Annotated in this window: 151 protein-coding genes, 3 tRNA genes and 1 riboswitch; of the genes, 89 read left to right on the top strand and 65 right to left on the bottom strand. The window is 71.7% G+C overall.

The window, feature by feature from the left end; all coding sequences use genetic code 11:
* Positions 1-282 precede the first annotated feature (282 nt).
* From BLT97_RS31000 to BLT97_RS30990, 3 genes are all read right to left on the bottom strand, one after another.
* Positions 283-355: transfer RNA gene (locus tag BLT97_RS31000), tRNA-Arg, on the bottom strand.
* 85 nt (positions 356-440) lie between these two features.
* Complete coding sequence (locus tag BLT97_RS30995; RefSeq protein ID WP_245769638.1) at positions 441-1667, bottom strand: glycosyltransferase family 2 protein; 1227 nt, start codon at positions 1665-1667, stop codon at positions 441-443.
* Positions 1664-1984 carry a hypothetical protein gene (locus BLT97_RS30990; protein ID WP_245769637.1) on the bottom strand — a complete coding sequence of 107 codons (321 nt, stop codon included), beginning with the start codon at positions 1982-1984 and terminating at the stop codon, positions 1664-1666. The genes BLT97_RS30995 and BLT97_RS30990 overlap by 4 nt, the downstream gene beginning before the upstream one ends.
* A 193-nt stretch (positions 1985-2177) precedes the next feature.
* Here BLT97_RS30990 and BLT97_RS30985 point away from each other — a divergent pair, with 193 nt between their 5' ends.
* Positions 2178-2621 carry a DUF6325 family protein gene (locus tag BLT97_RS30985; RefSeq protein WP_107407051.1) on the top strand — a complete coding sequence of 148 codons (444 nt, stop codon included), beginning with the start codon at positions 2178-2180 and terminating at the stop codon, positions 2619-2621.
* Between the two features lie 37 nt (positions 2622-2658).
* Complete coding sequence (locus BLT97_RS30980) at positions 2659-3018, top strand: SHOCT domain-containing protein (protein WP_093616157.1); 360 nt, start codon at positions 2659-2661, stop codon at positions 3016-3018.
* Positions 3019-3162: 144 nt separating this feature from the next.
* Here BLT97_RS30980 and BLT97_RS30975 read toward each other — a convergent pair whose 3' ends face one another.
* The 5 genes from BLT97_RS30975 to BLT97_RS30955 form a co-directional block, all read right to left on the bottom strand.
* Positions 3163-4941 (bottom strand): aldehyde dehydrogenase family protein, encoded by a 1779-nt coding sequence (locus BLT97_RS30975; RefSeq protein ID WP_093616155.1) that lies wholly within the window; start codon positions 4939-4941, stop codon positions 3163-3165.
* A 57-nt stretch (positions 4942-4998) separates the two neighbouring features.
* Positions 4999-6336, bottom strand: a complete 1338-nt coding sequence (locus BLT97_RS30970; RefSeq protein WP_093616153.1) for an MFS transporter — start codon at positions 6334-6336, stop codon at positions 4999-5001.
* Positions 6333-7268, bottom strand: coding sequence for a TauD/TfdA dioxygenase family protein (locus BLT97_RS30965; protein WP_093616151.1), 936 nt, complete (start codon positions 7266-7268; stop codon positions 6333-6335). Before BLT97_RS30965 ends, BLT97_RS30970 begins: the two co-directional genes overlap by 4 nt.
* Before the next feature lie 226 nt (positions 7269-7494).
* Entirely contained in the window at positions 7495-8115 is a 621-nt protein-coding gene (locus BLT97_RS30960; RefSeq protein ID WP_093616149.1) for a TetR/AcrR family transcriptional regulator, read from the bottom strand.
* 176 nt (positions 8116-8291) lie between these two features.
* The gene (locus BLT97_RS30955) at positions 8292-9863 is read right to left on the bottom strand and encodes a class I adenylate-forming enzyme family protein (protein WP_093616147.1); all 1572 of its coding nucleotides are present in this window, start codon (positions 9861-9863) and stop codon (positions 8292-8294) included.
* 118 nt (positions 9864-9981) lie between these two features.
* Here BLT97_RS30955 and BLT97_RS30950 point away from each other — a divergent pair, with 118 nt between their 5' ends.
* On the top strand, positions 9982-10617 hold the full coding sequence (locus tag BLT97_RS30950; protein WP_093616145.1) for a TetR/AcrR family transcriptional regulator: 636 nt from the start codon (positions 9982-9984) through the stop codon (positions 10615-10617).
* A gap of 22 nt (positions 10618-10639) precedes the next feature.
* Positions 10640-12301, top strand: coding sequence for an acyl-CoA dehydrogenase family protein (locus BLT97_RS30945; RefSeq protein ID WP_093616143.1), 1662 nt, complete (start codon positions 10640-10642; stop codon positions 12299-12301).
* Positions 12302-12378: 77 nt separating this feature from the next.
* Here the strand turns inward: BLT97_RS30945 and BLT97_RS30940 are convergent, their stop codons facing one another.
* Both BLT97_RS30940 and BLT97_RS30935 read right to left on the bottom strand, forming a co-directional pair.
* Positions 12379-12858: a pyridoxamine 5'-phosphate oxidase family protein gene (locus tag BLT97_RS30940; RefSeq protein WP_093616141.1), complete on the bottom strand. Its 480-nt coding sequence runs from the start codon at positions 12856-12858 to the stop codon at positions 12379-12381.
* 80 nt (positions 12859-12938) lie between these two features.
* Positions 12939-14222 carry a M6 family metalloprotease domain-containing protein gene (locus BLT97_RS30935; protein ID WP_093616139.1) on the bottom strand — a complete coding sequence of 428 codons (1284 nt, stop codon included), beginning with the start codon at positions 14220-14222 and terminating at the stop codon, positions 12939-12941.
* Between the two features lie 422 nt (positions 14223-14644).
* Here BLT97_RS30935 and BLT97_RS30930 point away from each other — a divergent pair, with 422 nt between their 5' ends.
* Together BLT97_RS30930 and BLT97_RS30925 are read left to right on the top strand one after the other, a co-directional pair.
* Positions 14645-15310 (top strand): TetR/AcrR family transcriptional regulator, encoded by a 666-nt coding sequence (locus BLT97_RS30930; protein WP_093616137.1) that lies wholly within the window; start codon positions 14645-14647, stop codon positions 15308-15310.
* A gap of 156 nt (positions 15311-15466) precedes the next feature.
* The gene (locus tag BLT97_RS30925) at positions 15467-16993 is read left to right on the top strand and encodes an MFS transporter (RefSeq protein WP_093616135.1); all 1527 of its coding nucleotides are present in this window, start codon (positions 15467-15469) and stop codon (positions 16991-16993) included.
* 39 nt (positions 16994-17032) lie between these two features.
* On the opposite strand, the gene BLT97_RS30920 is transcribed toward BLT97_RS30925, so the two are convergent.
* Entirely contained in the window at positions 17033-17554 is a 522-nt protein-coding gene (locus BLT97_RS30920; RefSeq protein ID WP_093616133.1) for a MarR family winged helix-turn-helix transcriptional regulator, read from the bottom strand.
* Between the two features lie 114 nt (positions 17555-17668).
* Here BLT97_RS30920 and BLT97_RS30915 point away from each other — a divergent pair, with 114 nt between their 5' ends.
* The gene (locus BLT97_RS30915) at positions 17669-18454 is read left to right on the top strand and encodes a dioxygenase family protein (RefSeq protein WP_176953947.1); all 786 of its coding nucleotides are present in this window, start codon (positions 17669-17671) and stop codon (positions 18452-18454) included.
* Positions 18455-18493: 39 nt separating this feature from the next.
* On the opposite strand, the gene BLT97_RS30910 is transcribed toward BLT97_RS30915, so the two are convergent.
* Entirely contained in the window at positions 18494-19510 is a 1017-nt protein-coding gene (locus tag BLT97_RS30910) for a questin oxidase family protein (RefSeq protein WP_093616131.1), read from the bottom strand.
* Between the two features lie 643 nt (positions 19511-20153).
* Between BLT97_RS30910 and BLT97_RS30905 the strand changes: the two genes are divergently transcribed.
* Complete coding sequence (locus tag BLT97_RS30905) at positions 20154-21170, top strand: sigma-70 family RNA polymerase sigma factor (RefSeq protein ID WP_093616129.1); 1017 nt, start codon at positions 20154-20156, stop codon at positions 21168-21170.
* Between the two features lie 124 nt (positions 21171-21294).
* On the opposite strand, the gene BLT97_RS30900 is transcribed toward BLT97_RS30905, so the two are convergent.
* Positions 21295-22269, bottom strand: a complete 975-nt coding sequence (locus tag BLT97_RS30900) for a helix-turn-helix transcriptional regulator (RefSeq protein WP_093616127.1) — start codon at positions 22267-22269, stop codon at positions 21295-21297.
* Between the two features lie 63 nt (positions 22270-22332).
* On the opposite strand from BLT97_RS30900, the gene BLT97_RS30895 reads away from it, so the two are divergent.
* From BLT97_RS30895 to BLT97_RS30875, 5 genes are all read left to right on the top strand, one after another.
* On the top strand, positions 22333-23898 hold the full coding sequence (locus BLT97_RS30895; RefSeq protein ID WP_245769636.1) for an MFS transporter: 1566 nt from the start codon (positions 22333-22335) through the stop codon (positions 23896-23898).
* 295 nt (positions 23899-24193) lie between these two features.
* Entirely contained in the window at positions 24194-24955 is a 762-nt protein-coding gene (locus tag BLT97_RS30890) for a DeoR/GlpR family DNA-binding transcription regulator (protein WP_093616123.1), read from the top strand.
* Between the two features lie 70 nt (positions 24956-25025).
* Complete coding sequence (pfkB, locus tag BLT97_RS30885) at positions 25026-25973, top strand: 1-phosphofructokinase (protein WP_093616121.1); 948 nt, start codon at positions 25026-25028, stop codon at positions 25971-25973.
* Positions 25974-26175: 202 nt separating this feature from the next.
* The gene (locus BLT97_RS30880) at positions 26176-28236 is read left to right on the top strand and encodes a PTS fructose transporter subunit IIABC (RefSeq protein WP_093616119.1); all 2061 of its coding nucleotides are present in this window, start codon (positions 26176-26178) and stop codon (positions 28234-28236) included.
* 193 nt (positions 28237-28429) lie between these two features.
* Positions 28430-28702 (top strand): hypothetical protein, encoded by a 273-nt coding sequence (locus BLT97_RS30875; protein ID WP_093616117.1) that lies wholly within the window; start codon positions 28430-28432, stop codon positions 28700-28702.
* 49 nt (positions 28703-28751) lie between these two features.
* Here the strand turns inward: BLT97_RS30875 and BLT97_RS30870 are convergent, their stop codons facing one another.
* The 4 genes from BLT97_RS30870 to BLT97_RS30855 form a co-directional block, all read right to left on the bottom strand.
* Positions 28752-29504, bottom strand: a complete 753-nt coding sequence (locus BLT97_RS30870; protein ID WP_093616115.1) for a DUF6227 family protein — start codon at positions 29502-29504, stop codon at positions 28752-28754.
* Between the two features lie 229 nt (positions 29505-29733).
* A complete protein-coding gene (locus tag BLT97_RS30865) occupies positions 29734-30798 on the bottom strand; it encodes a P1 family peptidase (protein WP_093616189.1) in 1065 nt (354 codons plus the stop codon).
* Positions 30799-30915: 117 nt separating this feature from the next.
* Positions 30916-32115 carry a low temperature requirement protein A gene (locus BLT97_RS30860; protein ID WP_093616113.1) on the bottom strand — a complete coding sequence of 400 codons (1200 nt, stop codon included), beginning with the start codon at positions 32113-32115 and terminating at the stop codon, positions 30916-30918.
* A gap of 104 nt (positions 32116-32219) precedes the next feature.
* Positions 32220-33143, bottom strand: coding sequence for a sirohydrochlorin chelatase (locus BLT97_RS30855; RefSeq protein ID WP_093616111.1), 924 nt, complete (start codon positions 33141-33143; stop codon positions 32220-32222).
* 598 nt (positions 33144-33741) lie between these two features.
* On the opposite strand from BLT97_RS30855, the gene nirB reads away from it, so the two are divergent.
* From nirB to BLT97_RS30830, 5 genes are all read left to right on the top strand, one after another.
* Positions 33742-36513: a nitrite reductase large subunit NirB gene (nirB, locus tag BLT97_RS30850; protein WP_093616109.1), complete on the top strand. Its 2772-nt coding sequence runs from the start codon at positions 33742-33744 to the stop codon at positions 36511-36513.
* A 315-nt stretch (positions 36514-36828) separates the two neighbouring features.
* A complete protein-coding gene (locus BLT97_RS30845; protein WP_093616107.1) occupies positions 36829-38244 on the top strand; it encodes a NarK family nitrate/nitrite MFS transporter in 1416 nt (471 codons plus the stop codon).
* Between the two features lie 327 nt (positions 38245-38571).
* The gene (gene pflB / locus BLT97_RS30840) at positions 38572-40842 is read left to right on the top strand and encodes a formate C-acetyltransferase (protein WP_093616105.1); all 2271 of its coding nucleotides are present in this window, start codon (positions 38572-38574) and stop codon (positions 40840-40842) included.
* A gap of 147 nt (positions 40843-40989) precedes the next feature.
* Complete coding sequence (gene pflA, locus BLT97_RS30835) at positions 40990-41838, top strand: pyruvate formate-lyase-activating protein (RefSeq protein WP_093616103.1); 849 nt, start codon at positions 40990-40992, stop codon at positions 41836-41838.
* A 151-nt stretch (positions 41839-41989) separates the two neighbouring features.
* The gene (locus BLT97_RS30830) at positions 41990-42190 is read left to right on the top strand and encodes a hypothetical protein (protein ID WP_093616101.1); all 201 of its coding nucleotides are present in this window, start codon (positions 41990-41992) and stop codon (positions 42188-42190) included.
* Positions 42191-42263: 73 nt separating this feature from the next.
* Here BLT97_RS30830 and mscL read toward each other — a convergent pair whose 3' ends face one another.
* The 6 genes from mscL to BLT97_RS30800 all read right to left on the bottom strand — a co-directional run bounded on the left by mscL (position 42264) and on the right by BLT97_RS30800 (position 48306).
* The gene (gene mscL, locus BLT97_RS30825; RefSeq protein ID WP_245769635.1) at positions 42264-42737 is read right to left on the bottom strand and encodes a large conductance mechanosensitive channel protein MscL; all 474 of its coding nucleotides are present in this window, start codon (positions 42735-42737) and stop codon (positions 42264-42266) included.
* Between the two features lie 141 nt (positions 42738-42878).
* Positions 42879-43538, bottom strand: coding sequence for a hypothetical protein (locus BLT97_RS30820; RefSeq protein WP_245769634.1), 660 nt, complete (start codon positions 43536-43538; stop codon positions 42879-42881).
* Positions 43539-43832: 294 nt separating this feature from the next.
* Positions 43833-44666 carry an S-methyl-5'-thioadenosine phosphorylase gene (locus BLT97_RS30815; RefSeq protein ID WP_093616097.1) on the bottom strand — a complete coding sequence of 278 codons (834 nt, stop codon included), beginning with the start codon at positions 44664-44666 and terminating at the stop codon, positions 43833-43835.
* A gap of 100 nt (positions 44667-44766) precedes the next feature.
* Positions 44767-45084 carry an FmdB family zinc ribbon protein gene (locus BLT97_RS30810; RefSeq protein ID WP_093616095.1) on the bottom strand — a complete coding sequence of 106 codons (318 nt, stop codon included), beginning with the start codon at positions 45082-45084 and terminating at the stop codon, positions 44767-44769.
* 140 nt (positions 45085-45224) lie between these two features.
* Entirely contained in the window at positions 45225-46496 is a 1272-nt protein-coding gene (locus BLT97_RS30805; RefSeq protein ID WP_093616093.1) for an MFS transporter, read from the bottom strand.
* Positions 46497-46815: 319 nt separating this feature from the next.
* Positions 46816-48306 (bottom strand): potassium/proton antiporter, encoded by a 1491-nt coding sequence (locus tag BLT97_RS30800; protein WP_093616091.1) that lies wholly within the window; start codon positions 48304-48306, stop codon positions 46816-46818.
* A gap of 321 nt (positions 48307-48627) precedes the next feature.
* On the opposite strand from BLT97_RS30800, the gene BLT97_RS30795 reads away from it, so the two are divergent.
* Entirely contained in the window at positions 48628-51378 is a 2751-nt protein-coding gene (locus BLT97_RS30795) for a penicillin acylase family protein (protein WP_093616089.1), read from the top strand.
* A gap of 9 nt (positions 51379-51387) precedes the next feature.
* On the opposite strand, the gene BLT97_RS30790 is transcribed toward BLT97_RS30795, so the two are convergent.
* Complete coding sequence (locus BLT97_RS30790; RefSeq protein ID WP_093616087.1) at positions 51388-52005, bottom strand: 5-formyltetrahydrofolate cyclo-ligase; 618 nt, start codon at positions 52003-52005, stop codon at positions 51388-51390.
* Positions 52006-52101: 96 nt separating this feature from the next.
* On the opposite strand from BLT97_RS30790, the gene galU reads away from it, so the two are divergent.
* The 10 genes from galU to BLT97_RS30740 all read left to right on the top strand — a co-directional run bounded on the left by galU (position 52102) and on the right by BLT97_RS30740 (position 60890).
* On the top strand, positions 52102-53010 hold the full coding sequence (galU, locus tag BLT97_RS30785; protein WP_093616185.1) for a UTP--glucose-1-phosphate uridylyltransferase GalU: 909 nt from the start codon (positions 52102-52104) through the stop codon (positions 53008-53010).
* A complete protein-coding gene (gene glp / locus BLT97_RS30780; RefSeq protein ID WP_093616085.1) occupies positions 53007-54326 on the top strand; it encodes a molybdotransferase-like divisome protein Glp in 1320 nt (439 codons plus the stop codon). The genes galU and glp overlap by 4 nt, the downstream gene beginning before the upstream one ends.
* A 478-nt stretch (positions 54327-54804) precedes the next feature.
* Complete coding sequence (gene moaC / locus BLT97_RS30775; RefSeq protein WP_093616083.1) at positions 54805-55284, top strand: cyclic pyranopterin monophosphate synthase MoaC; 480 nt, start codon at positions 54805-54807, stop codon at positions 55282-55284.
* A complete protein-coding gene (locus BLT97_RS30770; RefSeq protein WP_093616081.1) occupies positions 55281-55802 on the top strand; it encodes a MogA/MoaB family molybdenum cofactor biosynthesis protein in 522 nt (173 codons plus the stop codon). Before moaC ends, BLT97_RS30770 begins: the two co-directional genes overlap by 4 nt.
* Before the next feature lie 17 nt (positions 55803-55819).
* The gene (locus tag BLT97_RS30765) at positions 55820-56473 is read left to right on the top strand and encodes a GNAT family N-acetyltransferase (protein ID WP_093616079.1); all 654 of its coding nucleotides are present in this window, start codon (positions 55820-55822) and stop codon (positions 56471-56473) included.
* Between the two features lie 181 nt (positions 56474-56654).
* Complete coding sequence (gene sepX / locus BLT97_RS30760) at positions 56655-57788, top strand: divisome protein SepX/GlpR (protein WP_093616077.1); 1134 nt, start codon at positions 56655-56657, stop codon at positions 57786-57788.
* Between the two features lie 85 nt (positions 57789-57873).
* A tRNA-Ala gene (locus BLT97_RS30755) sits at positions 57874-57947 on the top strand.
* Positions 57948-58225: 278 nt separating this feature from the next.
* Positions 58226-59137 carry an MHYT domain-containing protein gene (locus BLT97_RS30750; protein ID WP_093616075.1) on the top strand — a complete coding sequence of 304 codons (912 nt, stop codon included), beginning with the start codon at positions 58226-58228 and terminating at the stop codon, positions 59135-59137.
* A 41-nt stretch (positions 59138-59178) separates the two neighbouring features.
* Positions 59179-59646: a hypothetical protein gene (locus BLT97_RS30745; protein WP_143041419.1), complete on the top strand. Its 468-nt coding sequence runs from the start codon at positions 59179-59181 to the stop codon at positions 59644-59646.
* A gap of 2 nt (positions 59647-59648) precedes the next feature.
* Positions 59649-60890 (top strand): ATP-binding protein, encoded by a 1242-nt coding sequence (locus BLT97_RS30740; RefSeq protein ID WP_093616071.1) that lies wholly within the window; start codon positions 59649-59651, stop codon positions 60888-60890.
* Here the strand turns inward: BLT97_RS30740 and BLT97_RS30735 are convergent.
* Complete coding sequence (locus BLT97_RS30735; RefSeq protein WP_093616069.1) at positions 60869-61351, bottom strand: GNAT family N-acetyltransferase; 483 nt, start codon at positions 61349-61351, stop codon at positions 60869-60871. The genes BLT97_RS30740 and BLT97_RS30735 overlap by 22 nt on opposite strands.
* A gap of 68 nt (positions 61352-61419) precedes the next feature.
* Between BLT97_RS30735 and BLT97_RS30730 the strand changes: the two genes are divergently transcribed.
* Complete coding sequence (locus tag BLT97_RS30730; protein WP_093616067.1) at positions 61420-62211, top strand: exodeoxyribonuclease III; 792 nt, start codon at positions 61420-61422, stop codon at positions 62209-62211.
* A 75-nt stretch (positions 62212-62286) separates the two neighbouring features.
* Positions 62287-63162, top strand: a complete 876-nt coding sequence (locus tag BLT97_RS30725; RefSeq protein WP_093616065.1) for an aminoglycoside phosphotransferase family protein — start codon at positions 62287-62289, stop codon at positions 63160-63162.
* Positions 63163-63214: 52 nt separating this feature from the next.
* Here BLT97_RS30725 and BLT97_RS30720 read toward each other — a convergent pair whose 3' ends face one another.
* Positions 63215-63838: a MerR family transcriptional regulator gene (locus tag BLT97_RS30720; protein ID WP_093616063.1), complete on the bottom strand. Its 624-nt coding sequence runs from the start codon at positions 63836-63838 to the stop codon at positions 63215-63217.
* Between the two features lie 295 nt (positions 63839-64133).
* Between BLT97_RS30720 and BLT97_RS30715 the strand changes: the two genes are divergently transcribed.
* The 3 genes from BLT97_RS30715 to BLT97_RS30705 are packed head-to-tail and all read left to right on the top strand — an operon-like array spanning position 64134 to position 67509.
* Complete coding sequence (locus BLT97_RS30715; RefSeq protein ID WP_093616061.1) at positions 64134-65696, top strand: flavin-containing monooxygenase; 1563 nt, start codon at positions 64134-64136, stop codon at positions 65694-65696.
* Entirely contained in the window at positions 65693-66634 is a 942-nt protein-coding gene (locus BLT97_RS30710; RefSeq protein ID WP_093616059.1) for an alpha/beta fold hydrolase, read from the top strand. The genes BLT97_RS30715 and BLT97_RS30710 overlap by 4 nt, the downstream gene beginning before the upstream one ends.
* Positions 66631-67509 (top strand): SDR family oxidoreductase, encoded by an 879-nt coding sequence (locus BLT97_RS30705; protein WP_093616057.1) that lies wholly within the window; start codon positions 66631-66633, stop codon positions 67507-67509. The genes BLT97_RS30710 and BLT97_RS30705 overlap by 4 nt, the downstream gene beginning before the upstream one ends.
* A 130-nt stretch (positions 67510-67639) precedes the next feature.
* Here the strand turns inward: BLT97_RS30705 and BLT97_RS30700 are convergent, their stop codons facing one another.
* The 3 genes from BLT97_RS30700 to BLT97_RS30690 all read right to left on the bottom strand — a co-directional run bounded on the left by BLT97_RS30700 (position 67640) and on the right by BLT97_RS30690 (position 71774).
* Positions 67640-67864: a hypothetical protein gene (locus BLT97_RS30700; protein ID WP_093616055.1), complete on the bottom strand. Its 225-nt coding sequence runs from the start codon at positions 67862-67864 to the stop codon at positions 67640-67642.
* Positions 67865-68019: 155 nt separating this feature from the next.
* On the bottom strand, positions 68020-71292 hold the full coding sequence (locus tag BLT97_RS30695) for a S41 family peptidase (protein ID WP_245769633.1): 3273 nt from the start codon (positions 71290-71292) through the stop codon (positions 68020-68022).
* A gap of 122 nt (positions 71293-71414) precedes the next feature.
* Positions 71415-71774: an SsgA family sporulation/cell division regulator gene (locus tag BLT97_RS30690; protein WP_093616051.1), complete on the bottom strand. Its 360-nt coding sequence runs from the start codon at positions 71772-71774 to the stop codon at positions 71415-71417.
* 246 nt (positions 71775-72020) lie between these two features.
* On the opposite strand from BLT97_RS30690, the gene BLT97_RS30685 reads away from it, so the two are divergent.
* From BLT97_RS30685 to BLT97_RS30665, 5 genes are all read left to right on the top strand, one after another.
* Complete coding sequence (locus BLT97_RS30685) at positions 72021-73091, top strand: energy-coupling factor ABC transporter permease (protein ID WP_093616049.1); 1071 nt, start codon at positions 72021-72023, stop codon at positions 73089-73091.
* A gap of 49 nt (positions 73092-73140) precedes the next feature.
* The gene (gene cbiQ / locus BLT97_RS30680) at positions 73141-73902 is read left to right on the top strand and encodes a cobalt ECF transporter T component CbiQ (protein ID WP_093616047.1); all 762 of its coding nucleotides are present in this window, start codon (positions 73141-73143) and stop codon (positions 73900-73902) included.
* Positions 73890-74660, top strand: a complete 771-nt coding sequence (locus BLT97_RS30675; RefSeq protein ID WP_093616045.1) for an energy-coupling factor ABC transporter ATP-binding protein — start codon at positions 73890-73892, stop codon at positions 74658-74660. The genes cbiQ and BLT97_RS30675 overlap by 13 nt, the downstream gene beginning before the upstream one ends.
* A gap of 170 nt (positions 74661-74830) precedes the next feature.
* Entirely contained in the window at positions 74831-76015 is a 1185-nt protein-coding gene (locus BLT97_RS30670; protein WP_093616183.1) for a serine hydrolase domain-containing protein, read from the top strand.
* A 29-nt stretch (positions 76016-76044) separates the two neighbouring features.
* A complete protein-coding gene (locus BLT97_RS30665) occupies positions 76045-76824 on the top strand; it encodes an SDR family NAD(P)-dependent oxidoreductase (RefSeq protein WP_093616043.1) in 780 nt (259 codons plus the stop codon).
* Between the two features lie 59 nt (positions 76825-76883).
* Here the strand turns inward: BLT97_RS30665 and BLT97_RS30660 are convergent, their stop codons facing one another.
* The 5 genes from BLT97_RS30660 to BLT97_RS30640 form a co-directional block, all read right to left on the bottom strand.
* Entirely contained in the window at positions 76884-77735 is an 852-nt protein-coding gene (locus BLT97_RS30660) for a DMT family transporter (RefSeq protein ID WP_093616041.1), read from the bottom strand.
* A complete protein-coding gene (locus BLT97_RS30655) occupies positions 77732-78232 on the bottom strand; it encodes a YbaK/EbsC family protein (protein WP_093616039.1) in 501 nt (166 codons plus the stop codon). Before BLT97_RS30655 ends, BLT97_RS30660 begins: the two co-directional genes overlap by 4 nt.
* Before the next feature lie 67 nt (positions 78233-78299).
* Positions 78300-80018: a penicillin-binding transpeptidase domain-containing protein gene (locus tag BLT97_RS30650; RefSeq protein WP_093616037.1), complete on the bottom strand. Its 1719-nt coding sequence runs from the start codon at positions 80016-80018 to the stop codon at positions 78300-78302.
* Positions 80019-80140: 122 nt separating this feature from the next.
* Positions 80141-81754: a penicillin-binding transpeptidase domain-containing protein gene (locus BLT97_RS30645; protein WP_093616035.1), complete on the bottom strand. Its 1614-nt coding sequence runs from the start codon at positions 81752-81754 to the stop codon at positions 80141-80143.
* A 152-nt stretch (positions 81755-81906) separates the two neighbouring features.
* Complete coding sequence (locus BLT97_RS30640; protein WP_093616033.1) at positions 81907-83664, bottom strand: dolichyl-phosphate-mannose--protein mannosyltransferase; 1758 nt, start codon at positions 83662-83664, stop codon at positions 81907-81909.
* A gap of 113 nt (positions 83665-83777) precedes the next feature.
* Here BLT97_RS30640 and rsmI point away from each other — a divergent pair, with 113 nt between their 5' ends.
* The 7 genes from rsmI to BLT97_RS30605 all read left to right on the top strand — a co-directional run bounded on the left by rsmI (position 83778) and on the right by BLT97_RS30605 (position 91212).
* A complete protein-coding gene (rsmI, locus tag BLT97_RS30635; protein WP_093616031.1) occupies positions 83778-84662 on the top strand; it encodes a 16S rRNA (cytidine(1402)-2'-O)-methyltransferase in 885 nt (294 codons plus the stop codon).
* 183 nt (positions 84663-84845) lie between these two features.
* Entirely contained in the window at positions 84846-85310 is a 465-nt protein-coding gene (locus BLT97_RS30630) for a hypothetical protein (protein WP_425442785.1), read from the top strand.
* Between the two features lie 65 nt (positions 85311-85375).
* Positions 85376-86245: a TatD family hydrolase gene (locus tag BLT97_RS30625; RefSeq protein WP_093616029.1), complete on the top strand. Its 870-nt coding sequence runs from the start codon at positions 85376-85378 to the stop codon at positions 86243-86245.
* A gap of 165 nt (positions 86246-86410) precedes the next feature.
* Positions 86411-87883 carry a resuscitation-promoting factor gene (locus tag BLT97_RS30620; protein ID WP_093616027.1) on the top strand — a complete coding sequence of 491 codons (1473 nt, stop codon included), beginning with the start codon at positions 86411-86413 and terminating at the stop codon, positions 87881-87883.
* An 89-nt stretch (positions 87884-87972) separates the two neighbouring features.
* Positions 87973-88860, top strand: a complete 888-nt coding sequence (rsmA, locus tag BLT97_RS30615; RefSeq protein WP_093616025.1) for a 16S rRNA (adenine(1518)-N(6)/adenine(1519)-N(6))-dimethyltransferase RsmA — start codon at positions 87973-87975, stop codon at positions 88858-88860.
* Positions 88857-89762, top strand: a complete 906-nt coding sequence (locus tag BLT97_RS30610) for a 4-(cytidine 5'-diphospho)-2-C-methyl-D-erythritol kinase (RefSeq protein WP_093616023.1) — start codon at positions 88857-88859, stop codon at positions 89760-89762. The genes rsmA and BLT97_RS30610 overlap by 4 nt, the downstream gene beginning before the upstream one ends.
* A 109-nt stretch (positions 89763-89871) precedes the next feature.
* A complete protein-coding gene (locus BLT97_RS30605; protein WP_093616021.1) occupies positions 89872-91212 on the top strand; it encodes an acyltransferase family protein in 1341 nt (446 codons plus the stop codon).
* Between the two features lie 51 nt (positions 91213-91263).
* On the opposite strand, the gene BLT97_RS30600 is transcribed toward BLT97_RS30605, so the two are convergent.
* A complete protein-coding gene (locus BLT97_RS30600) occupies positions 91264-91965 on the bottom strand; it encodes a lipoprotein (RefSeq protein ID WP_093616019.1) in 702 nt (233 codons plus the stop codon).
* A gap of 133 nt (positions 91966-92098) precedes the next feature.
* Between BLT97_RS30600 and BLT97_RS30595 the strand changes: the two genes are divergently transcribed.
* The 4 genes from BLT97_RS30595 to BLT97_RS30580 all read left to right on the top strand — a co-directional run bounded on the left by BLT97_RS30595 (position 92099) and on the right by BLT97_RS30580 (position 98923).
* On the top strand, positions 92099-93910 hold the full coding sequence (locus BLT97_RS30595) for an ABC-F family ATP-binding cassette domain-containing protein (RefSeq protein WP_093616017.1): 1812 nt from the start codon (positions 92099-92101) through the stop codon (positions 93908-93910).
* A gap of 272 nt (positions 93911-94182) precedes the next feature.
* Entirely contained in the window at positions 94183-96006 is a 1824-nt protein-coding gene (locus BLT97_RS30590) for an outer membrane protein assembly factor BamB family protein (RefSeq protein WP_093616015.1), read from the top strand.
* A 79-nt stretch (positions 96007-96085) separates the two neighbouring features.
* The gene (locus BLT97_RS30585; RefSeq protein ID WP_093616013.1) at positions 96086-97975 is read left to right on the top strand and encodes an outer membrane protein assembly factor BamB family protein; all 1890 of its coding nucleotides are present in this window, start codon (positions 96086-96088) and stop codon (positions 97973-97975) included.
* 231 nt (positions 97976-98206) lie between these two features.
* On the top strand, positions 98207-98923 hold the full coding sequence (locus BLT97_RS30580; RefSeq protein WP_093616011.1) for a helix-turn-helix transcriptional regulator: 717 nt from the start codon (positions 98207-98209) through the stop codon (positions 98921-98923).
* Positions 98924-98933: 10 nt separating this feature from the next.
* On the opposite strand, the gene BLT97_RS30575 is transcribed toward BLT97_RS30580, so the two are convergent.
* A complete protein-coding gene (locus BLT97_RS30575; protein ID WP_093616009.1) occupies positions 98934-99215 on the bottom strand; it encodes a hypothetical protein in 282 nt (93 codons plus the stop codon).
* Between the two features lie 24 nt (positions 99216-99239).
* Complete coding sequence (locus tag BLT97_RS30570) at positions 99240-100910, bottom strand: sodium:solute symporter family protein (RefSeq protein WP_093616007.1); 1671 nt, start codon at positions 100908-100910, stop codon at positions 99240-99242.
* A gap of 250 nt (positions 100911-101160) precedes the next feature.
* Between BLT97_RS30570 and galT the strand changes: the two genes are divergently transcribed.
* From galT to galK, 3 genes are read left to right on the top strand one after another with little or no spacing between them, the layout of a single operon-like run.
* Positions 101161-102219 (top strand): galactose-1-phosphate uridylyltransferase, encoded by a 1059-nt coding sequence (gene galT, locus BLT97_RS30565; RefSeq protein ID WP_093616179.1) that lies wholly within the window; start codon positions 101161-101163, stop codon positions 102217-102219.
* Complete coding sequence (gene galE, locus BLT97_RS30560) at positions 102216-103196, top strand: UDP-glucose 4-epimerase GalE (RefSeq protein WP_093616005.1); 981 nt, start codon at positions 102216-102218, stop codon at positions 103194-103196. Before galT ends, galE begins: the two co-directional genes overlap by 4 nt.
* A 7-nt stretch (positions 103197-103203) precedes the next feature.
* On the top strand, positions 103204-104343 hold the full coding sequence (gene galK, locus BLT97_RS30555) for a galactokinase (protein WP_093616003.1): 1140 nt from the start codon (positions 103204-103206) through the stop codon (positions 104341-104343).
* Here galK and BLT97_RS30550 read toward each other — a convergent pair.
* From BLT97_RS30550 to BLT97_RS30540, 3 genes are read right to left on the bottom strand one after another with little or no spacing between them, the layout of a single operon-like run.
* Entirely contained in the window at positions 104340-104849 is a 510-nt protein-coding gene (locus BLT97_RS30550; protein WP_093616001.1) for a GNAT family N-acetyltransferase, read from the bottom strand. The genes galK and BLT97_RS30550 overlap by 4 nt on opposite strands.
* Positions 104850-104869: 20 nt before the next feature.
* Positions 104870-105568, bottom strand: coding sequence for a hypothetical protein (locus BLT97_RS30545; protein WP_093615999.1), 699 nt, complete (start codon positions 105566-105568; stop codon positions 104870-104872).
* 10 nt (positions 105569-105578) lie between these two features.
* Positions 105579-106085, bottom strand: coding sequence for a SigE family RNA polymerase sigma factor (locus tag BLT97_RS30540; RefSeq protein WP_093615997.1), 507 nt, complete (start codon positions 106083-106085; stop codon positions 105579-105581).
* 498 nt (positions 106086-106583) lie between these two features.
* Here BLT97_RS30540 and BLT97_RS30535 point away from each other — a divergent pair, with 498 nt between their 5' ends.
* Complete coding sequence (locus BLT97_RS30535; RefSeq protein WP_093615995.1) at positions 106584-107354, top strand: LuxR C-terminal-related transcriptional regulator; 771 nt, start codon at positions 106584-106586, stop codon at positions 107352-107354.
* Here BLT97_RS30535 and tamR read toward each other — a convergent pair.
* Positions 107313-107810: a MarR family transcriptional regulator TamR gene (tamR, locus tag BLT97_RS30530; RefSeq protein WP_093615993.1), complete on the bottom strand. Its 498-nt coding sequence runs from the start codon at positions 107808-107810 to the stop codon at positions 107313-107315. The genes BLT97_RS30535 and tamR overlap by 42 nt on opposite strands.
* A gap of 131 nt (positions 107811-107941) precedes the next feature.
* Between tamR and BLT97_RS30525 the strand changes: the two genes are divergently transcribed.
* The gene (locus BLT97_RS30525) at positions 107942-108775 is read left to right on the top strand and encodes a trans-aconitate 2-methyltransferase (protein ID WP_093615991.1); all 834 of its coding nucleotides are present in this window, start codon (positions 107942-107944) and stop codon (positions 108773-108775) included.
* Between the two features lie 9 nt (positions 108776-108784).
* On the top strand, positions 108785-109144 hold the full coding sequence (locus tag BLT97_RS30520; protein WP_093615989.1) for a VOC family protein: 360 nt from the start codon (positions 108785-108787) through the stop codon (positions 109142-109144).
* Positions 109145-109206: 62 nt separating this feature from the next.
* On the opposite strand, the gene BLT97_RS30515 is transcribed toward BLT97_RS30520, so the two are convergent.
* The 4 genes from BLT97_RS30515 to BLT97_RS30500 form a co-directional block, all read right to left on the bottom strand.
* Positions 109207-109605 carry a DUF2267 domain-containing protein gene (locus BLT97_RS30515; RefSeq protein WP_093615987.1) on the bottom strand — a complete coding sequence of 133 codons (399 nt, stop codon included), beginning with the start codon at positions 109603-109605 and terminating at the stop codon, positions 109207-109209.
* Positions 109606-109692: 87 nt separating this feature from the next.
* On the bottom strand, positions 109693-110115 hold the full coding sequence (locus BLT97_RS30510; RefSeq protein ID WP_093615985.1) for an Hsp20/alpha crystallin family protein: 423 nt from the start codon (positions 110113-110115) through the stop codon (positions 109693-109695).
* Between the two features lie 212 nt (positions 110116-110327).
* On the bottom strand, positions 110328-111017 hold the full coding sequence (locus tag BLT97_RS30505; RefSeq protein ID WP_093615983.1) for a TetR/AcrR family transcriptional regulator: 690 nt from the start codon (positions 111015-111017) through the stop codon (positions 110328-110330).
* The gene (locus tag BLT97_RS30500; RefSeq protein WP_176953946.1) at positions 111017-112000 is read right to left on the bottom strand and encodes an acyl-CoA desaturase; all 984 of its coding nucleotides are present in this window, start codon (positions 111998-112000) and stop codon (positions 111017-111019) included. The genes BLT97_RS30505 and BLT97_RS30500 overlap by 1 nt, the downstream gene beginning before the upstream one ends.
* Positions 112001-112231: 231 nt before the next feature.
* Between BLT97_RS30500 and ppc the strand changes: the two genes are divergently transcribed.
* Together ppc and BLT97_RS30490 are read left to right on the top strand one after the other, a co-directional pair.
* Positions 112232-114982 carry a phosphoenolpyruvate carboxylase gene (ppc, locus tag BLT97_RS30495; RefSeq protein ID WP_093615981.1) on the top strand — a complete coding sequence of 917 codons (2751 nt, stop codon included), beginning with the start codon at positions 112232-112234 and terminating at the stop codon, positions 114980-114982.
* A gap of 144 nt (positions 114983-115126) precedes the next feature.
* Positions 115127-115609: a hypothetical protein gene (locus BLT97_RS30490; protein WP_245769632.1), complete on the top strand. Its 483-nt coding sequence runs from the start codon at positions 115127-115129 to the stop codon at positions 115607-115609.
* Positions 115610-115650: 41 nt separating this feature from the next.
* Here BLT97_RS30490 and pth read toward each other — a convergent pair whose 3' ends face one another.
* From pth to BLT97_RS30460, 6 genes are all read right to left on the bottom strand, one after another.
* Positions 115651-116247, bottom strand: a complete 597-nt coding sequence (gene pth / locus BLT97_RS30485) for an aminoacyl-tRNA hydrolase (protein WP_093615979.1) — start codon at positions 116245-116247, stop codon at positions 115651-115653.
* 174 nt (positions 116248-116421) lie between these two features.
* Positions 116422-117018, bottom strand: a complete 597-nt coding sequence (locus BLT97_RS30480) for a 50S ribosomal protein L25/general stress protein Ctc (protein ID WP_093615977.1) — start codon at positions 117016-117018, stop codon at positions 116422-116424.
* A 245-nt stretch (positions 117019-117263) separates the two neighbouring features.
* Positions 117264-118241 carry a ribose-phosphate diphosphokinase gene (locus tag BLT97_RS30475; protein ID WP_093615975.1) on the bottom strand — a complete coding sequence of 326 codons (978 nt, stop codon included), beginning with the start codon at positions 118239-118241 and terminating at the stop codon, positions 117264-117266.
* Positions 118242-118373: 132 nt separating this feature from the next.
* Positions 118374-119822 carry a bifunctional UDP-N-acetylglucosamine diphosphorylase/glucosamine-1-phosphate N-acetyltransferase GlmU gene (gene glmU / locus BLT97_RS30470; RefSeq protein WP_093615973.1) on the bottom strand — a complete coding sequence of 483 codons (1449 nt, stop codon included), beginning with the start codon at positions 119820-119822 and terminating at the stop codon, positions 118374-118376.
* Between the two features lie 114 nt (positions 119823-119936).
* Positions 119937-120007: transfer RNA gene (locus BLT97_RS30465), tRNA-Gln, on the bottom strand.
* An 11-nt stretch (positions 120008-120018) separates the two neighbouring features.
* Positions 120019-120891, bottom strand: coding sequence for a hypothetical protein (locus BLT97_RS30460; protein ID WP_093615971.1), 873 nt, complete (start codon positions 120889-120891; stop codon positions 120019-120021).
* 189 nt (positions 120892-121080) lie between these two features.
* On the opposite strand from BLT97_RS30460, the gene BLT97_RS30455 reads away from it, so the two are divergent.
* Complete coding sequence (locus BLT97_RS30455; protein ID WP_093615969.1) at positions 121081-122406, top strand: sensor histidine kinase; 1326 nt, start codon at positions 121081-121083, stop codon at positions 122404-122406.
* 116 nt (positions 122407-122522) lie between these two features.
* Here BLT97_RS30455 and BLT97_RS30450 read toward each other — a convergent pair whose 3' ends face one another.
* Together BLT97_RS30450 and BLT97_RS30445 are read right to left on the bottom strand one after the other, a co-directional pair.
* The gene (locus tag BLT97_RS30450) at positions 122523-123017 is read right to left on the bottom strand and encodes an SUKH-3 domain-containing protein (RefSeq protein WP_093615967.1); all 495 of its coding nucleotides are present in this window, start codon (positions 123015-123017) and stop codon (positions 122523-122525) included.
* On the bottom strand, positions 123017-123550 hold the full coding sequence (locus tag BLT97_RS30445; RefSeq protein WP_093615965.1) for a YwqJ-related putative deaminase: 534 nt from the start codon (positions 123548-123550) through the stop codon (positions 123017-123019). Before BLT97_RS30445 ends, BLT97_RS30450 begins: the two co-directional genes overlap by 1 nt.
* 353 nt (positions 123551-123903) lie before the next feature.
* Between BLT97_RS30445 and BLT97_RS30440 the strand changes: the two genes are divergently transcribed.
* The 4 genes from BLT97_RS30440 (at position 123904) to BLT97_RS30425 (ending at position 129522) form a co-directional block, all read left to right on the top strand.
* Positions 123904-124920, top strand: a complete 1017-nt coding sequence (locus tag BLT97_RS30440; protein WP_093615963.1) for an HNH endonuclease — start codon at positions 123904-123906, stop codon at positions 124918-124920.
* Between the two features lie 7 nt (positions 124921-124927).
* Positions 124928-127732 (top strand): SUKH-4 family immunity protein, encoded by a 2805-nt coding sequence (locus tag BLT97_RS30435; RefSeq protein WP_093615961.1) that lies wholly within the window; start codon positions 124928-124930, stop codon positions 127730-127732.
* A gap of 249 nt (positions 127733-127981) precedes the next feature.
* Complete coding sequence (locus BLT97_RS30430) at positions 127982-128929, top strand: coiled-coil domain-containing protein (RefSeq protein ID WP_245769631.1); 948 nt, start codon at positions 127982-127984, stop codon at positions 128927-128929.
* Positions 128930-129093: 164 nt separating this feature from the next.
* The gene (locus BLT97_RS30425) at positions 129094-129522 is read left to right on the top strand and encodes a DUF4440 domain-containing protein (RefSeq protein ID WP_093615959.1); all 429 of its coding nucleotides are present in this window, start codon (positions 129094-129096) and stop codon (positions 129520-129522) included.
* Between the two features lie 105 nt (positions 129523-129627).
* On the opposite strand, the gene BLT97_RS30420 is transcribed toward BLT97_RS30425, so the two are convergent.
* From BLT97_RS30420 to BLT97_RS30410, 3 genes are read right to left on the bottom strand one after another with little or no spacing between them, the layout of a single operon-like run.
* Positions 129628-131214, bottom strand: a complete 1587-nt coding sequence (locus tag BLT97_RS30420; protein ID WP_093615957.1) for a sodium/solute symporter — start codon at positions 131212-131214, stop codon at positions 129628-129630.
* A 59-nt stretch (positions 131215-131273) separates the two neighbouring features.
* On the bottom strand, positions 131274-131783 hold the full coding sequence (locus BLT97_RS30415; protein ID WP_093615955.1) for a DUF485 domain-containing protein: 510 nt from the start codon (positions 131781-131783) through the stop codon (positions 131274-131276).
* 57 nt (positions 131784-131840) lie between these two features.
* Positions 131841-133691: an MDR family MFS transporter gene (locus BLT97_RS30410; protein ID WP_093615953.1), complete on the bottom strand. Its 1851-nt coding sequence runs from the start codon at positions 133689-133691 to the stop codon at positions 131841-131843.
* A gap of 400 nt (positions 133692-134091) precedes the next feature.
* Between BLT97_RS30410 and BLT97_RS30405 the strand changes: the two genes are divergently transcribed.
* A complete protein-coding gene (locus tag BLT97_RS30405; RefSeq protein WP_093615951.1) occupies positions 134092-134880 on the top strand; it encodes an ABC transporter ATP-binding protein in 789 nt (262 codons plus the stop codon).
* Positions 134877-137447 carry an ABC transporter permease gene (locus BLT97_RS30400; protein ID WP_093615949.1) on the top strand — a complete coding sequence of 857 codons (2571 nt, stop codon included), beginning with the start codon at positions 134877-134879 and terminating at the stop codon, positions 137445-137447. The genes BLT97_RS30405 and BLT97_RS30400 overlap by 4 nt, the downstream gene beginning before the upstream one ends.
* A gap of 148 nt (positions 137448-137595) precedes the next feature.
* On the opposite strand, the gene BLT97_RS30395 is transcribed toward BLT97_RS30400, so the two are convergent.
* Positions 137596-139260 (bottom strand): DUF2079 domain-containing protein, encoded by a 1665-nt coding sequence (locus BLT97_RS30395; protein ID WP_093615947.1) that lies wholly within the window; start codon positions 139258-139260, stop codon positions 137596-137598.
* 267 nt (positions 139261-139527) lie between these two features.
* Here BLT97_RS30395 and mfd point away from each other — a divergent pair, with 267 nt between their 5' ends.
* Both mfd and BLT97_RS30385 read left to right on the top strand, forming a co-directional pair.
* Positions 139528-143097 carry a transcription-repair coupling factor gene (gene mfd / locus BLT97_RS30390; protein ID WP_093615945.1) on the top strand — a complete coding sequence of 1190 codons (3570 nt, stop codon included), beginning with the start codon at positions 139528-139530 and terminating at the stop codon, positions 143095-143097.
* Between the two features lie 91 nt (positions 143098-143188).
* Positions 143189-144061: an SCO6745 family protein gene (locus BLT97_RS30385; RefSeq protein WP_093616173.1), complete on the top strand. Its 873-nt coding sequence runs from the start codon at positions 143189-143191 to the stop codon at positions 144059-144061.
* Between the two features lie 199 nt (positions 144062-144260).
* Here the strand turns inward: BLT97_RS30385 and BLT97_RS30380 are convergent, their stop codons facing one another.
* Positions 144261-144455 (bottom strand): antitoxin, encoded by a 195-nt coding sequence (locus tag BLT97_RS30380; RefSeq protein WP_093615943.1) that lies wholly within the window; start codon positions 144453-144455, stop codon positions 144261-144263.
* 245 nt (positions 144456-144700) lie between these two features.
* On the opposite strand from BLT97_RS30380, the gene BLT97_RS30375 reads away from it, so the two are divergent.
* Entirely contained in the window at positions 144701-145396 is a 696-nt protein-coding gene (locus BLT97_RS30375; protein ID WP_093615941.1) for an HNH endonuclease family protein, read from the top strand.
* A gap of 114 nt (positions 145397-145510) precedes the next feature.
* Positions 145511-146260 (top strand): N-acetyltransferase, encoded by a 750-nt coding sequence (locus BLT97_RS30370; protein ID WP_093615939.1) that lies wholly within the window; start codon positions 145511-145513, stop codon positions 146258-146260.
* A 94-nt stretch (positions 146261-146354) separates the two neighbouring features.
* Here the strand turns inward: BLT97_RS30370 and BLT97_RS30365 are convergent, their stop codons facing one another.
* Positions 146355-147149, bottom strand: coding sequence for a hypothetical protein (locus BLT97_RS30365; protein WP_093615937.1), 795 nt, complete (start codon positions 147147-147149; stop codon positions 146355-146357).
* 87 nt (positions 147150-147236) lie between these two features.
* Entirely contained in the window at positions 147237-148064 is an 828-nt protein-coding gene (locus BLT97_RS30360; RefSeq protein WP_245769630.1) for an Rv1352/Rv1906c domain-containing protein, read from the bottom strand.
* A 252-nt stretch (positions 148065-148316) separates the two neighbouring features.
* Here BLT97_RS30360 and BLT97_RS30355 point away from each other — a divergent pair, with 252 nt between their 5' ends.
* From BLT97_RS30355 to BLT97_RS30325, 7 genes are all read left to right on the top strand, one after another.
* Complete coding sequence (locus BLT97_RS30355) at positions 148317-150389, top strand: N-6 DNA methylase (RefSeq protein ID WP_093615935.1); 2073 nt, start codon at positions 148317-148319, stop codon at positions 150387-150389.
* A 209-nt stretch (positions 150390-150598) separates the two neighbouring features.
* The gene (locus BLT97_RS30350; protein ID WP_176953945.1) at positions 150599-151321 is read left to right on the top strand and encodes a hypothetical protein; all 723 of its coding nucleotides are present in this window, start codon (positions 150599-150601) and stop codon (positions 151319-151321) included.
* The gene (locus BLT97_RS30345) at positions 151318-152844 is read left to right on the top strand and encodes a serine/threonine-protein kinase (protein WP_093615933.1); all 1527 of its coding nucleotides are present in this window, start codon (positions 151318-151320) and stop codon (positions 152842-152844) included. The genes BLT97_RS30350 and BLT97_RS30345 overlap by 4 nt, the downstream gene beginning before the upstream one ends.
* Positions 152845-152992: 148 nt before the next feature.
* Positions 152993-153643, top strand: coding sequence for a SurA N-terminal domain-containing protein (locus BLT97_RS30340; RefSeq protein ID WP_093615931.1), 651 nt, complete (start codon positions 152993-152995; stop codon positions 153641-153643).
* A 104-nt stretch (positions 153644-153747) separates the two neighbouring features.
* Positions 153748-154434 (top strand): DUF4230 domain-containing protein, encoded by a 687-nt coding sequence (locus BLT97_RS30335; protein ID WP_093615929.1) that lies wholly within the window; start codon positions 153748-153750, stop codon positions 154432-154434.
* A gap of 45 nt (positions 154435-154479) precedes the next feature.
* Positions 154480-155511 (top strand): nucleoside triphosphate pyrophosphohydrolase, encoded by a 1032-nt coding sequence (locus BLT97_RS30330; RefSeq protein WP_093616169.1) that lies wholly within the window; start codon positions 154480-154482, stop codon positions 155509-155511.
* 4 nt (positions 155512-155515) lie between these two features.
* Complete coding sequence (locus BLT97_RS30325; RefSeq protein WP_093615927.1) at positions 155516-155917, top strand: hypothetical protein; 402 nt, start codon at positions 155516-155518, stop codon at positions 155915-155917.
* A gap of 83 nt (positions 155918-156000) precedes the next feature.
* On the opposite strand, the gene BLT97_RS30320 is transcribed toward BLT97_RS30325, so the two are convergent.
* Positions 156001-157251 (bottom strand): cytochrome P450 family protein, encoded by a 1251-nt coding sequence (locus BLT97_RS30320; protein ID WP_093615925.1) that lies wholly within the window; start codon positions 157249-157251, stop codon positions 156001-156003.
* Positions 157252-157580: 329 nt separating this feature from the next.
* Here BLT97_RS30320 and BLT97_RS30315 point away from each other — a divergent pair, with 329 nt between their 5' ends.
* The 11 genes from BLT97_RS30315 to BLT97_RS30265 all read left to right on the top strand — a co-directional run bounded on the left by BLT97_RS30315 (position 157581) and on the right by BLT97_RS30265 (position 170105).
* The gene (locus tag BLT97_RS30315; RefSeq protein WP_342742793.1) at positions 157581-158570 is read left to right on the top strand and encodes a transglycosylase family protein; all 990 of its coding nucleotides are present in this window, start codon (positions 157581-157583) and stop codon (positions 158568-158570) included.
* Positions 158571-158776: 206 nt separating this feature from the next.
* A riboswitch (cyclic di-AMP (ydaO/yuaA leader) is annotated at positions 158777-158966 on the top strand.
* A 3-nt stretch (positions 158967-158969) separates the two neighbouring features.
* Positions 158970-159671: a transglycosylase family protein gene (locus BLT97_RS30310; RefSeq protein ID WP_093615921.1), complete on the top strand. Its 702-nt coding sequence runs from the start codon at positions 158970-158972 to the stop codon at positions 159669-159671.
* Between the two features lie 350 nt (positions 159672-160021).
* Positions 160022-161308, top strand: a complete 1287-nt coding sequence (gene eno / locus BLT97_RS30305) for a phosphopyruvate hydratase (protein WP_093615919.1) — start codon at positions 160022-160024, stop codon at positions 161306-161308.
* Positions 161309-161458: 150 nt separating this feature from the next.
* Positions 161459-161950 (top strand): FtsB family cell division protein, encoded by a 492-nt coding sequence (locus tag BLT97_RS30300; protein WP_093615917.1) that lies wholly within the window; start codon positions 161459-161461, stop codon positions 161948-161950.
* 56 nt (positions 161951-162006) lie between these two features.
* Complete coding sequence (locus BLT97_RS30295) at positions 162007-162561, top strand: DUF501 domain-containing protein (RefSeq protein ID WP_093615915.1); 555 nt, start codon at positions 162007-162009, stop codon at positions 162559-162561.
* Positions 162558-163505, top strand: a complete 948-nt coding sequence (locus tag BLT97_RS30290; protein ID WP_093615913.1) for a Ppx/GppA phosphatase family protein — start codon at positions 162558-162560, stop codon at positions 163503-163505. The genes BLT97_RS30295 and BLT97_RS30290 overlap by 4 nt, the downstream gene beginning before the upstream one ends.
* A 207-nt stretch (positions 163506-163712) precedes the next feature.
* Positions 163713-165056, top strand: coding sequence for an ergothioneine biosynthesis glutamate--cysteine ligase EgtA (egtA, locus tag BLT97_RS30285; protein WP_093615911.1), 1344 nt, complete (start codon positions 163713-163715; stop codon positions 165054-165056).
* Positions 165053-166486: an ergothioneine biosynthesis protein EgtB gene (gene egtB, locus BLT97_RS30280; RefSeq protein ID WP_093615909.1), complete on the top strand. Its 1434-nt coding sequence runs from the start codon at positions 165053-165055 to the stop codon at positions 166484-166486. Before egtA ends, egtB begins: the two co-directional genes overlap by 4 nt.
* Entirely contained in the window at positions 166486-167343 is an 858-nt protein-coding gene (gene egtC, locus BLT97_RS30275; protein WP_093615907.1) for an ergothioneine biosynthesis protein EgtC, read from the top strand. Before egtB ends, egtC begins: the two co-directional genes overlap by 1 nt.
* The gene (gene egtD / locus BLT97_RS30270; RefSeq protein ID WP_093615905.1) at positions 167340-168314 is read left to right on the top strand and encodes an L-histidine N(alpha)-methyltransferase; all 975 of its coding nucleotides are present in this window, start codon (positions 167340-167342) and stop codon (positions 168312-168314) included. The genes egtC and egtD overlap by 4 nt, the downstream gene beginning before the upstream one ends.
* A 387-nt stretch (positions 168315-168701) precedes the next feature.
* Complete coding sequence (locus BLT97_RS30265; protein ID WP_093615903.1) at positions 168702-170105, top strand: NAD(P)/FAD-dependent oxidoreductase; 1404 nt, start codon at positions 168702-168704, stop codon at positions 170103-170105.
* A gap of 216 nt (positions 170106-170321) precedes the next feature.
* Here the strand turns inward: BLT97_RS30265 and BLT97_RS30260 are convergent, their stop codons facing one another.
* On the bottom strand, positions 170322-170576 hold the full coding sequence (locus BLT97_RS30260; RefSeq protein ID WP_143041418.1) for a hypothetical protein: 255 nt from the start codon (positions 170574-170576) through the stop codon (positions 170322-170324).
* 249 nt (positions 170577-170825) lie between these two features.
* On the opposite strand from BLT97_RS30260, the gene BLT97_RS30255 reads away from it, so the two are divergent.
* Together BLT97_RS30255 and BLT97_RS30250 are read left to right on the top strand one after the other, a co-directional pair.
* Positions 170826-171365 (top strand): AAA family ATPase, encoded by a 540-nt coding sequence (locus tag BLT97_RS30255; RefSeq protein WP_093616167.1) that lies wholly within the window; start codon positions 170826-170828, stop codon positions 171363-171365.
* Between the two features lie 323 nt (positions 171366-171688).
* The gene (locus tag BLT97_RS30250; protein ID WP_425442783.1) at positions 171689-173206 is read left to right on the top strand and encodes a pectate lyase family protein; all 1518 of its coding nucleotides are present in this window, start codon (positions 171689-171691) and stop codon (positions 173204-173206) included.
* A gap of 196 nt (positions 173207-173402) precedes the next feature.
* On the opposite strand, the gene BLT97_RS30245 is transcribed toward BLT97_RS30250, so the two are convergent.
* The 3 genes from BLT97_RS30245 to BLT97_RS30235 all read right to left on the bottom strand — a co-directional run.
* Entirely contained in the window at positions 173403-174065 is a 663-nt protein-coding gene (locus tag BLT97_RS30245; RefSeq protein WP_245769629.1) for a class I SAM-dependent methyltransferase, read from the bottom strand.
* A 98-nt stretch (positions 174066-174163) separates the two neighbouring features.
* On the bottom strand, positions 174164-174928 hold the full coding sequence (locus BLT97_RS30240) for a hypothetical protein (RefSeq protein ID WP_093615897.1): 765 nt from the start codon (positions 174926-174928) through the stop codon (positions 174164-174166).
* A 2-nt stretch (positions 174929-174930) separates the two neighbouring features.
* A partial coding sequence (locus BLT97_RS30235) for an AAA family ATPase (RefSeq protein WP_143041417.1) occupies positions 174931-175510 on the bottom strand: 580 nt, incomplete at its 5' end.

The following is a 175510-nucleotide window of genomic DNA, read 5'->3' as shown; positions in this document are numbered from 1 at the left end:
CGAGGAGACCGGCAGGGGCCGCCGCCCCGCGGGCCGAGCCTCCCCGCTCGGGGCCGCAGGCAGCCGACGGGCGCGCGTCTGGCGCGTGTGTGGGAGCCACGCCAGCCCCCGTCACGTGCACCATAAAACGGCCTGGTGCACGCTCATACCGTCCGATCAGGTGACGGTACTTTTCATGATCACTGGGGGATGTGGACTCTATGTGGACTCTGGGCAGCAGCGAGGCCCCCCGTTCGAATGAACGAGGGGCCTCACACGTGCTCTGACCTGCTATGCAGTCAGTGCCCCCGGCAGGATTCGAACCTGCGACACCCGCTTTAGGAGAGCGGTGCTCTATCCCCTGAGCTACGAAGGCGAGTCGGTCTGCCGTGTGGGCAGACCTCGACAGACTAGCCGATCGGGTCGGGGTCGTGCGTGGGGCGGGGCAAGGGGGAGGTGGGTCAGGACGGGGTGCGGGGGAGGTCCCACGTGACGCGTTTCTTGCGCGGGCCCCGGAGGAGGCCGCGGGTCTGGGAGGTGAGGGCGGCCAGGGCGTTCAGGGACCAGTACGCCAGGGGGTAGAGGGGGAGCAGGAAGCAGGCGTACGGGAGGCGGGGGTCCAGGCGGCGTTCCACCACGATCGCGAGGGCGATCTGGAGGACCGCGACCACCGCGATGCCGACGCCCCAGGCGAGCATCCAGCGGAACCTGGTGTCGCCGGGGTGGGTGATCCAGTGGAGCACGCCCCACGTCGTGGCGACGAGCATCGTCAGGACCCAGACGTAGGAGAGAAGAGCCTCCAGGGCGATGGGCCACAGCGCCCAGTGGCGGGGGCGGACCACCGTGCGGGCGTGCGTGCGCAGCACCTCGCCCTGGCCGCGGGCCCAGCGGGTGCGCTGGGCCCAGATGCTGCGCAGGGTGCCCGGGACCTGCATGCCGACCAGCGCGTGCGGGGCGAAGCCGGTGAGGTGGCCGGCCTCCAGGAGGCGCCAGGTCAGTTCGATGTCCTCGGTGGCCATCCGCGGGTCGTAGCCGCCGACTGCGAGCACCGCGTCGCGGCGGAAGAGGCCGAGCACGCCGGCGACCGTGCCGACCCGGCCCGCGAGGGCGTGGGTGCGGCGCATCAGGCCGATGAGGGAGGCCGCCTCCAGCATCTGAAGGGTCGGGATGACGCCGCCGCGGTTGGTGACACGGGGACTGCCGGCGACGGCCGCGTACCGCGGTGAGCGCAGGATGCGGGTGGTGAGGTGGCGTACGGCGTCGGGGTGCAGGTGGGTGTCCGCGTCCGTGACCAGGACGAGGTCGTGGCGGGCGCGGCGCATGCCGTCGTTGAGTCGGTCGGCCTTGCCCAGGTTCACGCCGTCGTCGAGGACGGTGACGCGGGGGTCGTCGCCCGCCGCGGCGCGGGCCACGGCGACGGTGCCGTCCGCCGAGCCGTCGTTGAGGATCAGGATCTCCAGGTCGCCGCCGTACGCGAGGGCGCGCAGCGCCGTGACGCAGCGCGCGATGACCTGTTCCTCGTTGTACGCGGGGACGAGGACCGTCACGCCCGGCCAGCCGCCGGGCGGAGTGGCAGGGTCGGGTCTGCCCTCCAGGACGCGGAAGAGGACGCCGCCGACCATCCAGGCCGCGCCGGTCACCACCGGGTAGAAGGCGAGGAAGGCCAGGAGGAGGGAGAGGGGAGTCACCGGGCCCCGCCTTCCGGGGGAGCCGGCGGCGCGCCGCGCTCGTCGCGCCGCCGCACGGCGATCGCGCCGAGCAGGGCGAGGCCGAACACCAGCCAGGAGAGCACCACGGCGGTCAGGAGGGTGAGCAGGATCGCGCTGTGGCCGAGCAGGACGACCGCGAGCACGCCCGCCGCCAGCCAGACCAGGGCACCGAGCAGGAACATGAGGACGAGGCGGTTGCGGGTGACGGGCCGGGTCGGTTCGAAGACCGCACCCACGGCTCGGTGCCGCCCGCCGGATCCACCGGACCGTTCGGGCCGTTCGGGGCTTTCCTCCATGGGCGTGCCCTCCGCGCGCCGAATCCCCGAGTCGCAAAGGCCGTAGATGCCACCTTATGGTCGGTTTAGTCGTTCATGCACCCCGTGCACCCCGTGCATCCCGCACACCTCGTGCATCCTGCACACCCCGTGCACCTCATGCGCCACGTGTTGCCTCACGCACCTGGTGCACCGCGAGAAAGGCGGCCCGCCCATGCCCGATGGTCTGCACGCCGACACCGTCGGACCGGTCGACGTCGCCGTGATCGCCTTCGACGGGAACCGGTTCAACGGCGACGTCGCGCCCGCGCTGCGCGAACTGCAGCAGAACGGCACCGTGCGGGTGCTCGACCTGGCCTTCGTGCGCAAGGGCGCCGACGGCTCCGTGGACATCGTCGAGATCGGCGACGCGGAAGTGGCCGAGGCCTTCGCGCAGTTGACCGAGGCGCAGTTCGACCTGTTCAGCGACGAGGACCTGCAGGCCATCGCGGACGGGCTGCCCGAGCAGTCCTCGGCGCTCGTCGTGGCCTGGGAGAACACCTGGGCCGCGCGCCTGGCGACGGCGATCAGGGGTTCGCAGGGCCGGCTGCGGCTGCTCGAACGGATCGACCGGGACACGGTGGCCGCGGCGGTCGCCGCACTCGACGCCACCGCGTGACGCGGGCCGCCGCCCCCAAGGAGAGGAAGAGATCGGTATGCCCCAGCGCTTCGGACGGCCAGGACTCCTCGGCACGATCGCCCGTACCGCGGTGATCTCCGGCACCGCGTCCGCCGTCTCCAACCGGGTCAACCGCGGCATGGCCGAACGCGACCTGCGCCGCCAGGCCGAGCAGCAGGCGTACGCGCAGGAGGCGGCCGCCCAGGCACAGGCCCAGCAGTGGGCCGCCCAGCCGCCTCAGCCCGCGCCCCCTGCGCCCGCGCCGGCACCCGCGGCCGCCCCCGCCGCCCCCGTCGACCGGGTCGCCCAGCTCACCGCCCTCGCCGACCTCAAGGCCCAAGGCCTGCTCACGGACGAGGAGTTCGCCGCCGAGAAGGCCAGGGTCCTCAACTCCTGAGGCCCCTGCGGCACATGGAGGCCGCCTCGGCTCGCGTCGTTGCGGGCCGGGGCGGCCCACACCTGTACGAGACGGCCCGCCCCCGTACGAGCCGGCCCACACCTGTACGAGCCGGCCGTCCCCGTACACCTCAAGAAGACCCCCTCACCCCCGCAACGCCGAAACGAACATCCCCGGCAGCCGCCACGCCTTGCGGTCCGCCGTGTACGCGGTCAGGCGGCGCATCGTCGTGCGGCCCGTCCTGTTGGTCACGTAGTACGGCGGCCGCGGCGACAGGGAGGGCGAGCCGGTGAACAGGCCGCGCGGCGCCGGTGCGAAGGGTGCGCGCAGCACTGTCTTCTCCACGTCTTCCAGCAGGAACGCGTTGTGTACGAAGCCGACACCGCTGCCGATGTCCTGGCGGGTGTGGCCGGGGAAGGCGCCCCACGGCGTGTAGCCGAGCAGGAAGCCGAAGGCGGACCAGCAGTTGACCCCGAGTGTCCCGTAACGCAAGTCCTCGACCGCCGCGTCCACGGCAGCCCGGTGGCTGCGCTCGGTGCGGGGGTGCACGAGCAGGGTGGCGCCGAGGGTGCCGGGCAGTCGTTCGTTCACGAACTCCACGGCGGCCGTGAGGAATCCGGCCGGATCGACAGGCTGGACAGGATCGGCCGGATCAGTCGCCCCGCCCGGCAGCCGCACCACACCGAGCGCGCTGGCGAAGACCTCGAGATCGAGCATCGGATCGTCCGAGTCGGCGGCCACGTCGGGGACGAGGACGCGGCAGGGGCCCGCGTCCCCGCACGCGTCGTACGTCTCCGCGCCGCGAGCCGTGCCGGTCGCCGCCGCGATCCGGTCCGCCGCCCCCGGGTAGTAGTCCGCGCGCGGCGGCAGCGACCGCAGCAGCCGGCGGATCTCGGCGAGGAGCCGGTCCGTGCCGTCCCAGTCGCGGGGCACGACGAGGATCTGGGTGGCGACGCAGTTGTGACCCGAGTTGTTGAGCTTGCTGGTGACGATGTGCTCGGCCTGGAAGCGGAAGTCGGCCGCGCTCCACGGCCCCGGCGTCACGATGCACGGGCTCACCCCGCCCAACTCACTGGTGAACGGCTTGCCGTTGAGCGGGGTGTCCGCCTGCCTGCGCTCCTCGGCGGCCGCGTCCGTGCCCCACACGATCGCGTCGTGGGTGCGCCCGCTGCCCGTGATGTGGAGGGTGTCCACGCCGTCATGGGCGGTCAGATACGCGCCCTGCGCCGCGCCTCCGTCCACGAACCGCACCCAGCCCCGCTCCACGTACTCGCTGAACACCGCCTCGAAATGCGGCCGCAGATACGCGTTGACCGGGTTCATCTTCGCGAGGACGACCTGGCCCTCGGCGTACAACTTGTGCAGGATGTCGAGCGGGGTGATCGCCGGGACGTTGCCCGCGCCGAGGACCAGCGCGACCGCCGGTTCACCGGGCCGCCCCCGGTACTCGCCCGCCGCACGGGCCATGACCTGCTCGGGTGTGGTCCCGGGCCGGGTCCACACCTCGGCGGTGAATCCGTTGAGCAGGAGCCGGTCGGTGCCGGTGGCCGGGAAGACGCCGACCACGGTGCGCCCGCCGCGGGTGCGTACCGCCTCGGCCGGTACGGGCGTCCGCCCGGACCGGATGCGGCGCAGGACGTGGAGATACGCGGTGACGGTCTGGGTGAGCGCCCAGGGCGCCGTGGTCCAGTCCTCCGCGGCCCAGGGCGAGTCGGCCCCGTACCCCTTCGCGGTGGCCGCGGCCTCGACCATGGCGGGCGCGCCCGCCGCGATCCGCGGGAGCATCCGCTCCAGAAGGGCGATGCGTTCGGCGAGCGGGGTGGCGGTCCAGGCGGCGGCGCGGCTCTGCAACGCGGCCACGGCGCGGTCGAGCGGTGCCGTGTCGAGGGCGGGTGCGGGTGTGGGAGCGGGTGTGGTGCTCAAGGGCAACTCCAGTGAGTGCGGCGGGAGACCGGTAACTCCCGTGCGTACAGGGAGAGATCAGGCCTTCAGGCGGGCGGTGTCCCGCGCGGGGTCGACGAGCAGGAAGGACGCGGCGGCGCCGGCGGCGAGCAGCAGCCCGGACAGCAGGACGGCGTGCTGGTAGCCGGCCGTCCCCTGTGCGTCCACGAGGGCGCCGACCACGGCGGGTGCGGCGAGACCGGAGGCCGTGACCACCGCGTTCATGACGCCCAGGGCGCCACCGCCGCGCGCGGCCGGGGCGAGTTCGGCGACGGTGGTGACGGCGACGGTGGCGTACGCGCCGCCGAACCCGCACCCGAGCGTGACGAGGACCGTCTTCGCGAGCGTGCCGTCCGTCAGCGGTACCGCGAGACAGGCCGCGGCGCCGGCCGCGAGCAGCCCGCCGCCCACGTGGCCGCGGGCCAGCCGGCTGCTCGCCCCGCGCCGCAGCAGCAGTCCGGTGAGTCCGGCCTGCCCGAGCAGCACCAGGGCGCCGAGCAGCCAGGGCGCGGTGATGATCAGGCCCGCGGTGTGCGCGGAGTAGCCGAGCGCGTTGCGCAGGTACGAGGGCATCCAGACCAGCATCAGCGCCACGATCCAGTAGCTCGTGAAGTACGCGAGGGTCGCGCCGATCCAGGTGCGGGTGGCGAAGATCCGGCGGTACGGGACGGCCGGCGGGCTGTTCGGCGGGCTGCCCGTCGGGGTGCTCGGCAGGCGTACCCCGCCGGCAGCCCCACGCCCGCCCACCCCGCCCCGCTCCTTCCCGCCGTACGGCCCGTCCGCCCCCCACATCCGCCACGCCGCCGCCCACACGACCCCGGCCGCCACGAGCACCCACAGGGCCGCACGCCAGCCGTGGTGCTGGATCACCCAGGACAGACCCGGCGCCGAGGCGATCACACCGAGGGTGACCCCCAGCGTGATGAGCGCGCCGGGCAGGTTGCGCCTGTGGTCGGGGAACCAGGCCAGGGTGGCCTGTTGGGCCACGGGGAACGCGGGCCCTTCCGCCGCGCCCAGGAAGACCCGCGAGGCGATCAGGACGGCGAGGCCGCCGCCGATCGCGGCCGGCACCTGGGCCACCGACCACAGCAGCGCCATCAGCAGGAGCAGCAGCCGCGGCGAGACGCGGTCGGCGGCGAGGCCCACCACGACTGCGGCCACCGAGAACAGCAGGAAGAACGCGCTGTTGGCCAGCCCGAACTCCGTTGCGTTCAGGCCGAGATCGGCCCGTATCTCATCGGCGGCGAGCCCGAGCACGGATTTGTCCGCGAAGTTGACCATCATGAAGACCACGAGCAGCGCGGTCACGGTCCACGCGCGCCTGGTCTCGGTGACGGTGTCCACCTCCGTGTGCGGCAAGGGCGGGGCGGCCGTCATGACAGCGGGACCCCGGCGATGGCGATGCGCTCCATCACCCGGCGCTGCGGGAAGTAGTCGTTGACGGCGTAGTGCTGGGTGGCGATGTTGTCCCAAACCGCGATCGAGTCCGGCTCCCAGTGGAAGCGGATCTGGAACTCGGGGATGCGCGCCTGGAGCACCAGGATGTCGAGCAGTTCGCGGTTCTCCGCCTCGGACAGGCCCTTGATGCGGCGCGTGAAGGGCTCGTTGACGTAGAGCGTCCTGCGGCCGCTGCGCGGGTGGCGCACCACGACCGGGTGCTCGACCTGCGGCCAGTTCGCGCGGAAGGCCGCCTTCTGCTCCTCGTTCATGAGGGCGCCCCAGCTGGCCTCCCAGTCGTGCACGGCGGTCAGGCCCTCGATGCGCTGCTTCAGGTCCTCGGGCAGGTTGTCGTACGCGGCCGCCATGTCGGCCCACATCGTGTCGCCGCCCGCGGCGGGCACCTCGACGGCGCGCAGTACCGCGCCCAGCGACGGGTTGGCCATGAACGAGTGGTCGCTGTGCCAGATGTTCTTGTTGCCCGCGGCCTTGGCGTCCTTGGCCAGCCGCGAGATGCCGGGGGTGCCGGTCTGCGCGAAAAACGGGTTGGGCTCCGGGGAGCCCCAGACCGCGGAGAGCGCGACCTGGTGCTCGGCGGTGAAACCGGTCTGCCCGCGGAAGAAGATCACCTTCCATTCGAGGAGCGCCTGCCGCAGCTCCTCGGCGAGCTCCGCGGTGATCGGCGCGGTGAGGTCGACGCCGTTGAGCACGGCGCCGAAGTGCGGGGTCAGCGGGCTGACGTCGAACAGGCGGTACGCCGGCTGCTCGGCGCCGGGGGCGAGCCGGTCGAGGGTGCGGCGCCCGTAGTGCATCAAGGGCTTGTCCAGTACGGGCTTGGGGTCGGCCACGGGGGCCGTCGCGACGTCCTGCATGGGTCCTCCCGGACAGCGAGCGGTGATGGCGCAGTCGATCGGCGAGCAGCGCATGGGGCACTGCACAGCTGATTACGTAACCGGCAGTATCGATATTGCGGCACGGCGGGGCAAGGGGGTGGGCGGCATGGATTTCGTGCGGGTTCCGCGACGGCTGCCGCGCGGGTGCGGGCATGCCGGAGCGCGCGTCGGCGAGCGCTACTCGCTTGACGCGCGGGGGAATTGACTAAGCGTCGGATACGGGCCCGGGCTGGATGGCGACGGCTCTGCCGATCAGCTCCACCACCGCGTCGACCAGCGCCTCGTCCGGCTTCTGCTGTTCGCCCACCAGGCGGAACAGGAGGGAGGAGGCCACCAGCGTCGTGACGGCCGCGAGGTCGGCGTCGGGGCGTACGTCGCCGCGGGCCACCCCGCGGTCGAGTACATGCCGGGTCTCGCTGGTCACGCGTGCGGTGTACGCGCGGTAGGCGGCAGGTTCGGCGTCCGCCTCCGCCGCCGCGCCGATCACCCCGGCGAGCAGCCGGCCCACGCCCGGCTGCCGGTACGCCGCCATGCGGGTCGTCAGGACAACCCGCAACTCGGCCCGGAAATCCCCGAGATCGGGCACGACGAGCGGGCCGATCCGGGACTCCGCGGCGGCGATGATCAGATCCTGTTTGGTGGGCCAGCGCCGGTACACGGCCGGCTTGCTCACGCCCGCACGGGCCGCCACGGCGTCCATGGTGAGCGCGCCCATCCCGGATTCCGCGACCAGGTCGACCACGGCGTCGAGCACCGCACGGTTCATGTGCTCCTGCCGCGGCCGCCCCGGCCCCCTGCGTACCCGCTGTCCCTGCTCATCGGCCATACGGCGACGATACGTGGCGGCGCGTGGTGGGGTGGGGCGGTGGGCCGGCGGCACCTGGGGTGACGGGCCACCGGCGCCTCGCAGTCGGCACCCGCCGCACCTCGCCGCCGGCGCCCGCCGCCCTTCACCGCCGACCCCCGCCGCACCTCACCGCGGCCGTCCACCGCCACGTCCCCTCAGGCGCTCAACGGCTGCTCACCCGCAGCCGGTTCGGCAGCCGCGCCGCGTCCCGTTCCTTCCGCGAGCTCGGCCCGCAGCACATGCTTCGTCACCTTCCCCGAGGGCGTACGCGGCAGGGTCTCGCGCAGGACCAGCTCGCGCGGGATCTTGTACTTGGCCAGCCGCGGACCGAGCCACGACCGCAGCTCGTCCAGCGCGAGCCCGGACCCGTCCCGCGGCACGACCACGGCCACCACCGTCTCGCCCCACTGCGGATGCGGCCGGCCCACCACCGCCACGTCGAGCACGTCCGGGTGGCCGCGCAGGGCGCCCTCCACCTCCTGTGAGGCGACGTTCTCGCCGCCGGTGATGATCACGTCCTTGATCCGGTCGACCACCGTCACGAACCCGTCCTCGTCCACCCGGCCGAGGTCCCCGCTGCGGTACCAGTCGCCCGCGAACACCTCGGCGGTGGCGGCCTCGTCGTCCAGGTAGCCGACCATGCGGGTGTCCGCGGACAGCCAGATCTCGCCGGTCTCGCCGGCCGCCGCGTCGCCGCCGTCGGGACGTACGACCCTGAGGTCCACGCCCGGCATGCCGCCGCGCCCGATCGACCCGGCCTTCACCACCTGCTCGGCGGGGGAGAGCGAGGAGCCGACCGGCCCCATCTCGCTCATCCCGTACACCTGGTGGAAGTTCTTTGAGCCGTACGCCTTCATCAGGCGGCGCGCGGTGTCGGCGTCGAGCGGCCCGGCACCGTAGATCCAGGCGCGCACGGACGTGAGGTCGAAGTCCGCGAAGTCGGCGACCGACTGCGTCGGGGCGATCAGGGCGATCGGGGCGGCGAAGAGCGCGGTGACCCGTTCGCGCCGGATCAGCTCCAGCATGCCGCGCGGCTCGTACTCGCGCTGGAGCACCACCGTGCCGCCGAGCAGCAGGGTGCTGAGCGTCCAGTTGTTGAGCGGCGAGGCGTGCCAGATCGGCATGCAGATCAGGAAGCGCTCGTCGCGGTGGAGCGGGACGGTCGCGGCGCTGTACGTGGCCGCCAGGGCGACCCCGCGGTGGGTGTGCACGCAGCCCTTCGGGGTGCCCGAGGTGCCGGAGGTGTAGAGGATCTGCGCGATGTCGCTGTCCGGGCCGCGCTCGCCGGACCACGGTGCGGCGGTCTCGATCAGGGACTCGAAGGAACCGGCGGGCGGCACATGCGCGTCGGGGTGGCTAACCAGCCAGGTCACGTCCGCGTCGGCCGCGGTGGCGCGCCCGCCGATCTCCGCGTCCACTACCGCGAGCCGTGCGCCGCAGTGCCGCAGCTGGCGCTCCACCTCGGCGGTCTGCAGCTTGTGGTTCACCGGCACCAGCGTCGCGCCCGCGTACCAGGCGCCGAAGGCCGCGAAGAGGAAGGCCGGGGTGTTGTACGTCATCACCGCGAGCCGGTCGCCGGGCCGCAGCCCGGCCTCCGCCAGGACCGTGGCCGCGCGCCGGGCCGCATCGGCGAACTCCCGGTGATTCCAGCGCTGTTCGCGGTAGACCACCGCCTCCTTGTCGCCGGCCGACCGGGCCGTGCTGTCCAGCAGGGCACTGAGGTGCATCACGTTCTCCTGACGAGCCGGGCCGCCGGGCCGGGGGTGCGGACAGTCGGAATCCGGCGCCGGGCCGGACTCGGGACCGACCCTGGCGGGAAGGTCTGAATGATGGTTCACTTCTTTCATGGCCTACCGCAAGACCCCCGCCGAAATCAGTCGCCTCGACGCCGCACGCGAGCGCCTGATCGCCTGCGCCACCGAAGTCGTCGCCGACGTCGGCTGGGCGCAGGCGTCCGTGGCCGCCGTCGCCGACGCGGCCGGGATCGCGGCCGGCTCGGTCTACCAGCACTTCTCCTCGAAGGCGGAGCTCGCCGTCGAGGTGTTCCGGCGCGCGGCCGGGCGCGAGGTGGAGGTGCTCGGCGAGGTGCTTGCGGGCGAGGGCGACCCGGTCGAGCGGCTCGGCCGCGGGGTCGAGGTGTTCGCCCGCCGCGCCCTGGAGAACCGCGGCCTGGCCTATGCGCTGCTCGCCGCCCCCGCCGAACCGGCCGTCGGCGCCGAGCGGCTGGAGTTCCGGCGCCGCTACCGCGCGCTGTTCGCCGAGGTCGTACGGGAAGGCGTGGCGGCCGGGCAACTGCCGCCGCAGAACGCCGAGATCACCGCGGCCGCCCTCACCGGCGCGGTCGGCGAGGTGCTCGTCGACCCGCTCGGACACCCCGGCGAGGCCGCACCCCAGGCCGCCGCATCCCAGGCTCCACCCCAGGCGCTCCTCGCCGACCTCGTCGCCGCCGCCCTGCGCTGCGCGGGCGCACCCACCGACTGACACCCAGGCCCAGGGAGGCCCCATGCCCGGCACCACACCCGCCGTCCGCTCGGTCCCGGCCGGCGTCACCCATGAAGTCACCAACCAGGCACCGCCGTTGACCGGTCACAACCCGGCCGAGGACGCCGTGCTCACCGAGGGCATACGCAGGGAGGGCGCGGCCTGGCACCTCGACGCGCTGCACCGCTTCGGGCAGCTCGTCGGCAGCAAGGAGGCCCGCGTCTGGGCCGAGCAGGCCAACCGCTTCGAGCCCGAGCTGCGCACCCACGACCGCTACGGCCACCGTGTCGACGAGGTGGATTTCCACCCCGCGTACCACTCCCTCATGACCGCGACGGTCGGTGCCGGCGCCGCGGGGTCCGCCTGGGCCGACGGGCGCGAGGGTGCGCATGTGGCCCGCGCGGGCACGTTCATGCTCGCCACGATGATGGAGCAGGGGCACATGTGCCCGGTCTCGATGACGTACGCCGTCATCCCGGCCCTGCGCCGCGCCCCCGAACTCGCCAAGGTCTACGAGCCGTTGCTCACCAGCCGCACGTACGACCCGGGTCTGCGCACCCCGACGGAGAAGCGCGGACTGCTCGCCGGGATGGGCATGACGGAGAAGCAGGGCGGTACCGATGTGCGCGCCAACACGACCACGGCGGCCGAACAGGCCGACGGGACCTGGCGGTTGAGGGGGCACAAGTGGTTCACGAGCGCCCCGATGAACGATCTGTTCCTGGTGCTCGCGCAGGCGCCCGGCGGGCTTTCCTGCTTCCTCGTGCCGCGCGTGCTGCCCGACGGCAGCCGCAACACCTTCCGCATCCAGCGCCTCAAGGACAAGCTGGGCAACCGCTCCAACGCCTCCAGCGAGCCCGAGTTCGACGACACCGTGGCCTGGCTCGTGGGCGACGAGGGCCGGGGCGTACGGACCATCATCGACATGGTCACCATGACCCGGCTCGACTGCGTGCTCGGCTCCGCGGGCCACATCCGCGAGGCCCTGGCGCAGGCCGCGCACCACACTCGGCACCGCTCCGTCTTCGGCGCCAAGCTGATCGACCAGCCGCTGATGCGCAATGTGCTGGCGGACCTGGCCCTGGAGTCGGAGGCCGCGACCACCCTCGGGCTGCGGCTCGCGGGCGCCGCGGACCGGGCGCAGCGCGGGGACGCGTCCGAGAAGGCGTTCCTGCGCCTGGCCACGGCGGTGGGCAAGTACTGGGTGTGCAAGCGGCAGCCCGCGTTCGTCGCCGAGGCCCTGGAATGCCTCGGGGGCAATGGTTATGACGAGGCGTCAGGGATGCCGCGCCTGTACCGGGAGGCGCCGCTCAACGGGATCTGGGAGGGCTCCGGGAACGTCAACGCCCTCGATCTGCTGCGGGCGTTGGCGCGCGAGCCCGAGTCCCTGGAGGCCTTCCGCGCCGAGGCGGAGGCGGCGGCCGGCGGCGACGCGCGCCTTGACGCGGCCTGGCGGGAGTTGCAGGGCGAGCTCGTCCTGAGTGAGGACGCTCAGATACGGGCGCGGCGGGTGGTCGAGCGTGCGGCGCTCGTGCTCCAGGGCTCGCTGCTCGTACGGCATGCGCCGGCCGCCGTGGCCGACGCGTTCTGCGGGGCACGGCTCGCGGGCGACGGCGGCTTCGCGTTCGGCACGCTGGCTGCGGGGGCGGACTTCGGCGCGATCCTGGAGCGGCTGCCCGCCTGAGCGGGCCGTGCCGGTGGTGGGCTGCCGGGTCGGCGCCCGGCCGACGCCGCCTCGGCGCCCGGCCGCCGCTCGCCCCCTCAGCGCCCAGCCACCCGCCACTCCTCCTTGTGCCCGAACCCCTGCGCGTTGTCGATGAGCCGCAGCCATCCGGGCACCACCTCCCACAGCGCCGCCGAGCCCACGGCGCCCGCGAGCCGGGCGTCCTCGGCCACGTACGGGAAAGCGCCCAGGTAGGCGGCGCGGGCGGCGGGCTCGGCCGCGTCCGGGACGCGCCGGGCCGTGCCCCTGCCCTGCACCCCGTTGATCGTCGTCCACGTCTGGTGGTCGGCCTGCACGGTGAACGCCACGTGTGCGGCAGGGGAGCTGCGGGCCAGGAAGGTCCCGTGGGCGGTGGAGGGGGAGGTGAGGAAGAGCAGGGTGCCCGCGTCCGACACGGCGTAGAAGACGGCGCAGGCCTGCGGACGGCCCGCGTCGTCCACGTACGCGAGGTTGAGCGTGCTGTGCGCGCGCAGGGCGTCGAGGAACGGGGCGGGCGCGGCGGATGCGGAGACGGTCACCTCGCCAGGGTGCCACCCGCGCCCGCGCGCACCGGTCCGGACCCCGCGCTCAGCCCCGCCGCACCTGCACCCTGAACCGCTCAGCCCCGCCGCACCTGCACCCTGAACCGCCCGTCCTCCTCCTGCGCAAGCACCGTGATGCGCACCCCGTGGTCGCGGTCCACGAAGGTCTCGCCCGGTCCGTACGGGGCGTCGGACAGCTCGGCGTGCACGTTGGGGCGGCGGGTGCAGCCGCCGGAGTCGCGGGCCGAGTCGGCCACCGTGACCGGGCCCTGGCCCGTGTCCACATCGGCGTCGACGCGGTAGACGAGCACGCCGGGCTTGCAGACCGCCTCGTCGTTGCCCGCGCGCGTACGGACCTCCAGGGCGTATCCCATCTGCTCGTTGAGCGGCACGAACGTCAGCTTCGTGCCGTCGCTCCTCGACGCCAGCGGGCTCAGCAGGTGCTCCGAGACGCCGGGGGTCGCGGCGCAGCGCACCTGGTTGTCGTCCAGCCAGCCGAGCTTCCACTTGTGCCAGCCCAGCAGGTCGTTGTTGGCCCCCCAGTCCTCGCTCATGATGTCCCAGTGCCCGACGGCGCCGCCCCCGTCGGCGGTGTAGAGGTCGGGCAGGCCGAAGACATGGCCGTTCTCGTGCGGCAGGACGCGGTAGCCGGTCTCCGCGTAGGAGCCGGAGCCGTCGTCCTGGCGGCTGTAGACGAAGGACGCGTTGGAGACCGGGACGCCGTCGGCCATCGGCGCCTCGTGGTTGCCGGCGAAGGTCACGGACAGGACGGTGTCGAGCGCGGAGGGGCCCGCGTTGGGGGTGACGAGGATGTTCACGAGGTCGTACGCCGCGAAGTCCACATCGGGGTCGGCGGCCCGCACGATGTCCTCGACCAACGTCCGGTAGCCGGGGTCGAACGGGGCGCCGCGCTCTATCCCGTACGCGGAGAACTTCCGCGGCATCGTCAGCCAGTCCTTGACCGGCGCGTCGGCCCGGTAGGCGAGCCGCCCGTAGGAGCTGGTCTCGAACCACTTCTGGGTCTGCGGGAAGAACTCGCCGTAGCGGTCCATCGCCGAGCCCTCACCGCGGGCGTCGGGGAAGTCGACCATCAGGTTGAGCGCGCGGACCTCGCCGGTCGAGCGGGAGTAGCCGGGTGCGGTGGGCATGCCCTCGGACATCTGGACGCCCATCGAGCCGGTGATCATGCACGGACCGAGGGCGGTGGAGCGGGCGGCGGACACCGGTCCTGCCGCGCTGCCCGTACGGGCGAGGAGCTGTCCTGTGCTGGCCGTCGCGGTGGCGGAGATGACCAGCGCCGCGGCTGCTGCCAGCAGGCTGCTGCGGCGCGGCCGGGATATCCAGCGGCGGGACAGCTGCATACGAGGGCCCTTCCGGTCCGGTGGCGCGGGCGGCCGCGAACGGCTGCCACGCCGGCGGTACGGCACCCGCGTACGGCGGCCGCACCTAGTCATCACCCCGAGGGCCGGCCGCATGGAGCGGTCCGCACCAGGACTCCGGCGGGAGCCGCGTCCTTGACGATCACCTTCTGCCGGGTGCGCGACACGCGCGCGCTGGGTGCGCCGATCGTGGGTTTCTCGCCGCGATGAGGTGTGAGGCAGGTCACAACCGGCCCGGGAAATAACCGGGGAGGGCGTCCCCGTTTAGACCTGTGTTCGCGCGAAACGGGGAGCCAGTCCCCGCATCGGGTGGAGTGAGGTGGAGAAGTGACCGCTGAGACGCGGGAGCCGACCACCGGAAATTAGAAGTGGACAAGTGTCCGGTACGAGAGGCAGGATGGTTCATGGCCACCGCAGCAGCACCCGCTGAACGGTCGCGCCGCGTCGTGCGCCCGCGCGCCGACGCCCTGCGCAACCGCGAGCGGATCGTCGCGGCGGCCCGGGAGATGTTCGTCGAGTTCGGACCCGAGGTCCCGTTCGACGAGATCGCCCGCAGGGCCGGCGTCGGCAACGCCACCCTGTACCGGCACTTCGCCGACCGCGCGGAGCTCATCCGCGAGGTCGTCTGCTCCGTGATGGACCGCACCTCGGAGCAGGCCGAGCTCGCCCTCGCCGAAGAGGGCGACGCGTTCGGAGCGCTGCGCCGGTTCGTCCACGCCGCGGCCGAGGAGCGGATCGGTGCCCTGTGCCCGATGCTCTCCGGCGACTTCGACAAGGAGCACCCGGACCTCGACGAGGCCCGGGACCGTCTCGAGGGACTTGTCGAACAGCTCATGGCCCGGGCGCGTACCGCAGGTCAGCTGCGCACCGATGTCGCTGTCGGTGACCTGATGGTCGCGCTGTCCCAGCTCACCCGACCTCTGCCGGGGTCGGGGTGTGTGAACTTCGACCAGTTCGTCCACCGCCACCTGCAACTGTTCCTTGACGGTCTGCAGGCCCCGGCCCGATCCGAACTCCCGGGAACGGCGGCCACTTTGGAGGATCTTCGCCAGAAGGCCTGCAAGGCCTGACCGAACGGCGGCAGGCCCGCGATCCGTCGCGATGAGTTCTGACGCCCCCGTGAGTCACCCCTACAAGCTTCCGTAGCAACGCCTGAACGACCTTTCCTTCATCGCGTGCTGTCGTGCGCACGCGAAATTTCACGAAATACCGAGGTGGGTACCCCCATGTCTGAAACAGCCCTCAAGCCCGACACCGGGCTCGACCCGAAGCGCTGGAAGGCCCTGGTCTTCATCGCGCTCGCCCAGCTGATGGTCGTGCTCGACGCGACGATCGTGAACATCGCGCTGCCGACCGCCCAGCAGGACCTGGGGATCTCGGACGGCAACCGCCAGTGGGTCATCACGGCCTACGCCCTGGCCTTCGGCGGACTGCTGCTCTTCGGCGGCCGCATCGCCGACCTGTGGGGCCGCAAGCGCACCTTCGTGACCGGCCTGATCGGATTCGCCGTCGCGTCCGCCCTCGGCGGCGCCGCCAACGGCGAGGCCATGATGCTGATCGCGCGCGCCGCCCAGGGTGTCTTCGGTGCGCTGCTCGCACCGGCCGCCCTGTCGCTGCTCGCCGTGATGTTCACCGACGCCAAGGAGCGCGCCAAGGCCTTCGGCATCTACGGTGCGATCGCCGGTGGCGGTGGCGCCGTGGGTCTGATCCTCGGCGGTGTGCTCACCGAGTACCTGAACTGGCGCTGGACCTTCTTCGTCAACATCCCGTTCGCGATCGTGGCCGCCCTGGGCGCGTACTTCGTGATCCGTGAGCCGGCCGGCGGCCGCAACCGCTCGCCGCTCGACATCCCGGGTGTGCTCCTGTCGACCCTCGGTCTGGTCGCGCTCGTCTACGGCTTCACGCGCGCCGAGTCCGACGGCTGGTCCGACTCCGTGACCATCGGCATGTTCGTCGCTTCCGTCGTGCTGCTCGCCGCGTTCGTGGCCGTCGAGGCCAAGGTCAAGCACCCGCTGCTGCCGCTGCGCGTCATCACCGACCGCAACCGCGGCGGTGTCTACCTCTCGCTCGGCCTCGCGGTCATCGCGATGTTCGGCCTGTTCCTCTTCCTCACGTACTACCTGCAGATCGTCAAGGGCTACAGCCCGGTCATGACGGGCTTCGCGTTCCTGCCGATGATCGTCGGCATGATCACGGGCTCGACCCAGATCGGTGCCCGTCTGATGACCCGCGTCGCTCCGCGCCTGCTGATGGGCCCGGGCTTCCTGGTCGCCGGTCTGGGCATGCTGCTCCTGACCCAGATGGAGATCGACTCCTCGTACCCGCTCCTGATCCTGCCGGCGCAGCTGCTGCTGGGTCTGGGCATGGGTACGGCGTTCATGCCGGCCATGTCGCTGGCCACCATCGGGGTCGAGCCGCGGGACGCCGGTGTGGCCTCCGCGATGGTCAACACCTCGCAGCAGGTCGGCGGCGCCATCGGCACCGCGCTCCTGAACACCATCGCCGCCTCGGCCACCACCGCCTACATCGCGGACCACGCGGCCGGCGCGAGCAACCAGCAGCTGCTCCAGTCGCAGGCCATGGTCGAGGGTTACACCTCGGCGATCTGGTGGGCCGTCGGCATCCTGGCGCTGTCCGCGGCGATCGCCTTCACCTTCATCACCACCAAGGCGCAGGGCTCCACGCCGGTCGCCTCCGGTGGCGGGGAGAAGGGCGCCGAGGAGGAGATCCAGGTCCCGGTCATGGCGCACTGACCCCCGTATCGCAGCACCAGCCGGATCCGCCCTGAGGGCTCAGCGCAACCAGGGCAGATCCGCACCCGCCTCGCACGGCTGAAGTCCCTCGGCGACGATCTTCATGATCTCGCCGAGGGACTTCTGCTGTTCGGGGGTGAGCCGGTCGAAGAGCGCCTGGCGTACGGCGGTGACATGGCCGGGCGCCGCCTGGGCGAGGACCTCGGCGCCCTCGTCCGTGAGGATCGCGTTCTGGCCGCGCTTGTCGGAGCGGCAGTCCTCGCGCCGCACCCAGCCGTTCTTCTCCAGGCGCGCCACGGCGTGCGAGAGCCGGGAGCGGGTGATCTTGGCCTGCTTGGCGAGCTCGGTCATCCGCATCCGGCGGCGCGGGGCCTCGGCGAGCTGGACGAGCAGCGCGTAGTAGAGGTGCGGCAGCTTGGCGTCGCGCTGCAACTGGCGGTCGAGATGGTCGTCGAGAAGCATGGTGGCGTGCAGATACGCGCGCCAGATCTGCTGTTCCTCGTCACTGAGCCAGCGGGGCTCCTCGCTCGGTCCGGGTGCGCCTTCGTGCTTCGTCGCCATGCGTCCACTGTACGGAGGGCTTGCTTGAAGGTTGAAGGAAACTCCGCGGAGGAGTACCTTCGAAGCATTGCTTGAAGTTTCAAGTACGAGTGCAGGGAAGAGCGAGGAGTCGCCATGAACGCCACCACGACCGAGCGGATGCCCGCGCTCTACCTCTCGCACGGCGCCCCGCCGCTGGCCGACGACCCCGTCTGGCCCGGTCAGCTCGCCGCCTGGTCCGCGGACCTGCCGCGGCCGAAGGCGGTCCTGATGGTCTCCGCGCACTGGGAGGAGGCGCCGCTCGCCCTCGGCGCGACCACCACGGTGCCGCTGGTCTACGACTTCTGGGGCTTCCCCGAGCACTACTACCGGGTGCGGTACGCGGCTCCGGGCGCTCCTGAACTGGCCGAGTCCGTACGCAAGTTGCTGCGCGCACCCGGCACGCCCGTGCAGGACATCCCGGACCGCGGCCTCGACCACGGCGCGTACGTGCCGCTCGTCGAGATGTTCCCGGAGGCCGACCTCCCGGTCCTTCAGATCTCCATGCCCACCCTGGACCCGCGCCGCCTGATGGACATCGGGCGCAAGCTCGCGCCGCTGCGCGACGAGGGCGTCCTGATCGTCGGCAGCGGCTTCTTCACGCACAACCTGGCGGCGCTGCGCCAGGGCGGGATCCCGTCCTGGTCCACGGAGTTCGACGCGTGGGGGCACGAGGCGCTGGAGTCCGGTGACGTGGACGGACTGCTCGACTTCCTGGAGAAGTCCCCGTCCGGCGCCCTGGCCCACCCGCGCACCGAGCACTTCGCCCCGCTGTTCGTGACGATGGGGGCGGCCGACGCGGCGGGCGAGCTGGGGTCGCAGCGGTCGGTGATCGACGGGTTCTGGATGGGGCTCGCGAAGCGGTCGGTGCAGTTCGGGTGAGGTCCGAGTCCGGTTCGGGCCGGTCCGGCCCGAACCCCCTTACAGCGCGGGCTCGTTGAGCTCGATCGAGCGGGCCGCCGCCGCCAGGGCGACCGGGTCGCCGATGTCGAGCGCGGTGTCCGTGAACTTGATGGCGTGGTCGTCGCCGTGCCGGGCCGCCTGCTCGGCCAGGTCCTCCGCGCCCGGGACGCCGCCGAGGTCGTACGGGGCCGGGTCGGCCGGCGAGTAGGCCGCCGTGACCGCGGCGCTCGCCGTCCAGGCCGCGCTCAGGGAGACCGGCCAGAGCTCGCGGGGGAGCGCCGGCAGGGCGCGCAGGACCGCGTTGGGCGCCGTGGCCGCGTGCACCAGCATCACCGGCTCGCCGTGACCGTGCGTGGCGTAACGGTGGACCGCGGCCGTGACCAGCTCGGACAGGGCCGCGCGGGCGGCCTCCGGGTCGGCCGTCCTCGTGGCGGGCCAGGCGGGGAACGTGGTCAGCTGCGCGAACCGGTCGAGGATGCCGCCCCGCTGCACGGGCACGCGCGGCACGGCGTCCAGGGCACCGGCCGCGTCCTGCGCCGGGCCGGACACGGTGATCTCGGGCAGCGGCTCGCTGCGCGCCGCCCAGTAGCCCAGGCCGTGGGCCAGCTCGGCCAGCCGCGGCGCCGTCTCGCCGCCGTCCAGGAGGGCCCGTACGGCGTGGCCCACGCGGATCACCGGATGCGTGGCACCGGCCGCGATCTCGGGCAGCAGCCGCGGCCACCACTCGGCCAGCACCTCGCGCCACGGGTGCTCGCCCACCTCGCGCGTGAAGAACGCGCACCAGTCGGCGATCCGGCGCGCGTCCCCCATGGCCTCGCGCCAATTCGCGCGGGTGACACGGCCGTTGGCGGCCGGCATGTCCTCCAGCTTGTCCTCGTAGTGGTCGAGCCAGCGGTGCACGGAGTGCGCGTGGCCGCGGTGCACGAGGGACTCGACGGCCATCGGGCCGTGGTTCGACAGGCGGCCCAGGCGCTCCGGCCCGCTCGCGTGCAGCCGCTCCAGCGCCTCGTCCAGGATTCCCGTCGTGTCGGCCATGGCTCCCCCTGTGCTCGTCCGTGCTTGTCGGTGCGCGTCGGTGCGCGTCGGTGCTCGTCGATGCGATGAGGCGACGCTACGGCGGCGGGCGAGGCGGCCGGAACGGGCCGGAGACCTAGGCGGAGGGCGGCGTGCGGCCTAGGTCCGGAGGAGGGGGCCTGCGGGAAGGGGGTGCTCGGGGAGGCGGGCGGGAACTGTTGGCGCGTTCGGGCCGTTGGGGGATTGAACCGTCTGCGGCTGTGTTGCGTATCCGGGATCGAGGGAACTCGAAGGGCTGCCGGGCAACCAGGACGCGGTCCGTGCCGTCTTCTCCAGCGGGGGAGCGGGCCGCCGCAGGGGGTGGAGCAGGCAAAACGTGTGACCGTCGTCTCACTTCCCCGGCGTCGAAGAGGCCGCCCGAGGGGTACGGGACGGCTGGGCGCACCGGGTCTGACCTGCACCTCTGTGGCACCGACAGACTGTCGGTCCGCGGTGTGGCGGCACAGGGTACTGCAAGATCACGAAAAATGTTGGGCAGCTTGGGAATTCTGTCCGGATTCCAGTCGTTGTTTCCTTCGGAAGCGGTAACCAGACGTTATCTGGACTGCCGTCCCTGGAGTCCCGAAGACCACCAGCCGGCCCCACTCATCGCAAGGGAGCACGCATGGCAACCCGTGCCGTCGCCCGTCGTAAGTCCGCCAAGGGCGAGACCGACGCGGCAAGCAGCGTCCGCGGCCCCGTATCCACGGGTGGCGAAATCGCCGACCGCGACCTGGTCGGCATGTACCTGGACGAGATAGCCCGCACGCCGCTGCTCGACGCCGCCAAGGAGGTCGAGCTGTCGCAGATCATCGAAGCGGGTGTGTACGCGCAGCAGATCCTCGACGGCGAGCTCGACGAGGACAGCGAGGTCGGCAAGGGCGCGAGCCGCGAAGAGCTCGAAGCCCTCATCGCCGACAGCGAGCGGGCCAAGGACATCTTCATCCGCTCCAACCTGCGCCTGGTCGTCGCGGTCGCCCGCCGCTACCCGCGCTCGGGCCTGCCGCTGCTCGACCTGATCCAGGAGGGCAATGCGGGCCTGGTGCGCGCCGTCGAGAAGTTCGACTACCGCAAGGGCTTCAAGTTCTCGACGTACGCGACCTGGTGGATCCGTCAGGCCATCACGCGCTCGATCGCCGACCAGTCGCGCACCATCCGCCTCCCCGTCCACCTGGTCGAGGAGCTGGGCCGGATCCGCCGTGTGCAGCGGGAGTTCAACCGGGAGAACGGGCGCGACCCCGAGCACGCGGAGATCGCCGCCGAGCTCGGCTCCACGCCGGAGCGCGTCGGCGACGTGCTCGACTGGGCGCGCGACCCGGTCTCGCTGAACATGTCGGTGGACGACGAGGGCGACACCCAGTTCGGCGACCTCCTCGAGGACACCTCGGCGATCTCGCCCGAGCAGTCCGTGCTCACGCTGCTTCGCAGCGAGGAGCTCGACGGCCTCATCGGCCGGCTCGACCAGCGCACGGCCTCCATCATCAAGATGCGGTACGGCATCGAGGACGGCCGCGAGCGCACGCTGACCGAGGTCGGCAAGGAGCACGGTCTGACCCGCGAGCGGATCCGCCAGATCGAGAAGCACGCCCTGCTGGAGCTCAAGCGGCTGGCCCGCGACACGGGCTTCGACGCGGCGGCGTGACCCACGGCGGTCACCCCGACCGCCCCCGAGACCGAGCCCCCGGCGCCCACCCCCCCCTGGCGCCGGGGGCTCGTTGTGTCCGCCGAGCGCCCCGACCCTCCCGGCCCCGTCCCTGCTCTCCGCCCTATCCGGCCGCCGCCCGCGTCAGCCTGCTGCCCAACCGGGCCACGTGCTCGGCCAGTTCGGAGGGGCCGTGCACCGTGAAGTCCGGCCCCAGGAGCGCGAGCCGCATCGCCACCCACTCCAGGGAGTCCTGCACGGTGGCGCGCAGCCGGCAGCTGTCCGCCCCGGTCGCCTCCGGGGCGCCGAAGGACGGGGGCAGCCGGCGGGCGACCTCCGCGGCAGGGGCCCGGAAGGTCACGTCGACCTCGAAGGTGGGCGCACCCCGCCACACCGTCGCCCGCATGAACTCCGCCGCGTCCCCCGTCGGCACCTCGCGCGGCGCGAACCGCGCCCCCGTCGCGAACGGATCGCTGACCCGGTCCACCCGGAAGGTCCGCCAGTCGTCCCGGTCGATGTCGTACGCGATCAGATACCAGCGCCGGCCTGCCGAGACGAGCCGGTACGGCTCCGTCAGGCGCCGGGTCCGGGCGCCGTCCCCCGCCTCGTACGAGAAACGCAGCCGCTCGTGCCCGGACGTGGCCGAGGCGAGGACCGTCAGGGTCTCCGGTGCGATCACCGCTCCGTCGCCGCCCCGGTCGTACACGAGTGAACTCGTCGCGGACTGAAGCGACTTGACGCGGTGGCGCAGGCGCGAGGGCAGGACCTGTTCGAGCTTGGCGAGGGCGCGTACGGAGGCCTCCTCGATGCCCTCGACCGCGTGGCCCGCGCCCGCGCGCAGGCCGACCGCGATGGCCACGGCCTCCTCGTCGTCCAGGACGAGGGGCGGCAGCGCCTTGCCGGCGACGAGGCGATAGCCTCCCTCGGCCCCCATCGTCGCCTGCACCGGGTAGCCGAGGTCGCGCAGCCGGTCCACGTCGCGGCGGATGGTCCGCCCGGAGACCTGGAGGCGCTCGGCGAGCTCACTGCCTGGCCACTCGCGTGGCGTCTGCAGGAGCGACAGAAGCTGCAGCAGTCGTGCGGGAGTGTCGGTCGTCATGGATTTGAGGATGCTCCTCAATTAGGTCGTGACCTGTCCTACATGACGTCTAACGTACTTCCCATGAAGAAGACAAGCAGCAGCGCGCAGGGCATAGCCCAAGGCCGGGAAGGCCAGGACGGGGCCGACCGGCGGCGGTGGATCGCCCTGGCGATCGTGATGACCGCGTCGTTCATGGACCTGGTGGACGTGACGATCGTGAACGTCGCGATCCCCACCATCACGCGGGACGAGGGCGCGAGCCCCAGCCACATCCAGTGGATCACCGCGGGATACGCGCTGGCCTTCGCGGCCGGCCTCATCACCGGCGGACGCCTCGGTGACATCTACGGCCGCAAGCGGCTCTTCCTCATCGGCATCGCGGGCTTCACCCTGGCCTCGGCGCTGTGCGGATTCGCGGTCAACCCCGACATGCTGGTCGCCTCGCGCATCCTCCAGGGCGCCACGGCCGCGCTGATGGTGCCGCAGGTGCTCTCGATCGTGCACGCCACCTTCCCGGCGCACGAGCGAGGCAAGGTCTTCGGCCTCTTCGGCGCAATCGTCGGACTCGGCGCGGTGACCGGCCCGCTGCTCGGCGCGCTGCTCACCGAGTGGAACCTGTTCGGTCTGGAGTGGCGCCCGATCTTCCTGATCAACCTGCCGGTGGGCATCGCGGCCCTGATCCTCGGCCGCAAGTTCATCAGCGAGTCCAAGGCCCCCAAGGCGCTCAAGCTGGACCTCGTCGGCGTGGTCATCGTCGTCGCCGCCCTGCTGATGCTGATCTACCCGCTGACCCGCGGCCACGAGCTGGACTGGCCGCTGTGGGGCCACCTCATGATGGCCGGCTCGCTCCCGGTCTTCGGGCTCCTCGTCGCGTACGAGCGCTACAAGGCGAAGAAGGACGGCTCGCCGCTGATCGAGCTGCCGCTGTTCAAGGTGAAGAGCTTCGCGGCCGGTATCGCGGTGCAGCTGACCTTCGGCCTGGTCATGGGCATCTTCTTCCTGGTGTGGACCCTCTACATGCAGACCGGCCTCGGCTGGAGCGTCCTGAAGGCGGGCCTGACCGGCATCCCGTTCTCCATCGCCGTCTCCTTCGCGGCCGGCATCTCGGTGCAGAAGCTGGTCCCGGTCTTCGGCCGCAAGGTCCTCCAGGCGGGCGCGCTCACGATGGTCGTCGGTGTGCTCCTCTACATCTGGGAGGCCGACCGCTACGGCATGACCATCACCGCCTGGCAGATGGCGCTCCCGCTGGTCGTGATGGGCGTGGGCATGGGCCTGATCGTGGCCCCGCTGACCGACGCCGTCCTGTCCGAGGTGCCGCGTGAGCACGCCGGTTCGGCCTCGGGCCTGATCAACACGACGATGCAGATGGGCAATGCGCTGGGCCTCGGTCTGGTCTCGGTGGTCTTCTTCGGCCAGCTCTCCGACCACGCGACCCCGCAGCAGCTGGCCCCGGAGATCGTGGCCGCGTTCCAGCACGCCCTGAAGTACGTGGCCGCGGTGCTCGGCGCGATCTTCCTGGTGATGTTCGCGCTGCCGAAGCGTCCGAAGCAGCACCTGGAGGGCGGGGCGGACGAGCCCCCGTCCGACGCCGCCCCGGCCGAGGGCAAGGCGGCGGACGACGACGAGGAGCCGGTGCTGGTGCACTGACCTCCGCGCTCCCGCCTCGACGCCCCCGTACCTGTTGGTGCGGGGGCGTCGGTGTGTATTCAGCCCCGCCGGCGTTTGAGGCGATCCGGCCGCAGGTCGGATGCGGGGTCCGGGGCGGAGCCCCGGTTTCGGGAAGGGGCGGGGCGGGGAGAAAGGCCCGCCGCAGGCGCCCACCCAGCAGGACCAAAGTCTGTTTGTGCCCGAACGGTGCCCGAACCTGTTTACTTACGGGGCGTGGCACCCGTACGCTGACAAAGAACCCACACACTCGGGCACGAAGCGGAGCTGAACCCACATGTACGCACCGGAGCGCCAGCAGGAGATCCTGCGGATCGCCCGCGAGAGCGGCCGCGTCGACGTGCTCTCGCTCGCCGAGGAGTTCCAGGTCACCGCCGAGACCGTACGGCGCGACCTCAAGGCACTCGACCGCGCCGGCCTCGTCCGCCGCGTCCACGGGGGAGCGATACCGGCCGGACGCCTCGACTTCGAGCCCGACCTCGCCGAGCGCGAGTCCACCGCCGCCGACGAGAAGGACCGCATCGCGCGGGCCGCCCTCGCCGAACTGCCCGCCGACGGCAGCGTGATCCTCGACGCCGGTTCCACCGTGGCCCGGCTCGCCGCCGGACTGCCGCTCGAGTCCTCGCTCACCGTCGTCACCCACTCGCTGCCCACCGCGGCCCGCCTCGCCGACCACCCCGGCATCCAGCTCCACCTCATCGGCGGCCGGGTCCGGCACCGTACGCGCGCGGCCGTGGACGCCTGGGCGCTGCGGGCCTACGGCGAGGTCCGTGCCGACGTCGTCTTCCTCGCCGCCAACGGCTTCTCCGCCGACCACGGCCTGACCACCCCCGACCTCGCCGAGGCCGCCGTGAAGCGCGCCGCCGTCGCCGCGGCCCGCCGCGTGGTGCTGCTGGCGGACTCGGCCAAGTGCGGCGAGGAGCACTTCGCGCGTTTCGGCTCGCTGAGCGACATCGACCTGCTGATCACCGACACCGGGCTCTCCGACGCGGACGCCCAGGCCATGGAGAAGGCCGGAGTCGAAGTCCGGCGCGTCTGACCCGACAGGGCGCCCCGTCCTTGAGCCGCCCCCACCCGAATCCCCCACGTACCACCTGGAAGCGGTCCGCATGATCCTCACCGTCACCCCCAACCCCTCCCTCGACCGCACCTACGAAGTGCCCGCCCTGGAGCGCGGCGAGGTCAACCGGGCCTCCGGCGACCGGATGGACCCGGGCGGCAAGGGCGTCAACGTCTCGCGTGCCGTGGCCGCCGCCGGCCGCCACACCGTCGCCGTGCTCCCGCTCGGCGGGGCCCCCGGCGCGCTGGTCGCCGAGCTGCTCGGCGAGCAGGGCATCGAGGTGGCGCCGGTGGAGGTCGCCGGCGCGACCCGGTCCAACATCGCGCTCGCCGAACCCGACGGCACCCTCACGAAGATCAACGCGGCCGGTCCCGAACTCTCCGCCGACGAGGCCGCGTCGCTGCTCACCGAGGTGCGCATCCAGTCCGCGGGCGCGGACTGGATCGCCTGCTGCGGCAGCCTGCCGCGCGGCCTTCAGCCGTCGTGGTACGCCGAGTTGGTGGCCACCGCCCACGCGGCCGGCGCACGGATCGCCCTGGACACCTCAGGCCCGTCGCTGCTCGCCGCGCTGCGCGAGCAGCCGGACGTCGTCAAGCCGAACGTCGAGGAGCTCGCCGAGGCCGTCGGCCGACCCCTGCACACGGTCGGCGACGCGGTGAAGGCCGCCGAGGAACTGCGCGCGCTGGGCGCGCGGGCCGTGCTCGCCTCGCTCGGCGCCGACGGGCAGCTGCTCGTGGACGACAGCGGCGCGTACTTCGCGAGCGCGCCCGTCGAGACGGTGCGCAGCAACGTCGGCGCGGGCGACGCCTCGCTCTCCGGCTTCCTGATCGCGGGCGGCACGGGCCCCGAAGCCCTCGCCTCCGCCGTCGCCCATGGAGCGGCGGCCGTCCAGCTGCCGGGCAGCGTGATGCCGACGCCCGGAGACCTGGACCCGGCGGCGGTGCGGGTGGTCGCGGAGGTGCCGCTGGACCGCGCACTGACGGAGCCTGCGGCATGAGGGGGGTGGGCTGTATCGCCCGGGTGAGGGGGCCGCGCGCCCAACTGAACGTACCCCGCCCACCCGGGGGCCGAGCCCTTGAAAGAAGCCTATCGACCCCCACTGACATCCCCCGCGAACGCCCCTTACCGCGCCGCCCCCACCGCGCCGTCCCCCTCAACTCCCCACAGCTGTCCCCCATATGCGAGCAAAGGAGCCCGCGATGAGCGAGATGATCACCGCGGAACTGGTCGACCTCGACCTGTCCGCCGAGACCAAGGAAGCCGCCGCGCGGTCGCTCGCCGAGCGGATGGTGGCGCTCGGGCGCGTCACCGACCTCGACGGGTTCCTCGCCGATGTCGCCGCACGCGAGGCGCAGATGCCCACCGGCCTCGACGGCGGCATCGGCATCCCGCACTGCCGCAGCGCCCATGTCACCGAGCCCACGTTGGCGTTCGGCCGGTCCCGGCAGGGCATCGACTTCGGCGCGCCCGACGGCCCCGCCGACCTGATCTTCCTGATCGCCGCGCCCGCGGGCGCCGACGAGGACCACCTCACGATCCTCTCCTCGCTCGCACGCCAGCTGATGGACACGGAGTTCACGGGCGCGCTGCGGGCGGTCCAGGACGCGGGTCAGGCCGCTGCGCTGATACGGGGAGAGGCGCCCGTATCGGATACGGCGGACTCTCCCGTATCGGATACGGCACACCTTCCCGCACCGGAAGCGGCCCCCGAGCCGCAGCAGCACAAGGCCCCCGCCGCCGCACCTGAAGCTCCCGCCGCCGAGGCGCCCTTCAGGATCGTCGCCGTCACCTCCTGCCCCACCGGCATCGCGCACACCTACATGGCCGCCGAGTCCCTGGAGAACGCCGGCCGTGCGGCGGGCGTCGAGCTCGTCGTCGAGACGCAGGGCTCCGCGGGCTTCACACGGCTCGACCCGACCGTGATCGCGGGCGCGGACGCGGTGATCTTCGCGCACGACGTCCCCGTACGCGACAAGGACCGCTTCGCCGGAAAGCCCACCGTCGACGTGGGGGTGAAGGCGGGCATCAACCGTCCCGCCGAACTCATCGCCGAGGTCCGCGAGAAGGCCGCCCGCGGCGAGGTCTCCTCCGGGGCGCCGACGCCCGTGGAAGCGGCCGGCGACGCGGGCGACGGCTACGGCACCAAGCTGCGCAAGTGGCTGATGTCCGGCGTGAGTTACATGGTGCCGTTCGTCGCGGCCGGCGGTCTGCTGATCGCCCTCGGCTTCGCGATCGGCGGCTACGAGATCAGCGATGCCAAGTCGGTCGTCGAGCACTTCGTGTGGACCGAGGCGGCCAGCTGGGCCGCGCTGTTCTTCCAGGTCGGCGGGCTCGCCTTCGGATTCCTCGTGCCGGTGCTCGCCGGTTACATCGCGTACGGCATGGCGGACCGGCCCGGTCTCGTGCCCGGATTCGTCGGCGGCGCGGTGGCCGTCACCATCAACGCCGGCTTCCTCGGCGGACTCGCGGCCGGTCTGATCGCGGGCGCCACGGTGATGGCGATCCAGAAGGCCAGGATCCCGGCTGTCCTGCGCGGCATCATGCCGGTGGTCGTGATCCCGCTGATCTCCTCGGCGGTGGTCGGCTTCCTGATGTTCCTGGTGGTCGGCGAGCCGATCGCCTCGCTCCAGGGCGCCCTGACCGACTGGCTCAAGTCCCTCGACGGCTCCAACGCGATCATCCTCGGCGTCATCCTCGGCCTGATGATGTGCTTCGACCTCGGCGGCCCGCTCAACAAGGTCGCGTACGCCTTCGCGATCGGCGGCCTCGGTGCGAACGCCACCGACGGCAACCTCAAGGTCATGGCCGCCGTCATGGGCGCCGGCATGGTCCCGCCGCTCGCGATGGCGCTGGCCACGACGGTGCGCGGCAAGCTCTTCACCAAGACCGAGCGCGAGAACGGCAAGGCCGCCTGGGTGCTCGGCGCCTCCTTCATCACCGAGGGCGCGATCCCGTTCGCGGCGGCCGACCCGCTGCGCGTCATCCCCGCCTCGATGGCGGGCGGCGCGGTGACCGGCGGTCTGTCGATGGCCTTCGGCGCGACGCTTCAGGCCCCGCACGGCGGCATCTTCGTGGTGCCGCTGATCGGCCAGCCGCTGCTCTACCTGGTGGCGGTCATCGCCGGTACGTGTGTGTCGGCCGGGCTCGTGGTCCTGCTCAAGGGGATGCGGAAGCAGGAGCCTGCGGCCGTACCCGCACAGGGAACGGCGCCGCAGGCGGAGACCGCACCGGCCGCCGTGAAGGAGACGGTCACCGCCTGAGGAGCCGGCGGAGCGCCCGAACCTCCCCACAGGGCCCCGGACTTCCCTACGAGGAAGGCCGGGGCCCTTTCGTATGTCCCGATGTATCCCGCCCTGCTCCCTGTGGGCACCGCTCTGCGAGATACGTCACTTCGGGACCAAAGTCCCTTTCCGGCCCTGTCCTAAGCCCCGTCCGTGAGGTTCACTGGCCCGCATGTTCGATCAGATCTCGGCCATCCAGCAGATCGGCCTTGCGGTGCTCCTCGTCGCGACCGTCGCATGGGTCGTCGGCCTGGTGCGCCTGCTCCGCCGCGACCGCTTCGAGATCGCGATCTGGCGCGAGGCACAGCGCGCCGGCGCGCTCCCGGCCCACCTCGACGGCATCCCGCGGCAGTCGGTGCCGCATCCGATCGAGCGCGTGGACCTCACGGAGGAGGAGCACGCGGCGTTCGCGGGTCTGGTGCGGCGGCTGTCGGACAAGCGCTAGCGAGCGGTGCGGGGGCGCGGTCGCTGAAGGGCGCCGTGCCCGGCCCTGCTCAGAGCGCCGCGCCCCGGCCCTCCATGACCGCGCGGGCCCGACCCTCCTCCTCGTACACCTCGCACACGTGGCGCCCGTCCGGTGAGTCGGTGTGCTCCACCTCCCACAGGCTGAGCTCCTGCCCGTCGGCGAGCAGGAACGCGTGCTCGTACAGCGTGAACCCCGCCTCCGTACGCCCCGGCCGCCCGAACGCCTGGGTGATCTGGTGCGCCACCGCCGTCCGCAGCAGGCGGGCCGTCCGCTCGTCGGGCCGGTCCGCGTTCTCCGCGCGGCGCAGCAGCCGGCGGGCGTGGTCGGCGGCGTCCTCCTGCGCGAAGTGCCCGTAGGCCCGGCGCGGTGTCGGCGCGATCATCAGGACCGTCTCCAGGAGCAGCGGCTCGTCCGCGTGTGTCAGGTCCACCGCCTCGGTGGCCTCGCGGCGCGGCTGGGGGTCGGCGGGGAAGGGCAGCCGGGCCGCGGCCGTGTGCACCTCTTCCGCCTCGGTGTACAGCTCGTGCTGCTCCTCGCGGCGCGCCGTCGCATTGTGCACCAGCTCCCACAGGACGAGGGCGCTGCCGTCGGCGAGCAGCCAGGTGTGGCGGTGGATCTCGCGGTGCAGCCCCGCGCTGTGCTGGGCGGAGTGCAGCGCGGCGTCGTGCGCGAGCGCCGTCTCGAGCAGGGGGAACAACTCGTCGGGCAGCTCGAAGGAGTTGAGGGCGCGTCCGAGGAGCCGGTCGGCCTGCTCCTGGGGGGTCTGGTTCGGAACGCTCAAGGTGTCTCCCGGCGTTGCTGTGCTGGGGTGCGGTCGTCACCGACCGGCGGTCCTGCGCGTGTTGCTGCTTGTGACCTCTTGGCCGCTCACCGTAGTGCCTCGCTCGGACATCATGTCCGTCGTTCGGGAAAACGTACGAGACTTCTCGGGGGTTCCCAGGTGGCGTACCCCGAAAGGGAGTTGGGCTCACGCCGGGAGGGCGCGCGGGGCGGCCTCGGTTACCGCTCGTCTACCGCTCGTCGCCCTCGTAGAGCTCCGTATACGAAGGGAACTCGCCGCCCGGGCCGCTGACCCCCTCCGCGGCCCGCACCGCCTTCACGATCGCGCGCGTCACCGTGTCCGCGGCGGCGGCGAGCAGCTCGTTCACGAGGAGCAGCGACTCCGACGCCCCCTCGGGCAGCGGGTTCTCGTGGGTCGCGAGGGCGAACACCGTGTCCCCGTCGTGCAGGAGGTGCACGGGACGTACGGCGCGCGCGAGACCGTCGTGCGCCGTCCCCGCGAGCTTCTGCGCCTGGGCGCGGGAGAGCTGCGCGTCGGTGGCGACGACGGCGAGGGTGGTGTTGAGGGGAGCGCCCGTCCCCGCGGCTGCCTGCAAGGAGGCGGTACGGGACTTCGCGGCGGCCAGGCGTTCCTGCGCCCGCCGGTGCACCTCGGGGGAGGGGCGGGCGCCCGGGTCCTGCGAGTCGGTGAAGTAGCTGCCGTAGAGCACCCCGGTGCGCGGATCCACCACGTCGCCGACCGCGTTGACCACGACGAGCGCGCCGAGCGTGTGCCCCGACGCGAGGCGCACGCTCGCCGTGCCGACGCCTCCCTTGAGCCCGCCGGCCACGGCGCCCGTCCCCGCGCCGACGGCCCCCTGGGCCACCTCGCCCGAACCCGCCGCGGCCGCTTCGGCCGCCTCGCGCCCGCAGGCCGCGTCGGGCCGGGCCCGCCAACTGCCGCCCCGGCCCAGGTCGTAGACGCAGGCGGCGGGCACCACCGGGACGACCTGCCCTGGCCCGCCCACCGGGAAGCCCCGGCCCTGCTCCTCGAGCCAGGCCATCACACCGGAAGCGGAGTCGAGGCCGTACGCGCTGCCGCCGGTCAGCACGATCGCGTCCACGCGCTGCACCAGGTTCCGCGGATCGAGCGCGTCCGTCTCGCGGGTGCCGGGGCCGCCGCCGCGCACGTCCACGGCGGCCACCGCGCCGCCCTCGGGGGCGAGCACGACGGTGGTCCCGGTCAGCCGGCCGTCCGCGGCGCGGGTCGCGTGGCCGACGCGTACGCCCCGTACGTCGGTGATCGCATCCGTCATCGCGTCGGCGGTCGCGTCGGCGGTCGTGCCGGTGACCGCACCCCGCCGTGCCTGCTCAGCGCCCTCGTCCATGGTCCATACGTACCACGCGTCTGCCGTACGGGAGTTGGCTCCGGATCACGCGGCCCGGGCCCGGTGCCGCGCCGTCCGGGCGGTCAGCGCCGTGCCCGTCGCGATGGTCGCGGCCAGCACGAGGCCGGCCGCGAGCACCGCCCAGTGCCCGGCGAACGTGCAGGCCAGGACGGCCAACGCGCTGCACGGAAGCACCAGTTGCTGGGCCAGGCCCACCTTGAAGTGGCGCGAATGCAGCCACCACACGGTGATCAGGTACAGCGCCGTCGGCACGGTCACCGCCGCGGAGGCCGCGAAGGACGAGATGTGCGCCTTGTGCAGGGCCGACTCGACCGCGACCTCGAGGCCCGCGCCGATCGCGGCGGCCGAGGCGAGGATCACGTAGTGGCCGTAACCCCACAGGAACGCCTGCCGGTTGGAGCGCAGATGGCCGTGGATCGGCACCACGAAGTAGATCCACCACGCGGCGAACACGATCAGGAGCCCGCCCGCGGCCACCGGCAGCAGCTCGTCCAGCGCGTGGTTCTCCTCCACGCCCGACTTCACCGCCACCGTCGCGGCGGCGATCGTCTCGCCGAGCACGATGATCGTGAACAGGCCGTACCGCTCGGCGATGTGGTGCGGATGCCACGAGGTGGCGAAATCGCGCTCGGCGATCACCGGCACGGACAGCTCCGCGACCACCATCACGAGGAACACCCACGGCCGGGCGCCTTCCGGCGCGAACAGCAGTCCCGTCCAGCCGAGCTGGCAGACGAGCACGCCCGCCGCGTACCGCAGCGCCGTGCGCCGCTCGGCTCCGGCCGTGTTCCGCGCGGCCCGCAGCCACTGCGTGGCGAGGCCGACCCGCATCACCAGATAGCCCAGCCAGACCACGAAGAAGTCGTGGTCCTGGAAGGCCTTCGAGACACCCGCGGCCAGGATCAGCACACCGGCGATCTGCACGAGGGTCACGACGCGATAGAGGGCGTCGTCGTTGTCGTACGCGGAGGCGAACCACGTGAAGTTCATCCACGCCCACCACACCGCGAAGAAGATCATCGCGTAGTTCAGGACGCCCTCGCCCGCGTGGCCCTCGGCTACCGCGTGCACCAGCTGCACCCCGGCCTGCGCCACCGCCACGACGAAACACAGGTCGAAGAACAGCTCGAGCGGAGTCGCCGCCCGATGGCCCTCGTCGCGGCTGCGCGCCGTCATCGGGAGCAGGGGGCCGGTGGGACGCGGGAGTTCCGGATGCGTCGTCATGCCGCCAGGGTGACAGCGCGGGCACCGGCACGGCAGCGGTACGAGCCGGTCGGCGGTGCGGGGCCGCTCGCATGGGGGACGGGTGTGCAGCCCCCGCCGCGGGGCTACGCCGCCGCGCGCACGCGGCGGGCCGGGCGCAGGGCCGCCGCGTACCGGCGCAGGACGAGCCGGGCGATACGGGGGTGGTCGGCCAGGGGCTCGGCCACGGTCCAGGCACCGGCCTCGGCCAGGGCGTGGGTGAAACGGCCGGGGGCAAGCAGGTGGGTGGCGACGGCGATCCGCCGGTAACCGGCGGCCCGCAGCAGCGCCACGGCCTCCGGGACCGTCGGCTCGGACGAGGAGCAGTACGCGGGCAGCACCGGCACGGGACCGCGCTCGGCGTCCAGGAGCACGCTCAGCTGACCGACGGCGGTGCGGGCCCCGTCGTTGCCGCCCGCGCGCGACGAACCCGCCGCGGCCACGACCACGGCGTCGGCGCGCTCGCCGGCCCGGCACTCGGCCTCGCGCAGCCGTCCGTACAGCGCGAGCGCCACGTCCGACTCCCCGCTGAGCCCTTCGGTGAGGGCGGTGTCGAGCGTGCGCGGCGCGGCCAGGATCTGCGGGATGTCCACGGTCCGGTGGAACCCGTCCCCGAGCAGCAGCGGCACGACGACGGCCCGCTTCCGCCCTGCCGCGTCCAGCTCGTCGAGCACCTCGGTGAGCGAGGGTGCCTGGTGGTCCATGTGCCCGACGAGGGGCCGTATCCCGCCGTGCGCCTCGACCGCGTCGCACAACCGCCGCACTGTCTCCCCGGCCTCGGCCACGGCACTGCCGTGCACGGCGAGGACGAGCGCGGGGGTCTGGTCGCCCGGGGCGGGGTCGCCCCCGGCGGGGTTGCCCCCGGCGGGGTTGCCCCCGGCGGGGTTGCCCCCGGCGGAGTGGCTGCCCGTGGGGACGTCGCGGTGCGGACCCGCGAACCGGGTGACGGCCTGGTGGTTCGTGCCCGCGGTGGCGCGGGAGACATCGCGGAGGGCAGGAGCAGCGGTCATACCCACGACGCTACGGATCCCGAGGCGCCCGGGGATCGGCCGGAAGACCCGGAATCCCGGGCCGCAGGTCTGGGCCCTTCAGCCGATGCCGCCCGATCGCGACCGGCCACCACGGCGGCCTCCGCGACCGCTCGCCTCCGGCAACCGATGCGCGCCCACGCGTAGCACCGTCCGGCCGACGAGCGCGCACGAGCACCACCGCACCGCCTCCACCGGCCCGCGCGCCCAAGAGCACCACCGCACGCCGGCACGCGGCCCACGCCCGCCAACGCCCGGCCCACGAGCGTCACCGGCCGCCCCCGGCCAGCCCACGACCACCCCGCCCACCCTCGCCGACCCGCGAGCCACCCCGCACACCTCCCCCGCCACACACCTCCCCGCCGCCCCGGCCCCTGCCCGAAGAGCCCGCCCTGCCCGAAGCCCCCCACCCCTGCCCGAAGCCCCCCACCCCTGCCGGAAGACCCCCACCCAAGGGCCCCACGACCTGTGCAAACAGGTCCTTCACGGGCGGAGGGCGGGCCCCTCGCGGCCTACCGTCGAAGGCGAGGCTCACAACGCCTGCCAGGCTTCCCCTACACACGCCGGAGTGTGAACCCCCATGACCCAGACCCTGGTACTCATCGGCCACGGCATGGTGGGCCAGCACTTCCTCGAGGTGCTCGCCGAGCGTGGCGCCCTCGTCGACCCGGCCACCGGGCAGGGCCCCGGCTGGAACGTCGTCGTCCTCGCCGAGGAGGACCGTCCCGCCTACGACCGCGTGCACCTCTCCTCCGCATTCACCGGCACCCACCCCGACGAACTCGCCCTCTCCGACGCCGCGTTCATGACCCGGCACGGCATCGATCTGCGCCTGGGCGACCCGGCCGAACACATCGACACCGCCACCCGCGAGGTCACCACCCTCTCCGGTTCGGTGGTCGCCTACGACGCCCTGGTCCTGGCCACCGGCTCGTACCCCTTCGTGCCGCCGATCGACGGCGCCGACGCCCCCGGCTGCTTCACCTACCGCACCCTGTACGACGTCGAGACCCTCACCGCGTACGCGAAGAGCGCCCGCACCGGCGTGGTCATCGGCGGCGGACTGCTCGGTCTGGAGGCGGCCGGCGCGCTGCGCACCCTCGGACTGCAGACCCACGTGGTCGAGTTCGCCCCGCGCCTGATGCCGTTGCAGGTCGACGACGGCGGCGCCGCCGCCCTGCGCGCGACCATCGAGGGCATGGGCGTGGCCGTGCACACCGGGGTGGGCGCGAGCGCCGTGGAGACCGACGGCGACGGCCGCACCCGCGCGCTGCGCCTGTCCAACGGCGAGACCCTCAACGCCGACCTGGTGGTCTTCTCCGCGGGTGTGCGCCCGCGCGACCGTCTCGCCCGTGAGGCCGGCATCGCCGTCGGCGACCGCGGCGGTGTGGTCGTGGACGAGCACTGCCGCACCACCGACCCGTATGTCTACGCGATCGGCGAGTGCGCCCAGACCGCCGACGGCCGCGTGTACGGCCTGGTCGCGCCCGGCTACCAGATGGCCGAGACCGCCGCCGACGCGCTCGCGGGCGAGGGCACCAAGGTCTTCACCGGCGCCGACACCTCCACCAAGCTCAAGCTGATGGGCGCCGACGTCGCCTCCTTCGGCGACCCCTTCGCCCAGGAGGGCAAGGACGGCGCGGTCTCGGTGGTCTTCTCCGACTCGCGCGACGGCGTCTACAAGAAGCTGCTGCTCGGCCCCGACGGTGCGCTGCTCGGCGGCATCCTCGTCGGTGACGCCGAGGCGTACAGCTCGCTGAAGCCGCACACCGGCAAGCAGCTGCCCGCCCCCGCAGAGGCCTACGTCGGCCCCGCGACCGACGCCGAACTCCCGGGCGCCGACGCCCTGCCGGACGACGCGGTGCTCTGCTCCTGCCACAACGTCACCAAGGCGCAGGTCACTTCGGCCATCGCCGCCGAAGGCATCACCGACCTCGGCGGCATCAAGAAGTGCACCAAGGCCGGGACCGGCTGCGGCGGTTGTGTGAACACCCTCCAGGCCGTCCTGGACGCCGAACTCGCCGCCGCCGGCATCGAGAAGGCCAAGGGCCTGTGCGAGCACTTCGAGCTGACCCGCCCGGAGATCTACGAGAAGGTGCGCACGGAGCACATCCGGTCCTTCACCGAACTCATGGAGAAGTACGGCAAGGGCGAGGGCTGCACGGTCTGCAAGCCGGTCGTCGGCAACGTGCTCGGCACGCTCGGCCCCGAACTCGGCCTCACCCACATCCTCGACGGCGAACAGGCCACCCTTCAGGACTCCAACGACCTGTTCCTCGCCAACCTCCAGAAGGACGGCACGTACTCCGTCGTCCCGCGCGTCCCCGGTGGCGAGATCACCCCCGAGGCGCTCATCGTGATCGGTGAGATCGCCCGCGACTACGGCCTCTACACGAAGATCACCGGTGGCCAGCGCATTGACTTGTTCGGCGCCCGCGCCGAGCAACTCCCGGACATCTGGCGGCGGATGGTCGACGCCGGCATGGAGTCCGGCCACGCCTACGGCAAGTCGCTTCGTACGGTGAAGTCCTGCATCGGTTCGAAGTTCTGCCGCTTCGGGCAGGGCGACTCCGTGCAGCTCGCCATCGACCTGGAGCTGCGCTATCGAGGGCTGCGCGCCCCGCACAAGATCAAGGGTGGGGTCTCGGGCTGTCTGCGCGAGTGCGCCGAGGCCCGCGGCAAGGACATCGGCGTCATCGCCACGGCCAACGGCTGGAACCTGTACGTCTGCGGCAACGGCGGCACCACCCCGCGCCACGCGGACCTGCTCGCCGCGGACCTGGACGCGGCGGAACTCTTCCGCCTGATCGACCGCTTCCTCATGTACTACGTCCGCACGGCCGAGCGCCTGGAGCGCACCTCCGCGTGGCTGGAGCGCATCGACGGCGGGCTCGGCCACCTCAAGTCCGTGCTCATCGAGGACTCCCTCGGCATCTGCGCCGAGCTCGAGGCCCAGATGGACCGGCATGTGGCCGCCTACCAGGACGAGTGGGCCGCCGTGCTCGCCGACCCGGAGAAGCTGAAGCGCTTCAAGCCGTTCACCACGGCCCCCGAGGACGGTGTCTCCTTCCGCGAGGAGCTCGCGGGCGAGCTGGAGCCGGGCCGCGGACGCGTGGCCGTCCTTCCCGACGGCACCGAGGCGGCCCTGTTCAAGGACGGCTCCGGCGCGGTGTACGCGGTGGGCAACCACGACCCGTACTCGGGCGCCGCCGTCATGGCGAACGGCATCATGGGCAGCCGCGACGGCGTACCGACCATCGCCTCGCCCATGCACAAGCAGGAGTTCGACCTGCGCACCGGCGTCAGCCTGGACGACCCCGAGGTCACCCTCGGCGTCCCCGAGCTGCCGTAGCCGGAAGCAGCCGCACCCCGGGCCGGTCCTCCCACGGGACCGGCCCGCTCGGCATCCGCGCACCTCCCGTCCGTCACGCGTCGCCCACCTGCCGCGCACAGCTCGCGTCGCCCACCCGCCGCGCACAGCTCGCGTCGCCCGCCGCCCCCGAGCGCACCCCGGGCCGGACGGTCCGCCGGCGGCGGTCCCAATGTCCGCCTCAACACAGGCCCTTGGCCTGCGGACAAGCCGACTTACGCCTCTCCTGCCGCAGAGAAAGCGGACGGAACCTGGATAGGTACGGAAGATCCACTCCTTCACCCCCAGGAACAGCGCATGCCTGCCGTCAAGGAAACAGTCGAGGTCGCACCGCGGTCGTACGACCCCGCGCAGTACCGTCCGGGCCGCCCCATCACCGACTGGGAGCCCGAGAACGAACTCTTCTGGAAGTCCACCGGCAAGCGCGTCGCCCAGCGCAACCTGTGGATCGCCGTCCCCGCCCTGCTCGTCGCCTTCGTGGTGTGGCAGGTCTGGTCCGTCACCGCGACGAACCTCGCGGACGTCGGCTTCTCGTTCACCACGTCGCAGCTCTTCTGGCTGACCGCGATCCCCGGCCTGACCGGCGGCACGGCCCGCATCTTCTACACCTTCCTCGGCCCGAAGATCGGCCAGCGCACCTTCACCGCGCTCTCCACGGTCGTCCTGATCGTGCCGCTGCTGTGGCTGGGCTTCGCGATCCAGGACACGTCGACCTCGTTCACCACGATGGCGATGATCGCCGCGCTGTGCGGCATCGGCGGCGCCAACTTCTCCTCCTCGCTCGCCAACATCGGCTTCTTCTTCCCCAAGCGCGAGAAGGGCAACGCGACCGGCATCAACGGCGGCCTCGGCAACCTCGGTGTCTCCGTGGTCCAGCTGCTCACCCCGATCGTCATCACCAGCTCGGTCATCGCCATCGGCTCCGGCCAGCACAACGCCAAGACCGGCAACACCGTCTACCTGCAGAACGCGGCCTTCCTGTGGGTGCCCGTCCTGATCGTGCTCGCCGCCATCGCCTGGTTCGGCCAGAACGACCTCAAGACCGCCTCCACCTCCTTCAGCCAGCAGAAGATCATCTTCAAGCGCAAGCACAACTGGCTGATGACCTGGCTCTACGTCGGCACCTTCGGCTCCTTCATCGGCTTCGCCGCGGCCCTGCCGATGCTGATCAAGACCACGTTCCCCGCGTACTCGGTGGCCACCTACGCCTGGATGGGCCCCGCGCTCGGCGCCCTGGCCCGCTGGGCCGGCGGCTGGATCGCCGACAAGCTGGGCGGCGCCCGCGTCACGATCCTGTCCTTCGTGGGCATGGCCGCGTCGATCATCGGGGTGATCAACTTCCTGCCCTCGGGCGGCGACGGCGGCAACTTCGCGGGCTTCTTCGCCTGCTTCCTCGCCGCGTTCTTCTTCTCGGGCATCGGCAACGGCTCGACCTTCCGCCAGATCCCGGTCATCTTCCGCAACCAGCACCTGAAGGGCCTGACCGAGGGCACGCCCGAGTACGCGAAGGCGCTGAAGCAGACGGAGATGGAGGCGGGCGCCGTCACCGGCTTCACCGCCGCGATCGCCGCGTACGGCTTCTTCTTCATCCCGGCGCTGTTCGCCAACTTCGCCGTCACCAGCGCGATGTGGGGCTTCGTGGCCTTCTACGCCAGCTGCGTCGTGGTCACGTGGTGGTTCTACGCCCGCAAGGGCGCCGAGTCCCCCTCCTGACCCACCCGGAACGGCACCTCGCCCGGCCTTCGGTCGAGCACGCCCTCGGATACCGCACGTCGGTGTCCGAGGGCTTTTCCGTAGCCCGCGGAGCAGTCTCGACAGCTCCCGGAGCAGCCTCGACGAAAAACTTGTGAAAGTTTTCACAAGCGGACAAGGGACTTTCGTCCTCCGAGAAACCGCAGGTCGGAGCCCTGTCGACATGCGAGGCACCTCCTTGCGGGGGACCATTGGTACCGAATCCGGGACCATCGCGGGCACAAATGATCGATCAACCGCAGTCCAATGGTGAGTAAGCAATGACGCGGCGATTCGGAAGGTGCGGCCATGACTGCAGCTCCTGCGGAGGCAACGGTGAACGGCGAGGCCTGGGACGGCTTCAAGGGCGGCCTGTGGCGCGACGCCATCGACGTCCGTGACTTCATCCAGCAGAACTACACGCCGTACGAGGGCGACGACTCGTTCCTCGCCGGCCCCACCGAGCGCACCACCGCCGTGTGGAAGGCGATCACGGACAAGTTCCCGGAGGAGCGCGAGAAGGGCGTCTACGACGTCGCGCACGACATCCCCTCGACGATCACCGCGCACGCCCCCGGCTACATCGACCGCGACAAGGACCTGATCGTCGGTCTGCAGACGGACGCCCCGCTCAAGCGCGCGATCATGCCGTACGGCGGCTGGCGCATGGTGGCCGGCGCCCTGGAGACCTACGGCTACCCGGTCTCCGAGGACCTGGAGAAGGTCTTCACCGAGTACCGCAAGACGCACAACGCCGGTGTCTTCGACGCGTACACCCCCGAGATCCGCGCCGCCCGCAAGGCCGGCATCGTCACTGGTCTCCCGGACGCCTACGGCCGCGGCCGCATCATCGGCGACTACCGCCGCGTCGCCCTCTACGGCGTCGACCGGCTCATCGCGTTCAAGAAGACCGAGAAGGACGAGCTCAACGCCATGCCGGCGGGCGACCGTTCGCTCGAGGAGACCATCCGGCTGCGCGAGGAGCTCTCGGAGCAGATCCGCGCGCTGGGCGAGCTCAAGCAGATGGCGCAGTCCTACGGCTACGACATCTCCGGCCCGGCGAAGACCGGCCGCGAGGCCATCCAGTGGCTGTACTTCGCCTACCTCGCCGCCGTGAAGGAGCAGAACGGCGCCGCGATGTCGCTGGGCCGCACCTCCACCTTCGTGGACGTCTACCTCCAGCGCGACCTCGCCCAGGGCCTCATCACCGAGGAGCAGGCGCAGGAGCTGGTCGACGACTTCATCATCAAGCTCCGCATCGTGCGCTTCCTGCGCACCCCCGAGTACGACGAGCTGTTCTCCGGCGACCCGACCTGGGTCACCGAGTCGATCGCCGGCATGGGCGAGGACGGCCGCCCGCTGGTCACCAAGACCTCCTTCCGCTACCTCCAGACCCTCTACAACCTCGGCCCGGCCCCCGAGCCGAACATGACGGTCTTCTGGTCGCCGCAACTGCCGCAGGGCTTCAAGGAGTTCTGCGCCAAGGTCTCGATCGACACCTCCTCGGTGCAGTACGAGTCCGACGAGCTGATGCGCCCGCGCTTCGGCGACGACACCGCCATCGCCTGCTGCGTCTCGGCGATGCCGGTCGGCAAGCAGATGCAGTTCTTCGGCGCCCGCGTGAACCTCGCCAAGACCCTGCTCTACGCGATCAACGGCGGCCGGGACGAGAAGTCCGGCGCCCAGGTCGGCCCCGCGACCGGCGCGATCACCTCCGAGGTCCTCGACTACGACGAGGTCATGGAGAAGTTCGACGAGCAGATGGAGTGGCTCGCGAACGTCTACGTGCACGCGCTGAACGTCATCCACTACATGCACGACAAGTACGCGTACGAGCGCATCGAGATGGCGCTGCACGACCGCGACGTGCGCCGCACCATGGCCTGCGGCATCGCCGGCCTGTCGGTCGCCGCGGACTCCCTGTCGGCGATCAAGAACGCCAAGGTCACCGTCCACCGCGACGAGACCGGTCTCGCCACCGACTACACCATCGAGGGCGACTACCCGGCGTACGGCAACAACAATGACGACGTCGACTCGATCGCCGTGTGGCTGGTCGAGGAGTTCATGAAGAAGGTGCGCAAGCACCCGACGTACCGGAACGCCGAGCACACCCAGTCCGTGCTGACCATCACCTCGAACGTGGTCTACGGCAAGAAGACCGGTAACACCCCCGACGGCCGCCGCGCCGGCGAGCCGTTCTCGCCGGGCGCCAACCCGATGAACGGCCGTGACACCCACGGCTACATCGCCTCGGCGATGTCGGTGGCGAAGCTCCCGTACGAGGACGCAGAGGACGGCATCTCGCTGACCAACACCGTCACCCCCGACGGCCTGGGCCGCACTCCCGAGGAGCGGATCAAGAACCTGGCGGGCGTGCTCGACGGCTACATGGCCAGCGACGGCTTCCACATGAACGTGAACGTCCTCAACCGGGCCGTTCTCGAGGACGCCATGGAGCACCCGGAGAACTACCCGCAGCTGACCATCCGGGTCTCGGGTTACGCGGTCAACTTCGTCCGTCTGACCCGCGAGCAGCAGCTCGACGTGCTCAACCGCACCTTCCACGGCTCGCTCTGAGCCCCCGGCCCGGCGCGCACCGCGCGCCGGGCCGCCGGCTCGCCGACCGCGCGGGCCCACCCCGACTCGCGGCCCCGGGTCCGGGCCCTCACCCCGGGCCCAGGGGCCGCGATCACCGAACCGCTTCTGCTCTCCGGGAGTTGTGCCATGACAGTGCTGCTCGGCAAGGACATACCCGTCGGTGCGCCGACCGCCGACGAACGCATCGGCCTGCACAGCCCGGCGAGCCTGCCCACCACACCGGCGGCCGCCGCCACGCAGCGCCCCACCGAGGGCTCGGTGCACTCCTGGGACCTGTCGACGGGCGTGGACGGCCCCGGCACACGCTTCGTGACCTTCCTGGCCGGCTGCCCGCTGGCCTGCCTGTACTGCCACAACCCCGACACGATGAAGATGCGCAACGGCAAGCGCACCTCCGCCGACGACGTGATCGCCGAGGCGTCGAAGTACACGACCTTCATCAAGGCCTCGGGCGGCGGCGCCACCATCTCCGGCGGTGAGCCCCTGCTCCAGCCGGTCTTCGCCGGCGAGCTCTTCCACCGCCTCAAGCACGAACTCGGTCTGCACACCGCGCTCGACACCTCGGGCTTCCTCGGCGCCCGCGCCACCGACGCGATGCTGCGCGACATCGATCTGGTGCTGCTCGACATCAAGTCCTGGGACCGCGACACCTACAAGAAGGTCACCGCGCGCGAGCTGCAGCCCACCCTCGACTTCGCCCACCGCCTCGCCGATCAGGGCAAGGAGGTGCACGTCCGCTTCGTGCTCGTGCCCGGCCTGACCGACGACCCCGCCAACGTCGAGGGCGTCGCCGCGTTCGCGGGCTCCCTCGGCAACGTCTCGCGCGTGGACGTGCTGCCCTTCCACAAGCTGGGCCAGTCCAAGTGGGAGGCCCTGGACATGCCGTTCACCCTGGCCGACACCCCCTCGCCCACGCCCGAGCAGGTGGCCGTCGTGAAGCGGATCTTCGAGTCGCACGGGCTGAAGGCCGTCTGAGGGCTGAGCGCCCCGGACGCGGTCGTTGCGGGCGCAAGCACCACGGCGGTACGCGGCCCGGGCACCGGCCTCCCGGACGCATGCGTTGCGGGCGCAAGGGTCCAGGAGGTACGCGTCCCGGCCGCGCGCGCCCCGGACGTACCCTGGACGCATGAGCACCACCCCGAGCCCCCGCGAGGACGAGCGGCCCGAGCAGCAGAAGCCCCGGCCCGCGCTCGTCTTCGACGACCCGCTCGACCAGCAGTCGCCGGACGACACGGACCACGGCTGGGGCGAGCGGCCCACGCCGAGCGGCGACAGCGCCGCCGATCTCGCGCGCTTCCTCGACGAGAAGCCGCCCCACCACATCTGAGCGGTCCGCAAGCCGCTCCGCCCCCGCGAGCCCGCACGGTGCGCCGGCGGACTCGTGGCGGCCTGCTCCTTCGCTAGCCCTGGCTGTGGCCCTGACCCCGCTGCGCGACCAGCGCGTCGCGGATCTCCTTGAGCACCTCCAGCTCGGTGATCTCCATCGTCTCCTGCACGCCTTCCTTGGCCTTGCGCCGCTGCTCCACCTTGGCCAGGTACTTGGCCATGGGCAGCACCATGAGGAAGTAGACGACCGCGGCGGTGATCAGGAAGCTCAGGACGGCGCTCAGCACCGTGCCCCACATGATCGGGATGCCGGAGACGACCTCGCCGTTCTTGAACTCGCACGGAGCCTTCAAGCACGAGCTGTACTTGTCGAGGTCCTTCGTGCCGAACGCCCCGACCAGCGGGTTGATCACGCCCTTCACCACGGAGTTCACGATGTTGGTGAAGGCGGCGCCGATGACGACCGCGACCGCCAGATCCACCACGTTCCCGCGCATCAGGAACGCCTTGAAGCCTTCCCACAGGCTGGGCTTCTTCTCCTCGGTCACGGCTGAGCCTTTCGTCGCATGTGCAAGGGAATCCGATACGGAAGTCGAAGCTGCCATTAGGCCCGGCAAGCCGAAGAAACGTCCAATCCATGCACACGAACAGGTGAGTTGACGAACTGCCGCACGCGCACCGGTCCGTTGTCATCGCAACGTCACCGCGAGCGGGGTGTCCGCGCCCGCGCCCACCAACGCGGTCGCGACCGGACGCGTCACTTCGAGCACCACCAAGGCGCCCCCACCAGGGCCCATTTCGGCCCCGCCGAAGCTCACTTCGCCGGTCCCTCCTGCGCCCTCACCTGTGTCCGCCCCGAAGCCCTCCCCGCCGCCCCCGGGCACCTGTGCCACCCGCGCACCCGAGGCCAGGACGCGCGCCCGGTTGCCGCCGCTGCCCCCGCCCGCGGCCACCACGTCAACGCGGTCGCCGGGCTCGAGCAGGCGCACCGCTGCGGCATCGGCGATCCGTACCGGAGCGGACACCAGCTCCGCAGGACGTGCGGCGGAGGCGGGCACCGCGGCCGGCTCCGGACCGGCGCCGCCACCGGCCCCGTCCCGCGTGCCGAGCGCCAGCGTGACCGCCGCCACCGCCAGCCCGGCCGCGAGGGAACGTCTGCGCCGCCGCAGCGCCCTGCGCAGCCGCGCACTCCCGCCGCGTACATGAAGGGGGGAGAAGTGCGGGACCTCGCACGACGGCGGTGGAACGGCGGGCGCGGGCGGCAGCGCGGCCGACAACGAACCCGGGAGGTCGGGCAGAGACAGGGACAGGGGCGCATGCGCGGGTGTGGAGGAACGCGTGCTGGACACGGGGGATCACCGCCAGTCGGAAGGGGACGTCGCCGAACGCCCCTCACGATCCCCGCCCCGCCGCGAGCCCGCTGATCCCTGTGGACTACCGGCCGGTTGTGGACAACTCCCTCACCGGAATGAGGAATTCAGGCTCCGCTCACGGCCGGCAGCGCGCCGTTGTCAGTGGGCGCCGATAGCCTGGAAAGGGCTTCGGCCCCCGGGCGGGAGGGGACTGTTTGCTCCGCCCCTCACCACCCCCCAAGGGCGCGACCGTCTGCCCCACCCCCAGAGACCGACCGCCCACCCCACCCCTCAAGGCAGCTCGATCCCCAAATCCCACCCGTCGTGTGCGTGCGTGCAGAGGCAGTCCCGCTCCGAGGTCTCCGGCAGTGCCGCCACCACGTCGAAGAGCACCTCGCGCAGCCGTCCGACGTTCTCCCCGAACACCTTCAGAACCTCCGTGTGCGAGACCCCTTCGCCCGTCTCCGCACCGGCGTCCAGGTCCGTCACCAGCGACAACGACGTGTAGCAGAGCCCGAGTTCACGGGCGAGCACGGCCTCGGGGTGTCCGGTCATGCCGACCACCGACCAGCCCATCGCGGCATGCCACTGCGACTCCGCACGCGTCGAGAAGCGCGGCCCCTCGATCACGACCATCGTGCCGCCGTCCACCGGCTCCCAGTCCCGCCCGCGCGCGGCCGCGAGTGCGGCCTGTCGGCCCACCGGGCAGTACGGGTCGGCGAAGGTCGTGTGGACGACGTTCGGCACCGTGCCGTCCGGCAGCGGGTGGCCGTCGAAGAAGGTCTGCGCGCGCGTCTTCGTACGGTCCACGACCTGGTCCGGCACGAGCAGCGTCCCGGGACCGTACTCGGGCCTGAGACCGCCGACCGCGCACGGGCCGAGCACCTGGCGCACGCCCATCGAGCGCAGCGCCCACAGGTTCGCGCGGTAGTTGATGCGGTGCGGCGGCAGGCTGTGGCCGCGGCCGTGCCGGGGCAGGAAGGCCACGGTCCGGCCGGCGAGCTCGCCGAGGAAGAGGGAGTCGCTGGGCGCTCCGTACGGGGTGTCCACCGTCACCTCGGTGACGTCCTCCAGGAAGGAGTAGAACCCGGACCCACCGATCACGCCGATCTCTGCGTTCGCCATGCGATCAGCGTAGCCATGCGAGGCACGCACCTGACGCCGCGGCATCATGCGAGAACCCCGCCGCCCGAGGGGCAGCGGGGTTCCGGAGCGTACGTACGCGTCAGGCGGCCGACGTCGACGAGGACGAGGAGGACGACGAAGACGACGAGCTCGTCGAGGACGAGGACGAAGAGGAGGACGAAGACGTCGACGAGGACGACTTCGAGGAGGAGGACGACGCCGGGGTGCTGCTCGACGAGGAGCCGCGGCTGTCGTTGCGGTAGAAGCCCGAGCCCTTGAACACGATGCCGACGGCCGAGAACACCTTCTTCAGGCGTCCGTTGCAGGCCGGGCACTCGGTCAGAGCGTCATCGGTGAACTTCTGCACCGCCTCGAGGCCTTCGCCGCACTCGGTGCACTGGTACTGATACGTCGGCACTTGCTTCCTCCTGGCACTCTCACTCGATGAGTGCTAACGACGATCCATAGTGACGTATTCCTCGGGATCAGTCCACCGCGACGAGCACGCGGTGACCGACACCACGTCGCAATCAATGGACCGCGACGAGCGCGCAGCGATCACTCCACCGTCGCAAGCGCCCGCTGCCCGACCCCACGCGCCACGGTTCGTCCCTTGGACGCGGGAGCGAGCCTGCCGCGCAGCGCGAACAGGGTCAGCAGCGCCAGTGCGGTGGCGACCGCGGGGACCAGGAAGCCGAAGCTCGCGCCATGGGCGTCGGCCAGGCGGCCGGCCACCGTCACGGCCGCGGCCTGCCCGAAGGCGACCGCACCCGTCAGCCAGGTGAACGCCTCGGTCCGCGCCGAGGCCGGCACCAGCTGCTCGACCAGCGTGAACGCGGTGATCAGGGCCGGTGCGATGGACATGCCGACCAGCAGGCCGACGATCGCGAACAGCGCGACCGAGTCCAGCGTCCACAGCGTGGCGGCCACCGCGGTCAGCGCGGTGTAGCCGAGCAGGAGCCGGCGGCGGGGGCCGATCTTCCAGGCGACGGCGCCGCAGGCGATGCCCGCGACCATGTTGCCCGCAGCGAAGATGCCGTACAGGAGGCCGTTGACGCCTGCCTGGCCGATCTCCTCGGCGAAGGCCGTCAGCGAGACCTGCATGCCGCCGAAGACGGCGCCGATGCCGAGCATCGCGACGATCAGGGCGCGCACGCCGGGGATCGCCAGCGCGGAGGTGCGCTCCGCGTGCTCTTCGCCCGCGAGGTGGCGGGCCGGCTGGGTGCCGCGCTGTGCGGCGAAGAGCAGGCCGCCGGCGAGGGTGAGGACCGCCTGGGCGGCGAGGCCCGCGCCCGGGTGCACGACCGTGCACAGCATCGTGGCGAGGACGGGGCCGACGACGAAGGTGAGCTCGTCCGTGACGGACTCGAAGGCCGCCGCGGTCGGCAGCAGGTGCCGGCGGTCGGGCCGGTCGAGCACGGCGGCCCAGCGGGCCCGCACCATCGGGCCGACCTGCGGCACCGAGGCGCCGGCGGGCACGGCCGCGAGGAACAGCGCCCACAGCGGCGCGTCCGCGAGGGCCAGCGAGGCGAGCAGGATCACCGAGACGGCGTTGATCAGAACGCCGGGGATCAGGACGGCCGACTGTCCGAAGCGGTCCGCGAGCTTGCCGCTCTGCGGCGCGAACAGGGCCATGGAGATGCCGGTCACGGCGGCGACGGCGCCCGCGCTGCCGAAGGACCCGGTCGTGTGCTGCACGAGCAGCACGATCGACATGGTGAGCATCGCGAAGGGCTGCCGCGCGGCGAAGCCGGGCAGGACGAACGAAAGGGCACCGGGGGTGCGCAGGAGCTGCCCGTAACCAGGGCGGTTCTTGACCGTGGACGCCACGGTCCTTGCCTTTCTGCTGCCTGGTAGCGGGCCCGTGTGGCTTCGCCGAGAGCTGTCCATCGTGCGCAGGGATCGTCGGTGATGCCGGTCCCTGCGGGGATCGTCGGCCGCCGTGCGAACGCGCCAGCTCTGCATCAGGCAGAGGTGATTCGTTTTGGGTTCACCTTTATTGTACGGGGTTCCGCCGCCTCGCGCCTCGTAAATGAGGATCGAGAGCAACTCCACACCTGCGATTAAGCCAATGTTCGCCTGCCGGGCGGGGAGGAACGGGCTGACCAGGGGTGAAACCGGCCAAGGCGGCCGAAACTCGCCGCTCGCCCTACGTGCCCGTCCCGAGCCACCCCGCCAGCTTGCCGCCCTGCCCGACATCCCTGAGCCGCTTCTCGGCCGCGTCCCGTACCGGATCCGTGGCCACCACGAGCAGCTCGTCGCCGCGCCGCAGGACGGTCGTCGGCGAGGGTACGAAGGACTTGTCGTCGCGGACCACCAGCGTGACCGCGGAGCCCGCCGGCAGCCGCAGCTCCGCGACCTCGACCCCGTGCATCTTGGACTCCTCCGGGATCGCCACCGACAGGAGGTGCCCGCGCAGCCGCTCCAGGGGCGCGGACTCGATGCCCAGGTCGGCGGCCTCGCCCGAGTCGCCGAGCTTCAGGGCCCTGGCGAGCCACGGCAGCGTAGGACCCTGGACGAGCGTGTAGACCACGACGAGCACGAAGACGATGTTGAAGATCCGCTCATTGCCCTCGATCCCGGCCACCATCGGGATGGTGGCCAGAATGATGGGCACCGCTCCGCGCAGTCCGGCCCAGCTCATCAGGGCCTGCTCGCGCCAGGGGATACGGAACGGAAACAGGCTGAGCACCACTTCCAGCGGGCGCGCCACCATCGTCAGGATCAGGCCGATGACCACGGCCGGCCAGAAGTCGTCGAGCAGGTTGTGCGGCGTGACGAGCAGGCCGAGCAGGACGAACATGCCGATCTGCGCGATCCAGCCGAGGCCGTCCGCGAACCCGCGGGTGGCCGGCCAGTGCGGCAGCTTGGCGTTGCCGAGCACCATCGCGGCCAGGTAGACGGCGAGGAAGCCCGAGCCGTGCGCGAGGGCGCCGGCCGCGTAGGCCGTCACCGCGATGGCCATCACGGCGATCGGGTACAGGCCGGAGGCGGGCAGCGCGACATGGCGCAGGCCCCATGCGCCGAGGAAGCCCACCGCGAGGCCGATGGCCGCGCCGATCGCGAGCTCCAGGGCGATCTCGCCGACCAGGACGTACCACGCGTGCACCGGATCCACCGAGGAGAAGGCGACCACCAGGATCACGACCGGGGCGTCGTTGAACCCCGACTCCGCTTCGAGCACACCCGTCACGCGCGAGGGCAGCGGCACCTTGCGCAGCACCGAGAACACCGCCGCGGCATCGGTCGAGGAGACGACCGCGCCGATGATCAGCGCCTGGCGCCATTCGAGCCCGACGAGATAGTGCGCACCCGCGGCCGTGACGCCCACGCTCACCGCGACACCCACGGTGGACAGGACGACCGCGGCCGGCAACGCGGGCCTGATTTCCTTCCACTTGGTGCCGAGTCCGCCTTCGGCCAGGATCACCACAAGTGCGGCATAACCGATGACCTGGGTCAACTCGGCATTGTTGAAGGTGACGTTGAAGATCCCGTCCTGGCCTATCGCGATGCCGATACCCAGGTACAGGAGCAGACTCGGCAGCCCGCTGCGCGAGGAGATGCGCACCGCGGCCACGGCGATGAGCAGGACGAGCGAGCTGATCAGGAGGAGCTCGTTGAGCTGATGGACAGTCAGTGGCCGTTCCTTTCGCGCGCGGTGGACTCCGGGAAGCGGGACGGGACCGGATCCGGGGAGGGGGTGCGCCGGGCGACGCGTCGCCGGTACTTCGTTACCTTACCTAATCGTTAACGCTTTCTTGACGGGCAAGATCTCTGTTCGGCTACGGTCCGCACGGCGGGAGCCGACTCCGCGTCCAGCCGCCCAGGCGGCTACGCCTAAGGTTGCTCCTGCACTCAAGGACCGCTCCGCCGCTCGAGTACCGCCCATGGCGCCGGCCGACCACGGCACCGGCCGCCCCACGGCACACGAAGGCCGGCAAGGACCACAAGGACAGCGATGCCCGCGAACACCACCGCCCCTTCGGCAGGCCGCAAGGCCGGCCGGAAGAAGGGGCGCCGCCTCCGTCTGTTTGTGCTCGTGCTCGTGGTGGCCCTCGTGGCGGGCATCGGATTCGGCGCCTGGTGGTCCATCAGCACGGTGCGTGCCTCCCTTCCGCAGACGAAGGGTTCGCTCACGCTCGACGGGCTCTCCGCGCCCGTGGACGTCCGCAGGGACGCCCAGGGCATCCCGCAGCTGTACGCGGACTCCGCCGAGGACCTGTTCCGCGCGCAGGGCTACGTCCAGGCGCAGGACCGGTTCTGGGAGATGGACGTACGCCGTCATATGACCTCGGGTCGGCTGTCGGAGATGTTCGGCGAGGGGCAGGTCGAGACCGACGCGTTCCTGCGCACCCTTGGCTGGCACGAGACCGCGCAGAAGGAATACGACACCAAGCTGGCGCCCGACACGAAGAAGTACCTCCAGGCGTACGCCGACGGGGTCAACCAGTACCTCGAGGGCAAGTCGGGCAAGGAGGTCTCGGTCGAGTACGCGGCCCTCGGCTTCACCACCGACTACTCGATCGAGAAGTGGACCCCCGTCGACTCGGTGGCCTGGCTCAAGGCGATGGCCTGGGACCTGCGCGGCAACATGCAGGACGAGATCGACCGTTCGCTGATGTACAGCCGGCTCGGCCCGAAGGAGATCGGCGAGCTCTACCCCGAGTACCCGTACGACACGCACAAGCCGATCGTGCAGGAAGGCGCGGTCGACACCGCCTCGCAGACGTACGACCCGCAGGGGAGCGCCACGCAGGGCCAGGGCCAGTCGGGCAGTGCGAACGGGCTCCAGGGCGGCGCGGCCGGCGGCGCCCTCAACACCCAGCTCTCCGGCCTGTCGAAGATCCTGGAGAACCTGCCCGACGCGGTCGGCCCCAACGGCAACGGCATCGGCTCCAACTCCTGGGTGGTCTCCGGCAAGCACACGACCACCGGCAAGCCGCTGCTCGCCAACGACCCGCACCTGGCGCCCCAGCTGCCCTCGCTCTGGTACCAGATGGGCCTGCACTGCCGGAACGTCTCGGAGAAGTGCCGGTACGACGTCTCGGGCTACACCTTCTCCGGCATGCCCGGCGTGATCATCGGCCACAACCAGGAGATCGCCTGGGGCATGACCAACCTCGGCGCCGACGTCACCGACCTCTACCTGGAGAAGATCCAGGGCGACGGATACCTGTACGACGGCAAGGTGCAGCCGTTCAAGACCCGCAAGGAGACCATCAAGGTCGCCGGCGGTGACCCCCGCACCATCACGGTGCGCGAGACGAACAACGGCCCGCTCCTGTCCGACCGCAGCGACGAGCTGGGCAAGGTCGGCGAGGAGGCCCCGGTCGACACCTCGGCACCGGACCGCTCGGACGGTTACGCGGTGGCGCTGCGCTGGACGGCGCTCGACCCGGGCAACTCGATGGACGCCGTCTTCAAGCTCAACAGGGCCACGGACTTCAAGGAGTTCCAGGCCGCCGCCGCGGACTTCGAAGTGCCTTCGCAGAACCTGATCTACGCCGACCGCGAGGGCAACATCGGCTACCAGGCGCCCGGCAAGATCCCCACGCGCGCCGAGAAGCACGACGGCACGCTGCCCGCTCCCGGCTGGGACTCCTCGTACGACTGGACCGGGTACATCCCGCAGAAGGCCCTGCCGTACGAGTACAACCCCGAGCGCGGCTACATCGTGACCGCCAACCAGGCCGTGGTCGGCAAGGACTACCCGTACGAGATGACCAAGGACTGGGGATACGGCGCCCGCAGCCAGCGGATCAACGACCTGATCGCGTCGAAGATCAAGGACGGCGGGAAGATCTCCACCGAGGACATGCGGACCATGCAGACGGACTCCAGCAGCGAGATCGCCAAGCTGCTGACGCCCATGCTGCTCAAGCTCGACATCTCCGACCCGGACGTGCGCGACGCCCAGAAGCTCCTGGAGGGCTGGGACTACACGCAGGACGCGGACTCGGCGGCCGCCGCGTACTTCAACGCCGTCTGGCGCAACATCCTCAAGCTCGGCTTCGGCAACAAGCTGCCCAAGGAGCTGCGCGTCAAGGGCTCCTGCATCAGCGTCCCGCCCGCCGACAAGACGGGCCCGGTCGACGACCCGGACGCGCGGGTGCGCGAGTGCGGCGAGCGTGACCCGGACGCGGCCCAGCCGGACGGCGGCGACCGCTGGTTCGAGGTCGTACGACGGCTCGTCAAGGACCAGGACAGCGAGTGGTGGCACACGCCCGGCACCCGCACCGACGCCGAGACCAAGACCCGCGACCAGCTGTTCGCGCGGGCCATGGAGGACGCGCGCTGGGAGCTGACCGCCAAGCTCGGCAAGGACATGGACACCTGGAGCTGGGGTCGGCTGCACACCCTGGAGCTGAAGAACCAGACCATCGGCACCGAGGGCCCGGGCTTCATGCAGTGGCTGCTCAACCGCGGCCCCTGGAACCTCGGCGGCGGCGAGGCCGCGGTCAATGCGACCGGCTGGAACGCGGCCGGCGGCTACTCCGTGATCTGGGTGCCGTCGATGCGGATGGTGGTCAACCTCCAGGACTTCGACAAGTCGAAGTGGATCAACCTGACCGGTGCGTCGGGGCACGCGTACAGCCCCCACTACACCGACCAGACCGACAAGTGGGTCAAGGGCGAGCTCTACGACTGGGCCTACGGCGACAAGGCCGTCGAGGAGGCCACAGAGAACCACCTGGTGCTCAAGCCGTAGGCCTGGCGCCTAGGAGGTCTGAAAGGTACGCACCCCGGACGGGGTGACCACCGCGTGCACGGGGTGGTCGTGCGGTTCCGCCGGAACCCGCGCGACCACCTCGTTGTCGTAGAGCAGCACGACGAGATCCGGGTGCGCGCCCGCCCGTTCGAGGCGCGCGAGCACGCGGTCGTACGAGCCTCCGCCGCGGCCGAGCCGCATGCCGCGCGCGTCCACCGCGAGCCCCGGCAGCAGGACGGCGTGCGCGCGGGTGACCGCCTCGGAGCCGAGGCGGTCGCCGTCGGGTTCGAGCAGGCCGCGGGAGGCCGGTGACAGCCGGCCGGGCCCTTCGTACGGAGCCCAGTCCAGATCGTTGTCCGGCAGCAGGACGGGCAGCAGCACCCGGGCGCCGCGGGCCCGGAGGGCGTCGAGCAGCGCATGGGTGCCGGGCTCGCGCCCCACCGACACATACGCGGCGACCACGGCGTCGGGGGTGCTCAGGACGTCGAGCCGCAGCGCCTGCCCGGCCAGCGCCTCCGCCGCCACCCGTACGTCATCCGGCGTCAACCCTCTCCTCGCCGCGAGGAGTTCCTTGCGCAACTCGGCCTTGGCAGCCTTGTCCGCCTCGCCGACGGTCTCGCCGGTCACAGCTTGTTCACACAAATCTGGCCCAATCCTGTGCAAGGGGAACGAACTAACCGGAGCCCAATCTTCCGCCCATTCCCAGAAGATAGGGTGCAGGGCATGACTGAGCAGCGACCCACGATCACCAAGGCTGTCATCCCGGCGGCCGGCCTCGGTACCCGCTTTCTTCCGGCGACCAAGGCGACCCCGAAGGAAATGCTCCCGGTGGTCGACAAGCCGGCCATCCAGTACGTGGTGGAAGAGGCCGTCGCGGCCGGTCTGTCCGACGTTCTGATGGTGACCGGCCGCAACAAGCGTCCGCTGGAGGACCACTTCGACCGCAACTACGAGCTGGAATCGGCCCTGGAGAAGAAGGGCGACGCCGGCCGGCTGGCGAAGGTCCAGGAGTCCAGCGACCTCGCGACCATGCACTACGTGCGCCAGGGCGACCCCAAGGGCCTGGGCCACGCGGTGCTGTGCGCGGCCCCGCACGTGGGCGACGAGCCCTTCGCGGTGCTCCTGGGCGATGACCTGATCGATGCCCGTGACCCGCTGCTCCAGCGCATGGTGGAGATCCAGGCGCGCGAGGGCGGCAGTGTCATCGCGCTGATGGAGGTCGACCCGTCGCAGATCCACCTCTACGGCTGTGCGGCGGTCAAGCCGACCGGTGACGAGGACGTCGTGCAGATCACCGGCCTGATCGAGAAGCCGGACGCGGCGGAGGCGCCGAGCAATCTGGCGATCATCGGCCGCTATGTACTGGCCCCGGAGATCTTCGCCATACTGCGGGAGACCGAGCCCGGCCGCGGCGGGGAGATCCAGCTCACCGACGCGCTGCAGAAGCTCGCGACCTCGGACGAGGGCGGTCCGGTGCACGGTGTGGTCTTCAAGGGCCGTCGCTACGACACCGGTGACCGCGGCGACTACCTTCGCGCCATCGTCCGGCTCGCGTGCGAACGTGAAGACCTGGGCCCGGACTTCCGGACCTGGCTTCGCAGTTACGTCACCGAGGAGATGCAGCAGTCTTGACCAGCACCACGGATCAGGCCGCCCCCGTGTGGTCGGTGACCGAGCACCTCGAGGACATCCTGGCGACCGTGCAGCCGCTGGAGCCGATCGAGCTCCAGCTGCTCGACGCCCAGGGCTGTGTCCTCGTCGACGACGTCACCGTCCCGCTCTCGCTGCCGCCCTTCGACAACAGCTCCATGGACGGCTATGCCGTCCGGGTCGCCGATGTCGAGGGCGCGAGCGAGGAGTTCCCCGCCGTCCTCGAAGTGATCGGGGACGTGGCGGCGGGCAGCGCGGGCGACCTGACCGTGGGCGCCGGCCAGGCCGCGCGCATCATGACCGGCGCACCGCTGCCGCCCGGCGCGGAAGCGGTGGTCCCGGTGGAGTGGACCGACGGCGGCCTCGGCGCGGGCCCCGTCGGCGGCATGACCCCGCACAGCGCCTCGCCCGAAGGCGCGAGCGGTGAAGTACGGGTGCACCGGCCCGCCGCCGCCCGGGCCCACGTCCGCGCCCAGGGCAGCGACGTCCAGGCCGGCGAGCGGGCGCTCGCCGCGGGCACCGTCCTCGGCCCCTCGCAGATCGCCCTGCTCGCCGCGATCGGCCGCGCCACCGTGCGCGTACGGCCCCGCCCGCGCGTGGTCGTCATGTCCACGGGCAGCGAACTGACCCAGCCCGGCGAGGGACTGGCCCACGGGCAGATCTACGACTCCAACTCCTTCGCCCTGACCGCCGCGGCCCGCGACGCGGGCGCCATCGCCTACCGCGTGGGCGCGGTCGCGGACGACGCGGAGACCCTGCGCTCCACCATCGAGGACCAGCTGATCCGTGCGGACCTCCTGGTCACCACGGGCGGGGTCAGCGTCGGCGCGTACGACGTGGTCAAGGAAGCCCTGGAGAGCGTGGGCGACGAGGACGAGGCGGGCGCCGGGATCGAGTTCCGCAAGCTCGCCATGCAGCCGGGCAAGCCGCAGGGCTTCGGCTCGATCGGCCCCGACCACACCCCGCTGCTCGCCCTGCCGGGCAACCCGGTGTCGTCGTACGTCTCCTTCGAGTTGTTCGTCCGGCCCGCCATCCGCACCCTCATGGGCCTCGCCGACGTCCACCGCCCGAGCGTCCGCGCCGAACTGCGCTGCGAGGAGCCGCTGTCGTCCCCGAAGGGCAAGCGGCAGTTCCTGCGCGGTGCGTACGACGCCGAGGCCGGGGCCGTACGGCCGGTGGGCGGGTCCGGCTCGCACCTGATCGCGGCGCTCGCGCAGGCCGACTGCCTGATCGTGGTCCCCGAGGACACGACCGAGGTCGCGCCCGGCACCGAGCTGGAAGTGATCCTGCTGGGCTGAGGGGACTCCCCTGAGGGGGAGCTCCGGGGCATCGGGGCGAAGCCCCGTGTTGGTCGAGCTGTCGTGGGCTCCGCTCCCTGGCCCCCGAGGGTGCCCTGGGGTATTGGGGTGGGGCCCCGTGTCGGTCGAGCTGTCGTGGGCTCCGCCCCCTGGCCCCCGAGGGTGCTCCGGGGTATCGGGGCGGAGCCCCGCATCGGGCGCCTTTCGAGGGCCCGGACCCGGCCCCCGTAAGCCCCCCGGCCCCCCGCCCTCGTAGGCCCCCGGCCCCCGCGGCCCCCCGGCCCCCGCAGGCCCCCGGCCCCCATAGGCCCCTGGCCCGCGTATGCCCCGCCCCGCCCCGAGCCGCCTCTGCCAGACCGCTCCCGAGAGACCGCCAGGCCCGGGTACCGGTACCGTGTCGCCCACACACGGCCCGCACCCCGCCCTCCGCACAGGGCCCGCGCGGCCGCCGAAGGCCCGACCGGGAGCGCAGCAGCACATGAGCACGCAGGAGCGACTGACCCATATCGACGAGGCGGGCGCCGCCCGCATGGTCGACGTGTCCGGGAAGGACGTGACCGAGCGCATCGCCCGCGCCTCGGGCCGCGTGCTGGTCTCGCCGCAGGTGATCGCGTTGCTGCGCGGCGAGGGCATGCCGAAGGGCGACGCCCTCGCCACCGCGCGGATCGCCGGGATCATGGGCGCCAAGAAGTGCTCCGACCTGATCCCGCTCTGCCACCCGCTGGACATCTCCGGCGTCAAACTCGACCTCGCGGTCGCGGACGACGCGGTGGAGATCACCGCGACGGTGAAGACCACGGGCCGCACGGGCGTCGAGATGGAGGCCCTGACCGCCGTCTCGGTCGCGGGCCTCACGGTGGTCGACATGATCAAGGCCGTGGACAAGGGCGCAGTCATCACGGACGTACGGGTCGAGGCCAAGTCCGGCGGCAAGTCCGGCGACTGGAGCCGGGCATGAGCACCTCGCCCCCGTACCGCGCACTCGTCGTCACCGCCTCCAACCGCGCCGCCGCCGGCGTCTACCCCGACAAGGGCGGCCCGATCCTCGTCGAAGGCCTGCGCGGCCTCGGCTTCGCGGTGGACGGTCCGCAGGTCGTGCCCGACGGCGACCCGGTCGAGGCCGCGCTGCGGGCGGGCGTCGAAGCCGCGTACGACGTGATCGTCACGACCGGCGGCACCGGCATCTCGCCCACGGACGCCACCCCCGACGCCACGCGCCGCGTCATCGACTACGAGGTGCCCGGAATCCCGGAGGCCGTACGGGCGTTCAGCAGGGACAAGGTGCCGGCCGCCGCCCTGTCGCGGGGCCTGGCCGGTGTCGCGGGCCGCACCCTGATCGTCAACCTGCCGGGTTCGACCGGGGGAGTGCGCGACGGTCTCGCCGTCCTGGAGTCCGTCCTCGTGCACGCGGTCGAGCAGCTGCACGGCGGGGACCACCCGAGACCCGCCGACGGATCCACGGGGAGCCCGAGCTGAACAGCCCTTCCTGGCCGGTGGAGCTGGTGGACGGCGATGTCGTCCTCCGGCCCATAAAGATGCGCGACCAGCGCGCCTGGCGCGAGGTCAACCGCCGCAACCGGGACTGGCTGCGCCCCTGGGAGGCGACCATCCCGCCGCCCGCCCCCGGCGCACCGCCCGCCCACCGCCCCACGTACCGGCAGATGGTCCGCCACCTGCGCGCGGAGGCGAACGCGGGGCGGATGCTGCCGTTCGTCATCGAGTACCAGGGCCGCCTCGTCGGCCAGCTCACGGTCGCCGGGATCACCTGGGGCTCGATGTGCTCGGGCCATGTCGGCTACTGGGTGGACCAGGCGGTCGCGGGCCGCGGCGTCATGCCCACCTCGGTGGCGCTCGCGGTCGACCACTGTTTTCGCACGGTCGGTCTGCACCGCATCGAAGTCTGTATTCGCCCCGAGAACCAGCCGAGCCGCAGAGTCGTCGAGAAACTCGGATTCCGCTCCGAGGGACTTCGTCCACGCTATCTCCACATTGATGGAGGCTGGCGCGACCATCTCGTCTTCGCCCTCACCGCCGAAGAGGTCCCCGAAGGACTGCTCGCACGCTGGCGCGCGAGCCGCAGGATCGCCGCACTCCAGGACCGTGACCAGGTCCAGGAGGGTCCGCGGGGGACCAACGGCACGCCCTGATCGGCCGCCCGTAAATAAAATAAGTGTTCGAAAATGAGCGCCGGGCGACCGTGAATATGCCGGTAATCGAAGCCAGCTGATCGCATCAGTCACAAAAAAAGTTCGAGATATCAGCCAGATCGTGCGACACACCGGGCCAATTGGCAGATGGCCTCACCGAAACCCCTCTACCGTGTGAGGCGTGAGCAGCAGCGGCCTCATCTACGCAGTCATCGTCGGGGCCTGGGCCGCCTACTTGGTGCCGATGTGGCTCCGTAGGCAGGACGAGCTCAACGAAGCCCGTCCGACGGAACGCTTCAGCACCGCCATCCGTCTGCTGTCCGGACGGGCGGGGATGGAGCGCCGCTACGCCAAGGGCCTCAAGGACCGGGGCGTGGGCGACGAGCCCGGGTCGGAACCGGCCGGCGCGGACCCCCTGACGGGATCCGTCGACGTCCGGTCCTTCGCCGCGCCCACCGCTCCTGAGCCCGACGAGGTCGCCGAGCCGGCCGAGGAGCCCGCGGCCCGTGAGCCGGTCGACGCCCCGGCGCAGGCGCAGGACAGGCCGCGCGCCGCCCGCCGCCCCGATCCGCAGGCCGCCGCGCGGGCCCGCCGTTCGAAGGTGCTCGCCCGCCGCCGGCGCACCACGATGCTGCTCTTCCTCGCCTTCACGCTCGGCGCGGTCGTCGCCGCGGTGGGCGGACTCGCGTTCCTGTGGGCGCCCGGCGTGCCGGCCGTCCTGCTGAGCGCGTACATCCTGCATCTGCGGGCCCAGGAACGCCGGCGCTTCGCCTACGTGATGGACCGCCGCCGTGCCGAGGCCGCCGCCCGCCGGGTGCGTGAGCGCAGCGCGGCGCAGCGCCGTGAGGCGGCCGCGCGCGAACAGGCCCCCGCGGGACCCGACCTCGCCGCCGACCGGCGCGCGCTCGTCGAGCAGACCGACCACGCGGAGTGGGTGGACCAGCAGCGTGAGCGGGAGCGCGGCGCCGCGCGCGGGGACAGCTGGGAGCCGGTGCCGGTCCCGCTGCCGACCTATGTGACCGCGCCGGTCGCCCCGCGTGCGCACGGCGAGATCGACCTGGGCGCCCCGGACATCTGGAGCTCGGCCCGCTCGTCGGCGGGCGCCGGGTCCGGGGCTTCGGCCGCCGCTTCGGCTGCCGCCGAGGAAGCGGACGGCGAGGCGGGGGCACCCGAGGCGCGTCCGGCCAAGTCCTCGGACGCGCAGGCCGCCGCCGCCCGTCGTGCCGCGTCCGGGCGGCGCTCGCGCGAGCGCGGCCGCACCCCGCTGTTCGACCAGTACGCGGACCCCGAGCGTCCGCGCGCGGCCAACGAATGAGTCCGGATCCGGGCCGTCCGGCTGACCAGGGCGGAACGGATTTCCAAGCACCCCGATCGGGGTGCTAAGGTTTCACTCGTTGCAAGGGCCTGTGGCGCAGTCCGGTAGCGCACCTCGTTCGCATCGAGGGGGCCAGGGGTTCAAATCCCCTCAGGTCCACCGCAATTGGAAGAACCCCCGTCGGAGAAATCCGGCGGGGGTTCTTCGTTGTGTGCAGGTGCTTTGGCATGTGCGGGGGTGCTTCGTCATGTGAGGGTTCGCGCCGAGGTGTGGCGCACGTCATCGCGGTCCCGCTCTGCCTTGACCGTCTTGTGACCGACCGGTAGGCGCGGGGCTGGCATACTCATCGCGGCCACTCGGCCTCCACGGATTCCTCACCGGCGCCACGCATTTGTGGATCAGCTGTTCGCGCCGTGGCACGGAAGGTTGCTGCGCTCATGGACGGGACCATCGACGGCTTCAGCTATGGGTGGGTCACACCCGTCGTCGGGTACGTGATGGCTTGCTTCGGCAGCGCGCTCGGGCTGCGCTGCACGACGCGCTCCCTCTTCGACGCGCGGACCTGGCGGCCCGGCTGGCTGCTGCTCGGGGCCGGGGCCATCGGCTGCGGGATCTGGACGATGCACTTCATCGCCATGATCGGCTTCACGGTGCGGGAGGCGCGGGTCGCGTACGACTGGCCGCTGACCTACGGCAGCCTGGCCGTCGCGATCGTGGTCGTCAGTGTCGGGGTGTTCATCGTCGGGTACCTGGGGGCGACCGTGCCCGCGCTGCTCACGGGCGGCGTCATCACCGGGCTCGGGGTGGCGGGCATGCACTACATGGGCATGGCCGCGATGACCGTGCGCGGCGGGTCGCTGGGCTACGACGCGGGCACCGTCGCCGTCTCCCTCGTGATCGCCATCGTCGCCGCCACCGCCGCGCTGTGGTGCGCGGTCCAGGTCAGAGGGTTGCTGTGGAGCCTCGGTGCCAGCCTCATCATGGGTGTCGCGGTCACGGGCATGCACTACACCGGCATGGCCGCCGTGCACGTCCATCTGCACGGCGCCGTCGGCTCCGGCACCACCGGCACCTCGCCCTTCGGCATGCTCGTCCCGATGCTCATCGGCCCGCTGGCCTTCCTGGTGGTCGCCGGCGCCGTCGTGATGTTCGACCCCATGATGATCATGGGGGAGAGCGGCCGGGGCGCCGCGCCCCAGCGTCTGGAGGTCGACGTCCCCTCGCTCGTGGACCGCGACCGCCTCGCCGGCTCGGGGCCGTTCGGCGACGGTGCGCGGCCGGTCGGCGGGCAGTTCGACGCCTTCGCTCCCGCGCAGCGGGCAGCCGAGCAGAAGCCGCTGCGACGGTGATCCGTTCCGGCGTGGTCGGATGACGTGGATACTTGATCCGTATGTCCACTCTTGTCCGATCCCGCTGGGTGCTCCGTGCCGCGGCCGCCGCCGCGGGCCTGGTGCTGCTCGGGGCCTGTGGCCGGCCGGAGGGGCTGCATGTGCAGGGGCCCGCGATCTCGCCTTCGCCGCAGAAGGGACCCGTGTACGTCGCCGACTCCATGGGGCAGCCGCTGCGCCGGCCGACCTCGGTCGGGCTCAGTGAGCTGGTGACCGTCAGCGGGCTCAAGTGGCACAGTTGGGGCGGGCCCGCCGCCGAGGCGAGCGGGAAGCTGAGCGGGCCCTGGTGCCTGCCGGGGTGCGCGGAGAAGCCGTACGACGTGACCGTCACGCTCAGCGGGCTGCAGCAGCAGGAGCGCGTCGCCTACTACCGGCGCGCCACCGTCGTACCCGACGACCCCGCCGCGCTGCCCGCCGAGGCTGTCAAGGTCCAGCTCCAGGCGATCCGGCTGAATGTCCCGGTGTACTGAGCATGGGACTTCGGACGAAGATCGGTGCCGCGATCGCCGGCACCGCCGCCCTGGTGGCCGTGGTCATCGGGATGCTGGTGCACCACCAGACCGTGGAGGCCCAGTTCGACGCGGCCGTGCAGCAGATCGGGGACCGGCTGCGGACGGCCGTGCAGGACCATGCGGCCGGCGTCGACGGCGGCAACTCGATGATCGACCCGCCCGATCTGCCGAAGCCGCTCGATGAGGCCGTGCGGCAGGGCAAGTGGGCGGTCTACCTCGACCGGGACGCCGACGGGCCGCCCATGCTGTGGGCCGCGAGCAAGCAGGGGGACGCGGTCGTGGCGCTGCGGCGGCCGTATGTGAAAGAGGTACGCGCGCTGCGGGACCTCGACCGGGTGCTGTGGATCTCCGGCGGGATCGGGGTCGGGCTCGGCGCCGTGGCCGGGTTCGCCGTCGCCTCGTGGCTCGGGCGGCGGCTGACCGCCTCCGCCGACACCGCCCAGCGCATCGCCGACGGCGACCTCACGGCGCGGCTCGAACCGCGCGGCAAGGACGAGGTCGCCAAGCTGACCGCCGCGGTGAACACCATGGCCGACGCGCTCGCCCGGCGGATCCAGGCCGAGCGCGAGGTGACCGCGAACATCGCGCACGAACTGCGCACCCCCGTGGCCGGGATGGTCACCTCCGCCGGACTGCTGCCGCCCGGGCGGCCCGCCGAGCTCGTCCAGGACAGCGCGCAGCGGCTGCGGGAACTCGTGGACGACGTCATCGAGGTGGCGCGGCTCGACGTGGCCGGCGAGACGGCGGAGACCGAGCCGCTGGACTTCGGGGAGCTGGTGCGCCGGGCCGTGCGGTCGGTCGCGGGACCCGCGGACGGGGTGGAGGTCGTGGTCCTCGCCGAGGCCGAGGTCGAGACCGATCCGCGGCGCTTCGAGCGGATCGTCGCCAACCTCGTCACCAACGCGCTGCGGCACGGCGCCGCGCCCGTGCGGGTCGAGGCCGAGGGCGGGGTGCTCCGGGTGTACGACAGCGGGCCCGGGTTCCCCGAACACATCCTGCGGTCCGGGCCGCAGCGCTTCAGCACCGGAGCCCAGGAGGCGGGCCTCGGGCTCGGGCTCACCATCGCGACCGGCCAGGCCCATGTGCTCGGCGCACGGCTGCGGTTCGCGAACCCGGACGGGGGCGGGGCGCTCGCCGTCCTGGATCTGCGGCCGGCCGTGGTCGAGGGCTCAGGTGAAGGTCAGAACAAGGGCTTGGCGTAGCAGCGGCTGTTGTCGTAGCAGCGGTAGTGGCCGAACTTCGCGCACGGCTCGTAGCCGCTGGACTCGTACAGGGCGATCGCCTCGGGCTGCTCCGTGCCCGTCTCCAGGACCATGCGGGTGCGTCCGCGGCCGCGCGCGTCCTCCTCGAGCAGGGCGAGGATCCGCCGCGCCAGGCCGAGGCCGCGCGCCTCGGGGACCACGTACATGCGCTTGAGCTCGGCGTCCCCGTCCGCGTACCCCTCGTCGTTGGCGTCCTGGGTGCGCCAGCCGCCGGTCGCGACCGGACGGTCCTGGTCGTCGTAGGCGATCAGGTAGAGGCCGAGCGGCGGTACGAACATGCCGGCGTCCAGCGGTGTGGCGTCGCCCTCGCCGTCTCCGTAGCGCTCGACGTACTCCAGCTGCACCTGGTCGTTGAGCTTGACGGCGTCCGGGTGGTCGTAGCGCACGGGGCGAATGTTCATGCGAGTCATCGTAGTTCTATGCATTCTGCCGGGACAGGGGGTACCCAGTCTGCCGGTATCGTGCCGGGGTGCTGACTGTGACTTCCGTGAACGTGAATGGCATCCGCGCCGCCGCCAAGAAGGGCTTCACCGAGTGGCTCGCGCAGACGGACGCCGATGTCGTCTGTCTCCAGGAGGTGCGCGCCGAGGCCGAGCAGATCCCCGACGAGGTGCGCGCACCCGAGGGCTGGCACGTGGTGCTCGCCCCCTCCGTGGCCAAGGGCCGCGCGGGCGTCGCCGTCTACTCGCGCCGCGCCCCCGAGCGTGTCCAGATCGGCTTCGGGTCCACGGAGTTCGACACGAGCGGGCGCTACGTGGAGATCGACCTGCCCGGCGTCACGGTCGCGAGCCTGTACCTGCCCTCGGGTGAGGCCGAGACCGAGAAGCAGGAGGAGAAGTACCGCTTCATGGGCGAGTTCCTGCCGTATCTGAAGGAGCTCAAGACGCGTGCCGCCGCCGACGGGCGCGAGGTCCTGGTCTGCGGCGACTGGAACATCTGCCACCAGGAGGCGGACCTCAAGAACTGGCGGACCAACCGCAAGAAGGCCGGCTTCCTGCCGGAGGAGCGCGAGTGGCTCGGCCGGGTCTACGAGGAGTACGTGGACGTGGTGCGCGCGCTGCACCCGGGGGTCGAGGGGCCGTACTCGTGGTGGTCGTACCGCGGGCGGGCCTTCGACAACGACGCGGGCTGGCGGATCGATCTCGCGGTCGCGACGCCCGGGCTCGCCGAGAAGGCGGTCAAGGGGTTCGTCGAGCGGGCCGCGACGCACGAGGAGCGGTGGTCGGACCATGCGCCCGTAACGGTGGTCTTCGACCGGTGACGGCGCCGGTCCTGGGCCTGTGAGGCGGGTGGGTGCCGGTATTGGACCGGTGAGGTGAGACGGGGGAGCTGATCCTTGGAGCCGGTGGAGCTGCGGCGGGCCGTCGCGGCGGCCAGGGCGGGCGCGGCCGGGTTCGGCCTGCGGGTGGACGACGCGGTCGTGCTGCACGACTCGGACCGGGTCGCCGTGCGCCTCGACCCGTGTGACCTGCTCGTCAGGGTCGCGCCCGGGCGTCAGGCCGAAGAGGCCGCGTTCGAGACGGAGGTGGCGCGCCGGCTCGCCGGGGCCGGGGCGCCGGTGGGCGAGCTGGACGCGCGGGCCGGCGCACAGGTCCAGGTGCGGGACGGCTTCGTCCTCTCGTACTGGAGGTACTACGCGCCCGCCGGGCCCGGGATCGCCGCGGCCGCCTACGCCGACGCGCTGCTGCGGCACCACGCGGCGCTGCGCCGGGTGGACCCGGCCGGTCTGGACGTGCCGCACTTCGGCGAGCGGGCCGCCAGGGCGCTCGCGGTCGTGGAGGACCTGGAGACCTCGCCCGAACTGCCTGCCTCGGAAAGGGAGTTCCTCGCCGGGACGCTGCGCGGGCTGACCGCCCGTCTCGCCGCGGCCCGCACCGGTGAGCAGCTGCTGCACGGTGAGCCGCATCCCGGCAATGTGCTCGACACGGCCGAGGGCCCGCTCTTCGTGGATCTCGCCACGTGCTGCCGCGGGCCGGTCGAGTTCGACCTCGCGCACGCGCCTGACGAGGTGGCCGCGCACTACCCGGGGGCCGACCCGGGCGTGCTCCAGGACTGCCGTGCCCTCAACTGGGCGCTGTTCTCGGCCTGGCGGTGGCGCCGCGAGGACCAGATGCCCGACCGGGAGCACTGGCGGGCGGAAGGGCTGCGGCGGGTACGTGCGGCGTCGGGCGGGCCGGGCGGCGAGGGGAGGGTCCCGGGCGTTCCGCAGTGACGGTGGCGGTGGCGGTGACCGTGACGGTGGCGCTGGCCGCGGTCCGGGCCCGTCAGGTGTTCTCCTCGGCCGCCAGCCGCCGGTCGAGCGCCAGCGACAGCTCCGCCTCCACCACCGCCTTGGCCAGCGGGCGGAGCTTGTCGATGCTCTCGTGCGGAGCGTGGGCGCGCACGGTGGCGAGGAACAACTCGGCCAGGGCGTCCGCGTGTTCGCGGACCCGGGCGCCCGCCTGCATTACCTCGGCCAGCGGAACGCCCGCGCGGACCAAGGCGGTTGACGCGTCCAGGAGGCGTCGGCTGATGTGCACGATCTCGTCGCCGTCGGGGGCGAGATAGCCGAGGTCGAGGGCCGCGGCCAGGTTCTCGGGGGTGACCTCGCCCGCGAAGGCGTCGGCCAGCTCCTCGGGGCTGAGGCGGACCGGGGTCTCCTCGGTGGGGTGCAGGCCGAGCGCCTCGCCCACGTCGCGCCCCGACTCCAGGGCCTCGTTCAACTCCCCGATGACGGACAGGGTGTGGCCGCGCTCCAGCATCGCGGCGATGGTGTGCAGCCGGGCCAGGTGGTGCTCGTCGTACCAGGCGATCCGGCCCTCGCGGCGCGGGGGCGGGATGAGGCCGCGCTCGCGGTAGAAGCGCAGGGTGCGCACGGTGATGCCGGCCGCCTCGGCGAGCTCGGTCATCCGGTACTCGCGGACCGCCGCCGGCCCGCTCTGCGCCTGCGGTCCGCTCTGCCCTGTCGGTCCGCTGTGAGCCTGCGGTCCGCTCTGCTCTTTCCGTCCGCTCTGCGCCTGCGGCCCGCCCCGTGCCTTCGGTCCCTCAGCCTTCTCCGCCACGTCCAGCACCCTATGTTGTACCGCCGGTAACTTGTCGCGCAGAACCCCTACCCATCAGTACGGCACTGCTCTACTCTCCCCACTATGCCAGTGGTTACTGGCGCAATCCTGCGTACACCGTGGACTTCGGGAGGCGGGCTGCATGGCCGGGCACCAGGGCGAGCGTGAGCACGAGCATGTACGGGTGGCGGTGATCGGATCCGGCTTCGGCGGGCTCGGGGCCGCGGTGCGGCTGCGCCGCGAGGGCATCACGGACTTCGTGATCCTGGAGCGGGCCGGCTCCGTGGGCGGCACCTGGCGGGACAACAGCTATCCGGGCTGCGCCTGCGACGTGCCCAGCCACCTGTACTCCTTCTCCTTCGCGCCCAACCCCGAGTGGCCGCGCACCTTCTCGGGCCAGGAGCACATCCGGGCGTATCTGGAGCACGTCACCGACACCTTCGGGCTGCGACCGCACCTGCGCCTCGACTCCGAGGTGAAGCGGATGCGCTGGGACGCCGAGCAGTTGCACTGGGAGGTGGAGACGGCGCGCGGGACCCTGACCGCCGAGGTGGTCGTCTCCGCGACCGGACCGCTCTCCGACCCCAAGCTGCCGGACATCCCGGGCCTGGACACCTTCGAGGGCAAGGTCTTCCACTCCGCGCAGTGGGACCACGACTACGACCTGCGCGGCAAGCGCGTCGCGATGATCGGCACCGGGGCCTCCGCGATACAGATCGTGCCCGAGATCCAGAAGCAGGCCGGGCGGCTCACCCTGTTCCAGCGCACCCCGCCGTGGGTGCTGCCGCGCGCCGACCGGCCCATCAGCGGGGCCGAGCGCTGGCTGCACCGCCAGCTGCCGTTCACCGCGAAGGCCCGGCGCGGAATCCTGTGGGGCATACGGGAGTTGCAGGTCCAGGCCTTCACCAAGCGCCCCGATGAGCTCGGCCTGATCGAGTCCCTCGCCAAGCGCAACATGTACCGGGCGGTCAAGGACCCGCTGCTGCGCGAAAAGCTGACGCCCACGTACCGCATCGGCTGCAAGCGGATCCTGCTCTCCAACACCTACTATCCGGCGCTCGCCCAGCCCAACGTCGACGTGGTCGCCAGCGGTCTCGCGGAGATACGGGGCAACACGGTCGTGGCCGCGGACGGCACCGAGGCCGAGGCCGACGTGATCGTGTTCGGCACCGGCTTCCACGTCACCGACATGCCGATCGCGGACCGCGTCGTCGGCGCCGACGGGCGCACGCTCGCCGAGAGCTGGAAGGACGGCATGAAGTCGCTGCGCGGCGCGACCGCGGCCGGCTTCCCCAACTGGATGACGATCATCGGGCCCAACACCGGGCTCGGGAACTCCTCGATGATCCTCATGATCGAGTCCCAGCTGAACTATCTCGCCGACTACATACGGCAGTTGAACACGCTCGGCGGCCGGGTCGCCCTCGCCGCCCGGCCGTCCGCCGTGAACGCCTGGAACCGGCGGGTGCAGGACCGCATGAAGCGCACCGTCTGGAACACCGGCGGCTGCACCAGCTGGTACCTGGACGCCAATGGCGTCAACACCACCATCTGGCCCGGCACGACCACCGAGTTCCGGTCCGCGACCCGGCGCGTGGACCTCGCGGAGTACGAGGTCGTCCGGCCGCCGAAGAACGTGGGCGGCCCCGGCGCCGCGGCGAAGTCCCGTACGCAGAAGTCCCGTACAGAAAAGGTGAACGCGTGAGCCGACTGATGCACGTGACCTCGGGGCCCTACGCCCCGCCGGTCGCCGCCCGTGAACTGTCCGCGATCTCCAGCGACGGCTCACGGCTGCATGTCGAGGTGCACGGCCCCGAGGGCGCCCCCGCCGTGGTGCTCGCGCACGGCTGGACCTGCTCCACGGCCTTCTGGGCCGCGCAGATACGGGAGTTGGCGCGCGACCACCGCGTCGTCGCCTACGACCAGCGCGGCCACGGACGCTCGCCCGCACCCGTGGGCCCGGCCGGGTACAGCGTCGGCGCGCTCGTCGACGACCTCGAAGCGGTGCTCGCCACCGCCCTCGAACCGGGCGAACGCGCGGTGCTCGTCGGGCACTCCATGGGCGGCATGACGCTGATGGCGGCGGCCGGGCGGCCCAAGGTCTCCGAGCACGCGGCCGCGGTGCTCCTGTGCAGCACCGGCACCGTGCGGCTCGCCGCGCTCTCCAAGGTGATCCCGCTCAAGGAGGGCAAGCTGCGCACGCGTCTGACGCGCGGCCTGCTGCACTCCAGGGCGCCGCTCGGACCCGTCACGCCGCTCGCCCGGCGGATCCTCAAGTACGCGACCATGGGCCCGGGTTCCTCCCGCGAGAAGGTCGACGCGTGCACGCGCATCGTGCACGCCTGCCCGCGCGTGGTGCGCCAGGGCTGGGGCCGGGTGCTCGCCGCCCTCGACATCGAGGCGAACCTGAAGCACCTCACCGTCCCCACCGCCGTGATCGCCGGCACCGAGGACCGCATGACCCCGCCGGACGCCGCCCGCGCCATCGTGGCCGCGCTTCCGCACTGCGAGGGCTTCACGGAGCTGCCCGGGATCGGCCATATGACCCCGGTCGAGGCCCCCGACCTGGTCACCGCGCAGATACGCCAACTTGTCGCCGCCCACGTCGCGGTGACCCGTACCGAAGTGAAGGAGCGGGCATGAGCAAGGTCGCCCTCGAAGGACAGGTCGCCGTCGTCACCGGGGCCGCGCGCGGCGTCGGTGAGCTGCTCGCGCGCAAGCTCTCCGCGCGCGGGGCGAAGATCGCCCTGGTCGGCCTGGAGCCGGAGCTGCTCAAGGAGGTCTCCGCCAAGCTGCACACGGAGTCCGACCACTGGCACGCGGACATCACCGACCACACGGCGATGGCGCAGGTGGCCCAGGAGGTCAAGGAGCGCTTCGGCAAGGTGGACATCGTGGTCGCCAACGCCGGAGTGGCGGCGGGCGGTCCGTTCGTCGACTCCGACCCCGACGCCTGGCGGCGCGTGATCGAGGTGAACCTCATCGGGTCGGCCGTGACCGGCCGCGCGTTTCTGCCCGTGCTCATGGAGAGCCGCGGCTACTTCCTCCAGATCGCCTCGCTCGCCGCGATCACGCCCGCGCCGATGATGTCGGCGTACTGCGCCTCGAAGTCCGGCGTCGAGGCCTTCGCGCACAGCCTGCGGGCCGAGGTCGGCTACAAGGGCGTACGGGTCGGGGTCGGCTATCTGTCGTGGACCGACACGGACATGGTGCGCGGCGCCGACGAGGACGACGTGATGCGGGAGCTGCGCTCGCGGCTGCCGTGGCCTTCCAACAAGACGTATCCGCTGGGCCCGGCCGTGGACCGGATCGTGGCCGGGATCGAGCGGCGCTCGGCGCATGTGTACGGGCAGTGGTGGCTGCGCGGGATGCAGTCGATGCGCGGCTATCTGCCGTCGATCATCGGCACCGTCGGGGCGCGGGAAATGCGGCGCTTCGACGGCCGGCTCGGCAGCGGCCCGAAGGGGCTCGTGGGCGCGGGCGGCGCGGCGGACGAGCAGGCGCGCAACAGGGTTTGAGGTGGATTCACAAGCAGGGACCGACGTCGCGTGACAGAGGCTGACGTCGCGCAACAGGGGAGGGCGCACCCGGTGCCTCCGGGTGCGCCCTCGGTGCGCAGTGTGCAGTGCGCGGTTCAGGTACGACGCGTCAGGAGTCGTAGTCCTTGGAGTCGTCGAAGGCGTTCTGGTACGCGCTCTTCGCGGAGTCCTGCGCCTGCGCGCCGCGCTCCGAGGCCTCGTCCTGGGCCCGGTCCGCCTGCTGCGAGGCGCGGTCCGACTGCTGCGAGGCCTTCTCGGACGCCTGGTCCTGCATGCCCTTCGCGCGGTCCGCGAGCTCCTGCGCCTTGTCCTTGAACTGGTCCTGAATGCCCATGCTGATTCACTCCTGAGGTGGGTGAGGGGATTGGGCCACGACCCAGCCTGGCACGGCCGGACAAACCTCGCATTTCGATCTCCGTCACGCTGCGTCAGGCCAGGCGCCCCAAGGGCTGGAGCCCCTCGCCCCAAGGGCTGTACAGCCGCGGCACATCAGATGCGCGGCGGCAACTTGGGGCGCCTGCGGTCCGGTACCGCGGAGTAGTCCGGCGGGACCGCCGCCGCATCACTGTGCAGCAGCTCGACCGCGACGCAGACCGCGTCGTCGAGCTGCGCGAAGCGGCCCTCCGCCCAGTCCAGAGGGGTGCGCAGAACGGCCACGTCCGGCTCCACACCGTGGTTCTCGACCGACCAGCCGTACTCGTCGAACCAGGCCGCGTTCATCGGCACCGTGATCACCGTGCCGTCCCCGAGCCGGTGCCGCCCGGTCATGCCGACCACGCCGCCCCAGGTGCGCTGGCCCACCACCGGGCCGAGCCCGAGCAGCTTGAACGCGGCCGTGATCATGTCGCCGTCGGAGGAGGTGGCCTCGTCGGCGAGCGCCACGATCGGGCCGCGGGGCGCCGCGGAGGCGTACGAGACGGGCTGGGCGTCGCGGGTCAGGTCCCAGCCGAGGATCTTGCGCGTGAGCTTCTCGATGACCAGCTCGCTTACGTGCCCGCCCGCGTTGCCGCGCACGTCCACGATGAGCGCGGGCCGCGCGACCTCCATGCGCAGGTCGCGCACGAACTGGGCCCAGCCCGAGCCGCCCATGTCGGGGATGTGCAGATAGCCGCACTTGCCGTGGCTCAACTCCCGTACCACTTCACGCCGTTTGGCCACCCAGTCCTGGTAGCGCAGCGGCCGCTCGTCGATCAGCGGGACGATCGCGACGCGGCGCGCGCGGCCCTCGCCCTCGGCCGGCGTGAAGGTCAGCTCCACGGTGGTGGCGCCCGTGCCCGCGAGCAGCGGGTAGGGGCCCGCGACCGGATCGACCGGGCGGCCGTTCACATGCGTGAGCACCGCGCCCTCGCGCAGACCGAGGCCGGCGAGCGGGGAGCGGGCCTTGGAGTCGGAGTTGTCGCCGGGCAGGATCCGCTTGATCACCCACTGGCCGTCGCGGCACACGAGGTCGGCGCCGAGCAGGCCCTGGGCGCGCTGGTAGTGCGGCGGGCCCTCGTTGCGGCGGGCGGGGGTGACGTACGCGTGCGAGGTGCCGAGCTCGCCGAGCACCTCGCGCAGCAGATCCGCGAACTCGTCGGGGGACGCGACCCGTTCGACCAGCGGCCGGTACTGGTCGAGCACGCCCCGCCAGTCGATCCCGCACATGTCCGGCTCCCAGAACAGGTGCTTGATGATGCGGCCCGCCTCGTCGTAGGCCTGGCGCCACTCGTGCGGCGGGTCGACCTCGTGCACGATGCGGCGCAGGTCGATCCAGACCGTGGAGTCGGAGTCGCCTGTCTCGGTGGAGGGCACCGCCCGCAGATCGCCCTCGTCCATCACGACGAGCCGGCTGAGGTCGCCGCTGAGCGCGAACCAGTCGAGGTCGTCGACGAGTTCGGTCTTCTTGGCCTTGGTGATGTTGAAGTATTCGAGGGTGGGGCGGCCCGAGGTGTCGGCCGGGTTGGCGAAGGTCTCGCCGAGCGCGCCCGAGATGGGCCAGCGCAGCCACACCAGGCCGCCGCCGCTGACGGCCGCGAGAGAGGAGTACTTGGAGGCCGCCACGGGGAACGGGGTCACGCGGTCCGCGAGCCCCTCGATCTCCACCGTCACCGTGCCGTCGCTGCTGTCGCCCTCGACCGGATCGAGCCCGCCCGCCGCCGGCCGCCCGTCGGGCGAGAGCGCGAAGGGCGAGGGGGTGGCCGAGGACAGGGGCAGCAGGTAGGGGCGGCAGCCGAGCGGGAAGGACAGGTCGCCGGTGTGCACGTCGTACACCGGGTCGAAGCCGCGCCAGGACAGGAAGGCGAGGAAGCGCCCGTCGCTGGTGAAGACCGGGTTCTCGTCCTCGAAGCGGCCGTTGGTGACGTCGATGACCGTACGGGCTCCGGGCCCCGCGATCCGCGCCATCTTGATCTGCCGCAGCGAGCGCCCGATCCCGGGGTGGGACCAGGTCAGCCAGGCGCCGTCCGGCGAGAAGGCGAGGTCGCGCACCGGCCCGTTGACCGACCGGATCAGCTCGGTGACCTCGCCGTTGGAGTCCTCCGTGACGTCGATGAGCAGCAGCCGTCCGTCGTTCGATGCGATGGCGATCCGCTCGCCGTCGGGGTCGGCGACCAGTTCCTGCACCCGCCCCAGCTCGCCGGAGGCGAACCGGCGCGGTGAGCGCTCGCCGCTCGCGCGCGGCAGATACGAGATCTCGATCGCGTCCTCGCCGTCGGCGTCGGTCACGTACGCGACCTGCCCGCCCGTGCCCAGCATCTCCGGCAGCCGCACCCGCACCCCGGGGGTGTCCACGATGGTGCGGGCCGGGCCGTCGCGGTGGGTCAGCCAGTACAGCGAGCCGCGCACGCAGACCGCGCTGGCCCGTCCCGTGGTGTCCACGGAGATCCCGTCGACGTGGTTCGCGGCCGGCACCTGGTAGGAGCGCCGCCCCACCCGCGGACCGCCGAGCCGCACGTCCAGGCGGCGCGGCTGCACGTCCGCGGACAGGTCGTCCACGAGCCATACGTCGCCGGCGCACTGGTAGACCACCCGCTCGCCGTCGCTGGAGGCGTGCCGTGCGTAGAACTCGTCGTGGTCGGTGTGGCGCCTGAGGTCGGTGCCGTCGGGCGCGCAGGAGTAGAGGTTGCCGATGCCCTCGTGGTCGGACAGGAAGGCGATCCGGCCGCGGACGAACATCGGCGAGGCGATATGCCCGCCGAGGTCCTCGAGCAGCCGCTTGCCGTGCAGCCAGAGCCGGCCCATCGCCCCGCCCCGGTACCGCTTCCAGGCCGCCGGCTCGTGCGGCGGCTTGCCGGTGAGCAGCAGCGTCTGCCGTTCGCCGTCGAGGTCGGCCACCGCGATGTCGCTGACCGGGCCCCAGGGCATCTTGCCGCCGGGGGAGCCGTCGGTCGGCACGGTGTAGGCCCAGGAGAAGTGAGAGAAGGGCTGGCCGTGGCTGGCCACCGCGAGGATGTCCCCGTCCGGGGACCAGCCGCACACACGGGTGTCGGTGTTGCCCCAGTACGTGAGCCGGCGCGCGGGTCCGCCCGCGACCGGGACGACGTGGATCTCGGGATCGAGGCTGCGCCAGGTCGTGTACGCGATCTGCGTGCCGTCCGGCGAGAAGCGCGGGTGGCTGACCCGGGTCCGGTCCACCGTCAGCCGCCAGGCCCGCTCGGGGACCGCACCCTCCGGCGTGATCGGACTCAGCCAGAGATCGTCCTCGGCGGCGAAGCAGACGAGGCTGCCGTGGAGGTGCGGGAAGCGGAGATACGAGTTCGGAGAAAACACAGCGGAGTCGCTCACCTACCCATGCTTTTCCGGTGCGAGGGGCCCGGCAACTCGGATCGGTGCACCGACGGCGCGGGTTCCGTGGCCGACCGCGCGGGTTCCGTGGCCGGCCGGTGCGGGTGCGCCGCGGGTCCGGCTCAGGAACCGGCCGGCGCGGGCGTGCTGCCGGTCCGGCTCAGGAACCGGGTCAGGAACGTGTTGTCGAGCTGGAGCACGGCGTCGCCCTGTCCGGTGTGGAACTCCACGACGGTCGTCACCCGCCCGCAGGGCCAGACCCGGGCGGCGCCGCTGGCGGCGGGGGCGGTCATGCCCTGTTCGAGAACCTCGCGGGGCAGCGACCAGCCGGCGCTGCCTTCGCCGAGCACGGCGATGTCCACCCGGCCGCCGGCGTCCCGCAGCGAGATGCGGACCGCGCGGTGCGTGTCGCCGCTGTCGGCGGCCGTGACGAGATGGGCGCGGGTGCAGACCTCCACACCGGGGGTGTGCTCCTGGTCCATCGACGCTCCTCACCCTCGTACCGTCACCGACCGCGCGCCTCCGTCGGGCCCGCACCGGAAGTTTCACATAGCAACTATGTAGATATGCCCCCTTATGAGGCTTTTAAGCGCGGCGTGAAGTGACCCTGCTCACGCCCCTGCGGATGCGCCCCATTTGTGACCTGTCCGCTCTTGCAAGCCCTTCGCAAGAAGCCCGTATCATCGAACGGTTCACCACCCGGCCTCCCCGCAGAGCGGAGCCCTGCCATGCATGTGCCCGACGGATTCATCGACGCACCCGTTTCCGCGGCCGCCGGAGTCGTCGCCGCCGGCGCCGTCGCCGTGTCCCTGCGCGGTGCGCGCCGGGAGCTCGACGAGCGGACCGCGCCGCTCGCCGGCCTGGTCGCGGCGTTCATCTTCGCCGTGCAGATGCTGAACTTCCCGGTCGCCGCCGGCACCAGCGGGCACCTCCTGGGCGGGGCGCTCGCGGCGATCCTCGTCGGGCCCTATACGGGCGTGCTGTGCATAGCCGTCGTCCTCCTGCTCCAAGGTGTGCTCTTCGCCGACGGCGGCCTGACCGCCCTCGGCGTGAACATCACGGTCATGGGCGTGGTCACCGCCCTCGTCGCCTACGCGCTCTTCCGCGGACTGCTCAAGGTGCTCCCGAGGAAGCGCCGCTCGGTGACCGTCGCCTCCTTCGTCGCCGCGCTCGTCTCGGTACCGGCCTCGGCGGCCGCGTTCGTGCTCGTCTACGCGCTCGGCGGGACCACCGAGGTGCCGCTCGGCACCGTGTTCACGGCCATGGTCGGCGTGCACACGCTGATCGGCATCGGCGAGGCCGCCATCACCGCGGCCACCGTCGGCGCCGTGATCGCGGTGCGGCCCGACCTGGTGCACGGCGCCCGCGGTCTGACCACCCCGCTCAAGCTGCGCGTCGGCGGTGAACTCGTGGACGCCGAGCCCGCCGTCATCGAGGGCCCGGTGCGCTCCCCGCGCAAGGTCTGGATCGCCGGTCTCGTCGCCTCCCTCGTCCTCGCGGGCTTCGTCTCCTTCTACGCCTCCGCCAGCCCCGACGGCCTGGAGAAGGTCGCCGCGGACAAGGGCTTCGACAAGGGCGCCGAGAACCGCGAGCATGCGAGCGCCGACTCCCCGCTCGCCGACTACGGCGTCAAGGACGTGGACAACGCGCGGCTGTCCGGCGGCCTCGCCGGCGTCATCGGCGTCGGCGCCACCGTCCTGGTCGGCACGGGCGTCTTCGTCGTCGTCCGCAGGCGGCGCGGCTCCGAGGCTTCCGGAACCGTGGCCTCCGAAGGTGCGCGTACCCCGGAATCCGTCTGACATGAGTGCGGTCTGAGCGCGGGCACGACGGAACGGGAAGCGGTCTGACATGGGAGCGGGACACGCCCACAAGCTGTACGTGCGCGGGAGTTCGCCCGTGCACGCGCTGCCGCCGCACTGCAAGCTCGCCGCCGTCCTCTGCTTCGTGGTGGTGGTCGTCTCCACCCCGCGCGAGGCGGTCTGGGCGTTCGGGCTGTACGCGGTGCTCATCGGCGCGGTCGCGGCGCTGGCCCGCATCCCGGCCGGATTCCTCCTGAAGCGGCTGCTGTTCGAGGTGCCCTTCGTGGCCTTCGCGGTCCTGCTGCCGTTCGTGGCACAGGGCGAGCGCACCGAGGTGCTCGGCCTGTCCCTCAGCGTCAACGGGCTGTGGGGCGCGTGGAACATCCTCGCCAAGGGCACCCTCGGCGTGGCCGCCTCCGTGCTGCTCGCCGCCACCACCGAACTGCGGCAACTCCTGCTCGGACTCCAGCGGTTGAAGCTGCCGCCGCTGCTCGTGCAGATCGCCTCCTTCATGATCCGGTACGGGGATGTCATCTCCGACGAGCTGCGCCGGATGCGGATCGCGCGTGAGTCCCGCGGCTTCGAGGCGCGCGGGGTACGCCACTGGGGCGTGCTCGCCAAGACCGCGGGCGCGCTCTTCATCCGCTCGTACGAGAGGGGCGAGCGGGTCCATCTGGCCATGGTCAGCCGCGGGTACGCGGGCTCGATGCCCGTGATCGACGAGGTGACCGCCTCGCGCGCCCAGTGGTCGTACGCCCTCGCGCTGCCCGCCGCCGCCCTGCTCGTCTGCCTGCTTGGATGGTTCCTGTGACGACCGCCCCTTCCCTCGAGGTCCGTGGCCTCGCGTACGCCTATCCCGACGGCCACCAGGCCCTGTTCGGCGTGGACTTCAGCATCGGGCGGGGCGAGCGGGTGGCGCTGCTCGGGCCGAACGGCGCGGGCAAGACCACCCTCGTACTGCACCTCAACGGGATCCTGACCGGGGGAGCGGGCACGGTGCACGTGGCCGGGACCCCGGTGGTGAAGGCGAACTTCGCCGAGGTGCGGCGCCGCGTCGGGATCGTCTTCCAGGACCCCGACGACCAGCTGTTCATGCCGACCGTCCGCGAGGACGTCGCCTTCGGTCCTGCCGCGGCGGGTCTGCGCGGGCCGGAGCTGGAAGCCTGCGTGCGCAAGGCGCTGTCCCTGGTGGGCATGGAGGAGTTCGCCGACCGGCCGCCGCACCACCTGTCCTTCGGGCAGCGGCGCCGGGTCGCCGTCGCGACGGTGCTCGCGATGGAGCCCGAGATCCTCGTCCTGGACGAGCCCTCCTCCAACCTCGACCCGGCCTCGCGCCGCGAACTCGCGGACATCCTGCGGTCGTTGGACGTGACGGTCCTGATGGTCACGCACGACCTGCCGTACGCCCTCGAACTCTGCCCGCGCTCCCTCGTCCTCAGCGACGGAGTGATCGCGGCGGACGGTCCGACGGGGGAGCTGCTCGCGGACGAGGAGCTGATGCGCGCGAACCGCCTGGAGCTGCCCTTCGGCTTCGACCCGCGCTCGGTGCGGACGGGCGCCCAGGGCTGAGGCCCCGGGGCCCCGGAATCGGCAACGGCGCGTGCACGTTGCACCATGGTGACCGTCCGGTCCAGGAAGGTCCGGACGGTACGGAATGGAGCGGCGACGTGGACGGGGTCCAGGGCAGGGACGGGGTCGAGGCCCAGGGCGTGGACGAGGCGCGGGGCGCGGCGGCTGCCGTGAACGGTGCGGCCGAGTCCGGGGCCGTCGAGGTCCGGGGCACGGTCGAGCCCGGCTGGGAGGGCGTGCGCGAGGCCTTCGTACGGAACTTCGCCGAGCGCGGTGAGCGCGGCGCCTCCGTGGCCGTGTACCGCGACGGGCGGCCCGTGGTCGACCTGTGGGGCGGCACGCGCGACGTGGACTCCACCGGGCCCTGGGAGCGCGACAGCCTGCACCTGATCCGCTCGGCCACCAAGGGCGTGGCCGCCGCGGTCCCGCTGCTCCTGCACCAGCGCGGCCAGCTCGACCTGGACGCCCCGGTGGGCACGTACTGGCCCGAGTACAAGGCGGCGGGCAAGGAGCACACGCGCGTACGCCACCTGCTCGCGCACCGCGCGGGCGTCCCCGTACTCGACACACCTGTCCCCTTCGAGGACCCGGAGGCCGGGCCCCGCGCCGTCGCCGCCCAGGCACCCGTCTGGGCGCCGGGCACGGACCACGGCTACCACCCGCACACGTACGGCTGGACGGTCGGCGAGCTGGTGCGGCGGGTCACCGGGCGGACGCTCGGCACCTGGCTGCGCGAGCAGATCACCGGGCCGCGCGGCATCGACCTGTGGATCGGCCTGCCCGAGGCCGAGCAGCACCGCGCGGGCCGCATCCTGCGCGTGGAGCCGCCGGCGGTGGGAGGCGGGCTGCGGCTGCGGCCCAAGAAGGCGGTGGCCGACGCGTACGCGGACCCTTCGTCCCTGACCCGCCGCGCCTTCGCGGCCCTCGCGCCCACGGACGAGAACGCCCCCGCGTACCGGGCCGCCGAACTCCCGGCGACGAACGGCATGGCGAACGCCCGCGCCCTGGCCCGCTTCTACGCCTCCCTGATCGGCCCGGTCGACGGCCACCGCCCGCTGTTCGTCCCGGCGACGGTGGCGCTCGCACGCACGGAGGAGTCGGCCGGCCCGGACCGCACGCTCGTGGTCAACACCCGCTTCGGACCGGGCTACATGCTGCACGGCCCCGCCTCCCCCCTCCTCGGCCCCACGTCCTTCGGCCACCCCGGCCGCGGCGGCCCGCTCGGCTTCGCGGACCCGGAGTCGGGCATCGCGTTCGGGTACACCACGAACGGTCTGCAGAAGGGCGTCACGGCGGATCCGCGGGCGCAGGCTCTGGTGCGGGCGGTGCGGACGGCCGTGCAGGGACAGGGCTGAGCCGGGGGCCGGCCGCTACGGTGGCGGGCATGAGGCGATTCGAGGGTTCCGCAGTCCTGATCACCGGTGCCGCGCGCGGGATAGGCAAGGAGACCGCACGGCGGCTGGTGACCGAAGGGGCCGGGGTCCTCGTCACCGACGCCGACGCGGACGAGGCCGCCAAGACCGCGGCCGAGCTGGGGAGTTCGGCGCATGCGGCCCGGTGCGACGTCACCGACCGCGCGGAGGTGGAGGCCGCGGTGGCCTCGGCCCTGGACCGTTTCGGACGGCTCGACGTGCTCGTCAACAACGCCTACTCCTGCCATCCCGACGCCCCCCTCTTCGAGGACGAGCCCGACGAGACCTGGGCCCGCGACCTCGACGTCACGCTCTCCGGCGCCTTCCGCTGCGCCCGCGCCGCCCTGCCGCACCTCGCCGCCTCCGGGCGGGGCTCGATCGTGAACATCGGATCGGTCAACGGATCCGTGGCCTTCTCCAACCACGCCTACAGCGCGGCGAAGGCGGGCCTGGAGAGCCTGACCCGCACCCTGGCCCAGCACGCGGCCCCGCGCGGCGTGCGCGTGAACCTCGTCGCCCCGGGCACCGTCGCCACGGGTGCGTGGGCGGGGCGCGAGGAGCAGCTCGCCGAGATCAGCACGATGTACCCGATGGGCAGGGTCGGGCGGCCCGAGGACATCGCGGCCGCCGTCGCCTACCTCGCCTCGGCCGACGCGGCCTGGGTGACCGGCACCGTGCTCCGCGTGGACGGCGGGCTGCTCGCCGTGCACGAGGGCTTCGTCAACGCGACCAACCCGGACCGGCCGCGCTGACCCCTCCGCTGTCGGCGCCGCTTCCCTGACGAGGGCCCCTTCCCTGACGAGGCCCGGTCTCAACCGGCCGTGAGCATCAGGCCGATGCCCACCGCGAGCACACCCGCCGCAAGCACGCGCGGCGCCCCGAACCGCTCCTTGAACAGGACGGCGCCGATCGCGGCGCCGACGATGATCGAGGACTCGCGCAGGGCTGCGACCGGGGCGAGGGGGGCCTGTGTCTGGGCCCAGAGGACCAGGCCGTAGGCCACGATCGACAGCGCGGCGCCGACCAGTCCGCGGACCGCGAACGGGCGGAGCAGCGGCACCAGTTGGGAGCGGTAGCGGTACCAGGCGTAGACGGGGATCGCGATGCCTTCGAGGATCATCAGCCAGGCGATGTACCCGAGCGGCGTTCCGGAGGCGCGCACACCCACACCGTCCACCACCGTGTACGAGGCGATGGACACGCCGGTGGCCAACGCCGCGAACAGCGCCGGCCACTTCGGGCGCTGACCCGACCCCCGGATGCCCCACAGCGCGAGCCCGAGCAGACCCGCGCAGGCCACCGCGACCCCGGCCAGTTGCAGCCCGCCGATGTGCTCGTCGAGGAAGAGCGCGGCCGCCGCCGTGACGAGCAGAGGAGCCGTGCCGCGGGCGATCGGGTACATCTGGCCGAAGTCGCCGAGCGAGAACGAGCGCATCAGGAGCGCCTGGTAGGCGACGTGCAGCAGTGCCGAGGCGACCAGCCAGGGCCAGGCGCCGGCAGCGGGCACCGGGGTGAACAGGGCGAGCAGACCGCCGAGCAGCGCGCCGCCGCCGGAGATCAGCGTGAACGCGAGGAGCTGGTCCTTGATGTGGTGGGCCAGCGCGTTCCACGACGCGTGCGTGACGGCCGCGAGGACGACCGCGGCCGCGACAAGTGGCGTCACAGGGCGGGCTGTTCGCGCACGTCCACCAACGCCCCGCCCGCATGCGCGATCAGCGCCTTCGGGTCCATGGGGAACACCGTGTGCGGCGTGCCGGCCGCCGCCCAGACCGCCGCGTGGTCGAGCAGGCCGCGGTCGGCCAGGACCCGGGTCTTCGTACGGTGACCGAAGGGCGGCACGCCGCCGATCGCGTACCCGGTGGTCTCGCGTACGACGTCCGCATTGGGCCGCGTGACCTTCTCGGCGCCCAACTCCCGCCGTACGAGCTCCATGTCCACCCGCGAGGACCCGTCCATCAGCACCAGGACCGGCACCCCGTCCGCCGCGAAGATCAGCGACTTCACGATCTCGCTCAGCTCGCAGCCGATGGCCTCGGCGGCCTGGGCGGCGGTACGCGTGGCCTCCGGGAAGGCGCGTACCTCGGTGAGTACGGAGGCGAGACCGAGCTCGGTCAGAGCCTCGGCGAAACGGGGGTGCGCGGCGGGCTGCGATGAACTCATGGCCGCACGCTAGCGGTCCGTGTACCGGCCACGCGACCCCGTTTCGTATCCCGAAAGACCCGGTAGGTCAGCCGATCTGCCGCAGCACCGACGCGACCAGCGGACCCGAGGACTTGCCGCCGCGGCCGCCCTCCTGCATCACCGCGGCCGCGGCCGTGTCGCCGCGCCAGGCGGTGAACCAGCCGTTCGGCTTCTTCTGGCCGTCGACCTCAGCCGACCCGGTCTTGCCGCCGATGTCCCCGCCGAGCGAGGCCATCGCCTCGGCCGCGGAGCCGTTCGTCGCGGTGTACGCGAGCAGTTCGCGCAGTTGGGCTGCGGCCTTCGGGGCCAACGTGCGCGAGGCGGTGGCCAGTTGACGGCCGTCCACCTCGGGCGAGACCAGGTAGGGCTGCTTGAAGACACCCGTCTTGGCGGTGGCGATGATCGAGGCCACGTTCAGCGGGTTCATCCGCACCCCGCCCTGGCCGATCAGCGAGGCGGCCTTCTGCGCGGCCGACTGCACCGGCACCGCGCCGTCGAAACTCGGCACACCGATCTGCCAGTTGCCGCGCCCGAGGCCGAAGACCTCCTGCGCCTGCTTGGTCAGATCGCCGTCGCCGAGCTTGCCGGCCTGCGAGATGAAGGCCGTGTTGCAGGAGGCCGCGAAGCTGGCGCGGAAGGTGCCGCCCTTGATCTCGAACTCCTCCACGTTCTGGAACTTCCAGCCGCCGGAGGTGAAGTACTTGGGGCACGGGTGCGGCTTGTCGATGCCCGCGAGGCCCTTCTCGAGCAGCATCGAGGCCGTCACGATCTTCATCGTGGAGCCGGGGGCGAGGGAGCCCTGAAGCGCCACGTTCATCCCCTGCGGGTTGGAGTTCGCCGCCGCGAGGATCTCGCCCGTGCTCGGCTTGAGCACCACGATCGCGGCCCGGTGCCGCGAGGCCACCTCGCGCTCGGCCACGGCCTGCGCGGTCGGGCTGATCGTGGTCTTCACCGTCCCGGGGGTGCCCTCGGAGAGCGTGAGCAGGGTCTTGTCGGGCAGCGCCTTGCCGTCGTCCTTGCTCTTGGCGGTGTCGCTCTTGTCCTTGCCCTTGTCCTTCGCGGGATCGGCGCGCACGATCTGCAGCTCGATGCCCGCGCTGCCGCCCGCCTTCTCGCCGAACTTCTCGCGCAGCCCGTCGAGCACGCTGCCGAGCGAGGGGTACTTCTCGGCGGTGATCTCCCCGCCGTTGCGGTCCACGGCCTTGATCGGCGGTGTGCCCGCCTCGCCGGCGCGCAGGACGTCGCCCGCCTTGAGGCCCGGGTGCACCACGTCGGGGCGCCAGTCCACCACCGGCTTGCCCGCGGCGTCACGCACCACGGTCAGCTCGCTGTCGTACGCGTACGGCTTGGACTTTCCCTCGTACGAGACCGTCGCGGCCACCTTGAACGGCACCTTGGCGCCCGCACCCTTGCCCGGCGTGAACTTCGCACCGGTCAGGTGGGCGTCCTTCGCGTACGAGGTGAGCGCGGCCTTCGCGGCGGCGGCGTCGTCGGTCAGCGCGGCCGCGCCCGCCGCGTCGCCCTTCGCCCACGCGGCGAGGAACCGCTCCGAGGTCTGCGCGACCTCCGCGGCGGACAGCGGCCTGGCCTGCAGCTCCTTGGGCGACAGCGGCTCGTCACCGGACCCGTCGGAACCGCCGCCGACCAGGGCGTAGGCCGTGACGCCCACCCCCGCGACCACGGCGCCGGCCGCGACCGCGATCAGCGCGACCTTGGTCTCCTTGCTCATGGCGTTCTGCTCGCCCGAGCGCCCTCGCTTGCCCACCGGTTCCTCCGCCTTGCCCTGCGGTGTCTGGCTGTCCGGGCACCCTATAGGGCTTCCGGGAATGGGGTTGTCCGGGTTGACGGGTGGGGCCCGGGTGTGCGGGCCCCACCCCCCCTGGGGGATCAGTTGGCGGCCAGCACCTGCGCCACGATCGGTCCTGCCGCCTCGCCGCCGCGTCCGCCTTCGATCACGACGGCGGCCACGGCGATGTCTCCGCGGAAACCGGCGAACCAGCTGTTCGGCTTCTCCTGCCCGGCGACCTCGGCCGAACCGGTCTTGGCGCCGACACCCGCGCCGAGGCCGCGCATGGCGTCCGCGGCCGAGCCGGAGTGTGCGGTGGTGCGCATCATCTGGGCCAGCTGGCTCGCCGTGGTCGTGCTGATGCCGTTCGCGGTGGCCCGGTCGAGCCCGTACGAGGAGTCGACGATCACCGGCTGGCGGAAGGTGCCGCCACCCTGCACGGTGGCCACGATCGAGGCCATGTTCAGCGGGCTCATCTGCACCACACCCTGCCCGATGGCGTTCGCCCCGCGGTCGGAGTTCGCGGCGGCGGGCACCGAGCCGTCGTACGAGGAGATCCCCGTCTGCCAGTTGGCGCCGATGCCGAACTTGGCAGCTTCGCGTGTCAGGGAGTCGTCCTTGAGGTTGTCGTGGGCGATGCCCTTGATGAAGCCGGTGTTGCACGAGCGGGCGAAGTTGTCGGCCAGGGTGGCGTTCAAGTTCGCCTGCAGGCCGGGCAGGTTGTGGAAGGTCTGGCTGCGGTACACGATGTCGTGCTCGCAAGGAATCCTGGTGCTCGGAACCGCCACGCCGTTGTCGATGAACGTCGCCGCCGTCACGATCTTCATGGTGGAGCCGGGCGCCAGCCTGCCCAGGAAAGCGACATTGTTGCCGGGTTCCTGATTGGCCACGGCGAGTACCTGTCCGGTGCTGGGCTGGATCGCCACGACGGAGGACTTGGCCTTGCTCCGCACGGCCTTCTCCGCGGCCGCCTGCACCCGTGCGCTCAGCGTCGTCTTGATCTTCCCCGGCTCGCCCTTCTGCAGGGTCACCAGCGTGGTGTTGTACGCGGTCTGGTCGGCGCGCTCGATCCACAGCTCGATGCCCGGCTTGCCGCCGGCCTTGTCCTCGAAGCGCTCGCGCAGCTGGTCGAGGACCGGGCCGAGGGACGGGTACTTCTCGCGGCTCAGCACCTTGCCGTCCCGGTCGACGGCCTCGATCTGCGGGTTGTCCGCCTCGCCGACCTCGAGGGTGTCGTCCCTCTTCAGCTCGGGGTGGATCACTGTCGGCTGCCAGTCGACCAGCGCCCGGCCGGTGCTCTCGCCGCGTACGACCTTCAACTGGCTCTTGTACGAAAGGGGCTCGGACTTGCCTCCGTACGCCACCGTGGCGGAAACCGTGAAGGGCACGTTCGCGCCGCTCGCCTCGCCCTGTTCGATCTTCACCTTGGTGATGTCCGCGCCCGTGAAGGAGTGCAGCACCCGGCCGGCCGCGACCGGGTCGTTGGTGAAATCGGCCGCCGCGTCCGCGTCCCCGTTCTCCCAGCGCTTGAAGAAGGACGCGGCCGCCTTCTCCACCTCGGCGCCGGTGGGCGGGCCGGTCGTCGGCCCGGAATCCGCACTCGCGGACGATCCCCCCGTCACCCCGTTGTACAAATTGAACGCCCCGTACCCGGCGACCCCCACCATCGCGGTGAATACCCCGCCGACCAAGGCCGTCTTGACTCCATTGCGCATGACTGCGCTCCCCTCCCCAGGAGTCCTGAACACGCCTCCCCGTTTTGTGCGTTGAACGTGTTCAGGAAGTTATGGGGAGCAGCTTAAGCGCTTTCCGTGACAGTCGGGGTCAGGCAAGGTCTCGAATCGCTATCCCTCGCAATGCCCGAGCGTCACACCCACGTGTCGAACCACATCCGCGACCGCCAGGAATCCACCGGAATGGGGTGCGAGGTGTAAAGAGGCCAGAAATAAATGAAGTTCCAGACGATCAGGAGGACGAGAACGCCTGCGCCCACCACACCGACGACCCGCCGCCGTTCCGCCGAGCCCGGGGGCCCGATGATCGCGCCGATCATCATCGCCAGGGCCAGGCACAGGTACGGCACGAAGACGACCGCGTAGAAGAGGAAGATCGTCCGTTCCTGGTAGTTGAGCCAGGGCAGGAAGCCCGCCAGGAACGCGCAGGCGATCGCGCCCGCCCGCCAGTCGCGGCGGAAGAACCAGCGCCACAGGACGTACAGGATCGCGAAGCACGCGGCCCACCACAGCAGGGGGGTGCCGAGCGCCAGGACCTCGCTGGCGCACTTCTCGCGGGTGCCCGCCGGGCAGCCGCCGGTGCCGGGCGCCGGGGACTCGTAGTAGTACGAGACCGGGCGGCCGAGGACCAGCCAGCTCCACGGGTTCGACTCGTAGTCGTGCGGCGAGGTCAGGCCGACGTGGAACTCCCACACCTGGTGCGAGTAGTGCCACAGGCTGCGCCACCAGTCCGGGAACAGGCCGCCGAGCCCGCTGGAGGGATGCTCCGCGCCCCACTCGCGCAGATAGCCGCGGTCGCCCTTGTCGGTGTGCATCAGCCAGCCGGTCCAGGTCGCCAGATAGGTGACGAACAGGACCGGGACCGTGGAGACGAACGCGGGCAGCACATCCCGCTTCAGGACCGAGACATACGGGCGTCGGGCCCCCGCGGTCCGGCGCGCGCCCACGTCCCACAGGACCGTCATCAGGCCGAACGCGGCGAGGAAGATCCCGCCGTTCCACTTCGTGGCGAAGGCGAGCCCGAGTGCGACGCCGGCCACGATCCGCCAGGGCCGCCAGCCGAGCCGGAGCGTTTCCGCGATCGCCGCGTCGGGCCGTACGACCCCTTCGCCGTCCCTCGGGAGAGCAGCCGCCAGCCGGGCCCGCGCCTTGTCGCGGTCGATCACGAGCGCGCCGAACGCCGTGAGCACGAAGAACATCAGCGGCAGATCGAGCAGCGCGGTGCGGCTCATCACGAAGTGCAGCCCGTCCACCGCGAGCAGCAGACCGGCAAGGCAGCCGAGGAAGGTCGAGCGGAACATCCGCCGCCCGATCCGGCACACCATCAAGACCGACAGCGTGCCGAGCAGCGCCACCATGAAGCGCCAGCCGAACGGATTCAGACCGAACATCCACTCGCCGGCCGCGATGACCCACTTGCCCATCGGCGGATGCACGACATAGGAGGGGTCGTGGCCGAGCGGGACCTTCGAGCCGAGATCGAGGACGGTGTCGTTGTAGTCCTTGGGCCAGTTGACCTCGTAACCCCGCTTGAGCAGGGCCCACGCGTCCTTCGCGTAGTACGTCTCGTCGAATATCACCGCATTCGGCTTGCCCAGCTGCCAGAAGCGCAGCACGCCCGCGAACAGCGCGACGAGCAGCGGCCCGCCCCAGCCGAGCGCCCGGGTCAGACCGGCGCGGGACTCGGGGCGCACCCCGAGCAGCGCCCACAGGCGCGGTCCCGGCTCGGCGTACGGGGGATCGAGGCGCCGTCCGACGTCATCGCCCGCCGGTGCGGTGTACCCGAATCTGCGCAGGCGCCGCAGCCAGTTCTGCGGCTGTTGCGCTTCGGGGGCATCGCCGGGCGGCCGGGCGGTGGAGTCCCTTGTGGGTGGGGACGGAGCACTGGTCACCGCGCCATCGTAGGGAACGGGCCTGTGCGCGTCCCAGGTGCGGCCCGCCGGGGAAAGCGGACCGGTCCGGTCCGGCGGCCGGATCGGCGCGCGCCTCCTGCGAGGATGGAGCCGTGACAGGAACGCAAGGAACCCTCGTCCTGGCCGGCACGCCCATCGGCGACACCGCCGACGCGCCGCCCCGGCTCGCCGCCGAGCTCGAGACGGCCGACGTCGTCGCCGCCGAGGACACCCGGCGGCTTCGCCGGCTCACCCAGGCGCTCGGGGTGCAGACCACCGGACGCGTCGTCTCGTACTTCGAGGGCAACGAGTCCGCCCGTACGCCGGAGCTGGTGCAGGCCCTCGTCGACGGCGCCCGAGTGCTCCTGGTGACGGACGCCGGGATGCCCTCCGTGTCCGACCCCGGCTACCGGCTCGTCGCGGCCGCCGTGGAGAAGGACATCAAGGTCACCGCGGTGCCGGGCCCGTCCGCCGTGCTCACCGCACTCGCCCTGTCCGGGCTGCCCGTGGACCGCTTCTGCTTCGAGGGCTTCCTGCCGCGCAAGGCCGGCGAGCGCATGTCGCGGCTGCGCGAAGTGGCCGGGGAGCGGCGCACCTTGGTCTACTTCGAGGCCCCGCACCGCCTCGACGACACCCTCGCTGCGATGGCCGAGGCCTTCGGTGCCGACCGCCGCGCCGCCGTGTGCCGCGAGCTCACCAAGACCTACGAGGAGGTCAAGCGCGGCGGCCTCGGCGAGCTGGCCGCCTGGGCCGCCGAAGGGGTGCGCGGGGAGATCACCGTGGTCGTCGAGGGCGCCCCCGAGACGGTGGCCGACCTTGACGCGGACGAGCTGGTGCGCCGGGTGCAGGTGCGCGAGGAGGCGGGGGAGCGCCGCAAGGAGGCCATCGCGGCGGTCGCGGCCGAGGCGGGGCTGCCCAAGCGCGAGGTATTCGATGCTGTGGTCGCGGCAAAGAATGCGGCGGGACGGTCGCCAAAAGACGGCAAAGGACTATCGTGAAAAGCAAAGGCTAAGCCGGGCATCGGGCTCTTTCCACATGAGGCACCCAAAACCGCTCCAATAGTCGACAGGTCTGATGCGTTCCGGCCGGACGAGGAGTCCACTGGATGAGGGAATCGAGATCGGTTCCTTCGCACGTGGATGACCCCGGACGTACTTGTCCGAGGGACAAGAGGAGCTGGCATGAGTGAGATCACCGGCCGCGCCGCAGACGTCGACGCCGCAGCACAATCCCCTGCGGACCCGACCAGCCTGCCGACCCATCCGATAGCCACCGTTCACGAGTCGTACGCCTTCGCCTGTATGCGCTGCGGGCACGGCTGGGAGCAGTCCTACGACATCGAGCACTTCGTCGACGGCAAGGGCAATGAATTCGTGCTCTACATGGCGGGCGGGCAGCGCGTCCCCTCGCCGCTGACCCGGCCCACCTGCCTCAACTGCGGCGGGCACGTCGTCCGCATCATGCAGGCCGGGCAGGTCTCCTCGATCCTCGACCTGCTGGCCCACAGCAAGGACCACAAGCACCGGCCGAAGAAGCACGGCGGGAAGCCGGAGGTGCCGGCCGCGGGACCCGTCCCGGAAGGAGCCGGGCACCACTGGCACCTGTCGGATCTGCTGCATCCGTTCAAGGGCAGGCAGCAGCCCTGAGCCCAGGGGCCGGGCGCGCCCGGGTGCGTCCTCGGAGCCGTCGCCCCGGTTCGTAGGATCGAGGCATGAGCCCCAAGGACGCACCCCCGCCGCTGCCCGAGCCCCTGCGCATCCCCGTCGCGGACTCGCACACGCACCTCGACATGCAGGACGGCACCGTCGAGGAAGGGCTCGCGAAGGCCGCGTCCGTGGGCGTGACCACGGTGGTGCAGGTCGGCTGCGACCTCAAGGGTTCGCAGTGGGCGGCCGATACGGCGGCGGCGTACGAGAGCGTGCATGCGACCGTCGCGCTGCATCCCAACGAGGCGCCGCGGATCGTGCACGGCGACCCCGACGGCTGGTCGCGCCAGGGCGCCCGCGAGCCGCTCGGCGACGCGGGTCTGGACGAGGCGCTCGCCGAGATCGACCGGCTCGCCGCGCTCCCGCAGGTCAAGGGCGTCGGCGAGACCGGGCTCGACTACTTCCGCACCGGGCCCGAGGGCAAGGCCGCACAGGAGAAGTCCTTCCGCGCGCACATCGAGATCGCCAAGCGGCACGGCAAGGCCCTGGTGATCCACGATCGCGAGGCGCACGCCGATGTGCTGCGCATCCTCAAGGAGGAGGGCGCCCCCGAGCGCACTGTCTTCCACTGCTACTCCGGTGATGCCGAGATGGCCCAAGTCTGCGCGCAGAACGGCTACTTCATGTCGTTCGCGGGCAACGTGACCTTCAAGAACGCGCAGCACCTGCGGGACGCGCTGCAGGCCGCCCCGCTCGAACTGGTCCTCGTCGAGACCGACGCGCCCTTCCTGACCCCCGCGCCCTACCGCGGACGGCCTAACGCCCCGTATCTCATTCCGGTCACATTGCGCGCCATGGCGCTCGTGGCGGGGGTGACCGAGGACGTGCTGGCAGCGGCGGTTTCCGCGAACACGGCCCGCGCCTTTGATTACTGAGCGATAACGCTCCCGCGGCCGCATCCCGGGGCAGCGCCGCGACACTGCGTAGTCGCGCTGCTTGGGAGAGTGACACAAGCTCCGCTAGGTTCGCTCCGCTTGATCCGGACCCCTTGCTTGATCCGGAGCCCTTGATCGGGACCCCTTGGAGCCTGGAGCGACGTCGTGAGCCATGGGACTTCGTACGACCCCTACGGGGTGGGCGAGCAGCAGTACAGGGAGCCGCAGCGGTACGAGGAGCCCCAGCCGTACGGGGAGCCGCAGCGGTACGAGGAGCCGTACGGGCGGCCGTACGCGGACGTCGCGGGCGCGCCCCAGGACACGTACCGGCCGGCCTATGAGACGCGGGCCGCGCGGCGGGAGCGGGCGCAGGGCGAGTTCCCCCGGCAGGCCCCCGTCCAGACGCCCGCGCCGGCGGTGTCCCCGCCCGACGGGCCGGGTACGGACAGCGCGTCCGAGCCCCGTACGGAGAGCGCAGCCGAGCCCCGTGCGGGCGGGCGGGCCGAGGCGCGGCGGGCCGCGCGGCGCAAGAAGACCTCCGAACGGCCCGAGAGCCTGCGCCGGCTCGTGCCGCAGGCGCTCGTCGTGGCCTTCCTCGCGGGCGGCACCTCCGCGTTCGTCGCCGAGGACAAGGCCGTGAAGCTCTCGGTCGACGGCAAGGAGCGCACCCTGCACACCTTCGCCGACGACGTGGCCGAACTCGTCGCCGACGAAGGTCTTGACGTGGGCGCGCACGATGTCGTCGCGCCCGCCCCCGGCACCGAACTGGCCAGCGGCGACGAGGTCGTGGTCCGCTACGGCCGGCCCGTCCACCTCACCCTCGACGGGCAGCGCCGCAAGGTCTGGACGACCGAGCACACCGTCGACGGGGCGCTGCGCCAGCTCGGCGTGCGCGCGGAGGGCGCGTACCTGTCGGCCTCGCGCTCGAAGCGGATCGCGCGCGAAGGGCTCCGGCTCGACGTCCGCACCGAGCGCACCGTCACGATCATGGCCGACGGCCGGGAGCGCACCATCCGCACGAACGCGGCCACCGTGCGCGAGGCCGTCGAGGAGGCCGGGATCTCGCTGCGCGGCCAGGACACCACCTCCGTGCCGCCCGGCAGCTTCCCGCGCGACGGCCAGACCGTGACGGTCATGCGGGTCACCGGCAGCAAGGAGGTGCGCGAGGAGCCCATCGCCTTCGACGTGCAGCGCACCCAGGACGCCTCGCTGTTCGCGGGTACGGAGGTCGTGGTGCAGCCGGGCCGGCAGGGCGCCCGCCGGGTCACGTACGCGCTGCGCACCGTGAACGGCGTGAAGCAGAAGCCGAAGCGCCTGAAGACCGAGGTGGTGCGCGAGCCCGAGACGCAGATCGTCAAGGTCGGCACCAAGCCGCTGCCCTCCTCGGTCAGCGGCGCCGACGGCCTCAACTGGTCGGGCCTCGCGGCCTGCGAGTCGGGCGGCCGCCCGCACGTCACGGACCCGTCCGGCACGTACGGGGGCCTCTACCAGTTCGATACGCGGACGTGGCAGGGGCTCGGCGGGAGCGGGCGCCCGCAGGACGCTCCGGCGGCGGAGCAGACGTATCGCGCGAAGAAGCTGTATGTGCAGCGGGGTGCCTCGCCCTGGCCGCACTGCGGGCGGCGGTTGTACGGGTGAGGCCCTGGGCGGGCGCCCCCCGCGCCCGCATCCGACCTCCGGCCGGATCTGCTCAAACGCCGCAGGGGCTGGTTGCGTAACCTGGTCCGGTGAGCACCACTGAGTCCGACGACCACGGCGCCCTGCTCGGGCCGGCCGACATCCGCGAGCTGGCCGCAGCCCTCGGCGTGCGGCCCACCAAGCAGCGCGGGCAGAACTTCGTCATCGACGCCAACACCGTCCGCCGCATCGTGCGCACCGCCGGGGTGCGCCCCGACGACGTGGTCGTCGAGATCGGCCCCGGGCTCGGTTCGCTGACGCTCGCCCTCCTGGAGGCGGCCGACCGGCTCGTGGCCGTCGAGATCGACGACACGCTCGCCGCCGCGCTGCCCGCCACCATCGAGGCCCGGATGCCGGAGCGCGCCGACCGGTTCGCGCTGGTCCACTCCGACGCGATGCTCGTACGGGAACTGCCGGGCCCGGCCCCGACCGCGCTGGTCGCGAACCTGCCGTACAACGTCGCCGTGCCGGTGCTGCTGCACATGCTGGCCACGTTCCCGAGCATCGAGCGCACCCTCGTCATGGTGCAGTCCGAGGTCGCCGACCGGCTGGCCGCGCAGCCCGGCAACAAGGTGTACGGCGTGCCCTCCGTGAAGGCCAACTGGTACGCGGAGGTCAAGCGCGCCGGAGCGATCGGCCGCAATGTCTTCTGGCCCGCGCCCAACGTCGACAGCGGTCTGGTCTCGCTGGTGCGGCGGACCGAGCCCGTCAAGACGACCGCCTCCCGCGCGGAGGTGTTCGCCGTCGTGGACGCCGCGTTCGCGCAGCGCCGCAAGACCCTGCGGGCCGCCCTCGCCGGGTGGGCCGGGTCCGCCGCGGCCGCCGAGCAGGCGCTCGTCGCGGCCGGGATCTCGCCGCAGGCGCGCGGCGAGGCGCTCACCGTCGAGGAGTTCGCGCGGATCGCCGAGCACAAGCAGGCCGGGGAGGCCGGCGCGTGAGTGTCACCGTACGCGTGCCCGCCAAGGTCAACGTGCAGCTCGCCGTCGGCGCCGCGCGCCCGGACGGCTTCCACGACCTGGCGAACGTCTTCCTGGCCGTCGGCCTGTACGACGAGGTCACCGTCACCCCCGCGGCCGAGCTGAAGATCACCTGCTCGGGCCCCGACGCCCATCAAGTCCCCCTGGACGCCTCGAACTTGGCGGCTCGGGCGGCGATCGCACTGGCCGCGCGGCACGGGCTCGCGCCCGACGTCCACATCCACATCGCCAAGGACATCCCGGTCGCCGGCGGCATGGCGGGCGGCTCGGCGGACGGCGCGGGCGCGCTGCTCGCCTGCGACACGCTCTGGGGCACCGGCGCCTCGCGCACCGAACTCCTGGAGATCTGCGCCGAGTTGGGCAGCGACGTGCCGTTCTCGCTGCTCGGCGGTGCCGCGCTCGGCACCGGGCGCGGCGAGCTGCTCGAACCGCTGCCGGTGGGCGGCTCCTTCCACTGGGTGTTCGCGCTCGCGGACGGCGGGCTCTCCACGCCCGCCGTGTACGGGGAGTTCGACCGGCTGACCGCCGGCACGGACGTGCCCGCGCCGGCCGCCAAGCCCGAGCTGCTGGCCGCGCTGCGGGCCGGTGACGCGACGGCCCTCGCGGCGAGCGTGGTCAACGACCTCCAGCCCGCGGCCCTTTCGCTCTTCCCCGCGCTCGCGCGCACCCTGGCCGTCGGCTCCGCGGCGGGCGCGCTCGCCTCGCTGGTCTCCGGCTCGGGCCCGACCACGGCGTTCCTGGCGAAGTCCGCGGAGTCCGCCGAGGAGGTCGCCTCGGCGCTGCTCGCCTCGGGCACGTGCCGCGCGGTGCGGGTGACCTCGGGCCCGGCGCCGGGGGCGACCGTGGTGGCGCCGGCGGTCTGATCCGCCGCGCCACGCTCTCGCCCGAGCCCGCGGGGGTACCCAGGTACTCAGGCCGAGTTGAGTACCTGAGCGCTGACCGGCACCCCCGCCCGGAAGCGACCGTAACCGCATGGCATCCACCGTGCGCGACCTCGCAGACAAGACACCGGCCACCCGCGACCGGTACATGGACCTGCTCCGGGTGGCCTCGCTCGGGACCGTCGTCCTCGGGCACTGGCTGATGGCCGCCGTGAGCACCGACGACGCGGGGCAGATCCAGCTCGGCAACCTGCTCGCCGAGCTGCCCGCGCTCCAGCTGCTCACCTGGGCGCTCCAGGTCATGCCGGTGTTCTTCTTCGTCGGCGGGTTCTCGCACGCGCTGTCCTACCGCTCGCTCCAGCGCAAGGCCGGGGACTCGACCCCGGTGTACGCCGCCTTCCTGCGGGCCAGGCTCCAGCGGCTGCTCCGGCCCACCATGGTGTTCATCCTGGTGTGGGGCGCTGCCGCGCTGGTCCTCCAACTCATCGGCGGCAGCCCGCACTTGGCCGACATCACGCTGCGGCTTGTGCCCCAGCCGCTGTGGTTCATCGGGATCTACCTCGCGATGGTGGCCTTCACGCCGCCGCTGCTCCGGCTGCACGAGCGGTACGGCTGGGGCGCGTTCGGCGGGCTCGTGGCCGCGGCCGCCGCGGTCGACCTGTTGCGGTTCGCCGCCGGGGTGCCGTACCTGGAGTTCCTGAACTTCGCCTTCGTCTGGCTCGCCGTCCACCAGCTCGGCTTCCTGCGCGCCGACGGCCGGCTGCACCGGCCCGCGCTGCTCGCGGCCGCGGGCGTCGCGGGCGCCTCGCTGCTCGTCGCCTTCGGCCCGTATCCGCTGAGCATGGTCGGGATGCCCGGCGAGAAGATCTCGAACATGGCCCCGCCCACCTTCGCCCTGCTCTGCCACGGCCTGTGGCTGGTCGGCGCGGTGGAGCTGGTGCGCAAGGCCGCGGCCCGGTGGCTGGAGCGGCCGAAGGTCTGGCGGACGGTCGTCGCCGCGAACGGGATCTCGATGACCGCGTTCCTGTGGCACCTGACGGCGATGCTCGGGGTGTACGGGGTGTTCCTCGGCCTCGACGTCGCGCTGCCCGCGCCGGCGAGTGCCGCCTGGTGGGCGCAGGTGCCGGTGCGGATCGCGCTGGCGGCGGTGCTGACGGCTTTGCTCGTGGCGGCGTTCCGGGGCTTCGAGCGTCCTGCGGCCGCACGGCCCGCCGTCGAGCCCCGGGGCGCCGGCGGCTCGGGCCCGCTGGCCGCCCTCGGCATCACGCTCTGCCTCTTCGGTGTCCTGGGCCTGTCGATGGTCGGCTACGGCGACCTCCTGGAGGGCCGCTCGGCGATGCTGATCGCCTTCCGGATCACGGCTCCCGCGGCGGTGGCGATGGCGCTCGTGGGCTGGTTCCTGGTGGAGCGGGCGGGCAGGGCGCGGGCCTGAGCCGCGCGCGGGTGAGGGCCGCTCCGTGCGGGGCGGCCCTCGCCCGCCGGGTCAGTCGTTGACGCGTACGGACTGCTTGGCGAGCTCGTACGCGGGGATCATCGACGCGTGCTCCTCCGCGTCCAGTCCGCCGAGGGACACGACGACCACACCGTCCGGGGTCGGCACCGCGAACGCCCGTACCGTCCTCGTCTCCTCCAGGAGCTTGCTGGTCGTCTCGTACTCGACCTGGTGCCCCTTCACCCCGCCCGAGGTGAACGCCCGGTACATGGCGTCGGCGGGCTCCTCGTCCGCGGCCACGTACGCGCGCAGGATGTCGAGCGGTTCCGAGTCCTTGCCGGCCGGGTCCTCGACGTACACGCGGAGGAACCCGATGCTCCCGGCCGGCTTCGCGTCGATCTCGCAGCGGGCGATCACCGGGCCCTGGACGGCGAGGTCGGCGAACTCGTCGTCGCGCGCGATGTCGATCGCCTCGGGCTGCCACTTCGCCGCCGTCCCGAACGTCACCGGCAGCTTGCACGGCGAGGACGCGTCGCCCACCGTGCCCGCCTGCTCGGCCGCCTCGCCCTTCGCCCCGCCCGCGCCTTCCGTGGGTGCGGCCGACGTCGGCTTCGCGGAGGCGGACGGAGACTTCGCGCCCTCCCCGGACGAGGACTCCGCGCCCTCCCCGGACGAGGACTCCGACGAGCACCCCGCGACCAGCCCGCCCACCAGCGCCGCCGCCAGGACTGCCCGTACCACCGAACTGCGCATATTGCTGCTCCCCACCCTCGAGTCCACGCTCCCGCCCCCTCCGGGAGATCGCGGCACGATACCCCGGCCCGTGGGCCGACTACCCTGGTAGGCCGGTCGAGACGTCGGCCGCGAACCCGCGTACAGGAGTGAAATGGCCGTCAACCTCGTCAATGTCGAGTCCGTGAGCAAGGTGTACGGCACCCGTGCCCTGCTCGACGGAGTCTCGCTCGGCGTCTCCGAGGGCGACCGGATCGGTGTCGTGGGGCGCAACGGCGACGGCAAGACCACCCTGATCCGCATGCTCGCCAAGCTGGAGGAGGCCGACTCAGGCCGCGTCACGCACAGCGGCGGCCTGCGGCTCGGCGTGCTGACGCAGCACGACTCCCTCGACCCGGAGGCGACCGTACGGCACGAGGTGATCGGCGACCTCGCCGACCACGAGTGGGCCGGCAGCGCCAAGATCCGCGACGTGCTCCAGGGGCTCTTCGGCGGGCTCGACCTGCCCGGCTTCCCGCAGGGCCTGGACACCGTCATCGGCCCGCTCTCCGGTGGTGAGCGCCGCCGTATCGCCCTGGCCAAGCTGCTCATCGAGGAGCAGGACCTGATCGTCCTCGACGAGCCCACCAACCACCTCGACGTCGAGGGCATCTCCTGGCTGGCCAAGCACCTCCAGGAGCGCCGCTCCGCGCTCGTCTGCGTGACCCACGACCGCTGGTTCCTCGACCAGGTCTGCACCCGCATGTGGGATGTGCAGAAGGGCGATGTCTACGAGTACGAGGGCGGCTACAGCGACTACGTGTTCGCGCGGGCCGAGCGGGAGCGGATCGCCGCGACCGAGGAGGCCAAGCGGCAGAACCTGATGCGCAAGGAGCTGGCCTGGCTGCGCCGCGGCGCCCCGGCCCGCACCTCCAAGCCGCGCTACCGCATCGAGGCGGCCAACGAGCTGATCGCCGATGTGCCGCCGCCGCGCGACACCAGCGAGCTGATGAAGTTCGCCAGCGCCCGGCTCGGCAAGACGGTCTTCGACCTCGAGGACGTCACGGTGACCGCCGGGGACAAGATGCTGCTCAAGCACATCACCTGGCAGCTCGGCCCCGGCGACCGCATCGGCCTGGTCGGCGTCAACGGCGCGGGCAAGACCTCGCTGCTCCGCGCCCTCGCCGAGGCGGCCCGCACCCAGGGCGAGCAGCAGCCCGCGGCCGGGCGGATCAATGTCGGCAAGACGGTCCGCCTCGCGTACCTCTCGCAGGAGGTCGGCGAACTCGACCCGAACACCCGGGTGCTTCAGGCCGTGCAGCAGGTGCGCGACCGCGTGGACCTCGGCAAGGGCCGCGAGATGACCGCGGGCCAGCTCTGCGAGCAGTTCGGGTTCGGCAAGGAGAAGCAGTGGACGCCGGTCGGCGACCTGTCCGGCGGTGAGCGGCGCAGGCTTCAGATCCTGCGGCTGCTCATGGACGAGCCCAACGTCCTCTTCCTCGACGAGCCGACGAACGACCTCGACATCGAGACCCTGACCCAGCTCGAGGACCTGCTCGACGGCTGGCCGGGCTCGATGATCGTGATCTCCCACGACCGGTTCTTCATCGAGCGCACCACCGACAAGGTGTACGCGCTGCTCGGCGACGCCACTCTGCGGATGCTGCCGCGCGGGCTCGACGAGTACCTGGAGCGCAGGCAGCGCGTGATCGACGCGGCGGCCGCCGCGGCCGCTCCCGCGGCCCCCGCCGCTCCCGCGCCCGCCGGGAAGTCCGCGGCCGACCAGCGTGCGGCCAAGAAGGAACTTCAGAAGATCGAGCGCCAGTTGGACAAGATCTCCGAGAAGGAGACGAAGCTGCACGCGCAGATCGCGGAGAACGCCACGGACTTCGGCAAGGTCGCCGAGCTCGACGCGCAGCTGAGGGAACTCGCGGGCGAGCGCGAGGAGTTGGAGATGCGCTGGCTGGAGCTCGCCGAGGACGCGTAGTCCGGACGCCTGCGGGGCCCGGCCGCCGCGGCTGCGGGGCGCCCGCTCGGGCAGTAACAGCCGTATCACGGGCCGGTCCTCCCTTGGGAACAGGGGAGCGACCGGCCCTTGGCATACCGGGGCCGAGTGATAGAAAGAACTCCCGCCGCAGTGAAGCAGAGTTGCGGGAACCATGCCCGATTCGCTCCTTTCCGGGGGGATTTGAGAAAGCCTACGGAATTGCGGGGGAGACCGGTCGGGCAGCGGTCCCGCGTGATGAGGTAGTCCGACCGATGAGCCAGCCGCCCCAGCCGCCAGGACCACCGTCGCAGCCCCCGGGGGGATTCGGGGGACCGCAGCAGCCGCAGCAGCCCGGCACTCCGCCGCCGCCTCCGGCCCAGCAGCCGGGCGCCCCGCAGCCGGGTTACGGCTATCCACAGGGCCCGCCCGCCGACAACCCGTACGGCCAGCCCGGCCAGGGCGCCCAGCCGGGCCCGTACGCGCAGCCCGCCGGCCCGTACCAGCAGCAGCCCGGCCCCTACGCCCAGCCCGCCGGCCCCTACCAGCAGCAGCCGCAGCCCGGCTACGGCTACCCGCAGCAGCCCCAGTACCCCGGCGCGCCCGCGCCCGGCGGTCCGGGCGGCCTCGGCGGTCCGTCCGGACAGGGCGGCGGCTTCGGGCGGTTCTTCAAGGGCAAGCCCGGCATGATCGTGGCGGCGGCCGTGGCCGGGCTGCTCGTCATCGGCGGCGGGGTGTTCTTCGCGACGCGCGGCGAGGACAAGCCCAAGGAGCCGGTCGCGGGACCCAGCAAGGACGGCAAGAGCGACCCGAAGCCCTCCGCCTCCGTGGACGAGGGGGACGGCAGCGGCACCGGCAAGCAGGACGCGTCGATCAACGACGGCATCAAGGACGGCGAGGTGCCGGCCTGGCTCGCGATGAACGACCAGGACGTGCCGGGCAACGGTGCCGAGCTGTTCGACATCTGGACCCAGGGTGACGTCGTCGTCCAGGCCGCCTACCGCAAGGTCAGCGCGTTCTCCGTCAAGGACGGCAAGGAGCAGTGGTCCGTCGACGTGCCGTTCGACGTGTGCGACACCCCGAAGCACACGAGCGACGACGGCAAGGTCGTCATCGCCCACAAGTCCGGCGACGGTGACCGCGCCAAGTGCTCGCAACTGATGATGATCGACCTCGCGACCGGCAAGAAGGGCTGGACGAAGGAGATCGGCGAGGGCGGCCCGTTCGACAGCGCCATCACGCTCGACCTGGTCATCTCCGGGGACACCCTGCTCGCCGGACGCTCCCTGTCCGGTGAGGCCTACCGCGTCAGCGACGGCAAGAAGCTGTGGGACGCGAAGAAGGAGGACACGGGCACCTGCTTCCCGTCCGCGTACGCCGGCGGCAAGCGCCTCCTCGGCATGGACCACTGCGGCGCGGGCAAGCCCACCGAGCACGAGCAGCTCAAGGAGTACGACCCCGCCACCGGCAAGGTGAAGTGGCGCTACGCGGTCAAGAAGGGCTGGGAGATCAACCGGGTCTACTCCGAGTCGCCGATCGTCGTCTCGCTGACGAACCGCGACGAGAAGACCTGGGCCATCGCCGCCTTCACCGACAGCGGCAAGCTGCGCTCGCAGATCGACGGCGGCAAGGACAGCTTCCGCCAGCAGTGCCTGGGGCTCGGCATCGGCCGTGAGAACTCCCAGAGCTGCTACGGGATGGTCGCCGGCGGCGACACCTTCTACATGGCCACCGAGGCGAAGAAGTCCGGCGACTACAACCGGGTCAACGAGGTCGTCGCGTTCAACCTGGACACCGGCAAGGCCAAGTGGCGCTCCAAGGTGGACGACCGCCAGGTGCTGCCGCTCGCCGTGGTCGGCTCCGACCTCGTCGCGTATGTCGACGCCACCTTCGACACCGGCGGCCAGATCGTGAAGTTCGGCCCCGGCGGCGGCAAGCCGACCGTGCTGCAGAAGCACTCCAGCGGCGCGGTGAACGTCGAGAGCTCCATGTTCAGCGGACCGCTGCACTACGCCGACGGCCGGTTCTACATGACGTCCTCGCGCCTGATGGGCAAGGACGACGAGGAAGAGGCCCGCATGCTGTCGTTCGGCAAGTGACGCTCCGGGCCCGGCAGTTCACCGCTGCCGGGCCCCGCCCAGTCCCCGACGCCCCGTATCGCTTGAGGTAGAGATCCCCATGTCACAGCCGCCCCAGCCGCCCAACGAAGGTTTCGGCGCACCCCAGGACCCGCCCCCCGGCGGCTTCGGTGCCCCGCAGGAGCCCGGATACGGCTACCCGCAGACCCCGCCGCCCGGCCAGCCGGCCGCCCCGCCGCCTCCGGCCGGCGGGCCCGCGACCCCGCCGCCCCCGGCCGGACCGCCGCAGACGCCGCCGCCCGGCCAGCCCGGTTACGGCTACCCGCAGGGGCCGCCGCAGACCCCGCCGCCCGGCCAGGTCTACCCGACGCCGGCCCCCGGCCAGCAGATCGGCTACGGCGCCCCGGCCCCCGGCCAGCAGCAGGGCTACGGCTACCCGACCGGCCCGCAGCAGCCGCCGTACGGTGGCCAGCCCCCGTACGGCACCCAGCAGCAGCCCTACGGCGGCTACCAGCAGCCGCCCACGGCGCCGATGGGCACGCCAGGAGGCGGCGGCAAGAAGCTCAACACGCAGATGATGATCATCATCGCGGCCGTCGTGGCCGTCGCCCTGATCATCGGAGCCGGCGTCTTCCTGGCCTCCGGCGACGACGAGGGCGGCAAGAAGGACGAGTCCAAGCAGGGCCAGACCGAGGGCGGCAAGGGCGGCGGCGAAGAGGGCAAGGGCGGGGGCACCGGCAAGGAGAAGAAGCCGGCCAGCACCCAGGGCCAGGCCCTGTTCAACGTGCCGGCGCCCGAGGTGAAGGGCGACGACTCCATCACCGTCAAGGGCTCCTGGCTCACCGACAAGACGTACGCCAAGGTCGGCGCGTACGAGATCGTCGGCTATGCGCCCGACAGCGGCGAGAAGGTCTGGACGATCCCGCTCGACGGTGAGATCTGCGCCGCCTCCGAGCACGTCAGCGAGGACGGCATCACGGCCGTGCTCTTCCACAACGCCAAGCCGTCCGCGAAGGACAAGTACCCGGGCTGCACCGAGGTCGCCGCGATCGACCTCGACAACGGAAAGAAGCTCTGGCAGGAAGGCGCCAAGAACGCCGACCAGGAGATGCAGTTCAGCCAGGTCACGGTCGGCGGCAACCTGGTCGCCGCGGGCGGCACCAGCGGCGGGGCGGCCTGGGACCTGAAGTCCGGCGGCATCAAGTGGGAGCCGCGTGCGGGCGACAAGTGCGTGGACCAGGGCTACGGCGGCGGCAAGGTGCTCGTCGCGATCAGCCGCTGCGGCAGCGACTTCGACAACGCGCCGCGCAAGGTGCAGCCCCTCGACGACTCGGGCAAGCCGCTCTCCTCGTACACGCTGCCCAAGGGCATCCAGTGGGCGCACATCCCGTCCACCGACCCGCTGGTCGTGGCCGTCGACTCGACCGGCGAGTCCAAGGGCCCGACGGACTACTTCGCGATCGACGCCAAGACGGGCAAGCTGCGCAGCAAGATCGCGGTGGACCCGGAGAAGATCGAGAGCGACTGCGACGCCACGAACGTGGAGCCCTGCAGCCACATGGCCGTCGGCAACGACCACCTCTACCTCGCGACCCAGGAGCACGAGGGCGGCGGCGAGTACGGCATGACGAACGAGATCATCTCGTACAACCTGGCGACCGGTAAGGAAGGCGGCCAGAAGGCCGACGCCGGCGACCGGTACTCGATGTTCCCGCTGCGCATGGACGGCGGCAACATCATCGCCTACAAGGTGCCGCCGTACGACAAGGGCGGCCAGATCGTCAGCATCGACGGAAAGACCTTCGAGCAGACGGTGTTCCTCGAGATGCCGGGCGATGAGGCGGTGCGGGACGCGGAGACGAGTTTCTCCACCTCGCACGCGGAGTACCGGTACGCGAACGGACGGCTGTTCATCTCGGACGTCTTCGCCGGCAAGCCGCTGTCGGCCGACGACAAGAACTACCTGATCGTCGCGTTCGGCGCGAAGTAGCGGGCGCAGCAGGAGCGTTGTGCGGAAACGGCCCTGTCCCTTCGGGGGCGGGGCCGTTCTGTATTTCGTATTCCGTATCCGGGTACCGTCCTGAATGGCAGGTATTTCGGTATTCCGAGGTGCTTCTGGCCGGTAGGGGGCGCGTAATGTCGAACAACCGTGTAGCTTCCGGGAGATGAGGGGCTGGGGGGCTCCGTTACATGGGTGCGTGGGGGAAATGGGGGAGGCCCGATGGGTGTGCGGCTCATGGTGGTCGACGATCACCGACTGCTGGCCGAGGCGCTCGCCTCGGCCCTGAAACTGCGCGGGCACCGCGTGCTCGCCGCCGCCGCACCGGCCGCGGGCGCGGCGGAGCTGGTGGTGCAGCGCGCGCCCGAGGTCTGTCTGCTCGGCACGTCGACGCCGGCCGAGCCCGGCATCTTCGACCCGGTCGTGAAGATCAAGCGGGAGCGTCCGCAGGTGGCCGTGGTGGTGCTCGGGCCGGTGCCCTCGCCGCGCGGGATCGCGGCCGCGTTCGCCGCCGGAGCCTCGGGCTACGTACGGCACGACGAGCGGATCGAGGGCGTCGAGCGGGCCATCATGAAGGCGCGCTCGGGCGAGGCCGCGGTGGCGCCGCAGCTGCTCCAGGGCGCCTTCTCGGAGCTGCTCAACCCGGCCGCGCAGCCCGACGACGAGGGCCAGCGGCTGCTCCAGATGCTCACGCCGCGCGAGGTCGAGGTCCTGGTGCGGGTCGCGGACGGCGAGGACACCCGGCTGATCGCGGCCGGCATGGGGATCGCCCCCAGCACGGCCCGTACGCATGTGCAGCGGGTCCTGATGAAGCTGGGCGTCGGCTCGCGTCTGGAGGCGGCCGCGCTCGCCGCGCGGACGGGGCTGCTGGACCGGGCGGGTCCGGTGGCCGGTACGGCGACGGGGCCGGAGTCCCAGGTGAACTCCGGCCCCTTGTAAGGCAGTTCGGCTACTCCTTGAGCTCGTCCGGCGTCGGCGGCGCCGTCGGGCGCAGCTTCAGCCAGACCAGGAAGAACAGGCCGAGGGCGAGCATGCCCAGGCCGGTCCACAGGTTGATGTTGACGCCTTCGGCCTTCTCCAGGTCGGCGTCGGACGGGCTGATGCCGGCGATCGTGACGATCACTCCGTACACCACGAACAGGCCGCCGATGATGCGCCGGATGTCGAAGAGCCGGGCGGCGGTGGCGGACTTGCTCTCCAGCTCGGAGACTTCACGCTGCAGGTCGGACATGGTTCTCAGGGCCTCCGATCGGTTCTAGAAGGAGTACGGCAGGTAGCAGGCGGCGGCGAGCACGATCGCGCCCCAGCCGAGCAGGGCCGGCTTGCGGTACCAGGCGTCGTCGCCCTCCTCGGGCAGCTCCTCCATGCCGGGGGACCGCGTGCCGTAGACCAGGCCCGCGAGTTCGGCCTCGGGCTTGGGCGCGGTGAACAGCGTCACCAGGACCATGACCAGCGCGCCGGCCACGAAACCGACGATCGCCGAGACGAAGTTGGCGCCCTGGTCGGAGGGGATGTCGATGACGCCCTGCTTGTAGATGACGAAGTAGTTCACCATCGCGGCCGTCGTACCGGCCACCAGGCCCCACACACCGGACTTCATCGAGGCGCGCTTCCAGAACATGCCGATGATGAAGACCACGAACATCGGCACGTTGAAGAACGAGAACAGGGTCTGGAGGTACCCCATGATGTTCGAGAACGACGAGGCCAGGAAGGCCGTGCCGATGGAGGCGACGACACCGATCGCGGTGATGAGGCGGCCGAACTTCAGGTAGTAGTCGTCCTCGCGGCCCTTGACCACGTACTTGGCCCAGATGTCCGCGGTGAACACGGTGTTGAAGGAGGAGACGTTGGCCGCCATGCCCGCCATGAAGGCGGCGAGCAGACCGGTCACGGCGATGCCGAGCACGCCGTTGGGCAGCAGCTCCTGCATGAGGAGCGGGATCGCGTCGTTGTACGTCAGGTCGGAGCCGGCCGTGCCGATCTTCGGCACGAGCACGGCCGCGACCAGGCCCGGGATCATCACGATGAAGACGATGAAGATCTTCGGGAACGCGGCGATCAGCGGGGTGCGCTTGGCGGCCGACAGGTTCTTCGCGGACAGGGCGCGCTGCACCTCGGCGAAGTTGGTGGTCCAGTAGCCGAAGGAGAGCACGAAGCCGAGACCGAGCACGATCGTCAGCCAGTTCGCGCCGAGCGGGTTGGCGTCGCCGATGCCCGTACCGCCCCATGCGGAGAGGAAGTTGTCGCCGTGCTGCTCGGTCAGCGAGTCGGTCAGGCCGTCCCAGCCGCCGACCCGCTTCAGGCCCAGCAGGGTCAGGGGTATGAGGGCCGCGAGGATCACGAAGAACTGAAGCACCTCGTTGTAGATCGCCGAGGACAGACCGCCGATCGTGATGTACGCGAGGACGAAGAAGCCCGCGACGACGATGGACACCCACTGCGGCCAGCCGAGCAGCGCCTCGACCACGATCGACAGGGCGTACAGGTTGACGCCCGCGATGAGGATGGACGCGAAGGCGAACAGGACCGAGCTGAGCAGGTGTGCGCTCTTGTCGAAGCGCTGGAGCAGGAACTCCGGCACGCTTCGGACCTTGGAGCCGTAGTAGAACGGCATCATCACGAGGCCGAGGAACACCATGGCCGGGATGGCGCCGATCCAGTACCAGTGCACGACGGCCACGCCGTACTGCGCACCGGTGGCCGCCATGCCGAGGATCTCGGTGGCGCCGAGGTTGGCCGCCACGAAGGCGAGGCCCGTGACCCAGGCGGGCAGGGAGCGTCCTGACAGGAAGAAGTCGAGGCTGGTCTTCACACTGCGCCGGGCGGCGAACCCGATGCCGAGCACGACGGCGAAGTAGATCGCCAGGATCGCGTAGTCAAGGCCGTTGGTGGGGAGCCGAAGCCCTTCGGCGAGGTATTGCATGGGGATCTCGCTTCGTTGCGCGAACGTATCGGACCGGAACCTACGCGTCCGCGTTCAGAAACTGAATAGGGTTTTGGTGTTCTTTGTTTGTTCGTGATCGAAGCCGCAGGACGTAAGGGGCGGGATCCCCCAAGATCCACCGCGGGGAGTCCGGTCCGGCCCGTTGACCGTACTGTTGGCTTGTGGTTTGTTGTGTTCGGTTCTGTTTGATGGATGTGGGTGTGGTGTGGGTGCGATGGGAGCAGCCCTGGTGAAGAAGACCTCGACGCGGCTCGCCGACGGTCGTGAGCTCATCCATTACGACCTGCGCGACGACGTCGTACGCGACGCCGTGGACCGGCGCCCCCTCGAGCCGGTCGCCACCGCCTCGGAGATCCGCGAGGACCGCCTGCTCGGCGACTTCGTCGCCATCGCCTCGCACCGCAACGCCCGCACCTACCACCCGCCGGCCGACCAGTGCCCGCTGTGCCCGTCCCAGGGCGAGCGGCTCAGCGAGATCCCCGACTCCTCCTACGACGTGGTCGTCTTCGAGAACCGCTTCCCCTCGCTCGCCGGCGGTTCCGGCCGCTGCGAGGTGGTCTGCTTCACCTCCGACCACGACGCGTCCTTCGCCGACCTCACCCCCGAGCAGGCCCGCCTCGTCCTCGACGCCTGGACCGACCGGACCGCCGAGCTGTCGCACCTGCCGTCCGTGGCGCAGGTCTTCTGCTTCGAGAACCGCGGCGCCGAGATCGGCGTGACCCTCGGCCACCCGCACGGACAGATCTACGGATACCCGGACGTCACCCCGCGGACGCAGCTGATGCTGCGCTCGCTCGGCGCGCACAAGGCCGGGACGGGCCGCAACCTCTTCGACGAGATCGTCGCCGACGAGACCGAGGACGGCCGGCGCATCGTCCTCGACGGCGAGCACTGGGTGGCGTTCGTCCCGTACGCCGCGCACTGGCCGTATGAGATCCATCTCTATCCGAAGCAGCGGGTGCCGGACCTGCTCGCCCTCGACGAGGCGGCCCGCGCCGAGTTCCCGGAGGTCTACCTGGAGCTTCTGCGCCGTTTCGACCGGATCTTCGGCCCGGACGAGCCGCCCACCCCGTACATCTCGGCCTGGCACCAGGCGCCGTTCGCCCCGCTCGACAGCTTCGGCGTGGAGCGCGCGGACTTCGCTCTGCATCTGGAGCTTTTCACGATCCGCCGCACGTCCGGCAAGCTGAAGTTCCTCGCGGGCTCCGAGTCCGGCATGAGCGCGTTCATCAACGACGTGCCGCCGGAGGCCGCAGCGGCACGACTTCGAGAGGTAGCGAGCAGATGAGCGGCAAGTACCTGGTCACCGGCGGCGCGGGCTATGTCGGCAGTGTGGTGGCCCAGCACCTTCTGGAGGCCGGGCACCGCGTGGTCGTGCTCGACAACCTCTCCACCGGCTTCCGCGAGGGGGTGCCCGCGGGCGCCGAGTTCATCGAGGGCGACATCCGCGACGCCGCGAAGTGGCTGGACTCCTCCTTCGGCGGCGTGCTGCACTTCGCCGCGTTCTCGCAGGTCGGCGAGTCGGTCGTGAAGCCCGAGAAGTACTGGGACAACAACGTCGGCGGCACCATGGCGCTGATCGCCGCGATGCGCACGGCCGGCGTGCGCAAGCTGGTCTTCTCCTCCACGGCGGCCACGTACGGCGAGCCGGAGTCGGTGCCGATCGTGGAGACCGCGCCGACCTCTCCGACCAACCCGTACGGTGCCTCGAAGCTCGCCGTGGACCACATGATCACCGGCGAGTGCGCGGCCCACGGGCTCGCGGCCGTCTCGCTGCGCTACTTCAACGTCGCGGGCGCGTACGGCAGCTGCGGCGAGCGGCACGACCCCGAGTCGCACCTCATCCCGCTGGTGCTCCAGGTCGCGCAGGGCAGGCGCGAGGCGATCTCGGTCTTCGGCGACGACTACCCGACGCCGGACGGCACCTGCGTCCGCGACTACATCCACGTCGCCGACCTCGCCGAGGCGCACCTGCTCGCCCTGGACGCCCCCGCGGCCGGCGAGCACCTGATCTGCAACCTGGGCAACGGCAACGGCTTCTCGGTCCGGGAGGTCATCGACACCGTCCGCCAGGTCACGGGCCACCCGATCCCCGAGGTCGTGGCCCCGCGCCGCGGCGGCGACCCCGCCGTCCTCGTCGCCTCCGCCGAGGCCGCCCGTGAGCGGCTCGGCTGGAATCCGTCCCGCGCGGACCTCGCGGGGATCGTCGCGGACGCGTGGGCCTTCGCGCAGGCGCAGGCGCAGTCGCACTCCAGGGAGGGGTGAAGCGCACATGGCAGATGTGGCTGAGGAGTTCGGCCGGCTCTACGGGTACGCGCCCGAGGGCGTCTGGGAGGCGCCGGGGCGCGTCAACCTGATCGGTGAGCACACCGACTACAACGACGGCTTCGTCATGCCCTTCGCGCTGCCGCACACCGCGGTGGCGGCGTTCGGCCGGCGTACGGACACGGCGGTACGGGCCCACTCGGCCGATCTGCCGGGCGAGCCGGTCGTGGTCGCCGAGCCCGCGCCGGGCACCTCCGCGGGCTGGGCCGACTACGTGGCGAGCGTGGTGTGGGCGCTGCGCGAGGCCGGGCACGAGGTCGGCGGCGTGGACGTGCACCTGGCCTCCACCGTGCCGACCGGCGCGGGCCTGTCCTCCTCCGCGGCACTTGAGGTCGTGGTCGCGCTCGCCCTGAACGACCTCTTCGGACTCGGCCTGGAACGCCAGGAGTTGGCCACGCTCTGCCAGCGCGCGGAGAACGTCTACGTGGGCGCGCCCACCGGGATCATGGACCAGACGGCCTCCGCCTGCTGCACCGCGGGCCACGCCCTGTTCCTCGACACCCGCGACCTCACCCGGCGCCAGGTCCCCTTCGACCTGGCCGCGGTGGGCCTGCGCCTGCTCGTCGTGGACACGCAGGTCAAGCACGCGCACAGCGAGGGCGAGTACGGCAAGCGCCGCGCGGGCTGCGAGGCGGGCGCGGCGGAGCTGGGCGTGACGGCCCTGCGCGACGTCCCCTTCACGGAACTCCCCGCGGCGCTCGACCGGTTGTCCTCCGCGGAGATCCGCGGCCTGGTCCGCCACATCGTCACGGAGAACCACCGCGTGGAGCGGGTCATCTCGCTGCTCGACGCGGGAGACGTCCGCGGGATCGGCCCGGTCCTCGTCGAGGGCCACGCCTCCCTGCGCGACGACTTCCGCGTCTCCTGCCCGGAGCTCGACCTGGTCGTCGACTCGGCCGTCGCGGCCGGGGCGCTGGGCGCCCGGATGACGGGCGGCGGCTTCGGCGGCTCGGCGATCGTGCTGGTGGAGGAGGCCGCGGCCGGCCAGGTGGAGAAGGCGGTTTTGGAGGCGTTCGCGTCCCGAGGCCTCAGAGAACCGCGGGTGTTCACGGCGGTGCCGGGGGCGGGCGCGCGCCGCCTGCGTTAGGCGGTGGGGCTCGCGGGGCCTGTGACCCCGCGAGCCCTCTGCTCGCCCTGCCCCAACCGCTTCGTCTGCCCCAACCGCTTCGTCAGGAAGAAGTCCCGGATCCCGGGCGGATGGTCCTCCAGGACGCACTGCACCGCGTACCCCTGCTTGATGTAGAACCCGGGCGCCTGGAAATCCCAGGTCCACACCTTCGACCAGGCGCACCCCCGCTCCACCGCGATCCGCTCGGCCTCCGCCACGATCCGGCCGCCGAGGCCCGCGCCCCGCTGCCCGGCGTCCACCCACAGCAGGTCGAGCTCCAGCCAGCCGTGGGAGGTGTGGGCGACCACGCCGCCCGCGAGGGCGCCCGTCCCGTCCAACGCCCAGATGTGCAGCGGCTCCTCGCCGAGGACACCCGTGGGACGCAGGGCCGCGAGGGCGGGGGAGGCCGCGGTGTTCGTCGCGCCCAGGCGCTCTCCGAGCTCCTCGCGCCGGTCCATGTCTACTTCTGTCACCAGATGCACCATGGGGGCACGGTACTTGCGGGCTACTGCTTCTTGTCCGGGCGCGACTCCCCGACGTACTCGATGATGTCGGTGACCGTCGGGGACTCGCCCTGGCAGACGGCTTCCGTGAGGTTGAGCGGCTCGGAGCCGTCGAAGCGGCAGCGCGGATAGATGCGGAACTCGACCTCGTCGCCCCGGAACCGGTGGAGCACGGTGACTCCGTCCTGCTTGGGGCCGGGCGGCATGCCCAGAATCGGCGCGGACGTCCGGCCGTCGGGCAGCGTGATCTCATTGCACGTGATCTTCCCCTTCGCCGGTCCGCCGCACGGCTCGAAGGGCGTCTCGCCGAGCCGCGCCTTGAAATTCAGGGGGTACGCCTTCTCGTTCGGTACGAGCCGCACCTCCCCGGCGTCCGCGGGCAGCAGGCGTTGCAGTGCCGCCGCGATCTGGCGCTCGGCCTCCGAGCCGGCGTCCGGCGCCGACGCCACGGGCACCTTCGCCGCCGAAGATCCCCCGCCCGCCAGCGCGTTCGCACCGAACAACCCCGTCACGGCGACCGCGAGCACACCCGCCACCGCCCCTGCCCGCGCCCGGTTGCGGCGCCTGCGGCCCTCGGCCCGGGCCGCGCCCGAGAGATCGGGCAGTACGGGCAGCTCCTCGGCCGTACGCTCCATCACCGCCCGGACCAGCGCGGACCCGCCGTCCGCCGCATCCGCCCCGTCCCTGTCGAACCGCTCCATCGCCTTCTCCTCACGCTCCGGTCGTGTACACATGGGCATCGCCGAGCCGTTCGCGCAGCCGCGCGAGCGACCGTGAGCACTGGCTCTTGACCGTGGACTCGCTGCACCGCAGCAGCTCCGCGACCCGCTCCACGCTGAGGTCCTCCCAGTAGCGCAGGACGACCATCGCCCGTGCGCGGGGCGGCAGTTCGGCCAGCGCGGCAAGGAGCGTCACGCGCAGATCGGCCTGGTCGGGTACGGGCTCGGGGCCCGCGTACGCATGGGCCAGGAGGTCCCGCAGCCGGCGCCGCCGTTCGGCGAGGAAGGTGCGGGTGAGCACCGTCCGCGCATACGCCTCCGGGTGGTCGGCGGCCCGTACCCGCCGCCAGTGCTGGAACACCTTGGCCAGCGCCGTCTGGGTCAGGTCGCGGGCCGCGTCGGCGTCCCCGCACAGCAGGTAGGCCGTCCGGTACAGCCGCCGCTGGACGGCTTGTGCGAACGCCGCGAACCCGTCGTCATCGTCGTCCTCGGCCGTCATACGGTTCCCCTCCGGTGCCGCGGTGCCTGTCACCTGTCACCCGTACTCAAGTGCTGCCGGACCGAAAAGGTTGAAGCCGTGGCGCGGGTTTTCCCGTAAGCGGGAGAAGGCGATCCCGCCGTGAGCAGGAGAAGACGACCCGAGCGCAAGCCGGAGAAGGCGACCCGGCCGCAGTTTGTCGACTTCTGTCACAAACAGAACAGGCGGATCACGGTAACCAGCCCAGGCGAATCAGTTCTGCAATTACCCTTCCGCGGCCCGCGCCCGCCCGTACTCTGATGCTCAGCACCGGTGGGGGCCGGTGCCGATCAGGGGGCGAGACAGTCGGGTACGGCGCTCGGAGCGGGGTAGCAGTCACCACACGGCGGCGGCCGTGGGACCACGGTGGCGGTGCGTTCCGGACGCCGTACCTGCGCCGAATGCCCCTGAGGGGGTCCGGGGATCCGCGGTGACAGCCGCCTCGCCATCTCCCCGGAAGATGGAACCTGGGGGTTTCACGTGGTTCGAATCCGGGTCCTGGTCGTCGACGACCACCGCATCTTCGCCGAATCGCTCGCCGCGGCCCTCGCCGCCGAGCCCGATGTCGAGGTCGCCGCCGCCGGCAGCGGCCCTGCCGCCCTGCGCAGTCTGGAGCGAGCGGCGAGCGAGGGACGCCGGTTCGACGTACTGCTCGTGGACGCCGACCTGGGATCCGTCGTGCCCGGCGCGCGGCTTCCCGTGCACGACGGCGCGGAGCCCGGCCCCGACGGTTTCGTCGACGGGATCTCCCTTGTCACCGGCGTCCGTTCGAGCCAGCCCGCCGTGCGCACCGTCGTACTCGCCGAGAAGGACGACCCGCGGCGCGCGGCGCTCGCCCTCCAGGCCGGCGCGTCCGGCTGGGTCGCGAAGGACTGCTCGCTGTCGCGGCTGCTGACGGTGATACGGGGCGTCCTGCGGGACGAGACGCATCTGCCGCCCGCGCTGCTCACCGGCGTACTGCGGGAGCTGACCGCGGCGCGCAAGCACCGCACCGAGAGCGAGCGCCTCGTCGAGTCGCTGACGCCGCGCGAGCGCGAGGTGCTGCGGTGCATGGTCGCGGGCCTGGGGCGCAAAGCCGTCGCCGAGCGCCTCTTCCTGTCCCCGCACACCGTTCGGACCCATATGCAGAACGTGCTGGGGAAGCTGGGGGTGCACTCCACCCTCGCGGCCGTCGCGCTCGCGCGCCGGGCGGGTGTCGGACCGGTGGACCTAGCCGGGGATGTTGTCGAACGGGGCGGTCAACTGGCGTAGCAGCGCCGCCAGTTCACCCCGCTGTGCGCGCGAGAGCTCCGCGAGGATCGCGCGCTCCTGGTCGAGCAGACCGGCGAGCGCCTGGTCCGCGCGGTCGCGCCCCTCGGGGGTCAGCCGGACGAGCACACCGCGCCGGTCGCTGGGGTCGGGAAGGCGCTCGACCAGGCCTTTCTTGGCCAGCCGGTCGATGCGGTTGGTCATCGTGCCCGAGGTGACGAGGGTCTGCTGGAGGAGCTGGCCCGGCGAAAGCTGGTACGGGGCGCCGGCGCGGCGCAGTGAGGTGAGCACGTCGAACTCCCACGGTTCGAGGTGGTGCTCGGAGAACGCGAGGCGGCGTGCGCGGTCGAGATGCCGCGCGAGCCTGCTCACCCGGCTCAGCACCTCGAGCGGTTCCACGTCGAGGTCAGGGCGCTCTCGGCGCCATGCCGCGACCAGCCTGTCGACCTCGTCCTCCATGGCGATCAGTGTAAGGGGTCCCTCGATGTGAAGTCTCTTGACGTCAAGAGATATTTCGGCTTGCCTTTGGGCAAGGTCGCGAAACAGACGACATCAGGATCGTCCTCGCGTAGCAGCCAGGGAGCTCGACCATGCACTCCGCACCCACATGGGATCCCCAGCAGTACCTGCGTCATTCCGGCCACCGGACCCGCCCCTTCCATGATCTGCTCGCGCGGATCCCGGAACTCCCCGACCCCGCCGCCACCGGCGGGATACCGATACGCATCGCCGACCTCGGCTGCGGCCCGGGCAATGTGACGGCCCTGCTCGCCGAGCGCTGGCCGAGCGCCCGTATCACCGGCTTCGACAACTCCCCGGAGATGCTGGCCAAGGCGCAGAAGTACGCCGGCACCACCAGCGGCGGCGGCACCCTGGACTTCCAGCCGGGCGACGCCGCGCACTGGACGCCCGACGGGGTCTACGACCTGATCGTCTCCAACGCGGCACTGCAGTGGGTGCCCAACCACCCCGAGTCCTTCCCCGTCTGGATCGAGCACCTGCGCCCGGGCGGCACCCTCGCCTTCCAGGTCCCCGGCAACTTCACCTCGCCCAGCCACGCCCTGCTCGGCGAACTCTGCGACGCACCGCAGTGGCGCGAGCGCCTCGGCGACCACGGCCGCCGCTTCATCCACGTCCTGGACCCGGCGGAGTACCTGAACCGTCTCACCGACCTCGGCTGCGCGGTGGATGTCTGGGAGACCACGTACTCCCAACTCCTCGCCGGCGACGACCCGGTGCTCGACTGGGTCAAGGGCACCGCCCTGCGCCCGGTCCTCACCGCGCTCGCCGACGACCCCGAGGCGACCCGTGAATTCCTCGCGGAATACCGGGACTTGCTGCGCAAGGCCTACCCGCAGGGCCCGCACGGCACGGTGTTCCCGTTCCGCCGCATCTTCGCGGTGGCCCGCAAGCCCCTGGACTGAGGGGGCCGGATGCTGATCGCCGTCGACCACGTCCAGCTCGCCGCCCCGCCCGGCAGCGAGGAGGCGCTGCGCCGGTTCTACGCGGGGGTGCTCGGCATGCGCGAGATCCCCAAGCCGCCGGTGCTCGCCGCGCGGGGCGGCTGCTGGTTCGAGGCCGGCGGCGTACAGCTGCATCTCGGGATCGAGGAGGGCTTCGTGCCGGCCCGCAAGGCCCATCCCGGGCTGCGGGTGCGCGACATCGAGGCGTACGGGGCCCGCCTCGCCGGCCACGGGGTGCGCGTCACCTGGGACGACACGCTGCCGGGCCACCGGCGCTTCTACGCGGACGACCCGGTGGGCAACCGACTGGAGTTCCTCGAACCGCTCTGACCGGTGACGGGGCCGGCGGACCGGAGGGGGAGGTCCGCCGGCCCCGCTGCCCGGGGTGCCCCTCAGGCCGCCTGCATCAGCTCCGCGCGGCCGAACAACAGGGCGTATCCGGGCGGGAGTTGGGCGAGGATGCGGGTGGCGAGCGCGTCGCCCGCCGCCTCGCCGACCACGCTCAGGACCGAGCTGACGTCCCAGCGCGCGGTGGCCGGGGTCGCGCCCTCGATGCGCGCGGCGACATCCGCCACGAACTCGGCGGCGTTCAGCTGCCGCGTCGCGGGCACGGCCGCGGCGAACACCCGCGCGGCCGGCTCGGGCAACTGCCGTGCCAGGTCGACGCGTTCGTCGCCCACCAGCTGCCCGCCGAGGGCGGAGAGCACGATCCGGGTGACGCGTTCGGCTTCCGCGGCCGTCGTGTACTGGCCTGCCTCGCGTACCGCGTCGATCAGTCGGCTCCAGTGCATGGCGAGGTCGTCCTCCGATCCGTAGAGCTGGTCGTCAAAGAGGTGGACCGGGCCCGGTGCGGGGCCGCCCGGGCCCGGTGGGGGGATTCAGGTGCCGATCTGCTTGCGGTCCCGGCCGCCCGCGATCTGGATCTTCCGCGGCTTGGCCTGCTCGGCGACGGGGATGCGCAGCGTCAGGACACCGGAGTCGTACGAGGCGTCGATGCGCTCGGTGTCGAGGGTGTCGCCCAGGAACAGCTGGCGCGAGAAGGTGCCGGTGGAGCGCTCGGAGGCGATCAGCTCCGCGCCCTCGGGGGCGGGGGAGCGGCGCTCGGCGTGCACGCTCAGCACGTTGCGCTCGACGTTCAGATCGATGGTCTCGGGGTCGATGCCCGGCAGATCGAAGTGGATCACGAAGTCGTCACCCGCGCGGTACGCGTCCATCGGCATCGCGACGGGGCGGGTGGTGGTGCCGAAGACCTGCTGGGCGAGCCGGTCGAACTCCCGGAACGGGTCGGTACGCATGAGCATCACAGTCACTCCTTCCGTGGGTTATGGGTGCGATGCCCGTACGCGTATGTATATAGCTCGCGAGAAGAAAGTTGACAAGCTGCGACTCAACCCGGGGTCGGGATGTCAGGTCCCGGAAACGCGAAAGACCGGCCGGGCTCCTGCCCGACCGGCCTCTCACCAGCCGGCACGGCCTGCCCGACCGGCCTTTCACCAGCCGACACGGCGGCCGCTCAGCTCTTGCGATGCCCTATCAACCGCGGCTTCTGCTCCAGCCCGTCCAGGCCGTGCCACGCCAGATTCACCAGATGCGCCGCGACCTCCGCCTTCTTCGGCTTGCGCGCGTCCAGCCACCACTGGCCGGTCAGCGCCACCATGCCGACCAGCGCCTGCGCGTAGAGCGGCGCCAGCTTCGGGTCGAAGCCGCGGGCCTTGAACTCCATGCCGAGGATGTCCTCGACCTGCGTGGCGATGTCCGAGATCAGCGAGGCGAAGGTGCCCGTGGACTGCGCCACGGGGGAGTCGCGCACGAGGATGCGGAAGCCGTCGGTGTACGTCTCGATGTAGTCGAGCAGCGCGAACGCGGCCTGTTCGAGCAGCTCGCGCGGGTGTCCCGCGGTCAGCGCGCCCGTGACCATGTCGAGCAGCTGGCGCATCTCGCGGTCCACGACCACCGCGTACAGGCCCTCCTTGCCGCCGAAGTGCTCGTACACCACCGGCTTGGAGACGCCCGCCTTCGCGGCGATCTCCTCCACCGAGGTGCCCTCGAACCCCTTCGCGGCGAAGAGCGTGCGGCCGATGTCGAGCAGTTGCTGACGGCGTTCCGCCCCGGTCATGCGCGTTCTGCGGGCGCGCCGGGGCTTCCCTTCGCTCGAAGGAACAGATGAACCTGAGGAAGCCGCGTCGTTGCCCACGGCTCCCATCATGCCGCGTCGGCGGCCTCCGGCTTACGCCGGGACGCGATGCGCTGCGCGGAAGGCCAGCGCACGTCGTACGCCCAGCCCAACTGTTCGAACCAGCGGATCAGCCGCGCCGAGGAGTCCACCTGTCCGCGCATCACGCCGTGACGTGCGGAGGTCGGGTCGGCGTGGTGCAGGTTGTGCCAGGACTCGCCGCAGGACAGGACGGCCAGCCACCACACGTTGCCCGAGCGGTCGCGGGACTTGAAGGGGCGCTTGCCGACCGCGTGGCAGATGGAGTTGATGGACCAGGTCACGTGGTGCAGCAGCGCGACACGGACCAGGGAGCCCCAGAAGAACGCAGTGAACGCGCCCCACCACGACATCGTCACCAGACCGCCCACGATCGGCGGGATCGCGAGCGACAGCATCGTCCAGAAGATGAAGTCCCGCGAGATGCGGCGGATCGCCGGGTCCTTGATCAGGTCCGGGGCGTACTTGTCCTGCGGGGTCTGCTCCTCGTCGAACATCCAGCCGATGTGCGCCCACCACAGGCCCTTCATCAGGGCCGGCACCGTCTCGCCGAACCGCCACGGGGAGTGGGGATCTCCCTCGGCGTCGGAGAACTTGTGGTGCTTGCGGTGGTCGGCCACCCAGCGCACCAGCGGACCCTCCACCGCCATGGAGCCGGCGATGGCGAGCGCGATCCGCAGCGGGCGCTTGGCCTTGAAGGAGCCGTGCGTGAAGTAGCGGTGGAAGCCGATCGTGATGCCGTGGCAGCCCAGGTAGTACATGAAGACGAGCAGGCCGAGGTCCAGCCAGCTCACCCCCCAGCCCCAGGCCAGCGGCACGGCGGCGATCAGGGCGAGAAACGGGACCGTGATGAAGAGCAGCAGTGTGATCTGTTCGAGCGAGCGCTTCTGCTCACCACCGAGGGTGGCCGAGGGGAGCGGCTCACCGTTCTTCGTATCCGGGGCTTCGTCGAGCAGGTCGGAGCTCGTTGTCATGGGCGTTTCCCTGGGGAGTCGGGGACTTTTGGCAGGTGATCGGCCGTGTGTCCCGGACCTACGGGTCCGTAACCTACGGCGACGTAAGTATGGCAGCGGTATCCGGACCGACAAGAGCGCGGCGGTGAAGGCCCGGTCTCGAATAGGCATCCACCAGGGACGCATATCCTTGGGTGCGTCGGACAGCGTGGTCCGCAATGAGTCTTCCCCTCACTGCAAGGAGCCGCACCTGTGAGCAGTGCCGACCACCAGACCGCCGGCGCGCGTCCTGCCGACCAGACCGGCGCCGAACTGCGCGCCGACATCCGCCGCCTCGGAGACCTCCTCGGCGAGACCCTGGTACGCCAGGAGGGCACCGAGCTGCTCGACCTCGTCGAGCGCGTGCGGGCGCTGACCCGCAGCGACGGCGAAGCCGCAGCGCAGCTGCTCGGCGAGACCGAACTCGAGACCGCGGCCAAGCTGGTGCGCGCCTTCTCCACGTACTTCCACCTCGCGAACGTCACCGAGCAGGTGCACCGCGGCCGCGAACTGCGTGCCCGGCGCGACGCCGAGGGCTCCACGCTCGCCCGCACCGCCGACCTGCTCAAGGACGCCGACGCCGAGCACCTGCGCCAGACCGTCGAGCACCTCAATGTGCGGCCCGTGTTCACGGCCCACCCCACCGAGGCGGCCCGCCGCTCCGTCCTGACCAAGCTGCGCCGTATCGCCGAACTCCTCGAGACCTCCGTGTCCGCGGCCGACCGCCGCCGCCTCGATCTGCGGCTCGCCGAGAACATCGACCTGGTCTGGCAGACCGACGAACTCCGCGTGGTGCGCCCCGAGCCCGCGGACGAGGCGCGCAACGCGATCTACTACCTGGACGAGCTGCACGCCGGCGCCGTCGGCGACGTCCTGGAGGACCTCACCGCCGAGCTGGAGCGCATCGGCGTCGACCTGCCTGCGGGTACCCGTCCGCTCACGTTCGGAACCTGGATCGGCGGCGACCGCGACGGCAACCCGAATGTCACCCCGCAGGTCACCTGGGACGTGCTGATCCTCCAGCACGAGCACGGCATCACCGACGCCCTCGAACTCGTCGACCACCTGCGCAGCCTGCTCTCCAACTCCATCCGCTACACCGGCGCCACCGAGGAGCTGCTCACCTCGCTCCAGGCCGACCTGGAGCGGCTGCCGGAGATCAGCCCGCGCTACAAGCGGCTCAACGCCGAGGAGCCGTACCGCCTCAAGGCCACCTGCGTACGGCAGAAGCTGGTCAACACCCGCGAGCGCCTGGCCAAGGGCACCCCGCACGAGCCGGGCCGCGACTACCTCGGCACCGCCGAGCTGGTGCACGACCTCACCCTGATCCAGACCTCGCTGCGCGAGCACCGCGGCGGCCTGTTCGCCGACGGCCGCATGGACCGCACGATCCGCACGCTCGCCGCCTTCGGCCTCCAGCTCGCGACCATGGACGTACGCGAGCACGCGGACGCCCACCACCACGCGCTCGGCCAGCTCTTCGACCGGCTCGGCGAGGAGTCCTGGCGGTACGCGGACATGCCGCGCGAGTACCGCCAGAAGCTGCTCGCCAAGGAGCTCCGCTCCCGGCGCCCGCTCGCCCCGACCCCGGCCCCGCTGGACGCGGCCGGCGAGAAGACCCTGGGCGTCTTCCACACGGTCAAGAAGGCCCTGGAGGTCTTCGGCCCCGAGGTCGTCGAGTCGTACATCATCTCGATGTGCCAGGGCGCCGACGACGTCTTCGCCGCCGCCGTGCTCGCCCGCGAGGCCGGTCTCATCGACCTGCACGCCGGCTGGGCGAAGATCGGCATCGTGCCGCTCCTGGAGACCACCGACGAGCTGCGCGCCGCCGACGTCATCCTCGACGAGATGCTCGCCGACCCCTCGTACCGCCGCCTCGTCTCGCTCCGCGGCGACGTGCAGGAGGTCATGCTCGGCTACTCGGACTCCTCCAAGTTCGGCGGCATCACCACCTCGCAGTGGGAGATCCACCGCGCCCAGCGCCGCCTGCGCGACGTCGCCCACCGCTACGGCGTCCGGCTCCGTCTCTTCCACGGCCGCGGCGGCACCGTCGGCCGCGGCGGCGGCCCCTCGCACGACGCGATCCTCGCCCAGCCCTGGGGCACCCTGGAGGGCGAGATCAAGGTGACCGAGCAGGGCGAGGTCATCTCCGACAAGTACCTCGTGCCGTCGCTGGCCCGCGAGAACCTCGAACTGACCGTCGCCGCCACGCTGCAGGCCTCCGCCCTGCACACCGCGCCCCGCCAGTCCGACGAGGCCCTCGCCCGCTGGGACGCCGCGATGGACACCGTCTCCGAGGCCGCGCACGCCGCGTACCGCAAGCTGGTCGAGGACCCGGACCTGCCCACGTACTTCCTCGCCTCCACCCCCGTCGACCAGCTCGCCGACCTGCACCTGGGCTCGCGGCCCGCCCGCCGCCCCGGCTCGGGCGTCTCCCTCGACGGCCTGCGGGCCATCCCGTGGGTGTTCGGCTGGACCCAGTCCCGGCAGATCGTGCCCGGCTGGTTCGGCGTCGGCTCCGGCCTCAAGGCGCTGCGCGAGGCCGGCCTCGACACCGTCCTCGACGAGATGTACGAGCGCTGGCACTTCTTCCGCAACTTCATCTCCAACGTCGAGATGACGCTCGCGAAGACCGACCTGCGCATCGCACGCCACTACGTCGACACCCTCGTGCCCGACGAGCTCAAGCACATCTTCGACGACATCGAGGCCGAGCACGCGCTCACCGTGGCCGAGGTCCTGCGCATCACCGGCGAGGACGAACTCCTCGACGCGCAGCCCGTGTTGAAGCAGACGTTCGCCATCCGCGACGCCTACCTCGACCCGATCTCCTACCTCCAGGTCACCCTGCTCAAGCGGCAGCGGGACGCGAAGGCTGCGGGCGAGGAACCGGACGCGCTGCTCTCGCGCGCCCTGCTCCTGACGGTCAACGGTGTGGCGGCGGGCCTGCGCAACACCGGCTGATTTCCTCCGCTAGTTCTGCTGCTTACGCTACGAATGCCCCGCACCGCTTCTTCCGGCGCGGGGCATTCGTGCAGCTGAGGCCGTATGTCCGGGTTGGGCGGCCGGAGTTGACCAGGCGTGGTGCCATGGCCAAGGATCGCCGCCATGCCTGCCGCAGCCTCCGCCCGTGCCCAGGCCTTCATGGGCGCCGCCCGCACCACCGCCATGGCCGCCCTCGCCGTGCTGCTCGTCGTCGTGGGCGTCTGGACCTCCTGGGCCGACGCCCAGCACGTGCTGTTCACCAAGGGCCGCGAACGCGGCACGCTCACCGTCACCCGCTGCGAGGACAACCGCTGCGAAGGCCGCTTCGAACCCCTCTCGCCCGGTGCGCGGGCCCGCGCGAAGGTCACCATCGAGGAGTCCATCGGTACGGAGAAGGGCGCGAAGCTCCCCGTGGTGGTGAAGCCGGGCTCCAGCCAGGTCGTCCGCGGCGCGGGCGCCGGCTTCTTCCACGCCTGGCTGCCGCTCGGCGGCGCGCTGCTCATGGCCGCCGTGGTCGTCGGCGGCGGACTCCGCCTCACGCGCGTGGCCTGGGGCGTCGCCTGCGCGGGCACGCTGCTGCTGTTCGCCGCGTTCGTCCTCGGCTGACGCCGCTGCGAGGCCGACTACCGACGTCTCCAGGAGGCCGGCTACGAGTTGTACGTGGACTGAGCCCGCTCCAGGCCCTCCGTGACCAGCGCCTCCACCGAGTCGGCCGCCCGGTCAACGAAGTAGTCCAGCTCCTTGCGCTCGGCGGGGGAGAAGTCCTTCAGGACGAAGTCGGCCACCTGCATCCGGCCCGGCGGACGCCCGATCCCGAACCGCACGCGGTGGTAGTCCGGACCCATCGCCTTCGTCATCGACTTCAGACCGTTGTGCCCGTTGTCGCCGCCGCCCAGCTTCAGGCGCAGCGTCCCGTAGTCGATGTCCAGCTCGTCGTGGATCGCCACGATGTTCGCCGTCGGCAGCTTGTAGAAGTCGCGCAGGGCGGTGACCGGGCCGCCGGAGAGATTCATGTACGACATCGGCTTGGCGAGGACCACACGTCGCGAGCCCGGGCCCATCGGCCCGATCCGCCCCTCAAGCACCTGCGCCTGCGCCTTGCCGTGCCGCTTGAACGTCCCGCCGATCCGGTCCGCGAGCAGATCGACCACCATGAAGCCCACGTTGTGACGGTTGGCCGCGTAGCCGGGACCAGGATTGCCCAGGCCCACGATGAGCCAGGGGGCGGTGGCGTCGGTCGTCATCGGGTCACGGTCTCCTCGTACAAGAAAGCGGTCGGCATACGGACACGAATCCGGTCGGCGTACGGACACGAATGCGGTCGGCATACGGAACACGAAAGCGGTCGGCATACGAAAACGGGGTGGCGGACCCGGAAGGCCCACCACCCCGTCAGTCAAGCAGAGTCAGCGCAAGGCTCAGGCCTCGGCGGCCTCGTCGCCCTCGCCCTCGGCACCCTCGGCGGCCGGCTCCTCGGCCTGCGCGGCCAGGACCTGGAGCACGACGGCGTCCTCGTCGATCGCCAGGGTCACGCCGGAGGGGAGCTTGATGTCCTTGGCGAGGATGGAGGCACCGGCCTCAAGACCCTCGACCGACACCGAGACGGACTCGGGGATGTGGGTGGCCTCGGCCTCGACCGGAAGCGCGTTGAGCACGTGCTCCAGCAGGTTGCCGCCGGCGGCCAGCTCGCCCTCGGTGTGGACCGGGATCTCGACGTTGACCTTCTCGCCGCGCTTCACCAGGAGCAGGTCGACGTGCTCCAGGAAGCCCTTCAGCGGGTCACGGGAGACCGACTTCGGGATGGCCAGCTCGGTCTTGCCCTCGATGTCCAGGGCGAGCAGCACGTTGGGGGTACGGACGGCGAGCAGCAGCTCGTGGCCCGGCAGGGTCAGGTGGACCGGGTCCGAGCCGTGACCGTAAAGGACACCGGGAACCTTGTTGTCACGGCGGATACGGCGGGCGGCACCCTTGCCGAACTCCTTGCGGATCTCGGCGGAAAGCTTGACCTCGGACATGCGCACTCCTCGTAGCGAAAGTCTTTGGGAAGACGGACAAACAAAAAAGTTGTGGCGGTCACCCGGCCACAACGACTTGGCCTGCAACAGGCCTGCTACGAAGAGCGCGTCGATAACGGACCGCCGCATCCGATCAAACGGAAACGGCCTCCCTCGCCGAGCAACTTCGACAGTCTACCCGGCGGGGAGGCCGCGCCCCAAAACGATCAAGCCCTAAGGGGCTGTGACCATGCTTACGGCTGTGCTTACTGCTGCTCTTCGAAGAGGCTGGTCACCGAGCCGTCCTCGAAGATCTCCTTGACCGCGTCCGCGATGGTCGGGGCGATCGACAGGACGGTGATCTTGTCGAGCTCCAGCTCGCTCGGCGTCGGCAGCGTGTTCGTGAACACGAACTCGCTCACCTTCGAGTTCTTCAGACGGTCCGCCGCCGGGCCCGAGAGCACACCGTGCGTGGCCGTCACGATGACGTCCTCGGCACCGTGCGCGAACAGAGCGTCCGCGGCGGCGCAGATCGTGCCACCCGTGTCGATCATGTCGTCGACCAGGACACAGACACGGCCCTTCACGTCACCGACGACCTCGTGCACGGTCACCTGGTTCGCGACGTCCTTGTCCCGGCGCTTGTGCACGATCGCCAGCGGGGCGCCGAGCCGGTCGCACCAGCGGTCGGCCACGCGCACACGGCCGGCGTCGGGGGAGACCACGGTCAGCTTCGAACGGTCCACCTTGTGACCCACGTAGTCCGCGAGCAGCGGCAGCGCGAACAGGTGGTCCACCGGGCCGTCGAAGAAGCCCACGATCTGGTCGGTGTGCAGGTCGACCGTGACGATGCGGTCCGCGCCCGCCGTCTTCATCAGATCGGCGACCAGCTTGGCCGAAATCGGCTCACGGCCCTTGTGCTTCTTGTCCTGACGGGCGTAACCGTAGAACGGCACGATCACCGTGATGGAGCGGGCCGACGCACGCTTCAGTGCGTCGATCATGATCAGCTGCTCCATGATCCACTTGTTGATCGGAGCCGTGTGGCTCTGGATCAGGAAGCAGTCCGCACCACGCGCCGACTCCTCGTAACGGACATAGATCTCACCGTTCGCGAAGTCGAAGGCCTTGGTCGGGACCAGTCCGGCCCCCAGGTGGTGCGCGACCTCCTCCGCCAGCTCGGGGTGGGCGCGGCCGGAAAAGAGCATCAGCTTCTTCTCGCCGGTCGTCTTGAACCCGCTCACAGCACAGTCTCCTCAGAGGTGATCGATCGCCGCCCGGAACCCGCGTACACCACGTACGCCGTCATGCTCGAGCAAGCCGACAAAATGTGTGCGCCTATCACGGTACGCCGCCTTCGGCCCACCTGTTTTCCGTCAGCTCTCGCCTTCGGACTTCCCGGACGCCGCCTCCGCAGCCTTCGCGGCGGCGCTGCCCGGACGCTTACGGGCCACCCAGCCCTCGATATTCCGCTGCTGGCCACGGGCGACGGCCAGCGAACCGGCCGGCACATCCTTCGTGATCACTGAGCCCGCGGCGGTGTACGCACCGTCCCCGACCGTGACGGGAGCCACAAACATGTTGTCCGAACCCGTCTTGCAGTGCGAACCGATCGTGGTGTGGTGCTTCGCCTCACCGTCGTAGTTCACGAAGACGCTCGCGGCACCGATGTTCGTGTATTCGCCGATCGTCGCATCGCCCACGTACGACAGGTGCGGCACCTTCGTGCCCTCGCCGATCGTCGCGTTCTTCGTCTCGACGTACGTGCCCAGCTTGGCCTTCACACCCAGCTTCGTACCCGGCCGCAGATACGCGTACGGGCCCACGCTCGCACCCGCACCGATCTCCGAGCTGTACGCCACCGCGTTGTCCACCCGGGCGTCCGCGCCCACCTTCGTGTCCGTCAGCCGGCAGTTGGGGCCGACCTCGGCGCCCGCCGCGAGATGCGTCGCACCGTGCAGCTGCGTACCGGGGTGGATCAGCGCGTCCGGCTCGAACGTCACCGTCGCGTCGATGAACGTCGACGCCGGATCGACGATCGTGACGCCCGCGAGCATCGCCTCGGTCAGCAGCCGGTCGTTCAGGATCCGGCGCGCCTCCGACAGCTGCACACGGTTGTTGATCCCGGCGATCTCCCGGTGGTCGGCGGCCACACTCGCCCCCACCCGGTGCCCGGCCTCCCGCAGGATCCCGAGCACATCCGTCAGGTACTCCTCGCCCTGGCTGTTGTCCGTCCGCACCTTGCCCAGCGCATCCGCGAGCAGCCGGCCGTCGAACGCGAACACACCCGAGTTGATCTCCCGGATCGCCCGCTGCGACTCCGTCGCGTCCTTGTGCTCGACGATCGCCGTCACCGCACCGGACACCCCGTCCCGCACGATCCGCCCGTACCCGGTGGCGTCCGGCATCTCGGCCGTCAGCACCGTCACCGCATTTCCGTCGGCGACGTGCGTCCCGGCCAGCTCCTTCAGCGTCGCCCCGGTCAGCAGCGGGGTGTCACCGCAGACCACGATCACCGTGCCGTCCACCGCACCGCCCAGCGGCTCCAGACCCATCCGCACCGCGTGCCCGGTGCCGTTCTGCTCCTCCTGCACCGCGGTGCGCGCGGCCGGATCGATCTCGGCGAGGTGCGCGGCGACCTGCTCACGCCCGTGCCCGACGACCACGACCAGCTCCTGCGGACCGAGCTCACGGGCTGCGGTGACCACATGCCCGACGAGGGTCCGGCCACAGATCTCGTGCAGCACCTTGGGGGTGCGCGACTTCATGCGGGTGCCCTCACCCGCTGCGAGGACGACGACGGCTGCCGGGCTTGTGGCGCTCACGGAAATGCCCTTCGGCTTCGGATGTTGTGCGGGGGGACATCCGCAGGATACCGGGGCGTACTCGGGCGGAAACGCCGACGGCCCCGACCTGATGGTCGGGGCCGTCGGGTGCCGCTCCCGGGGAAGGAATCGAACCCTCATTCAATGGACCAAAACCATTTGTCCTGCCATTAGACGACCCGGGATGGTTTGCACGCTATGTCCGGTTTCGCTGATCGGTATCGCGTGCCGACAACACTATGCCGTACCAAGAGCCTTCGATGCGACGGTACAAGTCCGCCCCCTTCAGGACTTTGATCACCAGGCATCCGCGATAGGAGTCGCCGGTGTTCTTGCGGACCGTCCTGGGGTTGTGTCGCTTGAGGATTGTCTTGGTGAATGCGGAGCGGTCGGCGTCCACCAGGTCGGCCCAGTACTGCTCGGCGCCTGCGACGTCGGCGTTCTCGTGGATCATCACAGTGAAGCGGAGGCGCTCTCGGTCGACACCGAGGAGTTCGAGCCAGGCCATGTAGACCGCGATCATGTTCGGGTCGCTGTTGACGAAGGCCACGACTTCGCGCCGGTCGTACGGCTTGTCCTTGGTGCCCTCGGCCCAGTACAAGCCGACGCCCACCAGGAAGAGTTCGCGAGCGGAGAGCTGACCGACCGCCTTCCTGGCGTCCTCCTTCACCTTCCGACGCTGCTGGTCCCGCACTGCCGACTCGTGCTCCCAGCGCTTGCGCCCCGCAAGCCGCGCCTGCTCGGAAGGCCGGCGTCGTTCGGGTTTCGGTAAATCTCGAACCCAGAGCGAAATGGAGCCCTTCGACACCCCCAGCTCCACCTGGATCTGGTCGTACGTCATGCCCTGGAGCCGCAACTCCCGAGCCTTCGCCCGCAGGTCGTCCTTCGCGTTCGGGCGCTTGGTCCATTCCGGCGCGGGCTCGCCTTCCAGGAGGCGGTTGAGCAGGTCGTTGTTGTCGACGTGGAGGCGGTCGCGGATCTGGCGGCGGCTGAGTCCGGCCCTTCGGAGTGCCAGGGCCTGTTCTCGTAGACCTTCGAAGTCCGCGTACTTGCGCGTGATCTCTGCCATACGGAGAGCGTCGTCCGGAATGCGGACGGGATGGGTCGAAAGTCTGAGCGGTTCAGTAGTTCGAAGGAATCCGGGCGAATGGGCTGCGTTCTGGGAAACGCGTACCTAGTGCGGTGGAGACGCGCGGTCCCTGTGGCGCACCCGAAACTCACCGGAAAGTGAGCGCCTCGCGCCCGTAGGCTGGACAGCATGACCACGACGGGGGAAGTACGCCACGAGGCGGCCGGGGGGCCGTGGTGGTGGGAGAGACGGCGCGGGGCCGTGCTCGACATCGGGCTTGCGGTGGTGTCGGCGGTCGAGTGTGCGGCGGAGGGGGTCGCCTACGCGCAGCGGGGCGGGTTGCCGGTGTGGCTCGGGGTGCTGATCGGTCTGGTGGTCGGCTCGACGCTGGTGTTGCGGCGGCGGTGGCCGATCGCGGTGGTCCTGGTGTCGATCGCGGTGTCGCCGGCGAGCATGGGCTTCCTGCTGACGGTGATCGGTCTGTATTCGCTGGCGGCCTCCGAGGTGCCGCGCCGGATCACGGGCTGTCTGGCGGGGATGTCGCTGCTCGGCACGCTGATCGTGGTCTGGGTGCGGATGGTGCAGGACCAGGACCGGCTGGAGTTCGGCGGCTGGTTCGTGCCGTTCATGGCGGTCACGATGTCGCTGGGTCTGACGGGCCCGTCGGTGCTGCTCGGTCTGTACGTGGGGGCGCGGCGGCGGCTGATGGAGTCGCTGCGGGAGCGTGCGGACAGTCTCGAGCGTGAGCTTCAGCTGCTGGCCGAGCGGGCCGAGGAGCGGGCCGAGTGGGCGCGGGGCGAGGAGCGGACCCGTATCGCGCGGGAGATGCACGACGTGGTCGCGCACCGGGTGAGTCTGATGGTGGTGCATGCGGCGGCGTTGCAGGCGGTGGCGCGAAAGGATCCGGAGAAGGCGGTGAAGAACGCCGCTCTGGTCGGGGACATGGGGCGGCAGGCGCTGACGGAGCTGCGGGAGATGCTCGGGGTGCTGCGGTCGCACGAGCCGGCGAAGCAGCCGTCGGGCGAGCTGCCGGCCGAGTCCTCGGGTGAGCCGCTGGCGGCGGTGGGTGCGGCCGCTGCGGCGGCGGCTTCGCGGGCCGAGGTGGAGCAGGGGCCGTGTCTGGCCGAGGTGGACGCGCTGGTGGAGCAGTCGCGGGCGGCCGGGATGGCGGTGGATCTGTCGGTGGACGGGGAGTCCGTGCCGTACGGGCCTGAGGTCGAGCAGACGGCGTACCGCGTGATCCAGGAGGGCCTGACGAACGTCCACAAGCACGCGCCGGGTGCGAAGACCCGGGTGCGGCTCGCGCACCGTCCGGGCGAGGTGGCGATGCAGGTGGAGAACGGTCCTTCGCCGGAGGGCGCGGACGACGAGGCGCGGCTGCCGAGCGGGGGGAACGGTCTGGTGGGGATGCGGGAGCGGGTGACGGCCCTCGGGGGAGTGTTCGTGGCGGGTCCGACGGACAGTGGGGGGTTCCGGGTGTCGGCGGTGATTCCGGGTGGGACGTCGGCTGCCTGACCTGCCTGAGCGGGGCTCGGGGCGGCGGTGGGTCGGTCCTGATGTCAGTGGCCGTCGATAGGGTCGAGGGGCTGGTGCGGCCCCCGGGCGGGAGGGGACTGTCCGGGTGCTGTGGCTCAGGGGGATGTGAGCCGTGCCGGTATCGCCCCCGACACCAGCGTCGTCAGGGCCGTGTCCACGTCGTGGCCGAGGTACCAGTCGCCGGAGTGGTCGAGGCTGTAGACGCGGCCCTGGGCGTCGATGGCGAGCAGGCCCTGGCCCGCGGTGTCCGAGCCGAGCGGGCTGACCTCGGTGTCGAGTGCGCGGCCGAGGTCGCCGAGGGTGCGGGCCATGTGCAGGCCGTGCAGCGGGTCGAAGTGGACGGTGGCGGGCGCGACTTGGCGTCCGGGCCCTGTGGGGTCGAGGTGGAGTCCGCCGAATTCGGCCCAGGCCTCCACGGCCGCCGGGAAGACGGAGTGCCGGTGTCCGGCGGGTGACACGTGCGAGCGCAGTGCGTCGGCCCAGTACTCGGCGCGCTTGATGTCCCAGCGTCCCGGCTGCCAGCCGGCTTCGCGCAGGGCGGCGTCCACCGTGATGGGGAAGCGGGTGGTGGAGGTGCGGTCGGTGGGCATCAGCGGGCGTTCCCCGGGTGGGTGTCGGGCAGTTCGGGTTCGACGACGCGGACGCCGAAGTGGGCGATGAGGGCGGCGCAGGAGCGGCAGGGCGGGGCGAAGCTGCCGTGCAGCGGGTCGCCGTCCTCGCGGATGCGGCGGGTGGTGAGCTTCGCGTGCTTGAGCGCCTTGCGGGCCTCGCCCGCGGTGAGCGGCTTGCGCTGGGCGCGTTTGGAGCGCGTGGCCTCGTAGGAGGTCAAGTGCCGGGAGATGAGGGTGACTTCGGGGCAGCGTCCGGTGAAGCGCTCGCGCTGGCCGCTGGTGAGGGTGTCGAGGAAGTCCTGGACGAGGGGGTGCAGGGCGGGCGGCTGGTCGCCGCGTCCCGCGGTCCCGGTGAGGGTCTCGCCGCGTACGGACAGGGCGGCGGCGACGGTGGGCAGGATGCCGTCGCGGCGCTGGTGCAGGGCGGGCGGCGCGGGCTCCTCGTCGGTGGACCAGCTCAGGCGCGGGTCGCCCGGTGCGGGTCTCGATGATGGTGTTTGCGTGGTGTGCATTGGTGATGCATCCCTCCCCGTGCGCGCGGCTCGTGACCGCTCCCCCGTGCTGTGCGCACTCCCCCGAGTGCAGGTGAACAGCCTGCCAAATGGGGCGGCTGATGGGGAAGGCGGGATCAAATGTCCCTTCCGTGACAGGGGCGCTGCCGTTCCCGCGACCGGGGCAAATGCCTTTTCCGTGACGGCGGGGGAGGACCCCGGCCACGCTGACTGTCACGGCTGGGTGACAGCTGGTCATGCAGTCGGAGGCCCGGTGACCGGTGTTGCGTCAGCGCATAGGCTGGGGCGCGACAAGCCATACGCAGAGGCCCTTCGCAGGGGCCGTACGAACAGTGCCGCAGGGGGCAACCGCCATGACGACAGGTCGGCTCGGGGAGGGCGCGCCGCCCAGTGCATCGGGCCGGGCGCAGGCCGCGCCGCCGAACGCGGCCTATGCCGGTCAGACCGTGCACTTCCCGGACCCGGTGCGGGCGAGCCGGCATCCGAGGGGGGTGCGGATCGACGACCGCGGCTACCCGGACTTCTCCGCGTATGCGCGTGCGGCCACGGAGATCGCGGAGCCGCCGGAGGGCTTCGGCGTCGACGAGCTGCGGCTGACGGACTACGTGTCGGCGAACGCGGCGATGGCCGCGCAGGGCCATGACCTGTGGGACACGATCCCGGCGGTGGCGACCCCGCACGGCTGGACCTGGCACCACGTGCCGGGCACGCGCCGCCTGGAGCTGGTCCCGGCCGAGGTGAAGGCGCTGCTCCGCCACCACGGCGGTCTTGCCACGGCGGACGTGGACCAGGACAAGCGCGGCACGCGTCCGTTGCAGGAGACCCGGCCCACGCACTTCGGTCTGCCGAAGGCGTCGGTGGCGGTGACCGAGCAGCAACTGCTGGGTGTGGAGGAGGACTTGGGGTACCGCCTGCCGGGTGCGTACCGCTCCTTCCTGAAGGCGGCCGGCGGCTGTGCGCCCGTGGGCGCGGCCCTGGACGCCGAGTTGGGGCTCCTGATCGACCAGCCGTTCTTCACGGTCCGCGACGAGGCCGCGGTCAACGACCTTGTGTACATCAACAAGTGTCTGCGCGACCACCTCACCAAGGACTACCTCGGGGTGGCGTTCGTGCAGGGCGGCATCCTCGCGGTGAAGGTGAAGGGCGAGCGGACCGGTTCGGTGTGGTTCTGCGCCTACGACGACGCGCGGGACAACGGCGACACGGCCGGCTGGTCGGTGGCCGAGCGGGTGCAGCGGCTGCTGCTGCCGTGCGGTGAGGATTTCGACGCGTTTCTGGCCCGGCTGGCGGGTAATCCGCCCGAGTTGGAGACCGTGGCCAACCTGATGGTGGACGGCGGCTTCGCGCGCGCCGTCCCGGTGGGGGAGTGACCTTCCGATGGTGACCTTCGCGCAGGCGCAGGAGCGCGCGGAAGAGTGGATCAACGGCGATGTGCCCGCGTACCAGCACCGTGAGGTGCGGGTGCGGGAGTTCGACCTCGGTTTCGTGGTGTGGGCGGAGGACCGGGAGAACGGTCCGAGCTCGGACGGCGGACGGCAGCGGCTCGTCATCGCGCGCGACAGCGGCGAGGCGACGCTGTGGCCCGCGCTGCCGGTGGGCGAGGTGATCCGGCGGTACGAGGAGGAGTACGGCGTCGTGGACGCGCCTCCCGCCGCGGCCGAGCCGGCCAAGCCGGAGCGCGTGGACCTCAACCAGACGTCGTTCCTGCTGACTCCGCCGGAGTGGCTGCAGGAGGCGGCGGACCGGATGGGGATCCCGGACCGGCGGGACGCGGGGGCTCCGGCCACGCCCGCAGCTGCGCCGTCGGCTTCCGCGCCGTCCGCTTCCGCCTCGTCTGCTTCCTCTTCCTCCGACGACTCGTCGGGGTCCGGCTCCTCCTTCGATACGGGATCGGGGTCCGGCGCCCACGTACAGCCGCCGTCGCCCATCCCGGCCCCGGCTCCCGCGCCGGCTCCTGCGGCCCCCGCCGCCGACAGCCGTGCGCAGAGCGGCAGTCCGGGCGCCGCGGACGGCGGCACCGCCTGGCCGAGCGCCGGTGGTGCGGCGCCGGGCGCGCCCGAGAGCGCGACCCCGTGGGCCGGTACGGACACCAACGGCGCCGACCAGCCGGCGACGATGTTCGCGCCGCCGCTGTCCGGCTCGGACGACGACACCGACTCCACGCCGCCCGCGGTCACGCCGGAGGCCAAGACCGCGCTGATGTCGGGCGGCAGCCAGCTGCCGCCGACCGCGGTCGCGCCCGCCATAGACGAGCCCTCGTACGGCTACCCGCAGCAGCCCGCGGCGCCGGGCGCCACACCGGGGGCCCCGGCTCCGGCTGCACCCGGGACTCCGGCTCCGGCCGCCCCCGCGCCCCCGTCGTACGTCCACCCGAACCGTCCGGCGCCCCAGCCGCCCGCCGCCGCGCAGCCGCAGCCTCCGGCGCCGGGTGCGCCCCAGCCGCCGGCTTCCGGTGCGGGGGCGTCCGGTGCGCCTCAGCCGTCCGCTCCCGGAGCCCCGCAGCCGCCGTCCGCCGCGGGGGCTCCGCAGCCGCCCGCCGCCCCCGGCGCCGGTGCCGACGACATCGCCAACGCCGCGACCAGCAAGGCCGCCCCGCCGCGCGCCGCGCGCGGCAGCGGCGCCTCCACGCCCGCGCCGCCCGGCGCTCCGGGCACGCCGGGCGCACGCCCCGGCACCACCCCGCCGCCGCCCGGTGCCCCCGGCACCCCGGGAGCGGGCAACGCCTACGTGCCTACGCAGATGGTGTCCTCGCTCGGTCCCGACGGGCCGCAGCCGCCCGGACCGCCCGCGCCGCCGCCCGCCGGCGGCAGCCTGGGCGGCGGTGTGCACCATGCCGCGACGATGCTGGCCGGTCCCGACCCGAGCGGTCCCGCCGCGCCCCTGCCGCCGGGTCCGCCCGGTGCCCCGGGAGCCGGCGCCCCGCAGCCGCCCGGCCCGCCCGGTGCCCCGGGCACCCCGCCCGGCGGCGTGCACCACGCGGCCACGATGCTGGCCGGTCCCGACCCGAGCGGTCCCGCGGCGCCCCAGCCGCCCGGCCCGCCCGGCGCTCCGGGCGCGCCCGGCACCCCGCCGCCCGGTGGTGCGCACCACGCCGCGACGATGCTCGCGCCCGGCGGCCCGAGCGCGCCCGCGCCCCCGGGACCGCCCGGCCCGCCGCCCGGCACCCAGCAGCCGGCGTACGGCTATCCGCAGCCGCCCGCCGGCCAGCCGGTGGTCGGCCCCGGCTACCAGGTGGTGCTCAGCTACCGCGCGCCCGACGGCAGTCAGCAGCAGCTGATCCGCCGCTCGGCGCCCGGCACCCCGCACCCGGAGTGGCAGATCTTCCACGAGCTGCGCGGTATGAACGTGCCGCCGGACCAGGTCCTGGAGATCCACACCGAGCTGGAGTCCTGCGACCTGCCCGGCGCGTACTGCGCGCGCATGATCAAGGAGCAGTGGCCGCAGGCGCGGATCACCACGGTCGCCCCGTACGGCAAGGACCACGCCTCGCGTCAGCAGGGCATGCAGCAACTGCTCGCGCACCAGGGCGAGTTGCACCAGGTGGCCGACGGTCCTGCGCGTCCGGCGCCGGTGCGTGTGCCGTTGCAGCCGGTGCAGCCCGCGCCGCCGATCGGCCCGGACGTCATCGCGCAGGAGCTGGCCGCGGCCTTCGGACCGCAGGGCGTCTTCCGTTTCGACCAGCGCGCGGTCTCGCGCCAGGGCGTGCCCGACATCGTGGCGCAGACCTTGGTGTGGGCCGGACTGCCGGTGGACTTCAACCCGTTCTTCTGGGCCCAGGCCCAGCCCGGCCGCCCGGTGCCGACGCTGGCCGAACTGGCGCAGGAGCGCGGGGTGCAGCCGGCTTCGGACGCGGGCTCGTACCTGGTCATGGGCAGCGACTTCGGGCGCGCGATCTGTGTGCAGTACGGCACGGCGCACATCGTCGCCGTCCCGGTCGAGGCGGGTCCGGGCGGAGCGCCCGTGCCGCCGCAGTTCGTGAACTCCTCGCTGCCCGAGTTCGCCCGCTGCCTCGCGATGCTCGGCCGCATGTGGCGGCTGCGCTACGGGCTCAACCAGGAGCAGGCGGGCCGCTGGACCGTGGACTTCCAGGCCCAGCTCGCGGCCCTCGACCCGGCGGCCCTGTCGTCGCCGGAGACATGGTGGTCCGTGCTGCTCGAGCAGATGTGGGACGGCCTGCTGTAGGCACAGGCGTCTGTCGAAGGGCCGCTTCCGTCGTACGTGGACGGGGGCGGCCCTTTCGTGTGCCTTCGGGACTGCCTTCGGAGGGTGGCCCGGCTTGCCTGCTGTTGATCGGATTTCGCTTTTCTGTGCCTGATTGCCCATCCTTGATCGAGGCGATGCGCGGAGTGTCGCGGTATGAGCGATTCGTCGTGATCCACAAAGATGTGCGCCGGATCGGTTGTCAGCGGCAGGGCGAGAGGGGCATCAGAGATGAGCGGTACGGCTTCGTCGACTCATGAGTTCAGCACCGTGCGCGGCCGCGGCTACCGTCCCGAGCAGGTGGACGGCGCCGTCACGCGCCTGTCGCGCGACCGCGACGACGCCTGGGAGCGGGCCGCGCGCCTGACCGTCCTGGCCAAGGAGATGGAGGCCGAGGCGGAACGGCTGCGCGAGGTCGTGGCCCGGCTCGAACCGCAGACGTACGAGGAGCTCGGCGAGCGCGCCCAGCTGCTCCTCGCGACCGTCGAGGAGGAGGCCGCGGCCGTGCGCGAGAGCGCGCGGGCCGAGGCGCAGCGCCTGGCCGACGAGGCCGCCGCGTACGAGCGCACGCTGCGGGACGAGGCCCGCGCCCGCGCGGACGAGGTGCGCGGCGCCGCCGAGGAGCGCGCCCGCCAGGTGTTGCTGGCCGCGCAGAGCGAGGCCGACGACGAGCGGATCGCCGCCCGCCGCGCCGTGAAGGAGCAGCGCGGCGAGGCGCTGGCCGCACTGCGCGACATGCGCGTCCGCACCGAGGCGATGCTCTCCGACCAGGCCAAGGAGCAGGCCGACCGGTGGGACGCGGTCGAGGAGGCGCACGTACGCCAGGCCGACGCGCTCGACGCGCGGCACGCCGAGCTCATCGCGCGGGCCGAGGCCGATGTGTCGGCGGCGAAGCGGGAGTTCGCGGAGGCCGAGGAGGCCGCGCGGCACGGCGAGGAGGACGCGCGGGCCACCGCCGCCGAGCTCGTGGCCGAGGCGCAGATGCGGGCCGAGCGGATCGAGCGCGAGACCGAGCGGTTGCAGCGCGAGCACGCGGACCGGGCCGAGGAGCTGCGCGCCCACATGGAGCACGTCCGCAGCAGCCTCGCCTCGCTGGGCGTCGCGGGGCGCGAGCCCGGCATGGGAGAGGGCTCCGGCGGGGGAACGGTTCCGGGGCCGGCGTCGGGGGCGGATTCCTGAGTACCCCCACCCCTCGGGTGCTGTGGTCCAGATCACGCCGGAAAGTAATTAATCAAGTTTGACTAGCTGCGTACGGCGGTATACCTTCTCTTGCGTGGCCCGCTCGTCAAACTTGACTAGTAAGGTCGCTCCGAAGCCCCCTGCCCGTAGCCGAAGGAGAGTGCATGACCTACCTGCCCGACACCGGATACACCCCCACCACCGAGGACCGCGAAAGCCTGGACGCCTGGTTCGCCCGGTACGACGAGGCCAGCGGCAAGCGGGAGATCGAGCGCATGGCGGACATGGCGGTGTTCCCGCTGAACCTCGTCAGCGACGACTCTGCGGGCAACGGCCGGTCGGCGCAGTGGGACCGGGAGCAGTTCGTCGCCACCATGACCCATGTGATGGGCGACGGGAGCCAGGACATCACCTTCGAGTCCACGCGGACCCCGGTGTTCCTCTCCCCGTCGATGGCCGTGGTGTTCACCGACTCGACGATGACCATGGACGGCCAGTCGCAGCAGCTGCGGTACGCCGACATCCTGCTGAAGCGGGACGGCGCGTGGGCGTTCCAGACGATGATCCAGGGCGACTGGGGCGACAACCTGTAGCCGCCGTGCGGTGGCAGGGGCGGGGGATCTCCCCGCCCCTGCGGCAGGCCGGGGCGGGGATCTCCTCGCCCCGGCCCGTCCGCCTGCCCGCCTGCCTGCCGCAGGTCATCCGCCGTTCCGTACCGGCCCCGCGAGGATCTCCGCCTCCACCGCCTCGTAACTGCGGCGCTGCTCGCGCTGTGCGGCACGGGAGCTGACGACGGTGCCCAGCCAGCCGAGGGCGAAGCCGAGCGGGATCGAGGCGATGCCCGGGGTGGTGAACGGGAACCAGTTGAAGTCATGTGCCGGGAAAGCCGAGTTGGGGCTGCCCGACACCAGATTCGTGCCCGTCATCAGGGCGAGCGCGCCCGCCGAGCCGCCGAGCAGGGTGCACAGCAGCCCCGTACGTGTGAAGCGCCGCCAGAACAGGCTGTAGACCAGGGCCGGCGCGAGCGCCGAGGCGCCCAGGCAGAACGACAGCGTCACCAGCGGCTGGAGGTTGCGGTGCTGCACCGTCGCGGCGAGGGCGATCGTGACCACGCCGACCGCGAGCGCCGCGAGCCGCGCCGTGGTCATCTCCGCGTGCGGACCGAGCCGGCGGCGGGGCGCGAACACGTCGTGGGCCAGGGAGTTGGCGCAGGCCAGGATCATGCCGCCGACCGAGGCGAGCAGCGTCAGGAAGACCGCCGTGGCCACCGAGGTGAACACGAGCGTCCCGACGCCGGAGGCCTCCGCGCCGAACAGGGCCCTGGCCGTCAGGAGGATCGAGGTGTTGCCCTGCGGATCGGCCGCCGTGACGGCCTGCCGGCCCACGAGCGCCGCCGCCCCGAACCCGATGACCAGCGCGAACAACGCGAAGACCGTGGCCGCCGAGACCGCCCACGCCATCGAGCGGCGCACCTCGGGCGCATTGCGCGCCGTGTAGACGCGCATCGTGACATGCGGCAGACAGGCGGCTCCCAGGACGACCGTGAGCTGCGAGACCACCATGTCGATCCGTGGGGCGGCGCTCCCGGCGAACAGCGGGCCCGTCCCGAGAAACGCCTCGCCCAGCCCGCTGCCCCGCGCGGCCTGTGCGGCGAGCGCGCCGAAGTCGCCGTCGAAGCGGCGCAGGACGAGGACGGAGACGACGGCCGCCGAGGCGAGCAGGATCACCGTCTTCACGATCTGGATCAGGGCCGTCCCGCGCATGCCGCCGATCGCCGCGTACGAGATCATCAGCGCTCCGAGCAGCACCATCGACCCCGTCTTCGCGCCCTCGCTGTCGAAACCGAGGACGAACGCCAACAGGTCGCCCGCGCCCGCGAGTTGGACCAGCATCAGCGGCATCAGCGCGGTGAGCGTGGCGACGGCGGTGGCGATACGGGCCGGGCGCGCCGAGGGGCCGGACAGCCGGCGCGTGAGCGCGTCGCCCATCGTGAACCGGCCCGCGTTGCGCAGCGGTTCGGCCAGCAGGAACATCAGCAGGACCAGCGAGAGCGCGGTGGCCAGGAGCAGCACGACACCGTCGTATCCCGTCAGGGCGATGACACCGATGCCGCCGAGGACGCTCGCGGCGGAGATGTAGTCCCCGGCGATGGCGAGGCCGTTGCGCACCGGCGAGAGGCTGCCCGACGCGGTGTAGAACTCGTCGAGATCGTCGCGGTCGGGGCCCGTCATCACGCACAGGAGCAGGGTCACGGTGGCGACCGCGGTGAACGCGATCAAGGTCATGCCCTCGGCGGAGGAGCCGAGCGCATGATGGACGGGGGCATGCGGGGCCGCACCAGGGTTCACAGGCGGCCCTCCAACTCGGCCGCGCGGCGCAGGCGTTCGGCCAGCGGGTCCACCCGGCGGGCTGCGTGGCGCGCGTAGAGCGCGATCGCGAGATACGTGACCGGGAGCTGGGCGAGCAGGAGCAGCAGGCCCAGGTTCAGACCGCCGGAGATTTGGCGGCCGGTGAGCGAGGGCGCGTACGCGGACAGCATCAGGAACAGCGTGAAGGACCCGAGCGCGGTCAGCGCGGCCACCCGCCGCAGCCGCTTGTACGCGCGCCGCACCTTGCGCAGATCCCCGTGCTGACCCAGCCGCGGGGCCGGGCGGCGGCGCGGCGGCGGGGGAGCGGGCGGGGGCTGCCAGGGGTAGGTGAGGTGGGGGTTGTGCGGGTCGTACGGGGCTTGTGGGGTCGGAGATTCGTACGGGTCGTGCGGGTCGTGCGCGTCGTGCGGGGCTTGTGGGTCCTGGGATTCGTGCGCGTCGTGCGGGTCTCCGGGCGGGCGTGCCCAGGGCGGCGGCTCGTGCATGGGCTGCTCCTTGCGCGGCTCGGGCCCGGGGAGGGCCCGCAGGGAGAACCCGGAACGTTACCGGCTGGTATCCGCCTGAGGTGGGGTTTCCGGTGAACTGGCCGTACTGGGCTCCCGTACGCCCGTCTCCTCGCGCACTCCCGTCTCCTGACGCACTCCTGCCTCATCCGGGACTGCGAGAGGGACAGCCGGGACGGTGGTCTGGAAGGCGGTCTGCGCGGCCGCCTGCGCCGGGGGCTGCGGCGGTACGGAGTCCTCCGGCGCCGGGTCCTGCGGCAGCACGGGGAAGCGGCGCGGGGCGAGGAACAGCAGGAGCAGCAGGGTGATCACGGCTGCCGCGGCCGCGCCGATGTGGACCCACTCGACGGCTGCGTCGATCGAGCGGCGGACCGATTCGTCGCCGGGGGCGCGGGCGACCGTGTCCAGGTCGGTGTCCGCGCCCAGGCGGGCGGCGATCACCCCGTTCGCGATCGCCCCGAAGACCGCCGCACCCACCGTCTGGCCGATCTGGCGGCAGAAGAGGACGGAGGCGGTGGTGGTGCCGCGCTCCGCCCAGCCGACCGTGGACTGCACGCCCACGATCAGGGGCAGTTGGACCTGGCCGAGCGCGGCGCCGAGCAGCAGCATCAGAAGCGCCGGCTGCCAGGGCGAGCCCGGATAGGGCAGGAGCGGGAACGCGCCGAGGACGAGGGCCGCGCCCGTCACGCCGATCAGCGCGGTGTTGCGGAATCCGATCCGCGTGTAGAGGTGCTGGCTGAGGGCCGCCGACACCGGCCAGCTCAGGATCATCGCCGACAGGACGAACCCGCCCTCGGTGGGCGTCAGTTGCAGCACCGACTGCGCGTACGTGGGGATGAAGACCGTCGGCGCGACCATCACCAGGCCGAGCGCGCCCAGGCCGAGGTTGACCGCGGCGATCGTGCGGCGCTTCCACACCCAGCCGGGGATGATCGGCTCGGCGGCGCGGCGTTCGACGAGCACGGTCGTGGCGAGCAGCACGGCGGCCGTGGCGAACAGCGCGAGCGAGGGCGCGGACAGCCAGGGCCAGGCGACCCCGCCCTGCACGAGCGCGGTGAGCAGCACGCCGCCGGAGGCGAACACGGCGAGTGCTCCCGCCCAGTCGATACGGCGCCGAGGGCCCTTCTCCCGTACGGGCTCGTGCAGATGACGGGCGACCAGCCAGAGCGCGACCAGGCCCACCGGCAGGTTCACCAGGAAGATCCAGCGCCAGTGCGCGTACGCGACGAGGAGGCCGCCGATCGCCGGGCCCGCGATGGAGGAGAGCGCCCAGACCGTGGACAACTTGGCCTGGATCTTGGGGCGTTGCTTGAGCGGGTAGAGGTCGGCGGCCAGGGTCTGGACGGTGCCCTGGATGGCGCCGCCGCCCAGGCCCTGGAGGATGCGGAAGGCGATCAGGGCGGCCATGTTCCAGGCTGTCGCGCACAGCAGCGAGCCGATGAGGAACAGCACCATGCCGGCGAGCAGGACCGGCTTGCGGCCGAAGGTGTCGGAGAGCTTGCCGTAGACGGGCAGCGTGACGGTGACCGCGAGCAGATAGCCGGAGAACAGCCAGGAGAAGTACGAGAAGCCGCCGAGGTCGGCGACGATCTGCGGCACGGCCGTCGCGATGATCGTGGACTCCAGGGCGGCCAGCGCCATGGAGAGCATGAGGGCGGCGACGACGGCTCCGCGCCGGCGGCCGGCGGCGGGGCGGTCGGCTCCGCGGCCTCGGGTCGGGTCGTCTCCGCGGCCGTTCGCGCGATCGTCTCCGGCGCTGTCCGTCCGATCGTCTCCGGGGCCGTCCGTCCGGCCGTCTCCGGGGCCGTCCGTCCGGCCGTCTCCGGGGCCGTCCGTCCGGCCCGCTATGTCGTCCCGGCTGCCGCCCACGAAGATCCTTTCCCCCTGCATCTATTTCCGCCGGGGACACCTTCTCACTTGCTCCTCACGCAGGGGGAGGGTGTCGAGTGGGCGAGACGGCGCGCGGCGAAGGATGCAGCGCCCCCGAGAACCGCTCCACCGACGGGTGGAGAGCCCCTAGGGGTGGGTCCTCACTCCGGGTCGGGGAGGGCTCGTCCTCGTGAAGGACGAGGCGTCGCGGCGGCGCTCCTAGCCTGGTCACAGGCCGGTGCTGAGGTACACCGCAAGCCCGGGGGTGGGGTTTTCCTCAGCAGAAGACTGCGCTGTACCTCAGCGCGCTCGGGGCCCTCGGCGCACGAGACTTGAGCGCATCGCCGGCGATGGCAGGACGACCGCCGGGCCCCCCTTCTTTCCCCTGCGTACCCACTGCTTTCTACCGAGGAGACTTCACGTGACAACGGCTGTGACCACCCCGGGCCCCGGGGTGACCGGAGGGCGTACCGCTGTGGCCGCCCGCGCGCGGCAGGTCGTGAAGGCGTACGGCAGCGGGGAGACCCGGGTCGTGGCGCTTGACCATGTCGATGTGGACATCGCCCGCGGGCAGTTCACCGCGATCATGGGGCCTTCGGGTTCCGGCAAGTCCACGCTGATGCACTGCCTGGCCGGGCTCGACACGGTGACGAGCGGACAGATCCACATCGACGACACCGAGATCACCGGCCTCAAGGACAAGAAGCTCACGCAGCTGCGCCGGGACCGGATCGGCTTCATCTTCCAGGCGTTCAACCTGCTGCCGACGCTCAATGCGATAGAGAACATCACGCTGCCGATGGACATCGCGGGCCGCAAGCCGGACCGCCAGTGGCTCCAGCGCGTGGTGGAGACCGTCGGCCTCGCCGAGCGCCTCAAGCACCGGCCGAACCAGCTCTCGGGCGGCCAGCAGCAGCGCGTGGCGGTGGCCCGCGCCCTGGCCGCGCGGCCCGAGATCATCTTCGGTGACGAGCCGACCGGCAACCTCGACTCGCGCGCCGGCGCCGAGGTCCTCGGCTTCCTGCGCCGCTCGGTGGACGAGCTCGGCCAGACCATCGTGATGGTCACGCACGACCCGGTCGCGGCCTCGTACGCGGACCGCGTGCTGTACCTCGCGGACGGCCGGATCGTCGACGAGATGTACCACCCGACGGCCGACCAGGTCCTCGACCGCATGAAGGACTTCGACGCGCGGGGGCGTACGTCGTGACTGTGCTCAAGACCTCGATGCGCAACTTCTTCGCGCACAAGGGCCGGATGGCGCTCTCCGCGATCGCCGTCCTGCTCTCCGTCGCCTTCGTGTGCGGCACCCTCGTGTTCACCGACACGATGAACACGACCTTCGACAAGCTCTTCGCGGCCACCTCGCCCGACGTCACGGTCAGTCCCAAGTCGGCCGAGGGCCCCGAGGAGGACCCGCAGGGCGGGAAGCCCGAGTCCCTGCCGGCCTCCGTGGTCGAGCAGGTGAAGCGGGCCGATGGCGTCAAGTCCGCCGAGGGCGCGGTCAGTTCGATGAACGTGACGGTGGTGGACTCCGAGAACGAGAACATGGGCTCCACCAGCGGAGCCCCCACCATCGCGGGCAACTGGACGCAGAACGACGCCCGGACGATGGAGATCACCGAGGGCCACTCGCCGCGCGGCCCCACCGAGGTGATGGTCGACGCCGACACCGCCGACAAGCACGGCCTGAAGCTCGGCGACGAACTGCGCACCATCAGTGTCAACGGTGACTTCACCGCGAAGATCACCGGCATCGCCTCGTTCAAGGTGACCAACCCCGGTGCCGCCGTCGTCTACTTCGACACCCCCACCGCACAGAAGCAACTGCTGGGCGAGACAGGTAAGTTCAGCCAGATCGCCGTGGCCGCCGACGCGGGTGTCAGCCACGCGCAGCTGAAGCAGAACGTGGCCTCCGAGCTCGGCGCCGGCACGTACAAGCTCCAGACCCAGCAGGAGACCGCCGACCAGAACCGCAAGGACGTCGGCGAGTTCATGGACATCATCAAGTACGCGATGCTCGGCTTCGCCGGAATCGCATTCCTGGTCGGCATCTTCCTGATCATCAACACGTTCTCGATGCTGGTCGCCCAGCGCACCCGCGAGATCGGCCTGATGCGGGCCATCGGCTCCTCGCGCAAGCAGGTCAACCGTTCCGTGCTCGTCGAGGCCACGCTGCTCGGCGTGATCGGCTCGATCCTCGGCGTCGGCGCGGGCGTCGGCCTCGCGATCGGCCTCATGGAGCTCATGTCGAACATGGGCATGAACCTCTCCACGGACGACCTCACCGTGAAGTGGACGACCCCCGCGATCGGGCTGCTGCTCGGCATCGTCGTGACCGTCCTCGCCGCGTACCTGCCGGCCCGCCGCGCGGGCAAGGTCTCGCCGATGGCCGCGCTGCGCGACGCCGGAACTCCCGCGGACGGCAAGGCGGGTCTGCTCCGCGCGCTGATCGGCCTGGTGCTCACCGGCGCGGGCGTCTTCGCCCTGTACACCGCGGCCACCGCCGACAAGGCCGGCGACGGCTCGATGTGGCTCGGCGGCGGTGTGGTGCTCACCCTCATCGGCTTCGTGATCGTCGGTCCGGTGCTCGCGGGCGCCGTGGTCCGGGTGATCAGCGCGCTCGTGCTGCGCCTGTTCGGACCGGTCGGACGGATGGCGGAGCGCAATGCGCTGCGCAACCCGCGCCGCACCGGAGCCACCGGAGCGGCCCTGATGATCGGCCTCGCCCTGGTCGCGTGCCTCTCGGTGGTGGGCTCCTCGATGGTGGCCTCCGCCACCGACGAGCTCGACAAGTCGGTGGGCGCGGACTTCATCATCCAGGGCCAGCAGCGCATCGTGCCCCAGGCCGAGAAGGCCATCCAGAACAGCCCCGACCTGGAACACGTCACCCGCTACAAGGTGGCCGACGCGACGCTGACCGCCCCCAACGGCAAGTCGGAGAAGAGCCAGGTCACCGCCGCCGACCCCACGTACGCCACCGATCTGCGGCGCGAGACCACCGCGGGCGAGCTCGAGGACGCCTACGCGGCGGACTCCATGTCCATCGGCACGGAGTACGCGAAGGACAACGGGATCAAGGTCGGTGACACCCTGACCGTCGCCTTCAAGGGCGGCGAGACGGCGAAGATCAAGGTCGGCGCGATCACGAACGATGACGTGACGATCGACCAGGGCGCGCGCTACATGTCCATCGCGACGCTGGAGAAGTACCTGCCGGCCGACCGGATCCCGCCGAACATGATCATGTTCGCCAAGGCGGCGGACGGCAAGGCGGAGGCCGCGTACGCGGCGCTCAAGGACACGCTGAAGCAGTACCCGCAGTACGAGGTCCGCGACCAGACGGACTTCAAGGAGGAACTGCGCAGCCAGATCGGCCAGTTGCTCAACATGGTCTACGGGCTGCTCGCCCTCGCGATCATCGTCGCGGTCCTCGGTGTGGTGAACACCCTGGCGCTGTCGGTGGTGGAGCGCACCCGCGAGATCGGTCTCATGCGGGCGATCGGGATGTCGCGGCGCCAGCTGCGGCGGATGATCCGCCTGGAGTCCGTGGTGATCGCCCTGTTCGGCGCCCTGCTCGGGCTCGGGCTGGGCATGGGCTGGGGCGCGACGGCGCAGCGGCTGCTCGCCCTGGAAGGCCTCGAGGTCCTGGAGATCCCGTGGCCGACGATCATCGGAGTGTTCATCGCCTCGGCCTTCGTGGGCCTGCTCGCGGCGCTGATACCGGCGTTCCGCGCCGGCCGGATGAACGTGCTCAACGCCATCGCCACCGACTAGCCCTGCGGGCTCTCGCAGGGCGGCTACGGTAAGGGTCCGGCCCCGGTGCACATCCTCCATGTGCACCGGGGCCGGTCTGTTCCGGGCGGGCCGGGGACTTCGAGGCTGGACGGGGGCTTCGGGCCGGAGGCTTCGGGAGGGGGCGGGCTCAGGTCACGCGGCGCAGGACCACGAAGCCGCCCGCCGAGCCCCACTCCTCGAAGCGGGCGTCCGGGTGCAGCCGGACCGCGCTGGCCGCCGGGTCCCGGTAGCGGCCGGAGCGGTTGTCGAGGGCGACGTAATCGGGCGTCACTCCCCGGGAGTTGCCGATCCACAGCACCCTGCACCGCCCGGCGAGCCGGCTGATGGGGCCGATGTTGGCCTCGACGGTGGCTCCGTCGGGGATGCGGTCGAGCAGCGCGTCCGCCTGGCGGGCGGAGGCGGGCACGCGGTACACGGCCGGGTCGGTGAGGGTGCCGAGCGGCAGCGAGACGGTGAGGGCGAGCGCCACCGCCGCGGCGGCGAGCGGCGTCTGCGCGGCCAGGTTCCGCAGCCGGGGGCGGCGGGTGCACGAGCGTACCCGGGCGAGGCCGTCGGCGGCGGCGAGGACCACCACCGGCATGAGCACAGCGCTGTAGTGCCAGTCGGTGCCCCAGTAGGAGTCGTCGGAGGACAGGAAGCGCCAGCCCAGGGTGGGCAGCGCGATCAGGACGAGGGGAGAGCGCAGGGCGAACAGGCCGGTCGGCAGCAGCAGCCAGGCCAGGGTGCGCAGCTTGACGTCGGCACCGGCGAACGGGTTCGGGACACCGCCCTCCATGCGGTTCCAGTACTCGTAGCTGCCGGCGGTGTTGAAGGCCGGGATGATCCAGACGAAGGTCACCAGGGCGGCGACGATCCCGAAGGCGGCGACGGCACAGGCGTACGGGACGGCGCGCCGGGCACGCGCGGCTGTGGCTGTGGCTGTGGCTGTGGCTGGGGTGGGGGTGGGCTCCGCGGGCTTGGCGGATTCGGCGGGCACCGGGGGATCGGCAGGCCCGGCGGGCCCGGCAGGGTCGGCGGTTCCTGACGGGGACGGTCCGGGGGCGGTCTTGCGTCCCGCCCGGTGGGCGCGCCAGGCCACGACCGAAGCCAGGGCCGTCAGGGTCAGGCCCATGTCCTCCTTCACCAGGACCAGCGGCAGGGCCCAGCACAGGGCGGCCCGCCAGCGTTCGGCGAGCAGGGCCTCCAGGGAGAAGGCGAGGAGAGGAACGGCGAAGGCGATCTCGTGGAAGTCGAAGTCGACGGCGCGTTGCAGACCGAAGGACAGCCCGTAGGCGACTCCGAGGCAGAGCCCTGCGCCGCGGCCGAGCAGCCGGCCGGACGCCCGCGTCACCGGCACGACCGACAGGGCGAGCAGCGCGGCCTGCGCGAGCAGCAGGGTCACCGGCCCCGGGAACAGCCGGTAGAGAGGAGCGAGCAGCGCCGTGACCGGGCTGAAGTGGTCACCGAGGATGTGCGAGCCGGGCCCCTTGAGGTCGGCGATCGGCGCCTGAAGATGGGCGTAGCCGCGGATGGCCTGCTCGAAGATCCCGAGATCCCAGGACCGCGTGCCGAACTTCTCCCAGCGCAGCACGGACACCGTGGCGTACGCGGCGAAGAACACGGCCGCGAGCCCCCACGGCGCCGGGTCGCGGCCTCGCAGCGTCCGCCGCACGAGCCCGTCCGGCCCGCCCAGCCCGGCCGGCCCGCCGAGCCCGGCCGGCCCGGAGGACCGGTCCGTCCGGCCGTGTGCGCCGGAGGACGACGACCGTGCCTCGTGCTCGTCCTCGGCGGACGGGTCGACGGCGGCGCGCATACGGGGGCCTTTCAGGAGCGGGGTGCGGGCCCGTGGAGAGCGGGCTGTGTTCCCGCCAATTCGAACACGGCCCGCCGGGACGCTCGCGACAGGCGCGGCACGGGTCCGCCGCACCCGCCCCGACCCACCCGCAACTCAAGAGCGCGTCCACTTCCGCAGGCGTACCCTGGAGCCATCCCCGGCCCGCCGCAGAATCCGCGAAGCCGGGCGTTCGCGTTGCCCAGGAAGCGACGAACCGACACCGACCACCCGGACGGGAAAGACTTCATGAGCCTGCACGGTCTGCTCGACGCCGTAGCCGAAGACACCGCCCTCGTGGAAGCCGTGCAGGCCGCGCGGGACGCCCACCGGATGCACGTCGACCTGGTCGGCCCGCCCGCCGCCCGCCCCTTCGCGATCGCCGCGCTGGCCCGCGAGACCGGCCGCACCGTGCTCGCCGTGACCGCCACCGGACGCGAGGCCGAGGACCTGGCCGCGGCCCTGCGCTCCCTGCTGCCCGAGGCCGGGATCGCCGAGTACCCGTCCTGGGAGACCCTCCCGCACGAGCGCCTCAGCCCCCGCAGCGACACCGTCGGCCGCCGTCTCGCGGTGCTCAGAAGGCTCGCCCACCCCACCCCCGACGGCGACCCCGAGACCGGCCCGGTCAGCGTGATCGTCGCGCCCATCCGCTCCGTGCTCCAGCCGCAGGTCAAGGGCCTGGGCGACCTGGAGCCCGTCAGCCTCAAGCAGGGCCAGACCGCCGACCTGAACGAGATCGTCGAAGCGCTCGCGGCCGCCGCGTACGCGCGGGTCGAACTGGTCGAGAAGCGCGGCGAGTTCGCCGTGCGCGGCGGCATCCTCGACGTCTTCCCGCCGACCGAGGAGCACCCGCTACGGATCGAGTTCTGGGGCGACGACGTCGAGGAGATCCGTTACTTCAAGGTCGCCGACCAGCGCTCGCTCGAGATCGCCGAGCACGGCCTGTGGGCCCCGCCCTGCCGCGAGCTGCTGCTCACCGAGGACGTACGGGAGAAGGCCGCCGCCCTCGCCGAGCAGCACCCCGAGCTCGGCGAGCTGCTCGGCAAGATCGCCGAGGGCATCGCGGTCGAGGGCATGGAGTCCCTCGCCCCCGTCCTCGTGGACGACATGGAGCTGCTGCTCGACGTCCTGCCCAAGGGCTCGATGGCCGTGGTCTGCGACCCCGAGCGCGTCCGCACCCGGGCCGGCGACCTCGTGGCCACGAGCCAGGAGTTCCTCCAGGCCAGCTGGGCCGCCACCGCGGGCGGCGGCGAGGCCCCGATCGACGTGGGCGCCGCCTCCCTGTGGGGGATCGCGGACGTCCGCGACCGGGCCCGCGAGCTGGACATGATGTGGTGGTCGGTCTCGCCGTTCGCCGCCGATGAAACGTTCACAGATGGCGCTGACGCGCCGGGGGGCTCGGACACCCTCAAGCTGGGCATGCACGCCCCGGAGACCTACCGCGGCGACACCGCCCGCGCCCTCGCCGACGTCAAGCAGTGGAACGCCGACGGCTGGCGCACGGTCTTCGTCACCGAGGCCCACGGCCCCGCCACCCGCACCGTCGAGGTCCTGTCGAACGAGGGCATCGCGGCCCGCCTCGACAAGGACCTCGCCGCGAAGGGCGACCTCGCGCCCTCCGTCGTGCATGTGTCCTGCGGTTCGATCGACTACGGCTTCATCGACCCGAAGCTGAAGCTCGCGGTCCTCACCGAGACCGACCTGACCGGACAGAAGGCGGCCGGCAAGGACGGCGCCCGGATGCCGGCCCGCCGCCGCAAGGCCATCGACCCGCTCACTCTGGAGCCGGGCGACTACATCGTCCACGAGCAGCACGGCGTCGGCCGCTACATCGAGATGGTGCAGCGCACGGTCCAGGGCGCGACCCGCGAGTACCTGGTCGTGGAGTACGCCCCGGCCAAGCGCGGCCAACCCGGCGACCGGCTCTACATCCCCACCGACCAGCTGGAGCAGATCACCAAGTACGTGGGCGGCGAGGCCCCGACGCTGCACCGGCTCGGCGGCGCGGACTGGACGAAGACCAAGGCGCGCGCGAAGAAGGCGGTCAAGGAGATCGCCGCCGACCTCATCAAGCTCTACAGCGCCCGCATGGCCGCGCCCGGCCACACCTTCGGCCCGGACACCCCCTGGCAGCGCGAGCTGGAGGACGCGTTCCCGTACGCGGAGACGCCCGACCAGCTGACCACGATCGCCGAGGTCAAGGAGGACATGGAGAAGTCGGTCCCGATGGACCGCCTGATCTGCGGCGATGTGGGCTACGGCAAGACGGAGATCGCGGTACGGGCCGCCTTCAAGGCCGTGCAGGACGGCAAGCAGGTCGCCGTCCTCGTACCCACGACCCTGCTCGTGCAGCAGCACTTCGGCACGTTCTCCGAGCGCTACTCCCAATTCCCGGTCAAGGTGAGGGCGTTGAGCCGCTTCCAGACCGACACCGAGGCCAAGGCCACCCTCGAAGGCCTGCGCGACGGCTCGGTGGACGTGGTAATCGGCACGCACCGGCTCTTCTCCTCCGAGACCAAGTTCAAGGATCTCGGCCTGGTCATCGTCGACGAGGAGCAGCGGTTCGGCGTCGAGCACAAGGAGCAGCTGAAGAAGCTCCGCGCCAACGTCGACGTGCTCACGATGTCCGCGACGCCCATTCCCCGTACGCTCGAAATGGCCGTCACCGGCATCCGCGAGATGTCCACCATCACCACCCCGCCCGAGGAGCGCCACCCGGTCCTGACCTTCGTCGGGCCGTACGAGGAGAAGCAGATCGGCGCGGCCATCCGCCGTGAACTCCTGCGCGAGGGCCAGGTCTTCTACATCCACAACCGGGTCGAGTCCATCGACCGGGCGGCGGCCCGCCTGCGCGACATCGTGCCCGAGGCCCGGATCGCCACCGCGCACGGCCAGATGTCCGAGTCGGCCCTGGAGCAAGTGGTCGTGGACTTCTGGGAGAAGAAGTTCGACGTGCTCGTGTCGACCACGATCGTCGAGTCCGGTATCGACATCTCCAACGCCAACACCCTGATCGTCGAGCGCGGCGACAACTTCGGTCTGTCGCAGCTGCACCAGCTGCGCGGCCGCGTCGGTCGAGGCCGCGAGCGCGGGTACGCGTACTTCCTGTACCCGCCGGAGAAGCCGCTCACCGAGACCGCCCACGAGCGCCTCGCCACCATCGCCCAGCACACGGAGATGGGCGCGGGCATGTACGTGGCCATGAAGGACCTCGAAATCCGCGGTGCGGGCAACCTGCTCGGCGGCGAGCAGTCCGGCCACATCGCGGGCGTCGGCTTCGACCTCTACGTACGGATGGTGGGCGAGGCGGTCGCGGACTACCGGCGCCAGCTGGAGAGCGGCGAGATCGAGGAGGAGCCGCCGCTCGAGGTCAAGATCGAGCTGCCGGTGGACGCGCACGTCCCGCACGACTATGCGCCCGGCGAGCGGCTCCGGCTCCAGGCCTACCGCGCCATCGCCTCCGCCAACTCGGAGGAGGACATCAAGGCGGTACGGGAGGAACTCACCGACCGCTACGGCAAGCTGCCCGAGCCGGTGGAGAACCTGCTTCTGGTCGCCGGGCTGCGGATGCTGGCCCGCGCCTGCGGCGTCGGCGAGATCGTGCTCCAGGGCAACAACATCCGGTTCGCGCCGGTGGAGCTGCGCGAGTCCCAGGAGCTGCGCCTCAAGCGCCTGTACCCGGGCACCGTCATGAAGCCGGCCGCGCACCAGATCCTCGTGCCGCGCCCGAAGACCGCGAAGGTCGGCGGAAAGCCGTTGCTGGGACGGGAGTTGCTGGCGTGGACAGGGGAATTCCTGACGACGATCCTGGGGTCGTGACGCGGCCGTCGGGTAGGAGGGCGGGCCGCCGCAGCCCGGGGAGGCGGCACCGGTGGGCGGCGCCGTCTCCGCCCGCACCCGAGGGGGAACCGTGTCCGAAGAGATCGCGCTCAGCCGCGTACGGCAGCTCTGGCACCTCACCGAGCCGCTGCACGCCGTCCTCTACTACGCGCCCGAGGCCTTCGATGAGGCGGCCGGGCTCGGCTACAAGACCGAGGAGCGGTGGCCGAGTTACTTCCCCTGGCGCGCGGCCCCGCTCGGGGCGGCCGGCGCGGAGCTGGTGACGGCGACGTTCTACAGCTTCAGCCCGCGCATGGTCGCGGAACACGTGTCCGGGGCGTGGCGCACCGCTTCCCCCGAAGCCGTGCTCGCGGCCCGCACCCGGGCCGTCGACCGCGCCTACCGTTCCCTGTTCGGCGACCGCACCGACAGCCCCGAACTCGCCCGGGCCGCCGAACTCGCCCGCAGCGCCGCCGAGTCCGCACCGCTCGCGGGCCGGCCGCTCGCCGCCGTCAATGCCGCACTGCCCTGGCCCGACGAGCCGCACCTCGTGCTGTGGCAGGCAGTCACGATCCTGCGCGAGCACCGCGGTGACGGGCATCTCGCCGCGCTCACCGTGGCCGGACTCGACGGCGTGGAGGCGCTGGTGTCGTTCGCGGCCGTCGGAGCGGCGTCCGTCGAGCGCTTCGAGAGCCGGGGCTGGAGCGCGGTGGAGTGGGCGGCCGCGCGCGGACGGCTCGCGGCGCGCGGCCTGGTGGACACCGAAGGCGTGGCGACGGAGGCGGGCCGGGCGCTGCGCGCCGAGGTCGAGCGCCGCACCGACGAGGCCGCCGCGGCCCCGTGGCGGGCGCTGGGCGCCGCGCGCGTGGACGAACTCGCCGAGCTGCTCGGCGAGTTCTGGGTGGCGGTGATCGGGTCGGGGCTGCTGCCGGGGGAGACCACGCTCGGCATCGGCAAGGTGTGAGCCGGTATCCGCTCGGCATCGGCAAGGTGTGAGCCGGTATCCGCTCGGCATCGGCAAGGTGTGAGCCGAGGTCCGGCGCCCCCGACCGTTCAGGGACGGAGACGTGCAGAACCGTCCGCGGCGGTGCCTGCCGCGGACGGTTCCGTGTTTCCCGCAGTGGTTCTCCGGGGCCGGCTGACCGGCCCCGCGGGCCTCAGCGTCAGCCCTGCTTGCCGTCGAGCTTGTCGATCTGCTCGGTCGCGGCCTGCTGAGCCTGGTCCACCTTGTCGGCGTACTTGCCGCCGGTCTTCTCGTCGATCTCGTCGCCGACGTTCTTCACGACCTCGTTGGCCTTGTCCTCGGCCTGGCCGCCGAACTTTTCCTTCATTTCGTTGATCTTGTCGCCGAGACCCATCCGTGGGCTCCCTTCGGAGGCTGGGGGCGAAGGGGAAGGAAGGAGGCATATATGCCGCATTTCGCCCCATTGCTTTCGACCATACGCCCGGCTTGTGAGGAATGCCCACCGGTGTCCCGCGCCGCCGCCCGGGCCGCCCACGGCCCGGCGCAGGACGGGCCCCGGCCATGCCTGGTCATGCCGGGTCCGGGTATCCGGATAGGGTCTGGGCCGGTTGCAGGACATAAGGGGTCGGAGGGGTCGCAGTGGGGCGGGGTCGTACGACGGTGGGGTTCGTCCTGCTCGGGGTTGTGGCGGTGGGCTGCGCCCCGCCGGAGGAGGAGCCGGCCGACGCCAAGCCCGGGTCCGCGCTCGCCGCGGTCGAGGAGCTGACGGTGAAGGGCCGCGCGCCCAAGACGGGCTACGACCGCGACCGCTTCGGCAGCCCCTGGGCCGACGTCGACTCCAACGACTGCGGCACCCGCGACGACATCCTCGCCCGCGACCTGGAGCAGGTGCGCACCGAAGGCGGCTGCAAGGTCGTCTCGGGGCTGCTCGCGCCGGATCCGTACACCGGCAAGGACATCCCCTTCGCGCGCGGGCGCAGCAAGATCGACGTGGACCACGTGGTCGCGCTCTCGGACGCCTGGCAGAAGGGTGCGCAGCAGTGGAAGCCCGGCAAGCGCATCGCCTTCGCCAACGATCCGCTCAACCTGCGCGCGGTCGGCGCGAGCGCGAACCGGTCCAAGGGTGACGGGGACACCGCGACCTGGCTGCCGCCCTCGAAGCCCTTCCGCTGTGTGTACGTGGCGGGACAGGTCGCGGTGAAGCGCAAGTACGGGCTGTGGGTGACCGCGGCCGAGCGGGACGCGATGCGCCGGGTGCTCGGCGGCTGCCCCGAGCAGCCGCTCCCCGTGGGGGACGCACCCACCACGGCACCGGACCGCTTCCACGCGGACTGAGTGGCCCGGACTGAGTGGCCCGGACTGAACTGCCCGGACCGGGCGGCTCCTGCGTGAACCCGGGCCGCGGGAAACTCCCTTGGCGCGCTCCGCCGCCCCCGTTACCGTGCCCGCATGAGCGACATCACGGTCACCACCCTCGCCGAGCGCCCCCACCTCAAGGGCGCCATGGACGAGATGCCGGAAACCTGGCACGAATTCGTGCGGCACGACCTCGTCGGCTGGTCGCACTACCCGCGGATCGCCGACGAGCTGCCGGAGTTCACCCTGGTCGCGACCGACGGCGACGGCGCCGTGGTGGCGAAGGCGATGAGCGTGCCGTTCGCCTTGGACGTCCCGGGCCGCGGGGAGCTGCCGGACGGCGGCTGGGCCAAGGTCCTTCAATGGGCCTTCTCCGACCTGAAGTACGGGCGCAAGCCCGACACCGTGAGCGCCATCGAGATCAGCGTGGCCGACGGGCAGCAGGGCAGGGGACTGTCGTACACGATGCTCGGCGCGATGCGGGACAATGCGCGCGCCCGCGGCTTCTCCGAAGTGGTCGCCCCCGTACGCCCCAACGCCAAGCATCTGGAGCCGCGGACGCCGATCGAGGAGTACGCGTTCCGGGTGCGCGAGGAGGACGGGCTGCCCGCCGACCCGTGGCTGCGGGTGCACGTGCGGGCCGGCGGCGCGATCGAGAAGGTCGCGCCGGTCTCGATGTGTGTCAACGGCACGCTCGCGCAGTGGCGTTCGTGGACCGGTGAGCCCTTCGACCGGGACGGCGAGGTCGAGATCCCCGGCGCGCTGGTGCCCGTGCACTGCGTACCGGCCCGCGACTACGCGGTGTACGTGGAGCCCAACGTCTGGGTGCGGCACGCACTTTGAGCGGACGACGGCGGGGCGCCCTCTGTGTAGAGGGCGCCCCGCCGTCGTATGTGCGGATGCGGCATGTACGGATGCTGCCGAGCCGGCGGTATGGCTACAGCTTGTCCAGGTCCAGCACGTCCCCCTCGGGCGCCTTGGCGTCCACGGGCTTGTCGTAGTCGCTGAAGCCCAGGTCCACCGGCTCCTTCCCGCCGTCGGAGGCGATCCTCAGGAGGTAGGGCTCGCCCTGCGTCGCCACGTGGATCGTGTAGCGCTCGCCGCCGTCGTTCTCGGTGAGCGTGATGGCCTCCTGGCCGTCCACCGTCGTCAACCCGCCCTTGCGGGCCGCCGATTCGCCGCCCTTGAACTCGGCGAGCAGCTGGTCGAGATCGCAGAAGGCGTCCAAGTCCTCGGCGCCCTCGCCGGTCGCGGAGGTCTTGACCCAGCGGTCGCCCAGCATGCCCACGGCCGCGTCCACCTCCGCCTGGGGTTCGCCCTTGCTCTGGGCCCGCAGGAAGGCCTCGTCGTACTTCATGTGCACGGTCCTGCCGTCGTTGATGATCTCGGCCTTGCCCTGCCCCTTCACGGACAGGGAGCCCGCGCACACGCCCTTGGTGTCCATCGCCATGTCGAGGGTGAGCACCCCCAGGTCCGGGTCGGGCACGGTGCCCTTGACCCGCAGGGACGTGGCGGAGGTGGTGGCCTCCACGGCCTTGTCGGCGATCTCGGGGCCCGTCGCGTCGGCGAACGGCTCCTTCTTCTTGTCGTCGGCCTTCTTGTCGCCGGCCTGGGCGGCGGACTTGTCGGAGCTCTTGCCGTCGCTTGAGGAGGCGTTCTGGTTCCCGCAGGCCGTGAGCGCGAGAGCGGCGCTCAGGGCGAGGGCGGCGGTGGTGAGGACGGTGCGGCGCATGGTGGTTCTCCCCCCGGAGAAGGGTGTGAGGGTGGGTGTGGAAAGTGGGGGCGGGTGCGGACGGGAAGCTGATCAGCCGGCGAGCGGTCAGCCCGTCTTCTTCCAGTCCTGGCAGCCGCTCGTCTTGAAGTAGGCGTCCTTGGCGGTGATCGTCACGATCCCGGTGCCCTTGACGTTGTCGTTCGCGGCGATGGAGTCGATGCCGTGCTCGGCGTCCTTGGCACGCTCCCAGTAGCACATGTCGTCCGTGTTGCCCGTGGACTTGTACGTGCCGGGCGCGATGTCGACGCCGACCTTGAACATGCCGCCGTCGCCCTTGATATCCCCGCCCTTCGGCGAGCCCTTGGCGCTCTCGTCGAAGGCCGTCCAGCCGTTGCAGCCGGAGGACTTGAACAGCTTGTCGCCGGCCTTGACCGTCACATACGAGGTGCCGGTCACGTTGTCGTTCGCCAGGATCGACTCCAGCTCGCCCTTGGAGTCCTTGAGGCGCTCCCAGTAGCACATGCCGTCGTCGTTGCCGGTCGTCCTGTACGTGCCGGGCTTGACGTCGGAGCCGACCTCGAAGTCACCGTCGCCCTCGATGGCGACCTCGGGCTCCTCGGCCTTCTTCGCGTCGTCGGCGGCCTTGTCCTTGCCGCCCTTGCCGTCCGACCCGGCGCCGGCCGAGGCGGAGGCCGAGTCCTTCGAGCTGTCCGAACCGTCCGAGCCGCCGGCCCCGAGCGCGCCGCCTATCGCGACTACGACCACGACGGCACCGATGGCCGTGAGCACCTTGTGCCGGGCGAACCAGCCGCGTCTGGGCGGCTCGGGCTGCGGCTGCGGCCGGCCGTAGGGCTCTTGGCCGTAGGGCGGCTGACCGCCGTACTGCTGCTGACCGTAGGGGGACTGGCCGTACTGCTGAGGCTGCTGAGACATCAGGGAGCACCTTTCGTGCACGGAGCGGAGGACAGAACGGGAGAAATGCGCGGGCAGAGCTGAACGAAGTCGCGTTGTGAGCCCGTGAACTCGGTGGGCCGTGAACCGCTGGGTCAATAAGAGCAGACGCTGTGAACCGAGTCAACACGGTTCACAGGATCTAGTCCGTTCACGGGTGTGAGCTGTAGGCTTCAGCGCACACAGCCCGCAGGTCCAGCCAGGTCATGCCTGTTCACGAGGGGAGCCAGCCGAGTGCCGGAGAACGCGACAGAGGTGACCTCGGCCGGAATCGCCCGGCTCGCCGGGGTGGGCCGGGCCGCCGTGAGCAACTGGCGCCGGCGCCATGCCGACTTCCCCAAGCCCGTGGGCGGCACCGAGACCAGCCCGTCCTTCGCGCTCGCCGAGGTCGAGGCGTGGCTGCGCCGCCAGGGCAAGCTCGCCGAGGTCCCGCTGCGCGAGCGCGTCTGGCAGCAGCTGGCCGGCCACCCCGCGGGTCCGGGCACCGCGCTCCAGCACATCGGCTGCACCCTGCTGCTCGTGCACGAGCGCCCCACCGACTGGCTGGAGCTGTCCGCGGTCTCCGACCGGCGCCTGGCCGAACTGCTCCCCGAGGCCTGCGACAAGGTGCTCACCGACCGCTTCGGCGCAGGCCCTCACCGGGCCGCACAGGTCCCGGCCACCGAAGCCCTGCACGCCTCGGTCCCGCTCCTGCGCGCCGCCGCCGAACTGGCCGCCGAACTCGGCACCCGGCAGACCTTCGAGTTCCTGCTCGGCCGCCATCTGGACGCGGGCTCGCGTCAGTACACGCCCACCCCGGCCGGACCCGCCGCCCTCATGGCCCGCCTCGCCGGACCCGTCCGCAGCGTCCTCGACCCGGCCTGCGGCACCGGCGCCCTGCTCCGCGCCGTCACCCCGCGCCCCGGCCTGGAGCTGCACGGCCAGGACAGCGCCCCCGAACCGGCCGCGCTCACCGCCCTGCGCCTGGCCCTCGCCGGCACCGCACGCATCCGCACCCGCGCCGGCGACACCCTGCGCGCGGACGCCTTCCCGCAGCTCAAGGCGGACGCGGTGCTGTGCCACCCGCCGTTCAACGAGCGCAACTGGGGCCACGACGAACTCGCCTACGACCCGCGCTGGGAGTACGGCTTCCCGGCCCGCACCGAGTCCGAGCTCGCCTGGGTGCAGCACGCCCTCGCCCACCTCGCCGACGGCGGCATCGCGGTGGTCCTGATGCCGCCCGCCGCCGCCTCCCGCCGCTCCGGCCGCCGCATCCGCGCCGACCTCCTGCGCCGCGGCGCCCTGCGCGCGGTGATCGCGCTGCCCGCGGGCGCCGCGCCCCCGCACAACATCCCGCTGCACCTGTGGATCCTGCGCCGCCCCGGCCTCGCCGTGCGGCCGCCGGGCGAGCTGCTGCTCATGGAGACCGCCTCCCTCGTACCGGAAGGGCAGCCCGAACTCCCTTGGTCCGCCGTGCAGTCGGCGGTCTTGGACGCCTGGGAGACGTACGAGAAGACGTACGAGCGGACGCCCGAACGTGAAGCCGAGGACGACGGGAGCCAGGACCGGCCGGGGCTCTCGCGCGCCGTCCCCGTGATCGAACTCCTCGACGACGACGTCGATCTCGCACCCGCCCGCCACCTGCCCCCGCCCGCGGCGGCCGGCGGCATCGAGCAGCTCACCGCCGTACGCGCGCAGCTCACCGACACCCTGAAGCTCACCGCGCGCCTGACACCGGCCGCCGCCGAACCGGCCGCCGCCGCGCGCTGGCCGCTCACCACCGTCGGCGAACTCGCCCGCGCCGGCGCCCTCACGCTCCGGATCGGCAACGCCTCCGTGGCACTGGGCGGCACCGTCCCCGTCCTCACCGACCACGACGTGTTCACGGCCGCCGCGCCCTCCGGCACCCTGCCCGAGGACCACGACGAGCCCGAGCCGGTGGCCGAAGGGGACGTCGTGGTTCCCGTGCTCGGCGGCGGCAGCGTGACCCGCGTGATCGACGCCGCCACCGCGGGCGCCGCGCTCGGCCGCAACCTCTGCCTGCTCAGACCCGACCCGGCGGCCCTCGACCCGTGGTTCCTGGCCGGCTTCCTGCGCGGCACCGCCAACAACCGCCAGGCCAGCAGCTATGCCTCGACCGCCACCCGCCTCGACGTGCGCCGCCTTCAGCTGCCGCGTCTGCCGCTCGAGCAGCAGCGCGCCTACGGGGAGCGCTTCCGCGCGCTCGCGGCCTTCGAGGACACCCTGCGCCGGGCCTCACGGCTCGGCGAACAGCTGGTCCAGGGCACGTACGACGGCCTCACGGACGGCACGATCGCGCCGGGCTGAGCGGACTCCGGCCTTCCGTCGGCTTTCCGTGGGCCTCCCCAAACGGAGCCCGGCAGTCCGTGACCGGATCGATTTCCCCGTTCACGTACAACCCCGGGCCGGTTGTCTTCGTCGCCTTATACGCTCGACTCTGCACGCTTTCTCTCGGCATCCCGTTCGGGTTCCTCGGCATCCCGTCCGGTTCAGGATTCGGTCTCAGGAGCAGCCCCATGCACGGCCACGGCTACGCACCACCGCCAAGCCGCCGCCCCTCCAACGCGGCGCTGGTGACCCTGCGCGTGGTCTTCGCCGTGCTCACCGTCGGCTCGTGCGGGCTGCTCGCCTTCGCGCCGATGCTGCGGCTCGCGATCGTCACCAAGAAGACCGTGGACTGGGTCCTGTTCGTGGTGACGATCGTGGTCAGCGTCGGCTCGCTCGCCCTGATCGGCGCCGAGCCCAGCGACGACCTGGACACCACCCAGGAGTGGATCGGCCTGTTCGGCGTGATCCTCACCTGGATCGGCGTCATCACGTACTTCCTGTACGCGGACATCAAGCACTTCCACGGCTGGACCGGCCCCGCCACCGCCGCCTACCCGGCCCCGCAGAAGCAGGCCTACGGCTACCCGCCCACCGCACCCACCGCCTACGGACAGGCCCTGCCGCACCAGGGCGTCACCGCCCCGCTGCACCCGCAGCAGCCCCTGGGCGCACCGCAGCAGCCGATGGCCGGACCGCCCCTGCCGCAACAGCCCGTCCCCGCGCCGCAGCAGCCGCTGCCCACCCCGCCGCCGCTCGACCGGCCGGCGAACCCGCAGCGCCCCGCGCCCGCCCGGATCGACCAAGTGCGTGCCGAGCTCGACGAGTTGAGCAGCTTCCTGCGCGGCACCGACGAGACTTCCAACGGGCATGACTTCCCGCCGGCCGGCCGCCGCCCGGAGGACAACAGGTGAGTGCGCCCGGACGCGTCATCGCCGGCCGCTACGAACTGTCCACGCTCATCGGCCAAGGCGGCATGGGCCAGGTCTGGACGGCCTACGACCAGCGCCTCGACCGCCGCGTCGCCGTGAAGCTGCTCCGCCCCGACAAGGTCGCGGGCCAGGAGGCCGACGAGCTGCGCCGCCGCTTCGTGCGCGAGTGCCGCGTCACCGCCCAGGTCGACCACCCCGGCCTGGTCACCGTGCACGACGCGGGCAGCGCCGACGACGACCTGTACCTCGTGATGCAGTACGTGGACGGCTCCGACCTCGCCGACCACCTCGCCGAACACGACCCGTACCCCTGGCCGTGGGCCGTGGCCGTCGCCACCCAGCTGTGCGGGGTGCTCTCCGCGGTGCACGCGGTGCCGATCGTGCACCGCGACCTCAAGCCGCGCAATGTGATGGTGAAGCCCGACGGCACCCTCACCGTCCTCGACCTCGGCGTCGCCTCCGTCATCGACTCCGACACCACCCGCCTCACCCACACCGGCTCGCCCATCGGCAGCCCCGCCTACATGGCACCCGAGCAGGCGATGGGCGGCGCCGTCGGCCCGTACACCGACATCTACGCCCTCGGCGTGCTGCTCCACGAACTCCTCAGCGGCAATGTGCCCTTCGCCGGCACCACCGCGCTCGGCGTCCTGCACCGCCACCTCTACGAACCGCCGCTGCCCGTGCGCCAGTTGCGCCCCGAGGTCCCCGACGCCCTCGAAGCCCTGGTCCTGCGGATGCTCGCCAAGGACCCGCAGCACAGGCCCGCCTCCACCCAGGAGGTGTACGAGGCGCTGGTCCCGTTCCTGCCCGCGCACGGCACCCCGCTCGGCCCCCTCGACCCGACCCGCCCGTTTCTGCGCCCCGCCGCCCCCTGGCCCGACCGCGCCCGCACCCCCGCCGCTCAGGCCGTGCCCGCCGCCGCACCCGTGGACCAGCGCAAGCCCGATGTCGCCCAGGCCGTCGACGACGTCAAGCGCCTCCTCGGCGAAGGCCGCATCACCCAGGCCGTGGACATCCTCGGCGCGATCCTGCCCGCGGCCGCCGCCCAGCACGGCGAGCACTCGCCGGTCGTGCGCACCCTGCGCAAGCAGTACGCGGCCACGCTCATGGACGACGGCCAGTACCGCCGCGCCCTGCCCGAGCTGCGCCGGCTCGCCGACGAGCGGGCCGCCGAGGCGGGCATGGCCGACCCGGCCGCGCTCCAGTTCCGCTACGACGCCGCCCAGTGCCTGGAGCAGCTCGGCGAACCCGCCGCCGCACTCGCCGAATACCGCGCGCTGCTCCCGTACTACGAGAACCAGTACGCCACCACCGACCGCGAGCTCGCCCTCGAAGTCCGCCGCCGCATCGGCCACTTGCTGCTCGCGCTCGGCGACCGCGCCGCCGCCCACGACATGCTGCGCGCGCTCCTGTACGACGCGGAGCGGCTGCACGGGCCGAACCACGCCTTCCCCGGCGAGATCCGGCGGACGCTTCACTGGCTGGGGCAGGTCCGCGGCTGAACCCCGGCTCAGCCGACCGGGCGCATCCCGAACTGCCCGTGAATCGTTGGTCGAACCAGTGGCCGAACCCACGCCCACTGCCTAACATCGATCACCGCAAGGCTTGTGCACTGACGCACAATCTCGCCGTAGCCGCCGGGAGGCCCACTTGCACCGCCGCCGTCGCACCGCGCTCACCGTCTCCGCCGCGCTCCTCGTGGCGGCGCCCCTCCTGGCCGCCTGCTCCGGCGAGGCCCATCCCGGGGCCGCCGCCGTCGTCGGTGAGGAGCGCATCTCCGTGGCGCAGCTCCAGGCCCGGGTGGGCGAGGTGCGCACCGCACAGCAGAAGGCCACGGCGCAGTCCGGCACCTATGAGCAGGCGGTGGAGAAGACCGGCGGCCTCACCCGCGACACCCTCCAGGCGATGGTCCTCGACCGCGTCCTGCACCGGGCCGCCGAGGACGCCGGCGTCACCGTCACCCGCAAGGAGATCCAGGACCTGCGCGGCGAGCTCGTCGGGCAGGCCGGCAGCCAGGAGGCCCTGGAGGCGGGCTGGCTCCAGCAGTACAACATCCCGCCGTCGCGCATCGACGAGTCGCTGCGCACGGAGATCGAGGCCCAGAAGCTGTACGAGTCCCTGGGCGCCGACCCGCAGACCGAGGCCGGGCAGCAGGCGTTCTGGAAGGCGCTCTCGGACGCCTCGCGCGCGCTGGACGTGGACCTCAACCCCCGTTACGGCACCTGGGACATGACCAAGAGCCGCCGCGCGGACGCGGCCACCCCGTGGCTGAGGCAGGTCTCGGGCGCCAAGGAGGCGTAGCTCTCCGAGGTCGGGCACACCCCGGGACGTTTGCCCGACCTCACGCGCGGTGTGTACCGGGTCACCCGCGGTGTGCGCACGCCCGCCGCGGGAACTCGGACGGCATGACAACCACCGAGACCAAGCCTGGGCGTTCGGCCGGCCCGGTGCGTACGGCACGCAGGCTCCCCTGGTGGATCAAGCTGCCCGCCGCCGTGGCCGTGCTCGCCGTGCTCGTGCTGCTCGCCGGCCAACTGCGGCTGCTTCCCGGCCTCGACGACGTCTTCGGCTCCGAGACCAAGGACCGCTCCGGACCCGCCGTCCTCAAGTCCCTGCGGGACATGAGCCGTTACGAGGGTGCCGCCGGCTCCTACCAGGTCGTGGTCGACCTGGAGAAGGACGCCAAGTTCCTGCCCGACGCGATCCGCGGCACCCGCACCCTGTTCGTCGGCTCCGGCACGGCCAGCGCGTACGTGGACCTCGGCGACCTGAAGCAGGACAACGTGCAGGTGAACGAGGACCGCACCACCGCCACCCTCGTCCTGCCGAAGGCCGAGCTCGCGAAGCCGACCCTCGACCCCGACCGCTCCTACACCGTCTCCAAGCAGCGCGGCCTCCTCGACCGGCTCGGCGACCTCTTCTCCGACAACCCGGCCGGCGAACAGGCCGTGAACAAACTCGCGGTGAAGCACATCGGCGAAGCCGCGAAGGACAGCGGCCTGACGGCACGCGCCGAACGCAACACCACCGCGATGCTGGAGGGCCTGCTCACCTCGCTCGGCTTCGAGCAGGTCACCGTCCGCTACCGCTGACCTGGCCACCGCGGCCGAGGGCGGCTCCGGGGTAACTTGGCCGACGTGAACGCTCCCGACGCCTCCACCGGCCCCGCCGCCCCCGGCCGCATCGTCCTGCTCACCACCACCCACCGGGTGGCCCCCGGCCTGCTCTCCTGGCCGGCCTGGCAGGTCCTGCACGAGGCCGACCAGGTCCTGTGCACCGACCCGGCCCACCCCCAACTCCCGTATCTGCGCGAGGCGGGCGTCACCGTGGAGGCGGCGGCGCCCACCGCCCAGGAGCTGGTGGACGCCTGCGCGGGCGGCCGCACCGTCGTGGTGGTGGCGAGCGGCGAGGGCGACCCGGCGCTCACGGACGGCCTCGCCCGCCTCGCGGGCTCGGGCCGCGTGCAGATGCCCGACCTCGAACTCCTCCCCGCCTCCTACGACCTGCCCGGCGCCCGCCTCCTCGACCTCGTCCAGGTCATGGACCGCATCCGCCGCGAGTGCCCCTGGTCCTCCCAGCAGACCCACAAGGGCCTGGCCAAGTACGGGATCGAGGAGGCGTACGAACTCGTCGAGGCCATCGAGGACGGCGACCGCACCGAGCTGCGCGAGGAGCTCGGCGACGTCCTGCTCCAGGTCGTCTTCCACGCCCGTATCGCCGCCGAGGACCCCGACGACACCGGCGAGCCCTTCGACATCGACGACGTGGCGGGCACGATCGTCGCCAAACTCATCCACCGCCACCCGCACGTCTTCGGCGAGGACACCGCGCAGACCCCCGAGGAGGTCAAGGCGCACTGGCTGCGCACCAAGGCCGAGGAGAAGCGGCGCGACTCGGTCACCGAAGGCGTCCCGCTCGGCCAGCCGGGCCTCGCCCTCGCGGCCAAGCTCGCCTCGCGCGTCCGCACGGCCGGCCTCGACGTGCCGCTCCCGCAGGGCCGGGGCCTCGGCTACGACCTGCTCGCCCTCGCCGTCCGCGCGGAGGCGGAGGGCATCGACCCGGAGGCGGCGCTGCGGGCGGCGGGACGGGCGTACCGGGATGCGATCCTCGCGGTGGAGACCGGGGAGACCGGGGAGAAAAGGCAGCAGGGGCAGCGGGAGAGGGACTGAGGCCGTGAGTTACGGCGTGTTCCTGCTCCGGTACGTGGACGGCGACGTCGCTCCGCTGGACGCCGAACGCTTCCGGCAGGTCACCGGGCCGTACGCCCTGGGGCGCGAGCAGGGGGACGAGTTCTCCCAGCTGCGCGTGGCGGACGGCGGCGAGGCGGACCTGTACCACGCTACCCAGGACGGGGAGTTGAGGTGCGTGGCGGCGAGCCGCTTCGCCCGCGGTGCGATGACCGGCGTGCTGGCCCGGCTGGCGGCGGACCTCGGTGCCGCGATCGTGCCCCAGGACGGGGGCGTGCTGATCTTCCATGAGGACGAGCGGCGCCATCTTCCCGCGGAGCTCCGCGGGGGTGCGGTCGTCATCGCGCCCACGGGGGAAGCACTCCAAGCGGCATTCGACGAGCGCTGAGCGTCGGCCGCTTCCGCCGGGTCCGGGCGCCGCTTCCGCCGGGCCGGGTGCCCGCTTCCGCCGGGGCCGGGCGACCGCGCTGCTCACTGCTCCTTCGTGAACGTGACCGGCAGCGTGCGCAGTCCGCGCATGATCAGGCCGCCGCGCCACCGCAGCTCGGACGGGTCCACGCTCAGCCTGAGGTCCGGCAGCCTGCGCAGCAGCGTGGCCAGGGCGATCTGTCCCTCCATCCGGGCCAGGGGAGCGCCCAGGCAGTAGTGGATGCCGTGGCCGTATCCCAGGTGCTGGTTGTCACGGCGGGTCAGATCCAGGGTGTCCGGCTCGGCGAACCGCTCGGGATCGCGGTCGGCGGCGGCCAGGACGACGAGCACGGGGTCGCCCTGGGCGATCTCCTGGCCGCCGATCTGGAGCGGACGCGTGGCGTAGCGCCAGGTCGCCATCTCCACCGGGCCGTCGTAGCGCAGGAGTTCCTCCACGGCCGTGTCGAGCAGAGCGGTGTCCCCGGCGCCCAGCGCCTGTTGGAGCCGTGCACGCTGCTCGGGGTGCTGGAGCAGCGCGTGCATGCCGTTGCCCACGAGGTTGATGGTCGTCTCGAACCCCGCGAACAACAGCACGAAGCACATCGCGGCGGCCTCGTCCTCCGTGAGGTGTTCGCCGTGGTCGCTGGCGCGGATCAGCCCGGAGATCAGATCCTCGCCCAGGTCCTCGCGCTTCCTGTGGATGAGGTCGGCCAGGTAGTTCTTGATCAGCTTGACCGCGCGCGCGACCCCGCCCCGCGGCCCTTTCCCGTGGCGGATCATCATGCCCGCCCAGTCCCGGAGGTCGTCCTGGTCCTCCGCCGGCACGCCGAGCAGATCGCAGATCGCGTAGATGGGCAGCGGGAAGGCGAACTCGTGGATGAGATCCGCCTGCCCGGTGGCGGCGAACTCGTCGATCAGCCGGTCGGTGAGCTCCTGCACGCGCGGCTCGAATGCCGCGATACGACGTGGGGTGAAGGCCTTCGACACGAGGCGCCGCAGCCTGGTGTGGTCCGGCGGGTCGATGTTGAGCAGATGCGTCATGAGGTTGGCGCTGCGTTCGCCGGGAATTCCCGTCTTGTTCCGTCCGGCCGCGTTCTCGTCGTGGTGGTCCGGGTTCTTGCTGAGCCGCTGATCGGCCAGCGCCTGCCGCGCATCGGCGTACCGGGTGACGAGCCACGCCTCCACCCCGTTGGGCAGCACGGTCTTGTGCACCGGTGCGTGCTCGCGCAGCCAGGCGTACGCGGGATAGGGGTTGCTGGCGAACTCCCAGGTGAAGAGCTCGGGGGCGGGGGGCATGTCGTGCGGGGCTGGCATGCCTCGACGGTATCCGGCGCCGGCGGGTGGGGCCGTGCGCGCGACGGTGCCGCTGCGGGAATGCGGCATCAGGCCTTCGTAACTGACGAGCCGTCAAGACTGTGACTTTGACGTGATCTCCGCTGCATCGACTTGTGACTGACGTTCGATTGCGGCTACGTTCACCGCTTAGCTCAGCTACCCCTGTGGACACAGGGCCTTCACATCCGGGTCCCGAGTCCGCGGTGGTCCCTCAGCAGTGCAGTCACGCGAAAGGCGTTCACATGCTCTCCGGGAACGGTCGTCACCGTCGGCCCCGCCAGGCCCCGGGCCTGGTCGTCGCAGCTGGAGTGACCGGCTCCGCACTCGCCCTGCCGCTGTTCGCCGCGACGGGCGCGAGCGCGGCCGACGGCACCAACTGGGACCGTCTCGCCGACTGCGAGAGCGGCGGCGTGTGGAGCGCGAACTTCGGCAACGGCTATTACGGCGGGCTCCAGTTCGACCAGACGACCTGGGAGGAGTTCGGCGGGCTCGACTATGCGCCGACCGCCGACCTGGCCAGCCGCTCCGAGCAGATAGCCGTGGCCGAGAAGGTCTACGCGGCGCAGGGCGCCCAGGCCTGGGCCACCTGCGCGCCGATCGCCGGTCTCCAGCAGAAGGCGACGGCCACGCCCGACGACGATCGCGACACGTCGGGCCGCTCGGGCGGGGACGCGAAGACCTCCGAAGAGTCCGGCAAGACGGGCAAGTCGGGCAAGACGGACGAGAGTGACAAGTCGAGCGATGCGCCCGACTCGTCCAACTCATCGGACTCATCCGACCCGTCCGGTTCCTCCGGGCCGTCCGCCTCGGCCACCCCCGGTCTCGACCTGCCCCTCTTCCCGTCGTACGGCGGCGAGAGTGACTGGAACCTCGGCGGCTCCGCCGACTCCCCCTCCGAAGGCCTGGACCTTCCGGACGAACTGCCCACTCCGGGCATCACGGGTGAGGGCAGCGGCGACGAGGCCGGCAACTCCGGTGAGACATCTCCCACTTCGCCCGACGAGTCCACCGGACGCCACCGCGGCGACCGCGCCGCCGACGACAGCGCCGAAGCCGACCGCGGCTCCTCGGGGCGGCACGCCTCGCGTGACGACGCCTCGCGCGACGCCGGGGCTTCGGGTGAGGCGGGCGCGGACGACGCGTACACCGTCCGTCCCGGCGACAGCCTCTGGGGCATCGCGGACGAGCAGCAGGTCGAGGGCGGCTGGTCCGCGCTTTACGGCGGCAACCGCCTGGTCATCGGCGACGACCCGAACCTGATCCTGCCTGGTCAGGACCTGGACCTGGGGCAGAACTGACGCGCTAACAGGCGTGCGGATCCAGGCCAGTTAGGCCGCGAATGTCCGTAATAAAGGAGCTTCGGGGGAAGTGAGAGATGGGTCTCATAGCCCCCGATTCTCTTTGTCTTTCGGGCGTTTGCCTGTTTACGGTCGTGACCGCTCGCCACTGGCGGGCCCCGTCGACCGCACGCCGAATCCTGCCGGCGGCCGTACGGGAACAGTCGTCGCATCATGCGCCGCAGGCAGGAGCGGGGGACCCAAGGTTTGTGCCGCGGGCGGAGGTTGAGAGACCACCGGCCCGGCTTGGGGTGAAGTGTCCGATATCTACGTACGGCGGTACGCGGATCGCGGACACCGGGTACTCACTGCACCCGAACCCGACAGCTCACCTCGCAGGCGTCGGTGAGGGGAAACTCCATGCTGTTTTCTGGCAAGGGCACCGGTAAGCACCGTCGTCTGACCAAGGGCGAGAAGGCCGTCCGCGCCGTCACGCTCGCCGGTGTCGCCGGCGCCGCGGTCGCCGCTCCGCTGATGGGCGCGGGCACCGCCTCCGCCGCCACCGCCTCCGAGTGGGACCAGGTCGCCCAGTGCGAGTCGGGCGGCAACTGGTCGATCAACACCGGCAACGGCTACTACGGCGGCCTTCAGTTCTCGGCCTCCACCTGGTCCGGCTACGGCGGCACGGCGTACGCGCCCACCGCCGACCAGGCCACCAAGGAGCAGCAGATAGCCATCGCCGAGAAGGTCCTCGCGGGCCAGGGCAAGGGCGCCTGGCCGTCCTGCGGCGTCGGCCTCTCCAACGCCTCGTACGACGGTGGCGGCGCGCAGGAGGCCCCGCAGCAGCAGGCCCCGAAGCAGGAGGCCCCGAAGCAGGAGTCCGCGCCGCAGCGCGAGTCCGCTCCGAAGGCCGACCGCTCCGAGCGCACCGTCGAGACCCCGACCGGCAAGAAGGTCGAGAAGGGCGACGGCGAGTACAAGGTGAAGTCCGGCGACACCCTGTCGAAGATTGCCGAGGCGCACGACGTCAAGGGCGGCTGGGAGAAGCTCTTCAAGCTGAACGACGACATCGTCGACGACGCCGACTTCATCTACCCGGGCCAGCAGCTCCACCTGAGCTGACCCGTCGGGCCCCCTCGGGGGCCGACAGGTCCCGGGCGGTTCCCCCCACACCCCCCACAGAGCTCCCGCCCCGGCGCGCGTCCCCCGTGCGTGCCGGGGCGGGCCCTTTGTGCAGGGGGCGCCCCGCCCGTACGGGAGTCCCTTTTGTCCGCCCCACCCCGTACCGGCCGGTAATAAGGGCGACGGAATCCAGGCCCTTCTGCCCCGTAATACGGGCCTTCGGGCCTCTTTTCGTCCCAGGGGACGGGCGGTCGGCTGGCCGATGCCTCAGAGGCGGTTAGGCTCTTGTCGCAAGGCCAAAGAGACCCTGCACTGCTTGCGTCACATCTAGCGTCACATCCCAGAAGGAGATGCTCGTGCCGTCCATCGACGTCGTCGTAGCCCGGGAAATCCTGGACTCCCGAGGTAACCCCACGGTCGAGGTCGAGGTCGGCCTCGACGACGGCAGCACGGGTCGTGCTGCAGTTCCGTCCGGTGCCTCCACCGGTGCGTTCGAGGCTGTTGAGCTCCGCGACGGAGACGCCAACCGCTACCAGGGCAAGGGCGTCGAGAAGGCCGTCCTGGCCGTCATCGAGCAGCTCGGCCCGGAGCTCGTCGGCTACGACGCCACCGAGCAGCGCCTGATCGACCAGGCCATGATCGACCTGGACGCCACCGACAACAAGGGCTCCCTCGGCGCCAACGCCATCCTCGGCGTCTCGCTCGCCGTGGCGCACGCCGCCTCCGAGGCCAGCGACCTGCCGCTCTTCCGCTACCTGGGCGGCCCGAACGCGCACCTGCTGCCCGTCCCGATGATGAACATCCTCAACGGTGGGTCGCACGCCGACTCCAACGTGGACATCCAGGAGTTCATGATCGCCCCGATCGGTGCGGAGTCCTTCTCCGAGGCCCTGCGCTGGGGCACCGAGGTCTACCACACGCTGAAGTCCGTGCTGAAGAGCAAGGGCCTGGCCACCGGCCTCGGCGACGAGGGCGGCTTCGCCCCGAACCTGGACTCCAACCGCGAGGCCCTCGACCTGATCGTCGAGGCCATCAAGCAGGCCGGTTACGTCCCGGGCCAGCAGATCGCGCTCGCGCTGGACGTCGCCGCCTCCGAGTTCTACAAGGACGGCAAGTACCTCTTCGAGGGCAAGGAGCTGTCCGCCGCCGAGATGACCGAGTACTACGAGGAGCTCGTCTCCGCGTACCCGCTCGTGTCCATCGAGGACCCGCTGTTCGAGGACGACTGGGCGGGCTGGAAGGTCCTCACCGACAAGCTGGGCGAGAAGGTCCAGATCGTCGGCGACGACTTCTTCGTCACCAACCCGGAGCGCCTGGCCCGCGGCATCGAGGAGGGCTCCGCGAACGCCCTCCTGGTCAAGGTGAACCAGATCGGTTCGCTCACCGAGACCCTCGAGGCCGTCTCGCTCGCGCAGTCCAACGGCTACAAGTGCATGATGTCCCACCGCTCCGGCGAGACCGAGGACGTCACCATCGCCGACCTGGCCGTCGCCACCAACTGCGGCCAGATCAAGACCGGTGCCCCGGCCCGCTCCGAGCGCGTCGCCAAGTACAACCAGCTGCTCCGCATCGAGGAGATCCTCGACGACGCCGCGGTGTACGCCGGCCGCAGCGCCTTCCCGCGCTTCAAGGGCTGATCAGCAGGGCTGAGCAGTCGGCCCGGCACCGCGCCGGGCAGCCGGCCTTGACGGGCTGATCGCCAAGGCTGTGCAGCCAGTCGTACGACGTCCCCGCACTCGGTCCCGTACCGTGTGCGGGGACGTCGGCGTGTACGGGGAGGCGAGAGCATGGGAGCGACGAAGGACCGGGACCGGTTCTCGACGACCACCCGCATCCGGCTGCTGGGCGAGCAGACCGCCGCCCGTGTCTACCGCTCGCAGACCCGCCGCCAGGCCCGCCGCTCCCGGCTCACCGGCCGCGCGGCGCTGCTCGCGCTCGTCGTCTGCTCGCTGATCGTGGCGCTCGCCTATCCCATGAGGCAGTACGTGGCCCAGCGCGCGGACATCGCGGAGCAGCAGCGGATCCTCGACGAGGAGCGGGCCGAGACCGAGCGCCTGCGCGACGAGAAGGCCCGGTGGCAGGACCCCGCGTACGTCGAGCGCCAGGCCCGCGAGCGCCTGCACATGGTGCGCCCCGGCGAGACCGGTTACACGGTCGTGGACCCCTCCGCCGCGCGCGAACGCCGTAAGGAATCAAGGCCCACGGCCGACCGCGCCTGGTACGTGAACCTCTTCGACGGCGTGGACACGATGGACCGGGCCGGCCAGGCCGACGACTGAGCACGACCGAGAACCGCTTCTCCACCCCCTTCATGGAAAGACCAGGCAGACCAGGCATGGAAACCCCGCCGCCCTCCACCCCGCGCACCGAGCCCACCGAGGCAGACGTCGAGGCCTTCAAGCAGCAGCTCGGCCGGCCGCCGCGCGGGCTGCGCGCCATCGCGCACCGCTGCCCCTGCGGCCAGCCCGACGTGGTCGAGACCGCGCCGCGGCTGCCCGACGGCACGCCCTTCCCGACGCTGTACTACCTGACGTGCCCCAAGGCCTCCTCGGCCATCGGCACGCTGGAGGCGAACGGCGTGATGAAGGAGATGACCGAGCGCCTCAAGACGGACCCGGAGCTCGCCGCCGCCTACCGCGCCGCGCACGAGGACTACATCAGGCGCCGCGACGAGATCGAGGTGCTCCAGGGCTTCCCGTCGGCGGGCGGCATGCCGGACCGCGTGAAGTGCCTGCACGTCCTCGTCGGCCACTCGCTGGCGGCCGGCCCCGGCGTGAACCCGCTCGGCGACGAGGCGCTCGCGATGCTGCCGGAGTGGTGGCGCAAGGGCGCGTGCGTGACGCCTGCGGTGGACGCGGGGGACACGGTGGACGCGGAGGACGGGAAGTGACCCGCGTCGCCGCCGTCGACTGCGGTACGAACTCGATCCGCCTGCTGGTGGCGGACGTGGACCCGGAAACCGGTGAACTCACCGACCTGGACCGGCGGATGACCATCGTCCGGCTCGGCCAGGGCGTGGACCGCACGGGCAGGCTCGCGCCCGAGGCCCTGGAGCGCACCTTCGCCGCCTGCCGTGAATACGCCGCGGTCATCAAGGAGTTGGGCGCGGAGAAGGTCCGCTTCGTCGCGACCTCGGCCTCGCGCGACGCCTCCAACCGCGACGACTTCGTCCGCGGCGTCCTGGACATCCTCGGCGTCGAGCCGGAGGTGATCACCGGCGACGAGGAGGCGCAGCTCTCCTTCGCGGGCGCGGCGAGCGCGCAGTCCGGGCGCGGGGACGCGCAGGCGCTGCGCACCCTGGTCTTCGACGTCGGCGGCGGCTCCACCGAGTTCGTGCTCGGTACGCAGACCGCCGAGCAGGCCACCGTGGACGCCGCCCGTTCCGTGGACATCGGCTGCGTCCGGCTCACCGAGCGGCACGGGCTCACCGGGGGTCCGCTGACCGACGAGCAGATCGCCGCCGTCCGCGCCGACATCGACAAGGCGCTCGACCAGGCGGCCGGGGCCGTGCCGCTCACCGAGGCGGACGTGTACATCGGCCTGGCGGGCACGGTCACGACCCTCGCGGGGATCGCGCTCGACCTGCCGGAGTACGATTCGGCGGCCATCCACCGCTCCGTGCTCCCGTACCAGCAGGTCAAGACCGTCACCCACCGTCTGATCGGCGCGACGCACGACGAGCGGGCCGCGATCCCGGTCATGCACCCGGGCCGCGTGGACGTGATCTGCGCGGGCGCCCTGATCGTGCTCGCGATCATGGAGCGCACCGGCGCCGAGGAGCTGCTCGTGTCGGAGCACGACATCCTGGACGGCATCGCTCTCTCCGCGGCCTGACCGGCCGAAGGGTCTGTTTCTGTCGAAGGGGCCTGACGGTCGAAGGGACTTGACGGTTCAAGGGGCCTGTACCTGTCGGTGGACAGGTACAGGCCCCTTCGCCATCGGCTGTTCAACCGACGCCCTCTTGTGCGAAGCGCCCGGATTGTCTTGGGTGGTGCGGGTGCCCGGAAGGGACCGGGCCGAACGGACCAGGAGGCTTCCGGCATGAGCGAGCCGGACTGTACGACGCCCGGTGGGATCACCGAGGCGGAGGTGGAGGCCCTGGTGAGGGGCATCTGCTTCAAGACGGGCCCACCGCGCACGGTGGGCGTGGAGCTGGAGTGGATCGTCCACGATCCGCACCGCCCCCGGACCCCGACACCCCCCGACTTACTCGACGCGGCCTGCGCCGCACTGCGCGCCCTGCCCCTGCGCTCGGCGCTCACCCTGGAACCCGGCGGACAGCTGGAGCTCAGCTCGCCACCCGCCCCCACCCTCTCCGACTGCGTCTCGGCCATGCGGGCCGATCTCGCCGCGGTCCGCGCCGCGCTCCGCGCCCACGGACTCGCCCTCGCCGGCCACGGCACCGATCCGTGGCGGCCCCCGAGACGCCTCCTCGACCAACGCCGTTACGAAGCCCTCGAAGCCGCACTCGACCGCGGCGGACCGGCCGGGCGCTCCATGATGTGCTCCTCCGCGTCCGTGCAGGTCTGCCTCGACGCCGGATACGAGGAGCCGGGGCCCCTCGGCCACCGCAGACGCTGGGTGCTCGCGCACCTGCTCGGGGCCGTCCTCGTCGCCGCCTTCGCCAACTCGCCCGTCCTGTCCGGCCGTTCGACCGGCCGGCGCTCCTCGCGGCAGTGGCTGTGGGAGCGGATCGACGCGGGCCGCTCGGGTGCGCCGCCGCTCGACGCGGAGCCGCGTACGGCCTGGGCGCGGCATGTGCTCGACGCGCCCGTGATGTGCGTACGCGCCGAGGAGGGGCCCTGGCTGGTGCCGGACGGGCTCGGTTTCCGCGAGTGGGTCCGCGGCGGACTGCCGCGCCCGCCCACCCGCGCCGACCTCGACTACCACCTGACCACGCTCTTCCCGCCGGTCCGGCCGCGCGGCCATCTCGAACTCCGCATGATCGACGCACAACCCGGCGAGGACGGCTGGATCGTCCCACTGGCCGTGACGACCGCCCTGTTCGACGACCCGGCGGCCGCCGAGACCGCGTACCGGGCCGTGAAAGGGCTCGCCGAGCGCGCGGGTGAGCGGCCCGCGCCGCACAACCCGCTGTGGCGGGACGCGTCCCGACTCGGGCTCACCGACCCGGAGTTGCGCGAGGCGGCGACCGTCTGCTTCGCCGCCGCCCAGGACGCCCTGGAGCGGATCGGCGCCGATGACGCCGTACGGCGGGCGGTCGCGGATTTCACGGACCGCTATGTCGCACGGGGCCGCTGTCCGGCCGACGACGCGCTCGAAGCCTTCGAGGCGCTGCCGGGGGAGCACCGCGCACTGCCGCACCCGCAGTCGCAGGCACTGCCGCAGCCTTCGCCTTCGTATGAGAGGAACGTCCGCTCATGACCGCCGAGGAGAACCCGCAGGCCCACCCGGAGGCGCTGCGCGCCCGCGCGCTCGGCGCCCTGGAGCGCGCACGGCACCGTACAACCCTGCTGACCAGCTGTGTCGAAGGACCCGAACTGACCGCTCAGCACTCGCCGTTGATGTCCCCGCTCGTCTGGGACCTGGCGCACATCGGCAACCAGGAGGAGCAGTGGCTGCTCCGGGCGGTCGCGGGCCGGGAGGCGATGCGGCCGGAGATCGACTCGCTGTACGACGCCTTCGAGCATCCGCGGGCCGAGCGGCCGCGGCTGCCGCTGCTCGCGCCCGACGAGGCGCGGCGCTATGCGGCCGAGGTGCGCGGCCGCGCCCTCGACGTCCTGGAGCAGGCCCCGTTCGAGGCGGACGGGGGCGCGCCGCGGCTGACCCGCTCGGGCTTCGCCTTCGGCATGATCGCGCAGCACGAGCAGCAGCACGACGAGACGATGCTCATCACCCACCAGCTCCGCAAGGGCGCACCCGCCCTCACGGCGCCCGACCCCGAGCCGTCGGCGGCTCCTTTCGACGGGCCGGCCGAAGTCCTCGTCTCCGCAGGCCCGTTCATCATGGGCACCACCGCGGAGCCCTGGGCCCTGGACAACGAGCGCCCGGCGCACGTACGCGAGGTCCCGGCGTTCCACATCGACACGACCCCCGTGACGAACGCCGCGTACCAGGAGTTCATCGCCGACGGCGGCTACGACGACCCGCGCTGGTGGCAGCCGGCCGGCTGGACCATGGTCCGCGAACACGGCCTGCGCGCACCGCTGTTCTGGCGGCGCGAGGCGGGGCAGTGGCTGCGCCGGCGGTTCGGCGTCACCGAGGTGGTGCCGCCCGACGAGCCCGTGCTGCACGTCAGTTGGTACGAGGCCGACGCCTACGCCCGCTGGCGTGGGCGGCGGCTGCCGACCGAGGAGGAGTGGGAGAAGGCGGCACGGCACGACCCGGCGACGGGCCGCTCCCTGCGCTACCCGTGGGGCGACGCCGACCCCACGCCCGAGCGGGCGAACCTGGGGCAGCGGCATCTGCGCCCGGCCGCGGCGGGCAGCTACCCGCTCGGCCAATCTCCCCTCGGTGTAAGGCAGTTGATCGGCGACGTATGGGAGTGGACGGCGAGCGACTTCCTGCCCTACCCGGGGTTCGTGGCGTATCCGTACCGCGAGTACTCGGAGGTGTTCTTCGGCCCCGACCACAAGGTGCTGCGCGGCGGCTCGTTCGCCGTGGACGCGGTGGCGTGCCGGGGCACCTTCCGCAACTGGGACTATCCGGTGCGGCGGCAGATCTTCTCCGGATTCCGTACGGCGCGGGATGCCGACTCGCGGGATGCGGACTCGCGGCGTGCCGACTCTCGGGGCCCGGGCGCGCGGCATGCGGGTGCGCGTGACGCGGGTCCGGGAAGCGCGGGTGGTGCCTGATGTGCCGGCATCTGGCCTATCTGGGACCGCCGGTGCCGTTCGGCGAGGTCCTGGACGCGCCGCCGCACAGCCTGTTCCGCCAGTCCTGGGCGCCGCGCAGGCAGCGGCACGGCACCGTCAACGCCGACGGCTTCGGGGTCGGCTGGTACGCGGACGGGGACCCGGTGCCCGCCCGCTACCGCCGCGCCGTACCGGTCTGGGGCGACGAGGCGTACGCCGACCTGGCCCGGGTGGTGCGCTCGGGCGCGCTGCTCGCGGCCGTACGGGACGCGACGCTCGCCGGGGCCGACGGACAGGCCGCGGCGGCCCCGTTCGCCGCCGGGCGGTGGCTGTTCAGCCACAACGGCGCGGTGCCGGGCTGGCCGGGCTCGCTGGCGCCGCTGGTACGGACCCTGCCCGCGGAGGCGCTGCTGTCCCTGGAGGCCCGCTGCGACTCCGCGTTCCTGTGGGCGCTCGTGCTGCACGGGCTGCGTACGGGCGAGGACGCGGCACACGCGGTCGCCGAGACCGTCCGCGCCGCGGCCGACGCGTCGCCGGGCGCGCGGCTCAACTTCCTGCTCACGGACGGCCGGACGATCACCGCTACCGCCTGGGGCGACACGCTCTGGTACCTCGCGGACCCGGCGGCGCGCCGGACCGTCGTCGCCTCCGAGCCGTACGACGACGATCCGCGCTGGACCGAGGTCCCCGACCGCACGCTGCTCACCGCGGACCGCGACGCCGTCCGGCTCACGCCGCTCGCACCCGGCCGCACGGATCCGCCGCCCGCCGACGAGCGCACCGGCACCACCCTCACCGGCGGCCGCGCGGCCGCCCTCACCAGCCCGCCGCCCCCGCTCAAGGAGCCCACCACGTGACCTCGTTCGCCCTGACCCGCACGCTGCCCGAGGACGCCGGCCAGGAGGCGCTGCGCACCGACGTCCTGCACGGTCTGACCCGGATGCCCAAGACGCTGCCGCCCAAGTGGTTCTACGACGCGCACGGCAGCGAACTCTTCGAAGAGATCACCGAGTTGCCGGAGTACTACCCCACCCGCGCCGAGCGGGAGATCCTCCTCGGCCGCGCGGCCGAGATCGCGGCGGCGACGGGGGCGCGGACCCTGATCGAGCTGGGCTCCGGCTCCTCCGACAAGACCCGCCACCTCCTGGACGCGCTCACCGGCCTCGACCTCTATGTCCCCGTGGACGTGAGCGAGAGCGCCCTGCGCGGCGCCGCCCAGGCGCTGCACCGCACCCACCCCGGCCTCGCCGTGCACGCCCTGATCGCCGATTTCACCGCCCCGCTCGCGCTGCCGCCGGTGCCGGGGCCGCGGCTCGTGGCGTTCCTCGGCGGCACGATCGGCAATCTGCTGCCGGGGGAGCGGGCGGAGTTCCTCGCCGCGGTCCGGGCGATGCTCGCGCCGGGCGACTTCTTCCTGCTCGGCACGGACCTGGTCAAGGACGCGTCGGTGCTCGTGCCGGCGTACGACGACGCGGCGGGCGTCACGGCCCGGTTCAACAAGAACGTCCTCGCCGTGCTCAACCGCGAACTCGGCGCGGACTTCGACCCGGACACCTTCGCGCACGTCGCCGTCTGGGACGAGGAGAACGAGTGGATCGAGATGCGGCTGCGCTCGGCCGTGGCGCAGACCGTGAAGGTGCCGGCCCTCGACCTCGCCGTGGACTTCGCGGCGGGTGAGGAGCTGCGCACCGAAGTGTCCGCGAAGTTCCGGCAGGCCGGCGTACGGGCCGAGACACGGGCCGCCGGCCTGGAGCCGACCCACTGGTGGACGGATTCGGAAGGCCGTTTCGCACTGTCACTGAGCACGGTGCCCGAGCAGGCCCGATAAGGCCTTTGAATCCATGGCGGCGGGCCGGAAGCGGGTCTTCCGGCCCGCCGTCCACAGGAACTTCGTGAAGTTCTTCACAAGGAAATGGCGCCCCTTGGGTGAAGGAGAGGCCTCCGGAGTCCGAATCGGGGACATGATCATGGTGCACGGCTTGATTCCGGTGCGTTCCCCGTACGTGACAGCGTGATGAACAAGGGCTGTGGTCCAGTGCCCCGAGAGCCCGGAAACCCAGCTCAATAGGGGTGAACAACGTTCTCCCGTACACCATGGTTCCCCTGCGCGACCATGAGCTGCGTCACGCGAGCCGCGCAGTGTAGCAGAGGGCATAGTCAACCTTGTGAAGGGGCGCACGAGCGACCCCCGCCACCCGGGTGGATACTCGATGGCATGAGCACCACGGAGCGTCCCAGGATCCTCGTAGTAGGTGGCGGGTACGTAGGCCTGTACGCAGCCCGGCGCATTCTCAAGAAGATGCGCTACGGCGAGGCGACCGTCACGGTCGTCGACCCGCGGTCGTACATGACGTACCAGCCCTTCCTCCCCGAAGCCGCCGCCGGCAGCATCTCGCCTCGGCACGTCGTCGTCCCGCTGCGACGCGTGCTGCCCAAGGCCGAGGTCCTCACCGGCCGTGTCACCACCATCGACCAGGACCGCAAGGTCGCCTCGATCGCCCCGCTGGTCGGCGAGGCGTACGAGCTGCCCTTCGACTACCTGGTGATCGCGCTCGGCGCCATCTCCCGTACCTTCCCGATCCCCGGCCTCGCCGAGCAGGGCATCGGCATGAAGGGCATCGAGGAGGCCATCGGCCTGCGCAACCACGTCCTCGAGCAGCTCGACAAGGCCGACTCCACCAAGGACGAGGAGGTCCGCCGCAAGGCGCTGACCTTCGTGTTCGTCGGTGGCGGCTTCGCCGGCGCCGAGACGATCGGCGAGGTCGAGGACATGGCCCGCGACGCCGCCAAGTACTACAACAACGTCAAGCGCGAGGACATGCGGTTCGTCCTCGTCGACGCGGCGGACAAGATCCTTCCCGAGGTCGGCCCGAAGCTCGGCCAGTACGGCAAGGAGCACCTGGAAGGCCGCGGCATCGAGGTCTACCTCTCGACGTCGATGGACTCCTGCGTGGACGGCCACGTGGTCCTCAAGAACGGCCTCGAGGTCGACTCCAACACCATCGTGTGGACCGCGGGCGTCAAGCCCAACCCGGCGCTCCAGCGCTTCGGTCTGCCGCTCGGCCCGCGCGGCCACGTCGACACCCAGACGACCCTCCAGGTCCAGGGCAGCGACTACATCTGGGCCGCGGGCGACAACGCCCAGGTGCCGGACCTCGCCGTCGGCGAGGGCGCCTGGTGCCCGCCGAACGCCCAGCACGCGCTGCGCCAGGCCAAGGTCCTCGGCGACAACGTGATCTCCGGTATGCGGGGCTTCCCGCAGAAGGAGTACAAGCACGCCAACAAGGGTGCTGTGGCGGGCCTCGGCCTCCACAAGGGCGTCGCGATGATCGTCATGGGCAAGATGAAGATCAAGCTCAAGGGCCGTCTCGCCTGGTACATGCACCGCGCGTACCACGGCATGGCGATGCCGACGTGGAACCGCAAGATCCGCGTCTTCGCCGACTGGACCCTGGCGATGTTCCTCAAGCGCGAGGTCGTCTCCCTCGGTGCCCTCGAGGCGCCGCGCGAGGAGTTCTTCGAGGCGGCCCGTCCCGCCCCGGTGGCCCCGCCGGCCGCGGAGAAGGCCCCTGCGGCCGCCTCGCAGTCGCAGTCGCAGGAGAAGGCCAAGGCCTCCTGACGCCTTAAACAGCTCCAGCTCACGCCCGAAGGGGCCGCCCGCCATCCGTGGTGCGGGCGGCCCCTTCGGCGTTCTGCGTCGGCGCAGGCTTGTCGGTGTGGTCCGGCGGTGCCGGTTTCGACCTTGGCCGTCGGCACCGGGGGTCGGCGTGGTCCGCCGGTGCCGGTGCCGGTGTTCTCCAGCGGCCGTTTCGCGGCTGGCGGGTGGCTGCCTGGCCTATCGGGTGGGCACCCGGCTGAAGTGCTTGCGGATGCCCTCGCGGTCGTCCCCGTCGAGGGCCAGGCGCCACTCGAGCCGCCCGCAGTCCGCGCAGACCAGCGCGGACACCGGCACGGTCGTGCCGCGGAGCGCGCCGAACTTCAGCCGTACGTTGGGGTTGGCCTGCCCGTAGTACGCCTCGCCCGCGTACACCTCGGTGCTCCCGCAGCCGGGGCACACCCCCTGCGCCATCCCGTTCCCTTGTGTCGTCATGCGGCTCACCCTAGGAGCCGCCCTCGGGAGGGGCCCGACCGGGGCAACCCCCGTAATGCGGCTGGCGACGCGCCCCGTCCCGTGAAACCGTGCGTCCCGGCGCACCTCGGAACCCTCTGCACTCTCCGCGCCCCGCGTCCGTACCCCCGCTCCCGCACACGAGAGGTCTCGGTGGACCCCGTCACGACCCCAGACCCGAGCGCTGCTCCGGACACTGCCGCTACGGACCCCACCCCGTACACCGACGACCTGGACTCCGCGGTCGTCCTGATCACCGGCGTGATGGCCTCGGGCAAGTCCACCGTGGCCGAGCTCCTGGCCGGGCGGCTGCCCCGCGCGGCCCATGTGCGCGGCGACGTCTTCCGGCGGATGGTCGTGTCCGGCCGCGAGGAACTGCTGCCCGAGGCGACCGCCGAGGCCCGCGCCCAACTGGAGCTGCGGCAGCGGCTGTCCGCGATGGTGGCCGACGAGTACGCGCGCGCGGGCTGGACCGCCGTCGTGCAGGACATCGTCCTGGGCGAGGACCTGAGCCGGTACGTCGCCCGGGTCCGCACCGAGCGCCTCTACGTCGTCGTCCTGGCCCCCTCCGCGGCAGCCGTACGCCACAGGGAAGCCGAGCGCCCGAAGACCGGCTACGGCGCCGGCTGGACAGTGGACGCCCTCGACCGCGCGCTGCGCGAGGACACCCCGCGCATCGGCCTGTGGCTGGACACCTCGGCGCAGACCCCGGCCGACACGGTCACCGCGATCCGCGCCGACCTGCTGAAGGCCCGGGTCCGCCCCACCTGACCCACCCCGCATCCCCACGTCGCCACATCCCGACGTCACCTGCGATCCAGCCCCGACTGGGGTTCATATACATGTACGTCATTCACGCACGGGTTCTTGACGTGCCCCTGACGACCCCTTAGCTTCCCGGATGGCAAGCGCTTTCCCCTGCTGCGCGGATCCCGCAGACAGGACCGCAACACCCGTAATCCAACGGCGACTTGGGGAGCGACATGAGACCAGCACGCGCACAGACGCACACACAGACGCAAACGCAGACGCGGGCACAGACACGGACGCGGGGCCGGGCGCGATCGCGCGGCAGGAGGGCCGTCTGGGGAGCGGTGACGGCCGCGGCCGTCGGCGCCGCGACGCTGGTCGTGATGCCGCAGGCCTCCGCCGCCACCGGCGGCGTCACCGGCTACGCGACCCAGAACGGCGGCACGACGGGCGGCGCGGGCGGCGCGACCGTACGCGCCACGACCGGCACCCAGATCCACCAGGCGCTGTGCGACCGCGCCAGCAGCAGCACGCCGATCACCATCCAGGTCGAGGGCACGATCAACCACGCCAACACCGCCAAGGTGTCGGGCACGAGCTGCAACACCGCCGACGGCGTGATCGAGCTCAAGCAGATCAGCAACGTCACGCTCGTCGGGGTGGGCAGCGGAGCCGTCTTCGACCAACTGGGCATTCACATCCGTGAGTCCAGCAACATCATCATCCAGAACGTGACGGTGAAGAACGTCAAGAAGTCCGGCTCGCCCACGTCGAACGGCGGCGACGCGATCGGGATGGAGACCGACGTACGGAACGTGTGGGTCGACCACGTCACGCTCGAGGCCTCGGGCGGTGAATCCGAGGGCTACGACGGGCTGTTCGACATGAAGGACAACACCCAGTACGTGACCCTGTCGTACAGCATCCTGCGCAACTCGGGCCGCGGCGGCCTCATCGGCTCCAGCGAGACCGAGGTCTCCAACAGCTACATCACGCACCACCACAACCGGTACGAGAACCTGGACTCGCGCGTCCCCCTGCTCCGCGGCGGCACTGCCCACCTCTACAACAACCACTACGTGAGCGTGAACGACTCGGGCATCAACTCCCGGGCCGGCGGCAAGGCGAAGGTGGACAACAACTACTTCGAGGACTCCAAGGACGTCCTCGGCACCTTCTACACGACCACGACCGGGTACTGGCAGGTCAGCGGGAACGTCTTCGACAACGTGACATGGTCGCCCGCGAGTTCCGACTACAAGCCGGCCGGCCCGAACCCGACCTCCAACACGACCATCAGCGTCCCGTACGCCTACAGCCTCGACGCCGCGAACTGCGTCCCGGACGTCGTCAGCCGCACCGCGGGCGCCGGCAAGGGCCTGCAGGTCTCGGACGGCAACTGCACCCCGACGACCCCGTCCCCGACCCCGGACCCGACCACCCCTGCACCGACCACGCCCGCACCGACCACCCCGGCCCCGACCACCCCGCCGGCCGGCACCAACCTCAGCATCGGCGCCGGTTCGGACGGTTCGAGCAAGGCCGACGGGACCAGCTACGGCAACGTGCGCGACGGCAACATGAGCACCTACTGGTCGCCGTCCGGCACCACGGGATCGATCTCGATCAAGTGGGGCGCCCCGACGACGGTCTCGAAGCTCCACATCCGCGAGGAGGCGTCCGCAGCCGGCCGCATCGGCTCCTGGCGGGTCCTGAACGCCGACACCGGAGCCGTCCTGGCCTCGGGCACCGGCGCGGGCGTCATCCCGATCCCCGCGACCACCTTGAGCAAGATCACCTTCGAGATCACCGGCTCGACGGGAACACCCCGGATCGCCGAATTCGAGACGTACGCCGGTTAGCAGTCACGGCACGAGTGGCAAGCGAAGGGCCGCGTCCGGAAGGGGACGCGGCCCTTCCCGCGCGCTCCACCCTGAGCTCCGCAGACGGTCCGCCGGCCGTCCCCGCAGACAGAAAAGGTGCCCGGAACCGGACTCGAACCGGTACGCCCCCGAGGGGCAGCGAGGTTCAAGCCAGCTGGAAGTCCACGTCATCAAGTCAGGCGGGTACGCGCTGGGTGATGCGCCACAGACGCCGGGGCAGTTCGCCTTCCTCGAAGGGATGGACTTCGGTGAGTGTCCAGTTCTCGGCGAGGGAGTCGACCAGTTCGCGCGGGAAGAAGTGCACCGCGAAGCCGCCGTGTTCGTAGATGTCGTCGCCGTGGGAGACGCCTGCGCCGTAGTGCGCGTCGCCGGTGTGGCGGACGGTGTAGACGAACGTGCCGCCCGGCCGCAGCACGCGGCGGACCTCGTCGACCAGGGCGTGGATTTCCTGAGTCGACAGCGCCATGCACAGCAGCATGTGGGCGAAGACGGCGTCCACCGAAGCGTCGGGCAGGGGCAGCGGTGTGCGCACGTCGTGTACTGCGGTGATGACCTGCCCGCTGACCTCCAAGGTCGCGGCTGCGTCGCGCAGTTGGTCCAGGCCGGTGGGGCTGAAGTCGGTGGCCAGCACGCTGAATCCCTGGCGCGCGAAGTGCAGGGCATCGCGGCCGTGTCCGGCACCGAGTTCGAGTACCTCACGCGCTCCGGCTGCGCGGAAGGCGTCGGCTGCGTGAAGGGCGGGGGCGGAGGGCTGCTCGCCGTACATGCCGGGGTGGGCGGTGTAGGTGTTCTGCCAGTGCTGCCGCTGGGTCTCTGCCAGTTCCTGCTCGTCCGCCACGGTCCTCGGCCTTCCGTTCGCGTGTCCCGAGTCGCAGCTTAGATGTCTCGTCGTTCCGTTCGGCCATCGGTCATGGCGCTGCGTAGACGGTGTCGGTATCAGGAGATATCCCGTCGCATCGACCAGATCGTGCCCAGGACGGCGAACGCGAGTCCGTAGGCGGCGAGTGCGAGGCCGCCGGCCCAGGGGGTGAGGAAGTCCTGGGTAGTGAGGGTGATCTGGGTGAGGGCGGAGGAGGCGGGGCCGGGCAGGTACCGGGAAATGCCCTCCAGGGCGGGGACGCCGGTGACGATGGGTTCGGCGACGAAGCGGTAGACCAGCAGGGCGACCACGGTGGCGACTTGGTCGCGCAGGAGTGCGCCGAGGCCGACTCCGATGAGGGCGAACACGGTGACGGCGGCCACGGTTCCCAGGGCGGTGGCGGGGATGCCGTTGCCGGTCAGCGGCAGATGGATGCCCTTGGCTGTGAGCCAGGGCAGGGCGATCGCGGTGACGATACTCAGGCAGGCGACGGCGTAGGCGGCGCCGGCCAGGCCGTAGGTGAAGAGTTTGGCGGTGACGACCCGGCCGCGGTGCGGGGTGGCCAGGAAGGTCGCGGTGGCGGTCTTGTGCCGGAATTCCCCGCTGATGCCGATGGCGCCGAGGACGGCGGCCAGGGTGCTCGCGCCGCCGACGGCCACCGCGAACAGGGTCTGCTGCCCGGCGGCCGTGTCCAGGGATGGAGTCCAGGTCTCGTCGCCGTCGGCGAAGGCGATGAGGAGGCTCGCGTACAGCGCGGTCAGGGCCACGGCGGTGAGCAGCAGCCACAGCCAGAGGCGGGTGGTGAGCAGTTTGTGGAATTCGCCGGCGATCAGTCGACGCATGGTCATTCCCTCCCGGCGCCGTGGTCCGCGCCTTTGGTGAGGGCGAAGAAGAGGCGCTCCAAATCTCCTTGGTGGGCGGCGAGTTCGTGCAGCTCGATGCGTTCGCGGTGGGCGAGGCGGCCGATATCGGCGCTCGCGAGGCCGGCCACTGTGAGGGTCTCGGGGCCCAGCTGGCGGACGCTGGTTGCGTTGGTGGTCGCTTGCTCCAGGGCGAGGCGGAGTTCGGTGGCTTGCGGGCTGCGTACGGAGACCTGGGCCGGGGCGGAGGGCAGGTCCGTGAGCGGTCCTTCGTGCACCGGGCGACCGCGGTGGATGATGACGACGCGGTCCACCAACTGCTGCATCTCGGACAGGATGTGGCTGGACACCAGCACAGTGCGCCCCTCGGCGGCCAGACGGCGCAGGAACTGGCGCAGCCAGGCGATCCCTTCCGGATCGAGGCCGTTGGCCGGCTCGTCCAGGATCAACACCTGCGGGTCGCCGAGCAGCGCTGCGGCGAGCGCGAGGCGCTGGCGCATGCCGAGCGAGTAGCCGTCCACGCGGCGCCGCCCGGCGTCGGTGAGACCGACGATCTCGAGGACG

Origin of the sequence: Streptomyces indicus (assembly GCF_900100315.1) — a bacterium.
In the GTDB taxonomy this organism is placed as follows: Bacteria; Actinomycetota; Actinomycetes; order Streptomycetales; family Streptomycetaceae; genus Streptomyces; species Streptomyces indicus.
Note: the sequence above shows the minus strand (reverse complement) of the source record. Positions and strands in the feature narration are given on the sequence as shown.

What these genes read in the sequence shown, in the direction of transcription:
- BLT97_RS30990 (WP_245769637.1), bottom strand. Translation starts at nt 1,984, where the DNA reads ATGGAGGAAAGCCCCGAACGGCCCGAACGGTCCGGTGGATCCGGCGGG.
- BLT97_RS30985 (WP_107407051.1), top strand. Translation starts at nt 2,178, where the DNA reads ATGCCCGATGGTCTGCACGCCGACACCGTCGGACCGGTCGACGTCGCC.
- BLT97_RS30980 (WP_093616157.1), top strand. Translation starts at nt 2,659, where the DNA reads ATGCCCCAGCGCTTCGGACGGCCAGGACTCCTCGGCACGATCGCCCGT.
- BLT97_RS30970 (WP_093616153.1), bottom strand. Translation starts at nt 6,336, where the DNA reads ATGACGGCCGCCCCGCCCTTGCCGCACACGGAGGTGGACACCGTCACC.
- BLT97_RS30965 (WP_093616151.1), bottom strand. Translation starts at nt 7,268, where the DNA reads ATGCAGGACGTCGCGACGGCCCCCGTGGCCGACCCCAAGCCCGTACTG.
- BLT97_RS30960 (WP_093616149.1), bottom strand. Translation starts at nt 8,115, where the DNA reads ATGGCCGATGAGCAGGGACAGCGGGTACGCAGGGGGCCGGGGCGGCCG.
- BLT97_RS30955 (WP_093616147.1), bottom strand. Translation starts at nt 9,863, where the DNA reads ATGCACCTCAGTGCCCTGCTGGACAGCACGGCCCGGTCGGCCGGCGAC.
- BLT97_RS30950 (WP_093616145.1), top strand. Translation starts at nt 9,982, where the DNA reads ATGGCCTACCGCAAGACCCCCGCCGAAATCAGTCGCCTCGACGCCGCA.
- BLT97_RS30945 (WP_093616143.1), top strand. Translation starts at nt 10,640, where the DNA reads ATGCCCGGCACCACACCCGCCGTCCGCTCGGTCCCGGCCGGCGTCACC.
- BLT97_RS30935 (WP_093616139.1), bottom strand. Translation starts at nt 14,222, where the DNA reads ATGCAGCTGTCCCGCCGCTGGATATCCCGGCCGCGCCGCAGCAGCCTG.
- BLT97_RS30930 (WP_093616137.1), top strand. Translation starts at nt 14,645, where the DNA reads ATGGCCACCGCAGCAGCACCCGCTGAACGGTCGCGCCGCGTCGTGCGC.
- BLT97_RS30925 (WP_093616135.1), top strand. Translation starts at nt 15,467, where the DNA reads ATGTCTGAAACAGCCCTCAAGCCCGACACCGGGCTCGACCCGAAGCGC.
- BLT97_RS30920 (WP_093616133.1), bottom strand. Translation starts at nt 17,554, where the DNA reads ATGGCGACGAAGCACGAAGGCGCACCCGGACCGAGCGAGGAGCCCCGC.
- BLT97_RS30915 (WP_176953947.1), top strand. Translation starts at nt 17,669, where the DNA reads ATGAACGCCACCACGACCGAGCGGATGCCCGCGCTCTACCTCTCGCAC.
- BLT97_RS30910 (WP_093616131.1), bottom strand. Translation starts at nt 19,510, where the DNA reads ATGGCCGACACGACGGGAATCCTGGACGAGGCGCTGGAGCGGCTGCAC.
- BLT97_RS30905 (WP_093616129.1), top strand. Translation starts at nt 20,154, where the DNA reads ATGGCAACCCGTGCCGTCGCCCGTCGTAAGTCCGCCAAGGGCGAGACC.
- BLT97_RS30900 (WP_093616127.1), bottom strand. Translation starts at nt 22,269, where the DNA reads ATGACGACCGACACTCCCGCACGACTGCTGCAGCTTCTGTCGCTCCTG.
- BLT97_RS30895 (WP_245769636.1), top strand. Translation starts at nt 22,333, where the DNA reads ATGAAGAAGACAAGCAGCAGCGCGCAGGGCATAGCCCAAGGCCGGGAA.
- BLT97_RS30890 (WP_093616123.1), top strand. Translation starts at nt 24,194, where the DNA reads ATGTACGCACCGGAGCGCCAGCAGGAGATCCTGCGGATCGCCCGCGAG.
- pfkB (WP_093616121.1), top strand. Translation starts at nt 25,026, where the DNA reads ATGATCCTCACCGTCACCCCCAACCCCTCCCTCGACCGCACCTACGAA.
- BLT97_RS30880 (WP_093616119.1), top strand. Translation starts at nt 26,176, where the DNA reads ATGAGCGAGATGATCACCGCGGAACTGGTCGACCTCGACCTGTCCGCC.
- BLT97_RS30875 (WP_093616117.1), top strand. Translation starts at nt 28,430, where the DNA reads ATGTTCGATCAGATCTCGGCCATCCAGCAGATCGGCCTTGCGGTGCTC.
- BLT97_RS30865 (WP_093616189.1), bottom strand. Translation starts at nt 30,798, where the DNA reads ATGACGGATGCGATCACCGACGTACGGGGCGTACGCGTCGGCCACGCG.
- BLT97_RS30860 (WP_093616113.1), bottom strand. Translation starts at nt 32,115, where the DNA reads ATGACGACGCATCCGGAACTCCCGCGTCCCACCGGCCCCCTGCTCCCG.
- BLT97_RS30855 (WP_093616111.1), bottom strand. Translation starts at nt 33,143, where the DNA reads ATGACCGCTGCTCCTGCCCTCCGCGATGTCTCCCGCGCCACCGCGGGC.
- nirB (WP_093616109.1), top strand. Translation starts at nt 33,742, where the DNA reads ATGACCCAGACCCTGGTACTCATCGGCCACGGCATGGTGGGCCAGCAC.
- BLT97_RS30845 (WP_093616107.1), top strand. Translation starts at nt 36,829, where the DNA reads ATGCCTGCCGTCAAGGAAACAGTCGAGGTCGCACCGCGGTCGTACGAC.
- pflB (WP_093616105.1), top strand. Translation starts at nt 38,572, where the DNA reads ATGACTGCAGCTCCTGCGGAGGCAACGGTGAACGGCGAGGCCTGGGAC.
- pflA (WP_093616103.1), top strand. Translation starts at nt 40,990, where the DNA reads ATGACAGTGCTGCTCGGCAAGGACATACCCGTCGGTGCGCCGACCGCC.
- BLT97_RS30830 (WP_093616101.1), top strand. Translation starts at nt 41,990, where the DNA reads ATGAGCACCACCCCGAGCCCCCGCGAGGACGAGCGGCCCGAGCAGCAG.
- BLT97_RS30815 (WP_093616097.1), bottom strand. Translation starts at nt 44,666, where the DNA reads ATGGCGAACGCAGAGATCGGCGTGATCGGTGGGTCCGGGTTCTACTCC.
- BLT97_RS30795 (WP_093616089.1), top strand. Translation starts at nt 48,628, where the DNA reads ATGCCCGCGAACACCACCGCCCCTTCGGCAGGCCGCAAGGCCGGCCGG.
- galU (WP_093616185.1), top strand. Translation starts at nt 52,102, where the DNA reads ATGACTGAGCAGCGACCCACGATCACCAAGGCTGTCATCCCGGCGGCC.
- moaC (WP_093616083.1), top strand. Translation starts at nt 54,805, where the DNA reads ATGAGCACGCAGGAGCGACTGACCCATATCGACGAGGCGGGCGCCGCC.
- BLT97_RS30770 (WP_093616081.1), top strand. Translation starts at nt 55,281, where the DNA reads ATGAGCACCTCGCCCCCGTACCGCGCACTCGTCGTCACCGCCTCCAAC.
- BLT97_RS30750 (WP_093616075.1), top strand. Translation starts at nt 58,226, where the DNA reads ATGGACGGGACCATCGACGGCTTCAGCTATGGGTGGGTCACACCCGTC.
- BLT97_RS30745 (WP_143041419.1), top strand. Translation starts at nt 59,179, where the DNA reads ATGTCCACTCTTGTCCGATCCCGCTGGGTGCTCCGTGCCGCGGCCGCC.
- BLT97_RS30740 (WP_093616071.1), top strand. Translation starts at nt 59,649, where the DNA reads ATGGGACTTCGGACGAAGATCGGTGCCGCGATCGCCGGCACCGCCGCC.
- BLT97_RS30735 (WP_093616069.1), bottom strand. Translation starts at nt 61,351, where the DNA reads ATGAACATTCGCCCCGTGCGCTACGACCACCCGGACGCCGTCAAGCTC.
- BLT97_RS30720 (WP_093616063.1), bottom strand. Translation starts at nt 63,838, where the DNA reads ATGACCGAGCTCGCCGAGGCGGCCGGCATCACCGTGCGCACCCTGCGC.
- BLT97_RS30715 (WP_093616061.1), top strand. Translation starts at nt 64,134, where the DNA reads ATGGCCGGGCACCAGGGCGAGCGTGAGCACGAGCATGTACGGGTGGCG.
- BLT97_RS30705 (WP_093616057.1), top strand. Translation starts at nt 66,631, where the DNA reads ATGAGCAAGGTCGCCCTCGAAGGACAGGTCGCCGTCGTCACCGGGGCC.
- BLT97_RS30700 (WP_093616055.1), bottom strand. Translation starts at nt 67,864, where the DNA reads ATGGGCATTCAGGACCAGTTCAAGGACAAGGCGCAGGAGCTCGCGGAC.
- BLT97_RS30690 (WP_093616051.1), bottom strand. Translation starts at nt 71,774, where the DNA reads ATGGACCAGGAGCACACCCCCGGTGTGGAGGTCTGCACCCGCGCCCAT.
- BLT97_RS30685 (WP_093616049.1), top strand. Translation starts at nt 72,021, where the DNA reads ATGCATGTGCCCGACGGATTCATCGACGCACCCGTTTCCGCGGCCGCC.
- cbiQ (WP_093616047.1), top strand. Translation starts at nt 73,141, where the DNA reads ATGGGAGCGGGACACGCCCACAAGCTGTACGTGCGCGGGAGTTCGCCC.
- BLT97_RS30675 (WP_093616045.1), top strand. Translation starts at nt 73,890, where the DNA reads ATGGTTCCTGTGACGACCGCCCCTTCCCTCGAGGTCCGTGGCCTCGCG.
- BLT97_RS30665 (WP_093616043.1), top strand. Translation starts at nt 76,045, where the DNA reads ATGAGGCGATTCGAGGGTTCCGCAGTCCTGATCACCGGTGCCGCGCGC.
- BLT97_RS30655 (WP_093616039.1), bottom strand. Translation starts at nt 78,232, where the DNA reads ATGAGTTCATCGCAGCCCGCCGCGCACCCCCGTTTCGCCGAGGCTCTG.
- BLT97_RS30645 (WP_093616035.1), bottom strand. Translation starts at nt 81,754, where the DNA reads ATGCGCAATGGAGTCAAGACGGCCTTGGTCGGCGGGGTATTCACCGCG.
- BLT97_RS30630 (WP_425442785.1), top strand. Translation starts at nt 84,846, where the DNA reads ATGAGTGAGATCACCGGCCGCGCCGCAGACGTCGACGCCGCAGCACAA.
- BLT97_RS30625 (WP_093616029.1), top strand. Translation starts at nt 85,376, where the DNA reads ATGAGCCCCAAGGACGCACCCCCGCCGCTGCCCGAGCCCCTGCGCATC.
- BLT97_RS30605 (WP_093616021.1), top strand. Translation starts at nt 89,872, where the DNA reads ATGGCATCCACCGTGCGCGACCTCGCAGACAAGACACCGGCCACCCGC.
- BLT97_RS30600 (WP_093616019.1), bottom strand. Translation starts at nt 91,965, where the DNA reads ATGCGCAGTTCGGTGGTACGGGCAGTCCTGGCGGCGGCGCTGGTGGGC.
- BLT97_RS30595 (WP_093616017.1), top strand. Translation starts at nt 92,099, where the DNA reads ATGGCCGTCAACCTCGTCAATGTCGAGTCCGTGAGCAAGGTGTACGGC.
- BLT97_RS30590 (WP_093616015.1), top strand. Translation starts at nt 94,183, where the DNA reads ATGAGCCAGCCGCCCCAGCCGCCAGGACCACCGTCGCAGCCCCCGGGG.
- BLT97_RS30585 (WP_093616013.1), top strand. Translation starts at nt 96,086, where the DNA reads ATGTCACAGCCGCCCCAGCCGCCCAACGAAGGTTTCGGCGCACCCCAG.
- BLT97_RS30580 (WP_093616011.1), top strand. Translation starts at nt 98,207, where the DNA reads ATGGGTGTGCGGCTCATGGTGGTCGACGATCACCGACTGCTGGCCGAG.
- BLT97_RS30575 (WP_093616009.1), bottom strand. Translation starts at nt 99,215, where the DNA reads ATGTCCGACCTGCAGCGTGAAGTCTCCGAGCTGGAGAGCAAGTCCGCC.
- BLT97_RS30570 (WP_093616007.1), bottom strand. Translation starts at nt 100,910, where the DNA reads ATGCAATACCTCGCCGAAGGGCTTCGGCTCCCCACCAACGGCCTTGAC.
- galE (WP_093616005.1), top strand. Translation starts at nt 102,216, where the DNA reads ATGAGCGGCAAGTACCTGGTCACCGGCGGCGCGGGCTATGTCGGCAGT.
- galK (WP_093616003.1), top strand. Translation starts at nt 103,204, where the DNA reads ATGGCAGATGTGGCTGAGGAGTTCGGCCGGCTCTACGGGTACGCGCCC.
- BLT97_RS30550 (WP_093616001.1), bottom strand. Translation starts at nt 104,849, where the DNA reads ATGGTGCATCTGGTGACAGAAGTAGACATGGACCGGCGCGAGGAGCTC.
- BLT97_RS30545 (WP_093615999.1), bottom strand. Translation starts at nt 105,568, where the DNA reads ATGGAGCGGTTCGACAGGGACGGGGCGGATGCGGCGGACGGCGGGTCC.
- BLT97_RS30540 (WP_093615997.1), bottom strand. Translation starts at nt 106,085, where the DNA reads ATGACGGCCGAGGACGACGATGACGACGGGTTCGCGGCGTTCGCACAA.
- tamR (WP_093615993.1), bottom strand. Translation starts at nt 107,810, where the DNA reads ATGGAGGACGAGGTCGACAGGCTGGTCGCGGCATGGCGCCGAGAGCGC.
- BLT97_RS30525 (WP_093615991.1), top strand. Translation starts at nt 107,942, where the DNA reads ATGCACTCCGCACCCACATGGGATCCCCAGCAGTACCTGCGTCATTCC.
- BLT97_RS30520 (WP_093615989.1), top strand. Translation starts at nt 108,785, where the DNA reads ATGCTGATCGCCGTCGACCACGTCCAGCTCGCCGCCCCGCCCGGCAGC.
- BLT97_RS30515 (WP_093615987.1), bottom strand. Translation starts at nt 109,605, where the DNA reads ATGCACTGGAGCCGACTGATCGACGCGGTACGCGAGGCAGGCCAGTAC.
- BLT97_RS30510 (WP_093615985.1), bottom strand. Translation starts at nt 110,115, where the DNA reads ATGCTCATGCGTACCGACCCGTTCCGGGAGTTCGACCGGCTCGCCCAG.
- BLT97_RS30505 (WP_093615983.1), bottom strand. Translation starts at nt 111,017, where the DNA reads ATGGGAGCCGTGGGCAACGACGCGGCTTCCTCAGGTTCATCTGTTCCT.
- BLT97_RS30500 (WP_176953946.1), bottom strand. Translation starts at nt 112,000, where the DNA reads ATGACAACGAGCTCCGACCTGCTCGACGAAGCCCCGGATACGAAGAAC.
- BLT97_RS30490 (WP_245769632.1), top strand. Translation starts at nt 115,127, where the DNA reads ATGCCTGCCGCAGCCTCCGCCCGTGCCCAGGCCTTCATGGGCGCCGCC.
- pth (WP_093615979.1), bottom strand. Translation starts at nt 116,247, where the DNA reads ATGACGACCGACGCCACCGCCCCCTGGCTCATCGTGGGCCTGGGCAAT.
- BLT97_RS30480 (WP_093615977.1), bottom strand. Translation starts at nt 117,018, where the DNA reads ATGTCCGAGGTCAAGCTTTCCGCCGAGATCCGCAAGGAGTTCGGCAAG.
- BLT97_RS30460 (WP_093615971.1), bottom strand. Translation starts at nt 120,891, where the DNA reads ATGGCAGAGATCACGCGCAAGTACGCGGACTTCGAAGGTCTACGAGAA.
- BLT97_RS30455 (WP_093615969.1), top strand. Translation starts at nt 121,081, where the DNA reads ATGACCACGACGGGGGAAGTACGCCACGAGGCGGCCGGGGGGCCGTGG.
- BLT97_RS30450 (WP_093615967.1), bottom strand. Translation starts at nt 123,017, where the DNA reads ATGCCCACCGACCGCACCTCCACCACCCGCTTCCCCATCACGGTGGAC.
- BLT97_RS30445 (WP_093615965.1), bottom strand. Translation starts at nt 123,550, where the DNA reads ATGCACACCACGCAAACACCATCATCGAGACCCGCACCGGGCGACCCG.
- BLT97_RS30440 (WP_093615963.1), top strand. Translation starts at nt 123,904, where the DNA reads ATGACGACAGGTCGGCTCGGGGAGGGCGCGCCGCCCAGTGCATCGGGC.
- BLT97_RS30435 (WP_093615961.1), top strand. Translation starts at nt 124,928, where the DNA reads ATGGTGACCTTCGCGCAGGCGCAGGAGCGCGCGGAAGAGTGGATCAAC.
- BLT97_RS30430 (WP_245769631.1), top strand. Translation starts at nt 127,982, where the DNA reads ATGAGCGGTACGGCTTCGTCGACTCATGAGTTCAGCACCGTGCGCGGC.
- BLT97_RS30425 (WP_093615959.1), top strand. Translation starts at nt 129,094, where the DNA reads ATGACCTACCTGCCCGACACCGGATACACCCCCACCACCGAGGACCGC.
- BLT97_RS30420 (WP_093615957.1), bottom strand. Translation starts at nt 131,214, where the DNA reads ATGACCTTGATCGCGTTCACCGCGGTCGCCACCGTGACCCTGCTCCTG.
- BLT97_RS30415 (WP_093615955.1), bottom strand. Translation starts at nt 131,783, where the DNA reads ATGCACGAGCCGCCGCCCTGGGCACGCCCGCCCGGAGACCCGCACGAC.
- BLT97_RS30410 (WP_093615953.1), bottom strand. Translation starts at nt 133,691, where the DNA reads ATGCAGGGGGAAAGGATCTTCGTGGGCGGCAGCCGGGACGACATAGCG.
- BLT97_RS30395 (WP_093615947.1), bottom strand. Translation starts at nt 139,260, where the DNA reads ATGCGCGCCGCCGTCGACCCGTCCGCCGAGGACGAGCACGAGGCACGG.
- mfd (WP_093615945.1), top strand. Translation starts at nt 139,528, where the DNA reads ATGAGCCTGCACGGTCTGCTCGACGCCGTAGCCGAAGACACCGCCCTC.
- BLT97_RS30380 (WP_093615943.1), bottom strand. Translation starts at nt 144,455, where the DNA reads ATGGGTCTCGGCGACAAGATCAACGAAATGAAGGAAAAGTTCGGCGGC.
- BLT97_RS30370 (WP_093615939.1), top strand. Translation starts at nt 145,511, where the DNA reads ATGAGCGACATCACGGTCACCACCCTCGCCGAGCGCCCCCACCTCAAG.
- BLT97_RS30365 (WP_093615937.1), bottom strand. Translation starts at nt 147,149, where the DNA reads ATGCGCCGCACCGTCCTCACCACCGCCGCCCTCGCCCTGAGCGCCGCT.
- BLT97_RS30360 (WP_245769630.1), bottom strand. Translation starts at nt 148,064, where the DNA reads ATGTCTCAGCAGCCTCAGCAGTACGGCCAGTCCCCCTACGGTCAGCAG.
- BLT97_RS30350 (WP_176953945.1), top strand. Translation starts at nt 150,599, where the DNA reads ATGCACGGCCACGGCTACGCACCACCGCCAAGCCGCCGCCCCTCCAAC.
- BLT97_RS30335 (WP_093615929.1), top strand. Translation starts at nt 153,748, where the DNA reads ATGACAACCACCGAGACCAAGCCTGGGCGTTCGGCCGGCCCGGTGCGT.
- BLT97_RS30320 (WP_093615925.1), bottom strand. Translation starts at nt 157,251, where the DNA reads ATGCCAGCCCCGCACGACATGCCCCCCGCCCCCGAGCTCTTCACCTGG.
- BLT97_RS30310 (WP_093615921.1), top strand. Translation starts at nt 158,970, where the DNA reads ATGCTGTTTTCTGGCAAGGGCACCGGTAAGCACCGTCGTCTGACCAAG.
- eno (WP_093615919.1), top strand. Translation starts at nt 160,022, where the DNA reads ATGCTCGTGCCGTCCATCGACGTCGTCGTAGCCCGGGAAATCCTGGAC.
- BLT97_RS30300 (WP_093615917.1), top strand. Translation starts at nt 161,459, where the DNA reads ATGGGAGCGACGAAGGACCGGGACCGGTTCTCGACGACCACCCGCATC.
- BLT97_RS30295 (WP_093615915.1), top strand. Translation starts at nt 162,007, where the DNA reads ATGGAAACCCCGCCGCCCTCCACCCCGCGCACCGAGCCCACCGAGGCA.
- egtA (WP_093615911.1), top strand. Translation starts at nt 163,713, where the DNA reads ATGAGCGAGCCGGACTGTACGACGCCCGGTGGGATCACCGAGGCGGAG.
- egtB (WP_093615909.1), top strand. Translation starts at nt 165,053, where the DNA reads ATGACCGCCGAGGAGAACCCGCAGGCCCACCCGGAGGCGCTGCGCGCC.
- egtC (WP_093615907.1), top strand. Translation starts at nt 166,486, where the DNA reads ATGTGCCGGCATCTGGCCTATCTGGGACCGCCGGTGCCGTTCGGCGAG.
- BLT97_RS30265 (WP_093615903.1), top strand. Translation starts at nt 168,702, where the DNA reads ATGAGCACCACGGAGCGTCCCAGGATCCTCGTAGTAGGTGGCGGGTAC.
- BLT97_RS30260 (WP_143041418.1), bottom strand. Translation starts at nt 170,576, where the DNA reads ATGACGACACAAGGGAACGGGATGGCGCAGGGGGTGTGCCCCGGCTGC.
- BLT97_RS30240 (WP_093615897.1), bottom strand. Translation starts at nt 174,928, where the DNA reads ATGCGTCGACTGATCGCCGGCGAATTCCACAAACTGCTCACCACCCGC.